Annotated in this window: 192 protein-coding genes and 8 pseudogenes (1 of these 200 cut by a window edge); 110 read left to right on the top strand and 90 right to left on the bottom strand. The window is 58.2% G+C overall.

Features of this window, described 5'->3' with window-relative positions:
- Positions 1 to 613 carry the 5' portion of a sensor histidine kinase gene (locus tag HFX_RS16430; protein WP_004056148.1) on the bottom strand. 569 nt of this gene lie to the left of the window's left edge, so only the first 613 of its 1,182 coding nucleotides appear in the window; it begins with the start codon at positions 611 to 613; its stop codon lies beyond the left edge, outside the window.
- 180 nt (positions 614 to 793) lie between these two features.
- Between HFX_RS16430 and HFX_RS16425 the strand changes: the two genes are divergently transcribed.
- Complete coding sequence (locus HFX_RS16425) at positions 794 to 2,008, top strand: permease (protein WP_004056149.1); 1,215 nt, start codon at positions 794 to 796, stop codon at positions 2,006 to 2,008.
- Positions 2,009 to 2,049: 41 nt separating this feature from the next.
- Here HFX_RS16425 and HFX_RS20155 read toward each other — a convergent pair whose 3' ends face one another.
- The 3 genes from HFX_RS20155 to HFX_RS16410 form a co-directional block, all read right to left on the bottom strand.
- On the bottom strand, positions 2,050 to 2,445 hold the full coding sequence (locus HFX_RS20155; RefSeq protein WP_014732687.1) for a VanZ family protein: 396 nt from the start codon (positions 2,443 to 2,445) through the stop codon (positions 2,050 to 2,052).
- A 116-nt stretch (positions 2,446 to 2,561) separates the two neighbouring features.
- Entirely contained in the window at positions 2,562 to 2,912 is a 351-nt protein-coding gene (locus tag HFX_RS16415) for a VanZ family protein (RefSeq protein ID WP_004056151.1), read from the bottom strand.
- Between the two features lie 156 nt (positions 2,913 to 3,068).
- Positions 3,069 to 4,181 (bottom strand): NAD(P)-dependent alcohol dehydrogenase, encoded by a 1,113-nt coding sequence (locus HFX_RS16410; protein WP_231512955.1) that lies wholly within the window; start codon positions 4,179 to 4,181, stop codon positions 3,069 to 3,071.
- Positions 4,182 to 4,429: 248 nt separating this feature from the next.
- On the opposite strand from HFX_RS16410, the gene HFX_RS16405 reads away from it, so the two are divergent.
- The 4 genes from HFX_RS16405 to HFX_RS16390 all read left to right on the top strand — a co-directional run bounded on the left by HFX_RS16405 (position 4,430) and on the right by HFX_RS16390 (position 7,112).
- Positions 4,430 to 5,146 (top strand): alpha/beta fold hydrolase, encoded by a 717-nt coding sequence (locus HFX_RS16405; RefSeq protein WP_004056153.1) that lies wholly within the window; start codon positions 4,430 to 4,432, stop codon positions 5,144 to 5,146.
- Positions 5,147 to 5,443: 297 nt separating this feature from the next.
- Entirely contained in the window at positions 5,444 to 5,782 is a 339-nt protein-coding gene (locus tag HFX_RS16400; RefSeq protein WP_014732685.1) for an ArsR/SmtB family transcription factor, read from the top strand.
- The gene (locus HFX_RS16395; RefSeq protein WP_004056155.1) at positions 5,779 to 6,273 is read left to right on the top strand and encodes an SRPBCC domain-containing protein; all 495 of its coding nucleotides are present in this window, start codon (positions 5,779 to 5,781) and stop codon (positions 6,271 to 6,273) included. The genes HFX_RS16400 and HFX_RS16395 overlap by 4 nt, the downstream gene beginning before the upstream one ends.
- Before the next feature lie 305 nt (positions 6,274 to 6,578).
- A complete protein-coding gene (locus tag HFX_RS16390) occupies positions 6,579 to 7,112 on the top strand; it encodes an Lrp/AsnC family transcriptional regulator (RefSeq protein WP_049917395.1) in 534 nt (177 codons plus the stop codon).
- Positions 7,113 to 7,121: 9 nt separating this feature from the next.
- Here HFX_RS16390 and HFX_RS16385 read toward each other — a convergent pair whose 3' ends face one another.
- From HFX_RS16385 to HFX_RS16350, 8 genes are read right to left on the bottom strand one after another with little or no spacing between them, the layout of a single operon-like run.
- Positions 7,122 to 7,454: a cupin domain-containing protein gene (locus HFX_RS16385; protein WP_004056157.1), complete on the bottom strand. Its 333-nt coding sequence runs from the start codon at positions 7,452 to 7,454 to the stop codon at positions 7,122 to 7,124.
- A complete protein-coding gene (locus HFX_RS16380; RefSeq protein ID WP_004056158.1) occupies positions 7,451 to 9,283 on the bottom strand; it encodes a hydantoinase B/oxoprolinase family protein in 1,833 nt (610 codons plus the stop codon). The genes HFX_RS16385 and HFX_RS16380 overlap by 4 nt, the downstream gene beginning before the upstream one ends.
- Before the next feature lie 2 nt (positions 9,284 to 9,285).
- The gene (locus tag HFX_RS16375) at positions 9,286 to 11,334 is read right to left on the bottom strand and encodes a hydantoinase/oxoprolinase family protein (protein ID WP_004056159.1); all 2,049 of its coding nucleotides are present in this window, start codon (positions 11,332 to 11,334) and stop codon (positions 9,286 to 9,288) included.
- 25 nt (positions 11,335 to 11,359) lie between these two features.
- Positions 11,360 to 12,469, bottom strand: a complete 1,110-nt coding sequence (locus tag HFX_RS16370) for an ABC transporter ATP-binding protein (RefSeq protein ID WP_004056160.1) — start codon at positions 12,467 to 12,469, stop codon at positions 11,360 to 11,362.
- The gene (locus tag HFX_RS16365; RefSeq protein ID WP_004056161.1) at positions 12,466 to 13,617 is read right to left on the bottom strand and encodes an ABC transporter ATP-binding protein; all 1,152 of its coding nucleotides are present in this window, start codon (positions 13,615 to 13,617) and stop codon (positions 12,466 to 12,468) included. Before HFX_RS16365 ends, HFX_RS16370 begins: the two co-directional genes overlap by 4 nt.
- On the bottom strand, positions 13,617 to 14,519 hold the full coding sequence (locus HFX_RS16360) for an ABC transporter permease (RefSeq protein WP_004056162.1): 903 nt from the start codon (positions 14,517 to 14,519) through the stop codon (positions 13,617 to 13,619). The genes HFX_RS16365 and HFX_RS16360 overlap by 1 nt, the downstream gene beginning before the upstream one ends.
- 1 nt (position 14,520) lies before the next feature.
- On the bottom strand, positions 14,521 to 15,540 hold the full coding sequence (locus HFX_RS16355) for an ABC transporter permease (protein WP_004056163.1): 1,020 nt from the start codon (positions 15,538 to 15,540) through the stop codon (positions 14,521 to 14,523).
- Between the two features lie 9 nt (positions 15,541 to 15,549).
- Positions 15,550 to 17,244 carry an ABC transporter substrate-binding protein gene (locus HFX_RS16350; protein WP_137685699.1) on the bottom strand — a complete coding sequence of 565 codons (1,695 nt, stop codon included), beginning with the start codon at positions 17,242 to 17,244 and terminating at the stop codon, positions 15,550 to 15,552.
- 177 nt (positions 17,245 to 17,421) lie between these two features.
- Between HFX_RS16350 and HFX_RS16345 the strand changes: the two genes are divergently transcribed.
- On the top strand, positions 17,422 to 19,476 hold the full coding sequence (locus HFX_RS16345) for a hydantoinase/oxoprolinase family protein (RefSeq protein WP_004056165.1): 2,055 nt from the start codon (positions 17,422 to 17,424) through the stop codon (positions 19,474 to 19,476).
- Positions 19,473 to 21,254 carry a hydantoinase B/oxoprolinase family protein gene (locus HFX_RS16340; protein WP_004056166.1) on the top strand — a complete coding sequence of 594 codons (1,782 nt, stop codon included), beginning with the start codon at positions 19,473 to 19,475 and terminating at the stop codon, positions 21,252 to 21,254. Before HFX_RS16345 ends, HFX_RS16340 begins: the two co-directional genes overlap by 4 nt.
- Before the next feature lie 293 nt (positions 21,255 to 21,547).
- On the opposite strand, the gene HFX_RS16335 is transcribed toward HFX_RS16340, so the two are convergent.
- Positions 21,548 to 23,119, bottom strand: coding sequence for an acyl CoA:acetate/3-ketoacid CoA transferase (locus HFX_RS16335; RefSeq protein ID WP_004056167.1), 1,572 nt, complete (start codon positions 23,117 to 23,119; stop codon positions 21,548 to 21,550).
- A 336-nt stretch (positions 23,120 to 23,455) separates the two neighbouring features.
- Between HFX_RS16335 and HFX_RS19380 the strand changes: the two are divergent.
- A pseudogene (locus tag HFX_RS19380) lies at positions 23,456 to 23,814 on the top strand (IS6 family transposase); the annotation flags it as partial.
- A gap of 40 nt (positions 23,815 to 23,854) precedes the next feature.
- Here the strand turns inward: HFX_RS19380 and HFX_RS19375 are convergent.
- Positions 23,855 to 24,271: a hypothetical protein gene (locus HFX_RS19375; RefSeq protein ID WP_014732683.1), complete on the bottom strand. Its 417-nt coding sequence runs from the start codon at positions 24,269 to 24,271 to the stop codon at positions 23,855 to 23,857.
- 157 nt (positions 24,272 to 24,428) lie between these two features.
- On the opposite strand from HFX_RS19375, the pseudogene HFX_RS19370 reads away from it, so the two are divergent.
- Positions 24,429 to 24,947: pseudogene (locus HFX_RS19370) on the top strand (hypothetical protein).
- A gap of 154 nt (positions 24,948 to 25,101) precedes the next feature.
- Here HFX_RS19370 and HFX_RS20380 read toward each other — a convergent pair.
- Positions 25,102 to 25,284: a hypothetical protein gene (locus tag HFX_RS20380; protein WP_004056170.1), complete on the bottom strand. Its 183-nt coding sequence runs from the start codon at positions 25,282 to 25,284 to the stop codon at positions 25,102 to 25,104.
- A 19-nt stretch (positions 25,285 to 25,303) separates the two neighbouring features.
- Positions 25,304 to 26,044 carry a hypothetical protein gene (locus HFX_RS16320; RefSeq protein WP_004056173.1) on the bottom strand — a complete coding sequence of 247 codons (741 nt, stop codon included), beginning with the start codon at positions 26,042 to 26,044 and terminating at the stop codon, positions 25,304 to 25,306.
- A 242-nt stretch (positions 26,045 to 26,286) separates the two neighbouring features.
- On the opposite strand from HFX_RS16320, the pseudogene HFX_RS20705 reads away from it, so the two are divergent.
- The 3 genes and pseudogenes from HFX_RS20705 to HFX_RS16305 form a co-directional block, all read left to right on the top strand.
- Positions 26,287 to 26,358 (top strand): annotated as a pseudogene (locus HFX_RS20705) (IS6 family transposase); the annotation flags it as partial.
- Positions 26,359 to 26,526: 168 nt separating this feature from the next.
- A pseudogene (locus HFX_RS16310) lies at positions 26,527 to 27,138 on the top strand (IS6 family transposase); the annotation flags it as partial.
- A gap of 166 nt (positions 27,139 to 27,304) precedes the next feature.
- Entirely contained in the window at positions 27,305 to 27,679 is a 375-nt protein-coding gene (locus HFX_RS16305) for an SH3 domain-containing protein (protein WP_004056179.1), read from the top strand.
- Between the two features lie 11 nt (positions 27,680 to 27,690).
- Here the strand turns inward: HFX_RS16305 and HFX_RS16300 are convergent, their stop codons facing one another.
- Positions 27,691 to 28,965, bottom strand: a complete 1,275-nt coding sequence (locus HFX_RS16300; RefSeq protein ID WP_004056180.1) for an NRAMP family divalent metal transporter — start codon at positions 28,963 to 28,965, stop codon at positions 27,691 to 27,693.
- Between the two features lie 226 nt (positions 28,966 to 29,191).
- On the opposite strand from HFX_RS16300, the gene HFX_RS16295 reads away from it, so the two are divergent.
- Positions 29,192 to 29,677, top strand: a complete 486-nt coding sequence (locus tag HFX_RS16295; protein ID WP_004056182.1) for a TRAM domain-containing protein — start codon at positions 29,192 to 29,194, stop codon at positions 29,675 to 29,677.
- 158 nt (positions 29,678 to 29,835) lie between these two features.
- Here HFX_RS16295 and HFX_RS16290 read toward each other — a convergent pair whose 3' ends face one another.
- Positions 29,836 to 31,638, bottom strand: coding sequence for a S8 family peptidase (locus HFX_RS16290; protein ID WP_014732681.1), 1,803 nt, complete (start codon positions 31,636 to 31,638; stop codon positions 29,836 to 29,838).
- Positions 31,639 to 31,966: 328 nt separating this feature from the next.
- On the opposite strand from HFX_RS16290, the gene HFX_RS20150 reads away from it, so the two are divergent.
- A complete protein-coding gene (locus HFX_RS20150) occupies positions 31,967 to 32,125 on the top strand; it encodes a DUF7576 family protein (RefSeq protein ID WP_004056187.1) in 159 nt (52 codons plus the stop codon).
- 16 nt (positions 32,126 to 32,141) lie between these two features.
- On the opposite strand, the gene HFX_RS16285 is transcribed toward HFX_RS20150, so the two are convergent.
- The gene (locus HFX_RS16285) at positions 32,142 to 34,805 is read right to left on the bottom strand and encodes a bacterio-opsin activator domain-containing protein (RefSeq protein ID WP_004056189.1); all 2,664 of its coding nucleotides are present in this window, start codon (positions 34,803 to 34,805) and stop codon (positions 32,142 to 32,144) included.
- Between the two features lie 574 nt (positions 34,806 to 35,379).
- Here HFX_RS16285 and HFX_RS16280 point away from each other — a divergent pair.
- Positions 35,380 to 35,637, top strand: a complete 258-nt coding sequence (locus HFX_RS16280; RefSeq protein WP_004056191.1) for a hypothetical protein — start codon at positions 35,380 to 35,382, stop codon at positions 35,635 to 35,637.
- A gap of 37 nt (positions 35,638 to 35,674) precedes the next feature.
- Here HFX_RS16280 and HFX_RS16275 read toward each other — a convergent pair whose 3' ends face one another.
- Positions 35,675 to 36,685, bottom strand: coding sequence for a transcription initiation factor IIB (locus HFX_RS16275; RefSeq protein ID WP_004056193.1), 1,011 nt, complete (start codon positions 36,683 to 36,685; stop codon positions 35,675 to 35,677).
- 198 nt (positions 36,686 to 36,883) lie between these two features.
- Between HFX_RS16275 and fni the strand changes: the two genes are divergently transcribed.
- A complete protein-coding gene (gene fni / locus HFX_RS16270) occupies positions 36,884 to 37,960 on the top strand; it encodes a type 2 isopentenyl-diphosphate Delta-isomerase (RefSeq protein ID WP_004056194.1) in 1,077 nt (358 codons plus the stop codon).
- A 27-nt stretch (positions 37,961 to 37,987) separates the two neighbouring features.
- Here the strand turns inward: fni and HFX_RS16265 are convergent, their stop codons facing one another.
- Complete coding sequence (locus tag HFX_RS16265; protein ID WP_004056196.1) at positions 37,988 to 38,761, bottom strand: helix-turn-helix domain-containing protein; 774 nt, start codon at positions 38,759 to 38,761, stop codon at positions 37,988 to 37,990.
- Between the two features lie 152 nt (positions 38,762 to 38,913).
- Between HFX_RS16265 and HFX_RS16260 the strand changes: the two genes are divergently transcribed.
- The gene (locus HFX_RS16260; protein WP_014732679.1) at positions 38,914 to 39,627 is read left to right on the top strand and encodes a hypothetical protein; all 714 of its coding nucleotides are present in this window, start codon (positions 38,914 to 38,916) and stop codon (positions 39,625 to 39,627) included.
- On the top strand, positions 39,624 to 41,003 hold the full coding sequence (locus tag HFX_RS16255; RefSeq protein ID WP_004056200.1) for a hypothetical protein: 1,380 nt from the start codon (positions 39,624 to 39,626) through the stop codon (positions 41,001 to 41,003). The genes HFX_RS16260 and HFX_RS16255 overlap by 4 nt, the downstream gene beginning before the upstream one ends.
- Positions 41,004 to 41,213: 210 nt before the next feature.
- On the opposite strand, the gene HFX_RS16250 is transcribed toward HFX_RS16255, so the two are convergent.
- Positions 41,214 to 41,504 carry a hypothetical protein gene (locus HFX_RS16250; RefSeq protein ID WP_004056202.1) on the bottom strand — a complete coding sequence of 97 codons (291 nt, stop codon included), beginning with the start codon at positions 41,502 to 41,504 and terminating at the stop codon, positions 41,214 to 41,216.
- Positions 41,505 to 41,819: 315 nt separating this feature from the next.
- Between HFX_RS16250 and HFX_RS16245 the strand changes: the two genes are divergently transcribed.
- A complete protein-coding gene (locus tag HFX_RS16245) occupies positions 41,820 to 43,178 on the top strand; it encodes a restriction endonuclease (RefSeq protein WP_004056203.1) in 1,359 nt (452 codons plus the stop codon).
- A 200-nt stretch (positions 43,179 to 43,378) separates the two neighbouring features.
- Positions 43,379 to 44,299 carry a cysteine synthase A gene (gene cysK / locus HFX_RS16240; protein WP_004056205.1) on the top strand — a complete coding sequence of 307 codons (921 nt, stop codon included), beginning with the start codon at positions 43,379 to 43,381 and terminating at the stop codon, positions 44,297 to 44,299.
- A 210-nt stretch (positions 44,300 to 44,509) separates the two neighbouring features.
- On the opposite strand, the gene HFX_RS16235 is transcribed toward cysK, so the two are convergent.
- Positions 44,510 to 44,827 (bottom strand): thiamine-binding protein, encoded by a 318-nt coding sequence (locus tag HFX_RS16235; protein WP_004056207.1) that lies wholly within the window; start codon positions 44,825 to 44,827, stop codon positions 44,510 to 44,512.
- A 314-nt stretch (positions 44,828 to 45,141) separates the two neighbouring features.
- Between HFX_RS16235 and HFX_RS16230 the strand changes: the two genes are divergently transcribed.
- Entirely contained in the window at positions 45,142 to 46,491 is a 1,350-nt protein-coding gene (locus HFX_RS16230; RefSeq protein ID WP_004056209.1) for an MmgE/PrpD family protein, read from the top strand.
- A 70-nt stretch (positions 46,492 to 46,561) separates the two neighbouring features.
- Complete coding sequence (locus tag HFX_RS16225) at positions 46,562 to 47,389, top strand: phosphosulfolactate synthase (protein ID WP_004056211.1); 828 nt, start codon at positions 46,562 to 46,564, stop codon at positions 47,387 to 47,389.
- 156 nt (positions 47,390 to 47,545) lie between these two features.
- On the opposite strand, the gene thrS is transcribed toward HFX_RS16225, so the two are convergent.
- Positions 47,546 to 49,492 carry a threonine--tRNA ligase gene (gene thrS / locus HFX_RS16220; RefSeq protein ID WP_004056214.1) on the bottom strand — a complete coding sequence of 649 codons (1,947 nt, stop codon included), beginning with the start codon at positions 49,490 to 49,492 and terminating at the stop codon, positions 47,546 to 47,548.
- Between the two features lie 716 nt (positions 49,493 to 50,208).
- Here thrS and HFX_RS16210 point away from each other — a divergent pair.
- Together HFX_RS16210 and HFX_RS16205 are read left to right on the top strand one after the other, a co-directional pair.
- The gene (locus HFX_RS16210; protein WP_004056218.1) at positions 50,209 to 51,075 is read left to right on the top strand and encodes an HFX_2341 family transcriptional regulator domain-containing protein; all 867 of its coding nucleotides are present in this window, start codon (positions 50,209 to 50,211) and stop codon (positions 51,073 to 51,075) included.
- 52 nt (positions 51,076 to 51,127) lie between these two features.
- Positions 51,128 to 51,967 carry a PQQ-binding-like beta-propeller repeat protein gene (locus HFX_RS16205; RefSeq protein WP_231512956.1) on the top strand — a complete coding sequence of 280 codons (840 nt, stop codon included), beginning with the start codon at positions 51,128 to 51,130 and terminating at the stop codon, positions 51,965 to 51,967.
- Positions 51,968 to 52,199: 232 nt separating this feature from the next.
- Here HFX_RS16205 and HFX_RS16200 read toward each other — a convergent pair whose 3' ends face one another.
- The 5 genes from HFX_RS16200 to HFX_RS16180 all read right to left on the bottom strand — a co-directional run bounded on the left by HFX_RS16200 (position 52,200) and on the right by HFX_RS16180 (position 58,457).
- The gene (locus HFX_RS16200) at positions 52,200 to 53,372 is read right to left on the bottom strand and encodes an ABC transporter permease (protein WP_004056220.1); all 1,173 of its coding nucleotides are present in this window, start codon (positions 53,370 to 53,372) and stop codon (positions 52,200 to 52,202) included.
- 61 nt (positions 53,373 to 53,433) lie between these two features.
- Positions 53,434 to 54,615 carry an ABC transporter permease gene (locus HFX_RS16195; protein WP_014732676.1) on the bottom strand — a complete coding sequence of 394 codons (1,182 nt, stop codon included), beginning with the start codon at positions 54,613 to 54,615 and terminating at the stop codon, positions 53,434 to 53,436.
- A gap of 94 nt (positions 54,616 to 54,709) precedes the next feature.
- The gene (locus tag HFX_RS16190) at positions 54,710 to 55,504 is read right to left on the bottom strand and encodes an ABC transporter ATP-binding protein (protein WP_004056225.1); all 795 of its coding nucleotides are present in this window, start codon (positions 55,502 to 55,504) and stop codon (positions 54,710 to 54,712) included.
- Positions 55,505 to 55,510: 6 nt separating this feature from the next.
- On the bottom strand, positions 55,511 to 56,005 hold the full coding sequence (locus tag HFX_RS20370; protein WP_231512957.1) for a COG1361 family protein: 495 nt from the start codon (positions 56,003 to 56,005) through the stop codon (positions 55,511 to 55,513).
- 895 nt (positions 56,006 to 56,900) lie between these two features.
- Positions 56,901 to 58,457, bottom strand: coding sequence for a helix-turn-helix transcriptional regulator (locus HFX_RS16180; protein ID WP_049917382.1), 1,557 nt, complete (start codon positions 58,455 to 58,457; stop codon positions 56,901 to 56,903).
- A 694-nt stretch (positions 58,458 to 59,151) separates the two neighbouring features.
- On the opposite strand from HFX_RS16180, the gene HFX_RS16175 reads away from it, so the two are divergent.
- Positions 59,152 to 59,769 (top strand): class I SAM-dependent methyltransferase, encoded by a 618-nt coding sequence (locus HFX_RS16175; protein WP_004056231.1) that lies wholly within the window; start codon positions 59,152 to 59,154, stop codon positions 59,767 to 59,769.
- Positions 59,770 to 59,857: 88 nt separating this feature from the next.
- Complete coding sequence (locus tag HFX_RS19815; RefSeq protein WP_014732673.1) at positions 59,858 to 60,010, top strand: hypothetical protein; 153 nt, start codon at positions 59,858 to 59,860, stop codon at positions 60,008 to 60,010.
- 71 nt (positions 60,011 to 60,081) lie between these two features.
- Here HFX_RS19815 and HFX_RS16170 read toward each other — a convergent pair whose 3' ends face one another.
- Positions 60,082 to 60,870, bottom strand: a complete 789-nt coding sequence (locus HFX_RS16170) for a helix-turn-helix transcriptional regulator (protein WP_004056235.1) — start codon at positions 60,868 to 60,870, stop codon at positions 60,082 to 60,084.
- A gap of 205 nt (positions 60,871 to 61,075) precedes the next feature.
- Between HFX_RS16170 and HFX_RS16165 the strand changes: the two genes are divergently transcribed.
- On the top strand, positions 61,076 to 62,041 hold the full coding sequence (locus HFX_RS16165; protein WP_004056237.1) for a DMT family transporter: 966 nt from the start codon (positions 61,076 to 61,078) through the stop codon (positions 62,039 to 62,041).
- Between the two features lie 237 nt (positions 62,042 to 62,278).
- On the opposite strand, the gene HFX_RS16160 is transcribed toward HFX_RS16165, so the two are convergent.
- The 4 genes from HFX_RS16160 to HFX_RS16145 form a co-directional block, all read right to left on the bottom strand.
- The gene (locus HFX_RS16160; RefSeq protein ID WP_004056239.1) at positions 62,279 to 62,731 is read right to left on the bottom strand and encodes a hypothetical protein; all 453 of its coding nucleotides are present in this window, start codon (positions 62,729 to 62,731) and stop codon (positions 62,279 to 62,281) included.
- Between the two features lie 73 nt (positions 62,732 to 62,804).
- Positions 62,805 to 63,167: a phosphatidate cytidylyltransferase gene (locus HFX_RS16155; RefSeq protein ID WP_231512959.1), complete on the bottom strand. Its 363-nt coding sequence runs from the start codon at positions 63,165 to 63,167 to the stop codon at positions 62,805 to 62,807.
- Between the two features lie 142 nt (positions 63,168 to 63,309).
- Complete coding sequence (locus HFX_RS16150) at positions 63,310 to 64,920, bottom strand: hypothetical protein (RefSeq protein WP_004056241.1); 1,611 nt, start codon at positions 64,918 to 64,920, stop codon at positions 63,310 to 63,312.
- Entirely contained in the window at positions 64,917 to 65,696 is a 780-nt protein-coding gene (locus tag HFX_RS16145; protein ID WP_004056242.1) for an ABC transporter ATP-binding protein, read from the bottom strand. The genes HFX_RS16150 and HFX_RS16145 overlap by 4 nt, the downstream gene beginning before the upstream one ends.
- A gap of 887 nt (positions 65,697 to 66,583) precedes the next feature.
- Between HFX_RS16145 and HFX_RS16140 the strand changes: the two genes are divergently transcribed.
- Positions 66,584 to 67,027, top strand: a complete 444-nt coding sequence (locus tag HFX_RS16140; protein ID WP_004056243.1) for an Hsp20/alpha crystallin family protein — start codon at positions 66,584 to 66,586, stop codon at positions 67,025 to 67,027.
- A 93-nt stretch (positions 67,028 to 67,120) separates the two neighbouring features.
- Here HFX_RS16140 and HFX_RS16135 read toward each other — a convergent pair whose 3' ends face one another.
- Complete coding sequence (locus HFX_RS16135) at positions 67,121 to 67,840, bottom strand: helix-turn-helix domain-containing protein (RefSeq protein ID WP_004056245.1); 720 nt, start codon at positions 67,838 to 67,840, stop codon at positions 67,121 to 67,123.
- Between the two features lie 173 nt (positions 67,841 to 68,013).
- Between HFX_RS16135 and HFX_RS16130 the strand changes: the two genes are divergently transcribed.
- On the top strand, positions 68,014 to 69,294 hold the full coding sequence (locus HFX_RS16130; protein ID WP_004056247.1) for an MFS transporter: 1,281 nt from the start codon (positions 68,014 to 68,016) through the stop codon (positions 69,292 to 69,294).
- Between the two features lie 138 nt (positions 69,295 to 69,432).
- On the opposite strand, the gene HFX_RS16125 is transcribed toward HFX_RS16130, so the two are convergent.
- The 7 genes from HFX_RS16125 to HFX_RS16095 all read right to left on the bottom strand — a co-directional run bounded on the left by HFX_RS16125 (position 69,433) and on the right by HFX_RS16095 (position 76,525).
- Positions 69,433 to 70,800 (bottom strand): nicotinate phosphoribosyltransferase, encoded by a 1,368-nt coding sequence (locus HFX_RS16125; RefSeq protein ID WP_004056249.1) that lies wholly within the window; start codon positions 70,798 to 70,800, stop codon positions 69,433 to 69,435.
- 151 nt (positions 70,801 to 70,951) lie between these two features.
- Positions 70,952 to 71,674: an iron-sulfur cluster repair di-iron protein gene (gene ric / locus HFX_RS16120; protein WP_004056250.1), complete on the bottom strand. Its 723-nt coding sequence runs from the start codon at positions 71,672 to 71,674 to the stop codon at positions 70,952 to 70,954.
- Positions 71,675 to 71,821: 147 nt separating this feature from the next.
- Positions 71,822 to 72,199, bottom strand: coding sequence for a cupin domain-containing protein (locus tag HFX_RS16115; protein WP_004056252.1), 378 nt, complete (start codon positions 72,197 to 72,199; stop codon positions 71,822 to 71,824).
- Between the two features lie 311 nt (positions 72,200 to 72,510).
- Positions 72,511 to 74,064, bottom strand: coding sequence for a histidine ammonia-lyase (gene hutH / locus HFX_RS16110; RefSeq protein ID WP_004056254.1), 1,554 nt, complete (start codon positions 74,062 to 74,064; stop codon positions 72,511 to 72,513).
- A gap of 67 nt (positions 74,065 to 74,131) precedes the next feature.
- Positions 74,132 to 74,611, bottom strand: a complete 480-nt coding sequence (locus HFX_RS16105; protein ID WP_014732670.1) for a hypothetical protein — start codon at positions 74,609 to 74,611, stop codon at positions 74,132 to 74,134.
- A gap of 32 nt (positions 74,612 to 74,643) precedes the next feature.
- A complete protein-coding gene (locus HFX_RS16100) occupies positions 74,644 to 75,150 on the bottom strand; it encodes an aromatic-ring-hydroxylating dioxygenase subunit beta (protein ID WP_004056256.1) in 507 nt (168 codons plus the stop codon).
- Positions 75,143 to 76,525, bottom strand: coding sequence for an aromatic ring-hydroxylating oxygenase subunit alpha (locus tag HFX_RS16095; protein ID WP_004056258.1), 1,383 nt, complete (start codon positions 76,523 to 76,525; stop codon positions 75,143 to 75,145). Before HFX_RS16095 ends, HFX_RS16100 begins: the two co-directional genes overlap by 8 nt.
- A gap of 590 nt (positions 76,526 to 77,115) precedes the next feature.
- On the opposite strand from HFX_RS16095, the gene HFX_RS16090 reads away from it, so the two are divergent.
- On the top strand, positions 77,116 to 79,227 hold the full coding sequence (locus tag HFX_RS16090; protein WP_014732669.1) for a S8 family serine peptidase: 2,112 nt from the start codon (positions 77,116 to 77,118) through the stop codon (positions 79,225 to 79,227).
- Between the two features lie 205 nt (positions 79,228 to 79,432).
- Here HFX_RS16090 and HFX_RS16085 read toward each other — a convergent pair whose 3' ends face one another.
- From HFX_RS16085 to HFX_RS16025, 15 genes and pseudogenes are all read right to left on the bottom strand, one after another.
- Positions 79,433 to 79,756, bottom strand: coding sequence for a 2Fe-2S iron-sulfur cluster-binding protein (locus tag HFX_RS16085; protein ID WP_004056262.1), 324 nt, complete (start codon positions 79,754 to 79,756; stop codon positions 79,433 to 79,435).
- Positions 79,757 to 79,760: 4 nt separating this feature from the next.
- Positions 79,761 to 81,158, bottom strand: a complete 1,398-nt coding sequence (locus HFX_RS16080; RefSeq protein WP_004056264.1) for a selenium-binding protein SBP56-related protein — start codon at positions 81,156 to 81,158, stop codon at positions 79,761 to 79,763.
- Positions 81,159 to 81,290: 132 nt separating this feature from the next.
- A complete protein-coding gene (locus HFX_RS16075; protein WP_049917396.1) occupies positions 81,291 to 81,503 on the bottom strand; it encodes a hypothetical protein in 213 nt (70 codons plus the stop codon).
- Between the two features lie 92 nt (positions 81,504 to 81,595).
- Positions 81,596 to 82,060 (bottom strand): universal stress protein, encoded by a 465-nt coding sequence (locus tag HFX_RS16070; protein ID WP_004056272.1) that lies wholly within the window; start codon positions 82,058 to 82,060, stop codon positions 81,596 to 81,598.
- A 3-nt stretch (positions 82,061 to 82,063) separates the two neighbouring features.
- A complete protein-coding gene (locus HFX_RS16065) occupies positions 82,064 to 83,713 on the bottom strand; it encodes a VC_2705 family sodium/solute symporter (RefSeq protein ID WP_004056273.1) in 1,650 nt (549 codons plus the stop codon).
- Positions 83,710 to 84,153: a DUF4212 domain-containing protein gene (locus HFX_RS16060; protein ID WP_004056287.1), complete on the bottom strand. Its 444-nt coding sequence runs from the start codon at positions 84,151 to 84,153 to the stop codon at positions 83,710 to 83,712. Before HFX_RS16060 ends, HFX_RS16065 begins: the two co-directional genes overlap by 4 nt.
- 47 nt (positions 84,154 to 84,200) lie before the next feature.
- Positions 84,201 to 86,195, bottom strand: a complete 1,995-nt coding sequence (acs, locus tag HFX_RS16055; RefSeq protein WP_004056289.1) for an acetate--CoA ligase — start codon at positions 86,193 to 86,195, stop codon at positions 84,201 to 84,203.
- Positions 86,196 to 86,398: 203 nt separating this feature from the next.
- Entirely contained in the window at positions 86,399 to 88,165 is a 1,767-nt protein-coding gene (locus HFX_RS16050) for a bacterio-opsin activator domain-containing protein (protein ID WP_004056290.1), read from the bottom strand.
- Between the two features lie 144 nt (positions 88,166 to 88,309).
- Positions 88,310 to 90,265, bottom strand: coding sequence for an acetate--CoA ligase (gene acs, locus HFX_RS16045; RefSeq protein ID WP_014732668.1), 1,956 nt, complete (start codon positions 90,263 to 90,265; stop codon positions 88,310 to 88,312).
- A gap of 387 nt (positions 90,266 to 90,652) precedes the next feature.
- Positions 90,653 to 91,546: an alpha/beta fold hydrolase gene (locus HFX_RS19350; protein ID WP_014732667.1), complete on the bottom strand. Its 894-nt coding sequence runs from the start codon at positions 91,544 to 91,546 to the stop codon at positions 90,653 to 90,655.
- Positions 91,547 to 91,578: 32 nt separating this feature from the next.
- Positions 91,579 to 92,565, bottom strand: coding sequence for a methyltransferase (locus HFX_RS16040; RefSeq protein WP_004056296.1), 987 nt, complete (start codon positions 92,563 to 92,565; stop codon positions 91,579 to 91,581).
- Between the two features lie 312 nt (positions 92,566 to 92,877).
- Positions 92,878 to 93,202 (bottom strand): annotated as a pseudogene (locus HFX_RS19345) (IS6 family transposase); the annotation flags it as partial.
- A gap of 55 nt (positions 93,203 to 93,257) precedes the next feature.
- A complete protein-coding gene (locus tag HFX_RS16035; protein ID WP_014732665.1) occupies positions 93,258 to 93,914 on the bottom strand; it encodes a helix-turn-helix domain-containing protein in 657 nt (218 codons plus the stop codon).
- Positions 93,915 to 94,477: 563 nt separating this feature from the next.
- On the bottom strand, positions 94,478 to 95,197 hold the full coding sequence (locus HFX_RS16030) for a DUF547 domain-containing protein (RefSeq protein ID WP_004056303.1): 720 nt from the start codon (positions 95,195 to 95,197) through the stop codon (positions 94,478 to 94,480).
- 445 nt (positions 95,198 to 95,642) lie between these two features.
- Entirely contained in the window at positions 95,643 to 97,415 is a 1,773-nt protein-coding gene (locus HFX_RS16025; RefSeq protein WP_004056305.1) for a histidine kinase N-terminal 7TM domain-containing protein, read from the bottom strand.
- Positions 97,416 to 98,702: 1,287 nt separating this feature from the next.
- Between HFX_RS16025 and HFX_RS16020 the strand changes: the two genes are divergently transcribed.
- The 4 genes from HFX_RS16020 (at position 98,703) to HFX_RS16005 (ending at position 106,040) form a co-directional block, all read left to right on the top strand.
- Positions 98,703 to 100,391 (top strand): PKD domain-containing protein, encoded by a 1,689-nt coding sequence (locus HFX_RS16020; protein WP_014732662.1) that lies wholly within the window; start codon positions 98,703 to 98,705, stop codon positions 100,389 to 100,391.
- 342 nt (positions 100,392 to 100,733) lie between these two features.
- Positions 100,734 to 101,798 carry an ABC transporter ATP-binding protein gene (locus HFX_RS16015; RefSeq protein WP_014732661.1) on the top strand — a complete coding sequence of 355 codons (1,065 nt, stop codon included), beginning with the start codon at positions 100,734 to 100,736 and terminating at the stop codon, positions 101,796 to 101,798.
- On the top strand, positions 101,791 to 102,639 hold the full coding sequence (locus HFX_RS16010; protein WP_014732660.1) for an ABC transporter permease: 849 nt from the start codon (positions 101,791 to 101,793) through the stop codon (positions 102,637 to 102,639). Before HFX_RS16015 ends, HFX_RS16010 begins: the two co-directional genes overlap by 8 nt.
- Positions 102,640 to 102,818: 179 nt before the next feature.
- Positions 102,819 to 106,040 (top strand): type 2 lanthipeptide synthetase LanM family protein, encoded by a 3,222-nt coding sequence (locus HFX_RS16005; protein ID WP_004056313.1) that lies wholly within the window; start codon positions 102,819 to 102,821, stop codon positions 106,038 to 106,040.
- Between the two features lie 1,157 nt (positions 106,041 to 107,197).
- On the opposite strand, the gene HFX_RS15995 is transcribed toward HFX_RS16005, so the two are convergent.
- From HFX_RS15995 to HFX_RS15975, 6 genes are all read right to left on the bottom strand, one after another.
- A complete protein-coding gene (locus HFX_RS15995) occupies positions 107,198 to 108,799 on the bottom strand; it encodes an oleate hydratase (protein WP_004056315.1) in 1,602 nt (533 codons plus the stop codon).
- A gap of 360 nt (positions 108,800 to 109,159) precedes the next feature.
- Positions 109,160 to 109,306 carry a hypothetical protein gene (locus HFX_RS19810; RefSeq protein ID WP_155844699.1) on the bottom strand — a complete coding sequence of 49 codons (147 nt, stop codon included), beginning with the start codon at positions 109,304 to 109,306 and terminating at the stop codon, positions 109,160 to 109,162.
- A 122-nt stretch (positions 109,307 to 109,428) separates the two neighbouring features.
- Positions 109,429 to 112,620 carry a type 2 lanthipeptide synthetase LanM family protein gene (locus HFX_RS15990; protein ID WP_004056317.1) on the bottom strand — a complete coding sequence of 1,064 codons (3,192 nt, stop codon included), beginning with the start codon at positions 112,618 to 112,620 and terminating at the stop codon, positions 109,429 to 109,431.
- A gap of 86 nt (positions 112,621 to 112,706) precedes the next feature.
- Positions 112,707 to 113,300, bottom strand: a complete 594-nt coding sequence (locus HFX_RS15985; RefSeq protein WP_004056319.1) for a hypothetical protein — start codon at positions 113,298 to 113,300, stop codon at positions 112,707 to 112,709.
- A gap of 140 nt (positions 113,301 to 113,440) precedes the next feature.
- A complete protein-coding gene (locus tag HFX_RS15980; RefSeq protein WP_004056321.1) occupies positions 113,441 to 114,748 on the bottom strand; it encodes an MFS transporter in 1,308 nt (435 codons plus the stop codon).
- 194 nt (positions 114,749 to 114,942) lie between these two features.
- Entirely contained in the window at positions 114,943 to 115,569 is a 627-nt protein-coding gene (locus HFX_RS15975) for a TetR/AcrR family transcriptional regulator (RefSeq protein ID WP_004056322.1), read from the bottom strand.
- 332 nt (positions 115,570 to 115,901) lie between these two features.
- Here HFX_RS15975 and HFX_RS15970 point away from each other — a divergent pair, with 332 nt between their 5' ends.
- The 14 genes and pseudogenes from HFX_RS15970 (at position 115,902) to HFX_RS15905 (ending at position 130,237) form a co-directional block, all read left to right on the top strand.
- Positions 115,902 to 116,477: a hypothetical protein gene (locus HFX_RS15970; RefSeq protein WP_004056324.1), complete on the top strand. Its 576-nt coding sequence runs from the start codon at positions 115,902 to 115,904 to the stop codon at positions 116,475 to 116,477.
- Positions 116,477 to 117,139 carry a Rieske 2Fe-2S domain-containing protein gene (locus HFX_RS15965; protein ID WP_004056326.1) on the top strand — a complete coding sequence of 221 codons (663 nt, stop codon included), beginning with the start codon at positions 116,477 to 116,479 and terminating at the stop codon, positions 117,137 to 117,139. The genes HFX_RS15970 and HFX_RS15965 overlap by 1 nt, the downstream gene beginning before the upstream one ends.
- Positions 117,139 to 118,596, top strand: a complete 1,458-nt coding sequence (locus tag HFX_RS15960) for a cytochrome b (protein WP_004056328.1) — start codon at positions 117,139 to 117,141, stop codon at positions 118,594 to 118,596. The genes HFX_RS15965 and HFX_RS15960 overlap by 1 nt, the downstream gene beginning before the upstream one ends.
- Positions 118,589 to 118,801, top strand: coding sequence for a hypothetical protein (locus tag HFX_RS15955; RefSeq protein WP_004056330.1), 213 nt, complete (start codon positions 118,589 to 118,591; stop codon positions 118,799 to 118,801). The genes HFX_RS15960 and HFX_RS15955 overlap by 8 nt, the downstream gene beginning before the upstream one ends.
- On the top strand, positions 118,798 to 121,752 hold the full coding sequence (narG, locus tag HFX_RS15950; RefSeq protein ID WP_004056332.1) for a nitrate reductase subunit alpha: 2,955 nt from the start codon (positions 118,798 to 118,800) through the stop codon (positions 121,750 to 121,752). Before HFX_RS15955 ends, narG begins: the two co-directional genes overlap by 4 nt.
- A complete protein-coding gene (narH, locus tag HFX_RS15945; RefSeq protein WP_004056335.1) occupies positions 121,749 to 122,807 on the top strand; it encodes a nitrate reductase subunit beta in 1,059 nt (352 codons plus the stop codon). The genes narG and narH overlap by 4 nt, the downstream gene beginning before the upstream one ends.
- A gap of 230 nt (positions 122,808 to 123,037) precedes the next feature.
- On the top strand, positions 123,038 to 123,868 hold the full coding sequence (locus tag HFX_RS15940; RefSeq protein ID WP_004056337.1) for an ethylbenzene dehydrogenase-related protein: 831 nt from the start codon (positions 123,038 to 123,040) through the stop codon (positions 123,866 to 123,868).
- A gap of 1 nt (position 123,869) precedes the next feature.
- Complete coding sequence (locus HFX_RS15935; RefSeq protein ID WP_004056339.1) at positions 123,870 to 124,598, top strand: molecular chaperone TorD family protein; 729 nt, start codon at positions 123,870 to 123,872, stop codon at positions 124,596 to 124,598.
- Entirely contained in the window at positions 124,595 to 125,515 is a 921-nt protein-coding gene (locus tag HFX_RS15930) for a hypothetical protein (RefSeq protein ID WP_004056341.1), read from the top strand. The genes HFX_RS15935 and HFX_RS15930 overlap by 4 nt, the downstream gene beginning before the upstream one ends.
- Positions 125,512 to 126,342: a HEAT repeat domain-containing protein gene (locus tag HFX_RS15925; protein ID WP_004056343.1), complete on the top strand. Its 831-nt coding sequence runs from the start codon at positions 125,512 to 125,514 to the stop codon at positions 126,340 to 126,342. Before HFX_RS15930 ends, HFX_RS15925 begins: the two co-directional genes overlap by 4 nt.
- Before the next feature lie 2 nt (positions 126,343 to 126,344).
- Positions 126,345 to 127,658, top strand: a complete 1,314-nt coding sequence (locus HFX_RS15920) for a P-loop NTPase (RefSeq protein ID WP_004056345.1) — start codon at positions 126,345 to 126,347, stop codon at positions 127,656 to 127,658.
- Positions 127,659 to 127,661: 3 nt separating this feature from the next.
- Entirely contained in the window at positions 127,662 to 128,246 is a 585-nt protein-coding gene (locus HFX_RS15915) for a molybdopterin-dependent oxidoreductase (RefSeq protein ID WP_004056347.1), read from the top strand.
- A gap of 94 nt (positions 128,247 to 128,340) precedes the next feature.
- Positions 128,341 to 128,571 (top strand): annotated as a pseudogene (locus HFX_RS20365) (hypothetical protein); the annotation flags it as partial.
- A gap of 439 nt (positions 128,572 to 129,010) precedes the next feature.
- A complete protein-coding gene (locus tag HFX_RS15905; protein ID WP_004056351.1) occupies positions 129,011 to 130,237 on the top strand; it encodes a hypothetical protein in 1,227 nt (408 codons plus the stop codon).
- 62 nt (positions 130,238 to 130,299) lie between these two features.
- Here the strand turns inward: HFX_RS15905 and HFX_RS15900 are convergent, their stop codons facing one another.
- Together HFX_RS15900 and HFX_RS15895 are read right to left on the bottom strand one after the other, a co-directional pair.
- Positions 130,300 to 130,536 carry a DUF2249 domain-containing protein gene (locus HFX_RS15900; RefSeq protein ID WP_004056352.1) on the bottom strand — a complete coding sequence of 79 codons (237 nt, stop codon included), beginning with the start codon at positions 130,534 to 130,536 and terminating at the stop codon, positions 130,300 to 130,302.
- A gap of 80 nt (positions 130,537 to 130,616) precedes the next feature.
- Positions 130,617 to 130,898, bottom strand: a complete 282-nt coding sequence (locus tag HFX_RS15895; protein WP_014732655.1) for a DUF7521 family protein — start codon at positions 130,896 to 130,898, stop codon at positions 130,617 to 130,619.
- Positions 130,899 to 131,371: 473 nt separating this feature from the next.
- On the opposite strand from HFX_RS15895, the gene HFX_RS15890 reads away from it, so the two are divergent.
- From HFX_RS15890 to HFX_RS15855, 8 genes are read left to right on the top strand one after another with little or no spacing between them, the layout of a single operon-like run.
- Entirely contained in the window at positions 131,372 to 131,893 is a 522-nt protein-coding gene (locus HFX_RS15890) for a plastocyanin/azurin family copper-binding protein (RefSeq protein ID WP_004056355.1), read from the top strand.
- Complete coding sequence (gene nosZ / locus HFX_RS15885) at positions 131,894 to 133,906, top strand: TAT-dependent nitrous-oxide reductase (RefSeq protein ID WP_004056356.1); 2,013 nt, start codon at positions 131,894 to 131,896, stop codon at positions 133,904 to 133,906.
- Between the two features lie 3 nt (positions 133,907 to 133,909).
- A complete protein-coding gene (locus HFX_RS15880; protein WP_014732654.1) occupies positions 133,910 to 134,668 on the top strand; it encodes a hypothetical protein in 759 nt (252 codons plus the stop codon).
- Positions 134,669 to 134,675: 7 nt separating this feature from the next.
- Positions 134,676 to 136,061, top strand: a complete 1,386-nt coding sequence (gene nosD, locus HFX_RS15875; RefSeq protein WP_004056358.1) for a nitrous oxide reductase family maturation protein NosD — start codon at positions 134,676 to 134,678, stop codon at positions 136,059 to 136,061.
- Positions 136,048 to 137,043 carry an ABC transporter ATP-binding protein gene (locus HFX_RS15870; protein WP_004056359.1) on the top strand — a complete coding sequence of 332 codons (996 nt, stop codon included), beginning with the start codon at positions 136,048 to 136,050 and terminating at the stop codon, positions 137,041 to 137,043. The genes nosD and HFX_RS15870 overlap by 14 nt, the downstream gene beginning before the upstream one ends.
- Positions 137,040 to 137,993, top strand: coding sequence for an ABC transporter permease (locus HFX_RS15865; RefSeq protein ID WP_004056360.1), 954 nt, complete (start codon positions 137,040 to 137,042; stop codon positions 137,991 to 137,993). Before HFX_RS15870 ends, HFX_RS15865 begins: the two co-directional genes overlap by 4 nt.
- Positions 137,994 to 137,997: 4 nt before the next feature.
- The gene (locus HFX_RS15860) at positions 137,998 to 138,609 is read left to right on the top strand and encodes a nitrous oxide reductase accessory protein NosL (RefSeq protein ID WP_004056361.1); all 612 of its coding nucleotides are present in this window, start codon (positions 137,998 to 138,000) and stop codon (positions 138,607 to 138,609) included.
- A 55-nt stretch (positions 138,610 to 138,664) separates the two neighbouring features.
- Complete coding sequence (locus HFX_RS15855; protein WP_004056362.1) at positions 138,665 to 139,471, top strand: DUF7260 family protein; 807 nt, start codon at positions 138,665 to 138,667, stop codon at positions 139,469 to 139,471.
- A 20-nt stretch (positions 139,472 to 139,491) separates the two neighbouring features.
- Here the strand turns inward: HFX_RS15855 and HFX_RS15850 are convergent, their stop codons facing one another.
- Positions 139,492 to 139,827: a hypothetical protein gene (locus HFX_RS15850; RefSeq protein ID WP_004056363.1), complete on the bottom strand. Its 336-nt coding sequence runs from the start codon at positions 139,825 to 139,827 to the stop codon at positions 139,492 to 139,494.
- Positions 139,828 to 140,006: 179 nt separating this feature from the next.
- Here HFX_RS15850 and HFX_RS15845 point away from each other — a divergent pair, with 179 nt between their 5' ends.
- Entirely contained in the window at positions 140,007 to 140,933 is a 927-nt protein-coding gene (locus HFX_RS15845; protein WP_004056364.1) for an ABC transporter ATP-binding protein, read from the top strand.
- Positions 140,930 to 141,748, top strand: a complete 819-nt coding sequence (locus tag HFX_RS15840; protein ID WP_004056365.1) for an ABC transporter permease subunit — start codon at positions 140,930 to 140,932, stop codon at positions 141,746 to 141,748. Before HFX_RS15845 ends, HFX_RS15840 begins: the two co-directional genes overlap by 4 nt.
- A gap of 154 nt (positions 141,749 to 141,902) precedes the next feature.
- Here HFX_RS15840 and HFX_RS15835 read toward each other — a convergent pair whose 3' ends face one another.
- Both HFX_RS15835 and HFX_RS15830 read right to left on the bottom strand, forming a co-directional pair.
- Complete coding sequence (locus tag HFX_RS15835) at positions 141,903 to 142,886, bottom strand: hypothetical protein (RefSeq protein WP_049917383.1); 984 nt, start codon at positions 142,884 to 142,886, stop codon at positions 141,903 to 141,905.
- A 167-nt stretch (positions 142,887 to 143,053) separates the two neighbouring features.
- On the bottom strand, positions 143,054 to 143,755 hold the full coding sequence (locus tag HFX_RS15830) for an SDR family oxidoreductase (RefSeq protein WP_004056367.1): 702 nt from the start codon (positions 143,753 to 143,755) through the stop codon (positions 143,054 to 143,056).
- 192 nt (positions 143,756 to 143,947) lie between these two features.
- Between HFX_RS15830 and bioB the strand changes: the two genes are divergently transcribed.
- The 7 genes from bioB (at position 143,948) to HFX_RS15795 (ending at position 150,417) form a co-directional block, all read left to right on the top strand.
- A complete protein-coding gene (bioB, locus tag HFX_RS15825) occupies positions 143,948 to 145,063 on the top strand; it encodes a biotin synthase BioB (RefSeq protein ID WP_004056368.1) in 1,116 nt (371 codons plus the stop codon).
- Between the two features lies 1 nt (position 145,064).
- On the top strand, positions 145,065 to 146,126 hold the full coding sequence (locus tag HFX_RS15820; RefSeq protein WP_004056369.1) for a Gfo/Idh/MocA family oxidoreductase: 1,062 nt from the start codon (positions 145,065 to 145,067) through the stop codon (positions 146,124 to 146,126).
- Between the two features lie 4 nt (positions 146,127 to 146,130).
- Positions 146,131 to 147,345, top strand: a complete 1,215-nt coding sequence (locus tag HFX_RS15815) for an aminotransferase class I/II-fold pyridoxal phosphate-dependent enzyme (protein WP_004056370.1) — start codon at positions 146,131 to 146,133, stop codon at positions 147,343 to 147,345.
- 10 nt (positions 147,346 to 147,355) lie between these two features.
- On the top strand, positions 147,356 to 148,054 hold the full coding sequence (bioD, locus tag HFX_RS15810; RefSeq protein ID WP_004056371.1) for a dethiobiotin synthase: 699 nt from the start codon (positions 147,356 to 147,358) through the stop codon (positions 148,052 to 148,054).
- A 492-nt stretch (positions 148,055 to 148,546) separates the two neighbouring features.
- The gene (locus HFX_RS15805; RefSeq protein ID WP_004056372.1) at positions 148,547 to 148,930 is read left to right on the top strand and encodes a hypothetical protein; all 384 of its coding nucleotides are present in this window, start codon (positions 148,547 to 148,549) and stop codon (positions 148,928 to 148,930) included.
- Between the two features lie 93 nt (positions 148,931 to 149,023).
- On the top strand, positions 149,024 to 149,845 hold the full coding sequence (locus tag HFX_RS15800; RefSeq protein ID WP_004056373.1) for a DUF7847 domain-containing protein: 822 nt from the start codon (positions 149,024 to 149,026) through the stop codon (positions 149,843 to 149,845).
- 122 nt (positions 149,846 to 149,967) lie between these two features.
- Positions 149,968 to 150,417 (top strand): hypothetical protein, encoded by a 450-nt coding sequence (locus HFX_RS15795; protein ID WP_004056374.1) that lies wholly within the window; start codon positions 149,968 to 149,970, stop codon positions 150,415 to 150,417.
- Between the two features lie 81 nt (positions 150,418 to 150,498).
- Here HFX_RS15795 and HFX_RS15790 read toward each other — a convergent pair whose 3' ends face one another.
- From HFX_RS15790 to HFX_RS15775, 4 genes are read right to left on the bottom strand one after another with little or no spacing between them, the layout of a single operon-like run.
- Positions 150,499 to 151,212: an energy-coupling factor ABC transporter ATP-binding protein gene (locus HFX_RS15790; protein WP_004056375.1), complete on the bottom strand. Its 714-nt coding sequence runs from the start codon at positions 151,210 to 151,212 to the stop codon at positions 150,499 to 150,501.
- Positions 151,209 to 151,973 (bottom strand): cobalt ECF transporter T component CbiQ, encoded by a 765-nt coding sequence (gene cbiQ, locus HFX_RS15785; protein ID WP_004056376.1) that lies wholly within the window; start codon positions 151,971 to 151,973, stop codon positions 151,209 to 151,211. The genes HFX_RS15790 and cbiQ overlap by 4 nt, the downstream gene beginning before the upstream one ends.
- Positions 151,957 to 152,229 (bottom strand): energy-coupling factor ABC transporter substrate-binding protein, encoded by a 273-nt coding sequence (locus HFX_RS15780; RefSeq protein WP_004056377.1) that lies wholly within the window; start codon positions 152,227 to 152,229, stop codon positions 151,957 to 151,959. The genes cbiQ and HFX_RS15780 overlap by 17 nt, the downstream gene beginning before the upstream one ends.
- Positions 152,226 to 152,888 (bottom strand): energy-coupling factor ABC transporter permease, encoded by a 663-nt coding sequence (locus tag HFX_RS15775; protein ID WP_004056378.1) that lies wholly within the window; start codon positions 152,886 to 152,888, stop codon positions 152,226 to 152,228. The genes HFX_RS15780 and HFX_RS15775 overlap by 4 nt, the downstream gene beginning before the upstream one ends.
- Before the next feature lie 165 nt (positions 152,889 to 153,053).
- Here HFX_RS15775 and cbiT point away from each other — a divergent pair, with 165 nt between their 5' ends.
- Genes cbiT through HFX_RS15720 form a run of 11 tightly spaced genes read left to right on the top strand, consistent with a single transcriptional unit; the run spans position 153,054 to position 161,749 of the window.
- A complete protein-coding gene (gene cbiT / locus HFX_RS15770) occupies positions 153,054 to 153,611 on the top strand; it encodes a precorrin-6Y C5,15-methyltransferase (decarboxylating) subunit CbiT (RefSeq protein WP_049917384.1) in 558 nt (185 codons plus the stop codon).
- The gene (locus HFX_RS15765) at positions 153,611 to 154,318 is read left to right on the top strand and encodes a cobalt-factor II C(20)-methyltransferase (protein WP_004056380.1); all 708 of its coding nucleotides are present in this window, start codon (positions 153,611 to 153,613) and stop codon (positions 154,316 to 154,318) included. The genes cbiT and HFX_RS15765 overlap by 1 nt, the downstream gene beginning before the upstream one ends.
- On the top strand, positions 154,315 to 155,154 hold the full coding sequence (gene cobM, locus HFX_RS15760; RefSeq protein WP_004056381.1) for a precorrin-4 C(11)-methyltransferase: 840 nt from the start codon (positions 154,315 to 154,317) through the stop codon (positions 155,152 to 155,154). The genes HFX_RS15765 and cobM overlap by 4 nt, the downstream gene beginning before the upstream one ends.
- Positions 155,151 to 156,119 carry a cobalt-precorrin 5A hydrolase gene (gene cbiG / locus HFX_RS15755; protein WP_004056382.1) on the top strand — a complete coding sequence of 323 codons (969 nt, stop codon included), beginning with the start codon at positions 155,151 to 155,153 and terminating at the stop codon, positions 156,117 to 156,119. Before cobM ends, cbiG begins: the two co-directional genes overlap by 4 nt.
- Positions 156,116 to 156,967: a precorrin-3B C(17)-methyltransferase gene (locus HFX_RS15750; RefSeq protein WP_004056383.1), complete on the top strand. Its 852-nt coding sequence runs from the start codon at positions 156,116 to 156,118 to the stop codon at positions 156,965 to 156,967. The genes cbiG and HFX_RS15750 overlap by 4 nt, the downstream gene beginning before the upstream one ends.
- Positions 156,968 to 156,969: 2 nt before the next feature.
- Positions 156,970 to 158,001, top strand: a complete 1,032-nt coding sequence (gene cobJ, locus HFX_RS15745; protein ID WP_004056384.1) for a precorrin-3B C(17)-methyltransferase — start codon at positions 156,970 to 156,972, stop codon at positions 157,999 to 158,001.
- Position 158,002: 1 nt separating this feature from the next.
- On the top strand, positions 158,003 to 158,254 hold the full coding sequence (locus tag HFX_RS15740) for a ferredoxin (protein WP_004056385.1): 252 nt from the start codon (positions 158,003 to 158,005) through the stop codon (positions 158,252 to 158,254).
- Positions 158,251 to 158,919 (top strand): hypothetical protein, encoded by a 669-nt coding sequence (locus HFX_RS15735; RefSeq protein WP_004056386.1) that lies wholly within the window; start codon positions 158,251 to 158,253, stop codon positions 158,917 to 158,919. Before HFX_RS15740 ends, HFX_RS15735 begins: the two co-directional genes overlap by 4 nt.
- Positions 158,919 to 160,133 (top strand): CbiX/SirB N-terminal domain-containing protein, encoded by a 1,215-nt coding sequence (locus HFX_RS15730; RefSeq protein WP_004056387.1) that lies wholly within the window; start codon positions 158,919 to 158,921, stop codon positions 160,131 to 160,133. Before HFX_RS15735 ends, HFX_RS15730 begins: the two co-directional genes overlap by 1 nt.
- Positions 160,134 to 160,135: 2 nt before the next feature.
- Positions 160,136 to 160,513, top strand: coding sequence for a DUF3209 family protein (locus HFX_RS15725; protein ID WP_004056388.1), 378 nt, complete (start codon positions 160,136 to 160,138; stop codon positions 160,511 to 160,513).
- A 6-nt stretch (positions 160,514 to 160,519) separates the two neighbouring features.
- Positions 160,520 to 161,749: an outer membrane protein assembly factor BamB family protein gene (locus HFX_RS15720; protein ID WP_004056389.1), complete on the top strand. Its 1,230-nt coding sequence runs from the start codon at positions 160,520 to 160,522 to the stop codon at positions 161,747 to 161,749.
- A gap of 33 nt (positions 161,750 to 161,782) precedes the next feature.
- Here HFX_RS15720 and HFX_RS15715 read toward each other — a convergent pair whose 3' ends face one another.
- Positions 161,783 to 163,960, bottom strand: a complete 2,178-nt coding sequence (locus HFX_RS15715) for a VWA domain-containing protein (protein ID WP_004056390.1) — start codon at positions 163,958 to 163,960, stop codon at positions 161,783 to 161,785.
- Between the two features lie 33 nt (positions 163,961 to 163,993).
- On the opposite strand from HFX_RS15715, the gene cobN reads away from it, so the two are divergent.
- From cobN to HFX_RS15620, 19 genes are all read left to right on the top strand, one after another.
- A complete protein-coding gene (cobN, locus tag HFX_RS15710) occupies positions 163,994 to 167,845 on the top strand; it encodes a cobaltochelatase subunit CobN (RefSeq protein WP_274520025.1) in 3,852 nt (1,283 codons plus the stop codon).
- On the top strand, positions 167,838 to 168,518 hold the full coding sequence (locus HFX_RS15705; RefSeq protein ID WP_004056392.1) for a precorrin-8X methylmutase: 681 nt from the start codon (positions 167,838 to 167,840) through the stop codon (positions 168,516 to 168,518). The genes cobN and HFX_RS15705 overlap by 8 nt, the downstream gene beginning before the upstream one ends.
- A complete protein-coding gene (locus HFX_RS15700) occupies positions 168,511 to 169,299 on the top strand; it encodes a cobalt-precorrin-7 (C(5))-methyltransferase (RefSeq protein ID WP_004056393.1) in 789 nt (262 codons plus the stop codon). Before HFX_RS15705 ends, HFX_RS15700 begins: the two co-directional genes overlap by 8 nt.
- On the top strand, positions 169,299 to 170,606 hold the full coding sequence (locus tag HFX_RS15695; protein ID WP_004056394.1) for a cobyrinic acid a,c-diamide synthase: 1,308 nt from the start codon (positions 169,299 to 169,301) through the stop codon (positions 170,604 to 170,606). Before HFX_RS15700 ends, HFX_RS15695 begins: the two co-directional genes overlap by 1 nt.
- 242 nt (positions 170,607 to 170,848) lie before the next feature.
- The gene (locus HFX_RS15690) at positions 170,849 to 172,177 is read left to right on the top strand and encodes a hypothetical protein (protein ID WP_004056395.1); all 1,329 of its coding nucleotides are present in this window, start codon (positions 170,849 to 170,851) and stop codon (positions 172,175 to 172,177) included.
- A gap of 73 nt (positions 172,178 to 172,250) precedes the next feature.
- Complete coding sequence (locus HFX_RS15685; RefSeq protein WP_014732649.1) at positions 172,251 to 172,646, top strand: hypothetical protein; 396 nt, start codon at positions 172,251 to 172,253, stop codon at positions 172,644 to 172,646.
- 147 nt (positions 172,647 to 172,793) lie between these two features.
- Positions 172,794 to 173,681 carry a UbiA family prenyltransferase gene (locus HFX_RS15680; protein ID WP_274520026.1) on the top strand — a complete coding sequence of 296 codons (888 nt, stop codon included), beginning with the start codon at positions 172,794 to 172,796 and terminating at the stop codon, positions 173,679 to 173,681.
- A gap of 82 nt (positions 173,682 to 173,763) precedes the next feature.
- Positions 173,764 to 174,561 carry a helix-turn-helix transcriptional regulator gene (locus tag HFX_RS15675; RefSeq protein ID WP_004056398.1) on the top strand — a complete coding sequence of 266 codons (798 nt, stop codon included), beginning with the start codon at positions 173,764 to 173,766 and terminating at the stop codon, positions 174,559 to 174,561.
- Between the two features lie 111 nt (positions 174,562 to 174,672).
- Positions 174,673 to 176,019, top strand: coding sequence for a cytochrome P450 (locus HFX_RS15670; RefSeq protein ID WP_014732648.1), 1,347 nt, complete (start codon positions 174,673 to 174,675; stop codon positions 176,017 to 176,019).
- 367 nt (positions 176,020 to 176,386) lie between these two features.
- Positions 176,387 to 177,754 (top strand): diaminobutyrate--2-oxoglutarate transaminase, encoded by a 1,368-nt coding sequence (locus HFX_RS15665; RefSeq protein ID WP_004056400.1) that lies wholly within the window; start codon positions 176,387 to 176,389, stop codon positions 177,752 to 177,754.
- A 35-nt stretch (positions 177,755 to 177,789) separates the two neighbouring features.
- The gene (locus tag HFX_RS15660) at positions 177,790 to 179,292 is read left to right on the top strand and encodes a pyridoxal phosphate-dependent decarboxylase family protein (RefSeq protein ID WP_231512961.1); all 1,503 of its coding nucleotides are present in this window, start codon (positions 177,790 to 177,792) and stop codon (positions 179,290 to 179,292) included.
- Complete coding sequence (locus HFX_RS15655) at positions 179,289 to 181,088, top strand: IucA/IucC family protein (RefSeq protein ID WP_004056402.1); 1,800 nt, start codon at positions 179,289 to 179,291, stop codon at positions 181,086 to 181,088. Before HFX_RS15660 ends, HFX_RS15655 begins: the two co-directional genes overlap by 4 nt.
- Positions 181,085 to 181,684, top strand: coding sequence for a GNAT family N-acetyltransferase (locus HFX_RS15650; protein ID WP_004056403.1), 600 nt, complete (start codon positions 181,085 to 181,087; stop codon positions 181,682 to 181,684). Before HFX_RS15655 ends, HFX_RS15650 begins: the two co-directional genes overlap by 4 nt.
- Positions 181,677 to 183,077, top strand: coding sequence for a lysine N(6)-hydroxylase/L-ornithine N(5)-oxygenase family protein (locus tag HFX_RS15645; protein WP_004056404.1), 1,401 nt, complete (start codon positions 181,677 to 181,679; stop codon positions 183,075 to 183,077). Before HFX_RS15650 ends, HFX_RS15645 begins: the two co-directional genes overlap by 8 nt.
- Positions 183,074 to 184,903, top strand: coding sequence for an IucA/IucC family protein (locus tag HFX_RS15640; RefSeq protein ID WP_004056405.1), 1,830 nt, complete (start codon positions 183,074 to 183,076; stop codon positions 184,901 to 184,903). Before HFX_RS15645 ends, HFX_RS15640 begins: the two co-directional genes overlap by 4 nt.
- A 973-nt stretch (positions 184,904 to 185,876) precedes the next feature.
- Entirely contained in the window at positions 185,877 to 187,499 is a 1,623-nt protein-coding gene (locus HFX_RS15635) for a glycosyl hydrolase family 18 protein (RefSeq protein ID WP_004056406.1), read from the top strand.
- Positions 187,500 to 187,797: 298 nt separating this feature from the next.
- Positions 187,798 to 189,510, top strand: a complete 1,713-nt coding sequence (locus HFX_RS15630; protein ID WP_014732646.1) for a glycosyl hydrolase family 18 protein — start codon at positions 187,798 to 187,800, stop codon at positions 189,508 to 189,510.
- Positions 189,507 to 190,949 carry a PKD domain-containing protein gene (locus HFX_RS15625; RefSeq protein WP_004056408.1) on the top strand — a complete coding sequence of 481 codons (1,443 nt, stop codon included), beginning with the start codon at positions 189,507 to 189,509 and terminating at the stop codon, positions 190,947 to 190,949. Before HFX_RS15630 ends, HFX_RS15625 begins: the two co-directional genes overlap by 4 nt.
- A gap of 54 nt (positions 190,950 to 191,003) precedes the next feature.
- Positions 191,004 to 192,422, top strand: coding sequence for a PKD domain-containing protein (locus tag HFX_RS15620; protein ID WP_004056409.1), 1,419 nt, complete (start codon positions 191,004 to 191,006; stop codon positions 192,420 to 192,422).
- 143 nt (positions 192,423 to 192,565) lie between these two features.
- Here the strand turns inward: HFX_RS15620 and HFX_RS19805 are convergent, their stop codons facing one another.
- The gene (locus tag HFX_RS19805; protein WP_137685702.1) at positions 192,566 to 192,769 is read right to left on the bottom strand and encodes a hypothetical protein; all 204 of its coding nucleotides are present in this window, start codon (positions 192,767 to 192,769) and stop codon (positions 192,566 to 192,568) included.
- On the opposite strand from HFX_RS19805, the gene HFX_RS15615 reads away from it, so the two are divergent.
- Positions 192,749 to 193,819, top strand: a complete 1,071-nt coding sequence (locus tag HFX_RS15615) for a glucose 1-dehydrogenase (RefSeq protein WP_004056410.1) — start codon at positions 192,749 to 192,751, stop codon at positions 193,817 to 193,819. The genes HFX_RS19805 and HFX_RS15615 overlap by 21 nt on opposite strands.
- An 18-nt stretch (positions 193,820 to 193,837) precedes the next feature.
- On the opposite strand, the gene HFX_RS15610 is transcribed toward HFX_RS15615, so the two are convergent.
- On the bottom strand, positions 193,838 to 194,581 hold the full coding sequence (locus HFX_RS15610; protein WP_004056411.1) for an IclR family transcriptional regulator: 744 nt from the start codon (positions 194,579 to 194,581) through the stop codon (positions 193,838 to 193,840).
- Positions 194,582 to 194,647: 66 nt separating this feature from the next.
- Positions 194,648 to 195,799, bottom strand: coding sequence for a galactonate dehydratase (gene dgoD / locus HFX_RS15605; RefSeq protein WP_004056412.1), 1,152 nt, complete (start codon positions 195,797 to 195,799; stop codon positions 194,648 to 194,650).
- A 151-nt stretch (positions 195,800 to 195,950) separates the two neighbouring features.
- Between dgoD and HFX_RS15600 the strand changes: the two genes are divergently transcribed.
- From HFX_RS15600 to nagZ, 4 genes are all read left to right on the top strand, one after another.
- Positions 195,951 to 197,267 carry an extracellular solute-binding protein gene (locus HFX_RS15600; RefSeq protein WP_004056413.1) on the top strand — a complete coding sequence of 439 codons (1,317 nt, stop codon included), beginning with the start codon at positions 195,951 to 195,953 and terminating at the stop codon, positions 197,265 to 197,267.
- Between the two features lie 151 nt (positions 197,268 to 197,418).
- Positions 197,419 to 198,396: a carbohydrate ABC transporter permease gene (locus HFX_RS15595; protein ID WP_014732645.1), complete on the top strand. Its 978-nt coding sequence runs from the start codon at positions 197,419 to 197,421 to the stop codon at positions 198,394 to 198,396.
- A 1-nt stretch (position 198,397) separates the two neighbouring features.
- Positions 198,398 to 199,309, top strand: coding sequence for a carbohydrate ABC transporter permease (locus tag HFX_RS15590; protein ID WP_004056415.1), 912 nt, complete (start codon positions 198,398 to 198,400; stop codon positions 199,307 to 199,309).
- 96 nt (positions 199,310 to 199,405) lie between these two features.
- Positions 199,406 to 200,998, top strand: coding sequence for a beta-N-acetylhexosaminidase (gene nagZ, locus HFX_RS15585; protein ID WP_004056416.1), 1,593 nt, complete (start codon positions 199,406 to 199,408; stop codon positions 200,996 to 200,998).
- Positions 200,999 to 201,095: 97 nt separating this feature from the next.
- Here the strand turns inward: nagZ and HFX_RS15580 are convergent, their stop codons facing one another.
- From HFX_RS15580 to HFX_RS15570, 3 genes are read right to left on the bottom strand one after another with little or no spacing between them, the layout of a single operon-like run.
- Positions 201,096 to 201,470, bottom strand: a complete 375-nt coding sequence (locus HFX_RS15580; RefSeq protein ID WP_004056417.1) for a Rid family detoxifying hydrolase — start codon at positions 201,468 to 201,470, stop codon at positions 201,096 to 201,098.
- A 46-nt stretch (positions 201,471 to 201,516) separates the two neighbouring features.
- Positions 201,517 to 202,224 carry a PIG-L deacetylase family protein gene (locus tag HFX_RS15575; RefSeq protein WP_004056418.1) on the bottom strand — a complete coding sequence of 236 codons (708 nt, stop codon included), beginning with the start codon at positions 202,222 to 202,224 and terminating at the stop codon, positions 201,517 to 201,519.
- 49 nt (positions 202,225 to 202,273) lie between these two features.
- The gene (locus HFX_RS15570) at positions 202,274 to 203,500 is read right to left on the bottom strand and encodes an aminotransferase class V-fold PLP-dependent enzyme (protein ID WP_014732644.1); all 1,227 of its coding nucleotides are present in this window, start codon (positions 203,498 to 203,500) and stop codon (positions 202,274 to 202,276) included.
- 169 nt (positions 203,501 to 203,669) lie between these two features.
- On the opposite strand from HFX_RS15570, the gene HFX_RS15565 reads away from it, so the two are divergent.
- Positions 203,670 to 204,800 (top strand): ABC transporter ATP-binding protein, encoded by a 1,131-nt coding sequence (locus tag HFX_RS15565; RefSeq protein ID WP_004056420.1) that lies wholly within the window; start codon positions 203,670 to 203,672, stop codon positions 204,798 to 204,800.
- Between the two features lie 536 nt (positions 204,801 to 205,336).
- Here the strand turns inward: HFX_RS15565 and HFX_RS20145 are convergent.
- From HFX_RS20145 to HFX_RS19310, 3 genes and pseudogenes are all read right to left on the bottom strand, one after another.
- Positions 205,337 to 205,492: a hypothetical protein gene (locus HFX_RS20145; protein ID WP_004056421.1), complete on the bottom strand. Its 156-nt coding sequence runs from the start codon at positions 205,490 to 205,492 to the stop codon at positions 205,337 to 205,339.
- Between the two features lie 898 nt (positions 205,493 to 206,390).
- Complete coding sequence (locus HFX_RS15555) at positions 206,391 to 208,310, bottom strand: G8 domain-containing protein (protein WP_231512951.1); 1,920 nt, start codon at positions 208,308 to 208,310, stop codon at positions 206,391 to 206,393.
- Between the two features lie 672 nt (positions 208,311 to 208,982).
- Positions 208,983 to 209,714: pseudogene (locus HFX_RS19310) on the bottom strand (IS6 family transposase).
- A gap of 392 nt (positions 209,715 to 210,106) precedes the next feature.
- On the opposite strand from HFX_RS19310, the gene HFX_RS15550 reads away from it, so the two are divergent.
- From HFX_RS15550 to HFX_RS15525, 7 genes and pseudogenes are all read left to right on the top strand, one after another.
- Positions 210,107 to 211,525 carry an ABC transporter substrate-binding protein gene (locus HFX_RS15550; protein WP_004056426.1) on the top strand — a complete coding sequence of 473 codons (1,419 nt, stop codon included), beginning with the start codon at positions 210,107 to 210,109 and terminating at the stop codon, positions 211,523 to 211,525.
- Positions 211,526 to 211,611: 86 nt separating this feature from the next.
- Positions 211,612 to 212,505: a carbohydrate ABC transporter permease gene (locus HFX_RS15545; protein WP_004056427.1), complete on the top strand. Its 894-nt coding sequence runs from the start codon at positions 211,612 to 211,614 to the stop codon at positions 212,503 to 212,505.
- 84 nt (positions 212,506 to 212,589) lie between these two features.
- Entirely contained in the window at positions 212,590 to 213,417 is an 828-nt protein-coding gene (locus HFX_RS15540) for a carbohydrate ABC transporter permease (RefSeq protein WP_004056428.1), read from the top strand.
- 3 nt (positions 213,418 to 213,420) lie between these two features.
- Entirely contained in the window at positions 213,421 to 214,611 is a 1,191-nt protein-coding gene (locus tag HFX_RS15535; RefSeq protein ID WP_004056429.1) for an ABC transporter ATP-binding protein, read from the top strand.
- A 243-nt stretch (positions 214,612 to 214,854) separates the two neighbouring features.
- A pseudogene (locus HFX_RS20360) lies at positions 214,855 to 215,005 on the top strand (mercuric reductase); the annotation flags it as partial.
- Between the two features lie 513 nt (positions 215,006 to 215,518).
- Positions 215,519 to 216,394, top strand: coding sequence for an ABC transporter ATP-binding protein (locus tag HFX_RS15530; RefSeq protein ID WP_004056430.1), 876 nt, complete (start codon positions 215,519 to 215,521; stop codon positions 216,392 to 216,394).
- Positions 216,395 to 218,002 carry an ABC transporter permease subunit gene (locus tag HFX_RS15525; protein ID WP_004056431.1) on the top strand — a complete coding sequence of 536 codons (1,608 nt, stop codon included), beginning with the start codon at positions 216,395 to 216,397 and terminating at the stop codon, positions 218,000 to 218,002. It abuts the gene before it with no gap.
- Positions 218,003 to 218,480: 478 nt separating this feature from the next.
- Here the strand turns inward: HFX_RS15525 and HFX_RS15520 are convergent, their stop codons facing one another.
- The 7 genes from HFX_RS15520 to HFX_RS15490 all read right to left on the bottom strand — a co-directional run bounded on the left by HFX_RS15520 (position 218,481) and on the right by HFX_RS15490 (position 226,857).
- Entirely contained in the window at positions 218,481 to 219,236 is a 756-nt protein-coding gene (locus tag HFX_RS15520; RefSeq protein WP_004056433.1) for an aspartate/glutamate racemase family protein, read from the bottom strand.
- 64 nt (positions 219,237 to 219,300) lie between these two features.
- Positions 219,301 to 220,017 carry a helix-turn-helix domain-containing protein gene (locus HFX_RS15515; protein WP_004056434.1) on the bottom strand — a complete coding sequence of 239 codons (717 nt, stop codon included), beginning with the start codon at positions 220,015 to 220,017 and terminating at the stop codon, positions 219,301 to 219,303.
- 111 nt (positions 220,018 to 220,128) lie between these two features.
- Positions 220,129 to 222,435 (bottom strand): pentapeptide repeat-containing protein, encoded by a 2,307-nt coding sequence (locus HFX_RS15510; protein ID WP_004056435.1) that lies wholly within the window; start codon positions 222,433 to 222,435, stop codon positions 220,129 to 220,131.
- Between the two features lie 213 nt (positions 222,436 to 222,648).
- Entirely contained in the window at positions 222,649 to 223,602 is a 954-nt protein-coding gene (locus HFX_RS15505) for a hypothetical protein (protein WP_004056436.1), read from the bottom strand.
- Positions 223,599 to 224,219: a DUF2617 family protein gene (locus tag HFX_RS15500; protein ID WP_004056437.1), complete on the bottom strand. Its 621-nt coding sequence runs from the start codon at positions 224,217 to 224,219 to the stop codon at positions 223,599 to 223,601. Before HFX_RS15500 ends, HFX_RS15505 begins: the two co-directional genes overlap by 4 nt.
- Positions 224,220 to 224,221: 2 nt before the next feature.
- Positions 224,222 to 226,024 carry a spermidine synthase gene (locus HFX_RS15495; RefSeq protein ID WP_004056438.1) on the bottom strand — a complete coding sequence of 601 codons (1,803 nt, stop codon included), beginning with the start codon at positions 226,022 to 226,024 and terminating at the stop codon, positions 224,222 to 224,224.
- Positions 226,025 to 226,161: 137 nt separating this feature from the next.
- Positions 226,162 to 226,857 carry a hypothetical protein gene (locus HFX_RS15490; protein WP_004056439.1) on the bottom strand — a complete coding sequence of 232 codons (696 nt, stop codon included), beginning with the start codon at positions 226,855 to 226,857 and terminating at the stop codon, positions 226,162 to 226,164.
- A 768-nt stretch (positions 226,858 to 227,625) separates the two neighbouring features.
- Here HFX_RS15490 and HFX_RS15485 point away from each other — a divergent pair.
- Positions 227,626 to 228,489 (top strand): ParA family protein, encoded by an 864-nt coding sequence (locus HFX_RS15485; protein WP_004056440.1) that lies wholly within the window; start codon positions 227,626 to 227,628, stop codon positions 228,487 to 228,489.
- Positions 228,486 to 228,872: a hypothetical protein gene (locus tag HFX_RS15480; protein WP_004056441.1), complete on the top strand. Its 387-nt coding sequence runs from the start codon at positions 228,486 to 228,488 to the stop codon at positions 228,870 to 228,872. The genes HFX_RS15485 and HFX_RS15480 overlap by 4 nt, the downstream gene beginning before the upstream one ends.
- Positions 228,873 to 229,453: 581 nt before the next feature.
- On the opposite strand, the gene HFX_RS15475 is transcribed toward HFX_RS15480, so the two are convergent.
- Positions 229,454 to 230,686 (bottom strand): Cdc6/Cdc18 family protein, encoded by a 1,233-nt coding sequence (locus HFX_RS15475; protein WP_004056442.1) that lies wholly within the window; start codon positions 230,684 to 230,686, stop codon positions 229,454 to 229,456.

The following is a 230,686-nucleotide window of genomic DNA, read 5'->3' as shown; positions in this document are numbered from 1 at the left end:
TCGTTTCAGCGTGTTGGTGGTGGTCGTCTTCGTCGAGGTCCTCAACGAGGAGCTCCGCGTGTCCCCGAATGACGGTCATCCCGTTGAGAACGTCGTGTCGGAGGATGCTATTGAAAAACTCCAGCTGGTCGCTTCGATATTCCAATTCTTCAGCGTGGACAATGGCACGCTCTGCGGCGCGCTCGCGCTGGATTGCGCGCGCTTCTATAATTCCAATCAGAAGACCACCAGCCGCCCCCATTGCGATTGCGAACCGGACCCAGCCGAAAAAGAATGAGAGGTCTATTTCAGCGGGAAACACGAGGATAATGAAGAGATTGATCCCGAGGTAGACGCCCAACCCGCCGAGGAGCCATTTAACGATTCGAGCGTACCGTTCCGGTCCCAGTCCGCTTCGTTCGAGCCAATACCCGCCATAGATAATGCCGAATACGAACGGACTCGTAGTGATGATGTAGCCGAAAAGATCCGTCGAACGAAACCAGTCCAGTCTCATCTCCCCGAGGACAACCCATTCTCCAAAGACAGAGAGTAGAAGTACACCTCCGAACCCGATGATGAGTTGCGGTATCCGATTTACGCGGGAATCGGAGAACTGATGGATATCTACCATCTTTGCCGTAGGAATTTCATTGTTCAGAACATATGTCTTTCTCCCGTCTGAGAGATGTACACCCTCGACAGAGCGGTTGATATCATTCTATTCAGCGTGAAATTCTCTCTGGTTGAAATCAACAACAGTCGTTAACCGCGCTAGCCACGATGCACCAACTAAGGGTGTCTCTGATAGCCGATGAGCGTGGTTGAGACCTTCATTGAGGGGTTGCGTCTCGGTGGCGAGATGTTCTGGGAGACGTGGTGGGCGCTCGTACTCGGATTTACGATTGCGGGGGCGGTCGAAGCGTTCGTCAGCGAGGAGCAAATGACGCAGGTTCTAGGCGGTAGTGGTTGGCGCGAACTGGGGTTGGGGTCGCTGTTCGGTGCCGCATCGTCGAGTTGTTCGTTCGGTGCGGTCGCCACGACGAAGTCCCTGTTCAAGAAGGGCGCATCCCCGGTGGCGAGCCTCGCAGCGTTCCAGTTTGCCAGCACGAACCTCGTAATCGAACTCGGACTCGTGATGTGGATTCTCCTCGGCTGGGAGTTTGTAATCGCCGATTACGTCGCTGGTAGCATCCTTATCGTGTTATTCGCAGCGATTCTCGAATACGCCGTCCCGGACGCTTGGTTTCGCGCCGCTCGCGAGCACTTACAGACACAGGAGGGTGTCCGTGACCCTACCTGTGGAATGGGAATCGACCCCACGGATACGGATGTCGTCACGCTCGAACGAGATGGTGGCACGGAGTACTTCTGTTCCGAAGCGTGCAAACGTCGGTATCAGAACCAAGAGGAACGCACGTGGACGGAGCGACTACTGACCATTGGCGGCTGGAAAGAGGCTTCACGAAACGCGATTGGAGAGTGGCAGATGCTCTGGAAAGACATTGCTGCGGGGTTTCTCGTCGCTGGCCTGATTGGTGCGTTCGTCCCCCGAGCGTGGTGGACGACCCTGTTTGGAATCGGGGCTGAGGGTACTCTCGGATGGGTAGCTGCGAGCGCGGTCATCGGCGTGATTGTCGGCATCATCACGTTCGTCTGTTCCGTCGGGAACGTCCCCTTCGCGGTCATTCTCTGGAACAATGGTATTGCCTTCGGAGGCGTCATGTCGTTCATCTTTGCCGACCTCATCGTGCCGACCATCGACGATGCCTACCGACGATACTACGGCTTGCGACTCGCGGGCGTGCTCTTCGTTTCGATATTCGTCACCGCGGTTATCGTCGGTGTTATTATCCACTTCCTCTGGGGTAGTCTGGGGCTTATTCCGCCGCAGGGTCAGGCCGGAGGGACAGCACCCCGTGGCTACACCACGTGGTTGAACGCCGGGTTTACCGTTGTGTTTGCGATTCAAGCGTACCTCATGTACGGCTCTCGTTCTGGGGAGGTCCCTGCTCACGAACACACGTAGTAAGGGACATCGATTGCCCATCCGACGACCTCCGAAGTTGGTCACGCAGCTGATTTCCGAGTGCGAAGTAGTAGCCAACCGAATGCGCCGATAATCGACCCGACGAGACTTGCCATAACGTCCCCTCGTTCGAATTCTCTCCCCGGAATCACTTCCTGAAGCAGCTCGGTTCCGACTCCATAGGCGGTCGACACGACGACAGCAGTCAGGGCACCACGAAACGGCGGTTCGGTATCGTCGAATGCGGCTACGAGTGCGGCTGCAAACCCGGCGTGACCGAGTAGATGCAGGAGCTTATCGGGCCCGTACGCTCCGAAATCTGGGTTATGTCGGGGCGGCAGTGGAATGAGAGAACCGACGAGCAACAGCAGGGCAGAGGCTGTTACACCGTGCCACCGCTCTTTCCCTCCGCTCGTGCCACTCGTTCTGTCGGACACGAGTCTCAGTACGACCCGACTGTGCTTGAGTCCACGGACGGGAGTGGGTAGCAGGACACCACGTCCAAGACCGCTATATTCGCACTATTCCGAACCGTGGACTAGGTCTCAGGGGGCTATTGCAACGGGCGCTCCCTCACGACGTACCAGCCAAACACAGCGAAGAGCGCACCGAGCAGACTCGCAACGACATCCGCGAATTCGAACTCCCGTCCGGGAACCCAGTTCTGTGCTCGGCCGGTCACGAGGCTATGGGTGGTCGAGATGCACACCGCGAGGACGGCGGCTCCCCGGTCGGTACAGCGGTCCGCGCGGAATGCATCCGCAATCAGCACCGCATAGCCCGCGTGTCCGACGAGATGCATGACTTTGTCCGGGCCGATCCACTTCCACTCGGGGTGGCGCTTGAGCGGTGACGGCAACATCGACAAGACGAAGAGGAAAATCGTACTACCGGCAACTGCCATCCAGCGAGAGTCAGAAAATCGGCTGCGCATAGTGATGCTACGCTCTGTGGCTTTTTGACGTCGCGGGTCGATGGCACTGTTTCTCACCTCCGAAACGGATCCCGAACTGCTTGGTCTTGAGGCGATTCACGAACGTAACGTGTCAATCGGTGTCTCTCAGGGCGAATCGGAAATTCGTAGCACGGGTTTGATTGCACGGCCGTCTGCCAAGTCGTCGACGGCCCGATTGATATCCGCCAATTCGTAGAAGGAGAGCAGTTCGTCGAAGGGGAACCGTCCCTGTTCGTAGAGTTCGATAAGCCGCGGGATGAAGACGCTCGGAATCGAGTCTCCCTGGGAGATTCCACGGACTGTCCGTCCCCGGAGGACGCTATTCATGTCAAGACTCGGTTCCGGTTCTGGTGGGGCACCACCGAGAAGCCCACAGGTCCCTGGAATTCGTGTTGCATCGACCGCTTGCCGCACTACCCGTGGAATCGACGTGGTGTCTAACGAATAGTCGACACCACCATCGGTGAGAGCGCGGATTGTCTCCGCGAGGCTCGTCTCCTCGTCGGCGTTAAGAACGTGCGTCGCACCGAGGTCCGCTGCCGTTTCGAGGCGCTCCGCTAGCAGGTCGACAGCGATGATCGTCGTGCACCCCTTTATTACTGCACCCAGTACTGCGCTCAGCCCAACGGCTCCGACGCCGAACACGGCAATCGACGTACCGGGGTCGGGATCAAGCGAGTTGATGACTGCGCCGCTTCCGGTCTGGATACCACAGCCCAGTGGTCCAAGAATCTCCAACGGGACGGTATCCGGAACCGTGACTACTTGGCGCTCGCTCGCAATCGAGTGCGTCGCGAACGAGGACTGGCCGAAAAAGAGACTGACCTCTTTGCCATCTCTGTGCAGCGGCGAGGACTGATCGGTTCCACGTACACCGTCGAAATTGTACGCAGAGAACCGTGAACAGTACGCAACGGCACCTTCCGTACAGTTTCGACAGGTTCCATCGTGATCGAAGCTCACTACTACGTGGTCGCCGGGCTCAACGGTCGTCACGTTTTCGCCGACTGCTTCGACGACACCCGCCCCTTCGTGCCCGAGTACCGCTGGCAGCGCCATCTGGAAATGCTGCTCACGGACGGCGATGTCAGCCGGACAGACGCCGGTCGCAACGATTCGTACCAGCACTTCGTCCGACCGCGGTTCGTCGAGGGAAAGTTCCTCGATGTGGAACCTTCCGGACTCCTCTGCTACGACGGCGGCTCGGACGTCAATCATAACGTACAGTGACAATCACTGCTTCAGAATAGTCGTTTCTGATTTATTTTCACTTTCACTGCACTTGGCACACCTACTTCAAGTCAGCTGCTCAACTGGGAGGGGATGACAATGTCCAAAGATGGTCGGTTCGTCGGCATAGCGGCGACCAATCACGACCCAAACCTGAATTCAACACCGGACATAGGGATCGAACACGAGACCCGTTCTGATCTGGTCCAAGACTCGGAGATACCGAGGGAAAGACTGTGGTAACGTTCGTTCTGGTTCCCGGTGCGTGGCTGGGCGGTTGGTGCTGGAAACATCTCACGCCGTTGCTCACTGACGAGGGCCACGAGGTGTACACCCCGACGCTAACAGGCCTCGGAGAGCGAACACATCTCGCTCGCCCGGGTATCGATCTCCAGACGCACATTCGCGACATCGTAAACGTCCTCGAATACGAGGACCTCGAGGATGTCGTTCTGGTCGGCCACAGCTACGCTGGACTGGTGGTTCTGGGTGTGGCGGAGGAGGTCCCCGAGCGACTCGCACACGTCGTCTATCTCGACGCGCTGGTCCCGATGGACGACGAGCCCGTGGCGGCAGCCGACTTCTATCCACCGGAGGAGTTGGCAGCGATGGAAGCGGCCGCGGCGGACAACGACGGCGGCTGGCCGATGCCGGACGACCACCCGGGGTGGGTCGGCATCTCGGACGAGGACGCACAGTGGATGCGGGAAAAGGCAGTCCCACATCCGTTGCACACGTTCGAACAGGCAGTGGCTGCCGAGAACCCGGACACAGCGACCGTCCCGCACACGTACATCCTCTGTCTACGTAACGGGATAGACGATGGGGTTTTGGAGGCGATTCGGCAACTCTGTGACCAGCGAGCGTGGGACCGATACGAACTGGAAACCGGTCACTGGCCCATGGTGTCTGTGCCTGACGAACTCTCCACACAACTACTCGAACTTCTATGAGATAGTTGTCGGCCCGCGCGTCCGACAAATAATCCCCCACGTAGACGGGATATTCGGTGCAACGTTCTCGACCAATTTGATTCCGGCGTGGGATTGCGGGTCGGACTCGGGACGCCTTGCGATCGCAACTCGTACAAGTGAGATTCTTCGATGTCGTAGCTACAGAACCGGAAACGGGAATCTGCGCACCTACTGTGAGGTGACCGTAGTGTGCAGCCGATATTGTGTTTTAATCGTGTTGGAATACCTGATACTATACCGAATGGTTAAATGTTGGTGTATTGTACATTAAACTGGATGGTTGAACGTCTACCGGACGACCTGGACCTGGATGCGATCTTTCAGGCGCTGGCCCACCCGATTCGACGGGATATCCTCGAACAGCTTGCAGACGGTCCCAAGAGCGTTGGCGAGTTAGCGGAGCCACACGACGTCTCTCTGGCAGCGGTGTCGAAGCATCTGCACGTACTGGAAGATGCGGGGCTGCTCGATGTCGAGGAGGACGGTCGCGTTCGCCGGTGCCACCTAGATGCCGCACCGCTGGGCGCGGCCTTTGGGTGGCTCACCCGGTATCGGGTCTTCTGGGAGGACCGGCTCGACGCACTAGCCGACCATCTAGAGGACGAAGACCAATGACCGACGATAACATCGACAGCGGCCGGAGTATCGACACGACGACCGAGGAACGGAACGTGACTGTGACCCGCGTCATCGACGCCTCACCCGAGCGGCTCTACGAGGCATTCACCGACCCCGACGAGATGGCAGCGTGGTTCCCTCCAACCGGCTTTAGCGCCGATGTTCATCGGTTCGAACCGGAGGTTGGCGGAGAGTTCCGCCTCACGTTCACGGCTGACGCCGACGATATTGAGCCCAATTCCCACACGTTCGGCGGCACGTTCCTGGAGTTGGAGCCGAGCGAACGGATAGTCTACACTGACCAGTTCGAGTCTGACGACCCGGGCATGGCTGGCGAGATGACCGTCACCGTCACGTTCGAGGCGGCTCCCGACGGGACCGAGGTTACTGTCCACCAAGAGAGCATCCCCGAGGCAATCCCCGTCGACGACGCCAGAGCGGGCTTGACCGACTCTCTCGGGAACCTCGCTAACCTCGTGGAGAACTAACGCGATAAATCGGCTGCAAGTGGGGTGCTTCACCGCGCCGAAGCAACGATTATCAAGGAATTTGTCACAGCCTCGGACCCAGAAATAAGCGGAGTATAATGAGTCAGGGCACAGAACGATATTTCCTAGTAAGCTGTAACGGGAATATATGAGTTAGGAACGCAGGCGGTTTCTGTTTGCTCTACTCAGAACGGGGAAGTACGGTCTGCCTGTCTGATTTTTTCTGCGTATGGTTGAACCAATCGGCACCGATTGTTACAATTCGACCGTCAAAATAAGATGGAAGGATGGCGAAGGAACTCGTAATGGCTGAAAATCAGGCCCAACCGTCGACTGAATGGTTAGAAAACGAGAAGGTAAAGCGGATTCTACGAGAGTATCTCGACGAGACCGACTACCGAATTTACAAAGAACTGAACCGTGACGGTCGAATCTCTGACACTGAGTTGGGCGACCGCGTCGGTCTCTCGCGAACCGCAGCCCGTCGTCGTCGGAAAAAGTTACAGAACGAGGGCCTCGTCGACGTGCTCGGGGTGCTCGTCCTTCAGGAGGCTAACCTCGCGTACGCCGATGCATTTGTCACGCTCAACTCGGACCTCAGCCAGGACGACTTCGACGAGTTCATCGCGGAGGTTGCGGGCGAGGAACTCATCTACGAAATTGACGAGTATATGGGCGAATACGACCTGTTGCTCCGTGTTTGGCACGCATCGCTTTCCGATATCAAGAGCTACCTCAGAAACAAGTTACAGGCCTACGACGTGGTCGAATCGTACGACACTGTTCCCGTGACAAAGACCCACAAAGCGTGGCACAAAGTCCTCTCGAACGGGCAGTAACTCGTTCGGTTAGAGGCCACCGAGAACAGTGTACACCAACCGTACCGGTTCGTCGGTTTCGTTGACGCTGTAGTGTTCGACCCCGGACGGAATCACCGAAAGCGACCCTTCGGAGACGGTGTACTGCCCATCTGGCGTTACCAGTTCGACCGAACCGTCGAGGATGACAGATATCTCGTCTCCTTCGTGCGATGTCCAGCCTGCTGCTGGGACTCGCTCTCCGGGCTGAATAACGTAGGACCCAGTCTGTGATTCCGGGTCGTCGGTCTCGAAGAGGGTGAGTGGCGACTCGGTGCTGTCTTGCCAGACGTCTTCTAAGTCGGTGAGTTCGATATCGCTCATTGGTTGGTTTCCCGCTGTTTGCTCGTGCTCAGTTTGTTCTCGTTCTGTTCATTCGCTCTCAGTTCGTTCGTCCCGCGCTCGTCCACCCTCAGTTCACTCGTTTCACGCTCGTCGACCGTTCCATCTTCGCTCAATGCAACCCCGTAGACCGACCGCGCCGTCTCCCGAGTGATGTAGTCGTCGAGGTAATCTTCGCGCACCCGCTCTGGGTCACGAGCCATTGGGTCGCCCCATCCGCCGCCTGCACTAGTGACGAGTCGAGCGATATCGCCATCGTGTAGCGGATAGTTCGTGAGATTGCTGTGACGTTCGAGGGTTCCGTCGGTCCGCTCGATTTCGATATAGTTCCCGTCACCTTTCTTGCCGCCGTTGACACCCCACGGCGGGAACTTCGACCGGCCGAACCCGGCCGTGATGAACCCACCGGAGTCGTTGTAGATGCGGTAGCCCTGTACGAGACCGGTTCCTCCTCGGAACTGACCGTGTCCCGCTTCCTGTGGCGTGTCGAGGCGGAATTCGTCGAAGAGAATCGGGAATCGAGTCTCCATCACTTCGACCGGCATCTCCAGTGTGTCACCGTCTCCGGAGCACACGAGTACGTCGGCCCCATCTCGTCCGGGACTCGCGCCCCATCCTCCCGGTTGGGGTTCGACGACGAGGAAGTCCTCGTCGGTGCGCTCGTCGTGGCCGCCGACGATGGTCGCACAGACGCTGAGGAAATGCCCCGCTGAAAGCCGGTCCGGGAGGTGCGGTGCGAGCGCCTTCCACGGGAGGTCCGCCGCCATCGCGGACCCCTCCCAGTCGGTTCCAATCGGCGCGGGCTTCGATGCATTGAGGACGGTCCCCTCTGGAATCGTGATTTCGAGCGGGCGGAAGAATCCCTCGTTCGTTTCTGCGTCGGGGAGCGTAATCGCCTGGAAGAAAGCGCGAATATCGGAGACCGACGCGGCGTACGGCGAATTGATTGGCCCGGCCGTCTCGGAATCGGTGCCGGTGTAGTCGAGTTCGACCGTCTCGTCGTCGATTGTGACGGTGACCTCGACGTGCACTGGTTCGTTCGTAATCCCGTCGTCGTCGAGGTTGTCCGTCGCGGTGTACGTTCCGTTCGGGAGGGTTCGAATCTCCTCTCGAACGAGGCGCTCTCCCGCATCGAAGTACTCCGAAATCGCCGCTTTGACTTTCGAGACGCCGTAGCGCTCGAATACTTCGACGGCACGCTCTGCGCCGACTTGCATCGAGGACCGCTGTGCTTCCATATCGCCGTGGGTCACGTCCGGTAACCGTGTGTTTGCCATCACGATGTCACGAACCGCCTCGTTGCACTCGCCACCTTCGTAGAGTTTCACCATCGGGTACTGGATACCTTCTTGGAAGATGCTGGTCGCATCTGTCGTCCACGACCCCGGGTCCTTCCCGCCGACGTCGGTCCAGTGGGCTTTCGATGCGGTGAATCCGACGAGTTCTCCGTCCACGAAAATCGGGGCGACCATCGCAACGTCGTTGAGATGCGTTCCGCCGTGGTAGTCGTTGAGGAGGACGACGTCGCCGGGTGCAAATCCGTCGGTTCCGAACTTCTCGATGGTGTCCTGTACACAGAATTTCAGCGTTCCGAGGAATCCGGGGACGCCGTTTGCCTGTGCTACGACGTTCGCATCGGCGTCGGTGATGCCGCAGGCGTAGTCGAGTGTCTCGTAAATCACGCTTGACTTCGCGGTCCGACCGAGATTGATGAACATCTCCTCGGCGGCGCTCTGAATCGCGTTCGTGATTACTTCCCGCGTGAACGGGTCGACTGTGACCGTGGATTCCGTCTGCGAGTGTGCTGACATGGTTATGTGATGTGGAGTGTGCCGAATTCGTCTACGTCGAACGACTGGTCTGGGTGGACGAGTGTGGTACAGGCCGGTTCCTCGATGACGGCGGGACCGTCAAACGAGGTCATCGCGGGAAGCGCTTCGCGCTCGTACACGCGAGTCTCGCGAACACCCTCTGTTCCGAAATCGACGTCGCGCGTTCCTTTGATGGTGTCTTCCGGGTTCCCGCCCCGAGTAATCCGTCCAATCTCGGGTTTCGGCATCGGTGCCGACGCCGTGACCCGGAGCGTGACGACCTCGACTGCATCGTCGAGGCTGAAGTTGTACGACTGTTCGTGCAGGTCGTGGAAGCGGTCGATTGTCGACGTGATTGCCTCCGGACCGATGTCCCCAGATGGAATTTGGGTGTTGACGGTGTGTTCCTGCCCGGTGTACCGGAGGTCGACGCTTCGCGTTATCTCGATGTCCTCCTCAGATACGGACTGCTCCGGCGCGTAGGCATCGTACGCTTCTGCCTCCAATTCGGCGAACGCCTCGGCGACCGTCCCGGCGGTTTCGCCGTCGAACGGCATCACACGAGTTCGCGCGAAGTCTTTCCGGAGGTCCGTCATGAGCATTCCCCACGCCGAGAACTGGCCGGGGGCGCGGGGAATAATCGTCTCGCGGACGCCGAGTTCTCGGCCGAGTGTCGCTGCGTGAAGCGGGCCAGCACCGCCGCTCGCAACCATCACGAAATCGCGAGGGTCGTGGCCGCGGCGGATGCTGACCTGTTTGAGCGCGTTCGACATGCTCGAATTCACGACGCGGAGTATCCCGTGGGCCGCCTCACGGACACTCGTCCCGAACTCGTCGGCCAGCGGTTCGAGCGCGTCGCGTGCGGCATCGACATCGAGGTCCATCTCCCCTCCAAGGAAGTACTCCGGATTTAGTCGACCCGTGAGGAGATTGGCATCGGTGACTGTCGGTTCGGTCCCGCCCCGTCCGTAACACGCCGGGCCGGGGTCGGCACCGGCGCTTTTCGGACCGATGTTGATAGAGCCGCCTTGGTCGACCCACGCGATTGAACCGCCACCAGCGCCGATTTCGACGATATCCACAACGGGTATCTTCAGGGGATACCCCTCGTCGCGGGGTGACGATTCGAGCCAGTATTCCGTGTCGATGGTGAGTTCGCCGTCCTGCACGAGCGACGTTTTCGCCGTCGTTCCGCCCATGTCGAAACTGATGACATCCGACTCGCCGATTCGCTCGCCGACGCGGGCGGCACCGTAGACGCCGCCGACGGGACCGCTTTCGACCATCTCGACCGGACTTCGACGCGCCTGCGAAAAGCTCGCGGTTCCCGCGTTCGACTTCATCGCGTAGGCGTTCCCCCGAAACGACGCATCTTCAAGTCGTCCTTCGAGGTTGTCGAGGTAGTCGTCGACGACGGGTCGCACGTACGAGTTTAGGACGGCCGTGTTGGTCCGTTCGTACTCGCGGTACTCCTTGGTGAGTTCGTGCGAGAGCGTGACGTAGGCGTCGGGGAACTCCGCTTCGATGAGTTCCCGAGTTCGCCGCTCGTGGGATGGGTTCTCGTAACTGTTGATGTAGCTGACCGCGATTGTATCGAGTCCCTGCTCGCGGATTTCACGCGCGGCGTCTCGGACGGCCGCTTCGTCGAGTGGAGTCAGCGTCTCGCCAGCCTGGTCGATACGCTCCGGAATCTCCCAGCGGTTTCGGCGCGGGACGAACGGTTCGGGTTTCTGATACCGGAAGTTGAACATGTCCGGTCGGTTCGCTCGCGTGATGTCGAGCACGTCCCGGAAGCCCGCTGTCGTGATGAGCGCCGTCTCCGTGCCGGTTCGTTCGGTAATCGTGTTGATGACGACCGTCGTTCCGTGGACGAACTGGTCGGCAGTCGTCTGGTCGACGACACTCTTTTCGAGTGCGTCGAGGACGCCGTCTGCGAAATTCGACGGCGTCGTCGATGTCTTTTCCAGTGCTAACTCCCCGTCGTTCACCGCGACGAGGTCGGTGAATGTGCCGCCGATATCGACGGCGACTCGTGTTTCGTGTGTTGTCATGGTGTGATAGTGTGGTGTCTGTACTCTATTCTCCGTCCACCGACCGGTCGGCTAACGAGACGCCCTCCGGTAACTGGTCGAGTACGTCCGCTCGCTTCTCGCCCGGACTGTGGAGACACCGGGTCTGGTGGCCGTCTTCGACTTCGACTAACACCGGTTCGACCGCATCGCACGCCTCGAACGACCGGTGGCAACGCGGGTTGAACGGGCACCCGCTCGGCGGGTTCATCGGGTCCGGCGTCTCGCCCTCGATATCCACTTGCGTGGGCTTCATCGCGCGCTCGGCCGCTTCGACGACTGGAATCGCAGAAAGCAACTGCTCGGTGTAGGGGTTCACCGGATTTTCGAAGAGGCGGTCGCTGTCGGCGACTTCCATGAAATTGCCGAGGTACATCACGCCGATTCTGTCGGCGATGTTCTTGACGAGGCTCAGGTCGTGGCTGATAATCAGGTACGTCAGTCCCAGTTCGTCCTGTAACTCGTCGAGAAGCGAGATGACCTTGGCCTGCACGCTCACGTCGAGTGCGCTCGTCGGTTCGTCGAGGACGACGAACTTCGGTTCGACCGCGAGCGCGCGGGCGATTGCAACCCGCTGTTTCTGCCCGCCGGACAGTTCGTTCGGGTACCGATTCCGGAATTCGACCGGCAGGTCGACCCGCCGCAGGAGTTCGGCGACGCGGTCGTCACGCTCGGCTTTCGTCCCGATACTGTGGACGACTAATGGCTCTTTGACAATCGCCCCGATGCGTCGACGGGGATTCAGCGACGAAGACGGGTCCTGATAGACGACCTGAATATCGCGCCGGAGTTTGCGAAGCGACTTCCCGCTGAGCGCCGTGATATCTCGCCCGTCGAAGGAAATCGTCCCGCCCGTGCTCTCGTAGAGCCGGGCGACGGTTTTTCCGAGCGTGGTCTTGCCACAGCCGGATTCGCCGACGATGGCGAACGTCTCGCCGGGGTAGATGTCGAAGGAAACGCCGTCGACGGCTTTGACCGAGGATGCGGACCGTCGGAGCAGTCCCGAACTGACGGGGTAGTATTTCTTGAGATTCTGAATCGAGACGAGCGGACTCCGGGTCGACTCGCTAGCGTGGTTCGTTACTCTGTCCGCACCCGTCTGTGATTCTTGGCTCATTGGTCACCTCCTGTTTCGCGCGTGCCAGTTCCACTACTCGCACTACCGACTCCAGCCTTGGCTGACGGCGGCCGTTCTTCGGACCAGTAGGTCGCGTCGCTTGTCGCCACCGCCATGGCGTCGTCCATGGACATCCCATCCTCGTAGAGGTGACAGCCGACGCTCCGCGACTCGCCGACTGCGTGGGCTTCGACGGGTTCGGAATCGCATGTTCCCGCTATCGCGGCCGGACAGCGCGGGTGGAACCGACACCCTCGCGGTGGGTTCGTATAGTCCGGAATCTGGCCGTCGATGCCGTCTCCTTCGAAGCCGGTGAGCTTCGGAATACTGTCCAGCAGTCCTCGCGTGTACGGATGCAGCGGGGCATCGAAGATTTCGTCGGTCGACCCGACCTCGACGATTTCGCCCGCGTACATGATGCAGATTTTGTCCGCAATCTCGCGTGCGACGCCGAGGTTGTGCGTGATGTACAGCATCGACAGATTCCGGTCTGTCACGTGCTCGCGGAGCAAGTCCAGAATCTGGTTCTGGACGGTCACGTCGAGCGCGGTCGTTGGCTCGTCGGCGAGCAGGAACGTCGGTTCGTTGATGAGCGCCATCGCGATGATGACGCGCTGGCGCATCCCGCCGGAGAGTTGGACGGGATATTTGTCCAGCGCCCCTTCCGGGTCGGGAAGGTGCATCCGTTCGAGGAGTTCTATCGACCGCTCTCGTATCGACTCGCGCTCCTCGCGGCGGCCGAGAAGGTTCTTCAGCACGTCGAACCAGCTCACGTCGGCGTTGCCGCTGTAGGTGGCGACGTCGGCCATCATCGACCCGACGGTGTAGACCGGCGAAAGATACGTCATCGGGTCCTGGAATATCATGCTCATCTCCTCGCCTTTGACTCGGTCGTGCTCGGCGCGATTTGCGAGGAGGTCGGTGCCGCGGTACCGAATGTTCCCACTTGTTATCTTGCCGGGGGGCCGCGGGAGCGTTCCCATGATAGACTTCGCCGTCACGCTTTTTCCACACCCAGTCTCGCCGACGAGGGCGACCGTCTCTCCCTCCTCGATGGTGAGGTCGACATCGTTGAGGACGCGGTGGGTTCCCTCGTAGCTCTCGAACTCGACCGAGAGGTCGGAGACTTCGAGCAGCGGGTTCGTCATCACTGCACCTCCACGTCGAACATGTCTCGAAGCCCGTCACCGAGGAAGTTGAACCCGAGAACCGTCAGGAAAATCGCCAGTCCTGGGAACGTCGAGAACCACCACTGCGCAGGTAGGTAGTTTCGTCCCTGACTGACCATCGTCCCCCACTCGGGCGTGGGTGGTTGCGCGCCGAGACCGAGGAATCCCAGTGCCGACGCGACGAGGATGGCGTATCCCATGTCGAGGCTAATCTTGACCGTAATCGGTGCCAGCACGTTCGGGAGAATCTCGCGGAAGATGGTTCGCGGCGTCGACGCGCCGATACCGCGACTCGCCTCGACGAACGTCTCTTTTTTCACCGATAGGACTTCACCATAGGTGAGGCGGGCATACCAGGGCCACCACACGGCAGCGATGGCGAGCATCGAGTTCGTCAAACTCGGCTCTAACGCGACGCTCACCCCGAGTGCGAGCACCAACGGTGGGACCGAGAGGAACACGTCCGTCACGCGCATCAGGAACATCCCGACGGCCCCGCCCACGTAGCCTCCAACGAGTCCCACGGTGACGCCAATCGAAACCGCTACTGCGAGGACGACGAGACCGATTTGCAAGGACAGTCGCGTCCCGAAGAGCACGCGACTGAAGATGTCACGGCCCGCCTGGTCGGTCCCGAACGGATGGGAGAGACTCGGCGACTCGAATCGCTGGTCGAAGTGTACCGCGGCCTCACCCTGATAGGCGGCGTCGTTCGGGTACGGCGCGACCCACGGGGCGAGGATGGCGAGGAAGATGAGTCCGAGGATAATCCCCAATCCCACGAGCGACATCGGATTCTGCCGGAACCGGTAGCGCAACCGGCCGAAGTCTTCGAATCGGTTCGACAATCGTTCTCCGAGTCCGGTTTCTGTCTCTGTCATGTTAGTTTCCCTCGTGCCAGACGCGCGGGTCGAAGAATCCGTAGAGAACGTCCACGACGAAGTTCACGAACAGGAACGCACCGCCGATAACGAGAGTCACACCGACCATCGCGTTGATGTCTTTTTGCAGGATGGCCGTGACGCCGTAGGACGCCATCCCCGGCCACGAAAAGACGATTTCGACGACGAACGCCGACCCGAGCAAGAACCCGTAGTCGAGTCCGATAATCGTCAGCGTCGACGCGAACGACTTCCGCAGCACGTACTTGTACGCGATTAGCTTGTTCGGGATTCCGTGCGTCTCCAACCCTTCGACGTAATCCTTGTCGTACTCCTCGATGAAACTCGACCGCGTCATGCGGGCGATGTCCGCCATCGGCGCGAGGCTGAGCGTAATCGCGGGGAGGAGCAGGTGCGCTGCCGCGCTCGTGAACGCATCGACGTTGAACGCGAGCGCGCTATCGACGAGCAGGAGTCCCGTCACCTCGATGGGCAACGGACTCACATCGCCCAGCCGACTCGTCGCCGGAAGCCACCCTAACCAGAAGGCGAAGACCAACTGGAGCAGAATGCCTGCCCAGAACGGTGGAAGCGAGACGTTGAAGAACGAAAATACTCGGCTCAGGTTGTCCTGCCAACCGTCCTTGTTCATCCCGGCAACCACGCCGAGTGGAACCCCAACGAGAACCGCGATGAGCATCCCGAGCGTCGTCAACTCGAACGTCGCGGGGAAGAACTCCACGAGGTCCGCCGCGACGTTCCGATTCGAGATGAGCGACTGGCCGAGGTCGCCTTGCACCAGCCCACTCAGATAATCGATGTACTGTATCCAGAGCGGGTCGTTCAGGCCCATCTGCTCGCGGAGTTGCTGGACGGCTTCGTCGCTCGCCCGAGGCCCGAGCGCCAGTCTCGCGGGTCGCCCGGGGATGACTCTCGCCAGCGTAAAGATGAGCATCGAGAGGGCGACGAACATCGGAACTGTCGACAGCCCCCGTTTTATCAGGTACTCCTTGTAGCCCATTGTCGCGCCTCAGCCCTCGTGGAGCCAGTGGAAGGTCTGGCGGTAGCCGGTGATTCCGTTGTCTTCGAACCCCTTTACGGACCCGGCGAGCGCGTTTCTCGTCGCCTGATTCATCACGAAAAGTGCGGGTGCTTCGTCGGCAATGACTCGCTGTGCCTCCTCGTAGAGCGGAATCCGATTTTCCTTCGAGACGGTTCGCCGAGCCTTCGTCAGGAGTTCGTCCACGCGGTCGTTTTGGTACCACGAGGCGCTGGTCCACGACCCGTGGGAATCACTGTGCCACGCGGGGTAGAGGAACGTGTCCGGGTCAGCGTAGCTAAACGAGAGGTAAATTGCCAGCATGTCGGGCGTGGACTCTTTGCTGGTCACCATCTCGGTGATTTTCGACCAGGGTGCTTTCTCGATGCTCACGCTCGCGCCGAGCTTTTGGAGGTTCGACTGGAGGAGCAGTCCCATGTTTTTCTCGGTAGTCAGTCCGGTGACGTACGTGTACGTGAGGTCGATATCGCTGGCGGAGTACTCGGACTTCTCCAGTTCAGCTTTCGCTTTTTCGAGGTCGGTTTCGTACGTTTCGAGGTCCTCCGTGTGGCTCCACATCGCCCCCGGAAGCGGTCCCTTCAGGTGTTCGGAATCACCGAACATCACGTCGTTGAGCGCAGTTTCGTAGTCGAAGGCGTACGAAATCGCCTTTCGGACGTGCACGTCGTTCAGCGGTTCGCGCTGGGTGTGCATGTAGATGTAGAAGGGAGTGAACGTCGCCTTCGCACTCACTTTCACGCCGTCGGTTTGAGCCAGTTCGGTGTACGTGTCGAGGGGGAGCCACTGGTCGGACATCTCCGCACCCTGTTTGACCTTCCCGGCGACGGTGGCCGTCTCCTGAACCATATCGGCCGTCACACTCTCATAGCCGTTGTCGGGGAAGGTCCCCCACCAATCCTCGTTCCGTTCGATAACGACCTGCTGCTTCCGGTCGCGCTTGGCTAGCTTGTAGGCCCCGCTTCCGGCGTCGTTGTCTTCGAGCCATTCTGTCCCGTAGTCTCCGTTTGCGCCGAACTGTCCGTCGCTTTTCGTGTTCGCTTCGACCTGTGATTTGTTCAGGATGTAGAGGAATGGGAGCGTAAACGGGAACGGTGCGAAGATTTCGTTCGTGGTCATCTTCACCGTCTTCTCGTCGACGATTTCGACGTTTTCCGGTGAGAGGATACCCGACCACATCCACGAGACGCCCTGCTGCATGTCCATCATCCGCCGGACCGAATACTTCACGTCGGAAGCGGTCACGGGGTCACCGTTGTGGAACGTCGCGTCGTCGCGGAGTTCGAAAGTGTACGTCTTGTTGTCGTCGTCGACCGACCAGTTGGACGCAAGCCACGTCTGGATTTGTGGCGGCGTCTCGTTCGTGTAGTAGAGAAGTGGGTCGTAGACGTTGTGGAGCAGGATTGTCTCCAAGTTATCCGACCCCTTCATCGGGTCGAGTGAACTCGGGGTAATCGTGGTAACGTAGGTAAACTCGCCATCAGTCGACGATTCGTCACTACTTCCGGACTTATTGTCAGTTTGGCCCGCAGTCGTATCCGAACCGTGGGTCGTCGTTGCCGGTTCTTGATTTCCGGTACAACCGGCAAGGAGCGTCCCTGTACTCGCTAATGCACTGTATTTTAGCAGTGTGCGGCGGCACATGTGGCTCTTGTTACTCTCCGACATGATACCTAGCAGCATTCCACATATACTTAAATTTTTCTATAATTCAAACGATGCGGAGGCAACTACTCTTCTAATCGTTCACTATAATGTCTATCCTAGCCCGATTTGTACGATATAACGAACATATTGTTCAAACCTGCGAAAAGTATTTTACTGATCCGACGAAACGTCTCTTTCGTGAGTAGAGATAGCAAGACGCAACGGCTCGCAGTCGACATCGGTGGTACCTTCGTCGATGCGATTACGTTCGACCGCGAGACTCGGAGTATCGACCTCGAGAAGGCGGCGACGACATCCCAACAACCATCGAAAGGAGTGCTCAACTCAGTCGGGAAAGTCGGCGCTTCGCTCGAAGAGACCGAAGCCTTCGTCCACGGGACCACGCTCGGACTCAACGCGGTCCTCGAACGAGACGGCGCAAAGACCGGTATCATCACGAACGAGGGGTTCGAGGACGTGTACGAAATCGGCCGAACGAACCTCGAACGCGACGCGATGTACGACATCAACTATCAGAAACCCGCGTCCCTCGTCCCCCGTCGGCGACGGGTTGGTGTTCCCGGCCGGTTGAATGCCAGCGGGGCGGTCGTCGAAGAACTCGATACTGACGCTGTTCGCGATGCCGCGGCGTACCTCGTCGACGAACAGGGGGTCGAGTCCATCGCAATCTGTTTCCTCCACTCGTACCAGAACGACCAACACGAACAGGCCGCAGCGCAAATCGTCCGCGAAACCCGGCCCGAGGTCAGTGTCTCCGTCTCAAGCGACATCAGCGGCGAATACCGCGAATACGAGCGGACGAGCACGGCCGTTCTCGACGGCTACATCAAACCGATTTTCGAGAACTACGTCGATACGCTCGATTCGAACCTCGGACAGAGCGGCTTCGACGGGTCGTTTTTCATCACTCGCTCTGGTGGTGGCACGCTTACCGCAGAAAGCGCGAAAACCGCACCAGTACACACGATTCTTTCCGGTCCCGCGGGGGGACTTATTGGCGCGTCCCACGTGGGCAACGTAACCGGTAGAGAGAACCTGATTACCGTGGATATGGGTGGGACGAGCCTCGACGCCGCAGTCATCGAGGACGGCTCTCCCGTGGTGAAGTACGATTCGTCGCTCGAACATCAACCGATGATGATTCCAGTCTACGACATCCGGACAATCGGTGCCGGCGGCGGCTCTATCGCGTGGCTCGATGGTGAACTCCTCAAAGTCGGGCCGCAAAGTGCCGGCGCTGACCCCGGTCCCATCTGTTACGACAACGGCGGAACCGAACCGACCGTCACCGATGCCGCACTCGCCCTCGGCTTCCTCGACCCGAACGACTTCCTCGGCGGCGAGATGGAGACGGCGGAAGCCGCAGCACTCGACGGTATCGAATCGAAGTTGGCGGACCCGCTCGGGATGTCGGTCCACGAAGCGAGTAAGGGCGTTTTCGACGTTGCGCTTGCAAACACCGTCGGGGCGATTCGCGAAATCACGGTCGAAAAGGGACTCGACCCGCGGGACTTCTCGATGGTCGCCTACGGCGGTGCCGGACCGATGTTCGTCCCGCTTCTCGCGCGTGAAATCGGCGTCAACGAAGTGCTCGTCCCGCAGGCCCCCTCGGTCTTCTCCGCGTGGGGAATGCTGATGGCCGATGTCGTCTACGACTTCTCGCAGACGCATATCGCCGTCCTCGACGATATCGACCTCGAAACCCTCGAATCCGAGTTTTCCGAACTGGAAGACGAGGGTCGTGAAACGCTCGAAAGCGAAGGCATCGAAGAATCCAGACAGGAAATCGAGCGCGCGGTCGAGATGCGGTACTTCGGTCAGGAACACACGGTCGAAGTGAACGCGGACGGCGTCGAATCTATCGCCGAACTCGCCGAACGGTTCGAAGCGCAACACGAGACTCGATACGGCCACACCATGGACGACCCTGTACAGGCTGTCCACCTCCGCGTCCGTGCGGTGGGCGAAAACGACAAGCCGAGCCTCGACCCCGAGGACCCACGGACGGAGGGCGAACTCGAACCTGTCGGCAGCCGCAGCGCGTACTGTTTCGCCGAGAACGAATTCGTTGACTTCGACGTGTACCAACGCAGTGACCTGGCACCGGGCGACGAACTCGCCGGACCCACCGTCGTCACTGAACCGACCACCTCGCTCGTCTTCCACTCCGACCAGACCGCGACGGTCGACGAGTACGGACACATCACTATTACCACCGGAGGCGACCAATGAGCGCACAACACGATATCGACGCGGCGACCGTCGAGGTTATCCGGAACTACCTCACGTCGGCCGCGACCGAGATGCAACGAACGCTAATCAGAACCGCGTACAACACCATCATCTACGAGATTCTCGACTTCGGAATCTCGGTGTTCGACAAGGACCTCAACCTCATCGCCGACTCGCCGGGACTCGCGTTGTTCCTCGGCGCGAACGACTACGGCATCGAGAAAGCGGTCGAACACGTCGGCGAGGAGAACATGAATCCGGGGGACGTGCTCATCATGAACTATCCCTACTGGAGCGGAACGCACACCCTCGACGTGCTTCTTTTCGCGCCGGTCTTCCACGACGACGAACTCATCGGCTACACGACGTGCCGAGCGCACTGGCTCGACCTCGGGGCGAAAGACTCCGGCTACGTCCTCGACTCGACCGACGTGCATCAAGAGGGCGTGCTCTTCCCCGGCACGAAAGTGTACAAGGAGGGCGAACCGGACCCCGAAATCATGGACATCATCCGGTTTAACTCCCGGATGCCGGAGAAAGTCATGGGCGACCTCAACGCCCAGATTGCGGCCGTCAGAACCGGCGAGGAACGGTTGCGGGAACTCTACGAAAAGTACGGCGGTGAGACCGTCGAGGCGGCCATCGACAAAGTGCTCGAACACGGTGAAAACACCGCCCGCACTGCCGTCGAGGACCTCCCTGACGGAACGTGGTCGGCAACCGGCTACGCCGACGGCGTCAACCGCGAGGCTGGCGACCTGATTAAACTTCGAGCGGAAGTCACAATCGACGGCGACGAGTTTTCGGTCAACTTCGAGGGCTCTTCGGACCAAGTCGACGAACCGCTCAACATTCCGCCGGGGATGTCGGAGACCATCTGCAAACTCTGTTTCAAGACCGTCACGACGCCCGAAGAGGACTCGAACGGCGGGCAGTACGAACCACTGTCAATCGAGATTCCCGAAAACAACATCTTCAACGCCAGTTATCCGGCTCCGACGTTCACCGTCTGGACCGGTATCCTCGGCATCGACGTGGTCTACAAGGCGCTCGCGAAGGCGGTTCCGGACCGCGTCCCCGCCAGTACCGGCGGCGACCTCGCCGACATCATGCTCTACGGGCAGAACCCGGAGACGGGCAGGCCGTTCGTCGAAGCGAACAACGAGGGTGTCGGCTGGGGTGCCGGTGCGGCCCACGACGGCGCGAACGCACTCATGCATATCAGCGAGACGATGGTCCGCAACATCCCGGTCGAAGTCTTCGAGAACAAAGCCCCCATCAGGTTCGACCAACTCTCGCTCCGCGAGGACTCCGGCGGGCCGGGCAAGCACCGCGGCGGCCTCGGTATTCGCCGCGACTTCCGCATTCTGGAACCCGTCGGCGCGCTCTCGATTATCCAGAAGACGCGCACCGACAACTGGGGGATGGACGGCGGCGACTCCGGCGCAAAGAACGTGGTCGTCCTCGACTCGGACGAAGACGACTTCGACGACCGCGTGCAGGTTCTCGTCGATAACGATGACCTGCACGATGGCGACGGCAAACACGTCGGGATGTTCCGCGGGGAGTTCGTTCCGGGCGAGGTCATCTCGAATCGGACCGCTGGCGGCGGCGGCTTCGGCGACCCGTTCGAGCGTGACCCGGAGGCCGTCAGACAGGACGTTATCGACGGCTACGTCTCCCGTGAGGCCGCCGAGGAACAGTACGGTGTCGTCGTGACCGAAGACGACGAAATAGACTTCGAAGCGACCGAAGCGCGTCGTTCGTCCGGCGACTAGCGAGACACGAATCGACTATCGAACCACGCCCTGCCGACGCTGCGATATCGACCAAGGCTCTCCAGTGATCACCCACCAAGTTCCTCAGTAAATCCCGCCAAAGCCCCCGATACGCAACCACCGAGGGTTCCAACGGGACCGGCCTATGGTCCCCAACGAGGTATGCCCCAAACGACCTCCAAACTCCTTTCTGATTTCCGGCCCGAGCGCGTTTCAGATTCTCGGATACCCGGATTCGCTTTCCTGGATACTCGCTTCCGGCCTCGCTCTCGATTACCAGTCGAAGTTCACAATTACCGAACGTACTCGGTCAGGTCCATCGGTTCGTCGACGAACAACTGTTCGTCCATCAGTTCGAGAGTCTCGGCAACCGCTGGCTCGAATGCTAACTGGTCGAGCACGTCAGCGTCGAGGTCGACGCCGGGTGCGACTTCGGTGAGAACGAGTCCGTCAGCGTCCAGTCCGAAGACCGCACGCTCCGTCACGTACACCACCGGTTGTCCGACGCGGGCGGCGTAGTCGCCGCTGAAGGTGACCTGTTCGACCGACTCGCAGAACTTCTGTTTGTCTCCCTCGCGGTCGATTCGGAGTTCGCCACCGTCAACTGTCGTCTCCAACCCGCCGGTCGTGAGCGTCCCACAGAAGACCACTTTCTCGGCGTTCTGCGTGATGTTGATAAAGCCGCCGCAGCCGGGTAGTTGCGACCCGAATCGACTGACGTTGATATTGCCGTCGCCGTCGACCTGCGCCATCCCGAGGAAGCCAACGTCGAGGCCGCCGCCGTCGTAGAAGTCGAACTGTTGGGTGGACGAGACGAGTGCGTCGTGGTTCGTCGCCGTTCCGAAACTGATTCCGCCCGTCGGCGACCCGCCGACCGGCCCGGACTCGACGGTCTGGGTAATCTCGTCCGCGACGCTACCCGCTTCGGCGACGACCGGAACGAGTTCGGGAACACCGACGCCGATGTTGATGACCGAGTCGGGGACGAGTTCCATCGCGGCGCGACGAGCGATGACCGTTCGCGCCGATATCGGCGCGTCGTCGCCCGTATCGCCCGTCTCCTCGGTCAGAGGCGGGCGAACATCGCCAGCATACGCGGGATTGTAGGCCTCTGCGTAGGTTTGTTTGTGCTGGTCCTCGGGTGCGACGACGACGCTGTCGACGAGGACGCTCGGAACGGCAACGTCTTTCGGGTGAAGCGTCCCCGATTGCGTCACGCGCTCGACCTGTGCGATGACCGTCCCGCCGGAGTTGTGCGCCGCCTGCGCGGTCGCCAACACGTTCGAGGTGAGCGCTTCCCGCTCCATCGAGAGGTTCCCGTTTTCGTCCGCGGTCGTCGCCCGGATGAAGGTCACGTCGACGGGAATTGATTCGTAGAAGAGACATTCGTCGCCGCCGAGTTCGACGGCGTGGACGAGGTCTTCGGTCGTCTCGTCGTTCGCCTTTCCGCCCTCGTTCCGCGGGTCGACGAACGTTTCGAGACCGACCGTCGAGATGGTCCCCGGTTTGCCTGCGCCCGTATCTCGCAACAGGTGGTCCATGACGCCGAATGGGAAGTTGTACGCCTCGACGTCGCCGTCGACGATTCGCTCCATCAGTTCCGGGACGAATCCCCAGTGGCTTCCGATGACGCGCTTCAACATTCCATCTTGGGCGAGATGCGACACCCCGTTACCGTCTCGGTCGCCCTCTGCGGCGGGATGGTAGAGCGTTAGATTGCCGGGGGTACCGGTTTCCACGTACCGGTCTCCGAGTCCGCTGAGCAAGTATTCGGGAATCCCAACCGCGACGAACCCGGCGACTGCGAGCGTGTCGCCTTCATCGACACGTGAAACGGCGTCGTCAACATCTTCGATGAGAACCATGTCCCATACTCGCTGCGAGCGGTATTTTTACTTGATTATTCGGGAAGGACTGGATCCGCTCGTCTAAAGAGAACAGCGAGAGTTCCACGGGTCACCTGACCCGTGGTCGTTTACCCCGCTCGGACAGATTATCGGGACCCACTGCCAGCCTCGTCTTCGACCCCGGTGTCATTGCGGTGACCTTCAAGATAATCCACAACCGAGCCTATCCCCGAGATTTCCTGATAGATGGGTACTGATTCGATCGGTATCGTCCGCGACCACGTCCTCGACACTTCGACGGCGACTCGAGTTCACGCCGGACTCGAATCTGAGTACATTCCGATGTATGTGTTACAGTTGATTCTTGATGTCGAATTGTTTGGATGACGTGGCACCGATCCGGCTGCTGCGTTTCTCCATCGACTCTCGGAGAAACACGAGCTCTCAGATGCTGTATTTCCCGTCGATGACTACGGCTATCAGACTGCCCTCTCTCGAGTAGGAGTGAGCGGTCGGGTCGATTACGTCGAGCGAAACCGCGTCGAAAAGTGGCTTCACACCCTCAAAATGTGAGTGACCGTTTCAATAATTCGTGGGTGGGCAGTCATGCGAGCGTCTGTGAGTAGTTCATACAATTTGCGCAATACTATAATTTCCAACGACCGCACCAATCGCTCGACGGACGAACGCCAGTTGAGGAGGTCACTAACTAGACAGTGCCGGAATTGTCATACCATCATCCGGATTATAATATTATGTAGACCGACATCCATACATAATTCTCATTCCCTCATCTTCAGTAACTGCGAAGATGATGCTTACCGTTGATGCTTCGCCACAGCTCACAGTCGGTGAATAGTCATATGTTTGCCTCTCACCACTATACTCGACTGCCATCTGGTCAGGTGTTTCTGATACCTGCTCGGATTCGTTGTATGAGTTCGGAGGAAGTGTATATTCCCTTTTAAAAACCACATTTTCATCTTTATCAGACATCGTAATAAAGAACTGTACATGATGTTCGAGAAGGTTTGTTGCATGAACCTCATGTCCCTCTTTTTTGGATGTTTGTGTTCCGTCATTTATGCAACCTGTGAGAGGAAATAACAATGTTGCACTCGCAATGGCGCTACTAAACTGACGCCTGAAGACGCCTTTGCTTGAATCCATGTCCTAGAATTTTGGAGTAATTATTATTAATCTGACTACTGGGAAGATAAGGCACTGTCTAGTTAGAAATCGGGTTATTCTGCTCTGTTGAATAGCGGTCTAATCAGTCGATATCACCGCGTTAGAAGGGTGAGGCCAAAGAAATCAATTTCTGTCCATGGAAGTCGATCTCCTTGACTTCATTGAGCAGTGTCGTGACCTAGCCAAACAAGCGTTAGGGAACCACGCGGGCTAGCCCGCCACCGGCGGGTTCGCCCGCTGGGTCCACGTCGTTCTGCACTGCTTTCGGCTCGAAGAGGGCCACAGCTACCGTGAAACGCCGAATCGGCTGAAGTACCTGACCGAGATTCGTGACGCACTCGGCCTAGATCGGGACGACCTGCAGTCGGTGGCCGCTGACAACGGATTCCAAGACTGGCACACTGAGTACGAAATCGCCGCGCTTGACGTTGAGTATCTTGTTCACTACCGCGGGTCGTCACCGAAAGCAGCTGCGAACAACGTGCTCATCCGGGCAAAAGGCTACTCTCAGCGCTGGATGGCAGAAACACCGTACTCGACAACCAAGCGCTCGCTCGGCGACGCCGTGCGAGCGCTCGGCTAGTATCGACAGTTCCGTGAAATTGTCCTGATGTTCGCCCTCATTAACATCGAACCGTTGTGTGAGCCGCTGTAACCGTGACTCAGCATCTATTCAACAGAGCAGGTCATTCTAGCTGTATGATAGGGGGGACGGCGTATTTAAAAGTTCGAGACAGGAGGCGAACACCAGTGAGATTTCGTTGTCTCCTGTCGAAAGGTACAGTGGATTTGGGGTGTGGGAGTCCGCGTCAGTCGACAGTTCTCCGTCGCGCCCATTCGAGTCCGTACAGGAGCGACCCGAACAGGATGAGTACAGCGGGCACGAAGAAAATGAGCCGAATCATCGTCGGACTCTCCGTCATCAGTGCCATCAACCACCCCACGAACATGAAGAGTATTCCCGTACTCGCACCGCTGATAGCGATGGCCAAGGGGTGCACAGTTTGTTCGTCACGGAAAGACAGTTGCATGGTGAAAGAACCGGTGGGGAGCGCTTTTATTTACAGGTGTTTCTAGACACTCGCTGCAGAAGTACCCCAGTGAGACACCGGTCGCGGCGACACACGTGAGACACGCAACGGCACCTGCGATACTAACCGGCGGTGGCGTGGCGACGGCATAACACGCCCATCCGCACGTGCCGACACTGCTCAGTGTCGAAGTCATACAGACGGTGCAGGCTCCTGTGTCACACTCCTCCATCGGAGTTACGTCGGAAGTCGACGCGGAATCGAACGCGAAGGAATCGAACTCGACGAGCGTCGCCGTCGCATCTTTCGAGTCCTCTGGAACGACGCCGAATCCATCGATCGCCGAACTGAAGAACGCAGTCGACTCGTCGAGGTCGAACCCGAAGCGACGCTGCAGTTGGACTCGCTCCGCTTTCGTAGGGGCACGGAAGAACTCGGTTCCACCACACATATCGGAGAGTACCGACGCCGACTCGACCTCCGATGCGAGTCTGTACTCACGTGGGAGTGCACCTGCACGGACATCTTCGCCGAAGACGAAGTGTGCGACTTCGTGGGATTTAACCTCGGTGTACCGGAGCGTCCCGATCGCCGTCTCGAAGAAGTACGCTGTCAACTGGGCGTCGTCCCCTCGGAACGTGCTGACTAGCTTCTTGCCTGTACCGACGGAGGGGGAGCCGACCTCTCGAAGGACCCGCTGTACAGGTTCGTTGCGAAGCACTTGGTCAGTTGCTTCGTAATTCGGCTTCTGACTTGGGACTTGACCTTGTATCGGTAGTTGTCCTTCACGTCGGCCTCACCGCTCAAAATCTCGCGTTCTCTCTCGGTCATCAATGCTCGTCCTTCACTCATATTTCCGGATACAATCTCTATACTGTCAAACTCACCTCATATAGTATATACTGGTACTGTCTAGTTAAGCCAGTTTGAGGAACGAGCAGGTCGTTGAGTTAGTTGGTTAAGATGCTCGCAGACCTGCTCAGCGAGTGCTTTGCGACGGATTATGAAGAAACGTGGGAGCGTGAGCGGACGGCGATGCGACGAGACGCGGAGCGTCTCGTTTTCCCACCAGAAATCAAAGATTTCTGGAGACGTCCCAAACTCGCGGTGCGAGTCTGTGGGCTCGAAAGACGCTTGCGTCTTTCGAACGTTCACGAGAGCGGAGCTCTCGTGCAGCCCACCAGAACGCAAAGCGTTCTGGGGACGCCCGTCAGGGCGTTCGCCGTCCAGCTTCACGCGACTGGTTGTTCATTTAGGGAAACAAAACAGATTCTTCGATATATCGGCGTTGAATACTTTCACCAAGCAGTTTGGTAATGGGTGCATCGACTGGCTAACATCAGTCACAACCCGCCTGAGGCAACGCCGAAGCGGGTTGCGGTCGACGAGACCGCTGTCAAAATCAACGGTGAGTGGTCTTGGTTGTACGCCGCAATCGACATCGAGACGAAGCTGATTCTCGATGTCGAGTTGTTTGGACGACATGGTACCGATCCGGCTGGTGCGTTTCTCCATCGACCTTCGGAGAAACACGATCTCTCAGACACTGTGTTTCTCGTTGATGGCTACGGCTATCAGACTGCCCTCTCTCGATTAGGATTGAGCGGTCGGCTTGACTACGTCAACCGAAACCTCATCGAAAAGTGGTTTCACACCCTCAAAATGCGAGCCGACCGCTTCCATAATTCGTGGGTGGGCAGTCACGCGAGCGTCCGCAAATGGTTCTCTGGATATGTTGTACACTGCTCCGGGACGTCGTCTTGGCGCGTCCCGGTGGAGTTTCATGGAGGACTTTTTTGCGCAGTTCGAGAGTGAACTCGGCGTTCAAGGGGAGGGATAGTTCACCTCTGTCTTTAACTCAATACGGGCGTGTCATTGAGTCAGGACTGGCGTCCACGCTCTACGTCCCGTTTCGAGACGGTTTCTTTGTCTTCCGAATCGAATCAGCGAATACAATACGGACACCCTCGTGTCGGAACCAATGGAGAGTCCGAAGCCAACGCGGGACCGCCGTCGCGTCGTCGAAGCGTACGAGTCCGCCTACCCCAACCCGATACGCGTCCGCGAGGGTGACGAACTGACGATAGAGGAGCGCCCGACGGAGTGGGACGGTTGGCTCTGGTGTATCGACACTGACGGGCGTGAGGGATGGATTCCAGAGTCCTACGTCGAAAAGCGGAGACAGCGATGGGTCAGCCTCGAAGACTACGTGGCCCGAGAACTCACTGTCGAAGCCGGTGAGACGCTCACCTCTCACTACACTGTTGCCGGATGGGTGTGGTGCGAAAAACCGACCGGTGAGACCGGGTGGGTGCCGTCTGAAAACCTGCGTTCCGCCGATGCTTTTTCTCCCTGACTGTTCCCGATTCAGACCGATTCTCGGACGAACTTCCCGCCCAGCGAAAGCATTGCGAGACCGAGGAGAGCGGCGAAGACGACGATGAACATGGATATCGGGTCGCCGAGGTCCGAGAGCGCGCGGGACCGAACGAAGTTGGCTGCGAGCACCGTCGTCACCGCGAGAAGCGCGATACCGCCGACGTTCGCGGCCGTCGAATTCGGTTCCGGAACTGCGTCGCTGTTGAGCAGATAGAGCACCACCGCGATGGCAAACGGCGTTCCGACGAGACCGAAGGCGAGAACGAGGATGAGAAGCGGGAAGAACGCGCCGCCGACGAATGCGCCGAGTCCGGACAGAAGCGCGACAGCGGCCAGAAGCGCCCGGTAGCGACTGTCGGATACGTCGGTTCCCCAGCCCAGTTTGTCGGCAATGAGGTACGGTGGGACGATGGTGTTGCCGCCGAGCGTCGAGGCGGCCGCACCCCAGAGTCCGAGCAGGAAGAGCCACTTCGCGTTCGACCCGACGAGCGGCCCGAGCGCCTGTGCGGCAGCAACTGCGGAGAGTTCGCCCGCCGCAATCTCCGGCGAGTGCAGGACTGCGGCTGCGACAAGGAAGATTACGAGGCTGTACACGCCGAAGGCGACGAGCATCGAGATACCAACGTCGAAAGTTGCGAGTCCGTAGTCGCCGGAGGTCCACTCGCGAGCGCGCATCGTGTACGAGTGCATCGTGATGAGCGTGATGTGGACAGCACCGCCGAGGATACCGGCAGCGACGAGCGCGCCGTCAACGCCCGCCGGAATTTGAGGGACCAGTCCCGAAGCGGCGACACCGAAGTCGATGGGCACGAGGAAGAGCGACGCGACGAAGGCGAGAACGACCACCGACACGAGGAGTTTCGCGGCGTGTTCGATGAAGCGGTAGCCGCGGCCGACTAACCCGGCAGCGAGTATCACTGCCCACGTGACGCCCCAGAACTTTGCATCGATGCCGGTGACGGTCGCGCTAATGTCGGCAAGCCCCTTCATAATGACCAGTTGGGCGAGTCCCGCGGCCAACACGGTGTCGACGACGAGTATCCACGCCCACTTCTCACCGAGGTGTTCTTCGACAACGGTGGCGATTCCCGCTTCGGTGAGGAGACCGAGACGCATCGACAGATACTGTGCGGATGCGCCGAGGATAGCCGAGAGAACCACCACCCACAGGAGCGTGTAACCGAAGGTCGCGCCTGCGGTGATAACACTGGCCATCGTCGCCGGTCCGATGGCAATCGCCCCCGCAACCCACGAGGGCCCCATCTCAGCGAGATACGCCCGTAAACTTCCGTCTATTACGTCCGATGTTCCGTGTGTTGCCCCGTCTAAACTCATTGACTCTGTGGCGACAGTCTACCGCTAAAAGTGTTTCCACATGGTGGTACCACTCGGTGTTTTCATGTGGATACTCCCACAAGAAAAGGTAAACCAACGACGACCCTGATGAGGATTCACCACATTTTATGCTCTCAGAAACGTAGTACGAGAAGTGACTGGTATTTCAGATTCTCTCCGGCTCCTTTTCGAGACATCGATAGAACGAGATGAGGACCGATACGTCGTTTCGATTCCGAAGGAACTCGTCGAAAGCGGGTCAATATCCACTGATGAACTGTATCGAGTTGCGCTGCTGACGAGTCAGGGAACGACCGAGTCAGAGCCCGCTCCGGAACCCGCCGTTTCGAGACCGGAAACGTCCGAGCCGACTCCAGAGTCGGTTCAATCCGGCGTCCGGTCCGCAACGCGTGACCCCCGTGGTTCTGAGTCGCGTCAGCCCCCGGTTGCAGAAGGTGACGTTCGGTCGGTCACGATCGATACGCTTGGCGACCAGGGCGACGGTATTGCGAAGGTCGAACGCGGGTTCGTCATCATCGTGCCCGGCACGAAGCCCGGCGACCGCGTTAACGTCAAAATCACCGACGTGAAACAGACAGTCGCATTCGCCGAACCGACTGACGAAGTAATAGCCGACTAAGGCGAGGCTGGCCAACGCAGCCCGTCAATTTCGTTCGTCGCGCTGACTTGGGCTTTCACCAGTGACGTCGCTATCACTGGTCAGTCCCAATCAATGAATTAGGAAGCGCCAAGCGATGAAGTAGACAGTCTCGGTCAATAACGAATTACGAGGGCCTTTCAGTCCTCGTGACGCGTCGTGAACGTGACGGGGTGACCCTCAACCCGATGACCGTCGGGCGTCGTCGCCGTCGCGACAGCGACGTATGTCTCTCCGGGTTCGAGATCTTCCACGTCCTCGTCGAACTCCTCTGGCTCGTCTGTGTCCATGTCTTCGACGGCCTGTTCCGTATCGTGCCGGTCCCCCTTCTTCCAGCAGATAAAGCCGGGCCGGACCTCGCTGGCGTCACCCAGCGAGACGACTTCACCGTAGAGTTCTGCTTCGTCTTCTTCGATGTCTTCGGGTGAGTGCGTCTCGACGACGGGACCGTTTGCCGAGTCTTCGTCACCAGTGGAGAAGGAAACGGGCGTTCCGGTGACGGTGTCACTACCAGCCTCCGCGTACGCGCGGAACTGGTACTGGGTGTCCTCCTCTAGTTCTTCGACCACTGCAGTGTACGTGCCTGCCGACGACTGGCTCCCGGCCTCGACGGCGGTTGCCGACTCGGGTCCGTGATCATCGGCCCAGTACTCGACGCCAACCGTCGCCGACGAGTGGTCGCCGAGTCCTGTGAGGTTACCGCCGAGCGTTGCGCTGGTCTGGCTGACATCTGACGCGTTCGTCGTCACGATTTCGAATTCGTTGCTACCACCATCGCCGCCATCGCTATCGCCGAGTACAGCGGCTTTCGCGTCGAGCAGCCCAGCACCCCCTTCGTCCGAGTCAAGCCCGATGTCCGAGGCGGTCGACGTGAGTCGCTCGCGCGCTTCCGTGTTCGAGGCACCGTTAGCCATCAACACTGCGCCAACGCCTGAGACGTGGGGCGTTGCCATCGACGTTCCGGAAAAGGCTCTGTACCCCCCACCGATGATTGTCGACGTGATGTCGGACCCCGGTGCGGCAATATTGACCTCCGGCCCGGTCGAGGAGAACTCCGAGAGGTCGTCGTCGGGGTTGGTCGAACTCACGGCTATCACTTCGTCGTAGGCCCCTGGGTAGTGGACGCAGTCGTTGCACGGCCCTTCGTTGCCGGCAGCCCCGACGAGAAGCACACCCTTGTCGTAGGCGTATTGGACCGCATCCTCAATCACAGATGAACTAGACGTTGCACCGATACTCATGCTGATAACGTCGTAACCCTGGTCAGCGGCCCACCGGATTCCCTCTGCAATGTCGCTCCCGGACCCGCTGCCGTCTCCGTTCAGCGCTTTGACCGCGTGGAGGGTGACCTCCGGCGCAACACCGACGACGCCCTGGTCGTTGTTGACAGCAGCGACGGTACCTGCACAGTGGGTGCCGTGGGTATGGTCGTCGTTCCACGGTTCGTCGTCCCGCTCTGAGTCGACAACTGCGTATCCCTCGCCGAGAATCGGCTTGAGGTCGGGGTGCTCACAGTCGATTCCAGTGTCTAGAACTGCCACGTGCGCGCCCTTGCCCGTCTGCCCGGACTGAACGGTCGTGTCTGCCTTGACCTTCACACAGCCCCAGGGCATCGACTGACCGAGTACCTCGACCGTGATGTCCGACTCGACGTAGCGAACATCGCTTCGACTTTCGAGTTCAGCCAGTGCCTCGTCACTGAAATCACCGATGACTGCGTCTCCGCGCTCACCGAAGTCGATCTTTTTCTCGACGGCGTCGGCCCGCTGGCCCGCGACGTCGACCCCGTACCGTGATTTCGTGCCGACAATGTGCCGGGAATTGTCCGCCGTTTCTTGGGCAGACCCAGTCCCAATGAACCCCGTACCTGCGATACCCGCCCCAATCGTTTTCAGGAGTGCCCGCCGAGAGACTCCAGCCACAGCCTTTCCGTTTTGCATCATCAGTACGCACGACACAGAACCGCAAGGGCCTACTCTCGATATTGCCTCATCTACGGCGTCATCTAGGGCGATATATATCGAGAACGAGTTCTAGAAACGGCCAAAATAGGGCTTTAGAGGCACTCAGGACCGTCTGTGGGAAATGAATATTATATCTGTAGTGGGCGCCGACCCACACTCCTGATCGAAATATACCGAGGGTGGGCAGACCCACTATCGATGTATATTGTCAGCAGCAACATGCCCTAACATCTCGTCTATTCAGAAGGAAGATGCGAAGCAGTATATCTGCCATAGTCCTCACTCACGGAAACGAGGAGACGGCATCATGACCTTCTGTACGAACTGCGGAGACGTAATCGACAGAAGCGAGTGGTATTCGTTCGCCGCTCGACGTGATGGCGACGGAACCCTCCAGACCTACGCGTTCTGTTCGGAGAAATGCCGGTCCGAGTATTTCGACGAACCGATAGCGGCTGACAACTGAGAAGGGCTATGCTAATTCACTGGTCCCCGAACAGCGAAGTGAATAGTTTGCGTTCGGCCCCCCGGAGGTGGTGGTTGAACGTCGACTGAGAAATGCCAATCAGGTTTGCAACCTCCTGACCCGTAGTATCTCGTGGTTCTTCGAAGAACCCGCTTTCGTATGCTGTCCGAAGCACTTCATACTGGCGCTCGGTCAGTTGTTCTTCGAGAGACGTGGAGAACTCCTGGGTCGTTTTTCTCGAGCGCTCACGGTCCCGTCGGCTCAGTAACTCTGTCTCGCCGTAGTTATTCTCCAGTAGCTCGACGATTTCACGGACATCTGCGAACCGCGGAAGTTCAATGACGATGTGTATTGCCGACTGGTCAGCCGTTATCTCCTGTGGAAAAGCGCCGTAGTTGATGAGCGGTTCTGCAATGATAGAACCAGTGACGGTGGCCTCGAACAGGTGCTTGTCACCATTCTGCCGGACATGTGTGATAGACTCAACCGAGACTGATTCGTCCGCGAACGAGAGAATATCTTCAATCGAGTCGGTGGTCACGTTGAATAGGACACGTGATTTATTTCCGGATTGCGGGATAATCGCTTCAAACTCGACCTGCGTATCTGCCTTCCGGGCAATCCGGTTCAAGACGCTATCCGGTTCGTGGACCACCAGTTTGATTTCGGTGACTTCGTTGGACATCGTCCCCCGCTTCCGCTGGATGGCGTTGATAGTGTGGGCGACAGTGCAACCTAACTCTTTGAGAACGTCCTTGACCAGTTCGTCGAACGCCGACTGCTGATTTGCGTACACTGTCAGCACCCCATAGCGAACATCTTGGTACTCCAAGGGGAGACTGATGACGGACTGGTACCCACTATTGAGTGCTTTCTGTCGCCAAGGTTCACTCCGGAGACTTTCGGCAATATTCGGAACCACCGTCACCGTTCCCGACTTCATCGTCTGGACTGTCGGTTCGATGGATTCGTCGATGCCGAATGAGACCTGGTCGAGGTAGTCGCTTCCTTCGGTAACCCACGCCCGTGGGTTGATAGACCCTGTAACCGGGTCCTGTTCACCAATCCAGGCGAATGGGAACCCACCACTCTCGTGTAGTTTCTCGCAGACGGCCTCTTCGATCTCCTCGCGTGACGATGCTTGTATGAGCACTTGGTCGATCTCTCGGATGATTTTGTTAATCCAATTGAGCCGTGTGAGCTTCCAGTTTTGCTCCTTGAGTTTCTGGTCTCGCTCGTGTAGGTCCATCTCGTGGTCGATTCGCTCGAACGCGGCTTCGGCCGTCGCGGCTAACATATCGACGAGTTTGCGAGTATGCGTGTCGAACGATTCGACGCTACTACAGAGGGTAACGAGTACGCCTCGGTCACCGATTGGGAGAAAGAGACCGCTTTCTGCGTCCGTACACTGCGCCATCTCGAACGTTGATTCGACGGCTTGGAGGTTGTCCACGACGGTTGTGTCTCCGCTCACAAAGACGTCCCAGATAACCGAGTTATTGGTATCTGGACCCACAGACTGATTCTCGATGTCGCACCCGGCTAACTCCGGCGTCGCGGCAATGGGCTCTAAGATATTATTCGTATCGTCTATACAGTATATTGCAACGTGAGAGAGGTTGAGCACCACTCTCGAAGTGTTAACGACGAGTTCGGCGACATCAGATTTGGTTTCGGTGTGGAGGAGTTGTCTGGTCGTGTGGTGAAGTGTCGTGAGAATCTGTTCACGCTCTTTCCGTTCAGCAGCGGTAATCCACAGTCCGATAACCTCACCAAGTTCGTTGAACGCATCCAGTTCTTGCTTGTCGAAGGCGTGCGAGCGGTTGACAGAGAGCGTCAGTATACCGTGGATGGTCGAACCGAAGACCAGTGGAACCGCAACAACCCCCCTAAACTGGTCGTCGGACGTTTTGTACCCTTCCGATACGGCCGTCGACCGCTCAGCGAGATCTTGGGCAAACTGCACCCCTTGGGTTCGGTTGGCTGTCGCGAGGGGTTTCTGCTCGTACAGTCTCTCAGTGGCATCTATCGCTGTATCGAGTTCGTGTTTCTCGCACCCTGCCCACGCTACCGGCATGAACTGGCCGGTGTCAGTAGCGAACTTGCCGACCACAGCAAAATCGTACGAGGGTGCAGCAGCGACACGTTCACAGATTGTCTGTTCGATCTCGCTGTGGTTCGATACGTCGACGAGCGACGTGTTGATATCTCGGATGAGCGTCTCGATTCGGTCTCGTATCTCTAATTCGTCTTGTTGCCGAGCGAGTTCCGTCTCGTGTTCTTTCCGCTCTACAGCGTATCGAATCGACCGCATAAGCTGGTCGAGACCGAGACTATCTTTAAACAAGTAATCTTGTGCACCGATCTCGGTGGCCTCAATCGCCGTCTCGCGTTCCCTACGCTCTGCTAACACGATTATCGGCAACGCTGGTGCTTGGGAAGCGACTTGGTGTACCGTCTCTAGACCCTCACTCCCGGGTAGGTCAAGAGCGACCATCACCAGGTCGTGTGTGTCCTCCGAAAGGTGCTTCATCCCCTCGGCAAGCGTCTCGTCGTGAGTTACGCTGGCAGTTTCTGCGACACCTCTCAACTGGGCCTTTTTGAGGTAGTGGGTGATGAAGCGAGCATCATCTGGGTCCTGGTCGATCAGAAGTATTCGGAACGTATTCTCATCTTGCATGCTAATCCAGAGCGTCGCATCTCAGGGTCACTGTTCAGTTAGCTTGACCACTCCCGTCGATTTCAGGTGATTCGCTGTCATAGGAGTCAACAGCAAGCAGACAATATTTTGTTATTTTTCCCACACGATTCATTTTTCATTACTATGCGAAGATAAACAGAGTATCTCTATCACGTTATTGACTCGCATATGGGTCACCTGTCGAACCATGTTTCGAACGGTCAACCCTCAGTTGTCGCTCGTTCGAAATATTTTGGCTCGATGGTATCAGCACCGATTATCCAGTGCTGGAACTGTTTGGACTATCGGGCAACAACATTACGAAGGTGAACGTAAATTCGTTATCATGGTCCGAAACGGAGCCCGAAAACCGCGTCAACGTCGATATTTCTGATGTGAAATAATCCCCCGAGCCAATGAGATTCACCAACATCACCTACAGTTAGTATATTCCAACCGAGTTGCCATTAGGCACGCTGCCGTGACTAGATCGTACTCGATGTCTGAACGAACACCAACAAAATCTGCCTCTACAGAGTTCCGACGTTGGCGTCCGGCAGTCAGGCAGGGACTTGTGCTGTGGACGCTCATCGCGCTCGGGTGGACGTTCATCCCGGCGGACCACCCTGCACAGATTGCAGTCGTCTTCAGCGGTATCTATGGGGCGATACTCCTTCCGATTGCCGTCTACTTCGACCGTCGAGAAAGAATCGAGTTGTCGCAGTCGACGCAACCACACACTAACACGAAACACGAATCCTCTGGCTTGGTCACACAGTATCTGCCTTGCCGTGGTGACTCTCACGACACGTCCTGTCTGTGCAACTGCTAACCGTATTATCGACTCACTCCGGGTGTTTCACACCCGCTTAGACAGCGGCATTTGCGCGTCTTTCCTCTCGGCGGTCGTGTCTCGCTTTGAGGAGTTCGCGATAGCGGTTTCTAATCGTCACTTCGCTGATGTCGGTTACTTCGCTCACTTCTTCCTGAGTTATCTCTTCGTCGGCTAACAGCGCGCCAGCGTAGATAGCTGCGGCCGCGAGACCCACAGGGCTTTTGCCGCTATGGAGTCCGTCTTGCTTCCCGTTCTGGAGCAGTGAGCGTGCACGCCGTTCGACTTCGTCCGTCGTGCCGAGGTCAGAGACGAACCGCGGAAGGTACTGTTCCGGGTCTGCCGGCTGGATATCGAGGTTTAGCTCTCGTGAGATATACCGGTACGTTCGCGTGAGTTCCATTTTCTCAACGCGGGAGACGTGTTGAACCTCGTCGAGCGACCGCGGAACCCCAGCTTGCCGTGCGGCGGCGTAGATTGCGGCCGTGGCGACACCTTCGATGGAGCGACCGGGAAGGAGGTCATCCTGAAGCGCCCGACGATATATCACACTCGCCGTCTCGCGGACGGTATCCGGGAGGCCGAGTGCCGACCCCATTCGTTCGACTTCGCCGAGTGCTTGCTTGAGGTTCCGCTCTTTTGAGTCGCGAGTACGATATCGTTCGTTCCACGTACGCAGACGCTTCATCTTCTGACGCTGGCGAGTCGAAAGGGAGTTGCCGTACGCGTCTCTGTCCTGCCAGCCGATATTCGTCGAGAGCCCGCTGTCGTGCATCAGGTTCGTCGTCGGCGACCCGACGCGAGATTTCTGGTCGCGCTCTGCGGAATCGAACGCTCGCCACTCCGGACCGCGGTCAATCTCGCCTTCTCGTACAACCTCTCCAGTCTCGGGATCGACCCACTCGCCGTGTCGTTCGTCGTATACGAGTTCGTCCTTGTCGAGAGCTTTCGGGCCGTTTCCCGTCGTAGATTCCTGTGTGTTACCGTCGCCGGCCGCTTCAGTTTCGTTCGTCGCTATCCGCCACGGGGTAGAAGTTGAGTCCGACATTGAGATACAACTACGTTATTCGCTTGTAACCTTGGACCCTAGTTTGGTACATTCCAAATCACTACCAAGCGAAGCGACGGCCGTTGTTCTCGGGGCTGTTTGCCGTCGGTCTCGATGGGTATCTACAACGAAGTTGTCAACCGAACTCGGACAGCCGCAACAGTGTTCTTTTACAGGTTCTCCCTACAGTACAATTAGATGGCTAAAAAGAACTCGTCGGAAACTGAAGACCGAAAAGACGACCACATTCGAATTATTCAGGAGAAGGACGTCGAAACGACCGGAACCGGCTTCGAAGACGTCCAACTCGTACACGAGGCACTCCCGGAGTTCCACCACGACGACATCGATTTATCTGTTGATTTTCTCGGTAGCGAACTCGCTGCACCGATTGTCATCGAGAGCATGACCGGCGGGCACCCGAATACGACGAAAATCAACCGGGCACTGGCCGCTGGCGCTGCCGAGACAGGAATCGCGATGGGAGTCGGAAGTCAACGAGCGGGACTCGAACTCGACGACGAGGACCTCCTCGAATCGTACACGGTCGTCCGAGACGCCGCTCCTGACGCGTTTATCTACGGGAACATCGGGGCTGCACAACTCCGGGAATACGAGACTGCCATGGTCGAACGTGCCGTCGAAATGATTGATGCCGACGCGCTCGCGGTCCATCTGAATTTCCTCCAGGAAGCTGTCCAACCTGAAGGAGACATCAACGCCGAAGGGTGCTTAGCAGCCATCGAACGTGTCTCGTCGGAGCTTTCGGTTCCAATCGTCGTCAAAGAGACGGGCAATGGTATCGCCGGCGGAACTGCGAAATCGCTCACGCAGGCGGGCGTCGATGCAATTGACGTTGCCGGTAAAGGCGGCACGACCTGGTCCGGTATCGAAGCCTACCGGGCGGCAGCGGTGAACGCCTCGCGCCAAGAGCGGGTTGGCACGTTGTTCCGGTCGTGGGGTGTCCCGACCGCTGTCAGTACACTTGAGTGTGCTCGTGAGCACGATTGCGTGATTGCGAGCGGTGGCGTTCGCACCGGCTTAGACATCGCGAAAGCGATTGCACTTGGCGCACAGGCTGGCGGACTTGCAAAGCCGTTCTTAAAACCAGCTACGCAGGGAGTAGACGCGGTTGTCGAGCGAGTCGAGGACCTCATCGCTGAATTACAAACCGCGATGTTCGTCACCGGGTCACAGAACGTGGCGGAACTCCAAAACGCCGACTACGTCCTCCTCGGTGACACCCGCGAGTACGTCACGCAGCGTCGCGACTGAAATCAAGCTCTGATGCGTTTCTCGCTTTCAGGCGCTGAGTTCGAGTTCGGCGGGGTCTACACGCTCTTCAACCTCGGTACCGAGCGTGTCACTTACGAACTGTTGAGCTAGCCACGCTTCGGCACGGGTCAGTCGATATTGGAGCGTCGACCCCGGAACGTCGATTCGTTCCGAAATCTCCTGTACCGAGTTCCGCCGCGGCGTTTCGTAGTAGCCGAACTCGACAGCCGCTTCGAGGGCGGCCTGTTGCTCGGGCGGGAGTCCGCTCGTTCCAAACCCTTCTTCGAGCCAGCACTCGGGTTCGCTGATTCGCTGGACGCTGAGCGAGAGTCCCTCGCTCAAACTATCCTGTACCTCCTCGTAAATCTCGCCGACGGTATCGTCGTCGGCGATGAGGAGTCGCCACTGGTACTGGTTTCCGCGGCGTTCGGCTTGCATCAAGAGACCGTCCCCGATATGTTTCGCGGCGACGTACGGAATCGACTGCACGCCGTCTCCTTCCTCTCGACAGGAGTAGATGATTCGACCGTTGGGCGTACTGGAGAGGATTTCGTAGTCCCACTCGACGACCGGCGCGCCGCACATCCCGATGACGGCATTTCCGAGTGCAACGTTGTCGATGAGGGTGTCGAACGTTTCGAGCACCTCTGTCGGTCCTGTGACTCGGTCTAACCGCCACATCGAGTTGGCGGTTGCGTGGACTGCCATCGTTTTCGAGTGTAAATCCGGATTCTCGATGAACAGGTCCATCACCTCGTCTGCTCCCTTTTCGTACTCGACGGTAAAGACGAACTCGCGCACGGTACTGGGCTTATTCGCTCGGTGTCTATAATTTTGTTTGGAATGTACCAACTGGTCTGCTTTCGAGTCGTCCACAACCCTTCGGTGCACGTACACTTCAGCACCATGACGAATCCGAGGGGTTAACGGTCTCCCATTTGCCAATAGCGGATATGGTCCCTCTCACACGCAGACGAGTCCTCTCCGGAGCGGTCGGTCTTTTCGCCGGTTTCGCCGGATGCAGCGGTACGACAGAGCACTCGGTGACCGAGACAGCGAGCGAGTCGCCAGCGACGGGCGGGTCGGTTCCCTCGCACTACGCGCTGCGGCACACTGACGATGACCCGTCAATTTTGCTTCCGGACGAGCCTCGACGGACGAAGACAGCAACGTCGTCGACGCAGGCCGGCGTCCCACCGAAAGTCGCACAGGAACGCGGCTTCGTCACGTCCACCGAAACCGCCGAACAGATGTGGTTCGCCGATGTCGACGGGGCGGCCGAAGCACGCCAGTTTGTCGCCGACACCGACTTCGACAGCGAGACGATTTACGTCGAATTTCAGCAGGTAAGGGAGTGTTTCACGCTCGAACTCTGTTCGGTGACGTGGTCTGAATCGGATATTCACACGCAGTACGGGAGCCACTACCGGTCTTCCGACGTCTCCTGTCAGACCGACACGAAAGGCGGCGCGTCGTGGCTCATTCGTATTCCCGAGGTGCTCGACCCGGATGGGATACACAGTTACGGGTCGGGGTGGAGCAGTGGGGGCTGTCATCGACCGCGTGAACACCCCGAAGACGGCGAAGCGACGACTGAAGCGCCTCACTACGGTCCTAAGCCGCCCGCAAACCGGACCCAAACCGCGACGACGGAGCAAAATCAATGACGGACGAACAGGGACCACCGCAGGCCCGAGACGGACAGCGTCATACAGCACGGGGCAGTGCAACCCGCCGCGGTTTCTTCGCACTCGCGGGAGCCACTGCACTCGCAGGTTGTACCGGACTCGGCGACGTGCTCGGAGATAACCCGCCGAAACTCGACGGAGGGGAGCTCAAAGGCGTTCTTTCGACGCCATTCCCGTCTGTCACTGAGAGATTTCCGATTCCCATCGAAGAATCGTACCTGAACGAGACGGCCGCGTCGGTGGAGCAGCGGCTCACAACAGTTCCAGCGCCGTTCGACGCTCAGGAAATTCCCAACGGTGCGATTCGGGAGGAACTCTCGGAGATGTACGACGACGCGACCGGCGAACTCGAAGATGCCGCCGATGAACCGTCACCGCTCGAAACGATGCGAACCCTCCGCGACGCCCGCGAACAAACCCGGGCGGTCACGGCGTCGTGGGCGGCTATCGACGACGGGTTGGCGTTCGCCGACGTTCGGAAGTCCGTCCCACAGATTCGGTCTGACATCGACGCCTTCCGAGGGCAGTGGAGCTACGTCGGTGACGACCCGATTCGAGCGATTTTGGCTCACAGAGAACTCGAAGTGTTGGTTGCCTCCGCTGGCCGTCGGTCGAGAGACGCGCCCGAGCGATACAGCCGAGAGCAGGAAACTCCGATATTGGTCGGCAAATTCGCAGGCGACCTCGAAGAGGCGAGAGCCGCGCTGGATGATGCCGAGTACCTGTACGACAGGTACGAGTCGTCAATGGACGACCCTCGCCAGGTCCGCTCGGAGATTGTCTCCCTTGCTGACTCGCTGGCCCGAACTTTCAGGGACCGTTTGAAGGATCTCCCCAACGGAGACGGTCAAAAGCCTTCGTCGTTTGTAGAACCCGATATCGAGGACACCCCGGTCGCAGCGGCGATGACCAAGCTGTTCAGGGATCTCGACTACGCCGACGGACTCGCGGATGAATTGAAGACGGGTCAGCGCACGCGGGCTATCCTCTCAGCTCACGAATCGCTCGTCCGAGTCCGCGCGTTCGAATCGCTCCGTGAGCGCGTCAACGACGGCGAGTACGTCACCGTCGAGAGCACCGAGGACGTGCGAAAGATACGCAATTCGGCCATCGCCGCCTTCGAAGACGCGCTCGCGTCGCGCGAGAAATCGCGCCTCAATCGGTACGTACTCTCACAGATCGACGGCGCCATTCGGTACGCCGACCGAGAACTGGACGACTACGACGAAGACGACGACGTTTCGGTCGGATGGATTAACCGAGAACTCGGCCAGTACGTTCTCGTCGGTGCGATGGCGCGGGCGACGCCACCGACGAGTGCAACTGTCGCCGACGAGATTCAGCAGGCCTTCTAACGCGGTTCCGAATTCGGTCACACTCGTTCGCCCGCGTCGTACGTGATTAATTGGTTTGCCACCCACGTCGGCGAGGGCCGTTGGCCCGACGCGTAGACCGGTAGGAACTATAGTAGCGTTTGCAACTGGTGACACATCCGACCGCACGACACCGGTTGACCGAGTGTGCACTGACTTGCAAACGCTACTATAGCCGGTCCTGAATTCCGCTTAGAGCGCACTGCCCAGTGCGAAAAATACGAGGAACGAGAGTATCGCGACGGCGAGTGCCCCGAAGAAGACGACGAGATCGTCACGACCACCGACGTTCTTCCGGAGGCGGCGGCGCGTAACGGGCGCAAGTGCGACTGCGGCACCGAGTAGAACGAGTCCGCCAACAGCAGGGAGAACTGCGGTTGGAACGCCGGCAGCAGCGTGCACTGCGGCAAACCCGAGGCACGTGATTGCAAGAACCAACCCGACAGCACTTCCCGTGTATCGGGCGATGGTTGCAGTTGCCATCGGAGAAACATCGTCGTGTATGACAAAAAATTCTGTTATGGTCTGTCGTGCAACCAACCATCTAGTTCGCTATCCACGCCGGTCTCTCCCTTGTGGTGGACACTCAGTATTCTCGTTACGAACGACGGGAAGTGGGCTGCCCGGACGTTGTACCCGAAGAGGCTGTGGGCTGTCTTCCGGCACGCTGTGCAGGACTGAGTACACGGGTAGCGGCACAGGACGACATGCTGGTTCTTGGACTCCTGTCCAGCTCAGTTAATATCACGAAAATTGATTAATAGTCGAAAGCCGTTCATATATTACTAGCACATTGATATGGCCATCTTAGATGAACTCTCGGGGTTCGAATTCGAGGACTTGATGGAGGATGTATTCCGAAACCTCGGGTACGAAAACGTACACCAAGCACGGAAGACCGCTGATGAAGGGCGAGACATCCTCATGGAAGAAGTCGTCGACGGGACACGACGTGGTGTTGTCGTCGAATGTAAACACACCGGCTCTGTCGGCCGTCCTGTAGTGCAGAAACTTCACTCCGCCATTGCGACGTACGAGTACGATGGCCCAAAGCGTGGTATTGTCGTCACAACTGGGTGCTTCACGACCCCTGCAGAGGAGTACGCTACCCGTCTCAGCCAGAACAGAGACCCCTACCCAATAGAACTCATCGATGGGACTACACTCAGGGATATTGCCGACGATATCGGGCTTGACCTGTATAACGGGCGCATTGAGATTCTCTGTGACGAGACGTTCCGACCATTCGACCCTGCTGGGGGCGCTGACGCTCCTGTTCGCGAAGCGTTTCGAGATATCGAGAATATCGACGGGGATAACCTCCCGAAGTCGCATGGGCAGGTTGACTTCCAGCCGATACTTACAATCCAGGCGCACATCGACGCAGTGTTCGAGACTTCAGTTGGTGTTATTCACCGCATCAACCAGTCAGATGGATTTGTAGTGCATGCTAACCGAGGTCGACCCAGTGTTGCAGAGAGTGATCTTGCCAGCGTGATCACGAACAATTTCCCACAAACTGTCGACCTAGACGAAGACAGATTTGCGACCGTCTTCGACGACCTCCGCGTAAATCGGTTCGGTCAAACAGAAACCGAGTACAAAGACTGGGCAGTCTCACGTCTCCGCGAGCACCACACGACGACAGTAACCTACACTGGAGACAACAACGTTACCTACGAGAAGACCTGCGAACCGAAGCAATCGGACATCTCGATTCAGGCAATTACACCCGTCTACGTCCCACAAGTCCGCCAGACAACCCAACTTCAGCAGTACTCATACTCGTATGAATACTATGCGGCTGGACCGTCCCGTCTCACACTGGAAGATGGAATCCATCGCTGTGTCCACTGTGAGAAAGAGAACGCAAAAACGTACACATATTGCACGAACTGTGGAAGTATCAACTGCAGGTCACACAGTAAGACAGAACGACTCGAAGGAACACCGGTCTGTACTGGTTGCGCGGTCACTGAGCGCTTCGCCCTGAAAACAAAATACTTCTACGACCACGAGAACCTCGAGGAGTTCCGTACGGAGTACGCGCAGATGTCAGTCCACGAGAAAGCGATGGAAAACCCGCTTCTCGTTGGGGGCGTGTTCGTCACCGTAGTCCTCTTAATTGGGTTCATCCTCTCTTCAGGGCTTATATGAGGCTCAGCGAGATTCCGTCCGTTACAGAGACGGCCGTTGTTCATCTAGCCGGAGGCATACGCTGGAACGACGAGCAGAACTACGCATCGCCCGTGTTGATTCTCCACCGGTGTCTGTTTTGGTAGCACCCTTCTAATCGCTTGAACCCCCGCTATTCCGGGGAACTGCTCTGATGGTGATGAACTCCATCGGACGAACCAATGAACATTGCTGGCGACGTCACAGAGTTGGTCGGGAAGACGCCACTCGTCCGTCTTGACTCATTTGAGGGGAACATCCTCGCAAAGCTCGAATCTTTCAACCCGACGAACTCCGTCAAAGACCGAATCGGCGTTGCAATGCTCGAACAGGCCGAAAGAGAGGGCCTAATCGTCGACGAAACCACTATTATCGAACCGACGAGCGGAAACACGGGCATCGGACTTGCCTTCACCGCCGCCGCAAAGGGCTACGACCTAATTCTGACGATGCCGGATTCGATGAGTGAAGAGCGTCGACGCCTCGTCAGTGCGCTCGACGCCGAAATCGTCCTCACACCCGGTGCCGACGGGATGGGTGGAGCAATCACGAAAGCGGAAGAACTGGCAAACGAGACCGAGAACGCATTTATCCCACACCAGTTCGAGAATCTCGCTAATCCGTTGATTCATCGAGAGACCACTGGTCCGGAAATCTGGCGGGACACGGAGGGCGAGGTAGATATCCTCGTTTCGGGGGTCGGAACCGGTGGAACGATAACCGGAATTTCGGAATACATCAAGGAAGAACAAGGGAAACAGGACTTTCAGTCGATTGCCGTCGAACCGGCCGAGTCGGCGGTACTTTCGGGGGAAGCGTCGGGTTCACACGGTATTCAAGGAATTGGCGCCGGATTCGTCCCCGACGTGCTTCGCCGCGAATTAATCGATGATGTGGTCCCGGTCAAGCACGAAGACGCCATCGAGGCGACCCGAAAACTCGCGGGTGAGGAAGGGATTCTGGCGGGTGTCTCTTCGGGGGCTGCACTCGACGCGGCTGTTCGTGTCGCTCGACGGCCGGGGAATCGCGAGAAGATGGTCGTCGTTGTGCTCCCGGATACGGGAGAACGATACCTCTCGACGGACCTCTACGACGGGATATAGCTCACCGATCAGACGGCGCACACCACGACGTGGCGAGGTGAGAACTGGGGTGTGCTCCGGACAGGCCGACACCTATCGGTGTGCGGACTATTCGGCGGCACACAGCTCCCTGTAACCGAGTGGGGGTGGTTTCGTAGCCGCTCAACCCGCCACGCTGAAAGAGAAGGGGGTGGTCTATGTGTCTCGTCCTTCACCCGCTCTGGAAGACACTCACGTGTCTCGCTCTCGTTTCGGCTCGCGGCCGAGCACGCTGGCGACGGACTTGATGCGATCTTCGCCGTGTTGTTCGCGACGCCGCTGTTCGTCGACTTCGACGGAGGTAATGACTCGGTCAGCCTTCACCGCGTTGTGCGCGGCTTGGATGGCTTCGAACACCTCGTCGACATTATCGGCCTCGATGACCGTATCTGTCGCGGTCAGTTCGTACGAGATGTCGAAGTCGTCGAGCGCTTCAATTGCCTGTGCGATGTCTTCGGACAATCCTCCCTCGTGGACCGGGATGACCTCGAACCTAGCTATTACAGTCATGAATTCTACTCCAATTTGGATGCGCACGGTCGGGCAGGGCAGCCCCCGAGCAGATGTGTTATACGTCAACAACAGACATAGTGTTTTGCAATTATCAGAACGAGGGCATCAGAGTCCAGCTACTGCGCCGGTGTCTGTCGGTTTCCTCTGGGGATTGGTGATTCATCATAAACGAGAAAAGACGGTGGAAATCGGGGACGTGGGCACTTTCATATGACTTGCATCTCAGTTATCCCAGAAACGCTGGCGGACAAACTCCGCAGAACTCGTTTTTCAGGTTACACTTTTTCCCTGCTGAACTCGTATGTGTGCCTATGACAACAACCGACGAGCTTGCCACGTTCATTCGCGAAGTGGACTACGAAACCCTCCCGGACGACATCGTTGAAGCGACGAAAAAGCGTCTTCTCGACTCCGTAGGTATCGCGCTCGGGGCCGCCGAGTCCGAAACGGCCGCGGCAGTGCGCGAGACAGTTTTACAGGAGGGAAGAGACGCCTGTTCGCTGTGGGCGACAGACGAGAGAGCCTCGCCGTCCGGAGCAGCGATGTACAACACGGTGTTGACTCGGTATCTCGATTTCATGGATTCGTTCCTCGCCCCCGGCGAGACGCCCCACCCGAGCGACAACGTCGGAACGGTCGTCGCAGTCGGTGAGCTGGTCGACGCAACGGGCCGTGACCTCATCGAGGCGACTGCACTCGCCTACGAAATTCAGGGTGAACTCGCGTGGAACGCACCAGTCCGCGACAGGGGATTCGACCACGTCACGCACACGGTCATCACGCAGGCTACGGCCGCGGCGGCCTTGCTCGACCTCGACCACGAAGCAATCCGAGATGCCATCGGTATCGCCGGCACCGCGCACAACGCCCTCCGGGTGACCCGGACGGGCGGCATAAACGAGTGGAAGGGCGTCGCCTCCGGTAACGCCGCGCGAAACGGCACCTACGCCGCCCTGCTCGCGGACAACGGTATGGAAGGGCCGAAAGACCTCTTCGAGGGACAGAAAGGCTGGAAGCAAATCATCGCCGGCGACTTCGAGGTTGACCTCGACACGTCGTGTTCACGAGTCCACGACGTGATGACGAAACGCTACGTCGCCGAAACCTACGCCCAATCGGCCGTCGAAGGCATCATCGACCTCGCCGAAGAACACGACATCGACCACGAGGAAGTCACGTCCATCGACCTGGACACGTTCCACGGTGCGAAACTCATTATCGGTGGTGGCGAAGGCGACCGCCACGAAGTCGAGACGAAAGCCCAGGCTGACCACTCCCTGCCCTATATGCTCGCAGCAGCGCTCATCGACCGCCAGATGCTCACCGAGCAATACGAGCGCGCGCGCATCCAATCGGAGGATGTCCAGACGCTTCTCCAGACGGTTACGGTCGAGGAAGACGAAGAACTGACCGAACGGTTCGAAGACGGCGAGATGCCCGCAGTCATCGATATCGAACTCGAAGACGGTACGACTTACCACGTCGAGAAAGACGACTTCCGCGGCCATCCAAACACTCCCATGGACTGGGACGAACTCGAAGCAAAGTTCCACCCGATGGCCGCCACTGTCTACGGCGAGAGCCGCCGAGAGGAGATTATCGACTGCATCCGAAACCTTGAGGAACGCCACGTCGACGACTTGCTCGCGCTCCTCGACTGACGACCGCCGTAGTCAAAGTCACAGCATCACCCCAGAGAACAAGTAGCACGCCATGTTATACCTAGTTGACATGGCAGACCCAGACCGACCTTTCGACTTCCTGCACGTCAACGAGCGAGAGGACAAGCCACGCGAAAAAGGAATCACGGAGATTCGCGGGCCGTACTACGACCCGATGGGACCGCGCGAACTGCGGGATATCCTAGAGACAGTGGGTCACTACGTCGATATCTACAAGTTCAGTGGTGGCTCGTTCGCGCTGATGCCCGAGGACGCCGTCACGGAGATGATTGGCATCTGCCACGAACACGACGTAAAGGTGAACACCGGCGGATACATCGAGAACGTCCTCGTTAGAGACAACGACAAGATTGAGGAATACGTCGAGGAGTGTGCGCGCGTCGGCTTCGACATCGTCGAAATTTCCTCGGGCTTTCTCGCTATCGACACGGATGATATGATTCGGATGACCGAACTGGTCGCCCAAAAAGGACTGGAACCCAAACCCGAAATCAACGTTCAGTTCGGCGCTGGTGGCGCTTCTGCTCCCGAAGAACTCGAGCGTGAAGGGCAACAAGACCCACAGCAGGCAATCGAGGAGGGTAAGCGCCACCTCGAAGCCGGTGCCGAGCACCTGATGGTCGAAGCCGAAGGCATCACCGAGGAAGTCACCGAGTGGCGGACCGATGTCGTCTACGAGATAGCGAACGAACTCGGCATGGAAAACCTCGTGTTTGAGGCACCGGGTCCTGAGATGTTCGAGTGGTACGTCAAGAACTTCGGACCAGAGGTCAACCTGTTCGTCGATAACTCACAAATCGTCGAACTCGAATGCATGCGCTCCGGTCTCTGGGGCAAAGCCACCTCGTGGGGACGGGTGGTCTCTTACAAAGAATAGGCTGCCAATAGGCTGCCGACAAGGGGGTATTCCCCGTCACTGTGCTCTTTTGTCCGTATTACCAGAGAACGGATAGCCGAAGAGGGCGGTCGAAGCAAGTCGTTGCTTCGCCTTTAGGCGTCGAACACTTCGGCCTCACGGAGCCATCACTTCGCGCTACTGACCTGCGAGGAACGTCGGTTCGAGGTGTTTCTGCGTGACCTCACGTTCGAGGTGGTTCCGGAACGCATCTCGCTCGATGTCGTTTGCCTCGCGCTCCTTTCGGTCACGGACTGAAATCGTGTTCGACCCTTCCTCGTCGTCGCCGACGATAATCATATAGGGGACGCGGTCCTCGTGAGCCGTCTGGATTTTCTTCCCGATGGTCCACGAGCGGTCCTCGATTTCGACGCGGTACTCGTCGAGTTCGCTGGCAACCTCGCGAGCGTAGTCGAGGTTGTCGTCGCTGATGGGGAGGACGCGGATCTGCTCGGGGGCGAGCCACGTCGGGAACTTGCCGTCGAAGTGCTCGATGATAACGCCCATGAAGCGCTCGAAGGACCCGAGGAGGGCACGATGAATCATCACTGGGTAGTGTTCTTTGTTATCCTCGCCGACGTACGTCAGGTCGAGTCGGCGCGGGATGTTGAAGTCGACCTGCACGGTCCCGATGGTCCATTCGCGGCCGAGCGCGTCGCGGGCGTTGATACCGATTTTCGGTCCGTAGAAGGCGGCTTCTCCCGATTCGATGTCGAAGTCGAGGTTCTTCTCGTGGAGGGCGTCACGAAGCGCGTCCGTCGCTTGTTCCCAGAGTGCCTCGCCACCAATGGCGTTCTCGCCGCGCGTCTCCAGTTTATAGAGGACTTCGAGGCCGAAGTGGCTGTAGATGTCCTCGATGGCTTGGAGGATGTTCAGAATCTCCGACTGAATCTGGTCGGGGCGGACGTAAGCGTGCCCGTCGTCTTGGGTTAAACCGCGCACGCGAAGCAGTCCGGAAAGTTCGCCCGACTGCTCGTTCCGGAAGACGTTCCCGAATTCGCTGAAACGTATCGGGAGGTCCCGATAGGAGCGCATGGAGGTGTCGTAGATGTGACTGTGGTTTGCACAGTTCATCGGCTTCAAGCCGTACTCGGTGTCATCCTGTTCCCACGCGAACATCTCGCCGTTCTCTCGGAAGTTTTCGTAGTGGCCGGACTTCTGCCAGAGTTTCGCCTTGTTCAATTCTGGCGTCCGTACTTCGTCGTACCCGAGGTCTTCGTTTTTCTCGCGGATGTAGGCTTCGAGTTCGCGCCGAATCGCCATCCCGTTCGGGTGGTAGTGAACGCATCCCGGCGAGTGAGCGGGAATACTGAAGAGGTCGAGTTCCCGAGCAAGTTTGCGGTGGTCGCGCTTTTCGGCTTCCCGGCGCAGTTCGAGGTAGTCTTCCAGTTCCGATTCGGACTCGAAGGCCGTCCCGTAGACGCGCGTGAGTGACTCGTTTTCCTCGTCGCCGCGCCAGTAGGCCGCGGAGATATCGAGGAGTTCGAAGCCGCCGATTTTCCCCGTCGATGAGACGTGCGGACCCTTGCAGAGGTCCTGAAACTCACCCTGTCGGTAGAACGTAACCGGGTCCTCGCCTGCGGCTTCCTGCTCCAGGATTTCGCGCTTGAACTGATTGTCATCGTAATACTCGAAGGCGTCCTCGCGGTCCAATTCGACGCGCTCGATGTCGTAGTCTGCTTCGATTATTTCCTCGGCTTCGGCTTGAATCTCCGCGAGGTCGTCGCCGTTGAGGTCTACGCCATAGATGTCGTAGTAGAACCCTTCGTCGGTGTAGGGTCCGATAGCCAGTTTCGCCTCGGGATGGAGACGCTGAAGGGCCTGTGCGAAGATGTGTGCCGCCGAGTGGCGCAGCACGTCCAAATACTCGTCTGAGCTTTCGGTGACGATTTCGACGGTGGCGTCTTCGGTGATTGGTTCCGCCGCCGCGACGAGTTCGTGGTCGACGATTCCAGCGACCGTATCGCGGCCGAGACCCTCGCCGATTCGATACGCGACTTCTTCGACAGTGGTTCCCCGAGGAACGTGACGTTCGGAACCATCTGGGAGCGTTACCACTATCGTGGAGGAGTTCTGCTGTGACATGAGATATACCTCTCTCAGCGTCGTTGAAACGCGAGCAAAGCGAGCAATGACAGTAGCTGAATGGTTAGATGGCGAACGCCCGCCGTGTAAAACGGCCACCTACCGTCATTGGTACCATATACTTTGGTTGGAAGTATATAACTATGTTCTTCTCCCTGACAAGTGGGTGCAGGAGAGAACGGTGATTGTCGCCGTGCCGACCAATGAGGGGGGCCGAAGGATGCTGGAGGAGCAAAGGGCGTTGAAGGACCGAAGAGGGTTGAAGGACCGAAGAGGGTTGGAGGACCGAAGGGAGGGGGGACCGCTGTGAGGGAGGGACAGCATCGACGGAAGTGGCGACACCGCGTCACCATCACCGAACCCACAGCGAAGGTGTGATGAGACGTTCCGTCGACGCCCTGGCCAAGACGGCACGTGGTCAGAGGCACCCCATCGTGCCGCCGTGGCCAGTTGTTGGGCCGCCACCTCGCATCGCACGGGGCAGCGGCATATATTCGTAGTCGGGGATGGAAATTGGCGATTACTCGTCTAGTACGGTGACTTACGTGAATAGAATGAGTATAGTTAGTATCCCAACTAGACGAACGCTTCCGTCCCGACTAGACGAGCGCTTCCGATGGGTGTATCGGCGCTGACGTGGTCCGCCTAATCGGCCGATAGCGCGCGCTCGTAGTATCGAATGACTTATCGACCCAACAGGGATGTTGTTCGAGTAAATGAAACGTCACCTCCGTGTTCACGTCGTCCCTCTGTGGCGCGAACACGACCGCATCATCGGTCCCGTCGAGGACGACCGGCCTGACCACGTTTATCTCCTCGAACACGAGGACCCGTCGGTCGAGCGGCCGAACTACCACGAAACGGTTGTCGACCGCATCACCGATGTCGTCGGCACGCCGCCCGCCGTCGAGTACGTCGACCTCTTCGATATGTACGAGGTGATGGGTGCCATCACCACGATTGCCGACTGGCACCCGGACGACCTCGTTCGAGTCAACGTCACCGCCGGGACGAAGCGGGCGGCAATCGGCGCGACGATGGCGTGTATGGACGAACACACCGATGCTGAGCCGTACGTTGTCGATCCAAAATCCCGCCCACACGGTCTCGACACCCCTGCCACGGAAGGGTTCGAGGAGGCATCGCTCCTAACGACGTACCAGATTAACTCTCCGACCCCCGACCAGGTCGCTACGCTCGCAATCATCGAAGCTCACGATACCGACTCGAAACACGCTAAGAAGAAGACGCTCATTACGGAAGCAGCACACTACGGTCTCGACTTCATGAACGGCCGCGTCGACGGCGACCCGGCGGGCTACAAGCCTACAAACGGTGACTACAACGTCCTCGACAATCGCGTCACGTCGACACTCGAACACAAGGAATACGTGTGTATCACCAGACACGGCACGCGCCAATATCTCTCGCTCACTGAAGAGGGACGCCAGACGCTCCGTGCGTTCCGTCACCGGGCCGAATCCGTCATTACCGACCTTGAAGCGCGGACAAAAAGCCCGGAAGACGACATCGAATTCGTCCTCGACAACCCTGTCGACACGCTCGTCGAGAACCGGTCGTAGCGGCTTGCTACTTCGGTATCGATTGGTCCGTTGGGTTTCAACTCCCTCGTGGATGACCCCCTACCCAGAAGGGAAATCAACGCCAACGCTCGCCGGGGATGCAATGTTCGTCTCCAAGGCGGTATCGATTGATGCGTACGACGCCACGGATGGTTCGCTCTGTTGGCGAAGAGAGAATGTTGGCGTCGGAACGAGTGTCAATTCTCCTGCACTCATTTCGGACACCCTCGTCGGAAGTAGTACTGACCGTCTCTTGGCCTATAATCCTCGTAACGGCGAAAAGAAGTGGAAATACGACACTGGTGAAACCAGTGCAACGGTCGCTGCACGAGATGAGACCGTGTATACGCTCGTGAACGCCCAGAAAGACGGCGACAAGTACGGGGTCGCTTCCATCGACCCCGCGACTGGTGACGAACTGTGGCGGACCGCCGGTCTGCCGGAAAGTAACTCTCCACTCGTCGTTGACGACGACCAAATATACTATGCCGGCCATCGTAGCGACGTGTACGCCCTGTCACGTCGCGACGGAACGGTCCAGTGGCAAACACCTATTTCACTCCCCAAAAATGGGTCCCCATCCGTCGGGGTAACAGACGAACTCGTCCACGTACAGTCCGGTATCGGGGAGTTTGCCACGCTCAACCCTAACGATGGTCGTACGGTATGGGACGAGCCACTCGACACGATTTCATCGTACGTTCCTCCCGTCGTCGCCGGTGCGACGCGGTTTGTCGTTGAAGAGACGACGCTCCACGCGTTCGACGCCACCACTGGCGATAAACAGTGGTCGAAGGGACTCAGCTCCGTTCCTGCCGGACCTCTCTCAGTCGTCGACGACGCGGCGTACATCGGGTTGAAAGATACTGGACTCGTCCGTGTTGGCGATTGAGCGAGGAAGACGACTTATAACGTGTACAACACGTGTTTCTTTGTGCACTATAGTAGCGTTTGCAAGTCATCGCACACTCGCTTGACCGGTGCCGTGCGGTTTGATGTGTCACTAGTTGCAAACGCTACTGTAGGTTCAGGCAACCCACCGACGGTCTCTCTATTTTTGGTTTTTTGAATCCACTTCGGGGCCTACGCGTTTGTCCATTCAAGGGTGAACGATGTTGGGGAACTCACCCCCGCAGCGCGTCGATGGGCCGTTCGTTTGCTGCTCGCCACGCCGGGTACACACCGGCGAGCAAGCTCGTCAAAATCCCGAATGCTATCGCCCCGGCCAAGTACAGCAGTGCGGACTGCGTGAAGGCAAACGGGTCACCAAGGAACATCGAGTTCGCCACCAACGCCACTCCGATAGCGATTACGATTCCGACACCCGACCCGAGTGCGCCTAACAGCACCGATTCGAGAAGGAGAATCTGTACGATATCTCCTTTGCTGTATCCTACCGCCCGCAGTACGCCGATTTCCTCGCGGCGCTTGATGACGGCCATCAGCATCGTGTTCGTAATCGAGACGCCGGCCACGAGCAGTGAGATGGACCCCAATCCCGCGAGGAACGTGTTAATCCCGTTCACGATGGTCTTGAACATACGGACGAGCGAGGTGAGTTCGAAGACGAGGAGTTTGTCTTTTCGGTCGTTAAATCGGTCACGGAGTGCTTCTGCGACGGCCTCCGCTCTGTCAGTCGAGCTCGTTGTCACCCGAACTTGACTGTACCGTCTGTCTTCGGCTTGTTCGATGGGGAGATAGATTTCACTCCACCCGAACGACCGGGCTTCCGCCAGTACGGCGACGACGCGATACGTGTGTTCGGTCTCGACCGTTCCGGCCGCGGTTTCCTCTTCTGAGACGAGTTTGACCCGTTCACCCGGGGCAATGTCACGCTCATCGGCAAAGTCGTGGGAAACGACGACGCTCTGTCGCCAGTTGTCGGGAATCTGCCCTCGTTCTACCTCGCGTGTCTTTCGAGGGTTATCGAGATAGGTAACCGAAATCCCCTCACGGGTACCGTCCCGCTTGATGATCTCCATCTCCCCGCTTCTCGTCGCGACGATTCCGGCTGGACCGACTGTCTCGTCTATTGCCTTTAGGTCTTCTTGGTCGAAGTACGACCCTTCCATATCGAATCCCGGAGAGACGAAGACGTTCGTCGCGCCTTGGTCCTGGATGTTCTGGAGTTGACTCTGTTTGAACGCCGCGCCGCCTGCTCCAATCGCACCGATTGCGACGACACCGATGAGGATGGAGGCGGCTGCGAGTATCGACCGAGCTTTCGCCCGCGAGATATTCCGACGGGCGATGACGAGTCTCGGGAATCGACCCACGATTCGGTAGAGCCAGCTCATCGTCGCTCACCTCGCGACTCGTTCGATGCGTTGATTTCGTGGGTGTCGTGATTTCGTTGCATCAGTCCAGCGCCTCTACAGGTCGTTTGTTCGCCGCCTTCCAGGCGGGGTACACACCAGCAAATACGGACGTACCGATACCGAAGAGCGCTCCGATGCCGATGTACTGCAATCCTGCGGTCGTGAACGCGAGTGGGTCGCCGACGAGGAGCTGATTGAGCCCCATCCCGATACCGAGTGCAATCGGGACTCCAATTGCGGAGCCGACCATTCCGAGGATAGCGGATTCGGAGAGGAGGAGGCTAATAACTGCCGTCTTTGGGTATCCAACTGCCCGCATCACGCCGATTTCACGCTCACGTTCGATTGCCGACATCAGCATCGTGTTTGCAATCGTGACGGCGGCGACGAGTAGCGAGATTGACCCGACGCCGATGAGGAACTTGTTGATGGTCTCGAACATCCGTTCGAACTGGTCTCGCTGTTCTTGGACCTCGGAAACCGCGATGTTCCGCCGTCGCGTATTGAACTCCGTTTCGAGGCTTTTGGAAGCCTTGCCTATCGAGCCCGTCCGTGAGTCGACGCTGACGATTACGCTGTCGTACTCGGGGTCCTCGAACTGCTTGACCGGAACGAACACGGCACGGTCGGCCTGCAACTGGTCGGCAAAGCCTTGCGGTTCGAGAACCGCTGCGACACGGAAGGAACGGGCAAAGCTCCCGTTTACCGCCACAGTCACTTGGTCTCCCGTCTGGATGTCATTGTTCTCTGCGACCCGTGATCCGATGACGACGCTCCGTCGCCAGTTGTCCGGAATCGTCCCGGACTGCGCCTCATAGAACCGTCCGAGGTTATCGAGTCCTTTTATTTGTGCTGTGACGATAGTCTCTCCCGACGGTGTTCTGACGACCGCATCCCAGCGCTCGACAACGGGGAGAATCGTCGCTCCGTCGGTCGTCTGACGCATCCGGTTGATATCGTGGTCCGAGAACCCGCCGGTCAGGCTCCCGTTTTCGTTCTCATGATAGACGGGACTGACGGTCGCAGTTCCACCGAACCCTTCGTACGCCTCCATTTGATCCTGCTTGAACGCTTCACCACCCGCACCAATCGTTCCGATTGCGACGACGCCGATGACGATTGCGACTATCGCGAGCGTCGACCGGGCAGTGGCACGCGAGAGATTCCTCCGGGCCAAGAGGACGGTTGGGAACCTCGCTACAAGGCGACGGAGCCAACTCACGAACGTTCACCTCTCACTGCGGATCTAATACACTGTCGCTCCGAGATGACTGTCTCACCAGCTGATAGCTGCCGGGGTTGCGCTCTCGCCGGTATCACTGTTTGATCTCCTCTCTCGACTCCGTCTCACCTGCGTCTTCGATGACTCCGTCAACTAGGTTCACCACACGGTCGGCTTCGTCGGCGACGTACGCGTCGTGGGTGACCGTAACGACAGCAACGTCCTCTTCGGCGCGAAGTTCGTCGAATAGGGCGAGGATTTGGTCGCCGGTATCCCTGTCGAGATTCCCCGTCGGTTCGTCCGCCAACAGAATCGCTGGGTCGTTTATCAGTGACCGTGCGATGGCAACTCGTTGTTTCTGCCCACCGGAGAGTTCGTCCGGATAGTGGTCGAGTCGGTCGTCGAGACCGACTCGGCAGAGCAGGTCTTTCGCACGCTCGCGCGTTTTCACGGGCGTTTTGTCGAGCATCCTCGGCATCTCCACGTTCTCCAGTGCCGTCAGGGTCGGAATGAGGTAGAAGCTCTGGAAGACGAACCCGATAGTACGCTTTCGCTTATTTGTCCGGTCGGCGTCAGAGAACGTCGATACGTCCTCTCCCCGGAGTCGAACCGTACCGTTAGACGGGACGTCAAGCAATCCCAGGAGGTTGAGTAGCGTGGACTTCCCACTTCCTGACGGTCCAACGATAGCGACGAAGTCGGACGGCCGAATACCGAAGTCGATGCCTTTCAGCGCTTGAACGGTCTGGTTTCCCGTTTGGTACTCTTTAACGACGTCTTCGCCCCGAATGATTACGTCATCAGCAGCGTTCATCGTAGACCTCTGAACACTCTCGCGGGTTTCTCCCGCTTGTTCCATATCGATATGTGGGGAGATGTCCGGAGTCATTTATCATCATCGTCGCCGGATGTAGGCTACTGCACCGACGAGCAGTACGAGGGCAGCACCGCCTGCCGGGAGCAGTGGGAGCCCACCACCGCTGGGTGCTTGCCGTCTCACGACTTGGCGGCTGACGCTGACGTTTGTAGTGAACGATTTCTTCACGCCGCCAACGGTGTACGCCACCTTGACCGGCACAGATGATACGTTACCAGCAACATTCGATTGGAGCGTGAACGACGAGAAATCACTCTTGTCGACACTTCCGACGAAGTACTTGCTTCGTTCAACGGCCGGTGAATCGGCAACCGAGACGACGACGCCTTCGACAGTACTCGACCCAACGTTCCCGGCAGTTGCTGATATTTCGAGAGACCCACCGGTCTGCGTCGCTTTGACGTCAGTTAAGATGATTTTACCGGGGTTTGTCGGGGAGTCAAAGTTGGTCTGATATGTTCGGGTGATTTGGTGTTCTACACCTCGATCCGAATACTGAAGCGACACGTTCACCGGGTGAGAACCTGCCTTGGAGACACGAGCAGAGAACGTAAACGTGGTCGAATCACCTGCTTCTAATCGTGGTTTCACACGTTCGTTTACGCTGAAATTTACATCCGAAGCAGACGACGTGAGTTTCAACTGCCGAATGTCGTGGTTGAGGCCGTTCGATACAGTGACGTTGACTGACCGAGTAGCCCCGGGGACTGCCTCTTCGGCTGAAAGTTCGATTTGAGGTCGAGTTGGTTCTTGGACATCGACAGTCACTGGATACCGTACGCGAACGTGCGAACCACCTTTTTGTCTGCCAACGAGAATGACTCGGAGATTTTTCAACCCAGGTTCATCGAAGGAAGCTGTCAGTGGAATAGATATATTCCCACCAATAGTTATTGTTCCGACATCTTCGATTCGGGCAATATCGCTCGGATTCCCCTGTCGTCGGACGTAGACATCGGTGATGTCAACTACGCTGGGGCTGTTTTCTCCGTTTTGTATCGTTACTTTGAGTTCGGTTTGTTGACCCGGCGCTGGTTTGTCCGGAGCAACCTTTACGTTCGTAATTCCAACATGCGCCTTGGCAGCCTTTGCTGGTCCCGCAGCTATCGGAACGGCGACAGTCGAGAGTACAATAACTGCGACGAAGAACCAAGAAAGGACCGGTAAACCGTCGTGATTCGGTTTTTGCGGACTCATCTATGGACTCGTCTTAAATAGTGTTGTCTCTCTGCCATTATCGTTTTATTGGCTTGTCTGCCCCCATATAAGTTTCGTGGTTTACATGTTTCGAGAACGTAACTCGTAGTAAACCGACCACCGCGACATCTGTGAGTATACTCTATAGTAGCGTTTGCAACTGGTGACACATGTCATCAGTCGTCCAACAACGACGATTCCCAGCCGATACTCAGGATTCTTCGAACGGCGACCGAGCGTGTTCGGGGACGTTTTCGGGACGAATGATGAGGTTCTCTCGGCCAACGTTGATTTTCTTCACGACGCCCTCTTCGTCCATCTGTGAGAGAACCCGGCTGACCTTCGACTTAGACCATCCCGTCCCTTCAACGACTGCCGATTGACGGAGTTGTCCATCGCTTTCATCCAGGAGTTTGAGTACGCGTGCTTCGTCGTCGAGTAACTCCTCCACCTGTGGTTGAGTTAGTGTTTCCGCGTCAGAGACGGTGTCTGTCTCTCTTTTCTCTCTTCTTTGGAGGTATCTTCCTACTCGAGAATTCGAACTCAGAAAGTGTGCATACCGTTTGCTGAGTACAACGCCACCGAGTACGGCGAGCACAGTGAGAATAACGAGCGCGCCGCCGCCGACTACGAGTGCAAGCATCGAGAACCTCGCATCGATACCGAGTGAACGTAAAACGGAGCCTACTGTGGAACTCGGGTCAGTCCCCGCATCTACTTCTGTCCCGTCACCGCGTCCGTCTCCATCGGTATCCCCGCGATTCGGATTTGTTCCGATGACGGTTACTTCCCGGCCATCGTTGAGACCATCACCGTCTGTATCCGATTTGGTGGGGTTGGTCTCGTATCGGTTCGTCTCTTCCCCGTCGTTGAGGCCGTCACCGTCGGTGTCGGCGGCAGTCGGATCTGTTTCGTGGACGTTCACTTCTGGACCGTCAGCGAGCCCGTCGCCGTCGGTGTCGGTGACAGTCGGATTGGTCTCATAGGTGTTTACCTCGGGACCATCATCGAGGTTGTCGCCGTCAGTATCACCAACAGTTGGGTCGGTTCCGTACGTTGTGGCCTCTGCACCGTCAACGAGACCATCGCTGTCAGTATCTTTCTCCGTCGGGTTACTCCCGAGTTCGTTTACTTCAACCCCATCGCTGAGTTCGTCGCTATCGGAGTCAGTGTTCGTTGGGTCCGTCTCGTATCGGTTCACTTCGTCACCGTCAGTGAGTCCGTCGGTATCCGTATCGGTGACGAGAACGCTCGTTCCCCGCTCTACTTCACGTTTGTTTCCCAGATTGTCGCCGTCAGCATCGCCTTCTGTTGCAAGCACGGTAATCGTTCGACTCGCCTGTGCAGCCGGGGAACCACCGTCAGAGGGCCGCACGACAGTGGTCAGGACTTGTTCACCGGTTGCGTTTCCTGGCCATCGTGCGATGTCGAAGTTGACGCGCTGCTCGCTGCCAACGCTCGTGTTTTGAAGTCGTTGACACTCAAGCGTCGTCGTTGAACCGTCGTTTAATTCGGTTTTGAGACACACGTCGTACGTCCCGTGGTCCGCCGCGATGGCTACCGAAACCGTCGATGGTTGCCACGAAGCAACATACGTCCGCTCGTTTTGGGTTGCGATGACACCCGGTCCGGAGTGGTCCACTGCACGCACCTCAACGCTGTCTTCCGCTACAACCGTGGCCGGTAGCACGCTCGCAAAGACTGTTATAAAGACGATGAGCCCCACGAGGGGCACACATCGTGACCACGAGGCGCGTTGGACAGACATGAGTCAGTTCTCTATTTGTCGGGGATGCCACGGTATAATATTTTATTTACCAATCTGCAGTATTCATTTAATATAAAATGATAGTTTAATACCCAAGATTGTGTTTGATTCATCACCTATGCAATCGAAATCATAGACAAAACGTGATTTACCATGTAAACCGCCAATTCTCCAGCGGCTAGTTAGTATATCAACCAGTAAATATTCAGTTAATCCGACTGAAACAGTGCGAACAGTCCGTAAAAACGGTTGTATTGCGAAGAACAGTTGGGACGACTCTCACCCATTATCATCCTCCCGGAGTTACTACTGAATGCGGTGCGCAAGATACCGTCTCGACCGAAGCTAAATACGGTGTCACTGCAATCACCGCCGCAGTCCCCGCTTGCACAGACGCGAACGGTGGCGCCTCCCCCCTGGTACCACCCTTCACCGTACACTCGAACTCCCCGCTGACGTTCCCACCTGAGATACTCCACAGCACGCCTGGTCCCCCTGACGCACGCTACGACATCCCTCCCAGTATTGTACTTCTACCCTCCAAACCAGCCCCATTCCTCATACTCCAATCTGTCCCCCTCATAGTACGGGCCAATCCTAACCTCAAGACTCGACAAGCGAATTACTTGGGGTCGGTGCGTGAACTGTAATACTACTCCGCGGAGCATTTACTTCTGCTCTCGCTACAGCGTGTATGGATTCGGATGACAACCATCGTAGCTGGGCCGAACGCTCCGGCGATTTCTCTCCCGAGTACTACGCCCAAATCGGCCCGAACGAGGTTAGCGAGACGCTCACAACTGTGTTCGACCACTACGCGCGAGAGGACGCGTCGATTCTCGAAGTTGGCTGTAGCTCTGGTCGCCATCTCGCCCACCTTCACAACTGCGGCTACGAGGACATCACCGGCATCGATATCAACGACGAGTCGTTCGAGGTGATGGCCGAATACTATCCGGAACTCGTCGAGACAGGTACGTTCCTCACCGGCGCGATAGAGGAGTTACTCCCGAACTTCCCGGATGACAAGTTCGACGTCGTCTACTCCGTCGAAACGCTCCAGCACGTTCACCCCGACGACACAGCGGTATTCGAGGAGCTTTCCCGTGTAACATCCGACCTCCTCATCACCGCCGAAAACGAAGGTAATGGCCCCCAGCGTGGCCGAGATGGTGCTGAGGTAAGCTACGTCAACGACGATTTCCCACTTTACCACCGCAACTGGAAAGACGTATTTTCGAACCTCGGCCTCGCACAACTCCTCTGCGAACCGGGTAAGCGCGATACCGTTCGTGTGTTCCGTGTTCTCTGACTTGTTTTGACGTATCCCCCGAATGTGTCGCCGATTAACCTCAATGGTCTTTAAGAGGCTCTGGCCTAGTCTCGAAATTATGTATACGATGTCCAGCGACGATTTCAGCGTTCATCTACGCGAGTGCGACGAGGTTGGGTCCGGGATTCCACTCACGAGCCTCCCGGATGAAGTCACGTCGTTAGACGACCTGCCGTGTGCGTGCTGGGACAAGTTCGAATCGCTCGACGAAGTCGAATGACGGTCCATCGTGGAAACATCTCTGCTAGCTGTTAATTCGTGTTGTCTGGTCGACGCAGTGACCGAGATGTATCACAATCGGTCAAAGTCAAGCGGCTCTGCGGCCTGCCAGTAATCTTCGAATAACTCCTCCGCCCACGAGCGAACCGCCGGCTCGTCGACATCAATCGACGCCTGAAGAATGCCGTTGTCGTCGCGTAAGAACAGATGAACCGTCGAGTCGGCAATCGTCGTCGCCATCGGAATCAACTCGTCGGTGATGCGGATTTCTGCGCCGTCGGCGTCGAGGAGCGCCCGAAGTTGCTCCCGCAACTGTGAATCGTCGGTAAGGGCGTCGATTGTCTCCGACGAGAATACACCTTTGAACTGCTGGTCTCCGGCCTCGGTACGGTTGGCGATGATGTCGAGGCTCTGTTCGTTGAAGGCGTACGAAAAGATGCGAACGTCGTTCGCATTGCTGAGCAGTTTGAGTGCGCGCTTGACTGGTGCATTTGGACGAACCTGACTCGGCGTGGTAATCGTCGCTGCTGTCAGATGTTCGAGGTCGAACGAAATTGTCTCAGTCGGAAGCCACCGAACAATCGGGCGAAGTTTGGCATCGGTTTCGAGAATCTCGACTAACTCGCTGAATCCCCGTGAGACGAGCTTACCGGTTACAGTCGCCCTGTAAGCGCTATCCTCACGGACAATCCACTCACGCTCCTCGAAATCGTGGAGAATCCGGCCCAGTGTCGGCTGTGAGGCACCGGTTAGTTCGACAAGCTCTCGGCGGGTGTGGGGCTGTTCGGAGAGATATCTGAGCGCATCGACGCGATTCTGTGAGAGCGCAAGAAATTCGATTTCTTCTAACGCCGATTCCATATTCGATTCTGCGAGGCCCGAGACTAAACGACTTTCGAGTCTCGAAATAATTTCACACAATGAATCATCGTCGTCTATCGCACTACTTTCTTGCCGTGCATTAATTTCTGAATCAATGTATAAGCGATGCGCTCGTAGGTCGTCGTATAATGAGTTCACTGTCGGAACCTATCGGTCTCTCGCTGTCGCGAGGTGAGGCGTGGTAATGGGAACGCGTCGTCGACTTGCGCTGTTCGTGTTGGCGAGTTTCTTCTTCGGCGGCACCTTCGTCGCAGCGAAGGCGGGGCTTGACTACTTTCCACCCTTGCTGTTCGTCGCCCTCCGGTTCGACATCGCCACCGTCGCGTTATTCACATACGTCGCCGCAACGACACCCCGTGCGGAGTTACTTCCGCGGTCTGTCCGCGATATCGTCGGCATTCTCGCAACCGGCGTGTTCGTCATCGGTCTCGCGAACGCCCTCCTCTTCGTCGGGCAGGAGCACGTTTCGAGCGGCGTCGGGTCGATTATCTTTAGTCTCAACCCGATTCTGACGCCGGTGTTCGCGATGGTCTTCCTCGCCGACGAACGACTTTCGACTCGCGGCGCACTCGGGATGCTCATCGGGCTTGTCGGCGTGGCACTCGTCGTACAGATTGACCCCTCGAACCTCCTCGACGGGGCGGCCGTGTGGAAGGGCGTCGTGTTCCTCGGCGCGGTCAGCGGAGCACTCGGAAGCGTTCTCATCCGGTGGGCCGACACCTCCCTTTCGAGCACTGTTCGGACGGCGTGGGCACTCCCAGTCAGTGCCCTTCTCACGCACGGTTTCAGTATCGCCTCCGGCGAATCACCGGCGATGGTTACGTGGACTCCGACGGCACTTGTGGCGCTTGGATACGTCGGTATCTTCGCGGGGGCCATGGCGTACATCGCCTACTTCGGCCTCCTCGATGACGTTGGTCCGATTCACGGGAACCTCGTCTTCTACGCAGTCCCAATCATCGCAACCCTCGGTGGGTCGGCACTGCTCGGCGAGTCGATTTCGACGCTCACCCTCGTTGGATTTGTGACCATCTTCGCGGGGTTCGCGGTCCTCGCCAGTGGGTCCATCGTCGCCGAAGCCGAGGGCTTCTACACGACAATCGTGGCGCGGTGGGACGTAGACAACGTGAGTTCGGCGAGTCACGACTAACTCGACTGAGACGTAGTTTGATAGTAATTGAAGGGTGGAAGGGTTGGCAGGCCCATCAAGTTGGCAATCCGGGGGGCAGGGTATTGCAGGACTACCGATGGCACGGGATGAGCCTACTCTGCCTGTGGAAATCCGCATCAGAGATACCGTACGACCAGGCAGTTATCGTACGGATGCGTTACTTATCCGCGAAATAACCTATCTGTTCTGGTACAGCCCTCAAAATGGAGGGGTGCATCACCGATTCGAGACGCCATAAACCATGAGTGCACCAACCAAACAGAGGTGTCCGACAATCACGAAGGAAATCGAGTCACGTCCAGACATATCGACAAATACGAGTGCGGCAAACGAGGCGATACCGATGACAGCAAGGACAACCGCAAGTACCTTGTCGTACTTCGGGTCGTACTCGACTTCGGCCACATGAACCATCCAATTTTGTTCGGCTGGGCGACGCCGGCGTGAAATTCCGTCCGGCGTTCGGACGGCGTAGAATCGGCTTCGAATTCGAACGAGTATCCACCCGATTCCGCCGGTCGTGCCGATACCGTCGGTGAGACCAAAATTCGGGTCACTGAGGACGACGGCGAAACCGATGAGGACGGGAACGGCAAATAAGAGAGCCATCTCCACGAAGTCGAGGTATCGAGCTTCCGTTTCGTCGTTTTCGATTGGCTTTTCGGTCATCTCGTGTCGCGTTAGGAGTCAGAAGTGACAGTCAGATACGGAAGCGTTGCACGGTGGAACCTTGTTCACCCATTCAGGTGTCGATGCGTAAATAACTCGTCCCGTACCGGTAGTTGTACGTTTCGACGACGACGCCGAAGACCGAAAGTACCGTTAATGCGAGGAAGATGACTCCCTGGTACGATTCGATTAGATATATGCCGCCGAAGAGGAGCACCGTACAAACTGCCGCCGCGAGATTGTACACGGGGTGTTCCCGTACGTCGTCGAACACGCTCGCACCCACGTAGACGAATGTCAGCGCTGCTAGTGCGATGAGTCCGGGAGTGACTGGTTCGTCGGAAAAAAGCACTATCCCCCCGAGACTGAGGACGATGCCGACGAACACCGCCGCATCCCACATGTTGATTCTGTCCGTCACGTTGCTGGAGGGCATCAAATGTGGCTAAGGAATCACTTCTCATAGTTATTTGGGACTCCCGTCGGTTCCGAATGGGTTTTTCGTCCATGGTGAAACTCTTCGACCGGAGCGTCTCTTATAAAATGTGACCGGGGATATCGTGACACTATACCCTCGACTAATCGAGCGTGTAGGACCGATAGCGGTGAATCGCGTATCGGTATGACCCGTACGACGCGCCCACGGTCAAAAGAAGGTAGAGACCAATCAGGCCGCCGAGAAGGGCCGTGACTTCCAGATGGCCCGTAACGGAGTACCACGTCGTGACGAGTCCGATGACGGTTCCGCTGCCGACGACAAACAAGTACAGCATCATTACGAGCGTCGAGGGAACGACGGTCTCGGCACCCCAGAACTTTCGCGCTTCATAGACAGGGTATGCCGACCCAAGACCGACTGCGAAGGCGGCCGCAGCGAGGCACATCCCGATGCCGACGAGTGCGAACGTGAGCCCGTACACTGAGGTAGTCCCGAGTGCTATCGAGCCCAGTGGGACGAGCACTGCAACGGGGATACCGAGCGCAAGCCCAGCGATAGCCCGACCTCGAACTATCGTCTGGGAGGTGGTTTCGGTAAGGAGGAGCAACGGAAGGTGAGGCCGGTCGTCTCCGATAGGATTGAGACCGAACGTTGCCCCGGCGAGGTAGGTTCCAAATCCGACGCCCGTACCCGCGATGAGTGGGCCCAATGCGTCACCCGGCGACTGGAAGATGCTCGACCCGAGTGGACCAAGGAAGAACAGTATCATAACGAGGTGTGTGAGCTTCTGTGGGTGGCGGATACTGCGAACAAGAAACCCCCATGCGACACGGCCAGACTTCAGCAGGGAGAACGGTTTCGGAGCGGAGAATCCACCCGTAGAGACGTTTGTCTGGCGTGGTTCGGAACGGGTCGAAACATCAGTAAACCAAAGTGCAGTCGCTTGTCGCGTCGACGCTGCGAGACCGACCGGTGTGAGAACAACAATGGCGAGGATGATGACTACTGCACTTCCCGAAATCGGACGGGCGAGCGGTGTCCCAACGAATGCGAGCGAGACGTAATCGACGAGCGGTCCGAAAGCCAACCCGGAGAGGAGTGATTCTACCGAAGCGCTTTCACTCACGATATACTTCCCGGCGAACTGCGAACCGAGGATGAACGCGAGCATAAGGATGACGCCACCAGCCTTGAGGACTCGACGAACACCAGGTAAGCGTCGTAACACACGCAGCACGGCGATCCCGAGTGCATATCCCCACACAGTCGCCCAACAAGTGAGCGGAATCACGACCGCGGCGGCCGTAAGTAGCAATGTTGGAGTGCCGAGACCCAGCGTGAACGTCGTGACGATGGCAGCTATTGGAAGCCCGAACCAGAGCGAGAGTCGGCCCACTTCAGCGGTGAGAAGCCCGATGACGACGGCTCTGGGATGAACTGCTGTCAGAACGAAGTCTTCGGCTTCGACGCTTCCGATTCGTTCGAACGTCCGAAGCATCGCCAGCGCGAGCAATGCCACCGGTACTGCTGTTGTGGCCACGCCGAAATACGGAATTTCCGCCATCGACCGCGCCGTTCGGCCGGCTAGATACACCGCCGGAAGAGAAGATAGAAGCATGCCACCGAAGAACAGCAACGCAAACCCGATGCCGATAATCCGTCGGGCCTCTTTCGTGTATCCTCTGAGGCTCCGGACGAACTCGGCACGGCCGATGCGAGCACCGTGACGAACGTCTTGTCGCAGGCTCATTCTCTACTGGCGCTCGCCATGGGGGTCTCGTCGCTCGTGATGGCGAGGAAGGCATCTTCGAGGGTGCTTTCGCTCCCCGTTTCCGCTCGGGATTTCACCTCATTCGGAGAGCCTTCGGCGACGAGTCTGCCGTCGAATAGGACGCCAACTTCGTCGGCAACAGCCTCGACAACCGGGAGGATGTGCGTCGAGAGGAATACGGTTGACCCGGCGTCCGCAAAGCCGGTTATCGACTCGCGGATTCGACGCGCTGCACGCGGGTCTAATCCCGACGTTGGCTCGTCCAAGAACAAGACCTTGGGGTCGTGCAGGATGCTCTGGATGAACGCGGTTTTCTGCTGCATCCCTTTCGAGTACGTGCTGATGCGTTTGTTCTCGTCTCCGGTGAGTCCGAACTGGTCGAGATAGTCGGTAATACGCGCATCGGCGGTTTCAGCGGGGATATCACGGAGGTCCGCGGCGTATTCGAGTTGTTCGCGCGCGCTGAACTCGTCGTACAGTGGCGGTGTCTCCGGGAGATACCCAACGTTTGCCGCGAGTTCACGCCGGTTTTCGACATCGAGACTACAGATACGAGCCGACCCCGATGATGGTTGTGTGAGGCCCGTCAAGAGTCGCATCGTCGTCGTCTTTCCGGCACCGTTCGGGCCGAGGAATCCATACACGGTTCCGTTGGAAATCGACAGCGAAACGCCGTCGAGTGCGACCTCAGAACCGTACGACTTTCTGAGGTCCGTCGCCTCGATGGCGGCGAAATCTGATTTTGTGGAGGGCATGGGACGATCCCACGTTTTTACTCAGACCGCCTAATGGTTGCGAACTGATAATACAGTGCGAAATAAACGGCCTTGTTAAAACTCTCAACCGGTGACAGGTTCCGGCAGCCGTGTCGAATACACAGCGCGTATCGGCCATTCCCACCAAGACTACCCGAACACGTTTACTCTCGAACTGTGATAACGAAGTATATGTCCTCCAGAAGAGTTGTGGCTCTTCTTGTCGTCACGGCCCTTTCCGGGTGTCTCGGCCTCAGTGCTGTGCTTTCTCCTGCACCCGAGGTCACCGTCGAGAATCGGGCGAATGTCACGTACCAGGTCTCAGCAACCGTTGTTCCCACTGACGACCCGGTCAGTACTATTCCGCTGGAACTGACCTATCGGAACGGTAGCTCGGTGACAACCTCGTTCGGAGAGTATTCATCTGGAAATAACTTTTTTGTCCCGGATAACGTCACGACAATTAGTGTTCACAGTGCAACCTCACAGTCGTGGTCAACTACGCTTGCACCTGGACAAAACGACACGACCCGACTAACCGAATGGCAATCGAATGATGTTGTCCTACTCACCTATACACGCAACAACGATAGTGAGGTTACCAAAGTCACAACGATTCCCTGCCGGAATTCAGGTGTCGAATACGATGGACACGTTTCCTCAGCTGATGGAAGCGGTGGTGCGGGGACTACCTGCTGAATACACCCTCCGTATCTTGCACGCGATACATATCAGCCACTGAGAGTTTCAACAGAGCCAGATAAACAATTACTCCTTCTTTTCCCGGGACCGATACACCCTCAACCAACGAATGTTCTACCCATTGAGTGGTTCCCACCTGTTATTTTTCGATTCGGGCCGTACACACGGACGCGAGGTAAACGACCATGAGCAGACGCAACCCTTTCGAAGAAATCGAGCGGCTCTTCGAGCGAATGAGCCGTGAACTCGACGAAGCATCCAAACGGTGGGGTTCAGGAGAAACGTACGAAGAGTGGGAGAGTGGACTCGAATCAATGGCAGTCGACCTCGTCGAACACGACGACGAGTTCGTCGTCACCGCCGACCTACCGGGTTTCGAGCGCGACGATGTGAGCGTCCAAGTAACCGACCAAACGCTCCAAATCGAGGCGAAGCGCGAACGAGCCCTCGACGAAGAAGAAGAGCAGTTCCTTCGACACGAGCGACGACACCGGTCGATGAGACGGTCGCTTCGATTGCCTGCCGAGATTCAAAAAGACGGTGTGAGTGCACGGATGAAAAACGGCGTCCTGACCATTACACTCCCGAAACTCGAAGTCGAAGAAGCACATCGAGTAGACATCGAGTAGGCCTCGATCCAAGGCAGTGGACGGCTTATTTTCGATACCGGTACTGTGCCCGAGAGACGACCACAGGAGTGTCTCGAAACAGGCACCAACTTCCTAAACGAGTTCCAGAACAAACCGAGTCGCGAGCCATGATTCGGCTCTGGCGAGACGGTACTGAACCGTCGACTGTGGAACTCCTAGCTCGTCAGCTAATCCTTGCGTCGTAATCTCTCGGGGCGTCTCGTAGTAGCCGCGAGCGACCGCCTCTTTAATCAACTCGCGTTGTTCGTACGGGACGTCGGCCAGAGAGACGACGTCATCACCCCAGTGTGTCGGGTCGGACAGATGGTCGAGACTCAAACGCAACCCATCCCGCATTTCGGTCCGAATCGCATCGTATAGTTCGCCGACGTTAGCATCGTCGGGCATCAGGATTCGCCACGTATACTGGTTGCCCTGCCGTTTCGTGTCGTACAGGAGCCCCTCACCGATGTGTATCGCTGCAAGATGGGGAATCGAGTGACAATCATCGGCATCGGTTCCATAGGCGTACACGGTCCGAGACGCGTTCCCTCGGTCGAGGACCTCGTACTCCCAACTCGTGTGACAGTGTTCGGCGTCCAAGCACTCGTTACAGTGCGTTGGGTCGAGAAACACGTCGTCGAGTGCTTTTAATGCGTTTTCAGGCCCCGTGATACGGTCGAGATGCCAAATACTGTCAGCCGTGACCGTACACGTGAGCGACTTCGACATAACATCCGGATACTCCATGAAAATGTCCGCAATCGGGTCGGCCCCGCGGTCGTACGTCACTGTGAACACGAACTCTCGCATATAGTGTCTTGGTAGCAACCAATTAATAGACTTTCTTCGTCGTTAGTCCTAAACTCGGGAAATATCGTATTGGCGGCGACAGTACTCATCTGGAAAATCGAAGTATTCTATTACCTTTGGTAGCTACCAAAGTATTCTCTAATGCCCATCTCACCGACCGGTTCAACTGCACGATGCAGTCTGGAACAAACATACGTGATGACTCGACGTTCCTCGGTCCGCGCGTGGTTGCTGTAACTTTCCTCGCGCTGATGGGAGCGTTCGGGTTGAATCTGAGTGCTGGACAGTTCTTCGAACCACTTACTGGAACATACGGCTGGGATCTCTCACTTCTGAGCTTAGCCGTCTCGGTGAACATGATTACGTGGGGGCTGTTCCAACCGGTGATGGGGCGGTTGATCGACTGGGTCGGCCCCAAAGTGGTCATCGCTGGCAGCGCGGCGCTGATGGGTGTCGCGTTCCTCCTCTCGGCGACCATCTCCACCGTCTGGGAGTTCTTCCTGTACTACGGTGTGCTCACGGCAATCGGCTTCGCAGGCTGTAGTTCGATGGCGAACTCGGTCCTCGTCTCGAAGTGGTACGTTCGCGACCGCTCGGAGATGCTCGGGAAGAGTTCGATGGGCATCAACATCGGCCAACTGATTATCCTTCCGTTGGCCGGCTACCTGATCGCAACCGCTGGGTTTCGAGCGGCGTTCACTGGGCTCGGGCTGTTCATGCTCGTGCTTGTCGTCCCGGCTGTGCTGTTCGTCGTTGAAGACGACCCTACCGAAGTCGGACAAACTCCGGATGGAACGGACAACGCATCGGACCGAGAGCAGTCGGTCCTAGCTGCCGGGTCGGCGAGTGTCTCGCTCAAACAAGCGCTTTTTGACCGGAACTTCTGGCTCGCCAGCCTGAGCTTCGGTTCCTGTGGGTTCACGCTGTATCTCGTGACGATTCACCTTCCGAACTACGCCGCCGATCTTGGGGGGAGCGTCGCACTCGGCGGACAGTTGCTGGGAATCGCCGCCGGTGCCAGTGCCGTCTCGATGTGGGTGACCGGAAAGATGACTGAACAAGTCGGGAAGCGGCGCATGCTGGCGGGTCTCCACATGATTAGAGGTGTTTCGCTCGCGTGGCTAGCGCTGTCGACGAGTCTCTGGCAACTCTACGTCTTCGCAGTTATCTATGGTGTCGCTTCCTTCCCAGTTATCCCAACGGTAACCGGCATTATCGGCGACCACTTCGGAACGAACGCGATGGGTGGAATTCTCGGAACGTCCTGGCTTCTCCACCAGATATTTGCCGCAACCGGTGTCTTCCTCGGCGGGTTCATCCGCCAAACAACAGGGAGCTACGAACTCGCCTTCTGGACCGGCGCGGCTCTCCTGCTCGGGGGTGCGTTCCTGTCGGTCCTGATCGAGAGTCAGCCGCGAGTTACACACCCCACGGCTAGTACTGCAGACGACTGACGAAGCAACGGTTTGAGTAACTCTCCGAATAGGCTCCCAACTTCCAAAATACACTCGCAGACGAGGTCTCGAACCTCCCGTGGACGAAAGCTGACGGGACCTCACACCGACCTCGACTGAGAAAGTGAGAGAGTCCGCTCACGAGTGTTGACTTTCGAGTTGGCGGCGGAGTGACGTCGTCTGCGTATCGAGACCGGAGCCGATCTGAACATCGTAGCGTTCCGGGTCTTCGAGTTGCCGAATAGCCGGCGGGGTTTTCGAGACGGACCGGCGGGCACGTTCCTGAATCGCCGGAAGGTCGGGGAACTGGTACACGAGTTCGCCGTCCTCGATGACGGACACGAGTTGTTCACCACCGTCGCAGTCCTCGTCCCGAAGTGCAAGGATATCGCGGTCGTATTGGCCGTCTCGTTCGACGCGCCGGACGCTCTTGGCTCCCGGATACGTCACCTTCCCAGTCGAGAGCTTCATACTCGGTTGCATGTCCCCGTCCTCCTCGACGGCCACGAGTTTGTAAACTCCCTCAACCTTCGGCGCATCGGTGCTCGTCACGAGGGCAGTCCCCGGTCCGAATCCCGACCCGACACCGCCGTTCGTCAGGAACCGTCGGATTTTGAACTCGTCGATACCTGACGAGATGAAGAGGTCTGTTTCCGCAAGAATCTCGTTGACTTCCTTTGAGAGCGCCGTGAGGTCGCCAGAATCCAGCCGCACACCGGCGATATCTATGTCTTTCTCTTCGGCGACAGCACGCGCGGTCTTGGCACCGGAAACGGTGTCGTACGTGTCGATGAGAAGAATCGATTCCTCACCGTACTCGTCGACGAACGTCTCGAAGGCGGCGCGCTCGCTGGTGAAGCTTTGTATCCACGAATGAGCCATCGTCCCATAAATCGGGATTCCGAACGCTTCCCCAGCCGCGACGTTCGAAGTACCGTCGAACCCACCGATGTAGGCGGCCCGCGCGGCTTTGATTCCGGCGTCACTGCCGTGTGCCCGTCGCGAGCCGAAGTCCACGAGTGATTGTTCATCACCGTGTTGTGTAATCATATCGCGCATCCGGGCCGCCTTCGTCGCAATTAAACTCTGATACCCGATCTGATTGATAACAATCGTCTCCAACAGTTGCCCCTGCAGAATTGGAGCGGTCACCTCTACCAGCGGTTCGTTCGAAAACACCGGTGTCCCTTCCGGGAGCGCTCGAACGTCGCCCGTGAACTCCAGCGTTTCGAGGTGTGACAAGAACTCCTCGTCGAATCCGTGTTCGGTGAGGTACTCGATTACCCGCTCGCCGAAGGAAAGCGTCTCAATGTAGTGAATCGCCTGTTCTAACCCGGCTGCAACCATGTACCCTCGGTTCGGCGGGAGGTCCCTGAAAAACAGGTCGAACGTCGCTGTCGGGTTGTGATTCTGATTGTAGTACCCCTGCATCATCGTCAACTCGTACAGGTCGGTAAAGAGTGCCAGATTCTCCGGGGTGAGATACCCGTACTCTGTGTGCGCCATTGTTTGTAATTGTCATACAGATACGTTAAACCACCCCGTATACGAGACGTTACGTCTGATTACCGCACTATCTATCTTTGGCTAGTCGTAGCTCTCCGGAGTTGCAGTGGCAACGGGGGTATATCCCCGGAACTTTCCACAGACGTTTCCGTCAGGCGTCGGCGTCGAGGGTTGACACGACGGTGGGAAAGAGGATGTTGTTCTCCTTGTGAACGTGGATGTGTGTCTCTCGCTCTAACGCTTCGAGGCGTTCGAGCATCCCTCGGTAGCTGGCACAGGCGCTGTCGGGAACCGTGTATCCGTCGGTCAACTCGGAAAGTTGCTCGAGGCGCTCGGCGGTCGCTTCGTGGTCGTCTTCGAAAGTTGTGAGTTCTCGCCTGACAGTTCGAACCTCGAAGTCAGTTAGTGACCCACCACTGTCGAGTTTTCGAACTATTGGAAAGAGTTCGTCTTCTTCTTCCTCGATGTGGGTTCGCATCTCGTCGGCGAGTACGGCGTACTCCCGTTCGACTGCTCGAAGTTCTGGGTGGTCCTCACCGTGTACCTCCGCAACCTTGTGAACTAGGGATTCCAAGGAAGGGAGTTCCTCACGTAGACGGTCGTGATGAGTAGAAACGATGTGGTTGACGAGTTCGGACAGAGACTCCCACTCCACCGACTCTTCGTCGTGGCTCTCCTGTACTGCACGGAGTCGGTTACGAATGGTAGCGATATCGACGTTAGCCTTCTCGCAGGCTGTGGCGAGCGACACGTCGCCTCCACAGCAGTAGTCGATACCGAAATCCTCGAAGACGTATGCGAACGCTAGCGTCTCATCAACAAACGAACTCACTCGGCGGTCTGGGTCGAATGCTTCTTCGGTCACAGTAATCACCAACGTACTACCAGTACCTCATTTCGAGACGCATGTAGCTATTCAGCCGAACAGGTTCGGTACCGGGTACTACCTGAAGGCGAAGCCCACAGAATATGGGGTGTCGTCGCAGTCAGTCAGTTACGATAGTAGCGTTTGCAAACACTACTATAACTCCGACTCGAACTCCCCGGCTGCGAGCCCGCGACGGACGGGGTCGTGTTCTGCGTCTGTCGGCGGTGGCGACGTCACCAACAACGCTTCGAGTCTCGAATCATCGTCCGCTTTGATACCGCGTTTCGTATCCGCTGGAACGACGATGATGTCGCCGGCACCGACCCGGTGGTCGGTCTCCTCCTCACGGACGATACCGGTTCCTGACCGAACATTGACAACGAGGTCGCTCGACGGCGCGTGGACCGGAATAAACTGTCCGGGTTCGAAAAAGCCACAGATGACTTTCATCCGCTCACTTCGGAACCCTGCCTGTGCGGAGAATCGGTCGTCATCGTACGCTCGCTCGGTCTCGAAGTCGATTCGAGGCATTACAGTGTGCACCCCGAAAACTGGGTCGTTACGGAACGAACGTATCGGTAACGACAGTCTGGAACCGTCCTTTGGCAGTCACTTGTTGGAGAATACATCCCTGTTAAGCGACCCGGCGGATTCGATTCAGCATTGTCCCGAACGGGTTCGGGGTAGAACGGTTTGGTCTGTGTTCGGAGCACTCGTGAAACTCTATGCCCGCTGCCGCAGTTTTGAGGGTGAGATTCTTCCGACTTCCACGAACAGATAGCAACGAAACTCGAAATATGATTGCCCCGGTACTGGCTCGAAAACCGGTGCGACGCGAAATACTATCTGACCTCTCCAGCGCGGATTAGCGACCGAAGACTGGAGAAATCGTTCTGCATTAGCCGGTCTTCCTTCAGCGGTGTGACTATCTCTTCGAGGAGAGAGACGATTTCAGTTGCCTTCTGTCCCGGGCTGTCTACACGGTACGAAAGCGCCGTGTACGCGGCGAACAGTTCGATGGCGAGGACGGTTTCAACGTTTCCGAGGATCTCGACCAGGTGATTTGCACCGTTTGCTCCCATACTCACGTGGTCCTCCTGATTGTCCGATGTCGGAATCGAGTCCGTAGATGAAGGGTGAGCCAGTGTCTTATTTTCCGAAACAAGCGCTGCGGCGGTCACCTGCGGCATCATGAACCCACAGTTCAAGCCCGAATCTTCGACGAGGAATGGAGGGAGACTATCCGAAGGCATCGAGTCGGTTTTTCCGTCACTTCTGCCCGCTGCGTCACCGCCGGTCAGTTTGAATATCCGGCGCTCAGAGATGTTTGCGACTTCCGAGACAGCCACCGAAAGCATATCGAGGGCAAATGCGACAGGCTGGCCGTGGAAATTGCCGCCGGAGACTACGTCACCCGCTCCGCGCTGTAACACCAATGGGTTGTCCGTGACGGCGTTCAACTCGCGTTCGATGACGCCTCTCACGTGTGTCAGCGTATCTCTGCTTGCACCGTGTACTTGTGGGATGCACCGCAACGAATACGAATCCTGTGCCCGGTTCGCCTCGGCTGCGGACGTCACAAGTTCGCTTCCTTCGATTCCGTTCCTGATACGTTCAGCCACGTGCTTTTGGCCAGGTTGGTTGCGAAGCTCGTGAATCTCCGCCCGGAACGGGTCGCTGATGCCACGGAACGCTTCGAGCGTCATCGTCCCGACGGTATCGGCGGTGTCGAGCAGTGTTTCGGCGTCGTGAACAGCCAGTGCCCCGACGGCGGTGATGTAGTTCGTCCCATTTATCAGGGCGAGCCCTTCCTTCGCTTCGAGACCCGGCTCACCTTCTTCTGTGGTGAGCGGGTCGACTTCAATCGAAGTTAGCACTTCACTGGACGGGACCCACTCGTCTTCGTGACGTGCCTTCCCCTCGCCGAGCATCGCGAGCGCGACATGGGCAAGGGGTGCGAGGTCACCACTCGCACTGACCGACCCTTTCCGAGGGACGTGGGGGTAGAACCCCGCGTTCAGCAGGTCACGTAGTTTCAGGACGACGTGTACTCGCACTCCAGAGCTTCCGGAGAGCAACGAGTTCAGCCTGAGGAGCATCATCATGCGCGCCTCGTCCTCGTCGACCGGGTCGCCGATACAGACCGCGTTGCTCCGGATCAGGTTCTTCTGGAGTGTCGCGACGTCTTCGGGGTCGATAACCTCGTTTTGACTGGCACCGAACCCAGTATTGACGCCATAGATTATTTCACCTGTTCCGATGCGTGATTCGAGATTCGAACGCGCAGTCCGCACGCGCTTCAGTGCCTCGTCGCTAACGGACACTTCTTCGTGGTCGCGAGCACAGGCTACTGCGTCCTCAATCGTGAGGTCAGACCCGGTGAGTTCGATTACCATCGACCTTCCTCCTGATTCAGTGGTGTGTCTTTCTCGCTCGGCTTCGTCGTCGCTTGTGTCATACGTATCATTTCTTTGGCTCCTCCAGTCGTTGTCTGAGTAACTCCGTGAACGTGTCTTGGTCCTGCCAGGTGATGCTCTCGAGCGCAACGGCATTCAACCGGGTCACGAACCCGAGTTTCGTGGCGACTAACTCGAGCCACGCGGATTCCGCTCTCTCGGCGGTACGTACCTCGACATGTCCAAATTCGTTCGTGATGTGGGCAATTTCCGTAGACTCGCCATCGTCTGGGTTCTGCTGAACCACGAGCACGTCGGACGACAGCGGTCGGAGCTGTGGTTCGAGAAATCCGACGAATGTCGAGCGTTCCTGCCAGGAGAGACATTCGAGTGTGACTGCATCGAGACGAACCCGTGCTTCGGACCTCGTCGCATCCAACTCCAATCGTACTCCTTTCGGTGTTTCGACCCGTCGAACGGCTACGTCCGCGTCATCACTAACGACGCGCGTGAGAGGTGTTACGGTAACGCTCTCGGCCGTATTCACGGTCCTCTCGGCTGTATTCCTTCCCGTCATGGTCAGAGGAAAAACGAAAGGTTGCGCGTGGCGAGGATGGTTTGGTCGAGGTAGACGGTTCGTCGGGCTAACTTGAGTGCTCCATCGACACGGCGAAGTTGGTCCTCGCGCTCCCCGACGAGCAGGTCGTGCTCGGTCGTATCCCCCTGATTTCGATAGAGCAGCAGATTGCTCTTCACCCGGATTTCGTCGTCCGATTCGTCGTGTACCCGAACGTTACTCACAAATCGTCGCGTCCGAGACGGGGGGTTTTCCGCCCATGCGTATTCTCTATCGTAGCGCTCCACCCGTGTGGTGAGCGTGCCCATGTCCTCACGATAGAGGAACCCATCCTCACTGAACGATGATTGCTCTGAACCTCGCTCGCGCGTGACGCGGCGGGGGACTCGATACTCGACGTCATCCGTGAGTAGTTCGAGCCATTCGTGGAGTTTCCCGTCGTCCAATCGCTCCGCCTCGTCGAACAGGAACTCCTCGCACTCCAGGCGGAGTTCGAAGCGTTCACTCATTGACATCCTCGGTTGCTGAATCGATGGGCCGTCCGGTCATCGAGCGATACCAACTCTGGTAGAACGTCTGCATCGTCCCGTCCTCGAAGTTCGTATCGTACACCGCACCCGGGCCGGGCCACTCGTCGGAGATGTTCGTTGCGTCACCCATCTCTCCAACCCCCATCTGGAAGTTCGACCTCCGACCGATTTTCTTCCCGAAAGTGCTTCCGGCAGCCTCCGCGATGCCATCCCAGACGGCGAAGTCGTCGACCTCGAAATTCCCGGCGACACTGAACGTGCTGATGCCGGTGTCGTATGCACGCTGTTTGAACTCTTCGGAGGAATCCCGTGGCACGAGAATCCAGTTCCACACCTGCGTCTTTTTTGGCCCTAGTGGCTGCCACTTCCGAATATTCAAGAACGCGGTAACCTCGCGATTCTCCGGGTCGGCGTTGAGGTTCATCTGAAGGAACGAGAAGTTCGGGAACACGGTTCCGACGCTGGATACGAGTCGCTTTGCAAGGCGGAGTTCCGATTCAGAAAGGTGTGTCTCTGTGAAGATGTCTTCCGGATAACCACCAGCAAATTCCTGATTCTCGAGATAGGCGAGCATACACGAGTGTCCGCTGCACTCGGTTACGTCGACTGGCGTCCGTTCGGCACCGACTGCCGAAAGTTCCGGCGGGAAGATATCCAGGTCCATCGCGGACTTGTGAGTGGCGAGCGTATGGTAGGAATCACCCGTAAAGTTGTCCGCGCCGATTTTCCAGTTCGTATCGATTTCCCATCGAATCGGTTCACCGACGACTTCCATTCCACCTTCGGCGAACTTCAGGTGAAGGTCGAGATACCATTTGAAATCGCCGAGGTACTCGTCCAGAGAGGGTGCGGTAGCCGAGAGCGATGCGAACACGAGTCCCTCGTAGCTGTCGACCTGCGGGGCGGAATCGAGTGCGTGCTCACAGGTATCGAGTTCTTTGAAGAACTGTTCTTTGTGCGGGACGCCGACGAGTTCGCCGGTGTTCTTGTAGGTCCAGTTATGGTACGGACATCGGAAGTACGATGTGTTGCCCTGTTCGGCACGGACCACCGTGGTCCCCCGGTGTTGGCACGAATCGAAGAGCACCCGAACCTCGCCGGTATCGTCTCGAACGAAGATAAACGGACTGTCGCCGATGTACCGCTTCGCGTAATCTCCCGGTTCCGGAATCTCCGATTCGTGTCCAACGAATACCCACGTGTCGCTGAACACTCGTTCGAGTTCTAACTCGTGTATTTCGTTGTCGTTGTGTATCCGCGAAGGGATTGTTCCAGTCTCCCTGATGTTTCCAACCTCTTCTATGACCGTTTGGGTCTGAGAGGATGTCCCGACATTCGTGCCTCCTGATACCATGCCTCTAGGAGATTTTGTCAATGGTTAAATAAGCTATGTCCGTATGGAGCTATATTGAAGTGATTAACTGAGGTTCACCATAAAATAGTGAGTGGTATTTTCAGGGAACTATCCGGTTACAGACCTTCTCAACTGGTGGGTGCCTATCGAGCGATTGCTGTCGTTTTTGAAAATTGTCGTATTGCATAACTTACAGCATCGATTCGTAGATGCATACGGGCTATTGCGACTATTCCTCCGAGACAGACCCGTGGCGTTTAATTTCGGTACGGGTGTCGAGAGCGGTTAGGTGTTGTATATTGAACACGATAGTCAGAGACTGCAACACAGTTTGAACAGATCCTCCTCGCAGTTCCGGCGATAGTAGCGTTTGCAAGTCATTGCACACTCGCTCGACCGCTATCGTGCGATTGGATGTGTCACCAGTTGCAAACGCTACTATAGGCAGAGACAGACAGACAGAGGATACCAAACTCAACTCAGTTCTCCGAAACTCCGCAGAGACAGCGCGAGCATTCATCGAGCTAGATATATTGGAACTCGAGTATATGCTCCACAAAACTATGACACATGGTATTGAGTGTCACAACATGGAGAACATCGATGTATCCAGACGGGAGGTGCTGGCTCGGGTCGGTGCCGCCGGAATTGGCGCACTCGCCGTTGGTACGGGAACCGCCGCGGCCGACAGAAAAAACGAGTACAACATCGGGATTGCATCGCCCGCAGCCGAACGGGCCACGCGAAGTGCAGCCGACCAAGTCGTCCGGACGCTGGACTGGGATGACGAAAAAACAATCACCGGCACGTTCTCGGACGAGGCGATAGACAATCTCCAGAACCGACCCGGCATCCGGTATACCGAGGAGAACGGCAACTTACACGCCATCGCGCAGACGCTTCCGTGGGGTATCGACCGCGTGGATGCGGAGGTTGCACACGCCGATGGGGAAACGGGCGGTGACAACACAGACGGCGAGGGGGGTGCCGATATCGCGATTATCGACACCGGTATCGACAGCGACCACGATGACCTACAAGCGAATCTCGGCAAAGGCAAAGCCTTCGTCGAGTGTAAAGGCAGTCCCCATATGTGTGGGCAAAAATGGGACGACGACAACGGGCATGGAACCCACGTCGCCGGGATTGCTGGGGCTGACGACAATAGTCTCGGTGTCGTCGGCGTCAGTACAGCGGCGACGCTACATGCGGTCAAAGTTCTCGATAGCAACGGTTCGGGGTCGTACTCCGACGTTGCGGCAGGCATCAAGTACGTCGCCGATCAGGGGTGGGATGTCGGGAACCTGTCGCTGGGCGGGTCGCGCTCCAGCACAGTAGCAGATGCTGTCCAATACGCCGATAAGAACGGTGTGTTCCTCGCAGCGGCCGCGGGGAACAGTGGACCTTGTACTGACTGTGTCGGCTATCCCGCTGCTGAACCCGAATGCGTCGCGGTGAGCGCAACCACGAAGAACGATTCACTCGCCGACTTCTCGTCAACTGGTCCCGAAGTCGAGCTTGCTGCCCCCGGCAAAGGAATCTATTCGACCTATCCTGGAGATGATTACAATACGCTCTCCGGAACATCGATGGCCAGTCCCCACGTGGCCGGTGCGGCGGGGCAACTCATGGATAACGGATATACGCATCAGGAAGCCCGTACCCAACTCAACTCCACGGCGGAGGATATCGGCCTTTCCTCGAACGAACAGGGCAACGGCCTGCTCGATGTCGAGGCGGCACTCGGCACTGCAGAGCTCGGTGTCGACAGCCTTTCTGCGACCGAGGTCGAGACGAGCAACGGCGACGCCGAATTCGACGTGTCGTGGTCGGTGAGCGACCCGGACAGCAACCTCGATACGGTCGACTTTGTCCTCCAGGATACGACCGCTGGATCACAGGATGATTCGGTAACAGTGAGTGTGAGTGGCGACTCGGCGAGCGGCACCACCCGACTCGTCGCCAGCGGTGACGAAAACAGCGGTCACAGTTACGATGTCACCGCAACCGTCACCGACGGAGACGGCAACACGGCCTCAAAGACTGTCAGCACGTCAGAGACAGAAGACATGCCGGCGGTCGACAGCCTGTCACTAACCGAAGTCGAGACGAGCGACTCGGACGCGGAGTTCGATGTAGACTGGGCCGTGAGCGATGCCGACAGTGACCTGCACACGCTCGACCTCACCTTGTACGAACTTGATAGCGACAGCAATCGAGTCGAGACTGAAGACTCGGCCAGTCCGAGCGTTTCCGGTGGCTCCGTAAGCGGCACCACCCGACTCGTCGCCAGCGGTGACGACGGGAGCGGCAACACGTACGAAGTGGAAGCTGTCGTGTCCGACACGGACGGAACGACAACTTCCGACACGGCGACCGCGACAGAGAGCGAAGAGACGGAATCCGCGCCGACTATCGACACATTCACCCTGTCGAGCGGGAGTCCCAATAACCCGCACGCCGAGGTTACCGTCGATTGGGCAGTCAGCGACACCAACAGCAACCTCGATACCGTAGAAGTCATCGTCGACGACGCCGACGAGTCCGAGACGTTCTCGAACACGACCGACGTGAGCGGCGGGAGCGCGTCCGGGACGGACGAGTTCACGGACAAGTTCGACTCGGGTGAGTACGGTGTCACGCTCACCGTCACCGACACGGCCGGGAACTCGACGACCGACTCAAAGAGTATCACCGCCTGAGACCGACTGCGTAAAGCGGGCGGTGCTCCCTCCTGCGAATTTCGATTGACGAGTAGCCACGGATTGATGGAGTGATGGCTGCCTCACGCGAGCGATGGCTCACCTCGGGAAGTCACGAAGATACCGCCCTACCTCTGGAGTGGAACTCCGTTTTCCGAGTCCTCGGCGTACGACGGTTCACTCCGTTGTGGTGTCGCCGATGCGGTCATTTCCACGGGTTCGAAACCAAGTCGGTCTGGACATCCGCACCGACCTCGATTCGGCAGTCGGTTCGTGGCCGAGCAATACAGCACAGCACGTATCCCGCCTCGATATGCCGGGTCTTCAACGCTCGTGGCGGACGGTCGTACAAAATAGCCCCGTCGATGAGCCGACCAACACAGGTTGCACACGCACCCGTCCGGCAACCGAACGGGAGGCCGATGCCCGCCGACTCGGCGGCTTCGAGAACCGTCTCGTTCTCGCTCGCTGGCACCGTCTCCTCGCGGCCGTCCCGCCACGTTAGCGTGAGGTCGTGACGGGTCGCCATCGACCTACTGCCAGACGTCGCTGGTGCAGTCGCCGTCGGGCCACCGAATCTCGTGGGCGCGCGCTGGCCCGTCCGGGAGGTTGCCGAAGTCGACGAGGAAGTCCTCGTCGAGTTCGAGCGTCCCTTTCCGGGGGTCGACGTCGGCCTTGAGCATCACCGACCCGTGTTCTTTTTCTTCGGGGAAGAACTGGTCGTCCCACGTCGAGTACAGCGAGGTCGTCCAGTAGAGGCGCTCGCCGTCCAGCGAAAGCTGGAGCATCTGCGGTCCGGCGACCAGCTCGCGTCCCTGCACGTCCCGGATGTCGCCGTAGTACCCGCCAATCGAGATGGAATCGACCTTCCGTGGGTTACTCGGGTCGGAGATGTCGTACATCCACACCTCGCCGTGGACCCAGTTGCTCCCGAAGAGGTATCGGTCGTCCATCGAAATCAGGATGTCCGTCGGGAGCGCGGGCACGGGCATGTCCCAATCTTCGTGTTCCCGGGACTCGAAGTCGATTACCTTCTCCGCGTGGTACTGGTCGTCTTCCTCGAAGAAGTGGAAGATGTTCGAAGACAGTGCCGCGTTGACGTAGCCGTGGACTGACTCCGGGGTGTGTAGGAACCGTGTTTCAAGCGGAATCAGTCCTTCCTCGCCGAGGTCGATGGTTTGTTCGACGGTCCCCTCCGACCAGTTCCAGATGTGCAGGCGGCGACCGTATTTCCCGGCCTCGACATCTTCCATGTCGAATCCGGGCTGGTAGGTCACGGGTGCGGCCCACTCGCTGGAGACCATCACGTTGTGACGTGGCTGGTACCAGAAATCGTAGTTGAAGTCGATTTCGCCCGGCGGGTCCCAGCGGCCCTCGATTTCGAAGTCGTCGTTGAGTTCGAGGAAGCCGCTGGGCGATTCGCCATCGGCGTTCCCAGTCATACTGATGAGTATCTCCCCGTCGGGGATGCAGTGGACGGTGTGCGGCCCCGAGAGGTCGTACTCGTGGACCTCCTCGGGTTCGATGACTGTCTCTATCTCGGGGTGTCGCCGGTCCTTTGTGTCGAGAATGTGGAGACGCCCCGACCGGTTGCCCGGGACGACGAGGTACTGTCGTTCGAGCCCTTCGACGTGACACGACGACGAACAGGCGTTCCAGCCGAAGTGGTGGAGTTCATCGCCCCTGTTCGGCATCTCGACGCGGTCGATAATCTCCTGATACATGTCCGAGTCCGGGTCGACGTCGACGACGCCGATGAAATCGGGTGCCTCGATATCGCTACCAGTGTAGAGTCCGACGACGTAGGCGACCGCTTCCGGCGTCGATTCTTCGATGGCGGCCTGGGGCGTCGCGTACCCTGGACCGTGTACGTGGTGTTCGTGGTGTTCGTGCTCGTGGTGTTCGCGTTCTTGTTCGTTGTGTGTTGCCATGAGACATACTTCACCAGAGCAATACGAAGCGAGGGCTTGTGTAGATGTCCATTGCGCAGAATACTCAACTCGACGCCGGGCGACAGACTTTGACTCTGGGGATGGCGTGGATGACACCTTCCGCCGGTGGCACTACTGCTCGCGTGCGGCCTCCAGCGAGGCGAAAAAGCCGTAGTACGCGACGACGCCCGCGCCCAGGCACAGGTAGTAGGCCCACTGCGGCCCGTTCAGTACGTCGAACAGGACCGTCACCCCTGTCACCCACACGAGCGCGAACAACAGGTCGGTCAGCATCCCCGAGCGGTGTTCGCGGACGTGCTCTCGAATCGTCTCGGTGAGGCTCACCACCGGTCACCTCCGTTCGGTGGCGTGTGAGGCTGGTTCATTCTCGTGTGGGATGAGACACGAATTCTCGTGTGGGGTGAAACACGCATGGTTTACGCTTCTTTCTCGTGAACGTCGACGACGAGCACTGGAAGCCGAGTTCGTCGGAGGACCTTCTCGGTCACGCTCCCGAGGATGACCCGCGAGAGTCCGGAGCGCCCGTGGGACCCCATCACGACGAGGTCGATGTCGTTGTCCTCGACGAACTTCCTGATAGCCCGGGCTGGTTCGCCGGACGTGACGTGTTCTTCGACGGTGAGCCCGTGTTCGGACGCGATATCTGCGACGTATCCTGTCGCCTCATCAGCTTCCTCCCTCACTTCGGGCATCTCGTCGAGGTGTCCTTGCCGTATGCGGTCGACCTGCTCTGAGCCCAGCGAGTAACTGGTCGCGTCGACGTCGATGACGTACAGCGCGTGGACTGTCGAGCCGTATTTCGATGCGATGTCGACCGCTTGGTCGACGGCGTACTCCGCTGTTTCGCTCCCGTCCGTCGGAACGAGGATGTGTTCGTACATTGGTTAGTCGTCCGCGGGGGTCTGGCCCCCGTCGGTACTCACGACGTCTTCTGCAGACTGTTGCTGTCCCATCGGTTCGGGACTGTGACACTGCCGAACCATCTTCTTAATCTGCTCTGGCGGTTCGGCCGTCGCCATCGAGACGGCAATCGTGACGATGAACACCAGCGGCGTCCCGACGAGGGCCGCACCGATGGCCGGCACGACTTCGGCGAAGGCGTCGCTGAAGTGGAAGATGAGGTCGTTGACGACCGCGGCAACCCAGAGCGTGAGGCCGACGGTCATCCCGGCGAGCGCTCCCTGACGGTTCGTGTTCTCCCACCAGAGTCCGAGGAAGAACATCGGGAACAGCACGATGGCCGCGAGCGAGAACGCCAGTGCGACCAGTTCGCCGACGAGCGCCGGCGGGTCGAACGCGGTAATCGTCACGATGATACCCAGTGCGATGATGGTCGCCCGCCCGACGAGCACCTGCTGGCGCTGAGTCGCGTCGGGGTTGACGATGTTCGTGTAGATGTCGTGCGAAACGGCGGACGAGGCGGTGATGAACAGCCCGGCCGTCGTCGCAATTGCGGCCGCGATACCGCCTGCCGCCACGAGACCGACAAACCACGTCGGCAGGTTCGAGAGCTGAGCCGCCAACACCACGATGAGGTCTCCCTCACCGCCGCTCATGCCGCCGTTCGCTGCGAACGTCGGGCCGTACTGGGAGGCGTCGTAGAGGTCGACACCGAAGGCCGCCAGCGCGGGCGCGCTCCAGTAGAGGAGCAGGATGAAAAACAGCCCCCAGACGGTGGACTGGCGAGCGGTCTTCTCGTTTTCGACCGTGTAGAACCGCACCAGCACGTGCGGGAGACCGCAGGTACCGAAGATGAGCGAGAACGCCGTGGCAATCCAGAGGTAGAACCCTGCACCCGCGAACGGTTCGGAGAACTCCGCCGAGAGCTCACCGATCAGCCGTCCGTATTCGATTTGCGGGAGCACCGTCGAGTAGCCGCCGGTGAAGCCGACCACGTAGACGGCCGTCAGGAACGCGACGATGAGGATGACGTACTGGACGGCCATGTTCTTGGTCGCACCCATCATTCCGGAGATGGTCAGGTATCCAACTGTGATGGCCATCATCACGATGACCATCGTGACGTAGTCGGTCCCGAAGACGTACAGGCCGACGAGACCCATGCCGCGGGCCTGCCCGACCGAGTAGACGAACCCGATGAGAATCGTCGTGAGCGCGCCGATAGCCCGTGCGGTGTCGGAGTTGAAGCGGTCGCCGACGAAGTCGGGTGCCGTGTACTTCCCGAACCGGCGCATCTGCGCGGCCAGGAAGATGAGGAGGACGAAGTAGCCCGTCGTCCAGCCGATGATGAAGGCGAGACCGTAGAAGCCCGCGAGGGCGACAAGACCTGCCAACCCGAGGTACGAGGCGGCAGACATCCAGTTAGCACCGATTGCCATTCCGTTCTCGATGTTCCCAATCGAACGACCGGCAACCCACATTCCCTCGGTGTCGGCGACCTTGAACACGTAGCCGATGGCGAGGAATAGGGTCAACATCCCAACGACCATGATGGCCGGGATGAGTTTGAACGAGATGTTGAGCGCCTCGGGGAGCAGGTCGCTCGACTGGAGGAAGAGACCCGTCAACGTCATTCGACGCTCCCTCCATCGGCGACAGCGGCCTCACCGCTTTTCTCACCCTTCGAGTCCTCCGTCGCGGCGGAGTGGTCGATGCCGTACTTCTCGTCGAGTTGGTCGCGCTTGCGGGAGTAGATGAACGCGAGCACGAGTGAACTGGTCGGCGTCAAGACTGCGACCAGGAAGTAGTGCGCCGGGAACCCGATAACCGGTAGCTGCGTGGTCATGGTCGCCGGCGCGAGGTAGGTCAGGACCGGCGGCCCGAACGTGAGGAGTGCCCACGCGATGAAGCTCACCCAGACCACCTTCAGGTGGTCCCGCATGAACGGGGTGCTCGGCTTCAGCAGATTCACCTCGCTGTTTAAGTAGTCGACTTGTTCGTGCCGGGCGGCTGTGTCACGACCGGCTTGCGCTTCGTGCGAGTCAATCTCTGACTCAGTGATTTCGTTTGACATAGTTTAATCGTCTCGTTCTATCTCTCGATAAACACGGTAGTTGGTGTTCAGTCGCTCTGTGCGTGGACCTTCGCTTCGATCTCCTCGACGATTTCGGGGTTCCGGAGCGTCGAGGTGTTCCCGAGTTCGTCTCCGTTCGCCACGTCTTCGAGCAGGCGTCGCATGATTTTCCCCGAGCGCGTCTTCGGCAGTTCGGGCGTGAAGACGACTTTCTCGGGGCGGGCGATTGGGCCGATGCCGTCGTTGACGCCTTCGATGATACGCTCGCGAAGGTCCTCGTCGCCCTCGTAGCCGTCTTCGGTGATGACGTAGGCGTAAACAGCCTCTCCCTTGATTTCGTGGTCGCCGCCGACGACCGCCGCTTCGGCGACGCCTTCGACGCCGACGATGGCGGACTCGATTTCCATCGTCCCGAGACGGTGGCCGGAGACGTTAATCACGTCGTCGACCCGGCCGAGGATGGTGATATAGCCGTCCTCGTCGATTTTCGCGCCGTCCTCGGGGAAGTACACCCAGTCGTCAGGGTCGTCGCTGTCGGTGTCGGAGTACTCCCGCCAGTACTCGGAGATGTAGCGCTCGTCGTTTTTGTACAGCGTCCGGAGCATTCCGGGCCACGGCTTGTTCACCGTAAGGTAGCCCGCGCGCCCGGGTTGTACTTCCTCACCGTTCGTGTCGACGATTTGGGCGTCGACGCCGGGAAGTGGCGGACCGGCCGCCCCGGGTTTCATCGTGCCGATTCCCGGAAGGGTCGTAATCATCATCCCACCTGTCTCTGTCTGCCACCACGTATCGACGATGGGGCAGTCCTCGTTGCCGATGTACTTGTGATACCACTTCCACGCGCGCGGGTTGATGGGTTCGCCAACCGTCCCGAGCAGGCGGAGCGACGACAGGTCGCGCGACTCGGGGAACTTCTTACCCCACTTCATGAACGCGCGAATCGCCGTCGGAGCCGTGTAGAAGATATCGACGGCGTATTTCTCGACGGTTTCCCACAGACGGTCGCACGTGGGGTAATCGGGTGTTCCCTCGTACATGACGGTCGTGGTGCCGAGCGCGAGTGGGCCGTAGACGATGTAGGAGTGACCGGTAATCCAGCCGATGTCCGCAGAGCACCAGTAGGTGTCCTCGGGTTCGATATCGAGCACCGCGTGCGAGGTCCACGCCGCGTACGAGAGGTACCCGCCAGTGGTGTGTTTGACACCTTTGGGCTGGCCGGTCGTTCCCGACGTGTACATCAAAAAGAGCATGTCTTCGGCGTCGCGCTCGACAGGGGCGACGCGCTCGCCGTCGTGCTCGTCCATCAACGCGCTCCAGTCGTGCTGGTTACCCTTCAGGTCGTGCCCGAACCCGTCGTCACCCAGTCGGTCGACCACGACGACCGATTCGACGCCGTGGTCGACGCCATCGAGACCCTCGTTCGCCTTGTCGAGGTGGTCGAGTGCGTCGCCGCGGCGGTAGTAGCCGTCACAAGTGACGAGATACCGGGAGTCAGCGGAGTTCATCCGCGTCGCGAGCGCCTCGGCAGAGAACCCAGCAAAGACGACCGAGTGGGGCGCGCCAATGCGGGCGCACGCGAGCATGGCGATGGGCAACTCCGGAATCATCGGCATGTAGAGGGTCACCACGTCGTCTTCCTCGACGCCCTGTGCGCGAAGTGCGGCCGCGAACTCGTTTACTTCGCGGTAGAGGTCCTGATACGTGTAGGTCCGCGTCTCGCCGAGTTCACCCTCCCACTTGATTGCCACCCGGTTCTTGTCACCGTTCTCGACGTGCCGGTCGACACAGTTGGAGGAGGCGTTTAGCTTGCCCCCGGTGAACCACTCGTAGAACGGCGGGTTCGAGTCATCGAGTACCTCATCGTAGTCGCCGTCCCAGTCAAGCAGGTCGGCGGCCCGCTCCCAGCACTCGGGCCAGTTCTCCTCGAACTCCTCGTAAATCGAGGGGTCCGACACGTTCGCCTGCGCGACGAACTCTGCAGAGGGTTCGAATTCCGCCTGTTCTTCCAGCCGCGCCTCCAGTTCAATGTCACCATCTGCCATATGTCATGCTAACGAGTCTCGACAAAGGGCATAAGTAGGCTATCTAACTATCAAAAACCACTAGGTAGCTGATTAAAAATTCTCTTACTGCCCTCACAAGGGTATACAACCTGTTCTCTGTACATTCGACTATTATCTGATTATATTAGTAATTTATACATCAATAACGATTGTTTGTGCGCTACTCGTCACACCCTAAAGGCCTAGGGTCGGGGTTCGGTTTCCGGCTCGTCGTCGTCGAAAAAGGACGTTAGGAGCTTCTGCTGGGCAGTTCGGAGGTGTTGATGCAGGGTTGGTGAGGAGATATCGATAGAATCGGCGAGGTCTTCAGCGGTACTGCCGCGCGGCCACTCGAAGTAGCCCGCAAGATAGGCCGCCCGCAAGACCGATTGCTGCTTGTCGGTGAGTCGCGTCGCCAGCGACTCTCGAAAGTCGGCCGTGTTGCGTGCGGGACGTTCGACCTCGTGTTTGGCCACGAGTTCGGTGTCGGGGTACGCGTCGGTGAGGTCGGCCATCACATCTCGAAGTGGCGTTTCGTTAGAAAACTCACTGGCGAAACGGGCGACGCCATCCTCCGCGACGAATCGCGAAACGGTGCCGTCGTAGGAGGTGAGCGTCGTAATCGTCGACCCGGCTGAGAGTGCAACTTCGAGAAGCGACTCCTCGCCCCGGTCACGAATCAGACGGATGTTTTCGACTTCCGCTGCTGTGACCAACTCGTCGAACACCGCGTCGGTCGTCACGCCTCGTACGGTGAGGAAACACAGCAAGGACTGTTCTTCGATGGGGACGACCCCGCGAAGGCGAACCGTACAACCGAGGTCAGCAGAGAGTCGAACCAGCAGGTCGTCGTCGTCGGAGCACTGAAACTCCAGTTGAACGACCGTATCGGCCAGGAGTAGCTTCCTTCGCTCTACGGCGGTGATAGCCTGCCCAATGTGACGCCCCAGCGTCAACAACACGTCTTTCTCGGAGTCAGTCACGTTTGCCCGGTCGAGGGCGAGATAGAGGGCACCGTACGCAGTCTCGCCGTGTAGCAGCGGGACAATGGTAACTGCCCCGTTTGCGGTTCCCGTAGGCAGGTCAACAGCTGTAGTCGTCTGTACAGCACGGTTGTGGCATGCACGCTCGGCGTAATCCGTGCCCCGACTGGAGAGTGACTGACGGACTGCTTCGAGTGACGCCTCGTCGAGGCCGGCGGCGGCAGCGAGCGACACCCGCGCATCGTTTTCGTCCGACTCTATCCAGGCGAACTGATAGTGCTCCGAGTCACTGAATCGGTCACAGACCGTCTGTTCGACTTCGCTACGCGTGCTCACCGACGGGAGCGCCGAACCAACGCTTCGAACAGTCTCTACGACTTGCTGTAACCGGTCCGTCCCACCACGGTCGGAATGTCCGTTACTCTCGTCGGGCTCCGGCGAAAACGCGTCCAGTATTGTGTCCTCATCTGGGTCGTCGAGAAGCGGAGCGAGACTCTCTATCCGGTCCCACCCGCCGATGCTCATGACTACGGACGGGTGAACGCCGTCAGAGAGCAGTGTTCGGGCGAAGTAGCGTCGGAGGTCGCGCGTCGAGATGTCCGCAAGGCCCTCGTGACTGGTCTTTTCGGCGGCCCGCTCGCCAATCGAAGAGACGAGCATCTGCAGACGCCGTGGCGTGACGGGGAGCACTCGCTCCGTCTCGCCAGTGTCGTTGGCTCTGACGTACTTCCGAATGTCGTGTTCGACGTCGCTCGGCAGGTGCGCGTCTCGGCCGTCGGCCGGTACAGTGAGTAGATACAGGTCTGTTCCCCGGTGTGTCCGCCGGGTGATGTGTGCGGGTTTGAGTTGGCTCATCTCGACCGGTTTGAGACCGACTTCCGCGCCTAATCGGAGCACGAGGTCCTCCCGGTACGTCTCGGTTGCCCGCCGCAGTCGCTCGTAGTCCCCCGCAGTCAACCACGTTGTACCGGACTCACTACGCCCCATTCTTTCGCTAACTTCGTCAAAGTCGAACTAAATCGTTCCGGTGGGAGGGATACTTTCGGTCCGTAAAAGAGGATTCTCCCCCGATAACACACGATTTCACACTGATAAGGGGTTTCGAGTTACCAAATATTTCCGAAACAGCGGTCAGTTGTCCCGAACGATGGACTTGAGTTCGCCGACGATTTCGGGGTTCCGGAGCGTCGAGGTGTCGCCGAACTCCTCACCGTTTGCGATGTTTTCGAGGAAGCGCCGCATAATCTTCCCCGACCGCGTCTTCGGGAGGTCAGGAGTGAAAACGATAGCATCCGGGGTAGCAATTCGGCCGATGCGCTCGCGAACGTGTGAGGAGATTCGTTCACGCATCTGCTCGTCACCCGAGATAGCTGCCTCAAGCGTGACGTAGGCGTGAACGCCATCCGTTTCGGCGTTGTCTACGCTGACGACGGCTGCCTCGACGACACCTTCGACATCGACGATGGCGCTTTCGATTTCCATGGTGCCGAGGCGGTGGCCGGAAACGTTTATCACGTCGTCGACCCGCCCGAGGACGGTGATATAGCCGTTCTCGTCTACCTTCGCACCGTCACCGGTGAAGTAGTTCCACCCGTTCACGTCGACCTTCGAGGTACCCTCGCGACCCCACCGACGTCCATGTCGAAGTGCCACCGGCATTCCCGGCCACGGGCGGGTGAGGACGAGATACCCCGCCTCGTTCGGTGGAACCTCCTTCCCACTCCCATCCACGATTTTCGCGTCGATGCCCGGGAGCGGCGGGCCGGCCGACCCCGGCTTCATGGCGTCGACGCCCGGGAGGGTCGTAATCATCATGCCGCCGGTCTCAGTCTGCCACCACGTATCGACAATCGGGCACTCCCCGTTGCCGATGTGCTTGTAGTACCATTCCCACGCGCGCGGGTTGATAGGTTCGCCAACCGTCCCGAGCAGGCGAAGACTCGACAGGTCGTGCCGTGCGGGATACTCCGCACCCCACTTCATGAACGCACGAATCGCCGTTGGAGCCGTGTAGAAGACGTCGACGGCGTTGTGCTCGATGAGATTCCAGATGCGGTCTTTCTCCGGGTAGTTAGGCGTCCCCTCGTACATAACGGTCGTGGCACCGACCGCTAACGGGCCGTAGACGACGTACGAATGACCGCTAATCCACCCGATGTTTGCCGTCGAGAGGTACGTGTCCTCGGGTTTGAGGTCCAACACCGTCTGCGACGTCCACGTCACGTGAGCGAGATAGCCGCCGGTGACATGTTCGACCCGTTTCGGCTCACCCGTGGTACCCGAGGTGTGGATGAGAAAGAGAACGTCATCGGCCGCCCGCTCGACTGGTGGAACCTCCGAACCGGCGTGGTCGCCGACCAGTTCGTCGTACGTGTGCTGATTCTCTCCGAGGTGTTCGGCCTCGTCGAGATGCTCGACGATGACCATCTCGTCGAGGTCGTGAGCGGCCTTGAGGCGGGCGTCGTCGGCCTTGCTCTTCAGGAAGATAGCGTTCCCCCGACGGTAGTACCCGTCGCAGGTGACGAGGTACTCCGAGTCCGCGCTCTCGAGTCGGGTTGCGAGTGCATCCGCCGACAGCCCCGCGAAGACGACTGAGTGTGGTGCGCCGATGCGGGCACACGCAAGCATGGCGATGGGCAACTCCGGAATCATCGGCATGTAGAGGGTCACCACGTCGTCCTCCTCGACGCCCTGCGCACGAAGTGCGGCCGCGAACTCGTTGACCTCGCGGTAGAGGTCCTGATACGTGTAGGTTCGCGTCTCGCCGAGGTGGCCTTCCCACTTGATGGCTACCCGGTTCTTCGCTCCGGTTTCGATGTGCCGGTCCAAACAGTTGTAGGAGGCGTTCAGCGTCCCCCCAGCGAACCACTCGAAGGGTGGCTCATCATTCGGGAGGACACACTCGTACGGTTCGCTCCAATCGATTGTCGCCGCCGCATGTTCCCAACAGTCCGGCCACGTGTCACTGAACTCACCATAGATAGACCCGTCGGAGACGGTGGCCTGCTCGACGAACGACGTGGGAGGGTCAATTCGCCCGTGCTCGGCCATCCTCGTTTCGAAGTCCGGTCCCCCACCGTTCGACATGCACAAATCCAATCGCCCTCAGGACAAAAAACGTTCGTACTCCGGAACGATAGTAGCGTTTGCAACTGGTGACACATCCGAGCGCACGACAGCGGTCGAGCGAATGTGCAATGATTTGCAAACACTACTAGAGGTGCCGTTCAACAGAAATTCGAGAGAGCTGCCGGCCGCAAGAAGCAAGCACCAATTGTCCAATTGGTATTATTCACTATCTCCCACAGGACACACGAGATACAAATCTCTGGACCGCACTGGCAGCCCATAGAACGGCCCTCCACCTCACGCTCAATACCAGTGATATCAGCACGCTCGGCGACCATCTCAAGATTGACCTAGAGGAAGTCGCCTATACGAGGTCTGTTCAAGAATGATGATTCGTTGTGTTGTTTATGAGAGATGACGGAGCAGCGCTTCAGTTACTTCCTCACGCTCATGATGCACCCAATGTGAAGCACCAGGAAACATCCGTAGCTGACTGTTTTCACAGTAGTCGGCGCTCTTTTTGGCCATCGAAGGGAGAAGTGCGATGTCACCTTCTCCCCAACAAATCAGTGTCGGCTGGGTAACGGTGTTTCGTGGTGGGCTTTCCGAACGACGGAACCCACGATACCAGTTTACCCTCGGACCAACGCCGGTGTGCCGCCAGGCCGCGTGATAGCGGTCAATCGTTTCTTCGTCGAACGTTCCAGGGTTTGAAGTTACTTCAAGAGAAGCAACCATATTGTCCATATCGTTCCGACTCAACGCCCATTCGGGTAGCTTCGGTAACTGATAGAACCATACGTACCAGCTTCGGGCAATCTGTTGGGGACTAGATCGTAAGACGTTTCGATACACCGTGGGATGCGGGACATTGAAGATTCCGAGTCGATTGACGATGGATGGATGACGGAGTGCTACGTGCCAAGCGACGAACCCGCCGAAGTCGTGCCCAACTACGTGGGCCGATTCCCGGCCCTCGCTGTGAATCAATTCACATACGTCAGAGGATAGTTCTGAGACCCGATAGGAATCGATTCCATTGGGAGCTTCGCTCAAATTACAGCCCCGCTGGTCCGGTACGACCACACGGAAGCCGGCTTCGACGAGCGAAATGATCTGGTCGCGCCAGCCGTACCAGAAATCGGGATGCCCGTGTAGTAAGACGACCAGTGGAGCGTCGGGTTCGCCTGCGGCGACGACGTGTAACTGAACATTATTGACGGTGCGATAGGTAGATTCAACACGGGGATCAGCAAGCAACGATGCATCAGTATTCGGGTGAGTTTTTGTATCAGTCATCAGTATTAGTTTGGACCTATAATCTCTACTCTTTACTGCTTGGTCGCCTCGACAATTGCCATTCCCGCGGTGGGACCGACACTCTGGCGCTGGATGCCGGAAAAACCGGCCGTCTGAAGCCACGAGGAAACTTCGTCGTGTTCGTAGACGTCTGCCCCGAGCGTCGTGTGGTAGGTTAGTGCGACGAACCGCAAGCCTGCACGGCTGACTGGCGTCCGTCCGCTTCCCTCCCACTGGTCGAGTACGACTATCCGTCCGCCCGGAGCGAGCGCGTCTCTCACCCGCTCGAAGAGGGCGGTGTTCTCAGCGGGACTGTGCGCGTGGATGACGTTGAAAAGCAGGGCCAGGTCGTATCCCTCACCGAGGTCGTCGGTCCAGTAGTCGCCTGTCCGGGTATCTAGACGCTCGACTATCTCGTCGGGGATGTCGTCCTGCATTGCGTCGATAGCGTCCGGGAAGTCGAAGATAGTGGCGGAGAGGTCAGGATGTCGTCGGCATAATTCCATGGCGTACAATCCGTGCCCACCGCCGACGTCCAGCAGGCGGCCCTGCCCCGCCGGAACGGTCATCGCGTCGACAACGTCGTCGACGAAGATCGACGCTGTCGCCCGGAAGCCCTCCTGTGCAGTCTCCCAGCGAGCGGGTTCCTCGTCGAACCACTCGTAGATGGACTGGCTCGGCTCGCCCTCGCGTATCGCGGTTTCGAGTTCTCGCTCCCAGAACGGCAAGACGAGGTCGTTCCAGTAGGTGAACCAGGGTCCCATGTTCGTCTCGGACTCGGCTAGCAGCCACTTCTCTGTCATTCCCGTGAGCCGGTAACGGTCCCCTACCGCCTCGAGGTATCCCTCGGTTACGAGGAAATTACAAAGCACGGCAATCCCGTCAGGATGGGCGTCGAGACGGTCGGCAAGGCTCTCAGCCGTCAGCGGACTATCCACATCCGCCAGGGTCTCGAAGAGACCAATATCTAGCGCGAGTGTAACCGACGTGAAACTCGATGCACCGAACAAATCAAGCATCGGAGCTGGGCCCTTGTTAAGTCGAAGCAAAACCAGCCGTTCGAGGAAATTGGGGTTTACCGGCATACTACCTGATAGCAGTCTGTATGGTGTATGGTTACTGCCGCAGTCATAGGGTGCTTTTAAATCCACGATTCGAGCTGAATCGCGTCAGCGGGAAGGCTTGGAACGAATCAATCTACGCTGCTCGTTAAAGCCCGAAGTATTACGGGTGGAGCACTACCCCATGCGTTCTTTGGAGGTCACATTGACAGCGAGCTTCAAAAGTGTCTCTTCATAAAACCGTGTTTAAATAATTGATGACGGCACTGTCTAGATAACCTCCTCAGCTGGCGTTCGTCCGCCAAGCGCTTGACACGGTCGTTGCACGTTAAAGTAGTGAACGAACAGTGCAAGTCTCTGGCGGACGCTCAGCCGACTGCCCACCCAATCCTAATCGAGAGTGTTCAGTCCGATAACCGAACTAATTAACCAGAAACACCGCTTCCTCGAAATTGTGTTTCTCGGCGACCCAGTGAAGGAATGCAGTTGCTGGATCAGTTCCACGTCGTTTGACCAATTGCACGTCGAGGAGTAACTTTGTGTCGAGGTTTATTGCATCGTACAACCAAGACCACTCGCCATTGATTTTGACAGCGGGACAGTGCCGATTGATTATATATCTACCATATGTGGAGATACTCGGAGCAACTTCAGTGAACGATTTCGCTAAACACACGTTCTTCGACTTTTCGAAGGTGCTCACCCACCGTTCCAGGAGCGATTCCGACAACCCCGCCAATGTCCTCAAGTGACGCTTGGCGAGGTTCGTTGTAATACCCCAGCTCAACTGCCGTCTCTAGCACTTCTTCTTGCCGAGATGTAAGCATCCTGCTGAACGATGATTCGTTGGGGTCATAATCACCCATTTCAAGAAGTTCAAACGTAACAAAGTCTATATCTTCAATATATTCGGATAACTTTTTGAATGTGTCGTCAGATCCCAAGTAGGTTACCTTGAGATAATCATTGGAAGTAAAGTAAATCGGTGTGTCGATTACTAGGTTTGATTCTCGTTGTAGTTCCAGACCCCGACGAGTCTCCTCTGTCGGCTCAAATTGACTCACAGCCATCCAACGGTCGTCTCCGGAGACAAGATAATCATTGACATGAGGGGAACCCTCCATAATTTGTTTATATCGTTCCTGACTGCCGCTTGCCTCGGCAAATAGCAGCACGGTATCATCATCAAGAAGCTCGATATGATGAATGGCTCTTCGCTTGATAGATGGTTCATCTGTCAGTTGCTCTCCAAGTGGATGGAACGCACTACCTCCATTTGGTTTGAGTAGAGCCGTAAGATACCGCATACAATGAGTTGGAGTGCGTTAATGTAAAAGCTCGTGGATGTTCTACATCCCAAATGCTCATGCCGCTTGCTTGTATTTCGACCCTGAAGGCCCCACCGTATCGAGAGGATTAGCATAGTTTTCGGACGATGTAACGTTAGAGTGAACACCTCATCAAGTAGCGCCCGGTCCGTGGAAAGATTACTTAGACGCACCAAGACGGTAAGTCCGAATCGTACGATAGTCGATATGAAAACGGGGCGATTCTTGATTTACACCTATAGTAGTGTTTGCAAGTCATTGCACACTCGCTCGACCGTTGTCGTGCGATCGGATATGTCACCAGTTGCAAACGCTACTATAACGACGACCAGAAGGCACGTTCTACTGGATATCTGATTCGGTCTTTGTCACGATGGAGATAAGTTACGCATCAAAATCATCTTCCGAGATTGTGGGGAAGCATGACCCAATATTGGATATATCATCATAGAATATATTTTCTTAGATTTCTCTGGACCACTGCATCGTTCGGCAAATGGAAAGGAGAAGCCAACGCCGACGCTTAGACCGTTGACACCATCTCACGCGGATGAAACTTCGTCTCGATACATTCCCTTGTGTAACGTCCAATCGTACTTCTGATACCGTATTCGAGGCCGGTCTCCACGCTCGATAACGCCGTAGCGTTCGAGCGTGTCGTATATGCCACTGCGGCCCCCGAAGTTACCACGAAAGTACAGAAAGAGACGCGACACCCACACGTCGTTGGCGTCGCGGTCGTATCTCGACGACTGCTGGAGGAACGAGGTTGCACTCCGCTCAAGTTCGTCGTCGATGTTGCTTGCCGTGTACGCGACGATTGGCGGACAACTTTCGGCACCACAGTTGAGCGCGAAGTGAATACGTGGGTCGACTCCAAGAAGGCGATATGTGCGCTCGAACGAACTGGGAAACAAACGCGGGAGGTACCCGAGGCCGTACTTCCACTTCGACGACCGAAGGATGCCGTGTTCGATATCGTCGAGGCTGAGGTCGGTTCCAGCAACGATGTGCCGTTGCTGCCCGAAGAACCGCCGTTTGTGCTCGTACAACGAGATATCTACCTGTAAGTCCCGCTGGACGAGCGCGTTGTACACGTTAACCCAGAATGCCGTTACCGCGTCGCTCCGCCCATCAAGTTCCGAGAGGAAGGCGTCGTCCATCGCTGCGAGTTCGTCGAAATAGCCGTCACTATCCTCGTTGCGTTTGACGGCACGGAAAAGCTCATACGAGAACGCCGAAGGGGAAGAAAGAGCACTCATGGAGGTATTATGAAGTATTCGTCGGAGCGTCTTGATTGCGACGTGGATGGGCGAGAAGTGAGCAAGACTGCCAGACAACTGCTGTAGTCGTACAGAAGGCCATCAATGCGGGTGTAATGACCGTTGTCGTTCCTCGTTATCGTCAGTAAACGCTGGCCTTGGTATCGAACAACACTATTGAGACCAGGAATATTTGAATAATTTAGATATCTTACAAAAGTTAGAAAATCCACATTATCCAAAAGTCCAAGGTAATGTAAAGAGTCTGTTGAGGGTTTTCTGTCGTGTCGGTGCCAACAATTCTCCCTCTTGCGTGCTATCAATGAGCGTCTACCCCAACAGGGCGTTCAACGTCCGTTTCCGGGGTGAAATCAGCGATAGCTCGCAGATTGCAGCCGACCGACTACTGACTGGTCATCCAAGACTCCACGAATTCACCAAAAACTCACTTCGAACGCGCTTCTTCAGGACTGGACAGTTGTCGGTTACTACCGGGGTCAGACTGACCGAGCTCTGACTTTCTGAGTCTGGTGACGAAGACTGCACCGCGGGGTGTATTGTCTTCGACCCAGACATCACCGCCGTAGTCGCTCACGATTGTATCGACAAGGTACAGACCGAGCCCCGTCCCGGGGCTCTCAAAGCCCTTCTCACCGCGGCCGAATATCTCGTCTTTCCGGTCGTTGGGGATACCGGGGCCGTTATCAGCGATTCTGACGAGTACGGTGTCCGGTTGCTCTTCGACTGAGATGGTAACTCCCGGTTCTGGGGTATCGTTGTGGCGAATTGCGTTTGTGAGTAGGTTTCGGAAGACGGTCCCGAGCATATCGTCGGCCATCACCGAAACATCCGGTCGTTCGTCTGGAAGGTCGACGACGGCATTGGGATTCCCCTCGATAATCTCGTTTGCTTCGTCCCAGAGTACGCCTCCAATCGACGTTGGGTGGGCCGTCTCCTCATCTTCGAGCATCGTCTTCATGAGGTTCCGGACGGTGTCAGTGAGTTCGGCCGTATGTTCACTGTTCCGAATAATCGTCTTGAGACGTTTGCTCACCGCCTCATCGTCGACCATCTCGTCCACGAGGCGAGCGTTTCCAAGCACGACAGCCGTATCGTTTCGGATATCGTGTCGGATGATTTGATTGAGAAGTCGAAGTTTCTCGTTCTGGTCGAGAATCATCTGTTTCTGTCGGTGGAGGTCCGTAACGTCGCGGAAGACGATTACCCAGCCAACCACCTGATCTTGGCGGGTAAGTCGTTGAGACCGAACGCTGAGAAACATCGGTGTTCCGTCGTCGAGGGTAACCCGGACGCTGTCGTCGTGTGACGTCGTGAGGTCGAATTTTGGGGAAATTTTCGTGATGGGGTCGCCGACATCGGCAGCAAACTGTTCGAGGAAGGACGCACCCTGGTTGTTGACGTGGACGATTCGCTCGTTCGGGTCGAGGACGAACACACCATCTGGTGACGCTTCCATCGCAGTGGTGTAGGCGAGAGGCGGCAACTCGAGGAATCGGTATCTGAAGACGGCAATCCCGATTGCCAACGACGTGACGGCCGCAGATGTTGGGACGAGATTCACACCCTCAGGATTGAACGGTGGCACGCCAAGCGACGAAAAGAGCGCGAAGATGAACGGTGCTGCAATACCGATGCTGACCAGTATCGCCTGTTGGATGTACGAACGACCCAGCCGAAACGCCTCGTAAAGAATGATTCCTACCGCTGCGGTAGAGAGAACCGCATTGTAGAGGAGTTGCAACAACAAGTGGGCAGGCCCGACATCGACGCGGAGGAGTACCAGTCCGTTCGACTCGATGAATCGCGGTGTTTCGATGGCAAGGTCGCTCGGATTTGTAAATAGAATCACCAAGAAGACAAGCGGGATGCTCAGGACTGTCACAATGTGTCTCGGACGAATTCTCCGAATCCGGTCCGTATGGACGAGAACGAAGAGAAACACGAGCGGTCCAAGCGGTGCGACTCCGAGATAGAGGAGTTTGTAGAACAGGAGTTTCACCGCCGGGGTCGTGTGCAACAGTTTGAGGGCCGAAAATCCGGTCCAGAGGACGAGCCCAACATCTACCGCAAAGAACGCCGACAGAACCGGTGACCGTCCCTTCGTCCGCATGTGGTGCAGGCTATAGATACCCAAAAGTGCGGAGACGACCATCGCAAAGAGCGTCGGGAGTGCGAAAACCGTGTATTGCCAGCTCATATTTCAAAAAGCCTAAGTGAAGGTCCCGAAGCCATGAACGGATGTTTTGAGCCGATTCTGATGCATAAAAATACCTGTTCAAACCGACGTACTGTTCGAATTTCTGCGGAGATAGTACATCAATCGAAGTCCCAACTGACAAATATTGCCGCGCCGACAAGGTGCCGAATGGAAACTCTCCTGGAATCACAACGTTACCGGAATTTAAATCGACTCGACAGCACCGCTTCAAGCAGATTAGTCCTCGCGTCGACCGACACCGCACGTGACTCACACCGAAGTGGGAGTGTCCCGGGTTCGAACCGACTCGTACCGTCTGGACGAACCACATCGAAAGCCTTGCCTGGAATCTCGAATTCGACTGTCGTCTCCTCGCCAGCGTCGGGCGAGGCCGCATGAAGTCGACGAGTTCCTCGACAGGAGTTACAACAGAGCATTCTCGACTGCCAAACAGCTGGACAATCTCTTCACCCGCTCGGTTGGCGTGTTGTAAGCGTCATAGATTGAGGGAACCGCCGTTCGAGACCAGTTCGTCAGCACAGCGAGGTTGTGGTACTTAACACGCGTACGAGAGAGCGTGCCGAATTCCTACGCGGATTTATAGTGTTGTCGAGGAGAACGAGGCCCAAGAACCCGACTCAAGCGGGGTCGTGTCAGTCTGAGTTTGCGTTTTCTAGTGTTTACGGAGAACACATCAATTATTTAATATTACTACATATATTGTTGTCTGTGTCAGACAATGAGGATTAGCGAAATGACGTGCTGCTCGAACGCGATGCAGATGAATTGTATATCGCTATATGGAATGGGGCCGCAACCTTGGGGGTTTGATTTTGTCGCGTGCCTTCGTTTTACGCTGCTTCTTGGTAATTCAGCTATTGTCTCGTAGTCTTCGAATCCTTGCCAGAAATAAGAATTCGAAATGTTCTTTGAACACAGAGATCCAGAACTAACAGACTGTACCTATTGCGTCGTTGTTGGTTCTGAACAGAAGGCCCGCACCAATTCATCCTCTGAGGTTGTGAGATCGCACAATAACTCCAGGGCCGTCGGCCGTAGAGCGCACCATACTGCCGCCATGGGTACAAACCCTCTGTGGGAGTTCCCAGTCTCCAAATCGGTTCTAGCATTGTTATAGTATACCACAATCATATATGATTGGCTGAATTAATATAATTTAAATATAGATTTAAATTTCCACAAAATGTTTATTGTCAATCGGATGTTAGCACGCGGTGGAGTCACTCACTAGCGGCGACCAAATCACGAGTGACTCCAGAGGAAACCATGAAACAAAATAGACGTGAGTACTTACGCAACGCGTCAGTGCTCTTCACATCGATTGCTGGTGCGAGTGTCACAGTATCAGGGGCCGAGTCACCACCGCAGTGGGACTCCGACACGACGTACACAGGTGGTGACCGCGTTGTTCACGAGGGTTACATCTGGGAAGCGAAGTGGTGGACCCACGGCACCGAACCAAGTACGAAGACCGGAAACCCCTGGAAGCAGATACGTGAAGAAGGTGGTGGTAGTGGTGAAGAACTCAAGGCCGTCATCGAGATGAGCGCTACGACAGTCACCGTCGACGAAGATGTGACCCTCGACGCCTCGAAGTCGACCGGCGACATTGACACCTACGAGTGGACGGTCGACGACAGAGACCCCATTACCGGCGTCGAGACTACGGTGAGCTTCGACACCACCGGTGACCATACTGTCACGTTGACAGTGACGAACACTGACGAGGATACCGCGACCGCCGAGAAGACAGTCACCGTCGAATCAGACGGTGGGGGGTCAGGAGACCTCACACCCGAGACGACGATTAAGGAGTTCTTCCCGAAATACGAGGACCGGTACATCCCGGATATCTTCCTCGACTTCATGCCCGGGGAGAACGATGGCGGGCACGGAAGCCACGGAGGTCACAGTACTACCACGGTAAAATGGACCGACGCGGAGAAAGCAGCCGACTTCAACGTTGACCTCGACGCGATCCGCAACAACGTCTCCGATGGGTCACTGACGTTTGACTCACTCGGAACCCAAGCACTCGACTGGGCCAAACAGTTCCGGTCGAAGGGGCTGCCGGACCACGCCATCGCCCAACTGCTGCCGCGGTTGATGCTCTTGCCCGACAAGACCGAGGACCCGACTTTCCAAGGCCCCGGTCGCGCCGAGGCTTGGGACGAGACTGCCGGACCGGTCCCGGCCAGTAACGACCCCTCGCTGTTCTACCAAGAACAGTGGCCTACGGACGCACGAAATGAGAAAGAAGAGGAGGTCAAAGAGCGTGACCGAGTGTACTTCCAGGCGAAAAACGACCCCGCTTGGTCGGACGACTTCGAGTACATAGACAACTACGACAGCGCGCTGCTCGACACCCTTCAAAACGATACCCATCCAGCCACGGGTGACCCACTGGGTGGCGACCGATTCACTGCGAACGCACCCATGGAGGCGAACGCCGAAATCCACGGGAGCGATTGGTTCTGGCATCAAGTCCTGCTGTTCAAAAATACCAGCCCCGTTCCGTACCACCTTGACGGAGCCGTAATCTGGTGGCTCGGTCCGGCGAACTTCGGCAAGACGATGTCTGCCGGTGCGTACAACAACGAACAGCGACCGAGACCCGGATACGGGCACCCTCAACGTGATATCATCGAGATTACGCTCGAAGATAAACACGTACCAGAGGATTACGCCGACATCGACTCCACACTATCTGCCTACGCTGTCCGGCTTGCCTACCACGACTCGCCGTACAACATGCGGACCGCCTACCCCGGTCAGTACTGGTCGATCGAAGTCAGCGTCGGCGAACCGCTCACGAACAAGTTCGATACGCCCGAAAAGCGCCAGCGCGTCGTCGACATGATTGCCGAGACGGCCCACGTCGAACTGGAGACCGATATGGACCTCAACGACGACGTCGTCGATGCCATCGAACTGTACAACCGCGTCGGCAACTAACGGCAAGCGGTAGTTCGCTGGCACGGTCTGGTTAGCACCTCCTCGACCAACATCCGTCCATCAGTGCGTGATGCGGTCGGGGACGAATCCATTCACAGAACCGTTCGCATCTCGAACGGGCGTAGTTCGACAGCGTTCACGATTTCGAATGACGAACAGCGAAACGGCAATAGAAATATTAGAATAATATCATTTACAAGAATACAATTGTAATTGCTAGTCTCGTTGCTAGAGCCACTCGAACCAGATGACCAGGTTTGAACGGGGTGTAACCGCCGATTTTAAATACGGATTCTCATACGACGTGTATTTTTTATATAGTGGCTGCAATTATCCGCCAGAATGTGTTCGCAATACGACAGAGAATACGGTGACCGAGGAGGTGGTGAACTCTCGAAATCTCGTTCGAAGCAACCAGCGGTCGAGGTTTCCAACCTTACAAAACGCTACGGGGATGGAGAGAATTCCGTCGAGGCAGTAAGTGGAGTTACGTTCAGCATCGAACAGGGGTCTATCGTTGGAATACTCGGACCAAACGGTGCTGGAAAAACGACGTGCATCAAATCACTGTTGTCCCTTGTCGTGCCAACTGAAGGGACGACCAAAGTGGCAGGAGTAGATGTACAGCGGGACACGAGTACGGCATTCCAACGGATAGGAGCAGTTCTCGAGGGGACCCGAAACATCTACTGGAGATTGACTGTTCGAGAGAACATGCGTTTCTTCTCGGCAATTGCCGGACGAAATCCGGATACTATGGACCAACGGCACGAAGAACTTCTGACGAAGTTCAACCTCAAAGACAAAGAGGACACTGTCGTACGCGAACTATCCCGAGGTCAAAAACAGAAAGTCTCAATCGTGTGTACGCTGGCACGCAACGCTGAAGTCGTATTCCTCGACGAACCGACCCTTGGATTGGACGTAGAAAGCTCGATTGAACTTCGGAAAGAACTTCGAAATCTTGCAGACGAAGAGGGGATCACAGTCGTCCTTACGAGTCATGATATGGACGTCATTGAGAGTGTGTGTGACCGGGTGATTATCATGAATAGCGGGCAAATCATCGCAGACCGGCCGGTTGCAGAGTTGCTATCGGTGTTTACTACTCAGAAGTACAAAATCACAACCAAAGCTCCTCTCGCGACCGAACTCTACGAACAACTTGTGGACCAGTACGGGTTATCGAAACAGACGGAGGCAAACTCCAATGTGTACACGATTCAGGTCACGGGCGAATCGTTCTACGATGTCGTGAATCTACTTCAGGAGTACAACGTTCGGATACAGTCGTTTGACGCGGTTGAAGTTGCTCTGGAGGATGTCTTTTTACACCTGACGGGCGACGGAATGGACGAAACGGACACTGGTCAGCGCTTGCTCACCGAGGAGATAGCACATGAGTAATTCAACAGAGAACGAACGGAGTGAAAGACAAACTCGAAGAGAAGACTCACCTGATGGGTTACACACACTATTCGTTGAGATAGTCAAGATGCAATTCACTATTATGTACCGCTATCGGCTCAACTTCGTCGGTCAAATCGGGGGCGGGTTTCTGTTCTTTGTTATGTTATTCTTCGGCGGGTCCTTCGCGGCTAGTGCAGCTGGTGTGAGTGGCAACGCAATCGCACCAACGCTCGATGGATTCATCGTCGGCTGGTTCCTCTATCTAGTCTCCCAGTCAGCATACAGTAGTTTGCCAGACAGCGTTACTCGTGAATCAGAGTGGGGCACACTCGAGCAGTTGTACATGTCCCCCTACGGATTCGGGAAAGTCATGAGTGCCAAGATTTTCGTGAGTCTCATTCAAAGTATTTCGATTGGAGCGATACTACTTATCATGGCCTTACTGGTCACGCAGCGTACACTCTCTATCGACGTTCCGACTGTGCTCCCGGTTCTACTGTTTGGTGCTCTTTCCGTGGTTGGAGTCGGGTACGCAGTTGCAGGACTAGCCCTCATTCATAAACGAATCTCCAGCTTCTACCAGTATATGCAATTCGCAATCGCCGGCCTCGTTGCGGCACCTCTAGCAGAGATTCCGTGGCTCAGACTACTGCCGGTAGTACAAAGCTCCTCGATGTTGCAACTGGCCATGCGAGACGGCGTCCGCCTGTGGGAATTTTCCGCGGTCGAGATTAGTCTCTTGATCGGCGTTGCCGCCCTGTACCTCCTTATTGGATACGCGATATTCATCTACTGTTCTCGTATTGCGCGCCATCGAGGAGTAATGGGACACTACTGAGTACACAGTGAGAACCGGTACACAACGATACTATTTCGTGTCCGGACTGGCTTTAAGATATTTATAATTGGGATGTAGACATGAAGTCGTATGGTAGAAGCCCAATTGGGAGTACGATTGATATTCAGAAGTGTTGTTGACAAATGTATTCCAGAGTTCGAGAAACCAGTCAGACAATAATGGCGGGCGTATTTACTGAGGAGTTCAAGCGGCTCATCGTTGGACGATCACAGACACTGTTAGAGCGTGTAGAGAACCCAGATGACTTTGAAAACGCTCTTCGTGACGATTCCACAGCGGCCAAAGCGTACCAAGACTGGGAAGACGTATTCTTGCAAGAATCGATTCTCGACGCCCGCTTAGAGCAAAGTGGAGTAACGAGAGCGGACATTCGTCAGGCAGCGAAGATGGACAAACTGTCCGACAACGCCGAACTTCCCGATTGGATTTACACGCTTGACGATATCGTCGAATCGGTCCTTCAGAGAGATCCGGGAGAGCTTCAATGGTCTGAATACAATGCTGTCTCCGGTGAAGAGTACCCATTTGCCGAATTGCTCGCGGCAATCGCAGAAGCTGCTCGGGACCAGATAGCTGGAGACGAGGTCCGAGACGTCCTTTCAGATGAGGCCATCAATACAATGATGGACTGGTTCATCATACGGCTCAAGCGAAGGTTTGTTCGGATTCTATTTGTCGAATTCAAGACGTTCATCGCGAGTAGAGACCGCGATTTGGCCTTTGCGGACCCCGACGAGTTCGATGACCCGCCAACCAAATACTACGATGAATTCATTGAGTACATATTTGAAGGTGGGTTCGCGGACCTATGTCAGGAATATCCGCTGTTCGGTCGACTGCTCGTCTGTCAGATACGGCAGTGGTGCGAACACATTCAAGAGTTTAGTCAACGGCTGCAAGCGGATCGAAAAGCCCTCGAAGACACGTTCGCCGACGACGGTGAACTGGGACGCATTCAAAGCTTAGAACCGCTCGCCGACGACACGCACGGGGACGGGAGGGCCATCATGCGAGTTTCGTTCGACGCCGACGTGACAGTCGTGTATAAACCCCGGAACGTAGATGCCGGGGCCACGTTTTACAGTGTTCTCGACCGGCTGAATGCCGAACTCGACGTCCCTGACTTTTTGATTCCCACATACCTCCCCCGGGATGGGTACGGCTGGATGGAATGGATTGAATCCACTGAATGTACTGATACCGACGCTGTCGAGCGGTATTACCGGCGTGCTGGTTCCCTTACTTGCATTGCGTATCTGCTTCACTTCACCGACTGCCAGTACGAGAACCTCGTCGTCTCGGGCGAGCACCCGGTGTTAGTTGATGCGGAAACCGTCTGTGCACCTTATTTCTACACCGATAAGAGACCGTTCCCCACCGGAACGGGGGTTCTGATGAACCGGAGTGTCTTTTTGACGCTCTTGCTCCCGATGGGGTCCAGAGAAGACGACCAGCTCTCCGGCCTCGGAGAGGCAACTGCCGGTTTCAGCGTCTCTGCCGAGGAACGGGAGATAGAAGACCTCACGAACTCCGTCGTAGCCGCAGTCAATACAGATCTGATGAACGTCCAGCACGTTCCATCGAAATTCGACCGAAGTGAGAATATCCCCTCGGTAGACGGTGAAGAGTTCCGCCCAGATGAATATCTCTCCGAGATCATCGATGGGTTCCAAACGACGTACGAAACGATTATCGCCCTCCGAGACTCCGGAAAACTCTCATCGATTGGCTTACCAGATGCGTTCGAGTCCATCGAAAACCGTACTGTCTGGCGGCCAACAATGAGGTATGCGGCTTGTATCGATTCACTGTCTGCACGGTTGACGCTTCACGACGGCGCGTGGTTCGGGGCAGAGATCGAACGCCTGTCCGTCCCGTTCTTTGACGGTCGAATCGACGACCCGGATGTCTGGCCGATTTATAAATCAGAGTACCAGAAGATGTGCCAGTTTGAACCACCGAGATTCAGCTGTAAGACCGACGAAACAGCCATTCGAATGAATGGGACTGAAATCGGTGTGAACGCGGACGTCCCGGGGCTAACTGTGAGTCGAGAACGTATCGAATCAGCAGATAGAGAGGATATGCTCACACAAATCGAGTTTATTCGCGGTGCATTCGGAACAGCTCCAGACCCCAATAAATCAGAATATATCGATGTCTCGGCAACGCCCCGCCAGATAAGTGACGAGCGCCTCCGGGAAGAAGCGAGAACACTCTTCGAGTCGGTTAAATCTGCGACAGTGCAAACCGACACCGGCCAACGACACTTCTCGTCTGTTGTCCCACGGTCAGAATCGTCACGCCTCGCGCTACAACCCGGTGACCACTCTCTTTATAGCGGCCGTAGTGGCCCTGCACTTCTCGGAGCAGCGCTGTACGCCACCACTGGGGTGGACCAGTACAAGACGTTCGCACTAGAGATACTCAAAGAGACTCGCAAAGCAGTCCGCGCCGAAAGTATTTCACCCGCCCTGTATATGCACGGCGGCACGAACGGTCTCGGTGCTGTCGCTTACGGTCTCGCAGTTGTCGGTGAGTTGGTCGACGAGCAGACGTTAGTCGAAGACGCTGCACGAACAGCCGAGTTCGTGACCGACGAGACGTTCGAAACCGATTCAACGTTCGACGTTTCCGGCGGGGCCGCAGGAACGATACTCGGCTTGCTTGCAGCAAACGACCGCCACAGTTCGGAGAGCCTCGTATCGGCGGCAAGAAAGTGTGGTGAGCACCTCTTGGTAAATCGTGTCGAAACTGACGATGGGCTTGCGGTGTGGCAAACGCTAGACGATTCCCCACCGCTCACTGGATTTGCCCACGGCGCTATCGGAATCGCATACGCATTGATTCGACTCGCTGACGAGACCGGCGAAGAAAAATATCGAGATGCGGCTTACGAAGCACTCGAATTCGAATCACGGAAATATTCAGAGTCGGAGCGCAACTGGCCCGATAACCGAAGTTGGTCGAACAACCGGTTCCACGACCAGTGGTGTTACGGGCGAAGCGGCGAAGGGCTCGCACGGGCAGGCATGGTAAACTACGACGACGGAGAGATACTGACGAAGGGACTCAAACGTGCAGTCGAAGGGTTCCCACAGCGAGGTCTCAAGGAGTACGACCACCTCTGTTGTGGTGAAACTGGACGTGTCGAGTTCCTCCTTGAAGCAGAAAGACTCGGAGAGCTACCGGATGGAGGCGCAAGAGAACGGATTGGTGCAATCGTCGACCGGAAGGACGAATCAGGGACATACCGAACAGAAGACGATGCGAATCGCATCACCAACCCGACGTTCTTCCACGGTCTCTCTGGAATCGCGTACACGATGCTTCGTGTTACTGCACCGGACCAGATTCCAAACGTGTTACGCTGGGAATGAGAAGACGAGAGTAGAATACAGCGTTAGTTTTTAACTATTCTCACCCCTCCTCAACATCGAGTGGTTCGGAAATACGCTATGTTACGGGTAGACTGGATAGACCGAAGATAAAGGCGCAAAAAGAGGCCGAAGCCCGAGATAGAACATTCCCGTATAACATAATATTTTGAGTACAATTACGGAAAAATTGAAGTAATAACCGAATGATATATAGTTTGATGTCAGCATATCAGACATCTGAATTCGGAATGGGGCACAGTAACAAGGACGATGTCCTTAAAAGCCAATTTGACGATCTCTTCGAGAAGTTCTTCGAAATCGAAGGGGTCGGAATCGAAACGACGATATTCGGGTCGTTCTCCTGCGACTGCTCTTGCGGGTCCTGTATCTGCATCACGGATACTCAGTAGGGGACACGGAGGGGACATCATAACACCTCCCGGTTATTTATATAGGGATATACCACGGGGCGAGTAGCAATAGTATTGTGGTTAGTGAAAACTACCGTTAGATAGAATAGTACTATTAGAAGAATTTATTAATGGCACACCTCCAGATGCTCAGAAGAATAGACAAGTGACACACTAGGTGATTCAACTATTATTTCTGTATTGACTAGAATGACCACCTATAATAGAATTAATACAGCATATTTAGTTCTAAATCACATAACCCAACCAATCCATCAGAGTATCTACAATATTCATAGAATGACAGACATCTACTAAACAGAATATAGAATGGTTTTATTCTCAAAACTCTATCACAGAGTTTTGAAGAAAAACTACAATACAGAGACCACAGTATACAGTAACGTAATCGCTGTAGAGAGAGTACAAATAGGGTTACCGCGCTGTAATGTCTCTCTACCCATGATAAACCAAACTGTGAGAAGAAGGACAGTGGGCTCGTGGTCCGACCCCTACTATCGAATCCCGGTTCAAGCACGTCGAACTCACTGAATAGTTCAGTTCTGACGAACTGCTAACATCTATATGCGGTCGACTACTAATAGAGGAAGATAAATTATAGTAGCGTTTGCAACTGGTGACACATCCGAGCGCACGACAGCGGTCGGTCGAGTGTGCAATGACTTGCAAGCGCTACTATAGAATGCTAAGGCGTAAAATATCACGCTCAGCTACGGGGACGACGTATCACCGGAATGCAGCCTTCGCAGTGTCCAGTAGCACATCGGGTTCGTACTGATGCGTGCTTATCGGGGGCACCTCTTTTTCAACGTCGAGGAACTCGTAGACGGCGACCATCGCCGAGCGAACCGAATACTCGACAGTAAACACGACATCATCGGGCACTTCGGCGAACTGGCCGATGAATGCGAGATTGTTCGACCCCGCAGGGATGACGTCCGGGCGGTCGCCGGGTACCCGCGGCATGAACTGACTGGTGATAAACGGCATCATGCAGGGGACACAGGTCGAAGTTTCACGGAGTTCATCGAAGTGTTCGGTGTAATCGAGGTGGTAGCAGAGTTCTTCGAGGAGTTCCTCACCCGTGCAGTCTTCCATCTTCTTCTCGACGTAGTTCCCTTTCTCCTCGGGGAAGAGTCCGTATCCCCAGACGACTTTCACGTCGTCCGGCTGGTTTGCGAAGTGAGGCTGGGCAGCAGTGACGATGGACATGAGCCAGTTCGACTCAGTAAACGTCACGAGGGCGTTACCGGGCTCTTCGCGAGTGACTTCGACGATGTGTTCGAGGAAGTCGGGTTCGCGGAGCGTGAGCGTGAACGACTCCCACTTCGATTCGGGGATATGGTCGGCGAACGCCTCGGGTGTCCCGAGTTCGGGGTGGTCCTCGGCGAGTGATTTCCACAACTCGAAGGACGTCCCGCTGGACTTGAGGTCGGGAGCCTCCGTCATCGACCCAAGACTCAGACCGTCGGTCATCGAGCCGTTTGTGACGAAGACGAAGTCCGCTGGGTCGACGGTAATCTCTTTCGCCGTGCTGTCAGCACCCTTGTAGCGAATTGCCTCGACGGTCTTCCCCGAGCGCCCCGGGACAACATCGAGATCGGTCACGGTGTGGTTGGTACGGAAGTCGACGTCACGGTCATCGAGCCACCGACGAAGCGGGCGGACGATGGAGTCGTACTGATTGTATTTCGTACGCGCGACGCCGCTGAGCGTGTGCAGGCGAGGGAATTCCTGCGTGAAGCGCTGCATATAGCGGCGCATCTCCGCGACGCTGTGCCACGGCTGGAAGGCGAACGTCGTCGCCCACAGGTACCAGAAGGTCGTATCGAAGAACGATTCGGAGAACCATTCTTCGATTCGAGTGTCGCCGAGTTTCGCCTCGGGCGTAAGCAAGAGGCGAATCATCGAAAGACGGTGTTCGGTCTCGAAGCCGTAGGAGGAGACATCGAGTATCTCCTGGTCCGAACCCACGAGTCGCGCCTCGGCGTACGTGTCGTGCCGTTCGTTGAACTCGTCCATCTCGGCCTTGATGCTGGTGTCAGGGTCCTCAAGCGATGGAATCGAGTCGAGGAGGTTCCACGTACACTCGTAAGTCGGGAAGTTAAACATGCGGCCACCAGGAAGGATGTAGCCCTCCTCGGGGACGCCCCGACCGTCGAGTGCACCGCCGAACACCTCCCGTTTTTCGAGGATATGAACGTTCTCACCGGGCATTCCGGCATCGCGAACCAGAAACGCGGCCCCGGCGAGAGAAGCGATACCGCCCCCGACGAAGTAGGCCTCCCGCTCCGCAACAGCCGCCTTCTGTGTGTCGGAATCACTCATAAGCTCGTCCTCCTGTTCGATATGGACGTAATCTGTGCGTGCACTACATTCGAACGCTGAATCCCAGTGTTAGACTGTATTTGTTTAGTCATGGTCTCTTTTCGGCTGAATATCGGTGTCATAGATGTATAAACTAACGTCGAATTCTCAGTTTATGGGAGAGAAGGCGTTAGGGATAGGCTCGAACGTCGCATACAAAGTGTGGTAGGTGACGGTCTCCGTAGACTCATCTGGCGACTTCATTACTGGTCTCGAATTCAGCCGTGACAAGGAATGAGAGTACACTCGATTACGGCGGTTGTGACGGATGAATAACCGAACTACGTCAAAAAACAGAGAGGAGTCGATCCGTAATTCCACTTAGCCCCAGCTCGAGAAGGGACTGCAGGTGAACCCACATCCGTCGCGGTGGTCCGCCGTGACTTCGGACACGTCGTCGACAGTCTGCATGAATTCGTTGTCGTACTGCTCTTTGCTACCAGCCTTGTTATCAAGTGCAACTGACATTGCAAAAGTAATTCTCGACAACATACATGTTAAATCTTTATATGTTTTGTAATTCGTTATATTTTTGCTAACTTCGAATGAATGTTATTGACTGGAATTCCCGACCAGCGGGCGGTACTCAACTACTCAAGCAAGAGAACGGAAGGCAACGTGTCGGGAGCTTCGAGACGAAGCAGCGTGTAGGCGGGGCCGCAAACACCGTCGAAAAACGTCGGGTTCACGAACTCGCGGGTGTGACCGGGTAGAGATAAGATTCCGTCGCGCTCTCGGCGAGCGAGACACCTCGATGCGAGTTCGTCCGCGAGTGTCCCATCACAGCCAGCTCGGCGCGAGCCCACGAGGAGGGCTTCAACGCGACCGAAGTTCCCACAACAGAGATTGTCAAGGTGCAGCGGTTCGGCTGTTCCGGTTTTAGTCAGCGCATCCCCTGCCTCGGAGATGAGTGCGTCGTTGCCGAGTTGCGTCCCGATTCCGATTCGACCGAGCGCAATTCCAGTCCGTCCGTGACACCAGCGGTCCTGATAGGAGTCTGCAGTCGCTGAGCGCGGCCAGTTGGTGCGGGACGGGGAGTACAACGCCGACTCGAAATCGATTGCCTCTCGGGCTGCGTCGGCATACCTTGGGTCACCAGTCGAGGCCGCCAAGCGCGCAAGCGCGTACGCTATTCCGCTGGAACCGTGTGCAAACCCGGTGAGTGGTACGCTCCTCTCAGTCGTTTCCCAGACGAAGTGGCCAGCAACGTGGGTCCGAGCGTTGAGGAGTCGGTCGCCGCAGTCGACCGCCAGTTCGAGGACGCTATCGTTACCGTATCGTTCGTGGTACGCAAGCAAACCGTGGAGTGTCCCCGCGACGCCTGCTACAACATCGAGGGAATCGGCGTCGGTGATATCGTCCGCGGAGAGTGTTCGAGTCGCCGCCAGCGCAGCCTCCCGGTAGCTGTCGTCACCAAGGAGGTCAGCAACCACCGAAAGGACGTAGACGACCGAGCCGATTCCCTGAAACCCGCCGTGCTCGGCGGGAATCGATCCGCTAGCGATGCCGTCGACAACCGAGGAGAGAACCTCGTCGGCCAGTTCCAGGTAGTGCACTCGGCCGGTCGCATCGTACAGGGCCGCCGCGGTCAGCGCAATGCCGCCGGTTCCCCAAAACAGGGAGTTGTCGGCCGGATAGAGGTTGATCCCCGATTCGGGGACGATAGACACCCAACCCGGACCGCCGCCCGCTTCGACGCGTGCGTCGACCGCGCTGTCGAACAGATCGACCGCCGCCTGCTCGTAGCGACCTGTCGAGGCTCGCCGCCGAAGCTTCTGTTCCGATTGTTCAGTCAGCTCCGGGGGGGTACATCCCGCCGTCATTGATTCCCCCAGTGCCTGCCGAATCAACCACGTCTGGCGACGGCGATCAGTCTCACTCATCCCATCGAGTCGTTGCCGAACGAACTCATATCCCGTTTTGTCGGCGACGACATCCAATTGTTCGTCGCGGTAGAATAGCGCTCGCTGATCGGTACGCGACGCAAATCGTGGGATATCGAGATCTCGGAGCGCACGTCGTTCGGAGTCGTACAGCGACCAGAGTCTGTCCGTCTCCACGGTCCCGTCGAAAAACGGCACCGCAAGTCGCTCGTACTCGACGGTGAGTCGAGCACCGTCTCGGAGCGAGTTTCGAGCAGCGGCCGACCGAAGGATCGAAGCGTATCGACCGGTGGACCGATACAGCAGTCGAGTGTTACCCCCGGCGACCAGTTCTGGGTCTGCGACGTCGTTGAGGAACCTCCCGGTCTCGTGCAGTTCGTGGATGGTTTCGTACGCCTCCTCGAACCCACCGACCAGCGCGTCCACGTGGTCACTCGGCGGATGGTCTACGCCGCTGACGGACGGTGTGTTGGTGTATGGATCGACTGTCACGGCTTCCATGTCGACCGCCATAACGTCCGTGTTGACCGCCTCGATAGTCGGGCGAGACTGGTTCGGGAGTGCCGTCTCCTCGCTATCGCTTCCCAACCCGGCGACCTTATCCGCGAATCGCCTGCCGTGTGCTTCTCGGGGATCGCCGACGGAGAACGGCAACATCACGGACAGGAGGACGGACCGATCAACCGCTGCGCTCGCTTCAGTTTCGAACGGCTTCGCATCCGACTCTACGTGGGGGTGGAAGATTGTCTCGCCGTCGACGACCGTGGGCGTCGCCCCGTCGACGAGTAGGTTCTCGTAGTGACAGTCGGTGAAGTTGAGCACGTAGGCGAGACACAAAAGCGACCCGGCACGTTCGTAGTAGCGGTCGGCCGCAGATTCGTCAGGGAGGTCGCGGTATTCGACGAGCTCCATCCACCCGTACCCGTCGCGTGGAAGCAACGACGGCGTCTCGAATCTTGGCGTCGGGAGATACTCGTCCAACCGATTGAGAATGGTGTAAAATGTGACTTCACCATCGAGAGGCCGTGGTTTGTAGACAACCGACCCGTCCTCGAATGAAACTTGTACCGGAACTCGACCACCAGCGTGGGTATCCGTAGTAAGCGGATTAAGGTCAGTCACTGACCCCTCAATGCCGAACCGCTGCCGCAGGGCTTCACGGTCAGTCTGCAATCGTCGGCACAACTCTTCGACAGCGCTCTGCCAGTTATCGAGAAGGGTCGTCAGCTGTCGCGCAAGTACCGGGTACTCCAGACATAGATTTTTGAATCCCTGTCCGAGCATCGCCTCGATAAACTGTTCGTAGTACTCCGTAGATGGCTCAGAGACTGCAGCAGGATTTGTCGCCGCCAGTTCTGGGTCGTGAACCTCGACGAAGCTTTTGAATTCGACGTACAACACCCGGACACAAAGCGACCGAAGTCGATCCACGAGTTGTCTCTCCATCGACGAAACCGCCGCCATCGAAACGACCGTTTGGGATAGTTGGTCGCAGGCGAAACTGGCAATCGCGGTGAGTAGTTCTCCGAAGGGGGTCTGGTCAGGTGTCGAGACGGATTTTCGGGTTATTTTAGTACACGTGCCGACGTGTTGGACTAAATCCGACAACGTATCAACCCAGTCTGGAAGTGGCTCAGTTTCAGGCCAGTGGGTCGCTGCGATTTGTTCGCGGACAGCCGTTTCCGTAAAGCCATCGTGTGCGAGTCGGGCACGGAACGACTCGTCATCCGGGAATAGATGCTTCCATTCGTCGAAAATCTCCGTAGGATCGATTGGCGGCGGCGAACCGGCGCTGTTGGCCGGGCCATCGAGACGCTCTGCGAGTGTTCGTGCACGCCCAGCAATCTCGTGCCGCTCCGATTCCGTGAGTACAGTCCCCATCGTGTAGACGCGGTTCATTCTGAATATAATGTAGTATGTATGATTGGTTTATGAATTATTGTCCTGAAGAGACGGGGAGGAGCAGTCAGAGGTCGTCGGTGTCATCACGAATTGGATGGTGTCGGAAATTCGGCCTGAATAACGTCGTCAAGGAGTTCGGTTCCACGGGTCGCAACAGCAACACCGCCGACCATATCAAACACGAGGTCAAGCAACGTGTCTTCGAGTCCGTACTGAACTAACACGGGCTCACCCCCGTGTAGGAAGGCGAGGCGGCTCACGGCGAATTCGAGAACCTCCCACAGAACTCCGAATGCTAACACGAACAACACGATATATACGAACATAAACCGGGGTGGAAGCTCGATTGCCCCACCGTGCGAATCTACTATCCGCGCGGTGGAGTAGCCGACAGCGGCGACGACTGAAGCGGACAAGCTGTGGGTAAGGTGGTCCCACCACCACACTGACTGGTACGGATTCAGCGGCGTCCATGGAACCCCCACCATTCCAAACGCGTGGAGAAACACGGCGGACGTAATCCAGAGGGACAACCGAGCATCGAGGCTGACGTCGTACTCTCGTTCGAGAACGGCGGGAAGATGCGTCACGCACAGTGCAACTACCGTATTAACGATGATGCTCGAATCACCGTCGTAAAGCCCAACGAGTAGGATACCGATTAAGGATACCTGCATCGCTCGCGCGAGTCGGCGCTGACGGGACGCCGAAAGGCGGGGAAAGTTCCAGAGCTGTACCATAATGTCACTGGAGGCCAGCGCCGGTCGAATGCGATGGACGAGACTGCAAGCACGGGGGACTCGCGGTGACAGAGGAGCTACTCATCCGAACTCCCACCCAGCGTGGTCGAGAATAATTCTTCGAAGCGGGTGAGGAGATGGTCGAGTTCCCGCGGCGCACCAGTTCGAGTCTCTTCGACCTGCGTATAGACGAGGACGGCACCGAGAGCGGAGACAATTCCGCCGAACGCGAACGGAACGGCGTAACCATAGCGAATCAAGAACCCAGATGCGAGCGGCCCGATAGCAGTTCCGAGCCCGAAACTCATCGTCAGGATAGATAGTTTAGTTCCGGATTCTCCTTTCGCCGCCAAGTCACCAGCGAGTGCCAATGCGGGTGCGAATACCATCGCTGCTGCCGCTCCTTGAGCGAACCGCGCGGCGATCATCTGCCACGGTGCAGTGACGAATCCTTGAAGGAACGTCACGGGGGCGAACAAGAGGAATCCGCCGATAATGAACGGGCGACGCCCGTACCGGTCGCTCGCCCTCCCCACGGGAATTTGCGTAATCAACTCCGCCACAGTGAACGCAGCGAACTCGACACCAAACAAGGCGGCATTTTGACTGAGATGGTCGTTGATAACCGGTTGGATCGTCGAAAAGAGCGCCATACCCGTCGCAACAAACAGCGAAGCAAGGCCAAGTGTGAAGAGAGGATCGAGCAGGGAGTCATCGTCAGCAAACACGGACAACGCAAATCCCGAGTCGCTACTCGGCGAAATTGTCTCCGGATCAGAAACGAACACGGACACGATAAACGCGCTTACGATTGCGCCCAACGCTGGGATAAAGAAAGCAGCGTCGAATCCAGAGAGAGTAACTCCGACGAGGGGCACTGCGTAGGACTCATTGCTTACGACTGCTCCCGCAATAAGAGGCCCTAATCCGTATCCAATGAGGCGGAACACGTTGAAAACACCCATATCTCCACCGCGAGTTTCTGCTGTCGCGAGTTCGTTTACGAGTGCCACCGTCGCTGTAACCGTGAAAGCGACACCGATACCCTGCAATGCTCTGATAGCGAGAAGCGAGGGATAACTCTCCGCCCACGAATATGCGAAGTTAGCAACGGCTAAGACCGCAAGACCGACGAGGATGAACGGCTTTCGCTTGCCAGTCGTGTCAGAAAGTCTCCCGGTGATTGGCTGAATAGTACTATTTAGGAATCCAAAGACAGAGAGGATAAGTCCCGTGACGAGTGATTCAGTGAGCCCAAACGCACTGCCAGTGACGCCACCCTTGGCGATGTACAACGGGAGGACGACGATAAGAAACGAGTTGCAAAATGCATCGACCATCCGAGCGAGTGCCAACGCGAAAAGGCGACGGTCTATCCCAAACATGGTGAAATCAGAGCCCTCCTGACCATGTATCACCAATGGGGGACTGTTTCAGGCGGGTGCGTAGCTTGCTCCGTGACTTCTTCTGATTAAACGAATAGCGTCTTGTCTCAGATATCCGAATCATGCTATGCTAACTAACCAGTTAGTTAGATAGCTAATAAAATTTCTGGACCGACACTCGAAAGCCGACGAAGTTACGTTCTGTCGGAGGTACGCAACTCGCTCAGAAACTGGTCCTGGAGGGCGTCTCGAACCTCTTCACCGACACACTCCCGGTTGGTCGTACTGTAGTAATCACGGCCACCCATAATCGCAGCCAGAATTAGTGTCGCCGTCTGCTCCGAATCGACTGGATTGAAAACCCCTTGTTCGATTCCATCGTCGATGATGGTGGTCAACATGTCCTTCAACAGTTCGTAGTTCAGCGTGAGTTGTTCTCGATACGAATCGTTGTGAGGAGCGTGTGCACGAACTTCGAGAAGCGCTGCAGGAAATCCGGGAGCCGTCTCATCTGAGGTATCGTCGTCAAATTCTAGTAGTAGCCGGTCTACGAGTGCACTCAACCGGGCATCCGGGTCGTCAATCGTCTCGAAATCTAAGCGTCGGATAAACCGGTCGAGAAGATAGTCAAGAAATGCGACGAGGAGTTCGTCTTTCGTATCGTAGTGGTAGTGTAAGACAGCTTTTGTTTTATCGAACTCGTCAGCGATTGCTTGCATCGTGAGGTTCGCATACCCGTGCTTCCGGAGGGCTCGTAATGTCGCCTCCATGATTTCTTCCGCGGTGTCCGATGGTCCTTGATCTGCGTCGGTGTATTTCATACAACAATATTCGCGGGGAGAAGTATAGACTCAATGCTCCGAGACCGATTCCTAAAGATGACCGGTGCCTGACGAAATCCGGTCTACGCGAGTCAGACACCGATCCAATAAGACCGGGTTGGAGGAGCAGTACTAAAACAAGTCAAGAAAGCACTCGATTTTGCTTATAATAACCCCACACCCTATGGTCGAGATGTTACTGGAGTCGGGTTCGATTTTCGAACGAGCTAAAGCATGTCAAACATCAGCCCGCTGGTACTCGGCTCGGGTATTCGACAGGATACACCTGACCGAAGCGACTGGTGCCGAGCCAAGACATGGAGTGAGCACCCATGAGGCGAGAGACAGTCGCCATCTTGCTGCTGGTCGTCGCCGTGCTCCTCCCGATGTGGTACGTTGCACTGCACGGAGAACCACCGAGTGAGCAAGTCGAAATCGACCAGAGCGTCACCGAGATGCGCCCACTACAGGAAATCGTCGACACGCCCGAAAAGCTCGCACCGAGTCAAGTTGGCGTCATTGTCTGGGTTGCGCTGTTCGGGTTGGTCGGGGTACTCACCGCAGTCCACCGGTTCATGGACTCGGCGGTCCGGGCTAATCGTTCGGACGATACCACAGTCACAGACGGTGGACAGGTCGGACTCCCGTGGTTTTGGACTGACGACCGATGGGTCGTGGAGTATCGTGATGCCTCGGACGCCATCGAGGGTATCGTGGCGATGGGTGGACTGACGATACTTGCTATCGTCTTTGCGACGCTGTTTACCGGCGAATACCTCACACTCGCGCGGACGCAGTACTTCGGCGTCTACGCGATGGGGATGTTCGTCTCACTGGCCCTGCTCACCGTCTCGTATTATGCGTGGTTCCTTCCCCACGTCGAAGTCGCAGAACGGAGGGGACACTGATGGAAACAGACAGACAGGGTTCCGAGTCAGGAGCCTGCGACGGGTGTTGTAGCGACTGTTCAGATGAGGGAACACAGAGTCAACAGCCAACTATCTTCACCGATACGCGCGCATCGCTCGCCCGTCGCGACTACGCCAAACTACTCGCCAGCGTCGGTGGGTTGACGGCTGTCGCGAGCCTCACAGCACCGCTAGCTGGGCTGACGCGGGTGTTCGAGCGCGAGTACACCGGCCCTGTGTACTCTGACGGCATCTATCTCGTCGACGGCGATGGAAACCGAATCGAAGAAAAGGCGCTGTCGGAGGGTGAGAAGATGACAGTGTTCCCCGAGCCGCGACCGGGAATCGAGAAGGCACCGACGCTCCTCGTCCGGCACGCGGAGGACGCCTACAGCGACGCCGTCAAAACGGAATACATGGTCGCGGGCTACACGGCCTACTCGAAGGTCTGTACCCATGCAGGCTGTATGGTCTCTAACGAAGAAGACGGGACGCTCGTGTGCCCGTGTCACTTCGGGAAATTCGACCCAACCGACGGCGCGGCGGTCGTCGGTGGACCACCGTCGCGGGCGCTCCCGCAACTTCCGATTACCGTCTCCAGCGAGGGGTACCTTATCGCCACGGGCGATTTCAACGGGCCGGTCGGCCCGGGTGGTGACTGATGTCCCGAATCGACCGACTCGCCGACCAGAGCGCGGACGCCGGAAACCGTGTGTACGACTGGATGAACGCCCGATTCGACCTGGATAGCGGCCGTAAATTCCTCGGCAAGGCCTTCCCCGCAGAAGACTCGTTCCTTCTCGGAGAAGTCGCCCTGTTTTGTTTCCTGCTTCTCGTCCTGACGGGGATGTTCCTCGGGATGTTCTTCGAACCGTCGACGAGCGATGTCAAGTACGAAGGAAGCGTTGCCAAGTTCCAAGGAGAGGAGGTTCCGGAAGCGTTCGCAAGCGTCCTGCACATCACCTACGACATCCCGTTCGGGATGTTCATCCGGCGGATGCATCACTGGGCAGCCCACCTGTTCGTCGCCTCCATCGGGCTACATATGCTCAGGGTGTTCTTCACCGGAGCGTATCGAAACCCGCGTGAGCCGAACTGGGTCGTCGGCACCGCTCTCGCTGGACTCTCGATGGGCGCAGCCTACACTGGCTATGCGCTCCCGTTCGACGAGTTCGCCGCGACGGCGACGGGCATCGGCTACAACCTCGCAACGTCGATACCACTCGTGGGTGAAGTCATCGGGAAAGCGTTCTTCGGCGGTGAGTTCCCGTCGAGTGCGACGATTCCTCGGCTCTACTTCATCCACGTCCTCATCATCCCCATCGCAATCGGGGTGTTGCTGGCGATTCACATGATGATTCTCGTCCGGCAGAAACACACCGAAGCACCCCGTGACGACGACGTTCGAGGACTCACGCCGAAGGGTGGACAGCCAACAGATGGAGCCGTGACGAGTGACGGCGGAACCGAGTCCGTCGTCCCGAAAGAAGACGACAGCGTCGTCGTCGGACTACCGGCGTTCCCGAACCAGACGGCTGTGAGCGCAGTCGTCTTCTTCCTCACGCTGGCGACGGTCGCGATGCTGGCCGGATTCCTGCCAGTTCACAACATCGCGGAGTACGGGCCGAACAACCCCGCCGGAACGCCGGAACTCATCATGCCGGACTGGTTCCTGATGTGGGTGTACGGGCTCTTGAAGCTCCTGCCATCGTGGATGAGCTTCACGATTCCGGTCGTCGGCATCCACATCTCGACCGAGTTCGTCGGCGGCGTCCTGCTTCCGACGCTCGTCTTCGGTATTATCGCCGTGTGGCCGTTCGTCGATTACCACGACAAATCGGTTCACTTCACCGCAAACCCGCTGGACAGGTCGTGGCAGACCGCAGTCGGTGTCGCGGCGGTCCAGTTCATCATGATTGCCTCCATCGCGGGCATGAACAACCTCCTCGGTCGAGCACTCGGCGTCGGGACGGGCGTAATAAACCCGATTCTCACCGTCGCGTTGTTCGTCGTCCCAATCGGGTCCGGCCTCCTGACGTACCGGATTCTAGAGGACAGCACCGAGCAGGAGCACGCCAGACAGTACACGGAACAGGCAGAGGAGGCCGACGATGACTGATGCCGATACTGGAGCAGTTCCGACGAGAAGTATCGAACTGTCGGCACGGACGTATCGACACCTCGACCGCGCGAGTAAACTCCTCGGTGTGGCGCTCGTCGCTCTCGGCCTCGACATGGGCGGCGACACGCTCACCGGGGTCGCACTCGGCGTGCTCGGCGTGGCACTGGCACTAGCGACAGTTTTCGTACACACAAACCAATGAGCCGAAACGACGCATCCCAACTCGACGACGGCGAGACGACAGCCGAATCGCCACCAGACGACCAAGCAAACGACGCGCCCGAAGTCGGTGACCCGCCGGGAGACCCGGTGGACGCCGATAGTGGAGTCTCTCGACGGACCTTCCTCGAAGGAATCGGCGTGGCGTCGTTGCTCGGTATCGGCACCTCCGCAGCCTCCGACGACAGTCTCTTTCAAATGGGCGGGCTGAAACCCGTCGACGACCCCATCGGCAACTACCCCTACCGCGACTGGGAGGACCTCTACCGCGAGAAGTGGGACTGGGACTCGGTCTCCCGTTCGACCCACAGCGTCAACTGCACCGGCAGTTGCTCGTGGAACGTCTACGTGAAAAACGGCCAAGTGTGGCGAGAAGAGCAGTCGGGGGACTACCCGCGCTTCGACGAAAGCCTCCCGGACCCGAACCCACGCGGCTGTCAGAAAGGTGCGTGTTACACCGACTACGTCAACGCCGACCAGCGCATCAAACACCCGCTCAAGCGCGTCGGCGAACGCGGCGAAGGAAAGTGGAAACGCATCTCGTGGGACGAAGCGCTCACAGAAATCGCAGAACACGTCGTCGACGAGGTGGAGGCTGGTCGGTACGACGCCATCAGCGGTTTTACACCGATTCCAGCGATGAGTCCGGTTTCGTTCGCCAGCGGCTCTCGACTCGTCAACCTGCTCGGCGGCGTCAGTCACTCGTTTTACGACTGGTACTCCGACCTCCCACCGGGGCAACCGATTACGTGGGGGACGCAGACGGACAACGCCGAAAGCGCCGACTGGTACAACGCCGACTACATCATCGCGTGGGGGTCGAACATCAACGTCACCCGTATCCCGGACGCGAAGTACTTCCTCGAATCGGGGTACAACGGGACCAAGCGCGTCGGCGTGTTCACCGACTACTCGCAGACTGCAATCCACACGGACGAGTGGCTCAGTCCCGACTCGGGGACGGACACTGCCCTCGCGCTCGGGATGGCACAAACCATCGTCGACGAAGGGCTGTACGACGAGGCGCACCTCAAAGAGCAGACGGATATGCCGCTTTTGGTCCGGCAGGACACGGGCAAGTTCCTTCGGGCAAGCGACGTGCCGTCGGTCAACACCGACGCGGACCGTCCCGAGTGGATGCTCCTCATGCTCGACTCGAACGGGCGAATCCGCGAGGCACCGGGGTCCCTCGGCGAACGCGACGGGCAGAAAGACTACTCGAAGAGCATCGAACTGGACTTCGACCCGCAACTCGACGGCGAAACAACGGTCCAAACCCAAAGTGGGCGCGTTCAGGTCCGGACCGTCTGGGCCGAGTTACGCGACGAACTCGCCAACTGGGACCCGGAGATGGTCCACGAAGAGACAACAGTTGGAAAGGAGACGTACCAGCGAATCGCCCGCGAGTTCGCCGAAGCGGACAAGGCGAAGATTATCCAGGGCAAAGGTGTCAACGACTGGTACCACAACGACCTCGGCAACCGCGCGCTGCAGTTGCTCGTCACCTTGACCGGCAACCTCGGTGAGCAGGGAACCGGCCTCGACCACTACGTCGGGCAAGAGAAGATTTGGACGTTCCACGGCTGGAAGACGCTCTCGTTCCCGACCGGGAAGGTCCGTGGCGTACCGACGACGCTGTGGACCTACTACCACGCTGGCATCCTCGACAACACCGACCCGGACACCGCGGCAAAGATACGAGAATCCATCGACAAGGGCTGGATGCCCGTCTACCCGGAAGAGAGGGATAACGGCTCTCGGCCGGACCCGACGACGATGTTCGTCTGGCGTGGCAACTACTTCAACCAAGCCAAAGGCAACGTCGCCGTCGAAGAGCAACTGTGGCCGAAACTCGACCTCGTCGTCGACATCAACTTCCGGATGGATTCGACGGCGATGTACTCGGACATCGTGTTGCCGACGGCGAGCCACTACGAGAAACACGACCTGTCGATGACGGATATGCACACCTACGTGCATCCCTTTACGCCCGCGGTCGAACCGCTGGGCGAGTCGAAGACCGACTGGCAAATCTTCCGCGAACTCGCACAGAAGATTCAAGAGGTCGCCACCGAACGCGGCGTCGAACCCATCTCGGACCGCAAGTTCGACCGCGAAATCGACCTTCAGTCGGTGTACGACGATTACGTCCGCGACTGGGAAACCGGCGAGGAGGGCGCGCTCGCCGAAGACCGCGCCGCCTGCGAATACATCCTCGAACACTCCGAGGAGTCGAACCCGGCGGACAGCGACGAACAGATTACGTTCGCGGACACGGTCGAGCAACCGCAGCGACTGCTCGAAGCGGGTGACCACTGGACCTCAGATATCGAAGACGGCGAGGCCTACGCGCCGTGGAAAGACTTCGTGCAGGACAAAAACCCGTGGCCGACGGTCACCGGCAGACAGCAGTACTACATCGACCACGACTGGTTCCTCGAACTCGGCGAGGAGTTGCCGACGCACAAGGAGGGACCGGAGAACACGGGCGGTGACTACCCCATGGAGTACAACACACCCCACGGACGGTGGGCGATTCACTCGACGTGGCGGGATAGCGAGAAACTGCTCCGTCTCCAGCGGGGCGAACCGCTCCTCTACCTCCACCCGGAGGATGCCGAGGAGCGAGGTATCGAAGACGGCGATTCGGTCGAAGTGTTCAACGACCTCGCGGAGGTCGAATTGCAGGCGAAAATCTATCCGAGCAGTCAGCGCGGCACGGCTCGGATGTACTTCGCGTGGGAGCGGTTCCAGTTCGACAGCGACAGCAACTTCAACTCGCTGGTGCCGATGTACATGAAGCCGACCCAACTGGTGCAATATCCCGAAGATTCGGGCGAGCACCTCCATTTCTTCCCCAACTACTGGGGGCCGACGGGGGTCAACAGCGACGTTCGAGTCGACGTACGGAAAGCCGGAGGTGGTGACGAATGAGTACTGACAGCGATGCCGAGACGGTCGACCTCGCAGACGGCGTCGACCACCAGGTCGCGATGGTGATGGACCTGAACAAGTGTATCGGCTGTCAGACGTGTACAGTCGCGTGCAAGTCGCTGTGGACCGAAGGCGGCGGCCGCGATTACATGTACTGGAACAACGTCGAAACGAAGCCCGGGAAGGGGTACCCGCGCAACTGGGAAGAATCCGGTGGCGGCTGGAAATCGTCCGAGCACAAGGAGCGTAAGCCCGGTCAGATACCCGATAAGGAGGACTACGGCGACGCGTGGGAGTTCAACCACGAGGAGATTATGTACAACGGGAGCGACCGGCCGCTTCGCCCCGACAGCGACCCCGAATGGGGACCGAACTGGGACGAAGACCAAGGTACCGGCGAGTATCCCAACTCGTACTACTTCTACCTCCCGCGTATCTGTAACCACTGTACGCATCCGTCCTGTGTGGAAGCCTGCCCGCGGAAGGCCATCTACAAGCGCGAAGAGGACGGCATCGTCCTCATCGACCAAGAGCGGTGTCGCGGCTACCGATACTGCGTCGAAGGCTGTCCCTACAAGAAGGTGTACTACAACGCGACCCAGAAAACGTCCGAGAAGTGCATCTTCTGTTACCCCCGAATCGAAGGCGAAGGGCCGGACGGTAAGACGTTTGCCCCCGCCTGCGCGGAGGACTGCCCGCCACAACTCCGCCTCGTCGGGTTCCTCGACGATGAGCAGGGACCCATCCACAAACTCGTCGAGGAGTACGAGGTGGCGCTGCCGCTGCACCCGGAGTACCAGACGCAACCGAACGTCTACTACATCCCGCCGTTCGCGCCGCCGCAGCACTCCGAAGACGGTGAGTCGGTGGACGTAGACCGTATTCCGCGGAACTACCTCGAAGAACTGTTCGGCGAGCGCGTCCACGACGCCCTCGACACAATCGAGAGAGAACGCGAGAAAGTCAACCGCGGTGGGGGAAGCGAGCTACTCGATATGCTGACAGACACGAATCCGGCACGAAAGTTCCGATTGGAGGTGTTCGATGATGATTGAGCGTAGCGAAATCTCATCGAGCTCGCTGAGACGGGAGTCTCAGCGGTGTTTGACGATGACTGAGCGTAGCGAAGCATCGTCAATCTCACCGGAGCGAAACTCCGGGGAAAGTTCGATAATGAGTGAGCAAGGTGGGCCGCTCTGCGGCTCAAAAATGCGAGCGGGCTGTGCCCGCGAGCAGAGCGAAATCTCGTCAAGCACGCCAGAGCTTACTCTGGGGGTGTTCGGCGATGAGTAAGAAAAGCGAAAAGCGAGCAACAGCAGTCGCGGCAGTCGTCGTCTGTCTGGTCGTGCTGCTAACAGCAGTCGGTCCAGCGATGGTTACGGCGCGACCGGCGAACGAGATTCCGGTTGAATCGGTATTAGCCGAAGACCAGCCTCAGCAACCCACGAGCGAGGCCTGGAATAGCGTTCCGGCCGTCGAAGTCCCGATGGCCAGCGCGCCGAGCGGGCTTCCAAACGCCAGTGACACGTCCATCGAGACACTTCGTGTCCAATCCGCCCGGACAGAAGAGCGACTGTACGTCCGTCTCTCGTGGGCGGACGGAACTGCCGACCGCAACATCTCGGGACCCCAACAATTCGTCGACGCCGCCGCGGTGCAGGTCCCGGTCAACACCACCGCACGACCCCCGATTTCGATGGGGAGCACCCGTAACCCCGTGAACGTCTGGTACTGGCGCGCCGACGGCGAGACCGAAGAACTGCTCGCCGGAGGACCGGGAACGACGACGAAGTTCGAGCAGTCTGCCGTCGAGACGAAAACGGCGTACGACGACGGTCGCTGGACGATTGTCATGTCCCGCGAACTCAACTCGGATGCGGAAAACCGGACCTCGTTCGCAGCGAACGACGACGTCGACGTGGCCTTCGCAGTGTGGAACGGGTCCCAGATGGAACGGTCGGGACGGAAATCCGTCAGCGAGTGGTATCATTTCCCGTTCGGGCCCGGCCCACAGGGACCGCCGTACGAGTCGATTCTGTGGACGGTCGCCGGACTCGCTATCGTCGGTGTCGCACTGGTAACGATTCAAGCGGTACAGAAGAACGGAGGTGACTGAGATGAACACGAAAGCAAATTCGAACGGTGACGCCGGGTCCGAACCGCCGCAATTGGAGCGACTCGACCCGAAGCAAATCGACCGCGAGACCACCGCCCGGGCGGGAATCTACACCGTCATGGCTACGCTACTCGACGAACCCGACGATTCGGTCTACGCTCGACTCGCGTCCGGCGATACCGACGCCGCCGTTCGGGACCTACTCGACTCGACCGGATTGTCGGTCGAGCCGCCGGATTTGACCGTCGACGACGACCACGACACCCTCTGTGCGAGATTCAACGACCTGTTCACGGTGGGCTACGCGGAGTACACGGACCGAACCGACGGGTCACTCGACAGCGAAGGGCCGCGAATCTCGCTGTACGAGACATCCTACCGGCCGGAAGCGGCCTGGAACGACGTGAACCTCGATTTGGCACGGGCGTACGACTACTTCGGTCTCGAAATCGACCAGTCGGCCCGCGACAACCACGATTACCTCCCGTATCAGTTGGAGTTCGCGGGGTACCTCGCACGGCTGGAGGCCGCGTCCTCGGACGACGCTGCACGGGCGAGACTCGACTTACACGACCGACATCTCCACGTCGTCGCCAGCGGACTCGCCGACCGGATGGCCCAAGAACCCGGCGCGAAACTGTACGGCGAACTCGCCTCGTTTATCGACCGATTCGTCGCCGCCGACCAGCAGGCTCTCGCCGAGCGATTCGAAGGGGGTGACGGCGGGTGAGCAATCAACAAAGCGAAACCGCTTCCGACGCCGGAAGCCGCCTTGCAGCGGCTGCCACGCGTTTTTCGAGCGATTCGGCGGTTCCGACGCAGACACTTTCGGGAGCCGTCGGACTCGCACCAATCGCGCTGATAACGCTCTATCGCTTCGTTTACAACGTGCCGGGTGGTCTCCCGGACGGTGTCCCCGAGTTCGTCGCTCAGTTGTACCCGTTCGCCATCGTCGGACCCGCGGTTGCGGGATTCATCCTCGCAGCGACTGCCCAGACAGTTGGCGAGCGAGTTGGACTAGCCTTCATCGGCGGATTCAGTCTGGTTTCGCTCGCGTCACCGACGGCGTGGTATCCTGCCGCAGTTGGGACCACCGTCGGCGGGTGTCTGGTCGTCTGGACGCGATTGGCTCGGCTGAGACAAACAAAGGACACGAAAGCAGTGGTGCACGCCGCTCCTGCGGGTCTGCTCGTCGGCGGCGCGGTTGTCTCACTCGCGGCGACCGCAGGAATCTCGCCCGCGACGCTCCGGCCGCTCGGCTCCGGGATTGCACTCGTCGCCGTCGGGATGACGCCCGCCATCGTCGGCTGGGACCGCACCAGCCTGTTCATCGGGGCTGGCGCAGGTATCCTCACACTCGGGTTCGCAACGAGTGTTCCCTACGTGGCTGGCGCAGTGTTTCTCGTCGGTGGCGGCGTCGTCGGTGCACCACTCGGACTCGTCGTTCTCGGCGTCGGTGGCGGGGTTTCCGGCCTCGTATACGGACTCCGAGAGAGCCGGGTAGCAGGCGCCTTCGGCGCAGCGCTCCTGCTTGCGTCCGGTGTTCCCTCGACGCTGCTCCGAGCGGCGGGCGTGCTCGTCGCTGTCGCACTGTTCACAACCGCTGTCGGAAGTCACGCAACTGTCGAACGAGGTGAAACCCTATGAGAGACGAAGAAGAGGCGACTGACGGACCGCCGGACCCGCAACTACACCCCGAGCGGAGTCCGGGGTTCGGAACAGAGCCTGCGGGCTTCGAAGACATCGAAGTCGACCGCGACGTGACCATCGGCGAAGCGTCGCTCGCAGAACTCGGTGCCAGTGACACTGAACCAGTCGAAAACGACGCCGTTTCCGACCTGCTCGCCTCGCTCGCCGGCGACGACGTTATCGAGCGCCGTCGCGCCGCACTTGCACTCGCAGAACGGGAGCAAGACGAACGAATCGTCCGCGCGCTGCGCAGCGCCGCGACGACCGACGACGACGCCGAAGTCCGACAGTTCTCCGTCGAGGCGCTTGCCAAACACGGTGGCTCACTTGCGGCCCAGACGGCGCGAACGCTGACCGACGACCCAGAACCGTGGGTTCGGGCGGAGGCCGTCGTCGCACTGGACCGACTAGACCGAGACGAACACGAAGACGTAATCGCGAGCGCGCTGGACGACGAACATCACGCCGTTCGCCGAAACGCCATCGTCTCGCTGTTCAAACTCCGCGGGGAAGACACGCTCTCCGTGCTCGTCGGGGCGGCAGACGACCCGAGCGAGCGGGTCCGGGAGTGGGTCGCGCATCTACTCGGCGGCATCGACCACGAACAAGCCGACGAGACGCTGGTGGAACTGACCGACGACGAGAGCAGTATCGTCCGAGAGACCGCTATCCGCGCACGCGAAGTCGATGCAGGAAGCTTTCGCCGGCAGTTTACCGGCGTGCTCGACGAAACCGACCGCACGCTTCCCGGAGAGGACGACCTCAATCGAACTCCGAACCTCTGAGTATGACTGAGAACCCACTACCAAATCCCAAATCGAGCGATTCGGATGCCGACACCTCTACGAACGAGCAGGAGACGACACTGCAAGACCGAGTCGAATCCGCGTTGCAAGCGGTGAGAGACCCCAATGCCGGCGTCAACGTCTTCGAGGCCGGACTCATTGAGTCACTCGACATCGAGGGCAAGCGCGTGACCGTCGAAGCTGCGGTCACCGAATTCGGTGACTCGAACGCGACGGGAATCATGCAGGCAATCGTCAGGGCAGTTCGCGACGTGCCCGGCGTCGAGAGCGCCCACGTCGAACCCGTCGCACCCTCCTCGGAGGGCGGCACCGGCGGTGTTTCCGGATTCGACACCATCATCGCCGTCGCAAGCGCGAAAGGTGGCGTCGGAAAGTCTACTATTTCGACTGGTCTCGCCTGTGCGCTCGCGGCCGGCCGGTCGACCGGACTGTTCGATGCCGACATTCACGGGCCGAACGTGCCATCGCTTCTCGATGCGACCGGACCAGTCCACTCGGACGGGGAGGGAAACCCACTCCCCATCGAAGTGACTGACTCGGGGACGGGCCTCGACGTGATGAGCATCGGCCTGATGGAGACCGGGGCACCGCTCGCGTGGCGCGGTGCGATGGCGCACGACGCACTGACGGAACTCTTCACGAACACTGCGTGGCGTGCCGACGACACCTTGGTCCTCGATTTGCCGCCGGGAACCGGCGATGTCGTCTTGACCACGCTTCAGGAGGTCTCGGTCGACGGCGTCGTCGTGGTGACGACCCCATTCCAGTCGAGTCTCGAAGATACCGCGAGGAGCATCGAACTGTTCCGGGATAACGAGGTCCCGGTGCTCGGTGCGGTCGTCAACATGGGCGAGTTCTCCTGTCCATCCTGCGGCGATACCCACGACCTGTTCCCGGGAAGCGAACACGAAGAAACGCTTGACGCGCCGGTACTCGCCGAACTGCCGTTTGCGACACGGCTCCAAGAGACGCCAGCGCCCGGTGACGTTGCGCCGGAGATGATGCAACTCGCCGATACCGTCGTCGATGCGGCGGAAACAGCTTGGGACCTCGCTGTCCCGGACAACGCGCTCGACATTCGCGGAGCAGCGCCAGAAGCGCGTCGACAACTCGTTGCCGAACGGTTCACGTCGCTCGAAAGCGGAGACACGTTCACGCTCGTCAGCGACCGCGACCCGACGCCAGTGAGGGAATTCCTCGGTGGACTAACCGACCGAAATCCCGGAGACATCGAGGGATTCGAGGTCGAGCGCCAGACGCCGAGCGACTGGGTTCTTAGGGCGACGAGACCGTAACTAATGGCAATGACCGACCGCACCAGCAACGAATCGGACTCGCGTTCCGATACCGCCGACAATCCAGATGCGGGCAACACCGACAATCCGGATGCGGGCAACGCCGACAATCCAGATGCGGGCAACGCCGAGGGCGACCGCCCCGAAATCGACATCGCGGTCGTCGGCGACGAGCGACTGTCGCTCACCCGAAGCGATTTCGAGACGTTTCCAACAGTCGAGTTTGAGTATACCATCGTGTGCGACTCTGGCAGCCGAACCACCGCAACATGGACCGGGGTTTCCCTTTCCGACCTTCTCGACCGCGCTGGCATGCCGCCGGAGACGACGCACCTGCGAGTGACGAGTACCGACGGCTACACGGTTTGTGTCGATATTGCCTCGGCACTAAATTCACTCGTCGCGTACGCCCGCGACCACGAGTCGCTCGGTGCTGTTGAACAGTACGCCACGCGATTCCTCGGCCCCGGAATCGACGGGTCGCGGACGGTCAAAGGAGTAGCCCGAGTCGAACCCATTACACTGGCGTCGGGGACAGACCCCACCGAGCGAGAGTCCATGTCGCTCGACGACCCATCATACGGATGACTCGGGTGCCAGCGACCACGGCTGTCGTCCTCGTGGAGGTCGAAGCAGTCGATTCGGTGACGACCCGAAAGCGGCAGCGACGCTCGGCGGTCGGCCACTCGTCACACGGGTCGTCGAACAAGCCCACGCTGCGACCGGACGAACACCGGTCGCCGTCGCCGGGTCGCAAAACAAGCGGGCGGTCGTCGAGGATGCGCTCTCGAAAACTACTGTAATCGTCGTCCTGACGACCACTGTCTTCGCTCGCTCGTTTCGAGACTGCCAGCCGATACCGTCGCGCCGACAGAGCCGCCCGACGGTGTCGACTTGCGACAATCGACGGTGAACGTAAACACCCCTGCTAAACTCGCTTCGCTCCGCCATCGAATAGATGCCGGATGCAGCCGAATCGTCGAATAGCGCGGAGGAGAGTGTGAGTTGGCTCCGACTCGTGAATATGTTCGGCGCTGAGGCTACCATCTACCCCGTTAAACGAGTAACCGGGGTCGGTTGAAATCGACGGCCATCGATTTACTATCCCGTGTGACCGACACCCCGGACATCTTTCTGCTTGTGTGTCTCGAATCCACAGCAACGGCTCTAGCACGGGACCCACGATTCCGAACGTGTTCGCTCTCAACGCTTAGTGCCCCGTCGTCCTAGTCAGTGTAACCGAACACTATGCGCGAGGCGCAACCGCGGTTCGATGAGAGCAAACATAGCGAGTCTTGGGACTGGTGGACCGGCAGCGTAGCTCTCCAACGACTCACCGGCCGAGGGTTGCGATGACGGGGGCAGGGCGAAGTCGCTGGTCCCGTCGATTCATTATCCTCAGCGCCGCGTTTCTCGTCGTCTGGCGATTCGGGGCGCTTGTCGGCATCTCACGCCGGGTCGAGGTCACAATCGCACTGTTCGGATTCGTCTTTCACGTGGTCTTCGGCATGGCGTACTTGCTCGTCCCGTCGTACTTCGGGACCATACTTGCGACAGACCGCGTGCCAGCAGCACACCTCGCAGTATCTGTCTCCGGAACGGTACTCCTAACGGCAGGTTCGCTCCTCGACATTCCGGCATCCGTGGAATCGACTGTTGAGTCGGCTGGGGTCCTTCTCTGGTGTGCGGGCATCGTCGCGTTCCTCGCCGCGCTTCTGTGGTCGATTCGGGACCCCCTCCTCGGCGGCGAAACGGGGACAAGTTCGCACAGGTCCGACCACGAGTGGGTCGACCGGTACGCCAACCGGTTTATTCCGGTTTCGTTCGCGTACCTCGCGGCTGGCTCGTACGAACTACTCGCCCGTGTGTCGCCGCTTCCGGGACTCACAGACGGCTACATGCCCAGAGTCACACACCTCTTAGCAGCGGGATTCGTCGTGCTTCTCGTCTTCACGCTCGGTGTTCGACTCGCACCGCGGTTCTTGGGCGTTCCCGCACCGAAGGTTCCGACAGGTATCGTCCTCCTCACCGGCGCGGTCGGTCCCGCGCTTATCGCGTTCGGATTAACTAGCCGCTCCGTGCTCGTCGCGGGTGCTCTGGCTGAGGCGGTGGCATTCGTCGGCTTCACAGCAGTGTACCTCGTCATTTATCTTCGGTCGGACCGGCGGCGAGTCGGGTCCGGGAGCATCCTAGTGGGAACGGTTAGTGGTGTCTTTGGAGTCGCAATCGGTGTGACCGTCGCGGTGGGTCCGCTGTTCGGGTTACAGCCATTCTCGCTGGGGATGGTTCAAACGCATCTGCAACTCAACCTCTTCGGTTTTCTCGGCCTCGTCATCGTCGGCTTCGCCGTCCAGTTCTACCCACCGACGGCAGGTCGATTCCGCGGTGCGAACGAGCGGACCGCTCGAATCGTAATCGGCACGCTCGCGGTTGGATTGGGAACAGTGGCTGTCGGTCGAGTTCTCAGTCAGTCGAGTTTCGTTACACTCGGAAACGGACTCGCACTCGTCGGCGCGGTCGGCTACGGATATCTGCTTACGCGCCTGTTAGTCGAAATCGGGTCACGTCGAGCCAACTGAGTCCAGTCACAGCATCCCTGCCCAGAACTCCAAGCAACACCCCTGCCCAACTCCAAGCAACATCACCGAGAAGTGATGGTGATGTGCCACTCGTCGGCCGCGACCTGGGACGTTTCGTACTCGAAGCCCCGTTGTTCGAGCACGTCGTAGAGCGGGACTGGCTCGAAGCTATTGACGAGCAGGAACGATTCATCAGCGGTCAGTCCGTCGACGGCGGCCATAATCTCGCCAAACGGTTCGCCATCGAGGTCTCTGACATCGAGTGTGTGTACGGCATCTTCCGAATCAGTGTGGGCCATATCTCAGTGTTTGCTAGCGACGTAGCTGTCTCTTTTCCCGATGATGTTCGGTCTTCTCGACTGACGTTCGGCCCATCGACTCACGTATCGTCCGCGTACAGCGAGTGGGCGATGACGGCGAACCCGGCCACGGTGAGGGAACTCTCGACGACCAGCGCGTGGTCGTACGAAAGCGGCATGAGTTGATGGACGATACCCGCAACTAACGACCCTGTCGTGACGAGCGCGAATCCGAGGCACAACGACCGGAGCGCGGACGTACCGCGCTGTCTGTACGCACGAAAGGTCACGAACGTTACGAGACCACCCAACAGCAACGTCGCGGTTTTCATCCCGACGACCACCGCGATAAGGCCGTTCATCGTTGACTCGGCTTCCGGGTGAGCACCCATCCCTCATCGAACACCCCGGAACGTGTCCATCTGGCCGCTGGTTCACCGCTGGCAATCGACTGTCGTGTGTCGATACCACGTCGGTCTAAAGTCAGATTCGTTATCATGGTCGTGTTCTCTCAGATACCGCCCCATCGAGTCAGCACGAGGCATCTCATCTCTACCGGGGGAGTGACTCGAAACCGAACTATGTACTCTGCCGAAGATGTTCGGAACGATTCTCCGGGCGAGATAATTGTTGTTTAGTTGAAATCAACGCCGAACAGACCGACCGCTACCACAGATGCCGCCACGGGTGACTGCCCAGAAAACAGTAATAGGCGTATCGTAAGGGGTGATGGTCGAGGTTTTGGTTCGCAGTCCGAACATGTTCGTCTTCCTCTCAGGAGTTAGGAACTCTGTCTCCGATATATACCGCAAAGCATCTTAGCCCAGCCTGTACGATGGCAGGGAAACATACCAGACGGAACGTACTGCAGAAGCTCGGTGCCGCGGGTATCGCGGCGACGAGTATCGCACTTGCAGGGTGTTCCTCTCAAGCGTCGAACAGTGGAGGCGAGACAGAAAATGACGGCGGGTCCGGTGGCACGACGACCACCGAAGATTCGAGCAGTGGGGGCGAAAGCGGCGGTGCAACCCAGACCGATACCGTCGGCATGACCGAAGAACTCGGATTCGACCCCAAGACCATCGAGGTTCCCGTCGGAACGACGGTGACCTTCGATAATACGAGTTCAATCGGTCACTCGGTCACCGCATACGAAGACAAGATACCAGACGGTGCAGCGTACTTCGCGACCGGCGGGTTCGACTCCGAACAGGCCGCAAAGGACGCCTACCCTGACAAGGGGAACCTCGAAGCGGGTGAAACCTACGAACACACCTTCGAGACGAAAGGCACCTACGAGTACTACTGCATCCCCCACGAGATGAACGGGATGGTCGGAACTATCGAGGTCGTATAAATGTCTCACAACACATCCACGCCGGACGACGAATCCAACGAATCACAGCAAGACCCGCTTTCGGAGTACGAAGCACAACTCGACGCGGTCCTCGAGAAGGTCGACGAAACAGCAGGAGAAGAGACGGATGTCTCGCTCGAACTCCCGACACTCGGATTGAGTCGGCGCGACTTCATGAAAGCGGGCGCGGCGGTCGGTGCCATGGGTTCGATTGCTGGCTGCACCAGTCTGGCAGGAAACGACGGTGCTGGCGGGACAACCACGCCTCATTCGAACTCCGGCGACGTGCCCGACCACTTCGTGCCGCCGGGTGAACACGACGAATACTACGGCTTCTGGTCCGGCGGCCACTCCGGGGACATTCGAATCTACGGACTGCCGTCGATGCGCGAACTCACCCGAATCCCGGTGTTCAACCCGGAACAAGCGAAGGGCTACGGGTTCGACAACCAGACGACCGAGATGCTCGAATCCGCGGGCGACTACACGTGGGGCGACTCCCACCACCCGAGTCTCTCCGAGACGGACGGGAAGTACGACGGGAAGTACCTGTTCGTGAACGACAAGGCTCACGGCCGGGTCGCGCGGGTGAACCTGAAATACTTCGAGACGGACGCGATTACCAACATTCCGAACGTTCAGTCGGTCCACGGGTGCTGTATCCAGAGCCCCGACACCGAGTACGTCTTTGCGAACAGCGAGTTCCGGACGCCACTGCCGAACGACGGACGAGACATCAACAACCCAGACAAATACGTCTCGCTGTTTACCGCCCTCGACCCCGACTCGATGGAAGTGCTCTGGCAGGTCGAAGTGGACGGCAACCTCGACATCCTCGACACGGACAAGGACGGCCGGTGGGCGATTTCGAGCGCCTACAACGACGAAGAGGGTGTCGAAATCGAGGAGATGACGAAGAACGACCGCGACTTCGTCAAGGCGTTCGACGTGCCGGCGATTCAGAAGGCGGTCGACGCGGGCAACTACAAGAAGGTAAACGGGATTCCGGTCGTCGATGGGACGAAAGAAAGCTCACTCAACAAGGGCGACAACCCGATTGTCCGGTACGTCCCGACACCCAAGTCGCCACACTGTGTCGAAGTCGAGCCGAACGGCAAGTACGCGATGGTCGCCGGAAAGCTCTCGCCGACGGTGTCCATCATCGACATCGAAAAACTCGGCACGGCGTCCGACCCGAAAGATACCATCGTCGGCCAGCCGAAACTCGGTCTCGGCCCGCTTCACACCACCTACGACGGTCGTGGGCACGCGTACACGTCACTGTTCATCGACTCGCAGGTCGTCAAGTGGGACATCGAAACCGCGATTAACTCGCCGAAGAAGTCCGAAGACGCCATCCTCGGGAAGATAGACGTGCACTACAATCCCGGTCACATTCAGGCGATTCAGGCGATGTCGACCGAGCCGACCGGCGACTGGCTCGTCGTCCTGAACAAGCTCTCGAAAGACCGGTTCCTCCCGGTCGGGCCAATCTACCCCGACAACGACCAGCTCATCTACATCGGCAACGACAAGGACGACGAGACCGGTGGAATGGAACTCGTCTCGGACCACCCGGTGTACCCCGAACCGCACGACGCAATCTTCGCGGCGAAAGACAAGATTCAGCCGGCGAAGACGTGGGATGCCGCGGATTACGAGGGCGAAAAGGAGTACGTCAAAGAAAGCAACTCGCGCGTCGAACGCATCGACGAGGAAACCGTCGAGGTGTACACGTCGGTCAAGCGCAGTGAGTACGGACTCCGTGACTTCACGGTCAAAGAAGGCGACGAGGTCACTCTCACCGCCACGAACATTGAAGGAAGCCAAGACATCGTCCACGGACTCGCCATTCCCGAGCACAACGTGCACCTCGCACTCGCGCCGCAGGACACCCGCGAAGCCACGTTCACGGCTGATAAGCCTGGTGTGTACTGGATCTACTGTACGTACTTCTGCAGCGCGCTCCACCTCGAGATGCGCTCGCGGATGATTGTCGAACCGAGAACCTAGACGATGAACTACCGACCACCGAGTCTCGACGAGTTTACCCAGTTGCGCCGGGGGCTACCGGCGTTAGCGGCGCTGTTATTTGTCAGCGCCCTGCTGCTGCCGATGTGGTCGATTACGGTCCACGCCGCGCAGTACCCGAACGAGATACTTCACCTCGACCTGTTCGCGTATCCGCACATCCGCGGAGACTACGTCGAAATGGCCCGTCTCAACAAGTATATCGGGTTCTACTACCCGGACCCGGTGTACTGGCAACCGAATTACGAACCGAAGGCGGCCGCAGTCGACGTTCCCGAGTGGTCGCTCGGGCCGCTCGCGTTTCTGGTGGTCGCCGCGACGGGGCTGTTCGTATCCATTGCGCCAACCGTCGAGAAACTCAAGCGCGGACTGCGGTACCAACTCGCCGGGGCGATAACCGTGTTCACCGTGATGGTGGTCGATATCCAGTATCGACTCTACCAGACCGGCCACAGCCTCGACCCGGAAGCACCCGTGATAGGTGTCGACCCCTTCACCCCGCCGCTGTGGGGGAAATACGAGGTTGCGAACATCACCAGCTACTCCCGGTTCGGAACCGGTGCGTACCTGACGATTGTCGCCATCGGACTCCTGTTCGTGGCGTACTACTACCGCGACACCGACGCCACGCTCTCGACGCTCGTCGCATCGGGTCGACGGCGAATTGCAGGCGGAAGAACGTCGGCACCCGACGAGGCAAGAACGCAGGACGGAGAACCGAACGTCCCAACAGACCAACAGTGAGAATTCCATGAACGCCACCATCACCCGATTGTTTGCGGTCGTCGCGAGTGTCATCCTCGTCGCTTCCGGTGTCGGCGTCGTTGTCGGGATGGCCACGACTCACGCGCAGACAGACAGGAACGTGGCGTTCGATGCGACGGTGCCGGACGAGTATTCGTTTACGTCGCCCACCGAGGCGGGGCGTGCAACCGTCGACGACGAGTCGTACGCGTCGCTGCAGGCCGCCGTCGATGCGGCGGAGTCGGGTGACCGAGTCCTGCTCCGGGGCGAATTTGACGAGCACGTCGTCGTCAGCACGGCGAACGTTACGCTTGTCAGCGAACCCGGATACGTCGCCCGAATCGATGGGAACGGAACCGGTGACGTGCTCACGCTCGACGGAGACGACATCACGCTCCGGCGCGTCTGGGTCCACAACTCCGGCTACGACACGTCCGAAAACGACGCCGGAATCTGGGTCAACGGGACGAACACGACGATTGCCGACAGTCGCGTCACCGCAGCAACCTTCGGCATCTGGCTCGACGGCGTCTCCGGTGCTCACATCGAGAACAACACCATCGTCGGACGCGAGTCGGTCGAACCGCGTTCGTATCGCGGAAACGGCATTCAAGTGTGGAAGACCGACGACGCGACGCTCGTCGACAACCGCATCACCGACACGCGAGACGGCATCTACTACTCGTGGGCGTCGGGCGTGACCGCGCGGAACAACACGATGTGGAACCTTCGATACGGCGTCCACTACATGTACTCGGACGACTGCGTCCTCGTGGACAACGTCGCCTTCGACAACGACGCCGGCTACGCCGTGATGCTCTCAGAGCGCATCCGAGTCATCCGTAACGTCGCAGTGAACAACACCGGGACGAGCGGTCACGGTATCCTCCTGAAGCGCATCGACCACTCGGTGGTCGACGGGAACGAGGTCGTCGGCAACGGAAACGGCCTGTACGTGTTCAATTCGGTCAACAACACGCTGACTAACAATCTCGTCCTCGAAAACCGGGTCGGCGCGTACTTCACCGCGGGAAGTTCGAGCCCGAACGTCTCGGAGAATGGTTTCATCAACAACGACGAGTCGGTCCGGGCACTCGTCGGCGAGCGCATGGCGTGGAACGGGAGCACACGCGGGAACTACTGGTCGGATGCGCGAGATTCGGATGTCGATGCCGACGGCGTCAACGATGTCCGGCACCGCCCCGCTGGACTCGTCGAACAGCTACTCTACGACCACCCGCAGGCTGCTGTATTCGCGTCGAGTCCGGCGTTCGACGCGCTCAGACTGGCCGAGAGCTCATTCCCGGTTATCGACGTTCCCGGAATCGTCGACCACCACCCGCTCTCGGAGCCACCACACGAACGTTGGAGACGATATTATGTACGCGATTGAGGTCACCGGTGTGAGAAAGGAGTATAGCGGCGTTACGGCACTCGACGGGCTTTCGCTCGCCGTCGAATCGGGGACGACCTTCGGTCTCCTCGGGACGAACGGGGCCGGAAAGTCGACGCTGTTCAAACTACTGGTCGGTCACATCCGACCGGACGACGGGACCGTCTCGGTCGCGGGCACCGACGTCTCGACTGCCGGCCCAGAGCTTCGGAGCATCGTCGGGTACCTCCCCGAGCACGCGGGGTTCCCCGCGTCGCTCACCGGGCGAGAGATTCTCTCGTTCCACGCGCGGATGCACAATCTCCCCGAGGCGGAGAATCGAATCGAGACCGTGCTCGACGTCGTCGGACTCTCGGATGCCGCCGACCGCCGCGTCGGCGGCTACTCGAACGGGATGACCCGGCGGCTCGGATTGGCTGCAGCACTCCTCTCACAGCCTCGTATCCTGCTGCTGGACGAACCAACGGCCGGACTCGACCCACGAGGCGTTGCCGCGTTCCACCGCGTTATCGAACGTCTCGACGCCAAACCAGACCTCACGGTCGTCGTCTCGTCGCACGTACTCTCGGAAATCGAGTCGCTCTGCGAGCGAGTCGCCATCCTGCACGACGGGCAACTCCGCGCATCCGGGACGATAGACGAACTGCGGCGGCAGGTGACAGACGAGGCTCGCGTTCGGATTCGACTCGGCGACGGGGCATCAATCGACGACATTCAGTCAGTCGTTTCGGCCCGTGGTGGGACAGTCCAGTCGACGGACTACGACGGCCACGGGGTCGTTATCGACTGCTATCCGGACGAGATTCCGGCGCTACTGTCGGATCTCACCGAGGCGGTCCCCATTGACGGATACGATGTCCGTGAACCCGGTCTCGAGCGCGTCTTCGAACAGACGCTTCGGGAATCCGAAGAGGGTCCGGATTCGGACCAAGAAGACACCGGTGCCGAACAACCGCGCGAACTGGCCGGTGAGCACGCATGACGAGAGACGACCAAAAACCACCGACAGCAAACGAACGGGATTCGCCGACGACGGGCGACAAGCGGCCGCCAACGGCGACGGAAACCGACGGAGGCGTAACGATGGGACACGAGAATGCACCAAACACAGCACGTTCGACTGTGCTCGGTAGTAACGGACAGATTCGTGCGATTGCCGCGCTCGAATACCGTCTCTCGCTTCGGAGTCGGTGGACGCTCGCGCTGACTGCACTGTTCGGACTGCTCTCGCTTCTCGTCGTCGGGTTTGGTGGAACCGGACCCGGGCCGATGCGCATCGACGCGGTCATCGTCAGTCTCGCGTCGCTTTCGACGTACCTCGTCCCGCTTGCGGCGCTGGTCTACGGTTTCGACGCGATTGTCGGTGCCGAAGAGACGGGCTGGCTCGATATGGTGTTCGCGCTCCCGGTTTCGCGGTCTCGTGTCGTCTTCGGTACCTTCCTCGGACGTGCGGCCTCGCTCGCGGCGGCGACGAGCGTCGGATTCGGTCTCGGGGGTATCGCGCTGTTCCTCCGTTCGAATACGGTCCCGTGGGCGTTGTACGCGAACGTCCTGTTCGGAACCGTCTGTCTGGGTCTCGCGTTCCTCGCGGTCAGCGTCCTCGTCTCGACGGTCGCGTCCGAGAAGACCCATGCACTCGGAATCGCACTCCTCGTGTGGGTCTGGTTGGTCTTCGGGTACGACCTCGCCGCGCTCGGTCTCATCACCGCATTCGACCTGCCGAGCGTGGCGCTGTCGGGACTCGTACTCGCAAATCCTATCGACATCTTCCGCGTGTTCGTTCTCTCCGGCATCAACTCGGCCGGAAGCGGGATGACTGCAGTTGTCGCCCAAACCGACCTCTCGACGTCGGTTCTCATCGTCGGTGCGCTGGCGTGGATTGTCACCCCCGTTGGAATCGCTACTCGACTGATTCGGCGACGGAGTCTATGAAGATATGAATCAGAATAACAACAAGGATACGCAAAGCAAACGGACTCGACGGGGACTTCTCGGCGCAATCGGGGCAGGCGCTCTTGTCGGGATAACCGGCTGTCTCGGCGGAAACAAGACGGCCGACGAACCAGTCCCAGAGCCAATCGACCTCTCCGGCGGCAAGCAAGACGACAGCGGTGGGATGGTCATCGGCGAACATTTCGGTCCGAATGGGCAGGTGTTCTACCGCGACCACTCGCCGGACGGCCACGACAACCCGGCGTGGTTCCACACGCTCAGTATGGGGCTGTTTCCCTACTACTTCGACCACGAGCGACGAGGGTGGAGGGCCACCGTCATCTACGTGACCGACTACTCGGCCGTCGAATACGAACTCACCGAGGAGGACGGAGAGACGTACATTTCGACGCACACCGATGCCGACACGTTCGGCGACGCGTCCGAGATGACCTACGTCGTCGAAAGCGGTATCCACGGCGGAATGGGAAAAGAACTACTACCGTTTTCGTCGGCCGACGACGCGGACACGTTTGCATCCACACACGGCGGTTCGACGATGGGCTTCGACGAGGTGACACGCGAGTGGCTCACAGCGTATCTCGACCGGACCTAACGTCGTTCGCTCCCGGTGATTCCGGTCTCGGACACGGACGACCGAGGTGCTTCGGATGAACCGATTTCAGCGTCTCTACGATGCGCTGGACCGAATCTCGTGCGAATTGGAACACATCGTACAGAAATCCAAGGCAGTCGACGAGTTCCGAGCCAGCGTTCGCAACTTCCCGGCGCACTCGGAGAGGCAGGCTGTAAGCGCGCCGCAAGCGACGACGGGGCAGACGGCCGCGGTGACGAACCGACCGTTTCAGGCGGGGGCACACGCCGACTGCTGTCGGCAGATTCGTACCGCGTTCGAAGAGACGGTGCGACCGCACAGCGTCGTCGATGTCGAGGCGAACGAGCCACTGCTCACGACCATCCGGGAAGAACTCGGAGCCGAAATCGCCATCGCACTGGCACCGAACAGCGGGACGACGTACTCATCGGAGTTGCGAAACGCGGTTATCGCGTCGGCGACGGCGCGGCGGGCAGAGCTGCAATCGATGGAGCAAGCGCTAGCGGCCGAACGAGAGTCGGTTGAAACTGCGCTCGCGGACATGAAAGCGCTCGTAGACGACGAAGACCCCGACAAGGAGGCTTGGTTGCTATACTGGTCGTTCGACGAACTGCGGTCGTACTACGAGGAAGTAGCGCTGGCACGGAAAAAGTGCGAGCGAATGAGTCAGAGGCGACAGCGGGACGTACACGGAACGGCGGCCAGTAATGCACAAGCGCGAGTTTCCCACGACAGCCTCGCCGAGTATCTGTACGGCGACTTCCAGACGAATTATCCGGTCTTGGCGACGGTAGTCGAGTTAGATACAGAATACGCCGACCGGCAACGTGAGATCAGAGACCAGCTCACTCGGCGCGTCTGAGTCGGGCGTCGGACTTCTACTCATCCTTCGTCACCACGCGCGGACAGGACGCCGTAAACGATGCCGAATACTAGCATTCCCCACCCTAACACGCCGAGTGGAATCGAGACCTGTAGCAGCGACGAAAAGGTAAACGCTCCGACGCCGCCCCCGATACCGCCGAGCCTTCGGTGTTTTCTGTCACTCGGGTTGGCAACGTAACGCGGGTCGACGAGAACGAGTGCAATGGAGAACGTATAGACGAGAAAAATCGAGAAATAAACCATGAGATACGCATCGTCGAAGTAGTGGTAGATGGTTACCGTAAGAAGGAAACTCAGAGTAAGACCGATGCTGTACCGGAAGACACCGTGCATATTCGATAAATAGGGAGGACGAGGAAAATACTATTCATATGATATGAATGTGCGAAGGAGCCACACTAATTGTCGACACGAGAATGATGATTTATAATCAACAACCACATTCGGTAATTTTCTGACCCAGAAAAACGCGAATACCCACTATATGGTACCGGGACAGAGACTGAGTCAGCATGTCGAACACCCCCGCGATACGATTCAGTGGCGTTACCAAGGAGTTTGGTTCCGTCACTGCCCTCGAAGGACTCGACCTTACGGTCCAAGAGGGGGAGATATACGGCTTCCTCGGCCCGAATGGCGCTGGGAAGTCCACTGCGATTAACATCCTCCTTGATTTCCTGCCACCGACATCCGGGGACGTCACAGTTCTCGGGCACGACGCCCAAGCCGAGTCGGCGACAATCCGAGAGCGCATCGGCGTCCTTCCCGATGCGTTTCGGCCCTACGAACGCCTGACCGGGAGACAGCATCTCGAGTTCGCAATCGAATCGAAGAACGCCGACGATGACGCCGAGGAACTCCTCGAACGGGTCGGGATTCTCGACGCGGCAGACAGGAAAGCCGGTGGCTACTCCAAAGGGATGACACAGCGACTCGTCCTTGCGATGGCGCTCGTCGGGAGTCCCGAGTTGATTATCCTCGACGAACCGTCCACCGGACTCGACCCGAACGGCGCGATGGAGATGCGCGAAATAATTCTCGAAGAGAACCGCCGCGGGGCGACGGTTTTCTTTTCGAGTCACATCCTCGAACAGGTCGAAGCAATCTGCGACCGCGTTGGCATCCTCCGGGATGGCAGACTCGTGGCCGAGAACTCGATTGACGACCTGCAACAGCAGGTCGACGCCGAGTCGGTGCTGACCGTAACCGTGTCATCACTCACTGACGAGAGCGTTGCGGCGGCGCAGTCCGTCGACGGCGTCACGAACGTCAAGACCGGAGACAACAAACTCATGGTGCAACTCAACGCCGAATCGAAGCTTCCCGTGCTCGAAGCAATCGACGCGACCGGCGTCGAGGTCCGCGATTTCGAGACGGACGAAGAGTCGCTCGAAGACCTGTTTAGCACGTACACGAGCGGGGAGGTGGCGGCAGAATGAGCGTCATCACAGTCGCAAAAAAGGACGTGCAGGATGCAATCCGGTCGTGGCGACTGCTCGGTCTCGTCGCTGCATTCGTCATCTTCTTCACCGGAATGTCGGCACTCTTTACGAAAGTCGGAACGTTCGTTGGCGGCCAATTGGGAGAAGCCGCGTTCACGGCCGCGATAGTTTCACCGATTGGGTTTCTGCTTCCCGTCATCGGAATGTTCATCGGCTATCGGTCTGTCGTCGGTGAACGGTCGACCGGGAGTATCAAACTCCTGTTGTCGCTGCCGCACACGCGCTCGGATGTCGTGCTGGGGAAATTCATCGGCCGAACAGCCATCGTCTCCGTCGCAACGGTCATCGGCGCCCTCGCCGGTGGCATCACGATAGTCGCTCTCGGTGGGTCGATGACACCGATGCATTACATCGGGGTCCTGCTCCTCGCGCTCGTCTTGGGAGCGGCGTTCGTCAGTGTGAGCGTCGGCCTGTCGTCGGGCGTCAACTCCGAGAGTATCGTCGTCGCTATCGGGTTCGGTCTCATCGTCCTGTTCAATCTGCTTTGGAGCGTGTTTACGTTCGGGCTGAGCATCGTTCTCGCCAGATACGACGTCGGTACCCAGGTCCTGCGAGAACAGGTCGTTGGGTTCATCAGTGCCATCAATCCGAAGAGCGCATTCTCGACGCTTACATCGACGGTTATGGGGTCCGGTGGGACGCCCACGACAGTCTGGTCGGAATGGTGGTTCGCCGGGCTGGTACTCCTCTGCTGGCTCGTCCTTCCGCTGGCGTTCGGTCTCTGGCGGTTCGAGAGCGCAGAACTCTCGTAAGCGCCGTCGCTGCTATTTTTGCCTCTCGGACTGCCCGATAGGGCACTGAATCAGACGAGGGATGAATACAGACGGAGTGACAATTACGGAGATACAGTTGGCACGGTTACAACTGCCAAGAACACCAGCAAGTAACGGAAAACCAGCGAACCGATTAGACTTCCGCGTCGGGAAGTTGGTGTTCGAAGAGTCGTTCGCCGGTATCCTCGCAGGTAACGGCGATGACCTTGTGCGAACTACAGCACGACTCGACGACTTCTTCGCCCATGTGGATGTCGCCGCCCGTGGTCGGACACGTTTCGAGGAACATCCGAAGGCCGTTGAGAACGGGACCTTTCTCTTCTGGGTCGTAGTCGTCCCAGCCCGGGACCCGGGACTGAAGCACGCTACTCGCCGCGACGTCCGCGATGAGTGCCGCACGGGACGGCCACTGACCCATCCACGCCGACTCGGATTGGAGAATCTGCGCCTCGTCGCGGGTGACGAGTTCGAGGTCCTGGTCGTCGTCAGCCTCGATTCCGAAGGCGTCAGCGACCGTTTCGGCTGTAATCTCCGAATCGACAAGCGGGTCAGTCGCCTCCGCCCACGCCGTCTCGAAGTCGTCGGTCAAACAGAGGTCGTCTGCGTCCGCACAGGGTTCGAGGATGTCGTGGTTCATAAAGAACGTCTCAAGGTCGTCTCCCGAGGCGACCTGTTCGTGCTCGGGAGCGTCGGCCTCACCGTTGGTCGCGTCTTCGCTGTCAGCAGGTGACCCGTTGTCGGTTGCTGCCGACTCAGTGGTTGTCGACGACGTGTCCTTGGCGTCCGACTGCGACGAGTTGCCCGAAGCGGGAGCAGTCGTCTTGCCGCCGCCAAGTCCGGATGCAAGCGCTGGTTCCGGGTCCTTTCCGAACCACCGGAGGACTTCCGGCGGGAGGTACCGCTTCGTCAACGTCGGCGTTCCGGGGACGAGGTAGCCGCGGAGATAGATGAGTCCAATCGAGATTCCGACGGCAATGACGCCGCCGAGTTTCGATTTCCGCGCGACGACGGAGCCGAGTATCGCTGCGATAATCAGATTCAACAACGTACATGGCTCACACCTGTTTTCGCCGGTGTATTCCGGCTGATGGAGCGCATCCACCACATCAATCTTCATATGAGTACCAGAAAGAGTCAGTCAGTTATCTATTTTTTGCCTGAGGACTGACTAGATGGTAGTGATTGGTATACCGTCACGTCTGTTGATTGGCTGTCGTCAAATTGTTGATTTTCTGCCGTCAAATGTTACTAAACATCATGTGTTCCAATCACACCAAACACCGACTACCTGAGCTTGTCGGTCGTACTAACAGTTATCTCGGGGATTTCCACGTGTTCAGGCCGAGAGACGGCGAACGCAATCGACTCCGCAACATCAGTGGGTTCTAGCGCCCGACCCTCCCAGTTCTCCCAGTCTCGCATCTCGGAGTCGACTGGTCCCGGCATGACAATCGTCACGCGGACTTGCTCGTCGGCCATCTCCTTCCGGAGGGATCGACAGAACCCGTTGACACCATATTTCGTCGCCGTGTACGCGCTCCCCTCTTTAGCGGGATGCCGGGCATTCACCGAAGAGACGGTGACGATATCAGCATGCTCTGATTCGAGCATGACTGGTAACGCAGCGTGAGTTGTGTTCATCGCCCCGAGTAGGTTGACCTCGACCTGCTCTCGGAAGTCAGCCATATCAGCCTCGGCAACCGGGTCAACACGGAGTACACCGGCGTTGTTCACGAGGATATCGAGACAGCCGAATACCTCCCGCGTTTCTTCGACCATCGCCGTAACTTCGTCCTCGTCGGTGACATCCGTCGGAATGACGAGTGTTCTGTCACTCTCGATCTCGTCGGCGATCCTCTCCAGTCGGTCCTCACGGCGGGCCACCAGCACAACAGAACAACCCTCGCGGGCCAGTGCTTTAGCCGTCGCCTCGCCGATTCCCGAGGATGCACCGGTCACGACCGCGACCGTATCAGTCAAATCCATAGTTACTCTGTAGAGAAAGATGTCAGATAAACATCTAGGTTGAGGAACATGACTACAGTCTCGGACGAGTGCCCCCTCGTGGTTGGATATGCCGCAGCACTGGCCAGTGAAAAAACTTCATCGACGGGTATTGTTTGCCCAGAGAGGGACCCTCCCGAAAGAATTACTATTTCGTAAACCGCGATTCGATACGTGGTTTACGAGACAGGTAATCGAACAGTCGACGACGCGGTCACGACGCTACTCGACGGCGGTCAACTCGACCGGACGGACGCGTTAGCGCTGATGGCGCAACCCGTAGAAGACCTTGCGCCAGCCGCTGACGTCGTTCGGTCGCACTTCGGTGACGACACCGTCGACGCGTGTAGTATCGTCAACGCCAAAGCCGGCAACTGTGCCGAAGACTGCGGATTCTGTGCGCAGTCGGTTCATTTCGACACCGGCATCGAAACCTACGGATTTCTTGGCCCCGAAGAAGTCCTCGCCGCGGCGAAGCGTGCCGAGCGCGACGGCGCACAGCGGTTCGGTATCGTCGTCGCCGAGAAGGGCGTCAGTAAGGAAAGACGCCCTGATGAGTGGGATGAGGTGATTCAGGCGATTCGGCTCGTCCGCGACGAGACGGACATTGAAGTGGACGCGAGCCTCGGTATCCTCACCCAGGAAGAAGCCGAGATTCTCGCCGCAGAGGGCATCAACCATTACAATCACAACATCGAAACGTCGCCTCGGTACTTCCCCGAAGTCGTCTCGACGCACTCGTTCGAAGACCGAGTAAAGACGCTCGAACGCGCAAAGTCGGTCGGGATGGACCTCTGTGCCGGGGTTATCCTCGGGATGGGCGAGTCACCCACTGACAGAGTGGACGCGGCACTCGCCCTGCGTGATATCGGCATCTCCTCGCTTCCAGTCAACATTTTGAATCCCGTGGCTGGAACGCCCCTCGGCGACGACGGGTCGGCCGAAATCACGACTGAGGAGATTATCAAGACCATCGCAGTCTACCGAATGCTCCACCCAGAAGCCCGCGTCCGACTGACTGGCGGTCGCGAAGTGAACCTCAGTCCGGACGAGCAACATCTCCCGTTCGAAGCCGGGGCCGACGGGATACTCACCGGCGACTACCTCACCACGGAAGGCCAGTCGCCGGGGGACGACCTCGAAATCATCGAGCGCGCAGGTCTCGAACCAAACATGGAGGCCAACGAGTTCGATCCGGAGACGGTCAAAGACGGATGTACAGATAGCGACTCGGCGGTCGAAACAGCCGCCGGGACAGCAGTAACCAACGTAAACGTGACAGAGGATTAAGATGGACGAAATCAACTTTGCAGTACTCGGAACAGGCGGTATCGGTCGGCGAACGCTCGAAGTCAGTACCTACAAGGACGGGTTGACGCCGGTTGCGGCCTGCGACCGACACGGTGTTGCGGTCAACCACGACGGTCTGGACGTCGAAGAAATCCTCGATGCGACCGAGGGGAACATCGCTGGCGACGGGACCGGCGATACCGAAGACAAGCGCGTGACAGACGGCGGAGCGGCCGTCAAACAGCACGGCGACGGGGCTGGCATCGTCGCCTCGGCGCAAGGAACATCGACCGAGACACCGATTGACGAAATTATCGCGGAAAGCGACGAAATCGATGCGGTGTTACTCGCGCTGCCGAACCTCGAACACGACTTCATTCCGCGCATCGCAGAGCGCTTCGCGGAAGCTGAATTCGAAGGCGTCCTCATCGACGTGCTGAAACGCTCTCGCGTCATCGGCATGCTCGACGACCGCGAGGAGACGCTCGTCGAATCGGGTATCACGTTCGTCTGCGGTGCCGGAGCGACTCCCGGACTGCTCACCGGTGCAGCGGCGCTCGCTGCCCAGTCATTCGTCGAAGTCGAGGAAGTCGAAATCTGGTGGGGTGTCGGTCTCAAATCCGGCTACGAAGATAACCGTGGCACCGTCCGCGAGGATATCGCCCACCTCGACGGCTACGACATCGAAACCGCCCGTGAGATGGACGAATCGGAAATCGAGGCGGTCATCGAGGAACACGACGGCGTCCTCGAATTCAACGACATGGAACACGCCGACGACGTACTTCTCGAACGAGCAGGCATCTGTGATGCCGAAGACGTGACTGTCGGTGGCATTCTCGACATTCGGAAGGACGAAAAGCCGACGACGACGACGGTTCGCGTAACCGGCCGAACCTTCGATGGCAAACGCGGGACGAACACCTTCCAACTCGACGATGCGACGAGTATGGCCGCGAACGTCAACGGTCCTGCGCTGGGCTACCTGAAATCCGCCGTCCGACGAAACCGCGCCGGCGACTACGGCGTGTTCGGTCCGGCAGAACTGATGCCCGGGTTCTGAAGCGATGGACCCCGACACAACGGAGTCGCAGTCGGGCTCTCCCCCGCAACCAGACCGCGGGTTCGACCTCGAAAGCAGACTGGAGGCCCGACAACGTCACGGTCTTCGGCGAGAACTTGAGCCTGCCGCCGACGTGAGCGCCCGAACCCGGATTGGCGGCGAATCGCAACTCGTCTTCGCGGCGAACAACTACCTCGGGTTAGCGACCGATTCCCGGGTTCAGCAGGCGGCGGCCTCGGCCGCCCACGCCGTCGGAACCGGGTCGGGTGCGAGTAGACTCATCACCGGAGATACCGAGCTCCATCGGGAACTCGAAGGCGACCTCGCGGCTATCAAGCACACCGACAGAACGTTGCTGTTTTCGTCGGGCTACGCGGCGAACGTCGGAACCATCGCCGCGCTCGACCCCGACGTGATTTTCTCGGACGAACTCAATCACGCGAGCATCATCGACGGCTGTCGGCTCTCGGATGCCGAAACAGTGGTTTACGACCACTGCGATGCGGAGTCGCTTGCGACGGAACTGCATACGCGTGCGGAGACCGCGGCTGACGACGAGCAGTGGCTCATCGCGACTGATACGGTGTTCAGCATGGACGGTGATGTCGCGCCCCTCGCGGCCATCTGTGACCTCGCGGAGCGGTACGGCGCTTGGGTGTTAGTCGACGAAGCCCACGCAACGGGCCTGTACGAGAACGGCGGTGGACTCGTCCAGCGTGAGGGATTGAGCGACCGAATCGACGTGCAAATCGGGACGCTCTCGAAAGCGCTGGCGAGTCAAGGCGGCTACGTCGCCGGGTCCGAGACGCTAATCGAGTATCTCGTCAACGAAGCCCGGTCGTTCGTCTTTTCGACCGGACTGGCACCACCTGCCGTCGGCGCGAGCAAAGCAGCCTTGCGAATCGCTCGCGACGGAGAGTGTCGGAAATCGCTCTGGGAGAACGTCGAGACGCTCCGAGACGGCCTCGAATCGATGGGCTACCGCGTTCTGGGGGAAACACAGGTCCTTCCGGTGTTGGTCGGCGACCGTGCAGACGCAATCGCACTCGATGAACGCCTTCGGGAACAGGGTATCGTTGCCCCCGTGATTCGGCCGCCGACCGTCCCCGACGGAACGAGTCGCATCCGGGTTGCGCCGATGGCAACCCACACGGAGGCAAATATCGACCGCTGTCTGACGGCGTTCGAAACAGTCGGAACGAATCTCGAACTTATCTGACACAGACCCAATGACGAATATAACGCACGATTTCGCGGTTGTTGGAACGGATACCGGTGTCGGGAAGACGGTCGTCACCGCCGGGTTAGTCGGCTGGCTTCGCAACGCCGGCCACGATGCACAGGCGGTCAAACCGGCGCAAACCGGCTATCCACCGGACGACGACGCCGAGTTTGTCGCAACGGCGTGTGGGACCGATGCGGCGGCGACCTGCGGCCCGCGGCTCGAGCCAGCTCTTGCCCCAGAAATTGCGGCCGACGTTGCCGACGAGCGAATCGACTACACGGCGATTTTCGAGACGTGTGCGGCCGCACTCGACCGAGATGGGCCGGGCGTAATTGAGGGAATCGGCGGACTTCGAGTCCCACTCGCTGATGGCAAGGAGGTAGTCGATTTGGTTTCGGAGTTGGACGTACCGACGATTCTTGTCGCGCGGTCCGGTCTCGGAACGCTGAATCACACCGCCCTCTCCGTCGAGGCGTTGCGTCGGCGAGACGTGTTTGTTTCGGGAATCGTCCTCAACCAATTCGAAGGGGAAACCGCCGCCGAACGGACCAACCCGCGCGTTCTCGAGGAGATGACCGGATGTCCGGTCTACACGATGCCGCCGCTCTCGATAGCGAAACCGGAAGACGCGGTGGCGGGCGTCTGCGAACACCTTCCGGTCGAGCAGGTTCTCTCTTCAGTCGAGCGAGACCCAATCGAGTGACGCACGGGACAATAGAGGGCTAACTTCAGTGTAGTCCACGACTACACACCAACTCTTCTCCACGACTGCACACCCACACTCTATCTTCTGTTCTACGCAGAGAGGCTCTAATAGCCGATATTCTCGACTGTCGGTACTCTCGACGGGTATACTCCGGATGCGTGATTGGAAGTTGGAACTACAGGCTTGCGTCGCATCCGGAAGTAGTAACACAGGGGGATGAAACAATGTCCGAACTCGACCACCCCGTGTTGCAGGAACTCATCTGGAAATCGATGCAACCAACGTTCCGATACTGACGGAACGCATTCAATTCTGTCTTCGCCAACCTATTAATTCTATCTATCTATATTTTAGATTAGAGGTATCTAAAAATGGTCGAGTGCGCCGATATTGGCGTCGGGGATAAGCCAATTACTGGGGTACACCGGACGAATACTAGTTACTAAACCGACATAGTTACCCTCGGGACACACCGATTCTCTGAACACGATGGCAAACCCCCGAACCACCTCGTCGCGATGGTCCTTCGTCACGAGCAATGCGTTCTGGACCGTGTTACTGCTCGCATACAATCTGTACGAACTGAACTCCGCCAGCGGTGGGTTCGAGCACGAGTGGTTTCTCGGCGGATTCACTGCGACGATGCTCGGCGCCCTCGTGCTCAAATATACGACCCCCGCACAGCGGGTGTGGAACCGATTCGAGCGGTTATCGGCGGGCACGACCGCTGGTATCCTCTTCACGATAATCGTGATTGCAGCGGGTCTCGCCGTCGCTTTCGAACTCAGTGAGTCGGCTGTTTTGAGTACGACGCTCGGGGCACTCTCAGCGGTGCTGATTGGTGAGATAGAATCGCTGGTCGAGTCCTCGTGACGATGAGGCCAGATTCCACGTTTGTGCTCAAACTGAGAATAGTGTCCTACTGACACCACTAAGCTTATCCCAGTCCTGTCTGTCGATTATCCCATGGCAGTCGGAAAAGCCCTCCAATCCGTGCCGAGCGCGCTCGCGCGGAACCCACTCATCGTTGCACTGTTCGGACTCTTCGGACTCATACAGTCCGTGACAGTCGTCACACAGCAGATAAACCCGCTCGTCGGTCTCGCAGTATCGGGTGTGTTCTTCCTCGGGATACTCGTCGGGATGCCGTTCATCCACGGCGGCCTCATCAAGATGGCCGACGAGGCACTCCGCGGAACAACCTCGCTGAGCACGTTTATCAGCGCCGGGAAGCAGAATTACGTCTCCTTACTCGGAGCCATGTTCGTCGTCTTCGGCGTGAACATGGCACTCGGGATTGTCCTCTGGATCATCGTCATCATGGGAGTCGGCGTCGGAATGGCGGTCGGAGAACACACAGGACTGATTATCGCGGGACTTATCGGTCTCGTCATCGGTCTCGTGTATTTCGTGTTCGTCTTCTTCATCCAGTTTTACTCCCAAGAAATCGTCCTCAACGATGCCAGCGCAATCGATAGCCTCAAACAGAGTGCAGCGCTCGTCCGGAAACATCTCCTGAGTACGTTCGGGTATATGTTGATTTCCGCCGTCGGAGGCGGCCTAGTGGGCGGCGCAATCGGTGCCGCCGGACCTCTGTTGCTCCCCGCCCCCTCCCCGACGCTCGACAGCCAACCGCTCACGCAGGAGCTCCTCCTCGGAATGGGCGGCTACCTCGTGATAGTCGTGCTCGCAATAGCAGTCCTTGGAAGTATCCTCACGGTCTTCTCGGTCGCGTTCTACCGAGAGATTCGAACGGGCCGACGCGGCGGTCAGCCCATGAACGCCTAACGAGAAACCCGGTCTCGTACCGGACTCCGATTCGTTGTTTTGTCCCGCTCTCCAGAGTAGCGTGGCCACCAATTGGCCCGGCGAATGGATTGGTTTTTGTATTTTCATTCTGATACGTTCGTATGGGATTATTCGCGGCGTTCCGACAGAAAGTGACCGTCGAATCACTCGACTACACCAATACCAAACCGCTTCTAATCGGTTGTTTTCGGACGATACTCATCGCCGTCCAGTTCGTGTTACTATTCATCCTTCTGAGTGTGATTTATCCGCCTACATTCGGGCCACCACCGTCGTCGAAGACTGTCTCGTTTCTCGTCGGTGTCGTTCCCGGAATCGTGTTCGGCGGAGTTGCTTTGTGCCTCGCCCATCGTGTGGACGTTCCCGCGGAAAAAGCAAACTCGATAGTATATGGCGCAATCGACGTGCTTCTCATATTGGGACTGTATTGTCTCATCTTCTTCTACGACCCAGTGGCGAGTGGCATATATGGAGTCACCTATTTGCTGAGTCGAACGCTCGTCCTACTCGGTATCTTCGGTGGCTCTCGAATCAAAGCGGCCCTCGTATAACACGCCGGATAGCCAATCGGAGTCGCAGTTGTGAACGGAAGCCTATTTGGGGGTATAGCCGTGGCGCGAGAGCGGTGCTAGCTACGGGTCGACGACAGAATCGAAGTTTCGAAGCCCGTACTCTCGGGCCGGAATCTCGCCGAACGACGACGCTCGACAGGCAATCTCACCGTCGTTCAGAAGGGTAAACGAATCGCCGACGGCGGCGGCGAAGTCGGGGTAGTGCGTCGAGACGACGAAGGAGATTCCTTCGGCCGTGAGTTCGCGAATCAACTCGACGAGCGCCCGAGTGCCGTCGCCGTCGAGACCGGCGGTCGGCTCGTCGAGGATGAGGTAGGACGGCTTCATCGCGAGCACACCCGCCAGTGCGACCCGCTTTTTCTCGCCGCCGCTCAGGCGACTACAGAGGCGGTCCTCGTAGCCGTCGAGTCCAACGCGGGAAAGCGCCCACTGGACCGTGTCCTCCGAGTCGTTTCCGAGATTAATCGGCCCGAACGCAACGTCCTGTCCGACTGTCGGAGCAACGAGTTGGTCATCGGGGTCCTGAAACACGAAGCCGACCGTCTGCCGGAGGTCAGTGAGACTGTCGTCGTCGTATCGGACCGGGTCGCCATCGACCAGTACACGACCATCGTCGGGTTCCAACAGCCCGTTGAAATGCTTGAGGAGCGTCGATTTTCCGGCACCGTTTCGGCCGAGTAAGACCGTTACGTCGCCCGACTCGGCGCGGAAGTCGACACCGCGGAGGACAGCCCGGTCGTCGTAGCCGAACTGGAGGTCGACAGTCCGAATCACAGTATGCCCCCGAACTGAGCGAATACGGAGGGAGTACCCACAAACCGGACGAATACTAAGAGCGCGAGGGCACCCAGCGCATACGTGTGACCGCGGCTATCGTAGTCTCGGACCGGGAACACGCCGTCGTAGCAACGCGAACGCATCGATAAATCGAGTTGTTCTGCGCTGTCGAGTGAGCTTAGCAGTAACGAAGTAGCGACGTGCTTGGTCGTCCGGAACGTCGCACGTTTAGAGGTGAATCCGCCGCGGAGTTTCGCAGCGGTGTACAGCCGAATCGACTCGTCGACGAGCACCTGAATGCCGCGGTAGACCAAAAGCAGCATCTCGACAAGTGGGTCGGGGAGTCCCAGCGTCCGCAACGCGGACACGAGCTGTGGAACAGTCGTCGTGAGCGCCAAAAACGAGAGCACCGAAAGCGATGCTATAGAGCGCAATCCGGTCTTCGTGGCGAGGAGGAGACCCTCCTCGGAGATGTGGAGTATCCAGTACTCGAAGACTGTCGTCGTACCAGGTGTGACGAGGGCAATCAGGACGAGACTGGGCAGCAGGAACCAAATCGGGTACTGGAGGAACGTGACGTACGCTCGGCCGACGGCGTGGACCGTCAAGAGCGAGAAGACGACAATCGCGGCCACGTACGACGAAAACCGGGCGCTCGTCGCAGTCAGCAACAATGAGAGGAGGACGAAGTACACTTTTACAGGTCCGTCGACGAGGGGGGTCGCATCGGCCTGAATTCGCTCAAGCGTCCGGTGCATGTGTCCCGTCTCTGAGGCGCTCAACGTAGTACGCCAGGACGAAGGCCGCAACACCGCCTTGGAGGGCGAACAACGCCAGTTCACCATACCCACCCGGTGGCGACCAGACGGAACTCGCCCACGGACTGTAGTCCGGGGCTTTGTCTTCGATAGTCGCAACCGCCTGCTCGTCTGTCGCACCGAGTCCAGCCACTGCCATCGTACTGAGGATGATAGCAAAGACGACCAAGACGCCGACTGCGAGCGGTCGCTTCATGCTGTAACCCCCAGTCGGTCTTTCGTAATCGAGCCAACGCGGACGAGATAGCCGACGAGCGCCGCCGCGATGAGTCCCTCGAAGATTCCAATCGGAAGTTGTGTGATGGCGAACACCGCCGCGAAATCGACAGTCGATGAAACGACGCCAGCAATCCCCTCTCCGCCGGGGAACGCCAACCCAAGTTGAACTGACGTGGTGAGATAGGTCACCCAGTCAGTGAGGACCGCAGCGACGAACGTCGCCTGTTCGAGCGAGAGGTGCGGACGAACCAACCGATATGCGGCCCAACCGACGAACGGGCCGACGATTCCCATCGCCGTGACGTTCGCACCGAGTGTCGTGAGTCCGCCGTGAGCGAGAAGTAGCGACTGGTACAGAAGGACGATAGTCGCAGCGAATGCGGTCACTGCTGGACCGAACAGGACGACCATCACGCCCGTCCCGGTCGGATGAGAGCTACTTCCCACCACCGACGGCAGTTTGAGTGCCGAGAGGACGAAGACGAACGCCGTCCCGATGGCGATGAGTGCTTTCGTTCTGGTGTCTGTCTTCACAGCCGTGAGGGTTCGTTTGGCACCGTACGCGACGATTGGGAGGGCAACGACGGTCCAGACGATTGCCCAAAACGGTGGAAGGAACCCTTCCATGATGTGCATCAGTGAATCGCTCCGTATTCGTGTTGACGAGAACGAGGTCATAAATCAATTTTGGTTGTCTTAGCGCAACTCAGGTTTAATAACCCCGTCAACGATGTTGTGAAATCAGAATTGGTGTACTACAAGCACAATTGTTTTTAAGCGCCGTCGGGATGGTAGACTCGAATGCCACGCGTAACGCTTCCTCACGACGCCAAGGCAGGACCCACAAAGCCAGAGGTGAGAGCTGTCACGCTCGAAAAACTCGACTTGCGCCCGACTGACCACTTCGTCGATGTCGGGTCGTGTACCGGTTCGGTCAGCATCGAAGCGGCACAACGAGTCCAACGAGTAACGGCTGTCGAACGGAAACCGAATCGGCTGGAGGTGACCCGGAAGAACCTCGCGGCAAACGACTACGACGCCGACGTGACGCTTCGCGAAGCAGAAGCGCCGAGCGGCCTTCCAGATGACGCAGACGCGATGTTCGTCGGCGGGAGTCGAAACTTCGAGGCGGTGTTGGACCACGCCGTGGACACCGACGTCGACCGAATCGTGATGAACGTCTCCCGCGTCGAACCGACCGGCGCGGCTATCGAAGCGTTCCGCGAGCGGGACCTGCTCTCGGAGGTCGTCCAGATGCAGGTGAGTCACGGCTACGAACTCGCCGGTGCGACGAGTTTCCGGTCGAACAACCCCGTCTACGTTATCGTCGGGCGGCGTGACGCCGGAGGGCTGGACTGATGACCGTTTACGGTGTTGGATTAGGCCCCGGTGACGCCGACCTCGTGACCGTCAAAGGAAAGCAAATCCTCGAATCGGTCGATGTCGTCTATTCGCCGGGTCGACTCTCGCGGACAGTTGCACTGAATCACGTCCCGGAATCGCGCATCGGTGACCTCGACTTCCCCATGACGCGAGACCCGGACGAACTGCGTCGTGCATGGAAGGAGGCGGCCGCAGAAGTAGCAGAACAAGCGAAATCGAGCGATGTTGCGTTCGTAACGCTCGGAGACCCGAACGTCTATTCGACCTTCGGACACCTCCGCCGGACGCTCGACGCGTTCCACCCCGAGGTTGAACTCGAAGTCGTCCCTGGCGTGAGTGCGATGACGGCGTTCGCCACCGCACTCGGCGTCGAAATCGAATCGGGAACCGGACTCTCGCTTCGCGAGGCCGCAAACGGGGCGGCACCGACAGGCCCAGACCGGATGATTCTGTTCAAAGTCACCGACGCCGTGGCGACCCACGAGGGACTGACGGACGCTGGCTACGACGTGAAGTTCGGCCGCCGACTCTTCATGGAACAGGGAGAGACGCTCGTCACGTCCGACCCGAAGGAAATCGAAGAGCGCGATTACTACACGCTGGCGTACGCAGAGCGCGAAGGTCTCGAACGTGACGTTGCGACCGCGGAGTTCGACGGTGTGGACTCGGAGGGGTCAGCGTGACGGCCGACGGAGACGCAGACACCGGATTCACCGACAACGAGGGAATTCCCTTCATCGGTGCCGGACCGGGCGACCCTGAACTGCTCACGGTCGCCGGAAAGAACCTCGTCGAAGAAGCGGACCTCGTTGTCCACGCTGGGTCGCTCGTGAACAGCGAACTCTTAGACGAGTACTGTGCGGACGCCGAGCAGGTAAACAGCGTCGGGAAGGACCTCGAAGAGCTGATTCCGCTGATGGCCGACGCCTACGAGGCGGGCAGAACAGTCGTCCGACTCCACAGCGGCGACCCGGCGATATACGGCGCGGCGCTCGAACAGATGGACGCACTGGCGAAGGAAGGAGTCCCGACGTATCTCGTTCCCGGCGTCACGTCGGCGTTCGCCGCGAGCGCGACCCTCCGAACTCAGTTGACGCTGAACGAAGTCGCAAACCACGTCGTCTTCACCCGGCCACAGGGCCGGACGCTCTCTCCCGAGGAAGACCACATCAGTGATTTCGTCGGCTTCGGCGACACGACGGTGTGTATCTACCTCGGCACGCACGCCGTCGAAGAGACGATGGACCGACTGCTCGACGAGGGACACGACCCCGACACGCCGGTCGCCGTCGTCTACCACGCCTCGTGGCCGGACGAGGATATCATCGAAGGAACCATCGAGACGATTGGCGAGAAAGTGTCCGAGGCCGGCTACCGGGCCTCGGCACTCGTGATGATTGGTGACGCTATCACTGGCTCGGACTACGAGCGGTCATTCCTCTACGGCGACTGGGCCCGCGGGGGAGACGCGCCGAACGACGAAAACGATTCTTCAGAACAAGAGCGTGATGCACAATGAGCGATAATTCGACAGACTCTGGCAGTGGCCACTGTCAGACGCCAGACAGCGACGGCGAGGTCGCACGCGAGATTGGCATCGTCAGTTTCGAGCGAAAACTCGACACGGCGGAGGAAATCAAGCGCGACCTCGCAGACGAGTACGACCGAATAGACATCCTCACCTACCACGGCGACGTGTTCGCTGAGCACTGGGGCGAATACGACTGTTTCGTCGGCCTGATGGCGAGCGGTATCGCCATGCGAAAGACCGCCGGACTCCTCGACGACAAGTGGGAAGACCCGGCGGTCGTCGTCGTCGACGAAGAACTAACGTGGGCAATCCCGCTTACCGGCGGACACCACGGTGCGAATCAGGTCGCCTACGACCTGTCGAAACTCGGCGCTGTTCCGGCGATGACGACCGCCTCCGAGGCGGCCGGAAAACAGGGTGTCGAGAGCAAGGCGAAGGCGCTCGACACGCACGTCGTCAACGGCGATTCGACCGTTGCGACGAACCTCGCCGTCCTCAACGACGAACTCGGACCGGTTGCCCGACTCGACGGACCGAAGGCGGTTCTCGTCGACGACGACGTGACCGTCCTCAAGCGAAACGGCGAGGACGGGGTCGTCCTCGGAACCGGAAGCGTCTCCGGCGCGAAAAAAGAGCAGTTCCTGACCGCGTGGGAGCAAGCGCTCGACGACGCCGACTGCACGTGGGACGACGTTGACTTCGTTGCGACGGGCACACGAAAGGCCGACGAACCCGGGATGCTCGACGCCGCCCAAGAAATCGGCGCGGGCGTCGTCTACTTCGAGAAGGAGACGCTCACCGAGTTCGAAGGCCCGACCCCGTCGCGGTCGAAGGAACTCATCGGCTGGCCGGGCATCGCCGAAGCGAGCGCGATTGCCGGCGGCCGTGACCACGAACTCGTCGTGAAGAAACAGCGCTACGACGATGCGGTGACCGTGGCGGTGGGACGATGAGCGAAGGCGCAGCGACGACGACAGGCGACCGCGAAGAAGCCCCTGACGACTACGGCACGCTCTACGTCGTCGGCATCGGCCCCGGCCTCCCCGCGCACATGACTCAGCGCGCCAAAGAGGTCATCCAGACTGCCGATTGCGTCGTCGCGTCGAACCTGTATCAGGAGTTCCTCCGCGACGACGACACGCTCCCGCCCGAAGACAGCGACGAGGGGCCCGAAGTCGTCCGTTCCTCGATGGGCCAACAGGTCGAACTGACCCGAGAGGCCTTCGAGCGCGTTCGAGAGGGTGAGGACGTCGCGCACGTCTCCGGCGGCGACCCGAACGTCTACGGCAAGTCCGACCTCGTGTTCACGATGGCGGACGCCGACGACGCGACGGACGTTCCCATCGAAATCGTTCCCGGCGTGACTGCGGCACTCGGCGGCGCGGCGATGATGGGCGCGCCGCTGTCGAACGACTTCTGTACGATTTCGCTGTCCGACAAGTGGCGTGGATGGGACGAAATCGAGGAGAAACTGCGCGCGGCCGCCATCAGCAACTTCGTCATCGTGCTGTACAACTGCTGGCGAAACTACACCCGCGCCATCGACATCGTCCGGGAAGAACGCGCTGACGACGTTCCAGTCGGCATCTTCAACGACGCCGGTCGCGGCGAATCGGGGCGGAATCTGGACGACGAGACGTTCTCGATTACGACCCTCGGCGACGCGAAATCCCACGACGAGGACGTCGGCGGGATGGGAACGTCGATTCTCATCGGGACGCACGAGACCGAACCGTGGAGTAACGACTACGAAACGTACCTCGTCACGCCCCGCGGCGGGCGCGACGTCGACGACTTCTAACCATGAGCGAAACAGACACAGAGACCGAATCGAAGTGCGGCGGAACGACGACTGACTCGACCGAAGAGACGAAGGAAACGACCTCGAAATGCGGCGGGAAGTCGAGCAAATCGGCTGAGCCAACTGAATCGACCGACTCCTCATCCTCGAAGTGCGGCGGTTCCTCCAAATCCAAGTCCTCGTCGAGTTCCGGATGCGGAAGTTCGAAGAAAAAACAGACCGACGAGAAGGTCGAGGCGACCGTCGACGACTTCGACGGCGAACCGGGCCAACTCGTCGCAGTCGGTCTCGGACCGGGTCGCCCGAGCGAGATGACGTCGCTGGCGAAAGAAACGCTCCGAGATGCTGAGCACATCGTCGGCTACACGACCTACGTCGAACTTCTCCCCGACGACATCGTGGAAGGTGCCGAGGACATCTACTCGACGCCGATGTGCGGTGAAGTCTCCCGAACCGAAGAGGCAATCGACCGGACGCTCGCCGGAAACGACGTCGCAATCGTCGGCAGCGGCGACCCGAACGTCTACGCGCTGGCCGGACTCGCGCTCGAAATCCTCGAATCGAAGGGCGCGACCGCTGACATGGTCGACTTCGACGTTGTTGCCGGCGTTCCCGCCGCGCAGTCGTGTGCTGCGCGACTGGGCGCGCCCCTAGTGAACGACACGGTTACCATCAGCCTCTCGGACCACCTGACCTCGATGCCGACAATCGAGTCGCGTCTGCACTCGGCCGCGAAAGAGGGCTTCACCATCGTTATCTACAACCCGTGGAGCCGAAAGCGGCGGTCGAACTACGAGAAGTGTTGCGAGATTCTGCTCGAACACCGCGACCCAGAGACGCCGGTCGGCATCGTCCACGGCGCGGGTCGTGAGGACGAACGAGTGGAAATCGTCGAACTACAGGACCTGCTCGAACTCGGTGAGACGGACCTCGTGGACATGACGACGACGCTGCTCGTCGGCAACGAGGAGACGTACGTGTGGGACGACCGCATGGTGACGCCCCGCGGCTACGAACAGAAATACGAGTACTGAGATGTTCGAAATCGAAATCGACAGAGCGGCCTGCGACGGCATCTTCGCGTGTCTCACCCGCGACGAGCGATTCGTCGAAGACGAGATGGGACTCGCAACGATTGATGCGGACGCAGCGGGCGTGGTCGAGGTTGCGCGTGACGACGAGAAAGACAGAGTCGTTGCGACCGTCGAAGGCGACATCGAGGATGCGAACCTTGCGGCGCGAGCGTGTCCACCCGGCGCGATTACGGTTCGGGAGGGAGAGACATGAGCGACACCGACGTCGAACCAGCGGCTGACCTCCTGAAGAGCGCACCCAAAACTGCCTACCTGTGGGGCCACGTCGCCGGTAGTGACGACATCGAATCAGATACAGTCACGGTCCGAACGAACGACGAGACGTGTGCGAACCGCGTCGCGGCAATTGCCGGCGGCGGCGACATCGACCAGCAGGTGACCGAGCGGCCCTACGCGCACAACACCTCCGTCACCCGGACGAAAGACGAGTATCTCGTGACAGTCGAAGGCGACATCATCAAAAGCGCGACCGGCGCGTTCGGCCTCCCGGTCGGCGACGACGCGGGTGGCTACCGGTTCGACGTGTTCGACGAGTACCGGAAGCAACTCCTCCGCGGACTGCTCGAAAGTTGCGGGACCGTCTGTTTCAAATCGTCCAGCGGGACGGTCGGCATCTCGTTCGTCCACGACGACCGAACCCTTCTGGAGACGATTGACGGGCTACTCGAATCTTGCCCGGTTGACGCGCCGACCGGCGACATCAGCGAAACCTCCTCGGGTGGCTACTGGTTCGGTCTCGACGATGACGCCGCGGCCCCGTTCGGAACGTGGGTCTACGACGGAAGCGACGAGACGAATCTGTTCGCACCGACGCGTCGGCGGAAACTGACGCGAAGCCTCGAACAGGCCCAGAACTAATGAGTACTGAGCAGCTATCACTCGACGACGACGCGATTCTCCTCGTGGGACACGGGTCCCGCCGGGAGAAGTCGAACGAACAGGTTCGGACGCTCGCCGCCAAGCTAGAATCGGAACTGTCGATTCCGGTCGACGCGGCGTATATCGAGCTTGCCGACCCGTCGATAGAAGACGCCATCGAGACGCTGGCACCGACCTGTCAGACGTTGACCGTCGTTCCGTTGTCGTTGTTCGCTGCGAGCCACGTCAAAAACGACGTTCCGATGGCGGTCCAGGTCGCCCGGACGAAGTACGACGACGTAACCTTCCACTTCGGGTCGCACCTCGGCATCCACCCGTCGGTTGTAGACCTGCTCGACGACCGCGTTCGCGGGGTCGAAGCTGACCTCGGCGTCGACCGAGATGACGACGACGTGGCAGTCGTGCTGTGCGCCCGCGGGTCGAGCGACCCGGACTCGAACGGCGACGTTCACAAACTGGCTCGGCTCCTGTACGAAGGCAGGGGGTTCACGCGCGTCGAATCGACGTTCATCGGCGTGACCTCGCCGCGCCTCGAAGAGACGCTCCACACCGTCGCAAAAGACCGCCCCGATGCGGTCGTCGTCCTCCCGTACATGCTCGGCGACGGCGTGCTGACGCAGCGAATTATCGACAAGACGGAGACGTTCGACGACGAGTACCCGTACGTCCGCGCCGGTGCGTCGGGACCGCTCGGAACCGACGACCGACTCGTCGATGCGCTCGTCGACCGCTGTCAGGAAGCGCGCTCGGGGAGCGTGGAGATGTCGTGTGATACCTGCAAGTACAAAGTCGAACTGTCGGGCTACGAAGACGACCAAGGCGGCGCTCGCGCGATGCTCCGCTCGCTGGTCCACCAAGCCGAACACGCCGACCGGAGCGACGTCGACGACGACCCGCACGTCCACGACGCCCCTGAAAAACACGTCGCCGTCTGTACGAACCAGACCTGCGCCGCAAGCGGCGCGGCCACCGTGCTCGAACAACTCAGACAGCAGGCGCGGAACTCGGGCGACTGCGATGTCCGAATCACGCGCAGTTCGTGTCTCGGCCAGTGCGGCGACGGTCCCATCGTCACCGTCTATCCCGACAGCATCTGGTACGGGAGCGTGACGCCCGACGACACAGAACGCATCGTTTCGTCCCACCTCGAACGGGACCGCATCGTCTCCGACCTCGTACACCAATCACTCTAACCATGGCATGCGCTGAACTCGAAGCACTCCGACTCGCACTGATGAACATCACCGGAACCACAGACGAGAGCGTCAAACAACACGCCGAAGCCGAACTCGAAGGCTACCTCGACGAACCCGGTCCGATACAGGCGCTGGCAAACGCCTCGACCCTCGACGAGGCACAGCGGCATCTCGACGCCGCGCTCGTGGACCTCGAAGAGGAGGCGACGCAGACGCCGAACGACGACCCGAAATCCGGCTATCTTCGCGGGCGCGTTATCGCCGTTCGGGACGCCGAGCGGTCGCTGAGCCGTCTCCGCGACCAGACGGACTCGTTCCTCGAAGACCTCGGCGAGGCGCACCACGACCTCCACGACACCTTCCCAATCGAGGAGTAAGACGCGATGACCGACTTCCTGAACCGACACGACTTGGGAGACCTAGAGCCTGCAGCAAGCCGCCACAATTGGGCTCGGTCAGCAGTCGCCGCTGCCGACGAACAGGTGTTCGTGGGCACGGCCGACGGCCGTATCGCCGCGTTCGGTTCTGACCTCGAAGACGGCGAACGCTGGTCGACGAGCGGCGAAAACCGAATCGTGTCGATGGCCGCAACCGACGACTGCCTCGTTGTCGGCGAGCGCGGGGGAGACGGAATCCTGCGCGTCTTGGACCCTGAGACGGGTGAGCAACGCTGGGAGTACGCGACGACCGACGACATCGGAACCGCGACGAAAGACTCGCTTTTCTTCCTCCCCTACATCGTCGATGTCGCGGTCACCGAAACCCGGGTTGTCGCTGCCGCCAGACGATACGAACGGGACGGAAAAGAGCGGCTCTGGACGAGCGTCGTCTTCGGATTCGACCACGACGGCGAACTCCAGTGGCGCTACCGAGTCAGCGCGTCTCCAATCGCGTTAGACACCGAAGGAGGACGCGTTGCCGTCGCATACAACCGATGCCCGAAATCCGAGCAAGACGGTCTCGTCGTACTGGACAGCGAAACGGGAGACCCAATCACGACGTGGGACCCGGAAGTCGACGCGGAGCGCCGTGTCGGGGATGTTGCATTCGCTGCTGACGGCGATATCGCCGTTTCCTGTCACGGCGACAAGCGCGGCTATTTGCTCGATTCCGATGGCCGTGAACGGTGGCGCGTCGACCTTGCGACGAAGCAAACTATCGACGGCGAAACGGTGTACGCCTATCCGAATCACGTGTGTGTCGCCGACGACGGCGTCGTCTTCGTGACGGGCAACACGTTCGCCGAATCGACGCGCGACCCGGACGGGCGACACCCACAGGAACACACCGTGTTCGGGGTCAAAGACGGCGAACAACGGTGGGCGTACGACTCCGGCGGGTTCGCTCGGGGTGTCGAGTCAATCGGTGAGCGCGTCGTCGTCCCGTCAGCGCAGAATTTCCGACGACGGAGCGCAGAGACCCACGGAGTCCACGTCTTCGACGCTGAATCGGGACACGTCGAGACATCCTCAGTCTCGGGAATCCCGACGGCAGTAGCAATCGGTGGCGACGTCCTTGCAGTGGTCGAAGAACCCGTCGAATACCACGACGAAGGCGTCACTCACGGGGCATATCGACTCAACACGCGGGCGATATCGAAGTCGAAGAAGTAGTAAGTCACCCGCCCCGCACCGGCTACCGCCGCACTATTTCTCGCGGGCAGATTTCGCGGCGTCGACCACTCGTTCTGCGGAGAGTTCGGAGAGCGAAATCCGTTGTCCGTTCGTCTCGGAGACGAGAATGTCGGTCACGCCGATACCGTCGTCTCCGGCGTCGACGACGACGACCGATGCATCGCTGGTTGCGAGTTGCCGCGCCGCCGACCGAGTCTCCCGGGTTGGACTGCCGTCGGCGACGTTCGCTCGGCCGTCGGTTACGACGACGACGAGACACGAGTCTGTCTCGGCGCGCGTGACGAGTCGGTGGGCGGCGTCCAAGCCGTCGGGAAGCGGGGTTCGGTCGCCCGTGGGGAGTTCCTTCAGGTGCCGGGCCGCGAGTGTAACGCTGTTGGTCGGCGGGAGCAGAACCTCGGCCGAGTCGCCGGCGACGGCGACGAACGCGACTTCGTCTCGCTGTTGGTAGGCGTCTTCGAGAAGCGACATAACGGTCCCTTTCGTCTCGCGCATCGCGGAGCGCATCGAGGCACTCGCGTCGACAACAAACACGATGAGCGACCGAGCAGAGCCTCGTTTGACGGCTGTTTTGAGGTCCGCCTCGGTGACGCTGGTTCGACCGTTCGATGCGGCCGTCCGGACCGATGCGGCAACGTCGATGTCGTCCGAGGTCGTCGCGGGTTCGGTCCTGACCCGCGACCCGCGTCCGTGCCGCGATTCACCGACGGCGACCCGTGTTCCGCCACCAGGTGTGTCAGACTGGAGGTCGGTGTCGTCGATAGGTGGTTCGTCAGTCTTCCCAATCGCTGCTCGTTGCTGGCCGGGGAGAAGCGGCGTCGCTTCGGGCGCTTCGTCGTCGTCATCGTCGGGTTCCGACCCCGAATCGGAGTCCGAGTCCGGCGAGTCCCCGTGGTCGTCGTCGCTGTCACCGTCTCGCGTCGTTTCGACCCCGCCCGAATCGGTCGCGTTCTCGCTGTCGGACGAGGATTCGCTGTCGGGTTGTTGCTTCGGGTCGCGGTCGGAATCGTCGTCACCACCACTGTCGGTGTCGCCCTCTTCGTCGCTTTCTCCCTCTTCGTCGCCTTCGCTGCCAGTGTTCTCCTCGCTGTCAGCGTCTGTCTCTTCGTTTCCCGCGTCCGAATCCTCACACTCCGTGCTATCGTCTTGCTGGTCGCCTTCGTCTGTGTCTCCGTCCGCTTGGTCTTCGTCGTCGAAGTGGTCGTCGAGGATGTCGTCGGCGTCGGGGGCATCGTCGAACGGGCGATTCTGGAGTCGGTGCGGGAGCGCGAGCGCCGCGGCCTCGCGAACGTCGCCCGTGATGACTTTCGTTCGGCCGTCGAGCGCGGCGAGGGTTCGAGCAGTGCGAGCGATGGCGATATCGGCTCTGTGTCCCTCGACGCCCGCATCGAGACAGAGTTCGGCGATGTCGACCTTGAAATCAGAAGGGAGAGAGACGGTCGCCAGTCGGTCGCGGGCGTCTCGAACGTCGCGTTTGAGCGTGGCCACCTCGTCGTGGTACGGGTCGAACGATTCGGCCGAGTCGTGGCCGCGTTCGAGCGCCCGGTCGATAATCGTGACGCGGTCGTCGACGGACCTGCTGCCGACGACACTCGCTTGGAGGGCAAATCGGTCTCGGAGTTGCGGACGGAGGTCACCCTCTTCGGGATTCATCGTGCCGACGAGCGTGAATTCGGCGGGGTGTTCGACGCTGACGCCGTCGCGTTCGACGCGGTTGACGCCGCTCGCGGCGGTGTCCAAGAGCAAGTCGACGAGATGGTCGTCCAGCAGATTAACTTCGTCGACGTAGAGAATACCGCGGTTCGCACGGGCGAGCAGCCCGGGGTCGAACGACGCTTCGCCATCGAGCGCGTCGGCGACCGAGAGCGTCCCGGCAACGCGGTCGCGAGTTGCCCCGAGCGGGAGGGTGACGAGCGGGACTGGACGCGTCTCGACGTCGAAGTCATCGCGCCCGCGGCACGATTCGCACTGTCGCGCCGGGTCGTCCGGCGGGCACCCGTACGGGCACCCCGCAACCACCTTCTGCTTTGGCAGTAACTCGGCGAGTGCCCGAACGGTTGTGGATTTCGCCGTCCCCTTCTCGCCACGAACGAGAAGCCCGTCGAGTTCGTCGTTGACGCCAACGGCCAGCAACGCCCGTTTCAACTCCTCTTGCCCAACAATCGCAGGGAACGGGAGCGTCTGCGTAGTCATGAGATATGAAACCTTACTTGTAGTAGGGCAATAATGCTTTATCAAAAGATGCCAACGATTGGTCTGTACACGGCGACCGAAAACGAGTTGGGGGCGGTACAGCAGGCCGCACAACGGCTCGACGGAATCGACTTCGTCGTCCGTTCTTCGAGCGACCTCGACGACGTGACCGACGTCGACGCGTTCATCGACGAAGTGGAGTCGGCGACGGCGGTCGTGCTCTGGCTTCACGGCGCGGAGGACAGCATGCCTGGCTACGACCACGCGGTAGAGCGTCTCTCCGACGCGGGCGTCCCGCTGGTCGTCAAAGCCACAGGCGATGCATTCGCGCTTCGAGACACGACGGTTTCCGAGGGCGACCGGGAGCGGGCGTACGAGTACCTCGAACGCGGCGGCGTCGTCAACATCGAGAACCTCTGTCGGTTCCTCGCCGCCGAGTACGACGACTTCGACACGACCGTCGACGACCCGGTCAGTCTCCCGACGGAAGGTGTCTATCACCCCGACCACCCCGGTATCGAGTACGACGAACTCCTCGATACGTTCGACTCCGAAAGCCCGACCGTTGGCATCTGGTTCTACGAGTCACACTGGACGCACGCGAACACGCGGTACATCGATGCACTGGTCGAGCGGTTAGAATCGCTTGGCGTGAACGTCCTGCCCGCGTTCTGTAACCCGGCGACCGACGAGGAAGGACAAGAAAACGCCGAGTGGGTCGCCCGAAACTGGTTCTCGGACGACGACGGCCCGCTCGTGGACGCTGTCGTCAGTTCGTTCATGTTCTCGCTGTCGATGAGCGAGCGGGGCCGAGACGCGGCCGACGAGGGAGCCAACGCGGAAGATGTCTTCCTTACGGAACTCGGCGTGCCGGTCCTGCAGGCGATTACGACGATGCGGTCTCGCTCTCGGTACGAGAGCAGCGATACGGGCGTTATGGGCTTCGAACTCGCGCTTTCGGTCTCGCTGCCCGAGTTCGACGGGAACGTCATCACCCACCCGATAAGTGGAAAAGAGCGAATGGAAGACGAAGCGGGCGTTGGCAGCGCGCCGAAGCAGCACTTCCCCATCGAGGACCGCATCGACCACGTGGCACGACTCGCGGTCAACTGGGCGAAGCTTCGATACCTGCCGAACGACGAGAAGAAGGTCGCCGTCGTCCTCCACAACTACCCACCGAGCGACGACGGTATCGGGACGGCGTTCGGTCTCGACAGCCCGGCGAGTACGGTCAATCTGCTCTCCGAACTGCAGAATCGCGGCTATACTGTCGGTGACGTGCCGACCGACGGACAGGCGCTCATCGACACCCTCACGTCGCAACTGACGCTGGACGACCGCTGGGTCGCGCCCGAGGACGTTCGGGACTTAAGCGTCGACGTGGTTTCGTCCGAACAGTACGGCGAGTGGTTCGAGGAGACGGACGAGCGGTTCCAAGACAATCTCGTCGAGGAGTGGGGCGAACCGCCGGAGCGGCCCTTCGCGATTCCGGGTGTCGAGTTCGAAAACGTTCTCGTGACCGTCCAACCGCCGCGAGGGTTCGGGATGGACCCCTCGAAGGTGTACCACGATTCCGACCTCCAGCCACCGCACGACTACCTCGCCTTCTACGGGTGGCTGCGAAACGAGTTCGACGCCGACGCCGTCGTCCACCTCGGCACGCACGGCAGTCTCGAATGGCTCCCCGGCAAGACCGTCGGCCTGAACGCCGAGAGCGCGCCGGACCAGTTGGTCGCCGACCTGCCGAACGTCTACCCGTACATCATCAACAACCCCGGCGAGGGCACGCAGGCCAAGCGCCGGTCGTACGCGGCCATCGTCGATTACCTGACGCCCGTCATGCGAACCGCCGGGACGTACGACGACCTCTCGGACCTCGAAGAACTCGCCCGAGAGTATCGCGAGGCGGGCATGGACGAGGCGCGACCCGACAGCGGCGAACACCTCCGTGACCTCGTCCTGGAGGCGGTCGACGACCTCGACCTCGCAGTCGAACTCGGGTTCGAAGACCCCAGCGACATCCACGACCCCGAACGCGTCGACTTCGACGTGCTCATCGAGCGAATCCACGAGTACCTGACCGACATCAAGACGACGCAAATACGGATGGGTCTCCACACGATGAGCGAACCACCGGAACACGACCGTCTCGTGGAGTACCTCGTCGCACTCACGCGCCTTCCGAACGCCGATACGCCGAGTCTACGTGGAAGCGTCGCTGGCGTCATGGGCGTCGATTACGACCGGATGCGGGACGAACCGGGAACCTACGACGACGAACTCGGGATGTACCTCTCGGAGGCGTCCGACCGCGTCTACGACCAGTGCGTGGAACTAGTCGAAACCCTCGCGGAACACGACTTCGACGTGCCCGAATCGGAGGTCGAAGCCGACCCGGACGACGAAGTGAATATGAACCTGCTCGTCGTCGATATCGACCAACTGGGCGATGCACGGGCGAAGCGCGGCGCGCACGACGACCTCCGAGAAGTGCTGGCGTTCATCTGCGAGGAGGCGGCCCCGCGAGTCGATGCTGCTGCCGACGAGATTCCGCAGACCGCGGACGCACTCAATGGCGAGTACGTCCAACCGGGCGGCAGCGGTGCGCCGACCCGCGGCGGGGTGGACTTGCTCCCGACCGGGCGGAACTTCTACACGCTCGACCCCCGGAAGGTCCCCGCGAAACCGGCGTGGGACGTTGGGAAGCGCGTTGCAGATGGCGTCCTCGAACGTCACTACGACGAACACGAGGAGTACCCCGAAGAGTTCGGCGTCGTGGCGTGGGGAACACCGACGATTCGGACTCGCGGCGAGACCATCGCGCAGGTGCTCGCGTTCATGGGCGTCGAACCGGTCTGGACCGACGCGGGCCGCATCGACGACGTGGAACCGGTTCCGCTCGACGAACTCGGTCGGCCACGAGTCGACGTGACGACGCGCGTGTCGGGACTCTTCCGCGACGCCTTCCCGCAGGCGGCGAGCGTCATCAACGACGCCGTCGATGCCGTGGTCGAACTCGACGAACCGCACGACATGAACTACGTGAAAAAGCACGTCGAGGAGGAAGCCGAGGAGTTAGAAGACGATGGTGTCGACGCCAGCGACGCCGAAAAGTTGGCCAAGCACCGCGTCTTTACGACGACGCCCGGCGGCTACGGTGCCGGGACGAACAAAGCGGTCGACGAGGGTAACTGGGACGACCGCAGCGACCTCGCCGACGTGTACGTCCAGTGGGGCGGCTACGCCCTCGGCAGTCGCGGCCGCGTGACCGAAGCGCACGAGGCGTTCGAACGACGACTGAGCGGCGTCGAAGCGACAGTGAAAATCGAAGACACCGCCGAGCAGGACGAGTTCGACTCGTCGGACTGGTACGCGTTCCACGGCGGGTTCGTCTCGGCCGTCGGCGAAATCTCCGGGAGCGACCCCGCGTCCTACGTCGGTGACTCCAGCGACCCGGACAACGTCCAAATTTACACCAACGAGGAGAAGGTTCGCAAGACGATGCGGGCCCGCGTCCTCAACCCCGACTGGCTCGACAGCATGGAGGAACACGGCTACAAGGGCGCTGGTGACCTCTCGACCACGGTCGACGTCGCACTCGGCTGGGACGCGACGACCGGCGTCGTCAGCGACGCGCTCTGGGAACAACTCGCCGAGGCCTACGCCTTCGACGAGGACCGACAGGAGTGGATGCGCGACGTGAACCCGTGGGCGCTCGAAAGCATCACGGCGACCTTCCTCGAAGCCATCGACCGCGGCCTGTGGGACGCCTCCGACGACGTGAGCGAACAGTTGCAGGACATCAACCTCTCCGTCGAGGGCGACCTCGAATCGAACACGACCAACGCGGTAACGCAGACCCACACCCAAACCCAAAATGACTGAAAACGAAGCATACGCGGACCTCGGCGCAACGACGCAAGAAGCGATGGATATCGCGGAGACGAGCATGGACATCGTCCGGACGTTCGTCCCCGACGAGACGCTGAACGACCGGCTTCGACAGAAGGCGGTTCACTCGACCGGCGATATCGAGTTCCAGCACCTCATCCGCTGCCAGAACAACCCCGTCGTCTCCGGTGCTCGGGCCGTCCTCGACGAACAGCCTATCGTGACGGATATCACGATGGTGAAAGCGGGCATCACCGGTCGCGGCCACGACTGCCCCGTCAAAAAGGCCATCGGCAACGGAGCCGAACTCGCCGCCGAGACCGGTATGACCCGGACCGCGGCCTCGGTGCTCGAACTGGACAAGCAGGGCGTCTACGAAGGTGCAATCGCCGTCGTCGGTAACGCGCCGACCGGCGCGCTGGCGCTCGCCGACTGCATCGAGAACGGAACCCGCCCGGCAGCTATCGTCGCGACGCCAGTCGGCTTCGTCAAGGCCGAGGAGAGTCGCAAGCGTATCCGCGAAATTGCGGACGAGTACGACATCCCCGCCGTGACGAACGTCGGGAAGCGTGGTGGAAGCGGCCTCGCAGCAGCACTCACGAACGAACTAATCCACGTTGCAAGCGACGTGCGCGACGGCGAGGTGGACCTGACCGCTCATGAGTGAGGACGACCCGTACGACCTCAACGTCGGGCCGGACCCGGCGGGCTTCGCAGCCGCTGCACCCGAATCGGAACTCGACGAGACCGACAATCCGGTGTACGGGGTCGGCATTGGCCCCGGAAATCTAGAGTACCTGACGCCGCGTGGCCTACGGGCTATCAAAGAAGCGGACGTCGTCGTCGGCTTCCAGACTGTCGTCGATTTCGTCGCCGACGAGACCGACGCGGACCTGCTCACCTGCGGGTACGCGGACGAAGCGGACGCCCTCAACGAGTTCGCCAAGCGCGTTAGCTCCGGCGACCGCGGGACAGCGGTCTTGATGGGCGACCCGAACCACTCGGGGTACCAGTTCCTCGGGAAGGTGCAGCAGGTCGTCGAGCGGCCGGTCAAGGCGATTCCGGGGATTTCCTCGCTGCAAATCGCCGCGAGTCGGGCACGCACGCCGATGGAAGACACGCGATTCGTCACGCTCCACAAAAGCGGGTCGCTGGACGCCGACCTCGACCGACTGGCCGAGGTTGTCGGCGAACGGCACCTGTTGGTCCTCCCGCGACCGTTCGATTTGATGCCGGGCGACATCGCCGAGTTCCTGCTCGAATCCGGCGCGGACGAGACGCTCGATGCGCTCGTCCTCGAACGACTGACGCACGACGACGAACACATCACGCGAACCACGCTCGGCGAACTCAGCGAATCCGCCGGCGGAAGCGGCCCCGAATCGACACCGTACTCGGACCTCTCGGTGCTCGCCGTTCGTGCACCAGTCACGCCGGAGGACGACTGATGGACGGATTCGTCCTCGCGGGAACGAAGTCCGGCGTCGGAAAGACAGTCGCAACGCTGGCCATCATCCAGGCGCTCCAGGACGACGGCTACAGCGTCCAACCCGCGAAAGCCGGACCCGACTTCATCGACCCGAGCCACCACGAACAGGTCGCCGGGCGGCCGTCGCGGACGCTTGACCTGTGGCTCGAAGGCGAAGACGGCGTTCGTCGAAACTTCCACCGCGGCGACGGCGACATTTGCATCGTCGAAGGCGTGATGGGATTGTACGACGGCGATTGCTCCAGTACCGCCATGGTCGCCGACGCGCTCGACATTCCGGTCGTGTTAGTCGTCGATGCGAAGGCCGGTATGGAGAGCGTCGCTGCGACGGCCCACGGCTTCCGCGAGTACGCAGCGCACGCGGGCCGCGATATCGACGTTGCCGGTATCATCGCCCAGCGGGCACACGGCGGCCGCCACGAAGAAGGAATCAAGGGCGCACTGCCGGACGACTTGGCGTATTTCGGCCGCATTCCACCGCGGTCGAGCCTCGAAATCCCGGACCGACACCTCGGTCTCCACATGGGCGATGAGTCGCCACTGGACACAGACGTACTCAGCGAGGCGGCAGCAGAAATTCGAACCGACCGGCTGGTCACTGCCGCGCGGGAACCACCACGTCCATCGTTGCAAGAGTCGGTCGAAAAAACTGGCTCGCGCGTCGCGGTCGCCCGCGATTCGGCGTTCTGTTTCGCCTATCCGGCGACCGTTGAGGAACTCGATAAGCGGGCGGATGTGGTGACGTTCTCGCCGGTCGCCGGTGATACCCTCCCGGACTGCGACGGCGTCTACCTGCCCGGTGGCTACCCCGAGCTTCACGGTCCCGAACTGGATGGGTGTCCCGCATTCGACGACATCGCCGCGCGGGCCGCAGAGGGACTGCCGGTATTCGGCGAATGCGGTGGTCTAATGGCGCTTACTGAGTCGCTGACGACCGACGACGGCACGTACGAGATGGCTGGCGTCCTCCCGGCGGACGTGCAGATGTGCGACCGCTATCAAGCACTCGACCACGTCGAACTCCGTGCGAAGTCGGATACCCTCACTGCTGGACAGGGCAGTCGGCTCCGCGGCCACGAGTTCCATTACTCTCGTGCCGATGTCGATTCGGACGCGCGGTTCGCCTTCGATGTCGTCAGAGGGAGCGGGATTCAGGACAGTTCAGATGGACTGATGGAGTACCAGACGCTCGGAACCTACTGCCACGTCCACGCGGAGAGCGGGGCGTTCGAGACGTTCGTTGGGAACCTGTCGTCGTCTCGGTGAGATACCACGTCAGCTTTTGAATGGGAATCGAGTGAAGCGGGAGGTACAGCAACGTGGTGAGACAGTACCGACGGTGGGTTTCGGGAGCGAGAAACCTCCCGCTAATCGGTGATTATTTCAATGTCTGATCGAGCAAACGGTAGACGGCTTATTTTCCAATTTCTGTGTATTTTTCTTTTAATCGTTGTCTTTAACAGTGATTAAATAAATGTGAGTATGGGAGATAGCGTCAACTGGTCAGAATGACCAAGAAGAAATCACTGCTGTCGTCGAACCGCCGGACTGTTCTCAAAAAACTCGGTGCGATTGGTATCGCAAGCACTGGGTTAGTGTCGACCACCGCTGCAGCTGCAGATACGAAAAAAGACAAATTTGTGAGTGTCGGTGAGGCAAAACGAGTTGCGGAGCAGATGATTCCGCACTACGGAAAGACTGATTCCGAGTTCAAGCCGTGGCAGCGTGGGTCTCCCGGAAGTCCAACAAAATACTACACCCACACCACAGACGGTGGGTACGACCCAGCAGCGTACGTCTTCCCGGTAGTTGGTCGCGGTTCATCAAAAGAGGCGCTCGGCTACATCACCATCTCCGCGCGTCGGACGTGGGCACCTGTTCTTGAGTACAGTACGGCGAAACCTCCGGGAACTCGTCAGGAATCCGCAAAGGAGAAAGCGCAAGCGATGGGTGACTCTCCGAGCGGTCGCCTGCTCTATCAGGGCGGCGTCAGCTACGGGGTCGAACTGAGCGGGCAGGAGATGGTCCACCTTGGGACCCACCAGAAGATGGTCACTCGTCCCGATTCTGACATTCTCGGATATGACGACGACAAACAGGCTGTCGATACCCATGCCCGATGGGAGAACGCCACGAAAAACTCTGTGAGTGGGATGGGTACCATCGCTGGCAGCGGCAGTAACCAGGTGGGTATGACGGACTACGTGTGGGACGCGCACGTCGGTGACGGAGTCTCCGGAAGCGACACCGGTAACGGAACTGGGAACCGAAACGACTGCAGCGGTTGTCTCGGTCTCGATGACGACCCGTGGAAGGACTGGGACGGTTGCATCCCGATTGCCGGGACGCAGATCGTCATGTACCACGAAAACATCGAAAACACGTATTCGAACCGAGGGAAGCGCGAGAAAATCTGTGACGAGTTACACATGGAGATGAAGACGGGCGACGACCACTCAACGAAGTTCAAGAATATCCCCGGCGGGTTCCAAGACCTCAATCTCACGTTCGTCGACAACGAATACGGGGCAAACCAAGAACTGTTGATTAGCAAAAACCTGTTCACGTCCGATATCGACAAGGGCCAGCCGCTGATGATTAACCGCCCATCGGACATCTGTAACTGGGGCGTGTGCATCGAATCAGAGACGGGCGACGATGTGGACACGTCCTCGAAGGATAAGGACAGCTACGACGGACACACGGTCGTTGCAGCGGGATACCAGAACGGCGGCGACACACTCGAAGTCTTTACCAGTTGGGACACCAACCGACACAACATCAGTTACGGGAGTTGGGGTAGCCGAACACAGGTTACCCGCGTGTGGACAAAGTAGAAACAGCACACACCAGCAACAACCAGCCCCGCTATACCAAAAAAAATTCTTTCAAGCACGGAAATACAGCAAAATGAGTTCAACAAAAGTCCCCGTAGTACTAGCCGTACTGGTTCTGCTTTCCGGCTGTAGTGCCCTCTCACCGGATGCAGGTCCGCGGTACGATGTCTCCACGGAATCAGTAACGGTTAACGGCTCACAATCTCGCGTCATCGCTATTACACCACCAGCCGACGGAACGCTCCCCAAAGGCGGAGAGGTCACTGTTGATGGTGGGTACGTAACGTTCACCGAAACCGCGACGATGAACTACAACGAGACGGCATACCTCGTCTATGTCCCGTCTCGAACCAAGTTCGAACTAACGCCGACGCTTGACGGGACAGTCCACGGACTTGACGACGCGAACTTCACCGTCGACGAAGTTCGAATCTCCGCACACGGCACGACCGAGAGCCACGAGCTGTAGACCGGTACTGGTCACACAGCCCTCATTCATACCTTTGGCTTTAGTTCCTCTAGTTCAGTTGTCTATAAGTGCATACCACTGACATACACTGGAGTATAGAACGTAATGAGGCTCAATCACGTCCTTGATGAACGCTCAGAGCGAAGCCTGTGTGCCTACTTACTCCAATTCGTATCCGCCAACCGACTTCCCGAAACTATTGGGTACAACATTGTTTACTTCGCCATCGGTGTCGGCCTTGTGTCTCAACCACAATTACAACTGACATCCCACCAATTTCATCAACTAGGGCTCGTGTTCCTTGCCGTAATGCTCACAAAGATGCAAGCCTCCATTGCGGATGTCATCCACGACTATACAATTGATAAAGCAAATCCAGAGAAGTCTCACCTCGCTGCAGCAGTTGATACAATCAGTGTGGAGATCCTCTGGTCGGTGCTTATCGTGGAACTAACCGGTGGTCTCGTACTTTGGGGTTGGCTCGGAATCGAAGCAGAGACGCCGTTTTTTCTCCTCGTCGGTGCAGTGAACACGATACTCGGATTTACCTACTCGTATCCACCCCGACTGAAGGAACGCGGTATTATCAATCACCTCGTTACGACGGGTGTCGATGTGGCCGGGGTTATCCTCCCCGTTGCAGTTATCGCCGGTGCGGATATTGATTCCCAAGTGATGGTTCCGCTCACCATCGTACTCCTATACGTGTTTGGCTACCACGTCGTTCACCAAGCCGCGGATACAGCATACGACCGCAAGAGCGGCGTCGAGACGCTTACCCAGTCGCTTGGAGTGACTACGAGCGTGTGGGTTGCAAGTTTCGCGACCACACTCGCTGCGGTGCTTGCGGCTAGCCAGCAGTACGTGATTGCCACCACCGGCTTAGTCACAGGGAGTCTCGGATACGCAGCGCTCGCAGTGACCATTCGTGGGGAGTCCGAGGAAGCACAATGTCGTCGACTCTCGCGGTGGTTCCGAATCGGTGTGTGGGCGACGCTGCTGAATGGGACACTTGCGGCGAGTTTATTCATATAGAATAGATGCAGCAACATCTCAGCATGGCGTACTTTCGTCTCTGTAATTAATAATATGTGTCAGTAGTTCAAACGGTCGGCATATGAGTAACCAAACGAGGGACGACGAACTTCTAGATGTCCTCCACAAACGATGTACTATTCTTGAAGCCGTTTCCGACCAACCGTACACGAAGCCAGAACTCGTCGACGTTATTGGGACGTCCAGATCGACCATCGACCGAGGTATTGGTGACCTCAAATCTGTCGGCTGTGTTGAACGACACAACGGGAAATACTCCCTCACGACGAAAGGGCGACTCGCACTCGCCGAGTACACGAAATATACAGATATCGTGGAAAACCTCGGTCGTGCTGGCGAGATTCTGAACTACTTACCGTCCGATAGTCCAGTCAGTCAGGCCTTTCTCGACGACGTTTCAGTCTATTCGTCTAACCCCAACGTTCCCGACTCGGCACTCGAAGCAAGCAATAAATTACTCTCGTCTTCGACTCGGCTCGTTGGTCTCGCTCCGACTGCCCTTTCAACGTATCCACATATCATAGAGAGCAGCATGCGAGACCAAGGAATCAGTACCGAGATCGTTATCGAAGAGACGGTTCTCGACTCGATTATAGAAGTTCGTGGTGAAATCATGTCGAGATTAGCAAGCCACGAGGACGTTCAATTCTACCGAACTGACGCTGAGTTGCCGTACGCGTTATGGATAATAGAACAAGAGGACGGCGCGACAGCAGGAATCACGGTTTACGAGAACGGCGGGATACAAGGCGTACTTATGAACGACAATCCCGCCGCTGTTTCGTGGGCGAGAGATGTATACCGAGAGCATCGCGACTGTGCAGTCGAAGCGAGGGTATCCCTCGAATCCGTGAAATGACAGGCAAACGCTTGCGGGGACCATATCGGGACAGTGGTCCGGCCCGAAGAGACAGGTATCATATAGTTAAACAGTATAGATTTAATTCATTGATTTGTTGAATGACCGATAATGATAGATAACACGGCGACACAGACACCGCCCGGTCCGGACGGGATACCGTTCTTCGGAAATACCCACCAGTTGTTGCAGCACGACCTGCTTAGCTGGATGACCGAACTCGTGGAGTCATACGGTGAGTTCGTGCAATTGAACGTCGCCGGAAAGCGACTCGTGGTCGTGGCCGATCCGAACGCCGTCGAAACTGTCCTCATCGACGAGAACGAGTGCTTCGAGAAAGGAGGGTTTCAGAAGAAGGTAACGGCCTCGCTCCTCGGAGAGGGGCTTGTTCTCGCGGATGGTAAACAGTGGCGAGAGCATCGACACGCACTGGAACCCGCATTTCATCCGCAGCAGGTGGCACGGTTCGCGGAGGTGATTCAAAAGCAGACCGCCCGCCAATTTGCGGGCTGGTCCGACGGGACTGTTCTCGACTTCGATAGTGAGATGCAAGAGCTAACGCTGGCGGTGATTGCAGACGGGCTTTTCGATGTGGACACCCGGTCAGAAACATGGGACCTCGAAACGTCGTTCGCACAAGTTCTCGACCATTTCGAGCGGGTTGGACAAACGTACATCTACGTACCCGAGTGGATTCCAACGCCTAGGAACCGACGGTACAAGCGAGCGCTTTCGGAACTCGAAACCGTCGTCGACGAAATCATCGAATCACACGCTCGTGGCGAGCGAAGCGAGGAATCGGTTGTGTCGAAGTTACTCAGCCATGCCGAATCCTCGGCAGACTGGGACCGGAATGCGATACGGGACGAAATTATAACGCTGCTGGTCGCTGGCCACGAGACGACGGCGTTGGCGTTGACGTTTACGACATACCTCCTCGGCACAACCCCGTCTGTGTTGCAACGAACACGGGACACGGTTGATTCGTTCGAGGAGAGTCGGTTTCTCGAACAGGTCCGGGAGTGCGAGTGGTTAGAGCAGGTGATAGACGAATCGTTACGGTTGTACCCACCAGCGTACAGTATTTTTCGCGAGCCGACGACGGATGTTACGCTCGGTGGATATCGAGTTCCAGCGGGGTCGATTATCGCATTGCCGCAGTGGGCCATCCACCGAGACAGTGATGTTTTCGACGCGCCGACGGAGTTTCGGCCATCGCGGTGGACAAACGAGTTTGCATCGTCGGTCTCTCCCGGCGCGTATTTTCCGTTTGCGGCCGGACCACGGCGATGTATCGGAGAGCGATTTGCGAAATTAGAACTAAAGATCGTCCTCGGAATGTTCCTGCGAGAGTTCGATTTCGAGGTGAACACGGAGACGCCACTGGACGTCACCCCCTCACTATCGACGCGACCCACCGAACCAGTCCGAGTGAGGGTTCAAAGGCGACCTGAATAGAAAGACAACACAGTATAGAGGCAAACCGACGTACCGGATCTGGTCAGCACGACGAGGTAACAGAACTCCGAAACATCTTTAATACTTTAGGCTAGCCTAAAACATGGTTTCGGACCGATGTCCCGGCACCGAGTTGGTGTCGAACGCGTCCGTTACCAAGTTCAGCAGTGAAGCCCTGTAGTCGGGTTACGAACCCCGAGCTGGCGTGCGACATCCGGCTCGAAATGGGGTGCCTAGATATATCTATACTAACAATTAAATTTTAATTATTCTTCATACGGCAGAAAGAACTTTATTGTTTTAGGTCGACCTAAACCTGTATGACGGACTGCGATATGCGAGTGGTTAATCGACGGGGGACAGGGCAATGACCAACAACGAGACACTACTCAGACAGCAGGCTGCACGCGAGTCGAACGCGCGGAGTTACCCGCGAAACCTCCCGCACGCCGTCAAAGAGGCCAAAGGCGTCACCGTCATCGACATGGACGGGAACGAATACTACGACTGCCTCGCTGGGGCGGGCACGCTTGCACTCGGCCACAACCACCCGAAGGTCGTCGAGGCGATGGAAACGGTCCTTGCGGAGGACCGACCGCTCCACACGTTAGATATCACAACACCGGTCAAAGAGCGCTTCGTAGACACGCTGTTCGGGACGCTTCCCGACGAGTTTTCGGATAACGCGCGGATTCAGTTCTGTAGTCCCGCCGGAACCGACGCCATCGAAGCGGCAATTAAGTTGGTTAAGACCGCGACAGGCAACCGGTCGATACTCGGCTTCCAAGGTGGCTATCACGGCATGACGAACGGTGCGCTAAGTCTGATGGGCGATACCGACCCGAAAGCCGACGTTCCGGGGCTGATGCCGAACGTCCACCATCTGCCGTATCCCTACGAGTACCGCTGCCCGTTCGGCGTTGGCGGCGAGCAGTGTCACGAACTTGCCAGTCGGTACGTCGAGAACACGCTCGACGACCCCGAAAGCGGCATCACCGACCCCGCTGGGATGGTCGTGGAACTCGTTCAAGGCGAGGGAGGAGCAATTCCCGCCTCCGACGAGTGGACCCGCGAAATCCGACGGATGACTCGTGAGCGAGATATCCCACTCATCGTGGACGAGGTTCAGACTGGACTCGGGCGGACTGGAGAGCTATACGCGTTCGAACACGCTGACATCGTTCCGGATGTAATCACTCTCTCGAAGGCCGTCGGCGGGTCGCTTCCGCTCTCAGTTGTCGTCTACGATGAATCACTCGACGAGTGGGAACCCGGTGCGCACGCCGGGACCTTCCGCGGGAACCAACTCGCGATGGCCGCCGGAATCGCGACTATCGAACAGGTCGTGGAAAATAACTTGGACGAGCACGCCGAACGCGTGGGCGAGCGCCTTCGCGGGCACCTCGAATCGACAGCAAGCGAGCACGACGCCGTGGGAGATGTTCGTGGTCGTGGGCTGATGCTCGGCGTCGAGATGGTCGACCCCTCCGGAGAGCCGGACGGTTGCGGTCACTTCCCCGCACATTCGGACCTCGCAGACGCCGTCCGAGCGGCCTGTTTCGACCGCGGACTAATCGTAGAGTTGGGCGGCCGCCACAGCAGTGTCGTCCGGTTCCTCCCGCCGCTTATCGTTTCAGAGAGCGACGTGGACGACATCGGTCGCATCTTCGACGAGGCCGTCGAGGCCGCACTCGAAACAGTCGGGCGCGGAACGTCACAGGAGGTGCTGGCGTGAGCGACGCCGAGAGTCTCCACGATACACGCCCGGATATGGAGGGGCTGTTCCTCGGGGACGACGAGAATGACCGCGAGGCCTATCAAGAGGCAATCGAGCAGGCGTGTGACCTCGTTCTCGGGGAGTTCCTCGACAACGCGACGCCGTATTCGGGGGTGACACCCGATGAACTGGCCGACACGCTCGCCCAGTTCGAGATGCTCCCTTCCGAGGGTGACGGACTGGAGACCGCGCTCGACCGAACCGGCCCAGTCCTCCGAAATTCCGTCGGTGTCTCCGACCCGCACTGCATCGCACACCTGCAGTGTCCACCGATGGTTCCGGCACTCGCCGCCGAAGTGCTTTTGACCGCGGCGAACCAGTCGATGGACTCGTGGGACCAGAGTCCCGCAGCGACCCACCTCGAAGAGCAGTTCGTCACCGAACTGTGTGGGCTGTTCGGCTACGACGAAGCGGAAAGCGACGGCGTCTTCACGAGCGGCGGGACACAGTCGAACTTCGTTGGCCTGCTGCTCGCACGGAATCGTATTCTACTGGAAGAGTACGGCGTCGACGTCCAACAAGCCGGGTTGCCGCCAGAAGCCCGGGACCTCCGCATCCTCTGTTCGGAAGCGGCCCACTTCACCGCCAAGCAGGCCGCCTCTCACCTCGGGTTAGGTGAAAACGCGGTCGTCACGGTCCCGACTGACAACGAGTACCGCATCTCCGTCGAGGCGTTCGACGAGGCAATTGTCGACATTCGCGCAAACGGCAATCGACCGTTTGCTATCGTCGCAACTGCCGGGACAACAGATTTCGGAAGCATCGACCCGCTGGAACCACTGGCGGAGCGTGCTCGCAAGTACGACTGTTGGTTCCACGTCGATGCCGCATGGGGTGGCGCGCTCGCGCTGAGCGACGAGCACGCCGATAAACTCGCCGGTATCGAGGCTGCGGACTCTATCGCGGTCGACTTCCACAAGATGTTCTACCAGCCCATAAGCTGTGGAGCCGTCCTCGTCCGCGACGAGTCGTCCTACGACCTCATCGACCGGAACGCGGCGTACCTGAACCCGGAACGCGACGATGAAGCCGGCGTTCCGAATCTCGTGTCGAAATCGGTACAGACGACCCGACGATTCGACGCGCTCAAACCGTTCGTCACGATGCAGACGGTCGGTCGCGAGGGGCTTGCCTCGCTGATGGAATACACCATCAATCTCGCTGACGAAGCGGTCGAGCTAATCGAGCGGGATTCGGACCTGCACGTCATCCACGAATCGGAGCTAAACGTAGTTCTCTTCCGGTACGTCCCTGAGTCCGTGCCGATAGAGATGACACGAGAGGAGTGGATAGGAAAGCTGAACGAAGCTATCCGTGATTCGCTCCTCGAAGACGGCGAAGCCGTGGTTGCACGGACAACGGTGGATGGCATCAACTGTCTGAAGCTGACGCTCCTGAATCCGCGGACGACACGCGAGGATATCCGGTCGCTCCTCCAGGCGATTACCGCTCGTGGCACCGAATTCGAAACGAACCCCGACGAAATCCGACAATGAACCCAAGAGATACCCAAGATTCCGTAGCGCCCGCAGAAGCCGCGACACTGCACAGTTTCCTCAACTGCTATCTCCGGGAAACCGGCGACTACGAGGTTATTGCCGAGGCCGACGCGCCAATCGATGCCGATACCGACGAAGTCGTCCACGCATCCCTCTCAGACCAGGGTGTGGACATCTACGTCCCGCTTCGGTATCAGTCGCTGACCGGCCGACATCTGTTCGAGTTACCCGCCGTGTATCGGCTTGCGAACGACGAGGTACTGAAACTCGACTACCCGACGCTCGTAAATCTCGTCACGACGGAGCTGAAACGTTCGCGCGATGATACGGGTGCAGGCGACGAACTGCTCCTGCGAGTACTCAAGAGCCACAGGAATATCGAACGATTCGTCGAAGCCCGGAAGGACGATGAAGAACGGCTCTACGGCTTCAACACGTCGTTCCGAGATGCCGAGCAATCGCTCGTATTCGGACACCAGCTACACCCGACGCCGAAAAGCCGGCAGGGAATACCGCCGCACAAAGAACAGACGTACGCCCCGGAACTGCGAGGAGCGTTCTCGCTTGCGTACTTCAAGGCAGACCCGTCGCTGGTCCAGCAAAAGTCGGTTCGAGCGGAATCCGCATCCGAGTGGGTCAAATCGACACTCCGCGAGGATGAAACCGTCCCCGAGTCGTTCGTCTCCGAGCACGTCGATACGGATGACGTGCTGCTACCTGTCCACCCGTGGCAGGCGGGATACCTCCGCGAACAGCCGCACGTCAAAGAGAATCTAGGCGACGGACTCGAATACGTCGGCCAAGTCGGACGGGAGTTCTATCCCACGTCGTCGGTTCGGACACTGTACGCCCCTGACTCCCCGTTCATGGTCAAGGCCTCTCTGAACGTCAAAATCACCAACTCCGAGCGAACGAACAAGCTCGACGAGTTGGAGCGAGGCGTCGCAGTCACCGAACTGCTCGAAACCGAACTCGGCGACGAACTGGCGGAACGATTCCCGTCGTTCGACATCGTATCGGACCCCGGATACCTGACGCTCGACCTCGTCGAGGGAGAGTCGGGATTCGAGACGGTCCTCCGAGAAAACCCATTCCGCGGCGACGACGCGATGAACGCGACACCCGTGGTGGGGCTTTGTCAGGACCACATCGGAGATGGGTCTTCGAGGCTCGCGACGCTAATCGAGACAATCGCCGAGCGCGAGGGTCGTTCGACCGATGCAGTCAGCGAAGACTGGTTCGAACAGTACCTCGAACGTTCGGTTCGGCCGATTCTCTGGCTCTACTTAGAGCGCGGACTAGGTGTCGAAGCCCACCAGCAAAACAGCGTCCTCTCGCTCGAAGACGGCTATCCCGACACGTTCCACTACCGCGACAACCAGGGCTACTACCTGCCCGAATCGATTCACGATAGGGTCGACAAACACCTGCCGGGCATCGGCGAGCGCGCGGAGTCGGTCTGTCCCGATTGGATTGCCGACGAGCGCCTCCGGTATTATATCATCCTCAACAACGCCTTCGGTCTCATCAACGCCTTTGGGACCGCCGGACTGGTCGAAGAAAAGCGGCTCCTGAGACTGCTGCGAGAGGAACTCGAATCGCTCCGGGAGTTCGACCGCCCGTCGTCGTCGTTCCTCGACGAACTCCTCACGGAACCGACGGTGCCGTGCAAGGCGAACCTGCTGACCCGCTTCCACGACATGGACGAACTCGTCGGGTCGCTGGCGAACCAGTCCGTGTACGTGGATATCGACAACCCGCTCGTCACGGAACTGGAGGTGGTCTCGCCTTGACAGTCGCGGCAGTAGACAGCAAGCGCCGAGAGTACGCCTACGAGGTGTACGACGAAACAATCGGTCGAACCATCTCCTTCGCCGAAATCGAACTGGAGCGGGACTTCGACCGGCTTCACACGTGGTTCGGCTACGACCACGTGAAACCGGACTGGCAACTCGATCTGCCACGGTCGGAGTTTCGACTCGAACTCGACTCGAAGTTGAACGACGACCACCTCACGCTGTATATCGGACACCTCGACCACGTACCGATGAGCTACTGGGAGACGTACTCGGCGAAAGACGACGTAATCAGCGAGTGCTACGACGTCGACCCAGACGACAGGGGTATTCACGTGCTCCTCGGCCCGCCGGAGTACGTCGGCCGTGGCTACGGTACGGCGATGATTCAGGCAATCACGGCGTTTCAGTTCGAAACGACCGATGCAAAGCGTGTCGTCGGTGAACCCGATATTCGAAGCAAGCGAACGCACCACGTATTAGAAAAGTGTAGCTTCGAGCTCAAAGGAGAGATTTCCCTTCCAGACAAAGACGCCATGCTCGTACATTGCGACCGCGACCGGTTCTTCGAGGAGAGTGGATACGATGACTGAAACACCCGTCCACGACGTACTCGGCGTCGGTCTCGGGCCGTTTAATCTCGGCCTTGCGGCGCTACTCGATGGGGCTGATGGGTCGGTCGATGCCGTGTTCCTCGAACAAGAAGCCGAATTCGCGTGGCACGAAGGGATGCTTATCGAGGGAACGACGCTCGAAGTTCCCTTCCTCGCAGACCTCGTGACGTTAGCCGACCCGACGAGTCCACACAGCTACCTGAACTACCTCCGGGAAACCGGTCGTATCTACCAGTTTTACTTCTACGAGCGGTTCCAGATTCCCCGCCGAGAGTACAGTGACTACCTGCGCTGGGTCAGCGAACGACTCGACACGTGCCAGTTCGAGCGGCGTGTGACGGACATTCAGTGGTGCGACGACGGGTATTTCGAGGTTATCGCTCGACATCCCGAACACGGCGAAGAACACCGATACCGGGCAGAAGATGTCGTCTTCGGCGTCGGGAGTCGCCCGTACGTGCCCGACGCACTCGGTGGCCATCCGGAACGTGACGTGTTCCACACGGCAGCCTACCGAAACCGAAAATCCCGCTGTCTCGACGCGGACTCGATAACTGTCATCGGCTCCGGACAGAGCGCCGCGGAAGTGTTTTTGGACCTGCTCGATGCGCAGGCCGACGCCGACTATCGGCTCGACTGGCTTACTCGCTCGGAAGGCTTCTTCCCGATGGAGTACTCGAAACTCGGGTTACAGCACTTCACGCCGGAGTACACGCAGTACTTCACCGACCTCCCACAGGAGACCCGCGACGAGGTGTATCCCGAACAGGGGCTGCTGTACAAAGGCATCGACGTAAACACCAGCGCAGAGATTTACGACATGCTCTACCGCCGGTCAATCGGCGACCGCGACCCCGACGTGGGGCTGTTCGCGATGACGGAGGTGACGGACATCGACCGAATCGGTGGTGGCAGTGACCAAGGTGATGAGAGCGACGACTCACGATACCTCCTCGTCTGCGAGCAGTGGCAGTCCGAAACGCGATTTACCCACGAAAGCGAAGTCGTCATCCTCGGGACGGGATACCACCGGCCGACACCCGGCTTCCTCTCGCCGTTAGAGTCGTCTATCGAGTGGGACGAGCACGGCCGGTACTGCGTGACCGACGACTACCGCTTGCAGACGGACGACGACGTGACGGGTCGCATCTTCGTCCAGAACGCCGAACTGCACACTCACGGGGTCGGCGCACCCGACCTCGGACTGGGGTGTTACCGAAACGCCCATATCGTGAATCAACTCTGCGACCGAACGGTGTATCCCGAGGACGAGGATACCGTCTTTCAGGACTTTTCGGTCGAAGAGTTCCTCGAAACAGTTAGTGAGGGAGACACACAGATGACCGCCACCTCGATGGAGGGCAGCCGATGAACGGACAAGATATGCTTACGAACGCGCTCGAAACGGAACGATGGACCGGCGTCAATCGCGAGTTACTCGCCAAGATGCTCGAAGAATTCCTCTACGAGGAACTGCTGGAGCCAATCGAACAGAGAACCGACGAGGAATGGACACAGTACCGACTCGATTACGGGTCGGTCGCCTACCGCTTCAAGGCGAAATCGCGGCCGTTCGACAGCTACCGCGTCGACGTGGACAGCATCGAGCGCAAGGAGGATGGCGAATGGACGGCGGCAACCGATGCCGTGCAGTTCCTCCTCGACGCCAGAGAGTCTCTCGGCGTCGCACCCGAAACGGCGAGCCACCTCGTTCGGGAGTACAACAACACACTGCTGGCTGATGCGCACATCGACGCCCGCAAGGAAGGTGTCGAAGAGAGCATCCTCGACATGGACTATCCGGCCATCGAGGGAGAGATGGAAGGCCATCCGTGGTTCACCATCAACAAGGGCCGAATCGGATTCGGCTACGACGACTATCAGTCGTACGCCCCGGAGCTAAAGACCCCGCAATCGCTCGTCTGGATCGCCGTGCATCGAGCGTTCGCCGACTTCCGGAGTGTAGACGGCCTCGACTACGAGTCGCTTCTGACCCAGCAACTTGAAGACACGACCGCGGAGTTCGCCGACACGCTCCGAAGCAAGGGACACGACCCGGACTCGTATTATTACCTCCCCGTCCACGAGTGGCAGTGGGATAACACCGTTGCCCAACTGTTCGCTGGCGAGATTGCGAGTGACGCTATCGTTCCCCTCGGAACGGGGCCGGATACGTACCTCCCACAGCAGTCAGTTCGGACGCTCACGAATATCTCAGACCCCGAGAAGCCACACGTCAAGGTTCCCATCCGTGTGCTGAACACCATCGTCTATCGCGGACTCCCCGGCCAGCAAGCGCTGGAAGCACCGCGGGTTACGGAGTACGTCAAATCGATTCGTGACGATGATTCCTTCCTCCGAGATGATTGCAACCTGGTGCTACCGGGAGAGATTGCGAGTATCAACTACGACCACCCCAAGTTCTCGCAACTCGACGACGCCCCGTACCAGTACCACGAGCTATTGGGCGCAGTCTGGCGCGAGAGTGTCGAATCGCTCGTCGAGGACGACGAGCAGGTGCTCCCGCTTTCAGCACTCATGCACGAGGACACTGATGGAACACCGATTGTCTCGAAGCTCGCCGACCGCGCCGGATGCTCTGTCGACGAGTGGCTGGCGGACTGCTTCGACGTGCTGCTCCCGCCGCTGCTGCATTACCTCTACAAGTACGGACTCGTCTTCATGCCGCACGGGACGAATACGATGCTGGTCCTACGGGACGGAAAGCCCACGCGCCTCGCAATCAAGGACTACGTGGACGAAATCGCGGTTAGCGAAGTATGGCTCCCCGAACTCGACCGACTGCCCGACGGACTGTACGAACACGAAGACATCATCCACCAGCGACCGCCCGAAGGGATGTGCCAGCACATCGTCGGGACGCTGTTCATCTGTGTGCTGCGCTACGTAGCGGACCTACTCAACCGCCGAGAAGGATACGACGAAGACCAACTCTGGCGGCAGGTTCGAGCGAGTATCGAGGACTACCAGTCGCAGTTCCCGGAACTCGAAGAGCGATTCGAACTGTTCGACCTGTTCAAACCCGAGTACGACAAGCTCTGTCTAAACCGAAACCGACTGGTTGAGTACGGCTACAGTGACGACCACGCACCCCCCGAAGTCGCGGCCTACGGCACCGTCTCGAACGCGCTAGCCGAGCTTGAACCAACGATTCGAACAGGACCAACTAGTGAGTGAGCCTTTGACCTAACACGTCGATTCGGAATCGACAGTAGCAGAATAATTTCCACACAAATGTTTTCCCGACACCATATATTGAGGTTGTTTCAAACACCCACACCAACAAAGAGAGGAATTTGAAACGTAGATATAGAATAAATCAACCATTCATAATATTTATGTGTTGGAAATTGATGTACAAACCTAGATAAACATATGTTCAGTTTTAGATGGTTGCCGGGCTGTCATCCACCGCTGTCAGAGCGTGAAATTAGTACCAAAGACAGGTGTTCACGGGAGTCGAAAGCCATCGACTACCGAGAGCCACGGACTGCTGGAGTCAGTTCGTTCAAGTGGATACATGACTGGCAGAGTCTGTTCCACCGAATCACCTACAAATTACACCAGTACGTTTGTAATTGATATCGGGTCAACCATCAAGTAAGACCTGTGTAGCTGAGCTGTGTCGAAACCGTTGTCCCCGACAGGTCAAGGACCTGATCAGTTCGCAGAACATTACACACGTACGACCGTAACGGGGTCCGGCTCATCCAGACCCAGCAGCATCCCTCTGAACGTGGAAAACAAGTACGACGGCCAAATTATTTCGTAATACGAAACAAACTACTAGTGAGCCAGTCGGTATCGGCTAGGGCCACATAGTCGTCCCAAACGGGGAAAGATACCTAATTCCACGAATCCAACCAGTACAATCCCTAGAAGCGAATTTTATGAGGCATACTAACGTAGCAAACAGCGAGGCCCGACTGTTACTATTACGAAATCATCTACGTGGCGAAGCCGATTCGGAATTGGAGGTTGACACGCGTCGTTCGAATACCGAAGGACATTGGGTTCAAACGTTGAGTATATATCGGATAAAATATGATTGGCCGTAGAGTTATTATACTGTGTGTGACAATGGCTCTACAGGATACGTTCGACAATACTGCACACATGAGTGCGCCGTCGAAAACGGTCCGCTCGAACTATGAAACAGAGCAGACGAGACTACCTACGGAACACGTCGGCCCTGCTTGCGCTCCTCGGTGGCGCGGGTACGGCCGTAGCAGCAGAGACACCCCCCAAATGGGACCCTGAAGCAACCTACACCGGCGGCGACCGCGTCACCTACAACGGCTACATCTGGGAAGCCAAGTGGTGGACCCGCGGTACCGAGCCGAGTACGGACGCGAGCGTCTGGAAGCAAATCGAGCCGGTCGACGACGGCGGAGACGGTCCGAAAGCGTCGTTCACCGCAAGCGACCTCGTCATCAACCCCGGGCAAACAGTCGAGTTCGATGCGAGTGGGTCGGGCGACACCGCTACCGAGTACGATTGGGACTTCGGCGACGGAGCGACTGGGTCCGGCAAAGTCGTCTCTCACACGTACGATTCGGTGGGCGAGTACACGGTCAAGTTGACCGTAACGGACGACTCTGGCGCGACTGGCTCGACGACGAAGGTCATCACTGCGAGCGACGGCGGAATGCCGACCGACAAGCGCGTCGTCGGGTACTACATGCAGTGGGCGCAGTGGGACCGCGAGTACACCCCCGGCGACATCCCACTGGACAAAGTCACACACGTCAACTACGCCTTCCTGACCGTGAAACAGGACGGGGCAGTCGATTATATCAACGAGAATGCGGCGTACCGGGTTCTCAAGCCCGAATCGTGGCACGACCACAAAGGGTTCAACGAAATCGTCGACGACCCGACGACCAAGTTCCTATTCTCTATCGGTGGCTGGAACGACTCGAAGTACTTCTCGAACGCGGCCGAAACCGAAGCGAGTCGACAGCGCTTCGCGAAGACCGCCGTCGAGATTATGCGAGAGCACAACTTCGACGGTCTCGACATCGACTGGGAGTATCCCGGCGGTGGCGGAAAGTCGGGGAACATCGTCCGCGACGGCGACAAAAAGCGGTACTCCGACCTGCTAGATGCGGTTCGGGCCGAACTCGACGCTGCCGAACAGGAGGACGGACAAGAGTACCTGCTGACGACCGCACTGTCCGCCGACCCGAAGAAAAACAACGGGCTCGACCACCAGCGTAACACCGGGCTTCTCGACTTCGTGAACGTCATGACGTACGACTTCCACGGAGCCTTCGACGACTACACGAACCACCAGAGTCCGCTGTACTTCAAGGAGAACGACCCGTCCCCACGGGCGGAAGACTTCAACGTCGATGCCGCGATGAGCTACTGGGCGAACACCGCGTTCGACAGTTCCCAGCTTTCGATGGGTCTCCCGTTCTACGGCCGGAGCTTCGGGAACGTCGCGAGTAGCGACAACGGCGGTCTGTACCAGTCCTTCGAAGGCTCCCCCGACGGAACGTGGGGCCAAGACAACGGCATCATGGAGTTCTGGGATATCAACAAGAACCTCGAACCAAGCTCAGAGTACGACTACCACTGGGACGACACGGCCAAGGTACCGTGGATATACTCGAACAACTCCGACGTGCTCGTCAGCTACGACAATCCGAAGTCCATCGGCATCAAGACGGACTACGCCGTCAACAACGACATCGGCGGGATGATGTTCTGGGCATTCTCGGGCGATAAAAACGAAGTGCTACTCGACACGCTCCTCGAACATCTCTAAGACACAGAGAGCACACAGACCACACGGGTCTGTAAACGCACAGAACACGCAGTACGTGCACTAATCGTGGCGTCCCCTCGCCGCGAGGGACGCCAGATAGCGGCTGTAAAAATTCTTTTTCAAAATACTAAAATTTAGACAGTGCCAACATTTAATAACTAATGCTCAGTACGGTATCTGTCGTCAGCACGTCGGGAGGGACGTGAAAAATCGGGAGAGACCGCGGGAGTTCAACGCTGCACCCTCTGACAACGGTGATTCCGACCATTACACGACCCACTGACGGGCGACACCAACTATGAGACAGAGCAGACGAAGCTACCTACGGAATACGTCAGCCCTGCTCGCACTCCTTTCGGGCGCGAGCGCAACCGCATCGGCAGCAGAAACACCACCAACGTGGGAGCCAGACGTGGCATATACGGGCGGTGACCGCGTCACTCACAACGGCTACATCTGGGAAGCCAAGTGGTGGACGAAAGGCGACGAGCCGACCACCGACGCGAACATGTGGAAACAAATCGGAGAGGCCGGTGGCGGCGGTGGCATAAAAGCCGCATTCACCGCGAGCGACACCTACGTCGAACCGGGTGTCGAGATTTCCTTCGACGCGAGCGGGTCCAGCGGAAGTCCCACGAGTTACGAGTGGGACTTCGGCGACGGAGCGACCGGAACGGGAGAGACCGTAACACACACCTACGAGTCGGAAAAGGAGTATACGGTCACACTCACCGTCGGAAACGAGGACGGAACCGATACGACATCGAAACAGGTCACCGTCTCGCAGAACGCCCCGTCGGACGAGTTCAGTGTCGTCGGCTACTATCCGAGTTGGAAGGGGAACGAGGACTATCAGTACTACCCCGAAGACATCCCCTTCGACAAGGTGACCGACGTACTGTACGCGTTCCTCAACGTGAAATCCGACGGAAGCGTGGTCATCCCGGACAGCGAAGTCGACCACAAAGGACTGCTCCAGTCGTTTGCCGACCTCAAGCAGGGTCCGGCCGCGGATACGACGCTCAAACTCTCTATCGGTGGGTGGGCACTCTCGCCCGGGTTCGAGGACGCCGCCGCAAACGAGGCGAACCGAACTCGGTTCGCCGAAACCGCGGTTTCACTCATGCGGAAGTACGACTTCGACGGCATCGACATCGACTGGGAACACCCCGGTCCGAACAGGGGTGCCTGTGAGTGTGGAAGTTCGGAAGGACCAGCAAACCACGTCAAACTCCTCAAAGCCGTTCGGAACAAACTCGACACCGTCGAGGAAGAAGACGGCCGAACGTACTATCTCTCGGTCGCAAACGGCGGTTCAGACTGGAACGCCTCGTTAGTCAAACACCGCGAGGTCGAACGCGTCGTCGACGAAATCTACATGATGTCGTACGATTTCACCGGCGTCTGGCACGAGACTGCCGGGCTAAACGCCCCGATTTACGGCACGCCGGACGACTACCCACCATCCGGGGACGCCCAGCAGTACACCCTCGAAACGACGCTCGAAATCTGGAAAGAACAAGGCTACTGGGTCGACTGGATGCAGTGGGAAGATTACGGAGAACCGGTCGAAGACCCCGCCAGCCTCGTACTCGGTCTCCCGTTCTACGGCCGCGGCTGTAAGGTCGAAAACGGGATTTGGGACACCTTCTCGCTGTCCGACTGGCAGCAAGGTGACCCGCAGTACCAAAACGAGGTCATCCCACCAGGAACGTGGAACCACCTTCTCGGTTCCGACCAAGCAAACACCGGTGCGTTCGACTACGGCGACCTCGAAGAGAACTACGAGGGTGCCGACGGCTGGCAAAAGAACGTCAACGAACAGGGGCAGGTGCCGTGGCTCTGGAACGAGGAAAAAGGGATATTCATCAGTTACGACGACCCCGCATCCATCGAAGAGAAGGTCAAACTCGCGAAGTCGGAAGGACTCGGCGGCGTAATGTTCTGGGAACTGTCGCAAGACTACAACGGGTCACTTCTCGACGCCATCGACGGACAAGTGAATCAATGAAACAGAATCGACGCTCGATACTCCGGTCCATCGCGGGACTGACCGGGGTTGCGGGACTCTCGACAGCAGGAATCCAGTCAGTGAAAGCGGCCGGTGACTACCCGCAGTGGGACCCAGATACGGTCTACACCGACGGCGACCGCGTCGTCCACGATGCCCACATCTGGGAGGCAAAATGGTGGACGAAAGGTGACGAACCGAGCGCCGACGCGAATATGTGGAAAGGAATCGAACCCGCCGACAATGCAGGAGACCCCCCGACGGCCGCGTTCGACGTGAGTGCCACGTTCGTCCAACCCGGAACCGAGGTCACCTGCGACGCCAGCGCGTCGACCGGCGACCTGAGCAGCTACGAGTGGGACTTCGGCGACGGAACGACGGGGACGGGGCTTACCACCGCTCACGCGTACGACGCAACCGGCGACTACACCATCTCGCTGACGGTGACCGACGCCGACGGGAACACCGCCGATGCGACGCGGAACCTCACGGTCGACGCCGACGGCGTCCCGTCTGCCAACCCAATCCCGGACAGCGTCTTCGCCCCGTACGTCGATATGATGCTGGAAGACCAACTCTCGCTCGCAGCCAACGTCGAGGCGGCCGGAACGAAGTACTTCACGCTCGCGTTCGTCCTCGCTGATGGAAACGGCGACCCGGCATGGGCCGGAAGCCAGAAGGTCGGCGAACCGAGCAACTGGCTCGATGTCGGCACCCAACTCACCGAACTCCGGGACCAACACGGCGGCGAAGTCATCGTCTCCTTTGGCGGTCTCAACGGGACGTACCTCGCCGAGGCGACGACGAGTGCGAGCGAGTTGAAAGACGCCTACGCGACGGTCGTGGATACGTACGACCTCACGTACATCGACTTCGACGAAGAGTCGCTTATCAGCCGCGACGAGGAGTCGATTCGACGACGGAACGAGGCGCTTGTCATGTTGCAAGACGAGTACCCCGACCTGCACGTTTCGTACACTCTGCCGGTGATGCCTTCGGGTCTCCCCGGCCACTCGTCGAATGACGTGCTGTTCGTCCTCGAAGACGCTGTCTCGAAAGGCGTCGAACTCGACGCAGTCAACCTGATGGTCATGGACTACGGCGCGGACATCGAGCCGAACGCCGAAAACGCCATCAGTGCGGCCGAGAGCGTCCACAAGCAACTCGGCGACCTCTACCCCAACAAATCAGCCAGCGAACGCTGGAGCATGCTCGGACTCACGCCGATGATCGGCGTCAACGACATCGGCGGGACATTCTATCAGGAGGACGCCAGACAGGTCCTCGACTTCGCACAGAACCACGACCTTCGGTTGCTCTCGTTCTGGGAACTCGTCCGCGACAACGGCAAAGGCGACAAACTCTACGAGAGCACCCTCATCGAGCAGGAACCGTTCGAATTCTCGTCTCTCTTCAATCCGTTCACAACCAACCAATGACGCAGAAAGCCTTCACAACCAACCAATGACGCAGAAAGCATTCACGACTCAACAATGACACAGAACCGCCGAACCTATCTCCGGAACGTATCAGCACTCGTCACGTCGGTTGCCGGCGTGGGCGCAGCATCGACAGCAGTATCGGCCGAGTCCCCGCCGAAGTGGGACGAAACGACGCTATACGAGAAAGGCGACCGCGTCACCTACGAGGGTTACATCTGGGAAGCCGACATCGCCTCCCGAAATGCCGAACCGTCTACGGATTCAGCCTACTGGACCAAAGTCGGCCCCGATGACGGTGGCGACGACGAGAGTCTGACGGCGGCGTTTACCATCGACGACGCGACTGTGACGCCGGGGACGTCGGTCTCGTTCGATGCGAGCGAATCGACCGGTACAGTCGATACCTACGACTGGTCCTTCACTGACGGCGCGAGTGCGAGCGGGAAGACAGTTTCACACTCGTTCGAATCGACTGGTTCCTACGGGGTCAAACTCACAGTTACGGGGTCAGACGGTGCAACCGATACGACGGACAAGACCGTCACCGTCGAATCGTCAGATGGCGGCGGAACGCCAACAGGCAGCCTTCCGTCGAACGTCTTCGCACCCTACGACCACGTCTCGACGAATTCGGAGACGGCACCGATAGACCACGCGAAAAAAGCAGGGACGAACTACTTCCATCTCGCATTCGTGCTCGCAGGGCCGGACGGAAAGCCGGCGTGGGACGGCGATTCGAACCAACTCGTGGGTGAGTCGTCCGTCGGCGGCTATATCGACGACATCCACGCTGCTGGCGGCGAGGTCATCATCGCCTTCGGCGGCGCGGCAGGGCCGTATCTCGCCGATGGAACCGACGACCCGGCGGTTCTCGCCGACCACTTCGAGACGGTCGTCGATGCGTACGGCGCGACGCACCTGGACATCGACGAAGAGGCGTTCGCCATGAGCACGGTCAAGCGCCGAAACGAGGCGCTCGCGATGCTTCAAGAGCGACGCCCCGAGGTCAGCGTCTCCTTTACGCTCCCCACGTCGACGAAGGGACTGACCGCACAGGGCAAAGACGTGCTTCAGGACGCCATCGACAAGGGAGTCACCATCGATACGGTGAACATCATGACGATGAACTACGGGTGGGTCGAACCGAGCGGCGATATCGTGACCCAGTCGGCCAGCAACCTCCACGATGACCTCGGCACTCTGTTCCCCGACAAATCGGCCGGCGAACGCTGGAGCATGGTCGGAATCACGCCGATGATTGGCGTGAACAACGTCGGTGGGAAGTTTACGCAGGCCGACGCGAAACAGGTCCTCACCTTCGCGCAGGACAACGACATCGGCCTACTTTCGTTCTGGTCTATCGACCGGGACAACGGAACCGGTTCCGGCGAGGTGTCGCCCGTGAAAAGCGGCATCGACCAAGAGCCATACGAGTTCTCGTCCATCTTCGCTCCGTTCACGAGCGAGTGACAGGACTCGTAGCTAGCCGCTGACCCGCCGGAGTTCGACCCGGCTGTCAGCACTCTCGGCGTGCTGGCCTGCCAGCACACGACCATCCTCGGTCCATCGAATTTCTTTTCTCCGATTCGTCGGAGCGTCGTGCGCGGGCGAAACTACTGGTTACCCGAAGGTATTTGTCCCAACCCAGTGACGTGTGTCGTGATGATTGCCTTACCGAGCGCCCCCTGTGTTGGTGACACCGGCTCACGACACCGGATGCGGCACAGTCCGATGGGCAGGTCGAACAGCGCGAGATACGACGCACCGGACGACCGAAGCGGACGGAGGATGCTGTAATGCGTGCGATAGCCGTCCATCGCGGCGAGGAATCCCCTCGGGTCATCGACGTTCCGACACCCGAACCAGCGGACGGGGAGGTTCTGGTCAAGACGCTTAGAGTTGGCGTCGACGGCACCGACCACGAGGTTATCAAGGGAACTCACGGTGGTTTCCCACCGGGTGACGACTACCAGATACTCGGCCACGAAGCCATCGGTGTCGTCGTCGACCCGACGACGACGGGCTTCGAGGAAGGTGATATCGTCATTCCGACCGTTCGACGGCCGCCGGACGGGACGAACGAGTACTTCGAGCGCGGCGAACCGGACATGGCTCCCGACGGGAAGTACCTCGAACGTGGTATCGTGGACGCTCACGGCTATATGTCTGAGTACTTCACGAGCGCGGCCGAGTTCCTCGTGGAGATTCCGGAGTCGCTCGCTCCCCACGGCTTCCTCGTCGAACCGATGAGCAACGCCGAAAAGGCGATTCAACACGCGTTCGCGACGCGGGCGGCGTTTTCGTGGGAACCGGAGTCGGCGCTCGTCCTCGGGAACGGCCCGCTCGGACTGTTGACGCTGGCGCGACTCGCCCGCGACGTAGACGACCTCTACTGTCTGGGGCGGCGAGACCGACCGGACCCGAGCATCGACATCATCGAAAAACTCGGAGCGACCTACGTTGATTCGCGGGAGACACCGGTACCAGAGATTCCAACCGAATACGGACACGTCGACATCGCCATCGAGGCCACCGGGTACGCGAAACACGCGTTCGAGGTTCTCGATGCGCTCGCACCGAACGGCGTGGGAGCACTCCTTGGCGTTCCGAGCGACTGGGAGTTCGAAATCGACGGTGGGCGACTCCATCGCGAGATGGTGCTGCAAAACAAGGCGCTCGTCGGGAGCGTCAACTCTCACATCCCGCACTTCGAGATGGCTATCGATACCGTATCGTCGCTTCCGGACTGGTTCATCGACGACGTGGTTACCGAAGTTGTTCCGGCAGCGGACCCGTCGGCCGCCTTCGAGCGAAACAAAGAACAGATCAAGACAGCCGTCGAGTTCGTCCCCCCGTCGGAACGGTAACCGCAAGCGACCGCAGACTCAGAGCAACTCTTTGGTCCGTCGAACCGTTCCGAGCACCATCCCGGGAATGTTTTCTTCGAGTCGTTTGCTACTCAAGCGGTCGGCATGGCCGACGACGTACACGGCGGCTACCTCGTTGTCGTGTTCGAAAGCGACCGCAACCCCGTTTTGGTCAGGGTGTTGCTCTCCTCGCTCGATGGCGATGCCGCGCTCGCGGACGTTCGTCAACTCATCTGCGAGCACGCCCGGGTCTGTAATGGTGTTGTCCGTGCGCGCGGGGAGACCGACAGCGTCGACAACGTGGTCGACCTGCTCGTCCGTGAGGTGCGCGAGTATCGCTTTCCCCGGCGCGGTACAGTGGAGGTGTTGGTCGATTTCGACCGTCTCCGAACGGTCGCTGGTCGATTGGTAGAGATTGACGCCGTAGGAACCCTGTTTGACGAGAAGTCCCGTCGTTTCGTTTGTCGTCTCGGCGAGTTGGTCGATGAGTTCGTTCGAGGCGCGGTACAACGGAGAGCGCCCCCGAATACGCGTTCCGAACAACACGAACCGATACGACAGCGCATATTCCACGCCGACTTTTCTGACGTATCCGAGTTCGCGTAGCGTTGCGAGATGCTTGTAGGTCGTGCTCCGCGTGAATCCGAGTTCCTCAGCGAGGTCCGAGACGCGGACCGGCCCGTCACGGTCCGCCATCTCCTCGATGAGGGCGAACGTTTTTTTCGGCGCGGAGAGCGTCGGTACCTGGCTCCGGTCTGTCATATCACGAGGTCGGAGAAGAGCGGTTTAACGGTTTCGTGGCGGACCGGCGAGAAAACAGCAGGACGACTACCAGTCAGTGATACTCCCGTCTTCGTTCCGCCACGTCGGGTTGTGCCACTCGACGTGAGCGCCCGAGCGTGCTTCGACGGTTTCCTCGTCGATTGAGATACCGAGCCCCGGCTCATCGAGCGTGTCGAGGTAGCCATCTTTGAAGCTGAAGACGCTCGTGTCTTCGAGGTAGTCGTATGCGGGGCCGCGGTCGGGTGAGTGAATGTCGAACCCGTTGTCTTGGACGACGAGGTTCGGAATGTGCGTATCGACCTGTAGCGAGGCCGCGAGTGCAATCGGGCCGAGCGGACAGTTCGGAGCGATTCCGACATCGTACGCTTCTGCCATGGTTGCGAGTTTGACCATCTCGGAGATACCGCCTGCGTGGGAGACGACTGGCTGAATCAGGTCGATAGCGCCTCCGCCAAAGAGCTGTTTGAAGTCCCACCGCGAGTAGAGTCGTTCGCCTGTCGCGATTGGGATTTGCGACTGGGTGGCGATTTCCGGGAGATATTCGACGTTCTCCGGAAGTACTGGTTCTTCGACGAACATGAGGTCCAGGTCGGAGAGCCGATTAGTGAGCATCTTCGCCATCGACTTCGAGACACGGCCGCGGAAGTCGACGCCGATGTCGACCGTGTTGTCGACCGCCTCTCTGACCTTCCGAATTCGGTCGACGACCTGCTCTATCGAGGCGGCCGTTTCGATGTGCCGCGTCTGGTTCGTCGCGTCCATCTTGAGTGCGGTGTAGCCGGTGTCGACGAGCCGATGGGCCTCCTCGATGACATCGTCAGGACGGTCACCACCGACCCACTGATACACTCTGATTTTGTCTCGGCTCTTGCCACCGAGGAGTTCGTAGACGGGAGCGTCGTAGTGCTTTCCTTTGATGTCCCACAGCGCCTGATTGATGCCCGCGATTGCGCTCATAAGAATCGGCCCGCCACGGTAGAACCCGCTTCGATACAGCGCTTGCCAGTGGTCTTCGATTCGAAGCGGGTCCTTGCCGACGAGGTAGCCGTCAAGCATCTCCGAGACAGCCGTCTTCACCGTTTTTGCTCGCCCTTCGACGATTGGCTCTCCCCATCCAACGAGCCCCTCATCGGTCTCTATCTTGAGGAATAACCAGCGCGGAGGGAGTTCGTAGAGGTCGTACCCGGTGATTTTCATAGCGCGGTATTTCGACCAGGGTGTAATAACTTGTCGTGGTGGCGGCGCAGTTGGCCGATTATCCGTCACGTGGTGTGTCGTCAACTCATGTAACACGGCCACACATAACAATGAATTATAAATAGTGTCATTTCTATAGTGGTATTGTCTCATGGAAGACGCTAGTACGCGCAATCTGTCGCGGAGACAGCTTCTCGCAGGTGCCGGAGCGGCAACGGCAACTGGCCTGACGGGTTGTCTCGGGCAGTTTGGCAACAAGACGAAACAGAGTAGTAACGACGTAACCCTCCAAGCCCGGCACTTCGCAACTCCCGGCGTCGAGAAGTTCTACGAGAAACACGCCGCGAAGTTCGAAGAAGAAACGGGCATCGCCGTCGAAGTCGAGACGATGGGCTGGGGCAACGCGAAGCAAAAACAACTCAACAGCATCACCAGCCGCGACGGTCCGGATATCGAAGAAATCGCATCGACGTGGATGCCACAACAAGTGCAGTCGGACGCATGGATGGACCTTGGTGAACTCGGGATCAGCCTCGACGGCGTCTACGACCAGCCGACGAACGTCGCAAACTACGATGGCATTACCACCGGCTTCCCGTGGTTCTGGGGTCCTCGCGGACACTTGGTCCATCAGGGCATGCTCGACGAAGCCGGAATCAGTGACCAACCGACGTCGTGGGACCAACTCGTCGAACAGAGCAAGCAGTTCAAAGAGACGTTCCCCGAAAAGCATCTGTTCGGGCTGCCGGGGGCGAACAACTGGGCAGTTACCCAGTTTTACGCCATGTTCGTCTGGCAGGCCGGCGGGAGCCTCCTCTCCGACGACAAATCGGAAGCGGTGTTCAACAGCGAAAGCGCCGTCAAAGCACTCAACTTCTACAAAGACCTCGCGACGGAATATGAGGTCGCCCCGAAGGCGTCCGCCGAGTGGGACGGTCCCGCCCGCGACAGTGCCTTCATCAACAAGCGCATCGCGGGAACGTGGAGTGCACTCAACACAGTCGATAAGGTCGTCTCCGAAGGGGACGCAACCCGCGACTCGATGGCAGTGTACAAACCGCCAGCGGGTCCGAACGGGCAGTCCGCAACGTTCTACGGGGTCAACCTCGTCGGTATCCACCCGTGGACGGACTATCCGGACGAAGCCGCCAAGTGGCTCAAGTACCTGATGAGACCCGCCGTCAACGCCGACGTCGCCTCGATGACCGGCTTCCTGCCGACGATAAAAAGCGGCTTCGACCAAGAGCAGTTCTCCGGACCGCTGTACCAGAAGTTCTCCGACGAGGTGCTTCCGGGTGCGAAGACGTTCCCACAGGTCATCGGCTGGGGCGAAGTCGAAGGAACGATCAAGAACGCCGTGACCGATATCCTCACGAAAGGTGTCAGCGGCGACTGGAGCGAAGGCGACACGAAAGCCGCACTCGACAAGGCGGTACAGCAGGCAAACAACGTCCTGAGCGAAAACTAACGCGGTAGCGACGAGACGACGCGAGACAACGCAACACGCGACGAGACGATAGCGTCCCCGATGAATGGGTCTCGACTGACAGTGTCAGGATACCCAATTACCCTCCAGAATTTGAGAACATATATATGAACCAATTGAGAAGTGATGACACATGTTAGAGCGTGCCAGAAGTGGTATCACCAGAGCCGTCCCGAACTGGGTACAGGCTCGACTACCCAGACTCAGCGACGATACACGATTCGCCTACAAACTCCTCTTGCCGGCGTTTGTGATGATGGGACTCATCCATTTCCTGCCCATCATCTGGGGGTTCTACATCAGTTTCGTCCAACTCGATGCGGCCTACGTGTCGAACTGGTGGAATGCGCCAATCGTCGGCTTCGAAAACTACGCCAAGGTATTCAACCCGAACACTATCGTCGGTGCTGAGTTCTGGACCTCACTCCGACAGACGCTCATCTTCACGGTCGGGTCCGTCATGGGCATCTACACGCTCGGGTTGGCGACGGCCCTGCTTTTGAACAGAGACTTCAGAGGGAAACTCGCCGCTCGGACGCTCGTGTTGGTGCCGTGGATTGCGCCCGCGGTCGTGACCGTTCTGACCTGGCAGATGATGTTCCGCACCGACACGGGGATGATTAACCACATTCTTCGGTCGGTCGGGCTCATCGACGGGTCGTTCTTCTGGCTCATCGGCCCGCGGTCGATACTCGCGATTACCGCCGTGTGGACGTGGCAGAACTTCCCGTGGGCGGCGATTATGCTCTATGCGGGCTTGCAGTCGATTCCAGAGCACCTCTACGAGGCCGCAGAGACCGACGGCGCGGGTCGATGGGGGAAATTCCGGTACATCACGATGCCACAGCTAAAGCCCGTTTCAGTCGTCATCGTCCTCTTGATGGTCGTCTGGACGCTCATCAACTTCACCGTCCCGTACGTGCTTCTCGGGTCGAGTCCGAGCGACTCCGGAAAGGTGCTCATGTTGTTCATCTACAACTACGCGTTCACCAACTGGTCGTTCGGTCTCGGCGCTGCGATGAGTGCGATTCTGTTCATCGTCGCAATGATACTCGCGTACATCTACTACAGTCGTGTCATCGACGGCGAATTCGAGGGAGGTGCTATCTGAGATGTTGAGCGCACTCCAAACTGAAGACGAAGACGGCCGCATCCCGGAGTCGTGGCGTTTGACGACCGACGGGCGTGAACTCCTCTTCGATGCCTTCGCGCGGTTCGCGCTCGGGTTGGTACTTCTGTTCGCGCTGTTTCCCATCTGGATGATGGTGATGAACAGCTTCAAATCCCGAAGTCAGGTGATGACGGAGAATCCGACGCTCATCCCCACGGAGTTCCACGTTTCGAACTACTTCGAGATGTGGCAGCGCTTCCCGCTTTTCGAGTACTTCCTGAACAGCCTCATTATCGCCAGCGTGACGACGGTCGTCACCATCCTCATCGCCAGTCTGGCTGCCTACGCGTTCTCGCGGTACGAGTTCCCCGGGAAGGCGAAGCTCGAACTGTCGATTCTCGGGACGCAGATGATTCCCGGCGTGCTCATCCTGCTGCCGATGTACCTGCTTTTCATCAACATCCAGATGCAGGTCGGCCTCCCGATGAAAGACACGTATCACGGACTCATCTTCCTCTATTCGACGTTCACCATCCCCTTTGCAATCTGGATGCTCCGCGGATACTTCGATACGATTCCGAAGGCGCTGGGCGAGGCTGCACGAATCGACGGCTGTACGCGACTCGAAGCACTCTTCCGTGTCGTGATGCCGCTTGCAGCACCCGGCATCGCCGCGACGTCGATGTTCGTGTTCCTCCTCGCGTTCAACGAGGTGCTTTTCGCGTCCGTCCTCGGCTCTGACAGCGTCACACCGTTCGCGATTGGCATTCAGGAGTTCCAGACGCAGACCCAGACCTACTGGGGACAGATGATGGCGGCGTCGACGGTCGCGACGATTCCGCTGTTGTTCCTGTTCGTCCTGTTCCAGAAGCCAATCGTCTCGGGACTCACCTCGGGAAGCGTAAAGCACTAACAGCACCCCCAAGGCGATTTTTTTGCTCGGGCTGTAGCACTAAGCCGTGCGTCAGACAGTAGCACTAAGACCATCCCCCACGACTGTCCGGTCGAAATGGCAGACAACGTGTTGACAGCGGAGCGCCCCGTCCATGCGGTGCCGCTCGAAGAAAAGGTCGGACAGTTGTTTGTGGCCGGTTTCGACGGGGTCGAACCGACCGACGACATCGAACAGTTAGTGTCGTCGCACCATCTCGGTGGCATCATCTACTTCAGTCGGAACATCGAGTCACCGTCGCAGGTCGCGTCGCTCTCGGAACGACTCCAGACCATCGCGCGCGAAGCGGGCGAGCCACCACTCCTCATTGCGACAGACCAGGAAGGCGGCGTCGTCTCCCGGTTCGACTGGGGTGCACAACTGCCCAGTCAGATGGCACTCGGGGCGACTCAGGACCCAACGAGACTCCGGTCAGCAGGCGAAACAGTCGGCGAAGAACTCGCCTCGCTCGGCATTTCGATGAACTTCGCGCCGGTTCTGGACGTTAACAACAACCCCGAAAACCCGGTTATCGGCGTACGGTCGTTCGGGGACGACCCGGAAGCCGTCGGCGAGTTAGGGTCGGCGCTCGCGTCGGGGTTCCAGTCCGCTGGAGTCATCGCCTGCGGGAAGCACTTCCCCGGACACGGCGATACCGAGACCGATTCGCATCGGTCGCTGCCAGTCATTCCACACGACAAAGACCGACTGGAGGCCGTCGAGTTCGTCCCGTTCCGCCGCGCCATCGACGACGGTATCGACGCGCTCATGACGACTCACATCGCTTTCCCGGCGATTACGGGAGACGACACGCTCCCGGCCACACTTTCGAAGGAAGTCCTCACCGGCCTCCTTCGCGAGGAGTTCGAATTCGACGGACTGCTCGTCTCCGACTGTCTGGAGATGAACGCTATCGCTGAGACAGTCGGAACGGCCGAAGGAGCGGTGCAAGCGATTGCAGCAGGTTGTGACGTGGTACTCGTATCGCACTCGCCCGAGCGCCAGCGAGAGGCTATCGAACGGGTCATCGACGCCGTCGAGTCCGGTGAGATTCCCGAGGCGCGCGTCGACAGCGCGTTCGAGCGGGTGAGAGAATACAAGCACCGACAGTTTACCGAAGAGCGTGAGAAGCCGCAAACGTGGACGGAGACAGTCGAGCAATCGCGCGAGGTCGCACGACAACTCGCACGAGAGGGAGCGACCGTCGTCCGCGACCGCGACGACACACTCCCGTTCGACACGTCAGCACCCATCCACCTCGTCGGCTTTACCGGTGACGCCCAGTCGGATGCGGAAGACGACCGATACGACCCGAACGACTTCCGCACGTCGCTTGCTCGAAACGAGACGAAGGTGTATCACCACGAGGTCACAGACACCCACGGATACGAACATCCATTCGACGGGGGCGAACAAGTCGTCGTCGCAACGTACCACGCACGGTCGAATCCCGGACAGGCACGGGTCGTCCGCGAGATAGCGGATGCAGCGACCAGACTCGCAGTCGTCTCGGTCCGTGACCCCTACGACCTCGCCGCAGTACCAGACGCTTCGACGTACGTTACGGGCTACGGCTACTCACCGGCAATGCTGGATGCACTCGCGGACGTGGTTGTCGGGAAAGCAGGCGGAGACGGGACGCTACCGGTGACGATTCCGGGTGTGGAATGATGTTTCAAGAGGGGTATCCGGGCCTCAGTGTAGAATGACGGGTCTAACGTCGAATGACGAGTTCCGCGGAGAAAACTGACGAATAAGGGTGGGTCGGTTACGCTTCGGCGACGACTTCGATTTCGACTTTGATGTCGACCGGGAGCTTTACGACTTCGACCGCGCTGCGGGCAGGATATGGAGATGACAGCAGTTCGCCGTACACCTCGTTTACCTCATCGTAGTACCGCATGTCGTTGACGAAGACGGTCGCTTTCACGACATCGTCGAGGGAGGCACCGCCAGCACGGAGGACTGCCTCGACGTTTGCGAGAGTCTGTCTCGTCTGTTCGCGTACATCTTGGCTGACAACGTCGCCGGTTTCGGGGTCGATTGGTCCCTGTCCGGAGACGTAGATGGTGCCGTCGGTTTCGATGCCTTGAGAAAACGGGCCGATACTTGCGGGTGCGTCGTCGGTGGTGAGTTCGCGCATTGTAGAGCGTAGTTTGAGTAGTTGAAAGTGATTGTCGGGTCGATACTCAGTCCATCAGGAAGTCTCGGGCCTGTTCGTGAAGCGGTGCGAAACCTTCGGCGGCCTCACAGCCGACGCGTTTCCCGAGGGTCATCCCTTCAGCACGGAGGCTATCGACGAGGTTGTCGAACTCCGCGTCGATACCGCCGTGGTCGATGAGGAAGTCAATTTGCGAGACGTGCTGTTCGAGCGCCCCGATTTTCGTGTCGAGGTAGCCGGAGATGTCGACGAACGTCTCGGCTTCGAACGACGACGTGGGCTTCCCGAAGAAGTAGATGTTGTCGGGGTCGCACGGTTCGAAATCGGTCTCGACGAGCGGGAGTGACGCCATATAGTACGCATCGGTTACGAGGCGGGCGGTCGCCTGATGGTCCGGGTGCATGTCGTCCTTGAAGTGCGTGAGGACGACGTCGGGGTCGTACTTCCGGAGGGTGTCTACGAGGGCGAGGCGGTTTTCGAGCGAGTACTCGACACGGCCGTCTTTGAAGCCGAGGAACTCGACTTCGTCAACGCCGAGAACGTCGCCCGCGGCGCGGGATTCCTCAGTTCTGACCGTCGCAACGTCTTCTTCAGTGTCGCTTCCGAGACCGCCGTACTCCCCGCGAGTCATGTGCGCGACCGTGACGTGGTCACCACGTTCGGCGTGCTTTGCGAGCGTTCCGCCACAGAAGATTGCAGCGTCGTCTGGATGTGCGACTATTGCTAACAATTTCATCGCGGTTGTCAGTTTGACTAACTGACTAAAATAAGTTTACTTTCGGTTGTCAGTTCTCGACGTTTGCGACGATGCGGTCGGCGACGTAGTCGGCCTCGTCGTCGGTGATACACATCGGGTTCGCAACGACTTCGCCCTCGTCGATTCTGTCGCCACCGAGGTACACGCGAGGGTTCTCGGCGCGAAGTCGGCGGACGAGTTCGATAGCGGTGGTTTCGGACGACTCGTCGACGTTGATGACGACTTCTGGGGCGACGCTGACGTCGCTGCCGCCGGTGACGTGCGTCTCCAATCCGGCATCTTCGATGGCGCAAGCGATGTTGTCGGCTCGGTTCTGCCATTCGCGCTGTGTCTCTGCTTGCTCTTCCTCCATGAACGCCTCGAGGGCGTAGATGAGACCGACCAGTTCCTCCTTGCCGACCTTCATCGAGCGACCGATTCCCTGTCGGGGAACGCCAGCGAAGTTATCGAGGTCGATGAGTCGCTTCGGTGGCGACCAAGCCGCTTCGGCGACGTGCATGTCGAGGTGTTGGAGAGCGATGGACTCGATATACTCCTGTTTGCCAGCGACGATTCCGGTCGTTTGTGGGCCGCGAATTCCTTTCCCACCACTGAACACGACGAGGTCGGCACCCTGCTCGATGAAACGGGAGAAGTTCGAGCGTGGCGGTAATTCGGCGGCCGCATCGACGATGACGGGGATGTCGTGGTCGTGAGCGATGTCGGCGACTACATCGAGCGGTGGCTCGGTGTACGACTTTTCCATATAGGCGATGGCGGCCGTCTCGTCGGTGATGTTCGCCTCGATTTCCCACGGTTCCACGTTCGTCGAACCGGTTCCAAGGTGAAGGTCGTTTGTCCCGATGTCGACGATAGTTGCACCCGCAGCGCGGAGGGCGTGGTCGTAGCCGGTTCGATGCGTCCGGGGCATCAGTATCTCGCTTGGCAGTCCCTCAGTGTCAGGGAGACGGTCCATCGCTGCGATATCGTGGCCTGCGATAGCCGCTGCGGCAGAGAGACATAGCCCAGCAGCCGCCCCACTGGTAACGTAGCCGGCTTCCGCGCCGGTGATTTCGGCGATGCGGTCCGAAGCGGCCGCCTGGAGGTCCCCAAGCTCAACGAAAGTCGAGGCGGCGTCATTCATCGCTTCGAGTGCCTCTGCTCTAATGAGGCTCCCACCGATTCGTGTCTTCGTCCCGGCCGCGTTGACCACTGTCGGGACGTCCAACTCTCCGTATATGGAGTCGGTATGACTCCGGTAACGTTGCTCTGTCATTGTGGCTCACTGGAAACGAACGAGTCGTTAGTGACTCCAGATACTTTCCTGTGTCACCAGCTTTGCATATAAACGTTCGCTTCGACTCAAAAGTGGGGTTTCGGAGGTCTCGCGTGGGTAGTGATGACAAAGCATTATATAGTTTGACTGTAAACGTTGGGAAGAAAGCATGTCACAGTTAGAGCTGCGTAACCTCCGGAAGGAATTCACCGGAGGGGGCGAGAGCGTCGTTGCGGTCGACGATGTCGATTTGACACTTAACGATGGTGAGTTTTTGGTTCTTGTCGGTCCCTCGGGATGCGGTAAGTCGACCACACTTCGAATGATAGCAGGATTGGAATCGGTCACAAGCGGGGATGTCATCGTCGACGGTGAGTCGATGACGGATTTGGAGCCACGCGAGCGCGATATCGCCATGGTGTTCCAAAATTACGCCCTGTACCCGCACATGACGACCCGAGAGAACATCGGGTTCGGACTGAAGATGACGACCGACCTCGACTCCGAAGAACGGAATCGGCAAGTCGAGGATGTCGCCGAGTCGCTGGGTATCGAAGAGCTACTCGACGATTATCCGAAAGAGCTGTCCGGCGGGCAACAACAACGCGTCGCGCTCGGCCGTGCAATCATTCGCGATCCCGAAGTGTTCCTGATGGACGAGCCGCTTTCGAACCTCGATGCCAAGCTTCGGACGCAAATGCGCACAGAACTCAAAGCGCTGCAAGACGACCTGAACGTCACGACCGTTTACGTCACTCACGACCAGACCGAGGCGATGACGATGGGCGACCGCATCGCAATTCTGAACCACGGAGAACTTCAGCAGGTCGGCACACCGCTTGAGTGCTACCACCAACCGGCCAATAAGTTCGTTGCTGGTTTCATCGGTGCTCCCTCGATGAACTTCATGGATGTCGCGTCCAAAAACGAGCGGCTCATCCACAAGATGTTCGACTACGAGATCTCCGAAGCAACCGCCCAAGCGATTGAGGGGTACGACCGTGTGACGTTAGGAATCCGGCCGGAAGACATCCGAATCGTGGATGGTTCAGATGTCCAAAACCCGATTCCCGCCGAAGTGCACCTCGTAGAACCACTGGGGGACGTGTCACACGTCGCACTGAACATCGGCAACAAGCGGTTTACGGCCGCCGTTCCAGGTGGTCAGAAGTTCGACCGCGGTGAGGAAGTAACACTACACTTCCCCGAAGATAGTCTCCATCTGTTCGATGCCACCTCCGGACAGACACTGAAAAATAGTTCGCGGTCGGCCGACGAAGAACCCGTCATTCACGCCTGAAAATAGCCAGAAACTCGACTGCACGCGACCACTGGACGTGGTGCGTAGACGAAGGATTGGATAGTCCGCGCGCTACCCATCGAGTCCGGAACTGACGAGTCGATAGTTCAAGAAAGCGGCAGAGAGGGTATCGTTTCGGGCTACAGGCAGGTCTAGGCGCATATAATACTGTATATAACACACAATATGATTAGTTGCCGGTGATACTAACTGCTGAAAAATAGAATGTTTAACATAGTTTGAACGAGTATCTTTTAAGATAATTCATCTACTCAGCCTAAGTCGAACACAGCTTCTTTTATGATAATTCAAACTATGAGGATTATTTAGATTATGTAAATTTCTGAAATGGTTATGCGCAGTATTTGTATAGTTGTGAATACACACAACTGTAGGAATCAGAGACCGTACCGTAATGCGACGAAATCCGCATCGTGGGCGAGGCGGGGGACACGCACTATTAGCACGTATTGGGGCCGAAAATCCCGATATTGCCACTCACATTCTATCAGTGTGAAAACAGCCAATTCCTTGGCTCAGCGCAGGTACTTGTAAAGGACGAACGAGAAGAGCAAGAAGAGCGGGATAAGAGAGACCGCCGCCTCGATAGGTACCAAGAGAAAGACAACTGCAGCAACCACGACGAATTCGAGGACGATTAGGGCGCTGAGGAGTTCGGCCGGCTCAGCCATGTTCGCCTCCCAGTTTATGGTCGGGATGCTTGTACCTACTGGAAGCATGAGGAGAGCAGATGTTCGCAGTTAACGTTCGAACCAGAACAACGGTCCTCTAGTATCCGCGCTCGATAGCCTCGGTGACAAACTGCCACTGGCGATTCGCGAGGACTTCACTCGAGTCGTATGACCGGGTCAACGAGAGAACCTCGTACGGGATACCAGCAGCCGTCAACTTGTCAGTATACGTCGATAACTGTTTTGTGAGGCAATCGCCTCGGCAAAGAACCAGCCATCTTGGAGAAGCAACGGGTATTGTGGGAGGATTCCAGAGGCGATGAGTGCCTCGGACGAGAGAACATCGGGCGTATTTTCAAAATAATCATTGTGTTTTAGATATTATAGAGATGGAAGATAATTCGAAGAAGAGACAAGACCAAACGCGAACCGACAACAGTGGGTACTCGGGTGGTTCGACCGAGACATCTGAAACAACAACCATCGAGTTCCGGCACGCGATGGACGACGACGGCGGCGTAATCGATTCCGTCGAGGGTGCAGGGAACTCTGTTCGAACCAACTGCAAGCGAGCGCGAATCCAATCCGTTTCACCCGCCAACCGACGGTTTCGCGGTAGGTGGTGTTCGTGTGACTCCGCAGAAAATGCAAGAGAGATGCTTCCAGTCGGCAAATCTGTTGCCAGCCGAGGGTGCTCATCACCACCGTGAGACTGGCAGCACAGCGCTTTTGCTCCAGAATGCGGCTCGTTACCGGAGCCGAGGGAAAAGCACAGTTTCCCTTCTCCGCTTCGCATCCACTTTTACAGTGACGCTATCCTGCTGCTGTCTTCGGATTCAACGGGGCACTCAACCCCAGGTCGTATTGACGCACTTCCGGTACGGATCAGCTGACGTGATCAGCTAACCTCAAGGGCTCTGATTCGCTGACGGGACGGCTGGACGACGCTGTCGAACTCGTTCGCTTCGTTCGACGGGGTGTCGCGATAGTAGATCGTGTCGTTGAAGATTCCAGTACCATCACTCGTACCATAATACGTGCTGGTCGTGCGGGTGCCGTTGCTGCTGTTCGGGTTCTTGGAGGTCTTTTCGGTGCCGTAGGAACTGCTGTTGTTCAACTTCTTTGAGACCTGACTGGTGCCATAAGAACCGTTTCCGATCTTTGTCTCCTTCCGGGGCTCTTTTGCTCCGTCACTTCCGTTTCGTTTCTGTTCGATCGCCTTTTCGACCGCTTCGTCGTATTCCTCGTGGGTAGAGTCGCCTGAACTACCGGTGTCGGATGTGCTGAAGAAGTCGCCTCCACCACCTCGCCCGACAGGATTGTTACTACTGCCAACGAAGAGATTACTGCGAGTCGTCGAACCACCGATGGCGAAATGACCGACCCGGAAGTCGGCGATGACGGAGTCTTCGAGTGTGGTATGACTCCACTCGGTCCAGACCGCCGAATGACCGTTATTGTAAGCCGTCAGCCCCTCGATACTGTGTTCAGGGGCCTCCGGGAAGGGGAACTGCTCGACACCGTCCGGGAACATCTGGACCAACACGCCGAATCCGCGGGCGAGGTTCTTGTATCGGAGTTCCGCGTCTGCCGAGTACGTGTGGGCTGTATTGTTCCGGAAGGTAATGTCGATATCAGCCTCGTCCACCTCGAAGCCACCCCGACCATCGTAGAAGAACCCGTTGGCGAGGTATCCACCTGCGGCGTGGTTGCCCTCAAGTACGTTGTTCGGGTTCGAAATCCAGAAGGCGGCCGGCCGGAAGTCGTTTTGTTCGTTCGAATCGCCGCTGGCACTCGCTCTGCCACCGAAGGGCCGGTCTCCCCTGCGAACGCGTCGGTTGAAAACCACTAAATTCTCCCGAAACACGTTGTTCTGTTCGGCTTCGAGACCTTCTTCGACGAGGAAACAGTGGCCGTTGATATCGTATCCAACGTTTCGTTCGTAGGTCACGTTACCAGTGCCGTGGCTGTTGTAGCCGCGTTGGTAACTATCGTGGACGCTGTTGTGTGCGATATACGAGTTCGGCTGTTCGTTGGCGTGATGGAAGTGTAGCGGGTATCGGGCCTTGTGACCTGTCTGACCGGCGTGGTAGATTTCCATCCCCTCGATTTGGACCCGTTTGGGGTCCTTAGCGAAGATGCCATGTGCACCGAAGCCGGTTTCGTATTCGAGGCTGGTGTCTCCTTTCGTCGGGTTGTTGTACGTTCCCTCACCGCCGGGGTTCGAAACCTCATTATCGCCCCGCATGACGACATTGCGAGTCAACAGCCCGACCTCGGCACGCATATCGACGGTTCGTCCCTTGGCCTCTTGAGTCTCTCCGAAGTGGTCGTGGTCCAGTCCCGAGTTGAGTTCCACGGTGTCTCCGTCGACTGATTCGACCGTGCGCCGCTCGGCTTCTGTGGGGTCTGTCCCACTCGGGGCGATTACGATTTCGTCTCCTGGTTCCCAGTTGACCGCCTCTTTGAGTTGGATACGCTGGTCACCTGCGTTGGCAGTGGCTCCGAGTTGCGTCCAGTCGGTCTTTTCGCGAGACGCACCGTGTATGTCGATGATGCCACCGTCAAAGGTGCCGAAAAGCTTCGTGCCGATGGCCATCCCACCACTACCTCTAATGCTCTCGTCCGTCTCCGTTCCAGTCAACGTAATAACTGCCTTACTCTGGAAAGGTTCGTCCTCGGTTCCGATGCGAATCATTCCATCGCCCTCGGCCAGGACGTAGTCGCTCGTGAGTTCTCTGTACGCTCCGTCTTTGAATTCCAGAACGCCTTGAACCGTGACACCGCCCAAATTCGGCGTGTTCTGGTCAAGGACCACGTGCTTGTCTGAACCAATTGTTACTTCGTCCCCGGCACTCGGGGTCGAACCACCCCACGTTTCCGGGTCTGACCACATTTCGGGCGTGGATACGTCTGACGACACTGCCCCGCTTTTGCCCATGACCGCACTCGTTGCGAGGGCAGCGGTCGTCCCCTTGAGGAAACGACGCCGATTGAACTGTCTTTTCGCTTTACTCGTTGTTTTCTGGTTGGTATTTCGTCTCACGGCCTTTATTTTCAAGGACTTTAAATTTAAAACTTATTTCAAAGTATTATGACGACTGAAAATGACACCTATGTGGAACTAACTGAAGAACCAATGATAGTTCGGAGTGCAAACATAACAGAACAGTGGTTCGGGGGGAGTACAATAACTCCGACTGAAGCGCTGTTGAGTACGGTAGCACCGATTGAGACTGTTGAAGTTCAGTTAGTTCGACACGCTAGCGAGTGAAACGCCACGAGGTCGAGTTGCAAGCAGAATCAACTGAGAATGGAATCATACTCAAGTATGACCTCCGGGTGGATTGCCCTCCTCCAGTTCGTTGCGTCACGATACCCGTCTTCGTCGGTGCGGTCGACTGCAGCACCCGTGCGACGGGTGGCAACACGAAAGACGAATTGGAAGAACTGAAACGACGAGTGAAAGAAACGGGTGGGCAGGCACTGTCTAGTTAACCTCCTGGGCTGGCGTTCGACCGTCGAGCGACTGATGCGGGCGTTGAAAATTATAGTAATGAACGAACACTGCAAGCCACCGGCGGACGCTCAGCCGACTGCCCACCCATGAATTGTGGAAACGGTCAACTCTCATTTTGAACGTCTGAAACCACTTCTCAATCAGGTTTCGGTCTGTATAGTCGACTCGGCCGTTCACCCCTAATCGAGAGAAGGCAGTCCGATAGCCGAAGGCATCAGCTAGAAAAACGGTCTCTGAACAGTCGTGTTTCTCACAAAGCCCGTGAGAAACGCAGCTGCCGGATCAGTTCCATGACGCTTGAACAACGCGACGTCAAGAATCACTTTTGTGTCGGGGTCTATTGCAGCGTACAACCAAGACCACTTGCCGTTGATTTTGACAGCGGCCTCGTCGACCGCGACCCGCCTCGGCGTCGCCTTCGGCGGGTCTGAAATGCTGTCAGACAGCCGATAAACCCACTGAAAACTGATTGAAACGAGCGTTCTACACCGAGTAACCGAAGAATCGCTTCTGTCTCTCTGAGTGAAAGACCGGCAGCATGGAGTCGGACGGCGAACGCCCTGACGGGCGTCCTCAGAACGCTTCGCGTTCTGATGGGCTGCACGAGAGCTTTGCTCTCGTGAACGTCGCCGTCCGCTCCCGCCGTCAACATTCAAGCGTAGCTGTGTCCAAACTCTCGCTGGGCAGGTCTTCAAGCAGCATAGGAAACTATAGTAGCGTTTGCAAGTCATTGCACACTCGCTCGACCGCTGTCGTGCGATCGGATGTGTCACCAGTTGCAAACGCTACTATAGCTCTTCGACCTGTTTATCCCTTAACTAGACGGTGCCATACCCCCCATGTTATCAAAGGAATTAAATTAACTAAGAATGATATATTAGTTGCCACTAAAGGCTAGCTATTGGTCGTCCCACGCGCGAACACCCGCAAAGATATATCTGGCGTGTAAAAACCCTCAGTCGCCTGAATTCAAGGATTGTTCTGAATTCTAGAATAATATACACCACTATATTGAACTATTGTGGGCACAAGTAAACATATTACTGATATGTTCAAAAGAATTAAATTTAGTGCCAATAACCGCCTGATGTCGAATGAACAAACGAAACACACGCCGCACGTTCATCAAAACCGTCGGTGTCGCAGGCGTTGCGGGACTGGCGGGTTGTTCACAAGGCGGACAGAACCAGACGCAAACCGACGACACTGCCGGTGCCTCGAACGGTGAGGATGGGTCTGCCGGGACGACGACCGGAGCGAGTCGGTCAGAAACGACGACTATCAAGTTCTGGCACGCGATGGGTGGCGACATCGGTAAGTTAATCGACTCGCTCGCGAGCGAGTTCGAACAGCAGGCCGACGGTATCAACGTCGAAGCAACCCAGAAGGGGAGCTATCGGGAAACGCTCAACGCGACGACCTCTGCGGTCCAAGCCGGTAACCCGCCAGCGATTTCGCAAATCTTCGAAATAGGGACGCAACTCGCTATCGACAGCGGCGTCTTCGCACCGGTCGAAGACATCATCCCCGAAGACAAGGTGAACTTCGACAACTATCTCGACTCGGTACTGAACTACTACCGCATCGACGGCAAACTTCACTCGATGCCGTTTAACTCCTCGAACGCCATCTTCTATTACAACAAAAACGCCTTCGAGGAGGCAGGTCTGGACCCCGAAACCCCGCCGACGACCTATCAGGGCGTGATGGACGCGTCGATGGAACTGACCGACGCCGGCGTCGTCGACAAGGGGGCGACGTGGCCCAACCACTCGTGGTTCGTCGAACAGTGGTTCGCCGAGCAGGACCAGCCACTCGTCAATAACAACAACGGCCGTGACGGTCGTGCGACCAAGGCGTACTTCGAAAGCGAGGCCTCGAAGAACATCTTCAACTGGTGGACCGACCTCTACGACAAGGGACAGTATCTCAACCCCGGTATCGAAGCGTGGTCGGAAGCGCAGCAAGCATTTTTGACCAAGAAGACGGGAATGCTCGGCTACTCGACATCGAGTATCGCACCGATGGCAGAAGGCGCGAAAAAGAACGGCTTCGAACTCGGCACGATGCGACTACCGACGCCGGGCGGAAAACGCCAAGGCGTCGTCATCGGCGGGGCGTCGCTGTGGGCGCCGAAGAGCATCTCAGACGAGAAGAAAGGCGCCGCCGGCGAATTCCTCGCGTGGCTCACCAAGCCGGAACAGCAGAAGCGCTGGCACACGAACACTGGCTACTTCCCCGTCCGGAAAGAGGCGATTTCGCAACTCGAAGACGAGGGCTTCTACGAGGAGAACCCCAACTTCCGAACTGCTATCGACCAACTCCGCGAGACGAAGGACTCGGCGGCAACCCGTGGTGCACTCATGGGAACGTTCACGAAGGTCCGCACTGCCGTCGAAGAAGGCTACGTGAGCATGATTCAGGACTCGAACAAGAGCGTTGACGACGGCCTCGACAGTATCGACTCGAAGGTCGAAGACGCGCTCGCGGGCTACAATAAGAAGGTGAACTGAGAAACAGAGAAGGCGAACTGAGAAGCGGTGTACCGCCACGAAACCACAACGTATCGAATGCAAACCACGCTATCACCACGTTCGTCATGAGCGATTTCACCAAACCATACACCTCAGCGACCCAAGCCGGCCTGCTGTTGATTCCGACGCTGGTCGTCCTCGTCGCCTTTCTGTACTACCCGGCCATCGAAACGTTCCGGCTGAGCTTCTTCCAGACGCTACTTCTAGGAACTAAACAGCAGTTCGTCGGCCTCGACAACTACGTTGCGCTCGCAACGTCCGCAGAGTATCAAAAGAGCATCTTCGTCACCTTCCTCTTTGCGGCGGCCGTCGTCATCGGCACTCTCGCCGTCTCGCTTTTCATTTCGTATCTCCTGTTCGAAGTGAAAGCGGGTGCGTCGGGCTATCTATTGGCGGCCATCTGGCCGTACGCGCTGCCGACCGCGGTTGCGGCGACGATTCTTCTGTTCATGCTGCATCCCACGCTGGGAATCATCACCCACTACCTCGAAGCAGTAACCGGGTTCACGTTTGACTGGTTTACGCGTGGGCCACTGGCGTTCATCGTCCTCGTCATCGTCGCGGTGTGGAAGCAACTCGGCTACAACATCATCTTCCTCGTCGCCGCGCTGAACAACATCCCCGAGACGCTCACCGAGTCGGCACAACTCGATGGCGTTGGGCGACTCACCATGTTGTATCGGGTGTACATCCCGCTTATCTCGCCGACGCTGACGTTCCTCGTCGTGATGAACACCATCTACGCGTTCTTCGGAACGTTCCCGCTCGTCGACCTCATGACGAGTGGTGGACCGAACAACGCGACGAACCTGCTCATCTTCAAGCTGTACCGCGATGCCTTCGAGTTCAACAGTCTCGGGCAGGCGTCCGCGGAATCGACGATTCTGTTCGTCATCGTTTCGCTTCTGATGTACATCCAACTCCGGTTTTCCGACCGGCACGCACACTACGGAGCCTAATCCATGGTAACACACACAGAAACCACTCAACAACACACAGAAGCCACACAGCAGACAGAACCTACCCAACAGACACAACGGTCGATGCTGGCGACACTCTTCGAGGGCGACCTGTTCGTGCACATCGCACTCATCGGGTCGATTATCCTCGTCGGACTGCCGCTCATCCTCGCAGTTATCATGAGCACCCAATCGACGACCGAGGTGTACGAAGTGACGAATCTCGGCATTGGGAGTGCCGGCCTGTCGAACTACGAGACGGCCCTGGCTGAGTACAACCTCATGCAGTACATGGTCAACTCGGCCGTGATGTCCATCGTCATCGTCGTCGGGAAGGTCACGCTCTCGCTTCTCGCCGCGCTCGCACTGGTGTACTACCGGTTCCCCTACGAGCGCGCCGTCTTCACGTTCGTCCTCCTGACGTTGCTGGTTCCGGTTCCGGTTCGAATCGTCCCGCTGTTCCAACTGATGGCCGACCTCGGCTGGGCGAATTCGTTGTTGGCAATCACCGGACCATATATTGCGAGTGCGACCGCCGTATTCCTCTTCCGCCAGCATTTCATGTCGATTCCCGAGTCGCTGGTCGAAAACGCTCGACTCGACGGTGTAGGACCACTCGCCTTCCTCGTGCAGGTGTTGATTCCCATGTCGAAAGGGATGATTGCGGGCGTCTCCGTGATTACGTTCATCTACGCCTGGAATCAGTACCTCTGGCCGCTTATTGTCGTCAGCGACCAGTCGAAACAGGTCGTCCAAGTCGGTATCAAATTCCTCCAGGGCGCGAGTCAGTCCGGACTCACGGAGTGGGGGCTTATCATGGCCGGGGCCGTGATTGCGCTGATTCCGCCGCTTTTCGTGCTTATCGTCCTGCACCGACCGCTCCTCGAAACATTCGCGATTCAACAAAAGTAACACATGGCACACATCGAACTCGATACACTCACGAAACACTTCGGCGACGTTGCGGCTGTCAAAGGCATCGACCTGTCGGTCAACGACGGGGAATTCCTCGTCTTCGTCGGCCCGTCCGGGTGCGGAAAGTCGACGACGTTGCGGATGCTTGCTGGTCTCGAATCCATCACTGACGGCGCGCTCACCATCGGGGAGACGGTCGTCAACGACCTGCCACCCCACGAGCGAAACGTGGCGATGGTGTTCCAGAACTACGCGCTCTATCCGCACATGACCGCCGCAGAGAACATGACGTTCGGCCTCGACTCGAACGGACTGTTCAACCGGTCGGGAGACGACGAGCAAGTCGCCGAAGTCGCCGAGACACTGGGTATCACCGACCTGCTAGACCGGAAACCGAAAGCACTCTCCGGGGGAGAGCGGCAGCGAGTCGCGATTGGGCGTGCGCTCCTGCGCGAACCTGAAGTGTTCCTCCTCGACGAACCACTGTCGAACCTCGATGCGAAACTGCGCGTCGAGATGCGGACCGAACTCCTCGAACTCCACCGAGAGTTGCAGACGACGACAGTCTACGTCACTCACGACCAGACCGAGGCGATGACGCTCGGCGACCGTGTCGCGGTCTTGAACGACGGCCAAATCGAGCAGGTCGACCCGCCGCAACTGCTGTATGACTACCCGGCGACGCGCTTCGTCGCCGAGTTCATCGGCAGTCCGGCGATGAACATTCTCCCGGTAGATGTGCTTGGTCGGGATGGCCAGTTCGTCGTCCAGCACGACGGCTTCGAGATTCCGCTGCCTACTACGAACGAACTGGAAGCCATCGCCGGGTCGCCGGCGTACTTCGGCGTCAGGCCCGAAGATATTTCGCTCGCGGCGTCGCTTCCGGCGGAGGCGGCGACGTTCGAAGCGACCGTCAGCGTGACAGAGCCGTTGGGCGAGTCGCTGCTCGTCCACTGCGAGGTCGGCGATACGGAACTAAAGGTGAAGACCGAACCGCGAAGTACAGTGTCGCCCGGAGACAGTATCGAAATCGGTGTCGACGAAGAGCGTCTACACCTGTTTGACGAACAGGGCAACGCAGTGTATCACTCGTCGCCGCGACAGAAGGCAGCAGGTTCGGTTGACTCTGACGAGTCGGTTACGGAGTCATCTACGGAGTCGGTCGCTGAGTCGAATCCAGTTCAGCCGTAGTCGCAAGCCGGAATCTGGTTCAATCGTAGTCGAAGGCGGCAGTGGACTATCGCTGCCTGCGAAACGTTCCAGTTCGCCGCTGTGCTTCGGTCGGCGGCATCCGTTTTACCCGAAACTAGATAAACCGAATTTCGATATAGAGAGTATCTCACTGAAGTTCAAACCTCAGGGGATGGCTATGATGCGTACTTGCGTTTTTCCGGGCAAACAAATAATCAGTTCGGGGACCCTCCCGCCGACATTTGTATCGATGCGACGCTCGCGGTGAAATTCGGCCTCACCGGACGACATCAGCGGTACTATCCATCCGTTCCCGACGTTCTCTGAGGCGTTCAAACACGCCTGTCAGGCGTTCCGCCGAGATACGTCCACGCTGAGTTGCTGTATCAAGTAGCGCTTACTCGTCAGCGGAGAATATGTGTTCAAGCGTTCCGGACTCACCCAGACCCAGAAGGGCTCGATTGAGTAACTCTTGGACGATGAACCGCTCGTAGTGCTGGATTGCACAGAACTCACAGAGTTTATTTCCTGTGCTACTGTTTCAATCTCGTCGCCATCTCTCAGCTCGCCGAAATCGCCAGGGACGGCTTAACCAGACAGTGCCGAAATGATGTATATTAGGACAGCTACCGCCTCATATTAATCGATGAAACGGCCTATAGACCCGTCTTGGACGCTCTGCGTGTACTAACCACAACACAATAGCAAGTACGGCTGTCGTATCGAACTGCTTGATGGTATTTGAACAGGCGCCCGCGACGGATTACATACCGTTAGAGGTTCCAGGCCTCCTCTCGAACGCTTACGGCCGGATTTTTTTCAAAAGCATGAACCATTGTTCATTGTAGGCTGTCTATGGAAAGTGTGCCCCAAATTAAATAACTGACGAATGACAACAATTCATCATATGAGTCTCACAATACAAAACCTGGGGAAGCAATATACCGAAGATGTCTGGGGCGTTCGAAACATCGATCTTGAGTTAGATACCGGTGTTCACGGGCTTCTCGGGCCGAACGGCGCTGGAAAGTCTTCGCTCATGCGGATGATTACGACCGTTATGGAGCCGACAAAAGGGTCCATCAGCTGGAACGGCACGGACGTACTCGATTCGCCGGGGATGGTCCGGTCGGTTCTGGGCTACCTCCCACAGGATTTCGGTGTTTACCCCGACCTGACATTGGAGGAATTCCTCGAGTACGTCGGTGCGTTGCGGTCGATGGACTCGAAGACCGTGGCCGCCCGTATCGACGAACTGGTTGCGCTGACGAATCTGGAACAGGCCCGCGACCGCAAACTCAAGACCTTCTCCGGCGGGATGCGTCAGCGGGCGGGGATTGCCCAAGCGCTGCTCAACGATCCGGGACTGTTAGTAGTCGACGAACCGACAGTCGGTCTCGATCCGGAGGAGCGTGTCAGGTTCCGGAACATCATCTCCGATCTGTCGTCAGACCGGGTCGTGATTCTCTCGACACATATCGTACCGGACATCGAGGCCACAGCGAACACAATCGCGCTGCTGGACGACGGGAAACTGCTCACCCACACCGACCCAGAGTCACTAATCAAGACTGTCGAAGGGAAGGTCTACACGTACACCACTGCCCAGTCCAACCTCGACAAGATCCGGTCCGAGCAGATTATCTCGGGCACTGTCAGTCGCTCGGATGGTGTCGAACTCCGGGTAATAGCCGAGGAGCCACCGCATGAGGATGCACGTATTGTCCAGCCAACGCTTGAAGATGCCTACCTCTGGCGTGTTGGCCCACAGGTGGCCCGATAGATGCGTCAGATTTACCACGTGGCCCGGGCCGACTTCCTCCAGCGAGTCCGTTCGAGCCGACTGGTTGCTTTATTGGCGTTTGTCATCTATCTCGGCTATCTCGTCAACACCGGGACCATCGATCTCGTCTTTCAACAGTCCGTGGCTGGTGGCGGCCTCGGCAACTACCGCGGAGTGAATAACGCGGCCTGGATTGGAGCTAAAGCAGGGTTGACGGGGAGCTTCTTCGTGGTGTTCTTTGGCTTCTATCTAGTCAAGAATGGTCTCGCTCGTGACCGATCCACAGAGGTCAGTGAACTCCTCGCCTCGATGCCAATCTCGAACTCCCGATATCTGTTGGGGAAGTGGCTGAGTAATGGGGCATACCTGGGGTTGATTGTCAGCGTGCTTGGACTGTCAACCGTCGTGATACATACCGTACACGGCGTCGGCCCCACCAACCCGATCAAACTGCTCTTGCCGGTCGTACTATTGGCGGTCCCGACTGCCTTTTTGATTGGCGGGGTTGCGCTGCTAGTCGAGACCGTTGGACTCCTAAACAACACCGCTGGCAACGTCCTCTACTTTTTCGGCACGCTCGCGCTCACGATGCTTTTTTATGGTAATGGGACGGTGGCAAACGGCGTCGTGTCCGGGATAACCGGCTACTTCGACCCGTTCGGGTACACCGCGGTCTACGTGGCAATGTACGATTCGGTTCTATCTATCGCCCCGAACTACACCGGCGGCGTACCGTCGTTCGGGGCGGTTTTCGTAGAGAAGACGACGTTTACCTGGAGTGGAGATGGATGGCCGCTGTGGGTATACCTACAGCGTGCCGGAATGATTGTCGTCGGGGTCGGTATCGCTGTCTTTGGAAACCTCACATTCAATAGATTCGGCCCGTCGAAAACAGAATCGGAGCGGACCACGTCACTGCTCCGACGGCTGTTGCCGGAGCGGTCGTCAACTGAGAGTGCTACCGAACCGCCAGCACCGACTGAGGTCACGCTTACGCCAGTCAAAACGCGAACCGGTGGTGGCCTCTTCCGAATCCTCCTTGGGGAGTTCCGTATGACCCTGTCCAAACTCCCCTGGTGGTGGTATCTGGGCGCAGTCGGAATTATTGCAGCCAGCTTAATCCGTTCACAGAGTAGCGGTCCACTCCTACTAATAGCACTTATCTGGCCAATATTCGTCCTGTCGTCAATGGGGGTTCGCGCACAGCGCCATCGTATGCAGCCGCTGATCTTCTCGTCTAACAGCGCGTACACGCAACTGCTCGCTGAGTGGGTTGTTGGGGCGACGCTCATTGCGGTACTGGTTGGGAGCAGTATCGGTCTTACCCCCCTGTTGACCTCGACACCAGTGCTATTGGGCTACGTAGCGGCGATACTCTTCGTTCCATCACTTGCTTTGAGTGCCGGCATCTGGAGCGGAAAATCGGAACTGTTCGAAGTGCTGTATCTCGTTATCTGGTTTGTCGGCCCGGCCAACGGAATAAAGCCGCTAGTGTTCACTGCAACGACAGCTACGGCCCTGTCAACAGTGATCGTTATTGTGTACATCTGTCTGGGTCTCTGCCTCTTCGTGGCTAGCTTCGTTCACCGATCTCGACAGATGGTTTGAGGTTTGCTGCTCTGAAGGGCGAAGCATTCGTCTCGGATGTTTTCGAGTGGTCTAGGTTCAACCCAACGTACTGGTTCACACTCACCTGCTCGAACTCGAAGAAAGAAACACAATGGCACATGCGAATGATGCCGAGGGCTCACTCGGCTTACTCGATGACGTCGGGTTACTTGACGACCGACTGATCACCGCATATTTCCGAATGGTAAGTGGTGAAGACGTTCGGCGCACAGCGGAGGCGGATACTTCGGTTGCCCACTGTCCATCGGTGTTTTGCTACTGGAATCCGGACCCAGATGCACAGTAGACCCCAGTTCCGAAGCTCCGAGTACACTTTCGGTTCTTCGGGACGCTCCAAAAATCGGCCCTATGTGTGTGTTTACAAGACTATTATTAGAGTCGGCCAAGGGAAAATTGAGAGGAGAGACGATATCAGCGAAGTAAGTCAGGGATATTGGAGTAACCGTTTGAAATCCTATCAGAAGCAGTTTCCGCTCACTGACCTCACTTCGGCGTCGGCGCTCAGACTGTACTCGACGGCACGCTCAACGTGAAGGGCGGTCGTGTCGAACAGCGGCGTTTCCGGCCTGTCCGATTGGTCGACGAGCAGTTCGATTTCCGTGCAACCGAGTACGATTCCCTCGGCACCCTGCGCAACGAGGTTGTCGATAACTTCGAGATAGTAATCTCGGGACTCGTCTCGAATCTCGCCTTTGGTCAACTCCTCGAAGATGATTCGGTCCACTTCCGGACGGTGCTGTCGGTCGGGGACGACGATGTCGATACCGTGGTCGGCGAATCGGTCACGGTAGAAATCCCCCTGCATCGTCGCTTGAGTTCCGAGGACGCCGACGGTGTCGATACCGGCGGCGCGGATGGCGTCCGCGGCGACGTCGACGATGTGGACGAGCGGAACAGAGAGGGCGTCGACAATGGAGGGCGCGACTTTGTGCATCGTGTTGGTTGCCAGAAGGACAAAGTCGGCACCGCCTGCTTCGAGGTCGTGTGCGGCCTCGGCGAGATACGCTCCGGCCTCGTCCCACCGTTCCGCCTGAATGAAACCCTCGATATCGGCGAAGTTGACGCTTCGAATCACGATGTCTCCGGTGTAGTGTCCGCCATGAATGTCGTTGATTGTGTCGTCGATGAGTCGGTAGTATTCGACCGTCGATTGGCTACTCATCCCGCCAAGGATGCCGATTGTCCGTGGTTCATCGCGGTGGAGACCAGACATACAATTCAGGAGGGTTTGTCGGCATATCAGAGGTGTCCTCCCATGGGAGGGTGCTGATTTGCTATCACTCTCGATTCCCCATCAGTTTCGCTTCCGCCTTCCGCAAGTGTTCGAGAAACGTCGTCTTCGAGACATCGAGTTCGCTGGCCAACTCGCGCGCCGTGATTTCTCGCGGCCAATTGTAGTAGCCACGTTCCCGAGCCAAATTCACCGCCTCGCGTTGTCGCGGGGTGAGCAGTTCCGTCTCCCCCGGGTCCGGTGGTTGCATCGGCTCTGATGCCGGCGAGATTTTTGTGAGCGAGATATCGGCGTTGCGCTCCTCTCGGATTTCGTCGAGCAGTCGGCCGAGTGACGACCGAGTCGTATGCGCGAGGAGATTCCAGGTTTCGACCCCGTCCTCGATTCGATACGAACTATCGACGAGCACGCCGCGGGTCAAGAACGCGGACCCGATACCCTCGTTTGCGACGTACTCGATAAAGACGTCCTGTGTGGCACGTCCGATTGCAGACGGAAGAGCACCCTCGCTTGCGGCCCCACCAATCGGTTCGATATGGTTGATAAACGAAATCTCGTGTGCGACTTCGATTGCTTGCGTGACGTGCTCGCGTGAGTCCCCGTAAATCGTACAGCGTTCGTACGCCGAGTCACCCTCGACTGCCGCACCGTGGCCGATGAGACCACTGCCTGCTTCGGCCGTGGAGACGATACCCCAACAGTCGGGGTGCCATACTTCGAGCGAGAGGTGAAGGAGTTCTTTCTCGTGTTTCGGTTCGGCCATTGAGTAGTGAACACATGCCTACCAGGAAAATATAGCGTTCGCGGAGCGATGAGAATGAGGTCAGCGTCCGTCGATTTCGTCGGCCCAAAAAACGAACCGTGCCGTTCGTTATTAGTTCCCGCCGAGCACCCGCTTGAACAGCGTGAACGTGAGCAGGGTGAAGAACAACCCGTTCAACATCCCCTGACTCGCGGCGAGGACTCGTGCGCCCGGTCCGAGCGGGTTGATGTCGCCGTACCCGACCGTACTGAAGCTGATGTAACTGTAGTAGACGTTGTCGAAGAGGACTTCGAGCGCGGTCTTATCGACTGCAGTCGGGTCGAAGACGCTCCCTGCTTGCGTCAGGAACGGGCCGCCGGCGGCGTAGAACAACCCGAATAGCGCCGGGAGGAAGAACGTGAACGCGGCGATTCGTGGAAGCCGATTCCCGTAGCCACACGTCACCTGCATCAGGAGATTGAGACCCACGCTCGCGACCTTCTTGCCGCGTGCCCACACGTTCAGCGAATACTCGTTGATGATGATGTCGAAGTTCTTCTTTCGATTGTAGTAGTAGCGCTTGAATTCGAACTCTCGACTCGCGGGCGTGTCACCGACCGCATCCGCGCTGTCCTGTGCTTTCCTGTAGGTCTCCTCGATGATTTCGTGGTCCATCTCGACGGCAAACTGGCCGGTGGCGGTGTTACCGACGAAATCGTGAATCGTCCAGTCGTTCCGTTCGAGATAGCCGTGGTGGTCGCTGAAGTCGAAACAATCGAACTCGGTGAGACAGAAACGGAAGTGGTCGAGCAGTTCGTGTTCGTTCCCGTCGCCTTCGAGTTGGAGGTCGCCGATGGTCGCACGAGTGAAGTCGTACGGCGTCGCCTCACCGGAAACCTGCGAAATCGTGCCACCGCAGATTGTCGCGTCGGTAAAGTCGAGGTACGTGTCGCGCTCGCCGTTACGGACTCGGAATCGTGCAGTTCCGTGAAACACCGAACTGCGGAAGTTCGACTGTTCGTGGAACGTCGTCTCCCAGAACGATGCGGTCGTAAAGTTCGCGGCTTCGAACTCGGCGACATCCTCGAAGACGGCTTCGTTGAAAGAGGCGTTCGCTTCGAGATGTTGCATCTCGCCTTCGAACAGCGCCCCTCGGAACTCCGCTGGCCCGTGGAACGCCGTGCTTCGGAAGCTTACGTCCTCTTCAAATCTCGCCTCCTTGAATCGCGCTCGGGTTTCGAACGCAACGTTCTCGAACGAGGCATCCCCGCCAAATGTTGTCCCGTCGGCGATGATGTCGTCTTGGAACGTGCTGTCGTCGAAGTTAGCACCGCCGTGGAACGTCGAAAACGAGAGATCGAGTTCGCCGGAAACCTGCAAGCGGTGGCAATCGGTGCGCGCGGTGAACGTCGCACGGTCGAAGTTGACCGCTCCTTTGAACACCGCGTCTTTAAAGTCCGAAAAGCGGAAGTGAGCGAGTTTGTAGTCGGCTTCACCCTCGAACGTCGCTCCTTCGAACGTCACGTCGTCGTGTGTCGTCCGACTACCGCCGTTGAACTCGACACCTCGAAATTCGGCCAACTGCATGAACCGAACGTGGGCGAAACTCACGTCGTCGTCGAACCGCGCTTCGTCGAAGTCGGCCATCTCCTGAAACGTCGCGTCGTCGAATCGGGCGTCGCCGTCGAACCTGACGTGCTCGAAATCGGAGCCGGCCGTAAACTGCGCTCGTTCGAACGTGACGTAGTCGAACGTCGCCTGTCGGAAACTCGCGTCGTCGCGGAACGTCGCATCGGCGAACGTGATATGGTCGTCTAACACGTGGCTGCTCCCGCTCGTCTGGATATTTCGAAAGTTCGCGGCCCCGTGGAATGTTGTGTCAGCGAAGCTTGTGTCGGCCAAGAACGTCGTTTCGTCGCAGTGAACGTCTCCGTGAAAGACCGCGTTATCGAACCAGACTTCCTGCTCGAAGGTCGCTTCGTTGGTCGTCACCTCGTCACGGACCGTCAGGTGTTGTGCATCGACCGTTCCCGTGAGGACGGCCTCTTTGAGTTTGAGTCGACCGATAGTCGCTTCCCGGAGAATCAACCCCTGTTCGAGTTTGCCGTGTGTGAGGTCCAGCCCCTCGATATTCGCGTGCTGAAAGTTCAGCACGTGGTTGGTCGCTCCGTTGATATCCTGATAGGTCAGCGAGAGGTGCGGAAGGTCCGCGCCGACGTACTCGTTGACGCGGGTATCCGGGGATTGGAGATTGGCACGGAGTTCCTCGACAATGTCGTCCCCGGAGACATCGAGTGTCGTACGTTCGTCTCGGCTCATGTGGAACACACAGTACTCACTTTCGGAGTGGGCTTCGTGTGGACATTCCCACGTCGTTTGTAGGTGTGCGTCCGTCTGTATCGATGGGTCGAACGTGTATCGACACGTAGAGGAAGACATCAAAGCGGGGGTAGATTCATTTCTCGACATGGGTGGAAAGGTTCCTATCGAAATCTCGTGAGAGTGCGCTTGGGTGTTGGTCTCGTGAAGGTGCGCTCGGATGGTCTCGTGAAGGTGCGCTCGGATGGTCTCGTGAGAGTGCACTCGGGCGTTGATTCGGGAGTCGTACTTCGTTCATTTTCAGGGAATGTAATATATATCTTCGGACGACTGTCAGTCGAAGATGGTTCGTCGTTCCCGCTCCGAGAGTTCCGCGTGAATCGCGTTTGGCGAACAGTGTTCGCACTCACGCGCGGGATTGGTGCTTCGGTCGTAGGTCCAGATGGGGTAGCCAAAGAGGAAGAACGCCTCCATCTGGTGTCGTTCGATAATGGCCTCTGCGGCCTCTCCGCAGTTCGGACACCAATCGTCTCCCTCGTTCGGGACCTGAAACGTCACTTTTCGACGGCCGAACCCGGCGTTCGAGTAGGCTTCACGCCGCGACATCTCGATGAGGTCTTCGGCCGGATACGGTTTGGCGTCGACTTCGTTGTCGAATCCGGTGTCGGTTTCGACGGTCGAAGCGAGGTACGGCCCGACGTGGACGGTGTTGTCGTAGCCGACGAAGTGGACGGTGATAGTGGCTCCTTTTCCGTCGACACAAACGTCGTGTCCGTGACCGACGAGGTATAATTCGATGTCACGTCGGACCTTTTTGGCCTCGATATCGTGGGTCATCCCCACCGCGTAGACGCCGGTTTCCGGGTCAGTCGTGGTTCCCGACTGCTCCCATCCAAACGTAGAGACATCGTATGCGTCTGCATCTGCTGCGAGCGGCACATCGTCGGAATAGACGTTCTCAGCCCCGGGTGCGGAAACCGCGCCATCGACGGCATCGGTCGCGATAAACACGTCTTCCGCATCAGTAAGAAGCACGTCGCCGTCGACTGATTGAACGTAGCCGTCTTCGAGCGTGCCGCTAATTTCGGTTTCAGCATCTGAGACAGTTTGGGCGCTGCTCACGGGCGTGTGCGTGAAGACGTATTCCGCGTTCTGTACGGTGAGGTCGCCAGTGATACTCTCGGTGGAGATAAACACGTCAGCCGGGTCTCGGAGTTCGACCGGGGGTTGTTCCGAGCCGTTGAGCGTAACGTCTCCGTCGTAGGTGGTGTTAGTGTCGTTCGTCATCGTTGTGGTTTCGTGGTCTGGTTCGTGGTTTCGGTAGCGGGTCCGGCTACGCCAGAGGAGGTCGGTGTAAGGTTCGTCTCCGTGTACAGTGCGAGGTCGTACTCCGGATAGGTGTGGTACGTCTCGTAGCCGTCTCCGGACGAAGCAACGTGAATTGTAGTCCACGCATCGGGACCGAACCGGTAGGCAACCGTCGCGTCGTCAGGGCCGGGGAATGCGTCAAGTGACTTCCCTTCGACCGTCGTTTGCGCGTCGAGGCGGTTGCTTTCGAAGTGGAATTCGTGTTCGGCACCGACGGCTAATGGTGTTTCGTGGGTCTGTTCCGACGGGAGCGGCTTGCACGAACACAGTTCGTGGAAGTCCAACGCCGGGAGACCGACGTAATGAGACTCACCGATAACGGTGAACACCGCGGGTGAGTCCAGCAACGTCTCCGGATGGACTGTCTTGATTTCGACAGACGCCAGATTTGGAACCTCGGTGGTATAGCCGAAGTACAGTGCTGTCGGTGTCTCGGAGGAGTGCGGTGCTGTCGGTGTCTCAGAGGAGTGCGGTGCTGTCGGTGTCTCAGAGGAGTGCGGTACTGTCGGTGATTCGGGGGGTGTTGGAGAGGGCATGATTAGGTGTCGATGAGGATGTCGTAGTTCGGATGGAAGATGGAATTCACTCGCACACCGCGGTAGCGGGGGACTGCGTGCCACTCGATAGTGCGGTACTGCTCGCGATGCTTCCGGACGTAGGCTGTTTCACCGTCGCCGGTCAGTGATTGGCGGTCGCCCGGAGCGAACACGTAGAACTGCTCGATGCGTTCGGATTGCCCGTCCGAATCGATGTCTTCTCGAACCCAGTACGAAAGCTGGTTCGTGAATCCGGCGGCACCGACCGTGTTGATGAAGGCTTTGTGATGCTGCGGATACCCGTCGGGAGAGTAGCCCCACGTCACGACGACGCCCTCATCAGAGAGGTGGTTTCGAATCGAACTGTAGAACTCCGCCGAATAGAGCGTGAGCAGGTCGTCGTCGGTCGCTCCGGGGATATCGAGAAGAACGAGGTCGTACGTCTCGTTCGACTCTTGGAGGTATCGATATCCGTCCGCCGTCGTCGTGTTCAACCGGTCGTATTCGTAGGCGTCGTCGTGCCACTTCCGGAAGAACGGGTCAGTCTTCGTCTGCTGCATGAACTCTCCATCAAGGTCGACGTGGTCAACGGTGACGTTGTACTTCCGGAGGTGGTCGATAGCAATCCAGTCCCCGCCACCGACGACGAGAACCTTCGTCTCCGGGCCGGGTTCAACCAACGACATAGGTACATCGACGAGACCCTGATGATAGCTGTCCGCCCAGCTTTCACACAGTTGTATTGCTGAGCCTAAGCGAAGACACTGCTCAGTCTTCCCGGTGAAGTGTGGATTCGGACCGGTCCCGGTCCAGGTGCGATTGTATCGGATAACGTGCTGGTACGTGGTCGTCCCCTGCGAGACGACGTTTGCACGCATCGCACCCGGTGGATACTTGTTCTCGGTCTGTTGTTCCAAGTAGAGTTGCGACAGTTGCTCGTCCGCAGTTTCGTGTTTCGCGACCACGCCCGCGTATGACGCGGTTAGCACGAGACAGACGACGAGGAGCGTCTTCGAGACGTGGCCAACAGAGAGGGCGCGGGTAGACGACTGCGAGTTCTCATTGACTGACCGCCAAGACCACTTATCAGTGACTGGCCACCGAGACCAATCCCCGAAGTAGGTGACAAACACGAGTGCGGCAACCCCGTTCAGCAGGGCCAACACGAATATCGTCGGGATGAGCCCGAGACCGGGATAGAGGACACGAGCGTAGATGACAGCTCCGACGAGTCCGCCGACGTAGTCCATCGCCAGCACGACCGATAGTCCACTCCGCCGCCCATCGGTTCGCTCGACGGACCAGACGGTCCCGAGACCCTTGACGACGGTATTGTGAACTCGGTTGCAGGCATTTTGAATCCACACCGGCATCGCTGTCTCCCCGTCTTCGAGTTCGTCGACCATGTGAGTCAAAAGCGGCAGCTCGAATCCCGAGAGGAACCCGACGACGACGACGGGAAGACGGGCGACTGTCCAGATGAGTTCAGGCGGAACCGACTGCGGGATTCTGACGCTATTGAGACCGACGATGAGCAGGAAACCTGCGGGTGCGGCGGCGGCGAGAAACACCTCCGTTCGGAAGAAGTTCCCGCCGAGGTCTGCGGCATCGAGGTCGTCGGAGAGCGCTGCGCCGATACCGAGGCTGAAGAAATACAAGCCAACCGTGATGACGTACTGCGTCACGGTTCCGCCGTACATCACTGTCAAGAGTTCGGAGTAGACGAACTCGTAGGCGAAGCTACAGAATGAAACGACGAATGTGAGCGCAAGGAGCGTTCCGGTGTCAGTTCGTGAGTTGGACATCTTGGAGGGCCGTTAATCTTGAAAGACCTTGGAGGGCTGTTAATCTTGAAAGACGTGTCAGTTGTGACTATGGGGGCGCGAGCGACCGGGGCGGAGTGAGATGGCCAGACGCGACCGATCGAGGGCAATGAGCGTGCTCAGATACGCGGTGAGACTTTCCACTGCTCCTCGATATTGAACTGTTGGTCGCTGACGCCGTTGTCGACTTCGAGGTCATAGCACTCCCATCGGAAGTCGTGGTTGACGTCTGAACCGACGACGTGCGCACCGACGCGGTACCACCCATCGCGGCGGAACTCGCTTTGGTTCGTCAGGTCGTACGTGACGGTATCGTCGGGGTTCTTGAACTCTTTGTCCCACGGAACTGGACCGGAATCCGGCGCGTCGTCTTTCATCGAGTCCGTCGAGCCGAGATAGGCAATACCGAGGGTAGCGATGCCGACGCTGTACCGGGACACTTCATCAGCGTTGTCTTCGTACCAGTCGTCGGCGTAGTCTCCGCCGTGGAACCAAGCGTGACCGTGCTTCGTTTTCGGCGCGGACGAGTATCCGCCCGAGCCGCGTCCGGTGGCACCTCGTCCGCCGCCACCGCCTTTTCCTTTCGCGCTGGCGACGCCAATCGGACTCACGCCCGAAATCGATTGCTGAGTCGGTGCGTATCGAGACATTACCCACGTCTTGTCGGCAAGGTCGATAACAAGTGAGCCATCACTCATCTGGAAGTCCGTGACGACGTTCGACTTTCGGGGTGGAGGGGACTGACTACCGAGACACCCACTCAGGGCACCGAGTGCCCCGAGACCGGATGCGTAGAGGAACTTGCGGCGACGCATAGGATATTACTCGTCTGTTTCAATCAAATAACGGGCATAACAGTCTTGTGGTTCGATATATCGCTATCATACTCTCGGTCTACTCTCTCAGCATGGCACGGGATTAGAAAGCTCATTTGAATAAGTCGGGATAGGCAGAGTATCCAGAACATACAGAACATTCAAAACGTTTAGAAAATTCAGATAATCAAGACAATTTGGATAAGGTAGATAATTGGGTGTAATAGGTTATACAGAGCGTGAGTGTTCTATCTTCACGACTCAATTGCTGCACTGTGGGTTCGCGCAACTCACGTTTGAGTGCAGGTCAGAACATCGCGATTGACCTCACGACGACTCACACGGTCCTGTCTAATCCGATTTCTTCTTGTTCAATTTTGGATGGTTACACTCCACAGAATGCTCAAGATGAGCGCTATATGGTTATTTCAGCTTGTAGACATCATAACATCAGGGATAACATCTTCAGTCAAAGACGTAGTGACAAGGTGTAAGACGACCCAACTACCCACAGTCAAGAAACATACAAATTGTTCAGATTAGCCAAATTGGTTAAATTATTTAAATTATTCAGGATGGTTGAGCATCTGGGATTCGATTGGTTCTGTGAAATACAGAGTAGGTAGAGGCTGCAAAGATACACAGAACACCTAGATTAAGTAGATAATTCAGATTGTCCAGATAATCTAGGATACTCAAAGAGCCAAGATAACCATAATTATTTCAGGAACGCCGAATATCTCGATTATACGGATACCCTGTACCACCATGTCACGCGCAGTCAGTGTCTGTCTACTCAAAGGCGGTATCGGCAAATCGACGACCTCCATCAACCTCGCACGCGAACTTGCCCACCGAGGAAGCAACGTACTGCTCGTCGACTTGGACCCGAACGGTCACGCAACGACTGGGCTCGGGTTCGGCGAGGAGTTCTATTCGGAGGCACATCTCGGGGATGTACTTCTGGACGATGCAGACACCGAACCACGGGAACTCATTTTGGAGACCGGTTTCGAAATCGACCTCCTCCCGTCGAACGACCGTATCGAACAAGTCGAGTCCGACCTCGGTGGCGTAATGATGGGGTCTGCGCGCCTCAAACAGCGCGTGGTCGACCCGCTTCTCGGTGACGAGTACGATTACGTCGTCGTGGATTGCCCTGCTGCACGAGGGAAACTCAACGACAACGCCCTATACGCGACACAAAATCTTGTGTTGCCGATGCGCCCAGAATCTGGGGCGCTTTCGGGTCTCGAAAAGACGGTAAAGCGTCTGATTCAGCCCGCACGGGAGCACTTCGACCTCGAAATTCTCGCGGTCGTCCCGACCGACCTTCGCGACCGAATCGACCACGACCGACCGACTCGACGACTCATCGAAGCACTCGTTTCCAAACCAAACATCGCATCGAAGCTCCCGAACTTCGCGTACACGGACCCGTCGTTCTTCGAAGCGATCGACAACGGCTCGTGGGACGACGACCTTCCGAAGCCCGGAATCCGCCACCGGTCGGCCATCGACGCCTCGATTCGCGACCACATGCCCCTCCGAGACTACGACAGTTCGTGTGACCAACTCGAGTGCTACGACGAACTCGCCCAAATCATCGAAAACGGGGAGGTCAACCGATGAGCGACGACCCGTTCGGAGACCTCGACGCCGCAATGGGCGGTGAAGACGAGGTAGAGGGAGAGACAGAAGCGGAGGCGGAATCTGAACCCGCGACGGCCGACGCAGAAGAAGCAGATGTAACCGACGAACCGGCAGACCCGCGGGATAACCCGGCTTTCGAGTTCGACGAAACGGTTCACAAGGCACTCTACGTGCTCGAAGCGGTCGCTACGGATTTTGACGATATCATTACCTACGATGTGGAGCGCGAACTTACGCGGGACCACGGCTTGAAGAACATCAAAAAGAGCGAACTCCACAACGCCGCACTTTCAGTGGTTGCCGATCATCCAGAGCTAATTGTTGAACAAGTGCTTGATCAACGTGGTGTCAGAGAAGAATAATTGAAATAATCCACAGTATGTGGATGTTCTAAACAACGGGAGTAAGAAAGAGGTTACGTATCGCTGTATAGTCCAGATAGTGCAGGGAACTAGCAGTAGGTGCGTAACTCAGAGTGTCAGCGTAGTCCAGATACTCGAAGTAGTGTCGGTAAAGTAAATTGGGGAAGAGTTCCAGATTTCGGAAATGATTTGAATACTTCAGAACCCTCAGATTATCCAGAATATTCAGATAATTTGGATTTTTTAGACAATCGGGATTTTTCCTCAAGCCGTAGAAACCGAACCAATGTGGACATACACAATCCAAGCTGAATCCTCGCTCACGTCGGTGGTCTGAATCAATAGTACAGATTATTTAAAATTCCTAAATTATTTAGAGAATTTAAATTGTTGATTAGAAAATCTAGATTATTTGAATCATCCCGATTGTTTGGAGTATGTGAGCTATAGAAAAGGTTCGAGAAGAAAAGTCAGTGGTCCGTAGAATGTGACCGCAGCAGCACACCGTGGCAGACCATACACCTGTACGGAAATCCAATTCGAATCAATTAGCAACGACGCCGTAGAACATCACAGGGAACTCACTCAAGTGTAGAGATTCGGCTGTCTCGGAGTAACACTCGTCTAACAATGTCCGGATCTTCAAGAAGTCGATGAGTTCCGTGAACCCCTTGGCCACGGCCGCGACCTCGAACCTCTGACTGGATGACGTTGAGGAAGTCGAGTTCCTGGAGGAGTTCCTGGACGCGCCGCTCCGAGAGTTGGTCCATATCGAGATCGTCTGCAACAGTGAGGTACTGTCGGTAAATTTTGTTCGTCGTGATTTCAGCGGTCTTCCGGCCGCCAGTCTGGAGGACGAGCGAGTAGAGGACAGCCTTCGACTGCGTAGCAGTTCCTTCGAGGAGTTCGCTAAATCGGTCAGCCTCACTCTTTTCTTTCGCTGCTCGGACGTGGTCGTCGGTGACCGATTCGGCGCTCTCGTTGCGAGCAATTCGCCCGGCATTTCGGAGGATGTCAATCGCTTTCCGGGCGTCACCGTGTTCTTGTGCTGCGAGCGCGCTTGCGAGCGGAATTACGTCGTCGGTGAGGACGTCAGGTTTGAACGCGTCCTTCCGGTTCTCGAGGATTTCCCGGAGCTGGTTCGCGTCGTACGATGGGAAGACGAGTTCGTCGTGGGCAAAGCTCGATTTGACGCGCTCTGTTAGCTCTTCGGGATAGTCAATCTTGTTCGAGATACCGATGATACCGATCCGTGAGTCGACGATTTTCTGATTCTCCCCTGCGCGCGAGAGTTTACGGAGGACTTCGTCGTCGCGAAGCATGTCAATCTCGTCGAGGATGACGATAGTAACGTCGGAACAGGTGTCGAGAACCTGCCACAGACGGTTGTAGTAATCACCCGTCGAAAGTCCGCGTTCGGGAATCGTCATTCCGCTTTTTGATGGGTTGTTGACCTGCGAGGCGAGTGTTTTGATGACTGACGCCTCGGTGTGTTGCTCACCACAGTCGATAACCGCAATCTTCACTTCGACGTTTTCGCGGGTCGCCTCGTTCTGGAGTCGCTCGCTCACGAGTCGGGCAGTGAGTGTCTTTCCGGAGCCAGTTTTTCCAAAGATAAACAGATGGGTCGGTTCCCGACCAAAGATGGCAGGATTGAGCGCCTGAGCAACCTTCGACATATGCTCATCACGACCGACAATCTTGTCGGGACCAGGTAGATGTGAAATTTTAAGAATATCCTCGTTCGCGAAGATAGGTTGGTCGTAGCGAAAGAGGGGGTCACGACCACCCCCGCCAGCGTCGTCAGATGTCAT

It is taken from the genome of Haloferax mediterranei ATCC 33500, assembly GCF_000306765.2.
Taxonomy (GTDB): domain Archaea; phylum Halobacteriota; class Halobacteria; order Halobacteriales; family Haloferacaceae; genus Haloferax; species Haloferax mediterranei.
This window is presented reverse-complemented; position numbering and strand designations above follow the sequence as displayed.

What these genes read in the sequence shown, in the direction of transcription:
- HFX_RS16210 (WP_004056218.1), top strand. Translation starts at nt 50,209, where the DNA reads ATGAAACGTCACCTCCGTGTTCACGTCGTCCCTCTGTGGCGCGAACAC.
- HFX_RS16135 (WP_004056245.1), bottom strand. Translation starts at nt 67,840, where the DNA reads ATGCGAGAGTTCGTGTTCACAGTGACGTACGACCGCGGGGCCGACCCG.
- HFX_RS15985 (WP_004056319.1), bottom strand. Translation starts at nt 113,300, where the DNA reads ATGCAGGTATCCTTAATCGGTATCCTACTCGTTGGGCTTTACGACGGT.
- HFX_RS15550 (WP_004056426.1), top strand. Translation starts at nt 210,107, where the DNA reads ATGAACAAACGAAACACACGCCGCACGTTCATCAAAACCGTCGGTGTC.
- HFX_RS15730 (WP_004056387.1), top strand. Translation starts at nt 158,919, where the DNA reads ATGAGTACTGAGCAGCTATCACTCGACGACGACGCGATTCTCCTCGTG.
- HFX_RS19815 (WP_014732673.1), top strand. Translation starts at nt 59,858, where the DNA reads ATGTCCAGCGACGATTTCAGCGTTCATCTACGCGAGTGCGACGAGGTT.
- HFX_RS15675 (WP_004056398.1), top strand. Translation starts at nt 173,764, where the DNA reads ATGAGTAACCAAACGAGGGACGACGAACTTCTAGATGTCCTCCACAAA.
- HFX_RS16300 (WP_004056180.1), bottom strand. Translation starts at nt 28,965, where the DNA reads ATGGGGCCCTCGTGGGTTGCGGGGGCGATTGCCATCGGACCGGCGACG.
- HFX_RS15635 (WP_004056406.1), top strand. Translation starts at nt 185,877, where the DNA reads ATGAAACAGAGCAGACGAGACTACCTACGGAACACGTCGGCCCTGCTT.
- HFX_RS16190 (WP_004056225.1), bottom strand. Translation starts at nt 55,504, where the DNA reads ATGACTCCGGACATCTCCCCACATATCGATATGGAACAAGCGGGAGAA.
- HFX_RS16140 (WP_004056243.1), top strand. Translation starts at nt 66,584, where the DNA reads ATGAGCAGACGCAACCCTTTCGAAGAAATCGAGCGGCTCTTCGAGCGA.
- HFX_RS15960 (WP_004056328.1), top strand. Translation starts at nt 117,139, where the DNA reads ATGTCCCGAATCGACCGACTCGCCGACCAGAGCGCGGACGCCGGAAAC.
- HFX_RS16370 (WP_004056160.1), bottom strand. Translation starts at nt 12,469, where the DNA reads ATGAGCCAAGAATCACAGACGGGTGCGGACAGAGTAACGAACCACGCT.
- acs (WP_004056289.1), bottom strand. Translation starts at nt 86,195, where the DNA reads ATGGCAGATGGTGACATTGAACTGGAGGCGCGGCTGGAAGAACAGGCG.
- HFX_RS15525 (WP_004056431.1), top strand. Translation starts at nt 216,395, where the DNA reads ATGCGTCAGATTTACCACGTGGCCCGGGCCGACTTCCTCCAGCGAGTC.
- HFX_RS15765 (WP_004056380.1), top strand. Translation starts at nt 153,611, where the DNA reads ATGACCGTTTACGGTGTTGGATTAGGCCCCGGTGACGCCGACCTCGTG.
- HFX_RS16010 (WP_014732660.1), top strand. Translation starts at nt 101,791, where the DNA reads ATGAGTAATTCAACAGAGAACGAACGGAGTGAAAGACAAACTCGAAGA.
- HFX_RS15475 (WP_004056442.1), bottom strand. Translation starts at nt 230,686, where the DNA reads ATGACATCTGACGACGCTGGCGGGGGTGGTCGTGACCCCCTCTTTCGC.
- HFX_RS15740 (WP_004056385.1), top strand. Translation starts at nt 158,003, where the DNA reads ATGTTCGAAATCGAAATCGACAGAGCGGCCTGCGACGGCATCTTCGCG.
- HFX_RS16020 (WP_014732662.1), top strand. Translation starts at nt 98,703, where the DNA reads ATGAAACAAAATAGACGTGAGTACTTACGCAACGCGTCAGTGCTCTTC.
- fni (WP_004056194.1), top strand. Translation starts at nt 36,884, where the DNA reads ATGGCTAAAAAGAACTCGTCGGAAACTGAAGACCGAAAAGACGACCAC.
- HFX_RS15600 (WP_004056413.1), top strand. Translation starts at nt 195,951, where the DNA reads ATGGAAGACGCTAGTACGCGCAATCTGTCGCGGAGACAGCTTCTCGCA.
- HFX_RS16410 (WP_231512955.1), bottom strand. Translation starts at nt 4,181, where the DNA reads ATGATTGACGTCCGAGCCGCCGTCGTAGCAGAGGAGTCCGGAAGGTTC.
- nagZ (WP_004056416.1), top strand. Translation starts at nt 199,406, where the DNA reads ATGGCAGACAACGTGTTGACAGCGGAGCGCCCCGTCCATGCGGTGCCG.
- HFX_RS15840 (WP_004056365.1), top strand. Translation starts at nt 140,930, where the DNA reads ATGAGCGTCATCACAGTCGCAAAAAAGGACGTGCAGGATGCAATCCGG.
- HFX_RS15575 (WP_004056418.1), bottom strand. Translation starts at nt 202,224, where the DNA reads ATGAAATTGTTAGCAATAGTCGCACATCCAGACGACGCTGCAATCTTC.
- HFX_RS16070 (WP_004056272.1), bottom strand. Translation starts at nt 82,060, where the DNA reads ATGTACGAACACATCCTCGTTCCGACGGACGGGAGCGAAACAGCGGAG.
- HFX_RS16340 (WP_004056166.1), top strand. Translation starts at nt 19,473, where the DNA reads ATGAGCGCACAACACGATATCGACGCGGCGACCGTCGAGGTTATCCGG.
- nosD (WP_004056358.1), top strand. Translation starts at nt 134,676, where the DNA reads ATGAACGCCACCATCACCCGATTGTTTGCGGTCGTCGCGAGTGTCATC.
- HFX_RS15795 (WP_004056374.1), top strand. Translation starts at nt 149,968, where the DNA reads ATGGGATTATTCGCGGCGTTCCGACAGAAAGTGACCGTCGAATCACTC.
- HFX_RS16285 (WP_004056189.1), bottom strand. Translation starts at nt 34,805, where the DNA reads ATGCAAGATGAGAATACGTTCCGAATACTTCTGATCGACCAGGACCCA.
- HFX_RS15895 (WP_014732655.1), bottom strand. Translation starts at nt 130,898, where the DNA reads ATGAACGGCCTTATCGCGGTGGTCGTCGGGATGAAAACCGCGACGTTG.
- cbiG (WP_004056382.1), top strand. Translation starts at nt 155,151, where the DNA reads ATGAGCGATAATTCGACAGACTCTGGCAGTGGCCACTGTCAGACGCCA.
- HFX_RS16400 (WP_014732685.1), top strand. Translation starts at nt 5,444, where the DNA reads ATGGTTGAACGTCTACCGGACGACCTGGACCTGGATGCGATCTTTCAG.
- HFX_RS19350 (WP_014732667.1), bottom strand. Translation starts at nt 91,546, where the DNA reads ATGACTGATACAAAAACTCACCCGAATACTGATGCATCGTTGCTTGCT.
- HFX_RS15965 (WP_004056326.1), top strand. Translation starts at nt 116,477, where the DNA reads ATGGAAACAGACAGACAGGGTTCCGAGTCAGGAGCCTGCGACGGGTGT.
- HFX_RS15850 (WP_004056363.1), bottom strand. Translation starts at nt 139,827, where the DNA reads ATGCACGGTGTCTTCCGGTACAGCATCGGTCTTACTCTGAGTTTCCTT.
- HFX_RS16415 (WP_004056151.1), bottom strand. Translation starts at nt 2,912, where the DNA reads ATGGCAGTTGCCGGTAGTACGATTTTCCTCTTCGTCTTGTCGATGTTG.
- HFX_RS16290 (WP_014732681.1), bottom strand. Translation starts at nt 31,638, where the DNA reads ATGATGCAAAACGGAAAGGCTGTGGCTGGAGTCTCTCGGCGGGCACTC.
- HFX_RS16365 (WP_004056161.1), bottom strand. Translation starts at nt 13,617, where the DNA reads ATGACGAACCCGCTGCTCGAAGTCTCCGACCTCTCGGTCGAGTTCGAG.
- HFX_RS16160 (WP_004056239.1), bottom strand. Translation starts at nt 62,731, where the DNA reads ATGACCGAAAAGCCAATCGAAAACGACGAAACGGAAGCTCGATACCTC.
- HFX_RS16235 (WP_004056207.1), bottom strand. Translation starts at nt 44,827, where the DNA reads ATGACTGTAATAGCTAGGTTCGAGGTCATCCCGGTCCACGAGGGAGGA.
- HFX_RS15830 (WP_004056367.1), bottom strand. Translation starts at nt 143,755, where the DNA reads ATGGATTTGACTGATACGGTCGCGGTCGTGACCGGTGCATCCTCGGGA.
- HFX_RS15725 (WP_004056388.1), top strand. Translation starts at nt 160,136, where the DNA reads ATGGCATGCGCTGAACTCGAAGCACTCCGACTCGCACTGATGAACATC.
- HFX_RS16090 (WP_014732669.1), top strand. Translation starts at nt 77,116, where the DNA reads ATGGAGAACATCGATGTATCCAGACGGGAGGTGCTGGCTCGGGTCGGT.
- HFX_RS15970 (WP_004056324.1), top strand. Translation starts at nt 115,902, where the DNA reads ATGAGGCGAGAGACAGTCGCCATCTTGCTGCTGGTCGTCGCCGTGCTC.
- HFX_RS16165 (WP_004056237.1), top strand. Translation starts at nt 61,076, where the DNA reads ATGGGAACGCGTCGTCGACTTGCGCTGTTCGTGTTGGCGAGTTTCTTC.
- HFX_RS16080 (WP_004056264.1), bottom strand. Translation starts at nt 81,158, where the DNA reads ATGGCAACACACAACGAACAAGAACGCGAACACCACGAGCACGAACAC.
- HFX_RS15915 (WP_004056347.1), top strand. Translation starts at nt 127,662, where the DNA reads ATGGCAATGACCGACCGCACCAGCAACGAATCGGACTCGCGTTCCGAT.
- HFX_RS15715 (WP_004056390.1), bottom strand. Translation starts at nt 163,960, where the DNA reads ATGACTACGCAGACGCTCCCGTTCCCTGCGATTGTTGGGCAAGAGGAG.
- HFX_RS15775 (WP_004056378.1), bottom strand. Translation starts at nt 152,888, where the DNA reads ATGCACATCATGGAAGGGTTCCTTCCACCGTTTTGGGCAATCGTCTGG.
- HFX_RS15665 (WP_004056400.1), top strand. Translation starts at nt 176,387, where the DNA reads ATGACCAACAACGAGACACTACTCAGACAGCAGGCTGCACGCGAGTCG.
- HFX_RS16015 (WP_014732661.1), top strand. Translation starts at nt 100,734, where the DNA reads ATGTGTTCGCAATACGACAGAGAATACGGTGACCGAGGAGGTGGTGAA.
- HFX_RS16360 (WP_004056162.1), bottom strand. Translation starts at nt 14,519, where the DNA reads ATGACAGAGACAGAAACCGGACTCGGAGAACGATTGTCGAACCGATTC.
- HFX_RS15990 (WP_004056317.1), bottom strand. Translation starts at nt 112,620, where the DNA reads ATGAACCGCGTCTACACGATGGGGACTGTACTCACGGAATCGGAGCGG.
- HFX_RS16060 (WP_004056287.1), bottom strand. Translation starts at nt 84,153, where the DNA reads ATGTCAAACGAAATCACTGAGTCAGAGATTGACTCGCACGAAGCGCAA.
- HFX_RS16150 (WP_004056241.1), bottom strand. Translation starts at nt 64,920, where the DNA reads ATGAGCCTGCGACAAGACGTTCGTCACGGTGCTCGCATCGGCCGTGCC.
- HFX_RS15800 (WP_004056373.1), top strand. Translation starts at nt 149,024, where the DNA reads ATGGCAGTCGGAAAAGCCCTCCAATCCGTGCCGAGCGCGCTCGCGCGG.
- HFX_RS15580 (WP_004056417.1), bottom strand. Translation starts at nt 201,470, where the DNA reads ATGCGCGAACTCACCACCGACGACGCACCCGCAAGTATCGGCCCGTTT.
- HFX_RS16085 (WP_004056262.1), bottom strand. Translation starts at nt 79,756, where the DNA reads ATGGCGACCCGTCACGACCTCACGCTAACGTGGCGGGACGGCCGCGAG.
- HFX_RS16390 (WP_049917395.1), top strand. Translation starts at nt 6,579, where the DNA reads ATGGCTGAAAATCAGGCCCAACCGTCGACTGAATGGTTAGAAAACGAG.
- HFX_RS16200 (WP_004056220.1), bottom strand. Translation starts at nt 53,372, where the DNA reads ATGAGCTGGCTCTACCGAATCGTGGGTCGATTCCCGAGACTCGTCATC.
- HFX_RS19810 (WP_155844699.1), bottom strand. Translation starts at nt 109,306, where the DNA reads ATGTCAGTTGCACTTGATAACAAGGCTGGTAGCAAAGAGCAGTACGAC.
- HFX_RS20150 (WP_004056187.1), top strand. Translation starts at nt 31,967, where the DNA reads ATGACCTTCTGTACGAACTGCGGAGACGTAATCGACAGAAGCGAGTGG.
- HFX_RS15545 (WP_004056427.1), top strand. Translation starts at nt 211,612, where the DNA reads ATGAGCGATTTCACCAAACCATACACCTCAGCGACCCAAGCCGGCCTG.
- HFX_RS15835 (WP_049917383.1), bottom strand. Translation starts at nt 142,886, where the DNA reads ATGAAGATTGATGTGGTGGATGCGCTCCATCAGCCGGAATACACCGGC.
- HFX_RS15805 (WP_004056372.1), top strand. Translation starts at nt 148,547, where the DNA reads ATGGCAAACCCCCGAACCACCTCGTCGCGATGGTCCTTCGTCACGAGC.
- HFX_RS15590 (WP_004056415.1), top strand. Translation starts at nt 198,398, where the DNA reads ATGTTGAGCGCACTCCAAACTGAAGACGAAGACGGCCGCATCCCGGAG.
- HFX_RS16115 (WP_004056252.1), bottom strand. Translation starts at nt 72,199, where the DNA reads ATGCCTCGAATCGACTTCGAGACCGAGCGAGCGTACGATGACGACCGA.
- HFX_RS15625 (WP_004056408.1), top strand. Translation starts at nt 189,507, where the DNA reads ATGAAACAGAATCGACGCTCGATACTCCGGTCCATCGCGGGACTGACC.
- HFX_RS16030 (WP_004056303.1), bottom strand. Translation starts at nt 95,197, where the DNA reads ATGAGTGCTCTTTCTTCCCCTTCGGCGTTCTCGTATGAGCTTTTCCGT.
- HFX_RS16275 (WP_004056193.1), bottom strand. Translation starts at nt 36,685, where the DNA reads ATGTCGGACTCAACTTCTACCCCGTGGCGGATAGCGACGAACGAAACT.
- HFX_RS15780 (WP_004056377.1), bottom strand. Translation starts at nt 152,229, where the DNA reads ATGAAGCGACCGCTCGCAGTCGGCGTCTTGGTCGTCTTTGCTATCATC.
- HFX_RS15655 (WP_004056402.1), top strand. Translation starts at nt 179,289, where the DNA reads ATGAACCCAAGAGATACCCAAGATTCCGTAGCGCCCGCAGAAGCCGCG.
- HFX_RS16065 (WP_004056273.1), bottom strand. Translation starts at nt 83,713, where the DNA reads ATGACGTTGACGGGTCTCTTCCTCCAGTCGAGCGACCTGCTCCCCGAG.
- HFX_RS16255 (WP_004056200.1), top strand. Translation starts at nt 39,624, where the DNA reads ATGACGGACGAACAGGGACCACCGCAGGCCCGAGACGGACAGCGTCAT.
- HFX_RS15685 (WP_014732649.1), top strand. Translation starts at nt 172,251, where the DNA reads ATGAGTTCAACAAAAGTCCCCGTAGTACTAGCCGTACTGGTTCTGCTT.
- HFX_RS16225 (WP_004056211.1), top strand. Translation starts at nt 46,562, where the DNA reads ATGGCAGACCCAGACCGACCTTTCGACTTCCTGCACGTCAACGAGCGA.
- HFX_RS15620 (WP_004056409.1), top strand. Translation starts at nt 191,004, where the DNA reads ATGACACAGAACCGCCGAACCTATCTCCGGAACGTATCAGCACTCGTC.
- HFX_RS16180 (WP_049917382.1), bottom strand. Translation starts at nt 58,457, where the DNA reads ATGTCTGTCCAACGCGCCTCGTGGTCACGATGTGTGCCCCTCGTGGGG.
- HFX_RS16205 (WP_231512956.1), top strand. Translation starts at nt 51,128, where the DNA reads ATGACCCCCTACCCAGAAGGGAAATCAACGCCAACGCTCGCCGGGGAT.
- thrS (WP_004056214.1), bottom strand. Translation starts at nt 49,492, where the DNA reads ATGTCACAGCAGAACTCCTCCACGATAGTGGTAACGCTCCCAGATGGT.
- HFX_RS16385 (WP_004056157.1), bottom strand. Translation starts at nt 7,454, where the DNA reads ATGAGCGATATCGAACTCACCGACTTAGAAGACGTCTGGCAAGACAGC.
- HFX_RS16125 (WP_004056249.1), bottom strand. Translation starts at nt 70,800, where the DNA reads ATGGCGCACACAGAGTACGGGTATCTCACCCCGGAGAATCTGGCACTC.
- HFX_RS16395 (WP_004056155.1), top strand. Translation starts at nt 5,779, where the DNA reads ATGACCGACGATAACATCGACAGCGGCCGGAGTATCGACACGACGACC.
- HFX_RS15815 (WP_004056370.1), top strand. Translation starts at nt 146,131, where the DNA reads ATGGACCCCGACACAACGGAGTCGCAGTCGGGCTCTCCCCCGCAACCA.
- HFX_RS15595 (WP_014732645.1), top strand. Translation starts at nt 197,419, where the DNA reads ATGTTAGAGCGTGCCAGAAGTGGTATCACCAGAGCCGTCCCGAACTGG.
- HFX_RS16425 (WP_004056149.1), top strand. Translation starts at nt 794, where the DNA reads ATGAGCGTGGTTGAGACCTTCATTGAGGGGTTGCGTCTCGGTGGCGAG.
- HFX_RS16040 (WP_004056296.1), bottom strand. Translation starts at nt 92,565, where the DNA reads ATGCTTGATTTGTTCGGTGCATCGAGTTTCACGTCGGTTACACTCGCG.
- HFX_RS16035 (WP_014732665.1), bottom strand. Translation starts at nt 93,914, where the DNA reads ATGCGGTATCTTACGGCTCTACTCAAACCAAATGGAGGTAGTGCGTTC.
- HFX_RS15485 (WP_004056440.1), top strand. Translation starts at nt 227,626, where the DNA reads ATGTCACGCGCAGTCAGTGTCTGTCTACTCAAAGGCGGTATCGGCAAA.
- HFX_RS15630 (WP_014732646.1), top strand. Translation starts at nt 187,798, where the DNA reads ATGAGACAGAGCAGACGAAGCTACCTACGGAATACGTCAGCCCTGCTC.
- HFX_RS15955 (WP_004056330.1), top strand. Translation starts at nt 118,589, where the DNA reads ATGACTGATGCCGATACTGGAGCAGTTCCGACGAGAAGTATCGAACTG.
- HFX_RS16155 (WP_231512959.1), bottom strand. Translation starts at nt 63,167, where the DNA reads ATGCCCTCCAGCAACGTGACGGACAGAATCAACATGTGGGATGCGGCG.
- HFX_RS15890 (WP_004056355.1), top strand. Translation starts at nt 131,372, where the DNA reads ATGGCAGGGAAACATACCAGACGGAACGTACTGCAGAAGCTCGGTGCC.
- HFX_RS15645 (WP_004056404.1), top strand. Translation starts at nt 181,677, where the DNA reads ATGACTGAAACACCCGTCCACGACGTACTCGGCGTCGGTCTCGGGCCG.
- HFX_RS15615 (WP_004056410.1), top strand. Translation starts at nt 192,749, where the DNA reads ATGCGTGCGATAGCCGTCCATCGCGGCGAGGAATCCCCTCGGGTCATC.
- HFX_RS15720 (WP_004056389.1), top strand. Translation starts at nt 160,520, where the DNA reads ATGACCGACTTCCTGAACCGACACGACTTGGGAGACCTAGAGCCTGCA.
- HFX_RS16170 (WP_004056235.1), bottom strand. Translation starts at nt 60,870, where the DNA reads ATGGAATCGGCGTTAGAAGAAATCGAATTTCTTGCGCTCTCACAGAAT.
- HFX_RS15670 (WP_014732648.1), top strand. Translation starts at nt 174,673, where the DNA reads ATGATAGATAACACGGCGACACAGACACCGCCCGGTCCGGACGGGATA.
- HFX_RS15880 (WP_014732654.1), top strand. Translation starts at nt 133,910, where the DNA reads ATGAACTACCGACCACCGAGTCTCGACGAGTTTACCCAGTTGCGCCGG.
- HFX_RS15905 (WP_004056351.1), top strand. Translation starts at nt 129,011, where the DNA reads ATGACGGGGGCAGGGCGAAGTCGCTGGTCCCGTCGATTCATTATCCTC.
- HFX_RS15535 (WP_004056429.1), top strand. Translation starts at nt 213,421, where the DNA reads ATGGCACACATCGAACTCGATACACTCACGAAACACTTCGGCGACGTT.
- HFX_RS16250 (WP_004056202.1), bottom strand. Translation starts at nt 41,504, where the DNA reads ATGGCAACTGCAACCATCGCCCGATACACGGGAAGTGCTGTCGGGTTG.
- HFX_RS15570 (WP_014732644.1), bottom strand. Translation starts at nt 203,500, where the DNA reads ATGACAGAGCAACGTTACCGGAGTCATACCGACTCCATATACGGAGAG.
- cbiT (WP_049917384.1), top strand. Translation starts at nt 153,054, where the DNA reads ATGCCACGCGTAACGCTTCCTCACGACGCCAAGGCAGGACCCACAAAG.
- HFX_RS15750 (WP_004056383.1), top strand. Translation starts at nt 156,116, where the DNA reads ATGAGCGAAGGCGCAGCGACGACGACAGGCGACCGCGAAGAAGCCCCT.
- HFX_RS16260 (WP_014732679.1), top strand. Translation starts at nt 38,914, where the DNA reads ATGGTCCCTCTCACACGCAGACGAGTCCTCTCCGGAGCGGTCGGTCTT.
- nosZ (WP_004056356.1), top strand. Translation starts at nt 131,894, where the DNA reads ATGTCTCACAACACATCCACGCCGGACGACGAATCCAACGAATCACAG.
- HFX_RS15695 (WP_004056394.1), top strand. Translation starts at nt 169,299, where the DNA reads ATGGACGGATTCGTCCTCGCGGGAACGAAGTCCGGCGTCGGAAAGACA.
- HFX_RS16380 (WP_004056158.1), bottom strand. Translation starts at nt 9,283, where the DNA reads ATGTCAGCACACTCGCAGACGGAATCCACGGTCACAGTCGACCCGTTC.
- HFX_RS15540 (WP_004056428.1), top strand. Translation starts at nt 212,590, where the DNA reads ATGCTGGCGACACTCTTCGAGGGCGACCTGTTCGTGCACATCGCACTC.
- dgoD (WP_004056412.1), bottom strand. Translation starts at nt 195,799, where the DNA reads ATGAAAATCACCGGGTACGACCTCTACGAACTCCCTCCGCGCTGGTTA.
- HFX_RS16050 (WP_004056290.1), bottom strand. Translation starts at nt 88,165, where the DNA reads ATGGGGCGTAGTGAGTCCGGTACAACGTGGTTGACTGCGGGGGACTAC.
- HFX_RS15640 (WP_004056405.1), top strand. Translation starts at nt 183,074, where the DNA reads ATGAACGGACAAGATATGCTTACGAACGCGCTCGAAACGGAACGATGG.
- HFX_RS15565 (WP_004056420.1), top strand. Translation starts at nt 203,670, where the DNA reads ATGTCACAGTTAGAGCTGCGTAACCTCCGGAAGGAATTCACCGGAGGG.
- HFX_RS15865 (WP_004056360.1), top strand. Translation starts at nt 137,040, where the DNA reads ATGACGAGAGACGACCAAAAACCACCGACAGCAAACGAACGGGATTCG.
- HFX_RS15860 (WP_004056361.1), top strand. Translation starts at nt 137,998, where the DNA reads ATGAATCAGAATAACAACAAGGATACGCAAAGCAAACGGACTCGACGG.
- HFX_RS15995 (WP_004056315.1), bottom strand. Translation starts at nt 108,799, where the DNA reads ATGAGTGATTCCGACACACAGAAGGCGGCTGTTGCGGAGCGGGAGGCC.
- HFX_RS16025 (WP_004056305.1), bottom strand. Translation starts at nt 97,415, where the DNA reads ATGAGCTGGCAATACACGGTTTTCGCACTCCCGACGCTCTTTGCGATG.
- HFX_RS19375 (WP_014732683.1), bottom strand. Translation starts at nt 24,271, where the DNA reads ATGGATTCAAGCAAAGGCGTCTTCAGGCGTCAGTTTAGTAGCGCCATT.
- HFX_RS16100 (WP_004056256.1), bottom strand. Translation starts at nt 75,150, where the DNA reads ATGAGTGAACGCTTCGAACTCCGCCTGGAGTGCGAGGAGTTCCTGTTC.
- HFX_RS15820 (WP_004056369.1), top strand. Translation starts at nt 145,065, where the DNA reads ATGGACGAAATCAACTTTGCAGTACTCGGAACAGGCGGTATCGGTCGG.
- HFX_RS15845 (WP_004056364.1), top strand. Translation starts at nt 140,007, where the DNA reads ATGTCGAACACCCCCGCGATACGATTCAGTGGCGTTACCAAGGAGTTT.
- narH (WP_004056335.1), top strand. Translation starts at nt 121,749, where the DNA reads ATGAGTACTGACAGCGATGCCGAGACGGTCGACCTCGCAGACGGCGTC.
- HFX_RS16375 (WP_004056159.1), bottom strand. Translation starts at nt 11,334, where the DNA reads ATGACAACACACGAAACACGAGTCGCCGTCGATATCGGCGGCACATTC.
- HFX_RS15980 (WP_004056321.1), bottom strand. Translation starts at nt 114,748, where the DNA reads ATGTTTGGGATAGACCGTCGCCTTTTCGCGTTGGCACTCGCTCGGATG.
- HFX_RS15925 (WP_004056343.1), top strand. Translation starts at nt 125,512, where the DNA reads ATGAGAGACGAAGAAGAGGCGACTGACGGACCGCCGGACCCGCAACTA.
- narG (WP_004056332.1), top strand. Translation starts at nt 118,798, where the DNA reads ATGAGCCGAAACGACGCATCCCAACTCGACGACGGCGAGACGACAGCC.
- HFX_RS15610 (WP_004056411.1), bottom strand. Translation starts at nt 194,581, where the DNA reads ATGACAGACCGGAGCCAGGTACCGACGCTCTCCGCGCCGAAAAAAACG.
- HFX_RS16095 (WP_004056258.1), bottom strand. Translation starts at nt 76,525, where the DNA reads ATGGTATCAGGAGGCACGAATGTCGGGACATCCTCTCAGACCCAAACG.
- HFX_RS19805 (WP_137685702.1), bottom strand. Translation starts at nt 192,769, where the DNA reads ATGGACGGCTATCGCACGCATTACAGCATCCTCCGTCCGCTTCGGTCG.
- hutH (WP_004056254.1), bottom strand. Translation starts at nt 74,064, where the DNA reads ATGGTAATCGAACTCACCGGGTCTGACCTCACGATTGAGGACGCAGTA.
- HFX_RS15495 (WP_004056438.1), bottom strand. Translation starts at nt 226,024, where the DNA reads ATGTCCAACTCACGAACTGACACCGGAACGCTCCTTGCGCTCACATTC.
- HFX_RS15515 (WP_004056434.1), bottom strand. Translation starts at nt 220,017, where the DNA reads ATGGCCGAACCGAAACACGAGAAAGAACTCCTTCACCTCTCGCTCGAA.
- cbiQ (WP_004056376.1), bottom strand. Translation starts at nt 151,973, where the DNA reads ATGCACCGGACGCTTGAGCGAATTCAGGCCGATGCGACCCCCCTCGTC.
- HFX_RS15700 (WP_004056393.1), top strand. Translation starts at nt 168,511, where the DNA reads ATGAGTGAGGACGACCCGTACGACCTCAACGTCGGGCCGGACCCGGCG.
- HFX_RS16230 (WP_004056209.1), top strand. Translation starts at nt 45,142, where the DNA reads ATGACAACAACCGACGAGCTTGCCACGTTCATTCGCGAAGTGGACTAC.
- cobJ (WP_004056384.1), top strand. Translation starts at nt 156,970, where the DNA reads ATGAGCGAAACAGACACAGAGACCGAATCGAAGTGCGGCGGAACGACG.
- HFX_RS15855 (WP_004056362.1), top strand. Translation starts at nt 138,665, where the DNA reads ATGAACCGATTTCAGCGTCTCTACGATGCGCTGGACCGAATCTCGTGC.
- HFX_RS15490 (WP_004056439.1), bottom strand. Translation starts at nt 226,857, where the DNA reads ATGCGTCGCCGCAAGTTCCTCTACGCATCCGGTCTCGGGGCACTCGGT.
- bioD (WP_004056371.1), top strand. Translation starts at nt 147,356, where the DNA reads ATGACGAATATAACGCACGATTTCGCGGTTGTTGGAACGGATACCGGT.
- HFX_RS15705 (WP_004056392.1), top strand. Translation starts at nt 167,838, where the DNA reads ATGACTGAAAACGAAGCATACGCGGACCTCGGCGCAACGACGCAAGAA.
- HFX_RS15505 (WP_004056436.1), bottom strand. Translation starts at nt 223,602, where the DNA reads ATGACGAACGACACTAACACCACCTACGACGGAGACGTTACGCTCAAC.
- HFX_RS16355 (WP_004056163.1), bottom strand. Translation starts at nt 15,540, where the DNA reads ATGGGCTACAAGGAGTACCTGATAAAACGGGGGCTGTCGACAGTTCCG.
- HFX_RS15975 (WP_004056322.1), bottom strand. Translation starts at nt 115,569, where the DNA reads ATGAAATACACCGACGCAGATCAAGGACCATCGGACACCGCGGAAGAA.
- HFX_RS16175 (WP_004056231.1), top strand. Translation starts at nt 59,152, where the DNA reads ATGGATTCGGATGACAACCATCGTAGCTGGGCCGAACGCTCCGGCGAT.
- acs (WP_014732668.1), bottom strand. Translation starts at nt 90,265, where the DNA reads ATGTCGAACGGTGGGGGACCGGACTTCGAAACGAGGATGGCCGAGCAC.
- HFX_RS15690 (WP_004056395.1), top strand. Translation starts at nt 170,849, where the DNA reads ATGACCAAGAAGAAATCACTGCTGTCGTCGAACCGCCGGACTGTTCTC.
- HFX_RS15660 (WP_231512961.1), top strand. Translation starts at nt 177,790, where the DNA reads ATGGAGGGGCTGTTCCTCGGGGACGACGAGAATGACCGCGAGGCCTAT.
- HFX_RS16305 (WP_004056179.1), top strand. Translation starts at nt 27,305, where the DNA reads ATGGAGAGTCCGAAGCCAACGCGGGACCGCCGTCGCGTCGTCGAAGCG.
- HFX_RS16245 (WP_004056203.1), top strand. Translation starts at nt 41,820, where the DNA reads ATGGCCATCTTAGATGAACTCTCGGGGTTCGAATTCGAGGACTTGATG.
- HFX_RS15510 (WP_004056435.1), bottom strand. Translation starts at nt 222,435, where the DNA reads ATGTCTTCCTCTACGTGTCGATACACGTTCGACCCATCGATACAGACG.
- HFX_RS15940 (WP_004056337.1), top strand. Translation starts at nt 123,038, where the DNA reads ATGAGTAAGAAAAGCGAAAAGCGAGCAACAGCAGTCGCGGCAGTCGTC.
- HFX_RS15480 (WP_004056441.1), top strand. Translation starts at nt 228,486, where the DNA reads ATGAGCGACGACCCGTTCGGAGACCTCGACGCCGCAATGGGCGGTGAA.
- HFX_RS15500 (WP_004056437.1), bottom strand. Translation starts at nt 224,219, where the DNA reads ATGCCCTCTCCAACACCCCCCGAATCACCGACAGTACCGCACTCCTCT.
- HFX_RS15920 (WP_004056345.1), top strand. Translation starts at nt 126,345, where the DNA reads ATGACTGAGAACCCACTACCAAATCCCAAATCGAGCGATTCGGATGCC.
- HFX_RS15870 (WP_004056359.1), top strand. Translation starts at nt 136,048, where the DNA reads ATGTACGCGATTGAGGTCACCGGTGTGAGAAAGGAGTATAGCGGCGTT.
- HFX_RS16350 (WP_137685699.1), bottom strand. Translation starts at nt 17,244, where the DNA reads ATGTCGGAGAGTAACAAGAGCCACATGTGCCGCCGCACACTGCTAAAA.
- HFX_RS16335 (WP_004056167.1), bottom strand. Translation starts at nt 23,119, where the DNA reads ATGGTTCTCATCGAAGATGTTGACGACGCCGTTTCACGTGTCGATGAA.
- HFX_RS15530 (WP_004056430.1), top strand. Translation starts at nt 215,519, where the DNA reads ATGAGTCTCACAATACAAAACCTGGGGAAGCAATATACCGAAGATGTC.
- HFX_RS15520 (WP_004056433.1), bottom strand. Translation starts at nt 219,236, where the DNA reads ATGTCTGGTCTCCACCGCGATGAACCACGGACAATCGGCATCCTTGGC.
- cobN (WP_274520025.1), top strand. Translation starts at nt 163,994, where the DNA reads ATGCTTTATCAAAAGATGCCAACGATTGGTCTGTACACGGCGACCGAA.
- HFX_RS16130 (WP_004056247.1), top strand. Translation starts at nt 68,014, where the DNA reads ATGCAGTCTGGAACAAACATACGTGATGACTCGACGTTCCTCGGTCCG.
- HFX_RS20145 (WP_004056421.1), bottom strand. Translation starts at nt 205,492, where the DNA reads ATGGCTGAGCCGGCCGAACTCCTCAGCGCCCTAATCGTCCTCGAATTC.
- HFX_RS15935 (WP_004056339.1), top strand. Translation starts at nt 123,870, where the DNA reads ATGAACACGAAAGCAAATTCGAACGGTGACGCCGGGTCCGAACCGCCG.
- cysK (WP_004056205.1), top strand. Translation starts at nt 43,379, where the DNA reads ATGAACATTGCTGGCGACGTCACAGAGTTGGTCGGGAAGACGCCACTC.
- HFX_RS16005 (WP_004056313.1), top strand. Translation starts at nt 102,819, where the DNA reads ATGGCGGGCGTATTTACTGAGGAGTTCAAGCGGCTCATCGTTGGACGA.
- HFX_RS15735 (WP_004056386.1), top strand. Translation starts at nt 158,251, where the DNA reads ATGAGCGACACCGACGTCGAACCAGCGGCTGACCTCCTGAAGAGCGCA.
- HFX_RS15900 (WP_004056352.1), bottom strand. Translation starts at nt 130,536, where the DNA reads ATGGCCCACACTGATTCGGAAGATGCCGTACACACACTCGATGTCAGA.
- HFX_RS16145 (WP_004056242.1), bottom strand. Translation starts at nt 65,696, where the DNA reads ATGCCCTCCACAAAATCAGATTTCGCCGCCATCGAGGCGACGGACCTC.